This is a genomic window from Peribacillus sp. GL_122, from assembly GCF_057835005.1.
This window is the reverse complement of the sequence record NZ_CM174415.1, coordinates 1272161-1502846: the sequence shown is the minus strand read 5'-3', so window position 1 is coordinate 1502846 and position 230686 is coordinate 1272161. Positions and strand designations below refer to the sequence as shown.

The following is a 230686-nucleotide window of genomic DNA, read 5'->3' as shown; positions in this document are numbered from 1 at the left end:
CACTTTTTGCTGATTGAATTCAGCCACTATGAATTTATCCTGCTCAGGAGTTTCAGATGGCGGAAATCCTAAAGCATCCGCCACATTCACAACTGGCAGGACTTCTCCACGAAGTTCAATGATCCCCTCCACATTTGGATGGGAATGAGGGACAAGCGTGATGGGGACAGGATTAATGATTTCCTTCACCTTGATTACGTTAATGCCGAATTTATTCTTTCCGAGACCGAATTCCACTATCTCAAGCTCATTCGTGCCACTTTCCAGTAATATTCCTTTATTTGCTTCCATTGTGTCATCTCGCCCTTCTCTTACTTTTTCATTTCATAATTCTACGAAAAATTATGGTTTTATCAATGAACTCATACCTAATAATTCGGTTAAATATTTCTTTTGTTTAGAGCACAGATAAAAAAAGGATCAAGAAGTGATTATCTATTGAAGCCAAACTAAAAAGGGACCCATCAGAGTCCCCCTTTTTCCAAGTTCATTTTTCACCATTGCCATTCCGCCCATCATATCGATCGTAAAGGGCCTGTCTCTTCGACATTCCCCCCTCCATGATATAACCGACATGGGTATAAAGCAGACCTGATAGGCTGGTCGCAAAATAACGCCCTTCATCCCTTCCAAACTCTATTCGCATTTAGAGGAAAGCAACAAAGAATATAAAATAAAGCTTATATGCATGTGGAAAAGTGAATTGATGATGGTCCCCCCGATTAAAACGAATAAACCATTCGTTTTCCCTCAATTTCCATTATAAAAAAATACTCACCTCAAATGAAACTTAGAATAGCAGGCCAGTTGGGTCATTTCATCTCTTTCGCGACCTATTCTTTGGATTGAGCCAACCTTTTTTAACAAAGAATAAAAACATCATCAAGGCAATTCCGCCCATCATTCCAAGAATGAGGAAATAGCCATAATGCCAATTTAATTCCGGCATATATTCAAAATTCATCCCATATACGCCCACTATGAAGGTCAGCGGCATGAAAATGGTAGTGATGACAGTCAATGTCATCATCGTTGAATTCATATTATTAGAGTTCACAGACAAATAACTATCACGTATATCGGACGAAAAATCTCGATAGGATTCAAGCATTTCAGCCAATTTAAGAAGATGATCGTACACATCATTAAAATAAAGGTGCTGATCTTTCAAATAATTCAGTCGCTCCGATGAAATCATTCTGTACAATAAATCACGCATCGGCAATATGGTCCGACGGAGCCTGGACATATCTGTACGTAAATCGAAAAGCTGATCCATCAATTCGTTAATCGTGTCATTTTCAGTATTTTCCTCAATGCTACCCAATTCGCTTTCAATTTTATAAACAGGTGGGAAGAATTCATCGACGATCCTGTCAATTATCCTATGCATCAAGAAAAAGGGACTTTGCTTCAACATTTTATTACCAGCAATTTCTTCCCGTACCTTTTCCAGTTCAAGCATATCTTCCTTATGAAAACTGACTATCCATTTTTCACCAACGAACATATCCAATTCCACTGCTTTTAATGCCTTCTCCCTTAGAGCATGAATCACAAGAAATTGGTAACCCTCATAAAAATCCATTTTTGGACGTTGATTAAAATCATCCAGGCAATCTTCAATTGCCAGCGGGTGAAAGTGAAAATGATTGGATAAAAGTTCGATTTCCTTGTTTGTGGGGTTGGAAAAATCAACCCAGAACCACTCGATATCCGGATTATTCATTTCCGTTAGCGGTAAATCAAAACTGATTTCTTGATTAGAAGTAATTGCGCAAGTCCTTATCAAATGTATCAACCCTCAAAATTTTCTTATCATACATTATACCTTTAATTCATTAATCTCAAAAAGTTTTCTCCCCCATCCAAACTAAATGATAAAATAGAATGAATGAGTCAAACATAACATAATTCATGTAGTTAGATAAGGGAGGATATTCATAGATGGAACATTTAATAAACCCTCTAGTAAAAGACGTACAAATATCAGGAATCCGTAAATTCTACAATATGGTCGCTGATATCGAAGGCACCATTTCCTTAACGATAGGACAGCCTGACTTTCCAACTCCAATGCATATTAAAGAAGCGGCAAAACAAGCCATCGATAATGACTATACCGTTTATACTCACAATGCCGGCTATCTGGAATTAAGGGAAGCCGCTTCAAAATATGTAAAGGATAAATACAAGCTTAGCTATGATCCGGGGAATGAAGTCCTAGTGACTTCTGGTGCCAGCGAAGGCATAGATATTACCTTTCGGACGATTCTCATCCCAGGGAACGAAGTAATATTACCGGGTCCGGTATATCCAGGATATGAACCCATCATTAAGATGTGCGGTGCAACACCTGTTTATGCCGATACAACAAAAAATGGATTTCGTTTGACTGCAGATATAATTGAAAAGTACATAACCGATCATACACGGTGCATCGTTCTGCCCTATCCATCGAATCCGACCGGGGTAACATTATCTGCCGAAGAATTATTGGACATTGCCGAACTTGTAAGGGGCAAGGACATATTCATATTGGCTGATGAGATATACAGTGAACTGGTATTCGATCAGGAGCATGTTTCGATTGCCACTTTCTTAAAAGAACAAACCATCGTCCTGAACGGATTGTCCAAGTCCCATTCCATGACCGGGTGGAGGATTGGCCTTCTGTTTGCGCCTGTAGCCATCTCTCAGCATATCCTGAAGGTTCATCAATACAATGTAACTTGTGCCTCCTCCATATCGCAGAGAGCTGCCTTGGCAGCATTGACGGCAGGCAGAGATGATGCCATTCCCATGAAGACTGAGTATTCCCGGAGACGGGAATACGTATACAGTCGCTTACAAGCGATGGAACTGGAAATAGTCAAACCAAATGGTGCCTTTTACTTCTTTATAAAGCTGCCTGAAGGCTATGCCTCTTCCCTTGATTTTTGCCTCAAGCTTGTTCAACAGGAAAAAGTGGCAGTGGTCCCTGGAGATGCCTTCTCTCCCCTTGGCGAAGGGTACTTCAGGATATCTTATGCCTATTCCATGGAAACCCTTGAAAAGGCTTTGGACCGTATTGAAGCTTTTTTAGCTAAAAAGTAACCGAAAAAAAAAGTGGCCTTCAATTGAATGAACAATTGAAGGCCACTTTCCTATTTTTCAAAGATGTCAGGCTACCGAAGGTTTTTCACAAAGCCAGTCAACTAATACAATCTCCGTAAAAAACGAATTTCCCGATATCCTTCTTCCTTATTTGTCGTGGTAAGGCTCACTTCAACGATGGACCCCAGTAAATCAGCCATCACTTCTTCAAATTCCTTTGCGGAGCGCGGCTTTGAAAAACCTAAACTCTTCAATTCGCGCATCAGGATCTGAAAACCGGCATTCGTTTCGATATGACTGAATTTCACCGGCAAGATTAGCGGACTTTCATTCATTAATTTCAGATCCCAACGAATGGGCTTTGTTTGATGAATGGTTTTTTCTCGTTTAAAGCCTTCAATCCTTACAATATATCGACCATCTTCTAATTCCTGGAACTTCATATTAATATCATCGAATTCGCCCATAGCTTTCACTCCTTTTTGTAAAGGCTGTCGCTATCAGCTTATTCATGGTAAAGAAATGCTAGCACTTAATTATAATGTTTATATAACGCCTGTGTACCGCTATTTTCCTCGCCAGCTTCTGCCAGCCCCTCATATAGGGATTTGCTTAGGCTTAATCCAGGAGCGTCCATTCCCATTCTTTCCGCTTCATCAAGTGCAATCTTCATATCCTTGATAAAATGCTTGATATAAAAACCAGGTTCAAAATCCCCTTCAACCATACGCGGCACAAGATTGGACAGTGACCAGCTTCCGGCAGAACCCGATGATATGCTTCTTAATACCCGTTCCGGATTCAACCCCGCCTTTTGGGCATAGGAAATCGCTTCAGTCACTCCGATCATATTAGATGCAATGGCGATTTGATTGCACATTTTCGTATGCTGTCCCGAACCAGCCGGGCCTTGATGGACAACATTGCTGCCAATGATATCAAAAATGGGCAGGACCGCTTCAAATGCCTCACTAGACCCGCCGACCATAATCGTAAGCTTTGCATCACGGGCACCGATATCTCCTCCGGAAACCGGTGCATCCAATGATTCCATGCCTCTTTTCTTGGCTTCCTCCGCTATTTTCACTGCCAAAGACGGAGTCGAGGTCGTCATATCGATTAAATGGGTTCCTTGTTTCCCGTTTTCGATTAGCCCATTTTTCCCAAGATAGATTTCTTCCACATCACTAGGGTATCCTACCATGGAAATGATCACATTAGCTTTCTGCGCAATTTCCTTTGGTGCAGATGCCCACTTCGCACCCTGTAAGAGCAGTTCACTTGCCTTATCCTTCGTCCTTGTATAAACAAATACCTCAAATCCCGCCTTAAGTAGATTTGCGGCCATGCTTTTTCCCATAACTCCTAAACCTATGAAGCCGATCACTTTGTTCGATTGTATCACTGCAGATTCCTCCAAATCATTTTGTTTCAAAAATCCTTAAATGGACTTTATCATTCCTCCGTCAACTAAATAGGACTGCCCCGTTAAATATGTATTGGCACCTGAAACAAGGAAAGTAACGAACTTTGCAAATTCCTCAGGTTCCCCATAACGGCCAACAGGGATTTTGTTAATGGATTGTTCAGTCATCTCCTCAGGAGTGACGCCTTGTTTCTCTGCATTCATTTTATCAAGGTGCTGAACGCGGTCCGTTGCGATTCTTCCTGGTCCAACTGTATTGATCAATATCCGGTCTGGTGCTAATTCTGAAGCTAACGTCTTTGACAATCCAACGATTGCAGTCCGGAATGTATTCGATAGAATCAATCCTGGAATCGGTTCCTTAATGGATGAAGAAGCAATATTAACAATTTTCCCGCCCTGTTTTTTTAAATGTGGCAAGCTCTCACGGATTGTCCTTATGAAGCTTAGTAAATTAAGTTCGAAAGATTGTTGCCATTCTTCATCATTGAAATCTGTAAATGAACCCCCTGGAGGACCTCCGGCGTTATTAATAAGAATATCGATACCTCCGAACTCTTCAGCAGTCTGCCTAACCAAGCTTTTAATATCTTCAGCTTTTGTTATATCCGTTACCATATAAGCAACTTTACCCGCCCCAAGCTGCGATATTTCCCTTTGCACGGCAGCAAGCTTTTCTCCATCACGGCTGGCTAGCATGACATTTGCTCCTTCTTTAACCAATTCAGCTGCCATGGCCTTACCCAAACCTTGACTTGAAGCTAAGATCAAGGCATTTTTCTTTTCCAAATGTAATTCCATATTTTATGACCTCCATTTTCTCAAATTTATAATTCCATTATATCGCCATATTCGAAAAGTGAAAAATCTGAATAATCATTATTGTGATTTTTTATATCAAGCGATCACAAAAAAATTGCCGGTTGGATAACCCAACCGGCGTCAAAGGGGGAAATGAGAATGTCAGCTGCCCTAATAGAGCTAAACAACTGTGCTTGCTTTTTATTTACCCCCATTTTGGTGCAATAAACATTTTTTCTTAATTGTTCAAGCAAAAATTACAGGAAAGCACCCCATCCGAAGATTCTGTGGATGGGGTGCCATTTTTCCTCATTTTTTTATTTCTTCAAAGCGTTAATTACCGCTTCTTTCACATTATCATTCGTATCCAACCCTAAAACTTCCTGAGATAGTTTTTTCATCTCTTCAAGCGAAAGTTGGCTAATTAAAGAACGTGCTTTTAAAATCGAAGTGGCACTCATTGAGAATTCATCAAGACCCAATCCGATCAAAATCGGTATGGCAATTTCATCTCCAGCCATTTCCCCGCACATCCCGGCCCATTTCCCTTCTTTATGAGCTGCATCTATGACCATTTTAACCAGGCGTAAAATCGCTGGGTTATATGGTTGATATAAATAAGATACTCTCTCATTCATTCGGTCAGCGGCCATCGTATACTGAATCAGGTCGTTAGTGCCTATGCTGAAGAAATCGACTTCCTTAGCAAATATATCAGCCATCACTGCAGTTGAAGGGATTTCAACCATAATTCCGACTTCAATTTTTTCGGCAACTTGAATGCCATTATCAAGCAATTCCTGCCTAACTTCAGCCAAGACGGCTTTAGCCTCGCGGAATTCAGCTAGTGTGGCGATCATCGGGAACATGATTTTCAAATCCCCATAAATGCTTGCGCGAAGCAGGGCACGGAGCTGAGTCCGGAAAATCTCCTGCTCATTTAAGCAAAGGCGAATCGCACGGTATCCAAGGAAGGGATTCATTTCCTTAGGAAGCTCTAAATAAGGCAACTCCTTGTCTCCGCCTATGTCAAGCGTTCTGACGACTACAGGCTTACCTGACATACCTTCCAGCACCGCTTTGTATGCCTCGAACTGCTCTTCTTCACTTGGAAAGTCATTTCTGCCCATATAAAGAAATTCCGTACGATATAACCCGATGCCTTCACCGCCATTTTGATGAACGCCATCCAGATCTTTCGGAGTACCGATATTTGCAGCCAATTCCACATGATGGCCATCATTTGTAACGGTTTGTTCATGAACCAGTTTAGCCCACTCAGCCTTTTGCATGGCATAGGCTTCCTGCTCCTCCTCGTAGCGTTTCACGAGTTCCGGAGTAGGATTTATGTGCACTTCACCCTTTAGCCCGTCAATAATGACCAAGTCACCATTTTCAATGGACGAGGTCACTGATTTTGCTCCAACGACTGCTGGAATTTCCAATGAACGTGCCATTATGGCTGAATGGGATGTACGTCCACCGATATCGGTCGTAAACCCTTTGACGTATGCCGGATTCAACTGTGCTGTATCGGATGGAGTCAAATCCTCCGCAATGATGATCACTTCTTCAGCAATCATGCTTGGATTTGGAATATGAACACCTAAAAGATGCGACAGTACCCGTTTCGTGACGTCACGGATATCCGCTGCCCGTTCCTTCATGTATTCATTATCCATTTGTTCAAACATCGTAATGAACATGCTTGCGGTTTCATTTAAGGAAAACTCAGCGTTGACGCTCTCTGATTGTATTTTATCCTGAATGGGAGTTATAAGTTCCGGATCAGCCAAAACAAGCAGGTGTGCGTCAAAGATAGCGGCTTTATCGGCCCCTAAATCTTTTTCGGCTTTATCCCTGATTATCTCCAATTCATTTGTTGACTTTTGAATAGCTTCCTTAAAACGGGATATTTCCGCCCCGACATCTTCTATGCTTCTTTTTTCAATCGATAAATCTGGCTCTGTCAGTCGATAGGCTTTAGCGATGGCTATTCCGTTTGAAGCTGCTATTCCACTAATCAAAGTGGACATTATTCTGCTAATCCTTCTCTGTTCAACGTTTCAGCAAGTGTATTTAGTGCATCATTTTCATCGCTTCCTTCAGCAGAAATCGTAATTTCCGCACCTTGGCCAATACCCAGTGACATTACACCCATAATGGACTTAAGGTTCACTTTTTTCTCTTTATAAGAAAGGTTTATTTCTGAATCAAATTTTCCTGCAGCTTGTACAAGCAATGTAGCCGGACGGGCGTGAATTCCTGTTTCTGCAGTTACTGTAAATGTTTTTTCTACCATATAAATCAATCTCCTTTAAGATAAATTAACAAAAATAGGTTATGTAAGGGAGTTTCTCCATCCACTCAGGAAAGAAATGAAAAAAGAAATGCCCTTTTCCTTATCAGAATAGCATTATCATTCCCAACAAACAAACCAAAACTATTGGTACCTACAAAATATTACAAAAATATAGATGGAACTGCAACTATTACTTTTCAGATTCTTCAAAGATTAAATGGACAACTGTGCATTTTTGGTAAAAAAAGCCCTGAAACTCAGCATAATGAAAAGGACCACCGTTAATGAAACACTTCCGAGAATCCCGATTAATATTGCAATCTGGTATTCAATGGCGATGAGCGGGCTTATCCCAGACAGGATTTGCCCTGTCATCATTCCTGGAAGGAAGATAATCCCCATCCCGAGCATATTGTTCAAAGTCGGGAGCACTGCGGAGTCGAATGCAGCATCCACATATTTCTTCACAGCCCTCGCTGGAGTCGCCCCAAGCATCAACATCGCTTCCACCTTTTCACGATTACTGCTAATCCCATCATGGAGGTTTTTAAGCGTCAATGTCACTCCAGTCATGGCATTCCCCACGATCATCCCTGCAATTGGAATGAAATACCTCGGCTCATACCATGGCGTGAAATGGATCACGACCACATTAAAATAAAACAAGGCCGCCATGGGTCCTGACAACATACTTAGGATAACCATCCTTTTGATTTTCTTATTAATTGTATAAGGCACTTGCTTAAAAATATTATGGATGGAAAACAGGGCCATCGCACATAAAAATCCTAAAGAAAGTAAAGGGTGGGGATTTTCAAAGATATATGTCAAAACATATCCGGCAAGAATGAGTTGGACCGTCATCCGTACCGTAGCGAGCATGATTTGCTTTTCCCGTGAAATCCCTCGCCATTTCACGATTATGAGCAGAATCACTACAAATAGGTAAGCCGCACAAAGACGCCAGAACTCAATATCTATTATCCCATTCGCCTCCATTAATAGTCACCCTCCTTCGCCTTTTTCAGAACGATCCTCTTTTCAGCACATATTTCCGCAAGCTGTTTTGAATGGGTTATCATGATGACCGTTCCTTTTTCCCGCTTCACTTCTTCTAAAAAACGGCTCATGACCGTCAGCTCGGCTTCTTCATCAAGAGCTGAAGTCGGCTCATCCAGCAAATACACCTCGGGTTTCAATAAAAGTAACCTCGCCAGTGCCAGCCTCTGTTTCTCTCCGCCAGAAAGATTCTCCGCCCCCTCGTCTAAAGACTTCTGCAACTGGACGGTTTCAAGTGCTTTAACCAATTCGGCTTTATCCTTTTTTTCCCGTTCGGTCAATTCCAGGCCAATCTGCAGGTTTTCTTCAATCGTACCCGGTAAAGTGAACGGTGCCTGAGAAAGCATTGTGACCTTACGCCGGAGCTCTATCGGGTTGAATTCATCCAGCAACCGATCCTGATAATAGATCGAACCGCTATCCGGGTCATCCATCCTGTTCAATAATCGGAGCAGTGAGGTTTTCCCTGCACCGCTTTCCCCGGTCAAACAAGTAACCATACAAGCGGATATTCTCAAATCATCAATTTTCAAAATCCCTTTATACCTAATATTTTCAAGCCTAAATATCATTTTTACACGCCTGCCTCCCTTACTTCCACCATATCATTATAAGAAACTATCATGATATGAGGTAGAGATGCATTTAAAATTTCAATGATTTTCATTTTCTTTCCCTTTTTTATAGGTTAGTATTATTCCTGCCGAATATATCCATGACGGACGTGGAAAACACCTAAATAAATGGAGGGACTTATCATGAACGGAAATTCCTTTTTACATTCTTATCTGAATGTTTTTCTCCTGACTGCACTTTGCCTGATTACGTTGTCTGGCTGCCAGGCTGCATCAGATAACCTAATTAAGCAATCCAAACAGGAAGATTCAATTTCCAACGAAGACTTCCGATCCAGTGCGGGTTCTTCAAATGAAGAAAAAGGCAAGACATTCACAGCCGAGATCATTAAAGTTGTTGACGGAGATACAATAAAAATCAAAATGGCTAATGGAAATAAAGAAACGGTCAGGCTCCTTTTGGTAGATACTCCAGAAACCGTGCACCCATCCAAGCCCGTTCAGCCTTTTGGACCTGAAGCAAGCAAATTCACCAAGGAACTAATGCCAGCGGGTTCTGAAGTGGAAGTAGAAACCGGCATAGGTGAAAGAGATAAATATGGCCGGCTGCTGGCCTATTTTTATGTTGACGGTAAAATGGTGAATAAACTCCTGCTTGAAAAAGGACTGGCCAGGGTAGCCTATGTTTATGCACCGAACACGAAATATCTAGATGAATTGGAAAATATTCAGAAACAAGCCCAAAAAGACGAAATCGGTATTTGGTCAATTGAAAACTATGCAACTTCAAAGGGGTTTGATGATTCGAAGTCCGTAGAAGCTTCAGTGGAAAAGCCAACTGCATCTTGCAGTAACCCGCAAATTAAAGGGAATATAAACTCTAAAGGCAACAAAATATATCACATTCCTTCGGGCCAATATTACGAAATAACCAAACCGGAAGAAATGTTTTGTACCGAACAAGACGCACAGGATGCTGGATTCCGAAAATCGCAAAGTTAACAAATACAATGGTTAATAGTATGCACGCTTCAGAAATCACAATTAAGAACGTATAAGGGGGCTTAAAAGAGGATCAGTTTGCCTGCAGTTTTTTTATTTAAAAAAGTTCCAGCTTGATTTCAGAAATCCGCTCCCTTTCCGCCGACCGTCCGCCGGGCCTCATCAAAGCAAGCAGTTAGAGGGTCTCGGCTAGACAGTTATTCGGGAGGAGTGTCGCAAATTGTTTTACTTTCATGGTTCGGGATGTGACCATTCTGGACTCCCGTTGTCGACAAACTGAACACCTCCCCATAATATATGGCTTTACATTAAATGAAAAACACATCCAATCTAAGGATGTGTTTTTCATTTGGCCATCCCCTCATTAAAGTTCTATTGAATCAACATTTCCCTATTAATAAGATCCTCGTTAATCCCTTTAAAACCCACTGTTTATTCCTTCCATTTACCCTTTATGCCATTTGGCTTTAGCCGAACGATTTATTTATGGTAGAAGCACCCGGGAATACAGGAAAGTGCACTTTCTAAAGGTGGCTTGCTTAATGGAAGATTTCTCAGCACTAACGTCTGAATTCACGCCGATGATCCATCATATAATCCGCTCACTTTCCATCTATAAAAATAAGGATGAATATTTTCAAGTAGGATTGATTGCTTTATGGGAGTCATATAGGAAATTCGATGAGGAATACGGTAAGTTCTCCAACTATGCCTTTACGGTAATCAAAGGCAAAATTCTGAACGAATTAAAGCACCACCATAAATATGAAGCCCACACCGAACCATTTGACTCCTTCATTCTAGAGATTAAAGATCCATTTTCAATACACGATGAGGCTTTTGCCATCGATAATATCTTAACCTACACGGATGGATTGACACTGAATCAGCAACGCTGGCTTTTACAGACGTACTTGGAGAATAAAACGGTGACTGAAATTGCTGAAGTATATCAAGTTACTACCGCAGCCGTAAAATCATGGAGAAGGTCCGCTTTAAATAAATTAAGGAAACAATTGATTTTTCCATAATGAATAATTTAGGGTGGCTCAATCATGAGCCACCCCCAAAAATATACATTAACTTCTCGCTTCTTCTAAATACGTATAAATTATCACACCGTTATGTTGAGCATTCCCCCGAAAGTGTTTAAAGTCTTCCCTTTTAACAAGAACCTCACGAAAAGGTAAAAATTCTTCTTTTGTTATCCTGAATTCATCCATTTCCCGATTTGCCAGTTTATCGAGTACATCTTTTGCTTCTTCTGCATTCATAAGATTGTCCTCCTTAATTATCAAATGTTCTATCATTTCTACAGGAGAAATTCCGTTTTTATTTTAACATAAGCTTGCCACTTAATATAATTCAGAACTTTTTGAGGCAACTGCTACATAATTCTTTACGAATGCTTTAAAATAGTGCAAACTGTATAGTAAAATATCATAATGTAAAATGATTGGCATTTTTTGTACATAGAATTACATACTGGTACGCATAACTGCGTTCACAAGATATACCAAATTATGCCACATCATTACATCTGCTCCATTAAAAGAAATCGTACCTTCCTTTAAAAGTTTAGCTTACTGTACCGACATAAGAGATAACTTTTTCTCTTACTAGCACTTCCCACGTCAAAATCTAAACTGCAAGATGTTCGAATAATCCAATTACTCCATAGTTACTTTTTGATCATTGGAAACAAAATGGGAAAGGATGATTACCATGAAGAAAGCGGAAGTTGGAAATATCATTGAATTTAGAGAAGGCTTAAAAGGAATCGTCGAGAAAGTGAACGAGAACTCAGTAATCGTGGACGTCACGTATATGGAAAATTATCGTGATTTGGAACTTGAACAGAAAACCGTCGTCAACCATAAAAATTATAAAATCATAGGATAATTCAATGTACTCAAACGGGATGGTTACTAGATGACCATCCCGTTTTTCACTTTATCGAAATCCTCCGAATTGATTCTCCCGCTTTTTGTAACCATTTCCATTTCATACCGTCTAATTCATTAAAGGGCAAAACACATGTATTTGATGCAGGTATATCCAAATTCAGATTGGAATTTCTATCAGAAAGATGAGGGGAACACATGACTAGTTGGACACGTTATATTGGCTGTGTCACATTCGCCGCTTTTCTTCTGTCTGGCTGCGGTACGACCATAGACGAAAATGCAGATGAGCCACAGGAAGATTCAGTAAAAGAAGGGAACGAAGGCAATACTTCTCAAGGAGATAATCACAATAACCGAAGTGATAACAAAGTAAGACTGATGGAGCAAAACCTGCAGTATACAATTAACGGGGAAGCAAAAGAAAAAACAGCCTTCCTAAAAAAAAGTGATAACCAGCCGTTCAGCCTCTATGTTTTGCAACAATTCAGATTAAGTGCCGAAGAACCAGGAAAGGATATTGTGTTCCTGACTGAAGATGACTCCATTTATATGAGAATCGAATTGTTGAAGGCGGATGTCAATTGGGATGAGGTGGAAAAAAATGTTCAAGCCCAGCTGAAAAGCATTTCAGAAACAATTAGCGATCCTTCACTTGATGTCGAGGGCGGAACGGGCTTTGAAGTGGAAAGCGGCGATGATGTGATCACTTCCATATTGCTCAAGGATGAAAAATCACCCGTCCGCTTAACTATATTCACGAAAAAAGATAGAGATTACCGGGATGCTTTTCTAGAGATGGCTAAGACGCTGATGAAAAGGTGAACATCCACTATACCCTGATACGGAGGGCTAAGGACTGGCCCCCCGTTCTTCATTACTCCTTCCCCGCCTTGCTTTTCCAGACCAATATTAAAAAAAGGAGGCTTATGTATCCAAAAACCGGATAAATATATCCTAGTAACCTTCCATATCCGAATTCACTGATGATCAAAGCTATTAAAAAAATCACCGCTATGATCATCATGCTTGGCAATTTAATATAATTGCTGATTTGCCTCTGTAATCCATATATGTTTCCGATGACCGAAGTGAATATCTCCCCGTAAATCACCAAAATGAACATCCAATATAACTGACTGGCTGCCGTTCTCATAATAACCGCTGAAGGAATTTCATATCTATTCACGTCAGGAAGTGTCATAAGCGAAAAATGCCCCGTCAATAAAATGATCGTCAGGAATATCCCCCCAAGAATTGCACCATGTTTAATGACCTTTTCATCTCGAACTTCATACGCAACCGGAACCAGCACAGCCTGTGCCAAAGCAAGGTTAAAGGCTGTATAGGCAAATGGTGACAAAATCATTTTCACGGTGATCACTTCATCAGGAACTTTTGTAAGGGTCTTAAAGAAATCCCCATTATCCAAAGTCGAGAAAAAAAGGATCAAGCTAAAGCAGATCATGATCGGTACAACAAAAGAGTTCACAGTGAAAACACCGCGCATGCCCATCATCAGGACCAAGGATGCCAGTATGATCGTAGACCAACTTCCTATACTTTTAGGCACGCCAAGTTGTTCTTCAAAAACGGCTCCTGAACCCGATATCATGACAGCCGTCACCCCTAACAGCATGATAAGGAAAAAGAAGTTGATGATTCCCGCTATTTTCCTCCCAAAAAGAAATTGGTTGAACTCCTCATAAGAAGATGCTCTTATCCTTGCGGAAATGAGCATGATTTTCGTCCCAGTGAAAATGAAAATATAACCTGCTATTAAAATCCCGATAAAGCCATAAAAGCCATAACGGGTAAAAAACTCGACAATCTCTTTTCCAGTTGCAAATCCTGCACCGACGACTGTGCCTACATAAACTGCTGCAATCTGAAAACTCCCTGACCACCTTGACAGCATACTCTCCCCTCCTCAGTACATTTATATGTAAGGAAGAGATATTTAAGACAAGCCGAGCGATATTCCTTTCGTCGGCTGTTTTTTTCCTGGGCTAACATTCTCTCATTGTGAAGTCTGAAACTCCCTATGCATTTCTCTGTGGAGCTTAAATCAGCACTTTTCATGCCCAACATTCCGAACGTATGAAAGATTTAAAAAAACGCTTGGAATTATCTCCAAGCGTTCGTATCATACAGCCTAATTTTTCATAATGCCTTATCATCTACAGTGGAGAGCCATTCGTCTATCACCTTTACAACGGACTGTACAGTACCGTCATCAAATGGAGATTTCAGATTCGCAGATTCAACAAGATCAAGGAACGACTTGCTGCCTCCAAGTTGGCACAGATTCAAATAATCACCCCAAGCCGTTTCATCTTTTTCAGCCGACCTTTTCCAGAATTGGAAAGCACAAATCTGGGCCAATGTATAGTCGATATAATAGAAAGGTGATTGATAAATGTGACTTTGCCGCTGCCAATACCCGCCATTCTCCAAGAATTCATTTCCTTCATAATCGCGATGTGGCAAATATTCCATCTCAATCTTACGCCAAGCCTGCTTTCTTTCAACGGGGGAGGCATCAGGATTTTCATAGACAAAATGCTGAAATTCATCAACAGCTACCCCATACGGGAGGAATATGAGGGCACCGCTTAAATGGGAAAACTTATACTTTTCCGTATCTTTCTTGAAAAACAGCTCCATCCATGGCCAAGTTAAAAATTCCATGCTCATCGAATGGATTTCACATGCTTCATATGTAGGCCAATAATACTCAGGAATGTCAAGTTCACGGCTGCGATACACTTGGAATGCATGGCCTGCCTCATGCGTCAAAACATCTATATCCCCGGAAGTACCGTTGAAATTAGAAAAGATGAATGGAGCTTTATAGTCTTCTATAAAAGTACAATAGCCACCGCTTTCTTTTCCTTTCTTCGCCACAAGGTCCATCAGGTCATTATCAATCATATAGTTGAAAAACTGATTAGTTTCAGGCGAAAGCTCCTGGTACATCCTTTTCCCATTTTCGATAATCCACTCAGCATCGCCTTTTGGAATGGCATTACCCGTTCTGAAATGAAAATTCTCATCATAATAGTTCAGTTTCTCCAATCCAAGACGTTCGCGCTGACGTCCCTTCAGCCGGGTGACAAGCGGTACCACTTCCTCTTTCACCTGCTTGCGGAATGCAGCAACCATTTCAGCATCATAATCAGTCCGTGTCATTCGATAATACCCAAGTTCCACGAAATTCGCATAACCTAGCGCTGTCGAAATCCCATGCCTCACCTTGACAAGGTCATCGAATATACGATCCAATTCCTCCTGCTTTTCTTCAAAGAAACCGTAATATGCCGCACTTGCATTTTTCCTTAACTCACGGTCCGAGGACTCCATATAAGGCTGGAGCTGCGCAAGTGTTAATTCTTTTCCATCAAAGTGAATTTTTGCAGAGGCAATCAATTGTGAATATTCACTTGATAATTTATTTTCTTTTTGCAGCTGTGGTATGATTTCGGGCGAAAAAGTTTTGAGTTGGGCCTCTGCCAGGTCAAATAGTTGAGTTCCCCATTTCTTCTCAAGCTCCTTACGATATTTCGAGCGAACGAGTTCATTGTAAAATTTTGAGGTTAACTCTTCCATTTCAGGGGAGAAGTCATCTAAATAATCATTCTCAGCTTTATAAAAATCATCATTGGTATCAATGGAATGCCGTATATAGACCAAATTAAACATCGTACCTACATAATTTCGGATTTCATTTATTTCTTCCATGGCTTTTATTTGCGCATCAGCATTAGCAGCGTCAGTAAACTTTTCCAAAGCTTTCATGAATCGGGTTTTAATTTCATCCATTTCAGGACGTTTATATTCATACTCATTAAATTTCATATGTACGCTCCTTTTCACGATATAAAAACATTTTTTCAACCTGGGTAACGTTATTCATCAAATTCGTTTTCAAGACACATTCACCATTATCGCGGTTATCGTAATATAATTTAATTCGCCACAGCGTTATTAAAAACCTTTATGTCCTCAAAACAAATTCAGATTTTATCAGACATAAAAAACCAGCACCTGTAGTCAAACCCGGGTGCTGGTTCTTTAGCTAATTTTGAGCGGAATACCCAATCTTTTTAAGCAATTCGATAACGGTGGCCTTTTCATTGTGCGTAAGTACACTCATGATATCATCGATTCTTTTTTCATGCTCAGGAAATACTCCTTCAATAAAGGCCTTTCCTTTATCCGTTATTTTTGCAAAGGTTACACGGCGATCCTCTTTACATGCTATTCGCTGTAGATATTCCTTCTGTTCAAGTTTATCCACGACATAGGTAATGCTGCCGCTAGCTAGCAGGATTTTTCCGCCTATTTGCTGAAGGGGCTGATCCCCTTTATGATAAAGCAATTCCAATACGGCAAACTCAGTTGGATTCAAACCCTCTTCAGCTATATGTTTATTTACCACATCATTAATGGATCGATGGGCTCTAGACATCACAATGAACAGTTTCAAAGACTGTTGGATGTTATTATTCTCCATAACTTCACAACCTTAAAAATTTTTAATTAAAATATCTTGAATTAAAAGTTATTATATGACATAAAGACTTTTTTGTCAATCTACCCTGTTAGTATGCACTATTGTTTAATCATTCATTTTGATATACTTGAAAAAAAAGCTAAAGTAGTGACAATCATGAAAACAAGGCATAAATTCACCGCATATCTACTTATTGTTATTTTACCATTAATTATTCTCTCAATCATTTATTGGGTACATTTAGAACGTTCCATTCAAAAAGAAAGACAGGAACAAGCTGAATGGGCGGGAACGGTTTATCAAGAATACATAGATCAAGTTATCAGAGAAACGAAGGAAAACCTTGAGCTGCTTAGCCTTAGCAGTTCCGTGCTTTATATGGATAACAAAAAAACCGAACTTCTTATGAAATGGATCAAAGATACAGATTCCAGGTATGCCGGAATCTATTGGCTAAATCGTGACGGTGTCTCCATTTCAGGGACGAATAAGAATTTCAATCATTACTATTTAATTGAACAGAATGATATAGAACTTGCAGTAAAAACCCAAAAAGCCGTTGTTGTAGGAACAAAGGAGCTATATAGCCCTGATTACAATTATTTTTCCATTTTTGCTCCCATACTGGATCATGATAAAAAAGTGCAAGGGTTTTTATTGGCACATATCAGGCTGGATCATATGGAAAATATATTAAAGATTCTCAGCCCTGGTCATACCTTTAAATTGGAAACAAAGGACAAAACCCGAATTTTAGATATAAATGCCGACGAATTTACTGGACATTCTAAATGGGTGGATGTTCCTTTGACCGAAGTCAATTGGAAACTGTCCGTCAAAGTGCCCGATAAGATTAACACAAATAATATCAATGTATTTTTAATGCTTGTCTTTTTCACCTTCTTTTTTACTCACATGATTTATACCATCGTGGAGGAGCTGATCGTTCGCAGGAATACCAAAAAACAAAAGTTACTAAACGAAAGGCAAAAAATAGATTTTGTCGGTACATTGGCTGCCAGTACTGCACATGAAATAAAAAACCCACTTACCGGCATAAAGGGGCTAGTGCAGTTATTGGTTGAAAAACACCCTGAAGAACAAGATCAGTTCTATTACTCTGTCATCATGAAGGAAATTGAACGGATCAATAGTATCGTCAGCGAATTTTTGATTTTAGGGAAGCCGATGGCCCAGACTTTATCCTTATATGATATCCGCAGTATCATTGCTGAATTGAGACCAATAATAGAATCAGAAGCACGTCACTTCAATATTGAAGTGGAATGGAATATCATAAAGGAGCCGATCCTGGTTCATTGTACAAAGGATCAACTCAAACAAGTCATCCTCAACATTGCCAAAAACGGTTTCGAGGCCATGGAAGTTGGGAAAAAGTTAAGGATTCGAATTCACCATGAAAATGAATGGGCTAAAATCATGATCACCGACATCGGGCAAGGACTGAATGAAAAAGAAATAGGTAAAGTGTTCGATCCCTTCTATACATCGAAAAAGGAAGGAACGGGATTAGGGCTATTTGTGTGTAAACGAATAATTGAATCTTTTAACGGTACCATAGAGTTTTCAAGTAAACCTCTGAAAGGTACAACCGTAACAATCAGCTTACCGCTGATAAAAGACCACCCTTAGCAAAACTTTGAAGAGTTTCATTTTTTTATCAATGCCAGTAACGATTCCGATTTATTTAAAGGTGTCATGCATACGGTGCATGCTTCTTGAATCTATTTATGGAATAGGTAAAAATCTTAATCAGGAAGAAGGAAATATACAGATGGGAAGTATCGCTGCCATTAAAACAAAACCGCAAAAACAAGATATGACTCTGAAAATCATGATCATCATTGGCATATGCCATTTAATGAATGATTCTCTTCAGGCCGTCGTACCGGCCATGTTCCCAATCCTCGAAAAATCAATGTCGCTAACATATACACAGCTGGGAATGATTGCATTCTGCCTGAATATCGTCTCATCCCTCCTGCAGCCGGCAGTTGGATTCTATACGGATAAAAGGCCAATTCCATATGCATTGCCCATTGGGTTGACCAGTACTTTAATCGGGGTCATCATTCTCTCAATTGCCCCAAACTATACCATTATCCTTGGTGCAGTCATCTTGATGGGCTTAGGGTCGGCCATATTCCATCCGGAAGGCTCTAGGGTTGCCTATATGGCAGGCGGACCAAAGAGAGGCCTGGCACAATCGATTTATCAGGTCGGCGGGAATAGCGGGCAGGCACTTGCCCCACTCATCACAGCCATCGTGCTTGTTCCTTTTGGTCAAAAAGGCGCACTCTGGTTTGCCCTGGTTGCCTTGATGGCCGTAATCCTATTGCTGTATATTGCCAAGTGGTATTCCCAAAAATTAGTTCACTTCCAGCCTAAAAAGCTTGCTGCAAAAATAATCAATAAAGAGCGGTCACATAAAGTGGCCAAAGCCCTGGTATTGATATTATTCATAATCTTTGCCCGTTCCTGGTATGTATCGTGCATGACGAACTTTTACAGTTTTTATTTGATCGAGCAGTATTCATTCACGATAAAATCCGCACAATTTTTCCTATTTGCCTTTTTGGCCGCCGGTGCTGTAGGTACATTTTTTGGAGGTCCGCTTGCTGATAGATTCGGGCGTAAAAATGTCATTTTCTTTTCTTTCGCTGCCAGCATGCCAATAACCGCACTTTTACCATTCGTACCTCCTACAGCCGCTTTTATTTTATTATTGATGGCGGGATTCATTATAATGAGCAGTTTTTCCGTCACTGTAATATACGCACAGGAATTGGTCCCGGGAAAAGTCGGAACGATGGCAGGCTTGACAGTGGGGTTAGCCTTTGGAATGGGTGCCATTGGATCCGTTTCATTGGGAGCCATTGCAGATATAATTGGAATCGAATCCATGATTAAGTTAGTGGGATTCCTTCCATTACTGGGGATCATCAGCATACTGCTGCCGACTGATCTGACATTGAAAAAATGGTATACAGAAGAATGACTGCAAAATAGTTTTTTCCTGGAACATTTTCTTTATGTCTAAATACAATAAATTATTGTTCCGCCCAAAAATTCACTAATGAGTAAGTACCATACAAAGGAGAAATTTATGAGTGGAGTTTTATTAGGCAGCATCCTATCTGCTATGTCTACAGGGTTTGGTGCGTTACCAATCTTGTTCATTCAAGGTTCAATCACACATCGATTCAGAGACACGCTTCTGGCATTTACGGCTGGAATTATGATGGCTGCTTCGTTATTGAGCCTGATCCCGGAGTCTCTGGCCACCGGAGGATATATGCAGCTAGTCATTGGGGTTTTTCTCGGGGTAATGACATTAACGATCATGGAAAAAAACATTCCTCATATCGATCTCAGCCATACGAAAAGTGGCATTCAGTTCGATGAAAAGGCTTTGCTCATCATCACTGCCATTACACTCCATAATATTCCTGAGGGTCTTTCTGTTGGGGTGAGTTACGCCTCTGATACTGCTGATACAGGTAATTTGATCGCTTTTGCCATCGGCCTGCAAAATGCTCCGGAAGGCTTACTAGTCGCCTTGTTTTTAATTAATCAAAAAATCGGTAAACTCACAGCGTTCCTGATAGCTACCTTAACCGGTACCATCGAAATAATTACCGGCTTACTAGGTTTTTATTTAACCTCTTACATTGGGTTCCTGGTTCCATACGGCCTAGCTTTCGCCGCCGGGGCCATGCTTTTCATCGTTTATAAGGAATTGATTCCTGAAAGCCATGGGGATGGTAATGAACGCACATCTACCTATTCCTTCATTGTCGGCCTTTTGTTCATGGTCATATTATTGGAAGTTTTGTAACTCCCGAACTTCCTCCATGGCTGGCTCCATCAAGTGAGTCAGCTCTTACTTTTCATTAATCAGTGTAACCCATTCAGAAAAATTAAGACTTCTAAACCAATCCCGATGCATGAAGGACACCTTCTGGTGGCCTCCCCTCGATATATACCCCAAATCCATAGGAAATTCAAAAGATATATTGTCTTGTTTATATAAGTCTTTCATTAATTGTTTTCAGATATGTTTACAAAGGTTCATTTCACCAGAAATCACACAAAGTTGCTTGTCTCCTTGCCTGCTACTTTAAAAAATCATGCATGCATTCAAATCCCCTCTAAAAGGAAATGTCGTCATTAAAGGGTTGCTGCACAATAACAACCATCTCTTCTCGCTTATTTCTCACTTCCACTGATGAATGATGTTGAAGGATTAAATACTCATTTATAAGTTTGTCAAGCTGCTCACTTTGGCGAAGGGTATACTCATGATTTAGTCCATACATTTTGGCCAGCTCCATCATTTCCCAACGCTTCATTCGAATCTCAGAACAAATTTCCGTTGCACACCTAGAATTCATAACAACATTCACTACTCCTGCCTTTTTAAAGTTACATTATAATAAAGAAGTATTACAAAATATGCCTTATATGTAAATAGATTCGCAAAAAAAGACAAAACTTCTTAAATTGCGATAATGCTTACCTACCAGCAGACAGGATATGACGGAAATTTCTAAGCATGAACCTCTATATTGATTATGACGATTTCATATGAAGCCCGCTCCGAAAATCGATTCGAAAGTTCTGCAATTTGGTTGTCATTCTTATTTTCCGCTTAATTACTTCGGAAGCTTCTCTATAATGGAAGCACAATATTTTTTATGGTTACAACCCTTAATTGTGATTCCAAGATAATAAATAATGAAAAAAGGAATCCAATAAAGGATTCCCCATTAACTAATGAAAATTTCATATGCTTTCCGTTAACTAAAAAAGGTTTGGAACATCCCCTTCTGCATTACTCAAATGGCAAATAAATATGAAAGCTCGTCCCTTTTCCCACTTCGCTTTCCACTTCTATATAGCCATTGTGCTCTTCAATGATTTTATAGCTGACCATGAGCCCGAGCCCCGTTCCCCTATCTTTCGTCGTATAAAAAGGTTCACCCAATTTTTTTAGCATTTCCGTTGAAATCCCCATGCCTTTGTCAGTAATTGAAATGCAAACGTATTTCTCTGAAAATCGGCTTGTTTTAATGGAAACAGATCCCCCATCTGGCATGACTTCCAATGCATTTTTGATGATGTTAATGAACACTTGCTTTAACTGGTTCGCTTCACATAAAACGTTAAATTCATCTTCTTCAAAGTCTGTCTCGAATTGAATATTTTCCAATAGTGCCTGAGCGGCCAGTAATTCCAGTGTCTCTCTCAATATGGTATGAACATCCTGTTTGAAAATTTTTAGCGCCTGCGGTTTTGCCAGTACCAAAAATTCCGTGATAATGGTTTCGATTCGCTTAATTTCGGAAGTAATTACATGAAAGTATGTGGAAAACTCCCCTTTAACTCCATCCTCAAGCAGCTGGATAAAACCTTTTAAGGCTGTCATTGGATTCCTGATTTCGTGAGCAATTCCGGCCGCCAGTTCACCTACTACATTCAAAGTATCCGATTTTCGGATTTGTTCCTGCATTTCGAGATTTTTACTCACATCACGGAAAATGCTTAAATTCAGGTTCGAATATAAATTTTTCCTCGTCAAAAATTCAATATGCTTAACCCTTCCATCTTCGTATGTTATCGGAATGATGGAAGAGTAGACCTCATGCTTATAAACATTTTCAATGTGAGCGTTCAAGACAGGAGCATTTTCAGGAATTTTTTCGATGAATCCCTTTACAGATAAAGATAGCAGTTTGCGCTTCGAAATCTCCAATATTTTCTGACCAGCTTCATTAATATCGGTGAACCCTTCATGATTCCATAAAATCAAGCCGTCTAATGTTCCCTCAAAAATCTTCCTGAACTTCTTTTCACTATCCCTTAATTCCTTCTCAATCAGCCAGCGCTCACTGACATTTCGAAAGATCGTTACGTTATATCCGTCACCTTCATGTTTTTTGGCAGTCAATTCAAGCAATTTAATTTGGTTATTAGGCATTTTATAAATCAGCTCACCCCGCACCTGGGTGTCTCTTTCAAACGTCTCCATCATCTGGCCAAAATGGTTATTATTGCTGTACACGTATTTCCAGATATGACTGCCGATCAAATCCTCTCTGCTGGATTCGAATATTTTACATGCTGAATGATTGACCCGAAAAATGATCCCGTCATCATTCCAGAATATGATTGCGTCCATGGACTGATCGAATAATTCGGCAAAAATCCGTTCGCTCGTCTCTAACTTTTTTTCTATTATATTTGATTCTGTAATTTTTCGAAGCACCGACATATATAATTCATTTCCTACCGTTGAACTTAACGAGAAAGTGAAATGATGCAGTTCATCCCCAACCTTTATCTCTACCTCTCCTTTGAAGTTCGAGTCATCAAAGGCTCTTTGTATGCTCTCATCCCAATATTCCCTATAATATGGGGATATGAGGTCCCTCATATTCTTACCGACAATATCTTTTTTCGGGATGCCCAAGACATGGATAAAGGCATGGTTCACTTCCATTATTATTCCTGAACTGTCGAATAGAACGATGCTTTCTATGGCTGTATCGAAAATGTCCAAAAACATCTGCCTTGACACCCTTGTTTCCCTTGACGAAGAAACATCCAATGTCACATCCCCCAAACGGTAGAACTGCTGTCCTTCGGAAAAAGAGCCTATACGTATAAACTCTATTTGCTTAAGGGCTCCGGTATGTAGCTGGATAATTTGCCTTTCACTTTCATTCGAGTTTTTTAGGGAACTTGAAACTTCCTGGTTATTTAAAGGGATGACATCGAGAAAATCAGTTATCTTCATGGACTCCAGCTGCTCTTTCGCGGTTTCCAGCAGGGCACAAGCAGCATCATTGGCATAAGTGAGACGCAGTTCCTCATCAACCCTAATATAAGGCTCTGACATCGAATTGAAAATGTTCAAAAACCCTTCGATCTGTTTATTCAATTTTAAAATTTCCTGTTTATATTCCGTTTCATTCTCATACCCGATTTTCATATTAACCCCCCTCATCAAAACCCATACTTACCAACTTTATTCGACATCCATCTTGATTTTCCCTCGGTATTTTTCGAAAATCGGCGCAATCAAACCATTCCAAAATTATCCTATATATCAAATTATAGTATATTGAATACTATAAAACTTAGCGTTAAGCTTAATTTAAGGTTATTATAATAAATTTAATAAATATTGATTTAGTACAAGGTATTTAGGGTATAAGAAATAACAATGCTTTCTAGCTACCTTAAAAATTTATTAAATGGAGGCAACGATGAAACAACGTGATTTTTTCTTCGATAACGCCAAGTTCATTCTTATGGCTTTTGTCGTCTTTGGACATTTGCTGAATACGTATATACATGACAGTGAAACGATATATGCTTTATATAAAACCATTTATTCCTTTCACATGCCTGCCTTTATCCTTGTTTCAGGGTTCTTTGCGAAAGGTTTTTATCAAAAAGGGTATTTAGGTAAAATTACTAAAAAACTGATTTTGCCCTATATCATTTTCCAATTGATATATACCGTTTACTACTATTTCTTATATGAACGTTCTGCCATCACTTTAGACCTGCTTGACCCCCAATGGTCGCTATGGTTCCTGATCAGTTTATTCTGTTGGAACATCATGCTCCTTGGTTTCTCAAAGCTAAAGCCATCAGTAGGCATAGGTTTATCTTTTTTAATCGCATTATTGATTGGATATATTGACAATATCTCCAATTATCTTAGTCTCTCCAGGACATTCGTTTTTTTCCCGATGTTTTTGATTGGGTACCATTTAAGCAAGGAACATTTAAAAAAACTATTCACTCCCAAAGTTCGTTTGGCTTCACTTAGTGTCATGTTATTGATTTTTATCGGTTTTTATTTAAATGCCGATATCAATTATAAATGGCTGCTCGGTTCGAAACCATATGCCGAACTTGAAGATGCGACAATCGTGTCCATGTTTAAACGCCTGGGATTTTATGGATTGAGCATAATTTCAGTGTTCAGCTTCCTTTCGTTCATTCCACGCGGACAATACTTCTTTACGAACTGGGGTAAACAAACCCTTTATGTCTATCTGCTGCATGGTTTCTTCATTCGGTTTTTCCGTGAAAGCACCATCCAGGAATACTTCAGCAATACAGAGAGCTTTATCATGCTCGCTGGCCTCTCATTCTTGATTACCGTATTATTATCAAGTGAAATGATCGCTACCATGGCGCAGCCGATCATCGAATTGAAAGCGACCAAGACAAAACGTTTCATGACTAAAACGAAAGAGTATATTAAACAAGCTTTTTAAATAAAACGGATGAAGCATTTTCTGCTTTATCCGTTTTCGACTTTCAAGCTGAAAAGATTCCCCTTCAATACCATAACTCATTTTTCAAATGGAGTACGCTATGGTAAAATTACTCGTTAGTGCTTGTTGGCTTAAAAAGACATGTACACGAAAGGAGCCAGGCGTTTCTTTTACGCCCTTTAACATGAATATAATAATCAGTACTCTTAACGCAAAATATATCCATACATCGCTATCCATCCGATATTTAAAAGCTTATGCCCAGCCAGATTATGATGTACAGCTGGCAGAATATACGATAAAAGATCCAATTATGAACATAGTTGGTGACCTTCATTCCAAAAAACCTGATGTCATAGGGTTCAGCTGCTATATTTGGAACATCGAGGAAACAATGAAAGTCGTAGCCATGCTGAAGAAGATCAATCCAGAATTGGTTATCATTCTTGGCGGACCTGAAGTCACCTATGATGTTGGGGAATGGCTTGATCAAATTCCCGGGGCTGATTTCATCGTAATTGGCGAAGGTGAAGTCACCTTCAAGGCCCTTTTATCTGAAATTGAAGGTTCGAATGACTATAAGAAGGTCGGCGGCATTGCGTATCGACAGGATGGAAAAAAAATCATCCAGCCTCAGAACGGCAAGGTTGATTTGAAATCCCTCCCTTCTCCCTATCGTTTGGAGGAAGACCGCGGCGATCTTTCTAAACGTGTCACCTATATCGAAACTAGCCGAGGGTGCCCGTTCAGTTGCCAATTTTGCCTTTCATCGATTGAAGTGGGTGTCAGGTATTTTGATCGTGAAAAGATTAAAGAAGATATCAGGTACCTTATGTCTAATGGTGCCAAGACCATTAAGTTCGTTGACCGAACCTTCAATATCAGCCGAAGCTATGCCATGGAAATGTTTCAATTCTTAATCGATGAACATCTTCCCGGTGTGGTTTTCCAGTTTGAAATCACGGCGGACATCATGCGTCCGGAAGTTATCCAGTTCTTGAACGATAATGCCCCTGCAGGATTGTTCCGCTTTGAAATAGGGGTACAATCGACGAATGATCATACGAATGATCTAGTTATGAGAAGGCAGAATTTCGAAAAATTGACCAGAACCGTCACGATGGTAAAAGAAGGTCAGAAAATTGATCAGCATTTAGACCTAATTGCCGGGTTACCTGAAGAAGATTATCATTCTTTCAGAAAGACTTTCAATGATGTTTTCGAGCTCAGACCCGAAGAGATGCAGCTTGGTTTTTTAAAGATGCTTCGTGGTACTGGCTTACGGATACGTGCTGATGAACACCAATATATATACAGCGAACATGCTCCATATGAAATCCTAGGAAATAATGTTTTATCCTTTGATGACATTGTCCGCATTAAACAAGTTGAAGATGTCCTTGAAAAATACTGGAACGATCATAGAATGGATCACACCACGGAATATCTTGTCAAAACAGTATTTCAATCACCATTCGACTTCTTTCAAGATTTCGGAACCTATTGGGATGAACAAGGCTGGTCACGAATCGGACATCAGCTTGAAGACTTGTTCAGACGCTTACAGCAGTTTTTGGCTTCCCGGGAATCTGCTGAACTGAAAAACATTATCGGACTCATGAAATTGGATTATTTTATGAACCAAAAATACAAACCACGTAAGCCTTGGTGGGAAGCTTCATTAGATAAAAGTGGGCGGAAAGAGATATATGAAGAGATTCTGGATAAGCCTGAAAAGCTTGGTTCCTCTTTCACAGCCTTGGCACTTAATGAAAAAGAAATACACAAGCACACATTGCTCGAGGCACTTCCCTTTGATTTGGAAACGTATTTAGCTGAGGGAACAATCGTCGAGAAACCATCGTTCATGCTTGCCTATTTTGATCCGAGTGGTAAGGGATCAACGATATTCCCTCTCTCAAAATCTGACAGCATCATTTTTTAAGAATAAGGACGGACCCAAGAATCGGGTCCGTCCTTATTTACTTATCACTATCACGTTTTTTATTTTCTTTTGCCAAAATTTCATAAATTTTGGTTGCGTTCATATCGCCGCTGAATTCGATTCCAAATTCAGTTCGTACATGTTGTCCCATCTTTTCCTGGCTGTTCTGTTTTTCTTTATCCATTAACTTCTTCCTTTTCTGCCTTGCTTTGAATTACGGTTGGCACCTTTCATTGCGTTTTCCTCCAATGCGAACTCATTGGAAAAATCATTTTCAGCTTGGTTTCTTTTTGGCGTTTTACTTGCTTTGACAGCACCATCCACATTGGCTTTCCGTTTCATTTTCATCCACCCTTTTCATATAGTTTACATTTTAGAATGGGGTAAAAATGCCTGAAATTATTCAGGGATAATATAGGGACAGACGAGAAAAATAACCGTAAAACGGAAAGGGAGACACTACATGAAAAAGAAATTGGATTCACCAATTGTCGACGATACACAACCACACCAAATTAACGCACCAAGCTTTAAGGGAACCGGCATAAAACCACAGGCTCCATTCGTCAATGATTATGGAGTCGTCATTGGCGACAGTAAATATGCATCTGAAAACTCACCACTCGAAAATTGGAGCGAAAATACAGACCCGGAAATCATGGCTGGAGACGAATGGATACACCCCACCAATGATATAGGCTGGAATTCAACTGAAAACCGTGAACTGTTAGAGGCTAAAAAAGCGCCGCAGCCGCCTTTCATGCATCCCGATAAGGATGTGAGCACTGATACGGATTGAATCGTTCTTGAGGGTCCAAGGAACTAGTGAAATCTCATTAAAATACAAGGGGTGCATCATATACACCCCTTCTTCTCATTTTACCTGCAAAATCAACTTCCCTTTCGTTTGACGGGCGTTCATTTCCTCATGAACGGCTGCTGCCTTTTCAATTGGGTAGATGCCGCCGATAGTTAGCTTAAGTTCCCCGGACATGACGTAAGAAAAAAGATCTTGAATGCTAGGCAACAGCAAATCTGGGTGTTTCATGATCTGTGGCAGGAAAAAACCTACGACGGATTGATTGCGCCTCATTAATTGCTGCGGGTTCATCGTATAAGGCTTACGACTGGCATTACCAAAAACCACGAGACGTCCAAATGGAGCCAAACATTTCAATGTTTTATTGAAAACATCCCCTCCTGCCATTTCCAGCGCCACGTCTACTCCCTTTCCGGACGTGACCTCACGGACTTTCATTTCCCATCCTTCTTTCGTGTAATCGATAAGTTCATCTGCCCCCATCGATTTAGCCAGTTCCAACTTTTCCTCTGTGCTGGCGGTAGCAATCACTTTTCCAGCCCCGAAGATTTTGGCTAATTGTACGGCAATCGTTCCCACTCCACCTGCAGCAGCATGGACCAATACCGTTTCCCCCTGTTGCATGCGTCCCATTGTCTTTAGAATATGATAGGCGCTCAGACCTTGAAGTGGCAGGGCAACAGCTTCATGAAACTGAATGGCATCAGGAAGCGGAATGGCCGAGAATTCATCTGAAAGGGCATATTCTGAATATCCACCCGATTCAATTAAACTCACTACCCTTGTACCGGGTTTGATTTTGGTCACCTTTCCACCAACTTCCACCACAACGCCAGCCACTTCCGCACCTGGAATGAATGGAAGCGGCGTAGGTACCACATATTGCCCTTCCCTTCTCGCTGTATCTGCATAATTGACGCCGACACAATCGATTTCAATCAGAACTTCATGCCCAGTTGGCACGGGCCTTTCCATTTCAGTCAATTTCAGTACTTCCGGTCCGCCGTATTCTTCAAAATGAATGGCTCTCATCTTTATCCCTCCCTTATTAATTCCCTGTAAATTCCGGTTTTCTTTTTTCTTTGAATGCTGCAACTCCCTCCAGATGATCTTCTGTGGAGGCCATCAGGGTTTGCGTGATACGTTCCTGTTCGAGCATTTCATCAAGTGTAGCCGTAAATGAATGGCTAACGAGCTTTTTCATCATCCCATAAGCTTTTGTCGGTCCATTTGCCAGCTTTTCCGCAAGTTTCAATGATTCCTCTTCAAGTTGATTGAGTGGATATATATAATTAATGACACCTAACTGGTATAAGCGTTCCGCAGAAATTGGCTCGGCAGTAAAGAAGAGCTGCTTTGCAAGGTGGGGCCCTACTAATTTAGGTAAAAAATACGAACCACCTCCATCAGAGATCAGGCCTACCTGTGAAAAACTCATGGCAAATTGACTATCATCGGAAGCCACGATCAAATCACAGGCGAGTGCCAAATTAAATCCGGCTCCTGCCGCAAATCCATGGACGGCAGCGATTACGGGAACCTCAGAAGCATCCAGAGCCAATATGCATTCATTCATTCTGCCAACATGATCATACAATTGACTTGCAGAGGCCTTCCCCATTGACTTAACGTCACCTCCCGCAGTGAATGATCTTCCCGCCCCTTTGATAATGACTGCCCTTATATGTGGTGTTTGTTTTACATCCTTAATCGCTTTCGTTAAGCTTGCAATCATATCCGGGCTAAATGCATTCAAGCTTTCAGGACGATTCAAAGTCAGGATCATTACATTATCGGTTACCTCTGTCAATAAGTGTTCTTTTAACATTTACCCATCCCCTTTTTCTATTTGATCAACCAGCCGCCATCCACCAATAAATCCGTCCCAGTCATATAGGAAGCCTCCGGCGAAGCAGCAAAGGTAATGACATTACTTATTTCCTCCGCTTTCCCCACTCTTTCCAGTGCCGTGTTCCGTTGAATCGACTTTACGAATTTCTCATTTTGCAATCCATCCTCCGTTAAAGGCGTTTCAATGAATCCCGGTGATACGGAATTGACCCGAATGCCGGCTGCAGCGAGTTCCAGTGCCAATGATTTCGTTAAACTGATGACCCCTGCTTTAGCAGAGCTGTAATGCGGGATGAATGCCCCTGCCTGATGTCCTGACAGTGAAGCCACATTCACGATTGCCCGATTGATGGCTTTATTTCCACTGCCAACTCCTTCTTCCATCACTTTTCCCAAGTACTTGGAAACTAGAAAGACACTTTTCAAATTGACATGTTGAATCATATCCCAATCAGCTTCAGATGTATCCAAAAGCTTCGAGGACTTTGATCCACCTGCATTATTGATTAAAATGTGAAGGTCACGATATTGTTCCTTCACATACATGGCCAGATTCTTTACATCTTCCTCGACGGTAACATCTGCAGGGAAAATGTCGGCTACGGGAATCGTGTGCCTTGCATTGATTTCTGCAGCTGCTTCCTCCAGCTTTTCTTTCGTCCGCCCTACCAACAACACTTTTGCCCCTTCGTCCGCCAGGCGCATCGCTGTAGCTTTCCCAATACCGGAACCTGCACCTGTCACCACCGCTATTGACTGTGAAAATCTCATGCCCTTCACTCCTTATCCAGGTTTTGAACTACGTTTCCTGCCTTTTCAATTCAGCTTCGATCTTTCCATCCACCAACTCTGGGACAAGATCCATCGAACCTTTTTGCGCCGCCAATTCCAAATCTGCGATCAAGCTGTGTTTGTCAAACAACTGTCCGACATATGATGATTTCAGGATATCAAAGGCATTTTCGCTATTCGTTCGATAAAGCGCTTTTGCAGCCTTTGCTGCATCGTTGAGTATGAACGTACCTTGTGATCCAGCAATCAGGCAATCTATCAAATGACCTGCACCGTAAAAGTCTTCCAGACTGAATTCACCTGAGTTTCCCGAACAAACGATGATGATCGTTTCTGTTTTATGATGTTTTTTTATTTTTTCAGCAACTGACGGATTATTTAACAAAGATGCGATATAAACCTTTTTGGCAGCGGCTGAATTCCTTAGCGCAACCGTTCCATTAGTCGTGGACAATATTAAAGTTTTGCCAGGTACCAACTTACTCAATAGCGTCGGACTTGGATACATTAAATCATCAACCGGCTTTGCTTTTAGTTCCCCTGCCACTATGGAATCCCCATGGTCCAATTCCTTGCTTTTCACCAAGGCATCCACTGGATCCATGACAGGTATCACCTGGCGTGCTCCATCATGAAGTGCTGAAATAATCGTTGTGGTCGCTAATAACACATCCAGGATGACCGCAACTTTATCCCCCTCTTGAAGCTTTTCCCTATCTATCTCTTCTTTTTTTAGTAGCAAATGAATGTTTTGTATATATTCCATTTAATTAAACTTCCTTCGCAGCTACATTTGCAGCATGAGTGAGTAAGCTTTTAACCGTTTTTCCGAGATTGGAAAAACGGGGATCATTTGTCTGGCCTTTTTTATATCGATAATAGATTTGCTGAAGGATGACAGCTAACTTAAAGTAACCAAAGGTTAAATAAAAATCGACGTTGGAAACATCCCTGCCGCTTCTTGCTGCGTACGTCTCGATAAATTCCCTTCGTGTCAGGAAACCGGTTAAAGTCGTGATTGACGCTTGACCCACACCGAATTTGATAAGTTCCGGGTCACCGCTTTCCGTCCAGTAGCTTAAAGCCACTCCTAGATCGGCTAGCGGATCACCCACGGTGGACATTTCCCAATCAAATAAACCAACCATCTCTGTAAGGTCCTTGTTAAACATGGCATTATTGATCTTATAGTCATAATGGATAATTGAAGTCTGGCTATATTTCGGGATATTCTGTTGAAAATAATCGATAAGCGGACGAATTTCCTTGATTTCATCTGTCTTTGCTCTCTCATAGCGGGAAATCCATCCGCGTACTTGTCTTTCAATGAACCCTTCAGGTTTGGAAATTTCCACCAACCTCGTTTTCTCATGGGGAATCGAGTGAAGATCAGCAAGCCGATTGACCATCACATATGAAAGCTGTCTGCACTTTTCAACAGTAGGCTCGATTCCCTTGGGAAATTCGGTATCTATTACAATTCCATGTTTCCTTTCCATTAGGAAAAAAGGGGCCCCCGCAATCGATTCATCATCCGAGAACAGAATAGGCTCGGGAGCTGCTTGAAAATATGGGTTGATTGAAGAAAGGATATGATGTTCACGCTTCATATCATGTGCCTTTGGAGCAACAGGACCAAGAGGTGGCCTTCTGAGGACAGCCTCCCACTCACCAATTTTCAGCTGATAGGTCAAATTGGAATAGCCCGTGGAAAATTGTTGCAATTCTAACGGTTCATTTGGAAGATCCAATACATTTTTTCTTAGGAAACCTTCTAATGCAACAATATTCAGTTCCTCGCCGGGCCGAACAGGAATCGTATCGTCAACCATGTTCTTCCCTCCTTTAGACTTTTTTCATTCTAATTATGAACAAGATGTGAAATGAGCTTTTCTTTAATAAATTCAGGAATAGGTTCACTTTTTTGATTCAAAAAATTAAAACAGACTAAAACTGCACTTCCCCTAGCAATCACTTCCCCAGTTTGTGAACAGAGGATATCATGGACCATTTCACAACTTTTCGTACCTACCTTTGTCAAAGATGTACGGATGGTCAAGAGTTGATTGAAAAATCCCTGAGCAATAAAGTCGCATTTAGTGGAGGCTAACAAAAAATTCCAAGATTCGGCATTCGCCGCTAGGCCTAATGCTTCAAAAAATTTCATGCGTGCTTCTTCGAGGTATATGAAATAGCTTGTGTTATTGATGTGGCCCAAAGCATCCGTTTCGGAAAAACGGACGTTGACTTCCAATTCATGCATAAGACCCCTCCTTGATTAACGATGTACGAAAGCAGGTTTACGTTTATCCAAGAAAGCGGAAACCCCTTCTTTAACATCTTCAGTTTGGAAGATTTCTTGAAATAGATTCGTTTCAATCTCTAGACCTTGTTCAAGCGTTGCCTCACTTCCTTCATTAATCGCTTTCTTGATTCTCGAAAGTGCCTGAAGTGAGTGCCTTGTCAATCGTGAGGCCAAGATTTTCGCTTCCGATAAGCCGCAGCCTTGCTCAACGACTTTATTGACAAGCCCGATCTTTTCCGCTTCTATGGCACCAAGCGGATCACCGGTAAAGATAATCTCTTTTGCTTTTGCGTTTCCTACAAGTCTGGACAAACGCTGTGTACCGCCAGCTCCAGGAAATAAGCCCAATTTCACTTCCGGCAGACCAATTTGAACCTGTGTTTCTGCCACTCTCAAATCACAGGCCAGAGCCAGTTCGCATCCACCGCCCAAAGTCAGGCCATTTAATACAGCTATCGTAGGTTTAGGTAACTGGTCGATTTTGGTTAGGACGGCATGACTTTCCTTTACCATTTCTTTCATATTCGGGTTCCCCATCATGTTAGGGAATTCTTTTATATCCGCACCAGCGGCAAATGCGATATTGCCTGCACCGGTTATGAGTACCGCAACAGTTTCAGTATCTTTTGAAAGTTCATCGAATGTTTCTCCCAATTCTCTGAATACTTGTTTACTGATTACGTTTAATGGAGGATTATCGATGGTGATGACCGCAAGCTTATTTTCCTTAACCACTCTAATTAATTTTGTCATCAATTCTTCACTCCTTGGTTTGGATAATCATACCAGCCTTTTCCTGTTTTCCTGCCTAATTGTCCTTTATTCACCTTTTCTTCTATACAAGCATTTGGCTTGTCTTCTGGATTTCCAGTTTCATTGTATCGCTGCTGCATGACAAAATATCCAACATCAATACCTGATAGATCCATCAGTTCAAAAGGGCCGATGGGATGGCCTAAAGCTTTCCTGCAAATTAAATCGATATCCTTATAGTCCACAATTCCTTCCTCATACAAATATAAGGCCTCACGCTGCAACGCTCCCAAAATTCGGTTTGCTACGAATCCCGATATCTCTTTCCTTAACAAAACTCCTGTCCTATTCATTCTCTCTGTGACTTCCATCGCAAGCTTCGCTGTTTCCTCCGATGTTTGATCACTCATGACAACTTCAACACAATCCATTATTAGAGGCGGGAAAAAGAAATGCATATTAATGAACTTATCCGGACGATTCGTCACACTAGCAATCAGGCTATTGACAATCGTTGAACTATTCGTTGCAAAAATGGTTTCTGCTGGCGCCAATTCTTCAAGTGTAGCGAAGACTTCCCGTTTCACATCAAGTTTTTCAACAACCGCTTCAATGATCAAATCAGCTCCACTGGCCGCTTTCTCAAGATCGGTGGTATATTGAAGACGGCTAAAAGCAGCCAACTTACGATCTTCGGACAATTTTCCTTTTTGAACCCATTTAGTCAAAATGACGTCCAATTTTTCTTGGGCTGTATTCAACGCGTTTTCCTGAACATCCTGAAGAATCGTTTCGTAACCTCCAAGTGCAGCAAGCATCGCAATTTGATGCCCCATCTGCCCAGCCCCAATTACGGTTATTGATTGAATTTGCTTGTTGGTCATGCCTTCTATCTCCCTTCTACTAACTGGTTAGTATGTAACCTGGTCACGCTTCAATTCCCTGCAGAATCATCCCCATAAAAATGGCTGCAACTTCCTGCTCGGTTTTTTCACCTTCTGGGTCGAACCAATGATAGCTCCAATTGGCCACACCCAAAATAGCAAAAGAGATGATGGATGCATCGAGATTGGAACGTAGTTCTCCGTTCTCGATGCCGCTAATCAGCACTTGCTCGATTTTATTACGGAACTCATCCCGCTTAGGAAGGATTTGTGCAAGTTTTTCATCACTTAGATTTTTCATTTCACGGAAAAACACCGTTGCGCTGGATTTTTTGGTTTTGATGCTTTTTAACAGCATCAATACCATATCGAAAAGCTTATCCCTACAACTTTTCCCAGGATCCAACATTATTATTTCCTGCTCACTAAGCAACTCGCCTATATAAGCTAGATGAATATCCATAAGTAACTGCTCTTTGCTCGTAAAGTAATAATAAAACGTTCCCTTCGTAACCCCGACCGACTCGACGATATCGGAAATCGACGTTTCACTAAAGCCCTTCTTTTCAAATAAGCGTATGCTATGTTCTGTCATTTTTTCTTTCATGTTTGCATCCTCGCAATCTGTTAAAATTTCAGCTGAATTGATATCATACGCGTTCGTACTATCAAAGCCCTCTTATTTCCTGGAAAGTTCTTCTCTTAAAGCACGCCTTAAAATCTTTCCGACATTTGTTTTCGGTAACTCATCACGAAATTCAACGAAATGCGGAACTTTATAAGCCGATAGGTTTGCTCGGCAGTAATCGATGATTTCCCGTTCATTTGCCGTTTTATTATTTTTAAGTACAAGCACAGCTTTTACCGACTCCCCTCGGTAAGCATCTGGAACTCCGATGACAACCGCTTCCTGGACAGCAGGATGTTCATAAAGAACTTCCTCTACATCTCGCGGATATATATTATAACCACTTGCGATGATCAAATCTTTTTTCCTGTCGACAATATAGAGATAACCGTCTTCATCAACTTTGGCGATATCACCCGTATAAAGCCAACCATCCCTAAGGGTCACCGCCGTTTCCTCCGGCATATTCCAGTAACCTTTCATCACTTGAGGTCCTTTGACGACCAATTCCCCCAATTCGCCAGGGTCCATTTCTTTTGTCCCGTCCCCCAGGTCCATCACTTTATATTCAGTCGAAGGGAAACCAATCCCGACGCTCCCAGGCTTCCTTTTTGCAAATGCCGGGTTACAATGCGTTGTTGGCGAAGCTTCCGTAAGACCGTAGCCTTCCAATATCTTCGCACCTGATTTTCGTTCGAACTCACGCAGCAGTTCCACGGGCATCGGTGCACTTCCGCTGTTACAGACCTGGATTGAGCCCATTCCATATTCTTCTGCCTTTGGATGATTCGTCAACGCTACATACATGGTCGGTACACCAGGAAAAGTGGTCGGCTGTTCACGCTTAATCGTTTCCAGCACCTCTTCTATTTCAAATCGTGGCAGCATGATGGAATCACCCGCAATATACACGGATAAATTCATTGCGGACGTCATTCCAAAAACATGAAAAAGCGGGATGACCGACAGCGTTCTTTCAGAGCCCATTTTTAATTCATGCTTGAAGAATTCATACGATTGAACGACATTGGCCAGAATATTGCTGTGAGTCAGCATCGCCCCTTTTGAACGGCCGGTTGTTCCTCCTGTATACTGAAGAACGGCTATATCATTTTCCGGATCGATTGATACGTGATTGATTTTGCCGTCCCCTGCCTTCATGAATTGGTCAAAAGAAGCATCAGGCTGGAAATCTGCATCCGAAGACTGAAGGCTTACGGCGATGATATTTTTCAGATTTGCATGTTGCTGCACACTTTTCACTTTCGGGTATAATCCATCCAATACAACGATCGTTTCAGCACCGGAGTCCTGTAAAATATGCTGAAGTTCCCTTTCAACCAGCATTGGGTTGATTTGGGTGATAATGGCTCCTGTTGCCAACGATCCATAATAAGCTATAACGTATTGCGGACAGTTAGGTAGCATGATGGCGACACGATCGCCTTTTTGAACACCTTTTTTTTGCAGGGCTGAAGCAAAGGCTTGCGACGCATGAAAAAGTTCCTGATAGGATATCTTTCGGTCATAAAAAGTAATAGCTGTATTGTTTGGATAGGACTGACATGCATTTTGAAGGATCCTTTGCATCGGAAACTCAGGGACTTTTATTTCCTTTGAAATTGAATCAGGATAAACGGAAAGCCATTTTTTTTCATTCATCATTTCATACCCTCCAGCCATATTTACTCATCTTTCATTACTTTGCATGTGAACCCCCATCGACAATCAAGATATTTCCAGTCACAAAATCGGATGCCTTTGAGGCCAGGAAAACCGCTGCCCCTTTCAAATCATCATCACTCCCTAATCTTTTTAGCGGCGTGGAATCCAAGATAGGATTCTTTCCTTGCTCAAGAACCCCTTTCGTCATTTTTGTCGGAAAGAATCCGGGTGCGATTGCATTAACATTGATATTATGCTGACCCCATTTAACAGCTAAATCCTTCGTTAAAGTAATGACCGCCCCTTTACTCGTATTATATCCGACCGTATCGAGCACCCTCGGGTCGGTCCCCCCTAATCCGGCAACGGAAGCGATGTTTATGATTTTCCCATGTCCCTGTTCAATCATGACCCTGCCTGTTGTCTGGCTCATGATAAAGGTTCCGGTTACATTGACATTCATCACCTTCTGCCATGCTTCAAGGGGCATGTCGACGGCTGGTGCCCCCCAGGATGCCCCGCTATTGTTTACTAAAATGTCGATGGCACCAAATTCACGGTAAGTTTCGTTAACAACTTCCTGTACATCTGAAGGATTGGTGATATCACACTTCAGGGAAAGCGCCCTGACTCCAAGCTTTTCGATTTGTGAAGCAACTTCGTCGCATGCCTCCTTCTTCCTTGAACAAAGAACGACATTTGCCCCAGCTTCGGCAAAGCCGGTCGCTATTTGTGCTCCCAATCCTCTCCCTCCACCTGTTATGATCGCCGTCTTTCCAGTTAGATCGAATAAGTCGGTAACTTTCATATTTTCACCTCATGCTTTTGCTGGTATTTTCGAAGTTCTATCTTAGCAACTTGTGAGCGGTGAACTTCATCGGGACCATCAGCAAGCCTTAAAGTCCGTGCATTTGCCCAATGTGCAGCAAAAGGGAAATCATCGGAAATCCCTGCAGCTCCAAAGCCTTGGATGGCCCTGTCCAGCACATTCAATGCCATATTTGGTGCCACCACTTTTATCATGGCAATCTCCGCCTTCGCTTCCTTGTTCCCGACAGTATCCATCATATAAGCAGCTTTTAAGGTCAGAAGTCTTGCTTGTTCGATTTCAATGCGTGAATCAGCAACCCACTCCATGATCACACCTTGTCTCGCCAATGTTTTACCAAAAGCGACACGATTTTGAATGCGCTTACATAATTCTTCAAGAGCTCTTTCAGCAGCGCCGATCAGCCTCATGCAATGATGTATCCTTCCGGGTCCGAGTCTTCCTTGGGCAATCGCAAATCCTTTGCCTTCACCCCATAGAATATTCGTTGCCGGGACCCTCACATTTTCAAAAGTGATTTCGGCATGGCCATGCGGGGCATGATCATAACCAAACACAGGGAGCATTCTCTCGATTTTGACACCCGGTGTATCCAGCGGTACAAGAATCATTGACTGTTGTTCATGCTTGGACGCCTCAGGATCCGTCTTACCCATGACGATGGCAATCTTGCATCGGGGATCGCCTGCGCCTGAAGACCACCATTTTCGGCCGTTTATGACATACTCATTACCCGTCTTTTCTATCCTGCATTCGATATTGGTCGCATCGGAAGACGCCACTTCCGGTTCTGTCATCGAGAAACATGAGCGGATTTCCCCAGCAAGCAAGGGCTTCAGCCAGCGTTCCTTATGTTCATCTGAACCGTATCTCACCAACACTTCCATATTACCAGTGTCCGGCGCATTACAGTTGAAGATTTCAGGCCCTATCGACGACCTACCCATGATTTCACAAAGCGGGGCATATTCTAGATTTGTTAAACCCGCGCCATAACCGCTATCAGGTAAAAATAAATTCCATAATCCTTCTTCTTTTGCTTTTGCCGTCAATTCAGATAAAATCGGGGGTATTTCACTCCAGCGGCTCTTCTGTGCTTCAAGCTGCTTCTTGTATATTGATTCATTTGGGTAAACGTGCTTTTCCATGAATTCCGTTAACTTCTTTTCCAGATCTTTCACCTTTTGAGTATGTTCAAAGTTCAAATTGAATTCCTCCTTTTAAACTTACTAACCGGTTAGTATGTTATTACTCTTAAAGTATATACATAATATTCAGATTTTTTCAACGATTAAATCATTATTTTCTTGTCATTCGTGGCCCTGCATCCGGACCTTTTCGTTCTCACTATATTCCCTTTGTTGGACGGTTGGAAAGATACAAACGATTTTCGTACCTTTTTTCAGTTCACTCGTGATGAAAACTTTTCCTCCGTGCTTTTCGATGATTCTAAAACAAACGGAAAGACCCAATCCCGTTCCTGTTGTTTTTGTAGTGAAAAATGGCTCTCCTATTTTTTGAAGGGAGTTTTCCGGGATACCCTCCCCTTCATCCAAAATGCTCAAAAAAACTTCCCCATTTTTTTCATTTATGCTCACAAAAATATTTCCGCCATTCGGCATCGATTCTATGGAATTTTTTATCATGTTTATTAATACTTGCTTGATTTGGTTTTCATCAAAGTACATAAAAATAGGTTCTGAATCATAATTTTTATGAATTTGAATATTGTTCAGTACGGCATTTGTCTCCAACAGCGTTACGACATGGTTGCAGCTCTCCTTTAAATCCTTCTCAAGAAAAACCGCCTCAGCAGGTTTCGATAGCAGCAAGAGTTCATTCAGAACTTGCTCGATTCGATTTATTTCCGAAAAAATAATATCATAGTATTCCTGCTTTTCAGAACCGCCATCTTTAATCAACTTCACGAATCCCATTATCGCTGTCATCGGGTTCCTGACCTCATGTGCAATCCCTGCCGCAAGTTGGGCAGCCGTTGATAATTTGCTTGATGTGATTGCCAGGTGTTCGTTTTGGCTCACAAGCTTTTCCTCCGCATGTTTACGTTCATTGATTTCCGATAATATGCCCGCCGTCCCGATAAATTTCCCAGCGTCATCGTAAATTAGTTTAACGAATGCTTCAACCCAACTTGTTCCCTTTTTCGCATTTAGTTTAATGTCCGCACGAAAATATTTATCCCCTCGATGAAAGGAGTCCGCAAAGGTCTTTAATACGTCTTGATAAGAAGCGTTATCCATATGCTTAGAAAAGTGAAGCCCCAGGGATTCATTCACGGTTGCACCACTCATCGATTTCCATGCCGGGTTTAAATACAACCATTTCCCTTTCTCATCCGTTTGGAAAACGACCTCATTGAAGCTATTGATTAATTCTTTAGAATAATTGGAGATAATGCGATAACGCCCTTCGCTATCCTGCAACAAAGCAATCGTTTTCCGGTTATGATCGAAGATGGCACCCAAACACCAGGCAATGGTTAAAATTACGATTAAATATATTCCTGCAAAGGCGGAAAACCTTCGTTCTTCATGCCCCAGCCACCCTATATAGGGTAATATCAATATGAAGAAAAGGGCAGGGACAAAGATCCTTCCAGTATATTTCTTCACTTCTTCCACCTCCTCACCAAAATGATTTATACTTCATCCGAATGAATTCAAAGTAAGGGGGCAAATTAAGCATATTTTTGTATGTTTAAATAGTTGAATACTCACTTATAGGTAAATTTCAACATTTTGTCCATGATTCCTGCAAACAAAATAAAAAACCTTTCCTAGATGGAAAGGTTACTGTTCTACTTAAATCATTTACCCAATGATGACACGTTCCTTTGGATAATGATAATTTTCCGTAACTTCTTTATGGCCTATGATATACAGGAGGGACGTTATCCCGACACGGCCAATGAACATAATGATCATAATGACAATCTTACCGGTATTACTGAGTTCAGGCGTAATTCCCATCGAAAGTCCAACTGAACCAAAAGCCGAGCATACTTCAAAAATGATTTGCATCAAAGTAAAATTCTCAGTAATCGATAAAATGAAGACCGCGATTATGCAAAGGAGCGATCCCATGATCATAACTGCTGTCGCCTTTCGAATATCATCGGGATGAATCTCCCGCTTGAACACTTTAATGGAACGCCTTCCCCTCATGAAATTCCATAAAAATAGAATCATGATGGCCAGAGTCGTTGTCCGTATCCCTCCCCCGACTGAACTTGGGGATGCTCCAATGAACATCAAAATGCTCAGCAATAAAAGGGTCGGTTCCGAAAAATCGCTCACATTCATCGTTGCAAGGCCACCACTTCTCGTATTCGATGACATAAATAGAGAGTAAAAAAAAGATTCGTGCCAGTTTTTATCTTTAAAAAACCCGTTCATTTCCAGCAAGTGAATCAGGATCGTTCCCCCAATGATAAGGGAAAAGAAAGTGACTGATGTCAGCTTCGTGAACAAAGAAAAATGAAACTTATAAGTACGGGCTTTATTGGATAAAAACTCTTTCAACTCAATCAAGACAGGAAACCCGATTGCTCCAAGGGTAAGCAGGATAATCGTGATGAACTGTACAAAATAATCGTCTTTAAATGGAATCATTGAAATACCGGTAATATCAAAACCAGCATTCGTGGTGGCACTTATGGCTAAAAATAAGCCATTTAAAAAGGCTTCTTTCCAGTTAGGAAAATAATTCAGAAAGTAAATGCCTAAAACTAGAGCTCCAATCATTTCAATTACGACAAATATCTGAATGATTTGAATCAATAATTTAACAAGACCCGAAAGATTCGATTGGTTTTGATCTGTCATGATCAATTGTCTTTCCTTCAAACCGATTTTCTTACCCAAAATCAACCAAAAAAACGTTCCAAGTGTCATAATGCCAATACCGCCAAATTGGAGAACAAACATTAGAATGAAATAGCCTACCTCATTATACACTTCGGGTAAACTAACAACTGTTAGGCCTGTTACACTAACTGCACTTACGGCTGTGAATAATGCATCCATGAATTTAAATTCCACGCCTGGCTTAAGAGCAACCGGCAGACTCAACAATATGGTCGAGATACTTACGGCCAAAAAGTAATAACCGACGATAAGCTGAGCGGGTGTTAACTTTGATAATATTTTTTTGATAGCAAACATAAAGAGTTTCCTTTCTTACTCCTTTATAGTTATGCGAATCACATAACCATTAAAAATCTAGTTTACCCTTTTTTCATTCTTTTTTCATTCTTTTTTCCATTCTCTTTTAAAACTGACTTACTTACAACAAATAGGCAGGTTTACCAATAACTTTGATGCTGCTCATATAAGTAAAACTCCACATTCTACTTATACTATCATTACAGCGGCAAAAGCCGTTGAAAAAGTAAAGGGGAGATTCAAATGGCTAACAGCAGTAACAACCTTCTTGTTCCTGGAATCGAACAAGCATTAGAACAAATCAAATATGAAATTGCATCTGAATTCGGTGTACAATTAGGTTCCGATACTTCAGCACGTGCCAATGGTTCAGTTGGCGGAGAAATCACGAAACGTCTTGTACAACAAGCACAATCTCAACTTAAAGGTCAATAATTCTTATTACAATTTAATATCCATGGCTAAGAGTCCAGCTGCATGCTGGACTCTTTTTAATCATTATGTCCATTTCCGTTTCCATTATTGCCTTTACCCCATTTCGACTTATCCCAATCTTTCTTATCTTGTTTATATTGCTTATCATGGTTATCTTGCTTACCATGTTTATCCTGCCTATCCTGGTTATCTTGCTTACCTTGTTTATCCTGCCTATCCTGGTTATTGTGCTTCCCTTGTTTATCCTGCCTATCCTGGTTATTGTGCTTCCCTTGTTTATCCTGCCTATCCTGGTTATTGTGCTTCCCTTGTTTATCCTGCCTGTCGTGCTTTTTATGATCATTATTATTCTTTTCATTGACTGATGGAACTTTTTTCACATCGATCTTTTTATCACTCTTTTCATTTTTCTGCTCGTTCTTTGATTGGTTGCTGTGATCGCTATCCGATTTTCCTTTTGACTTGTTGCTTTTTTCCTTGTTTCCATTTATGGCATTCCGTTTTCCAATTGTATCTACCCGTTCGGTTTGTCCCTTAATTTTGGTAAATTGCGTTGCCGGGCCTTTCCTTTCAGTCGGTTTGGCTTCATTAGCCGGCTTTTGCTTTATTTCAATTGCATCATTCTCTTTTTTCTTTTCCCCATCCGATTTGTTTTCCGTACTCAGCGTTACACCCTTCTCTTTCGGAATAACAACCTTTCCCTCGATTTTTTTAACTGGCGCTGGAGCAGGCTCCCTCTTATTGACTTTTACCTTTCCTTTATCTTCATTCAACTTCTTTTCGAGATACCTACCCGTGGATATGCCTTGTTCCCTTGCTTGCTTCCGATCGCTTTTTGTTGCCTGGATCACTTTCATTCTTGTATCAGAAACATTATCCTGCTCAGATATTTCTTTTATCTCTTCTTTTAAATTCTTATCCAGTTCTTTATTTTTTTCCAATAACGTTGTGGAAACGACTATTTTTTTATTTCCTTTCAAATAACCAAGTTGCTTCGTCGTTTCAACGATTCGGTTTGTAACAGTCTTTATATTCTTTCCTTTCCAGTCCTTCAGATGATCAATCACAAGCTTGCCGTCTTCATTTAAACCGGTAAGTTTGAGAACTTCTAAATCATCGTCAAGCTCCAATTCAATGCTTGGATTCACATCTATCGTCATATATGCTGACACGTGACCAGAGAAATAAGAAGGAAGAATCGAAAAGAGTATCAAGAAGGTGGAGGCAATGCTTAGCACGGCCGTTTTTTTGAAAGATGAATGAAAATTGGAAAAAGCTAAAGTGAAATTTTGTTTAGCAGGTGAAAAAGTGATTTCCTCACCCACTTCATATACCCGCTCCTGCCTTTTGGTTTTCAGAAATTCACCCTCGGGGGTCAATAGGGTTACATATCGCTTATTAACTGAAAGAATAACTCCTTTTTTCATCCATCGATAGCCCCTTTTATATAATCATTCAAATACAAAAAATCTCCGTTTATTATGATTGCCACAGCAATGATGTATTTTCTGTTCCGTTCAATCGTTTTTCTGCTTACTTCCACTTTTCCCTCAAGCTGTTTTACGGGCAGCCGCTTTTTTGCAAACAGGGTTTCTTTCAGTTCGTCATCTTCCATTAACAATTTAGCGATCATGATAGCTCCCTTCCTGGCATCTGCATGTTTGGGAGAGTTTTCAACTAAATCCTCAAATGACAGACCAAAATCCTGTAGATGGCTTATATAAAGCTGAATTTCTTCTTTTCTTCTTTCCGATTCCTTCTGCTTCTCGTATTCATTGATGGAATTTTCATTATCGATATATATATGGCTTTGATCATTATCATCATTCAGTGATAAATCCAATAGTACTTCTTTTTGTTTGGATTGGCTTCTTAAATAATCTATAACCCTTCGTTTAACGAGGGTTTCGGCAAATGCCAATAAAGAACGGCCTTTTTCCGGGGAATATTTATCGATAGCCTCGTTAAAAGCAATCATACCAATACTGAATTCATCATCCGATTCGTATATGTAACGTTTGCAAACCGACGAGACGGTTTTCGCAATAAAAGGTTTGAATGATTCTATAGTATCATTACGAAGGCTAATATCGCCTTGTTGAATTTTCAATACGGTTTCTTCTAAAGAACGCTTTTTTTTGAATGCTGTAAACAACAATCCAAGCATTTGCTCACCTCGCTCCTGTTGAACATAAAATACGCATCAACATACTTATCTTAAGCGGAGGGAGTCTAAAAGACAGTACCAAAAGAACTATTTTTGCGATTTAAATGAAATCACATAATATATCAACATGATAAAATACTTAGTTTTTTCTCGTTTATTACAGTGCAATTACAGTAAAATAACTTTTTCCGGGTTTTCGTCCAATACAATGGGACAATTGTCATTTTTATAACCGGAATTTAATATTCACATCTTTTAACATATCATACGTAAACATACCTGCGCTTTTGAGGGTCATCTCCATAAATACATTAAGAAGCAAAAAAAATAGGCGTGACCAGCACGCCTACAGACTGTAGATAAACTCGATGAAAATCAAGTTTGTTTCAGTTTTTATGAAGGTTTATAAAACCTCAAACGTTGATTTCCACTCCAGGCACTCGCTTTCCGCGGGCGGTCCGGGAGCCTCCTCGGCGCCTTGCGCCCGCGGGGTCTCCCCTCGACGCGCTTTTCCCGCAGGAGTCTCGCACCTTTCGTTCCAATCAACTTTGTTTTGAAATTTTAGGTAAAACCCCTTTTGACTACAAACTCTAGGCGTGACCAGCAGGCCTGTTTTTTTAAGCTTCCTGTATTTTTTTCTCTTCTTTTTCTTTTTTTTCTTTTTTGCTTGAAATGATCCATGCACCTGCTGCAATTCCAATCAAAACAGCCCAGAAAATCGATTTCCAAAGAGTTGATTCAGGGAAATGATGATCGATGACAGCCAATGAAGGGTGTGCAAGTGTGTGTACCGCCAATTTCACTCCAACCCAACCCACAATCAAAAATGCTGCCATTTCAAGTGAAGGACGCTGATGAAGCAACTTCACGAATGCAGTTGCTGCAAATCGCATAATGACCAATCCAATCAAACCTCCGAGGAACATGACAGCGAATTGCCCTCCGTCAATACCGCCTACTTTCATCCAGCCTGTTGCAGGAAGTGTAACAGCCAGTGCGACGGCAGCCAACATGGAATCGATTGCGAAAGCTATATCAGCCGCTTCAACCTTTACCACGGTCATCCAGAAGCCAGATTGCTTTTTGGGTTTCTTGATTTCCTTATCACCTTTACCAGCGTATTTTTTGTAAATGTTCTGAAAAGCAATGAAAAGTAAATAAATCGCACCGATTGCTTGAACTTGCCACACGTCGACAAGAAAGGAAATAAGGAATAAACTTGCAAAGCGGAAAACAAAAGCTCCCATCAGACCATAAAACAAGGCTTTTCGCTGTTGTTCTTTTGGCAAATGCTTAACCATGACAGCCATGACGACTGCATTATCCGCAGCAAGTATCCCTTCCAATCCAACCAAGATAAGAAGGACCCAGCCATATTCCAATAATATTGATGCTTCCATCCATTCAACCTCCAATAGTTAGTATTTCCTTCCTATTGGCATTGGCAAAATAAAAAGACCTCTGCCGTATAGGCAAAGGTCTTGCTGAACATGAAATCATGTCAACAAAGCCGATGAATGTTTAACATCCACGTAATGACGACTTTGTTTTAGGGCGAACCCTAACGCTACTCCCCTTTGAAAAGGAAAATCAGTTATTAAGTATATTAATAGTATACGCGCGAGTTATGAAAATAACAATCTTTTTTATAAATGGATCTCACTTTCGGTTCCCTTTGGATAATTTCATCAATCGCAAATATTCTTTGCCGAAACGAATCCAGTTCGGTTTGGCAGAAAAGTAGTTCTGAAACAGCGATAAAAAACTCGGGTATTTCCCTTCATATGGATACCATTGTATTTCTGTATTGTTTTTACCATTATCGATCATGATCGCTTTTTCATGGCAAAAAATCTTCAATCCATGCTCGCCATGATAGCGGCCAACCCCACTTTGTTTGGCACCGCCAAATGGTAAATGATGATTAGCAACCGTTATCAGCACATCATTGATCGTCACCGCCCCAGTTACTAACCGTGACGCAATCCTGCTTGCTTTTTCCCTATCCATTGTCCAAACGCTGGAATTGAGTCCATATTCACTTTCATTTGCCAGGGCGATCACTTCTTCCTCCGTATCGAAAGGTATAACAGGCAACACGGGTCCGAACGTTTCTTCTTTCATGATTTTCATGGAATGATCGACATTGGACAGAATTGCCGGCGGAATGAAATGGGTCTGTCCCTTTTTCCACTCTTTTGGAGGTGTTCCGGTTTCAAGTACGGCCCCCTTATTCAGTGCATCCTCTAGGTGTCCAGCCACAATATCAACTTGTGCCGGGAAAGTCATTGAACCGATATCATCGTTCGATTGCACTCCCTGCCTCATGGACTTCGTTTTTTCTTTAAGAAGCATTAGAAATTCCTTATAAACAGGTCGTTCCACATATACCCGTTCTACACTCATGCACACCTGCCCACTATTTGTGAAAGCCCCCCATAGAGCCCCGTTCACAGCCCGCTCCAAGTTAGCATCACGCAGAACGATCATCGGATCCTTACCGCCAAGCTCCAGAGTCGTTGGGATCAGGTGTCTTGCTGCGACCTCACCAATCATTTTTCCAGTCCTTACAGATCCAGTAAAAAATATATAATCTGGTTTTTGCTCAGTTAATGCCGCACCCAATTCTTTCCCTCCATGGGCAAACTGTATAGTCCCTTCTGGGAAACCAGCTTCAAGAAACAGATTTTCGATGCACACACCAACTAAAGGAGTTACCTCTGATGGCTTGGCGATGACTGTATTTCCCGCTGCTAGAGCATTAAGAATAGGTACCATGGAAAGCTGCAGCGGATAATTCCATGGTGAAATGACGAGAATCGTTCCACGGGGCATATAATGGATATAAGATTTTTTACCAATTAACATGAGTGGAGTGGTGACCTTCCGTCCGGAAAGAGTCTTCACTGCATGTTTCTCGATATGCTTGATTGCATCAATCGTGGGCATGATGTCAGCAACCAGCGCTTCAATTTTCACTTTTCCCGTATCTTTTGAAACGACTTCAGCTATTTCATCCATTTTTTCAACCATCAATAATCGAAGCCGTTTTAAATAGTGCAGTCGTTCCTTGATGGGAAGATTCGACCATGATTGGAACGCATGTCTTGATTTCTTATATATATGAGGAATCGACTTCAATGGCGTTGGGACGATTTCCGCAATCTTCTCACCTGTTGCCGGAGAAAACACTTCCAACTTGTCATGTATTTCTTCCATAACTACTCCCCTTGCTTTACCTTATTTTTATTGGTACTCCATATCATTTTTATCCTTTAAATAAAGATCGACCTAGGAGGAACATGCAGCAAAACTTCTCGGCTGCAGTGCTGTCAAAACGCCCTTTCTAAGTGACATTTTATAGTAGCGACTCTATTCCACTCCTTAATATGCCAGGACGGATTGATAAGAGTGCCTGACTACTTTTCTTAAACACTTCATGAGAGAAACGTTCATAAACTACTAAAAGTACGAGTTTTTTCCTGAACCCTCTTATATAATGCCAGAGACGCAGCAGCCTGTATAATATAATCGATTGGAACCAAGTTCACAACCGTTACCCTCTCCCCATAAAATCCCTGTCCGATTCCCTGCAACATAATTGGAGCTAAGTATACCTCTTAAGATGAGTTATTCTTTTAGCAAATTCGTTTACAGTATCCGCGACATCACGTCACGTTTTACAATTCATTTGGTGAAACCCATGAACTACGGCCCAGTCATCAATAACCTTGAATAGTAATCTCTATAGCACCGCATAAATGGAATATATAGTAAAAAGTTTTCGGTATTAAAAGGAGTATTCACGTTTACTATCGAAGGTAATGTATAGGAATCCAAATTTGGCTATAAGCAAAAAGGAAATCCGGGAGACTAGTTTATCGGTTTTAGTGTTTAATATTGGGTAATGGAGGATAAATTCATATTATCGAATAAAAATTATTATCTATATAACCGATTTTCCGTTACTATATAAGAAGGCGATTTTTTCGCGCATACATATTTGAGGTGAGCGCACAAGTGAAAAGAATAATTAAAGCATACGACTTCCCTATTTTCATCGCTGTCGTATTACTCTGTTTGTTTGGTTTAGTCATGATTTACAGTTCGAGTATGGTTACTGCTGTTGCTCGATACGGTCAGCCCATGGATTTCTTTTTTGAGAAACAAAAAACGGCCTTTCTCATTTCATTCCTGGCAATGATCGTCACGATGATCCTTCCTTATAAGATGTACAAAAACAAAATGTTCTTGATGTCTATGATGTTTGGAATGGCCGGTATCCTTTTGATGCTATTTATCTTCGGCCATACAGCTGGAAATGCCACAAGCTGGTTCAAGTTAGGGACAGCATCGATCCAACCTGCAGAATTTTCCAAATTGGCGATGATCATTTATCTGGCCGCCATTTACGGAAAAAGGCAAGATCGAATCAATAGTATTGATAAAGCCGTCATCCCCCCGATTTTCTTTCTGGTATTCATCTGTTTTTTAATCGGGATTCAACCTGACTATGGAACGGCAGCAGTCATTTTCCTGATTTCAAGTACCATGATCATTTCATCCGGGATGTCTTTTAAGAGCATATTCAAACTTTCTTTGATTACTGCGATATTCGTTGCGATATTCGCAATAGGAGTACTCGTGACAGGTAATTTCTCATCCGTCCTCTCAGAAAATAAGGTGTCTCGTTTTACAGGGTTTGCAGACCCTTTCGGAAAGGCAGGAGAAAGCGGGTATCAACTCGTCAATTCATTATTCGCGATAGGATCCGGTGGCCTTACAGGAGTGGGACTCGGTGACAGTGTACAAAAATACGGCTACCTGCCTGAATCACATACTGATTTCATCATGGCCGTCATTGCAGAAGAGCTCGGGATATTCGGAGTCGGGTTCGTTCTTTTGACACTAGGTTTTATCGTCCTAAGGGGGTTTGTGCTTTCAGCAAAATGCAAGGATCCTTTTGGAAGTCTTTTATTGATCGGCATCTCATCCATGATCGGCATTCAAGTTGGCATCAACGTTGGCGGAGTGACTGGTCTTATCCCAATTACAGGGATCACTCTTCCATTCATCAGTTATGGAGGATCTTCCTTACTGCTGCTCATGCTTTCAATGGGCATATACCAAAATGTCGTAATGCGAATGAATTTACTTGAACAGAAAGAACAGGTCGTGTCCATCCCAAAAGATGAGATTGCGTCTTCAAAATAATCGATCAAATACACCCCTGACATTTATTTTCATGTCAGGGGGTTTCCTTCTCTGTAAGGTTATTGAACTTCACATAAAAAAACAGGCAGTCGAAACCGACCGCCTGTTTTTTTCATTTATAATGGATACCAATTTTCGTAAAGCCAGAAATCAGACTGAGCAAAGGACAAAGTAGGCAGAAGAATGCAAATGGGGCATATTCAAGGGTTGAAACACCCAATACCTGTGTCAGGAATACACCGCAAACACCCCAAGGAACCAGAGGATTCACAACTGTTCCCGCATCTTCAAGTACCCTCGCAAGCGTTTTGGGCTGCAAGCCTAAATCTTCATATTTCTGTTGAAATGCCTTCCCTGGCAGTATTACTGACAAATACTGTTCACCCACTAGGAAATTCACGCTGATTCCTGCAAATACAGTAGCCGAAATCACTTTCGCTACACTCGTCAATGAATCCTGGACCGCATTTAAAATGGAAGGGATGACTCCCAATTCAAACAAGAGTCCGCCCATCGCCAATGCCAACAACACCATCGAAACGGAGAACATCATACTTTCAATGCCGCCCCGCGATAAGATTGAGTCAAGTTGATCCATTCCACTCTTGAGTACGAATCCGCCGTATAAAATATCTGCTAGTTTTGCAACCGTCAAATTAGGCGTTTGAATGAAAGCGATGATGGCTGCCGAAATGATTCCTGCCGACAATGTCGGAATGGCTGACACCTTTTTCAAAGCCATGATTAGAACGATGACAAACGGAATCAAACTCCATATGCTTATATTCGTTTCCAATTCCAGGGCTTTGGTCATGGCTTCGATTTCCTCAACACGAGCAACTTTGACATTCGGTGAAAGGAAGTAAAAGATGATTAGCGATATTAAAAAACCTGGAATCGTAGTCCAAAGCATATTATTAATATGTTCAAACAATGGTGCTCCAACCGTTCCCGATGCAAGGTTGGTAGAGTCGGATAATGGAGACATTTTATCCCCAAGAAATGCACCGGAAATGATTGCACCGGCTGTAATCGCCAACGATAAATCCATCGCAGCCGCCATACCTATTAAAGCAACGCCGATTGTGGCTGATGTTGTAAGTGAACTCCCGATACAGAGCCCAATTAGCGAACACACCAGAAATGTGATCGCATAGAAATATTCCCCAGAAATCCAGTCAAACCCATAGTACATGATGGTAGGGATCGTCCCGCTTGCCATCCAGATGGAAATCAGCATTCCAATGAAAAAGAATATATAAATGGCTCCCATACCAGTACCTGCACCTTTGACGATAGCCGCCTCCATAATCGAAAATGGCAGCTTCTTGATCTTCCCATAAACAAATAAGAAAAGGATTGCCGCAATTATTGGAATATGGGGGGCAAGTCCATAATGTATGATACCAGTTGCAATGATTAAGAATAGAATGGCCAAAACCCCAATTGCTTCAAGTAAGGAGAGTTTTAGCTTTGCATCTTCAAGACGCATGATGTATTTCCCCGCTTTCAATGTTGTATATTCTCTGAGGTAAGGCTTGGACCTTTTCACTCCTCACAATTACTGAAACGCTTTTAAGCACTAAAGTACTAGCTAAATATATAGGAGTTTCAGGAGATTGTCAAAGGAATATTTTAGTATAATACGATTCTTCATTCCTTTTTATCACAAAACAAAAACCCATACTTCGCTTCGTATAGGTTCAGCCTAATATACCCTAAGATATAAGTCCTCTTTCTTGCTTAGCCCCCAAATAAGGCCCTATCTTAATCCAAAACGATGTCCCTACAATTCTTTTCAGATATGTCTAGTCCCACCTAAATGAACTGCAAACCGTTCCTGATCATCAGATAATTTGGTTTTTAACTTACCAATTAATAAAAATTATTATTGTGTACAAACTACGTTTTGTAAGTAAAAAAATGATTCCTGTACACCGAAGATTTAGATTTTAGATTTCATCAACTGCTGCATTCGTATGTGTAATTATAATAATCCTTTTATTATAACCCTTTTTTGATTAATAGCGATTTTTGCAATTGATACTATTTGCGACGCATTTCCCTGGACTTACACCTTTAATCAAACGCCATCCCCTTAAATAAAAATAGCCAACATCTCCTCTTTTCAAAAAAAGGTTAATGTTATACAATAAGTTTGTTAAGTATTTCACAAACTTCCGTTGAAAAGTATCCATCCAAGAAGGATGGATACTTAGAAGGCTACATTAACAAGGATATATAGATAGGTAATGTAATTAAAGATAGAATGGTACTAATTACAAATGAAGATGCTGTTTCAGTTGATAACGAATCAAATCTAGTTGAAATCATTGCCGCTACAGCAGATCCCGGAAATGATACTAGCAAAATAGCTTTAATTGTATCTGCATGATCAAGGCCAATTAGATGGGCAACCAGAATCATATATAATGGAATAGCCACAACTTTTAAAATGGAAATACCAAAAGCAATTGGTCGTAAGCTAATCTTACGGATACCCACGGTTACACCAACAGCAAATAATGCAACCCCAGATGTCACTGACCCAATTTGATCGAGCGCATTTTTTATGATATCCGGTGCCTGGAACCCTAATAGTGTTAATACAACAGCAAGTAAGGGAATACATGCAAGCGGTTCGCTAAGACCATGCAAAACGATACCCAAAATGTTTGTTTTTTCATCTTTAGATTTACCCAATCTGGATTGTCCGACCGTACCAACTATTGTTGCTAATGGATCCAGAAGGGCATTCACCACAATACCGGTAATCGCAATAGGTATAGCTATCTCTTGCGCCCCAAACAAACTGCCTAATACAGATATCCCCATAAAAGCAAAAGCTGGCTGAGTTGCGTTTAATGAAAACATAGATGCTGCAGTTAAATCGTATTTAAACACCAAACGAGCTACTATTAAAAGGATAATGTAAAAGCCAATAACACCTATGGTCATAGTTAAGAAAAATGACCATTGATTAATTAAGGTTTGTTTTGAGGTTGTTGTGATCCCAATGAATAAGTGTGCAGGTAATGCAAATTTTGTAACTAACGTATTAAGCCCTTTGGATGATTCTGAATTAAAAACTTTAAAATAGCCACCCAAATAACCAATAATAATTGTAAAAAAGATTGGTATCAATGTTAAAAATATATTCCCAATATTCACTCGAGATGCACTTCTCTTTCCAAAAAATTGTCCTATTTAAAAGATTCTACTATGACTGACTTATACGGAGATTCCCCTAAAACGGATCCCTTTCTTTTGAGACAACAAAATAATCTGGATTTATTTCCCATGAATAGTTTTGTACTCCGGCTTCCACATGGATTCTGTAATTGCTTTTTCAATATCTGTTATATCCGCTTTCGCAACTCCTTCTTCAATGGCTGTCTTGGCCACTTCGATGGCTACAGATTTAGAAACCTCTTGCAATTGTTTGATTGAAGGGAGTAAAGAAGCACCATGCTTATTGCTATCCGATAATCTTGAAACAGCAGATGATGCTGCTGCAAGCATGCCCTTAGAGATTATTGTTGCTTCTGCGACAATTGCACCAAGTCCAAGTCCTGGAAAAATATATGCATTATTAGATTGTCCGATTGTATAAGTCACACCATTATAGTCAACATCATCAAACGGGCTTCCTGTCGCTATTAAGGCTTTACCTTGAGTCCACTTTATAAGGTCTTCAGGAACAGCTTCCGCTAAGGCAGTCGGATTTGACATCGGCATAATAATAGGATGTTCCACGTGCTTTGCCATTTCTTTTACAACTTCTTCTGAGAAAGCTCCTGTTTGACCAGAGGTGCCGATTAAGATGGTTGGTTTAACCTTTTTTATTACCTCTAATAATGGGATAATTCCGACTTCATTCCGAGCCCATTCCTCGATTTCTTCAGCTTTCCGGCAATACGACTTTTGGAATTTCAAAACATCCGGAATGTCATCTATCAACAATCCACGATAATCGACGGCCCAAAAGTTACCATATGCCTCTTCTCTGGAAATGCCATCAAGGATCATGGCTTCAACCATCTGATCAGCATTACCGATTCCTGCTGCACCTGGACCAAAAACAACAACTCTTTGTTCCTTTAAAGGAACACCAGTTACTTGTAATGCAGACTTTACGGCGGCTAGTGTTACTGCACCTGTACCTTGTATATCATCATTAAAAGTGAGGATCTTTTCGCCATAATTATCGATTATATTTCGTGCATTTATATTTCCAAAGTCTTCCCAGTGAAGTAATACCCTTGGGAAGAAGGCTTGAGAATTTTTAACAAATAAATCAATGAATTCGGTGTATTCATCACCGCGAACACGCCCAAACCTGTTACCAATATACAGTGGATCACTAATCAGGCTTTCATTGTCAGTCCCAACATCCAGGACAATAGGCAGCACCCTGCTTGGATCAATTCCCGCAGCTGCAGTGTAGACTGCCAATTTGCCAATGGCTATGTTAATTCCGCCAACTCCCTGATCTCCGATTCCAAGAATACTTTCAGAATCTGTAACAACTATTAAATCGATATCATCAGATGAAAGGTCCAGGTTTTTAAATGCATCTTCCATTCCCTCCATATTATCAATAGATAGGTATAGACCTCCTGGACGGTGATATTCTTGGGAGTACTGTTGAATGGCCTCTCCTACAGTAGGTGTGTAAATGATCGGAAGTATTTCACTTAGATGGTCTTTAAGTAGGCGGTAAAACAGTACCACATTCCTATTAAATAAATCATATAACATTCCATTCTTCCGAATATTGGTAGGTTGAGTGGAGAATTGTTCATAAGCTCTTTTTACTTGTTCCTCAAGAGTAAGCACCTGGGATGGCAGCAAGCCTACCAATCCTAGTTCATTTCTTTCTTCCTTAGTGAAAGCAACCCCTTTATTAATAAAAGGGTTTGACAGAATACCTTTTCCTCTTAAAGTTGTTTCCAAGCCCTTTTTTGTCTTTTCATATGCTGTCATAGACGTACCCTCTTCCTAAAAATGTATATTTAAAAATGATCATTACCAGGCAATAGAGTATATTCTTCCCCGGGGAAGTGTAATTACTAAAAGAAAACTGTAAAAAGGAAAATAAATATACAGCACATAAAAACTTAAATATTTCCTCATTACTGCTTATTTGTTCAATCTTGTGAAAAATTTATAAATAACTCAATCGCCAGTCTATATCTTAGTAGTCATTTACGGGGGACACTAGCTTATTTAACTAATTTTAGTATTATGTAATTAAAAAAAGTAAGCAGCCATTTGGCTACTTACAGATAACGTTGAATAATATGGCTCTTGTCATCATTAAATTTGTGTTGGGAGACTGGTCGGCCTACCGTTCCATAGATTACCTTAACATCAAGGACTCCGATATCCTTCATGAATTTTAAATATTTCCTTACTGATACCCTGGATATACCCGCCACATTTACGACTTCCTCTGTTGAAAAGGGAGCATTTTTAAATACCAGTATCACATTCCATATACTCTTTAAGGTATCTTGAGCCAATCCTTTCGGTAATTCCTCTGGTAAATGAATTTCTTCTTGATGCAATATTCGATAATCTAATTCTTCTTGATTTAGCATATTTTTATCTTGAATAAAATCTGATTTGTTCCGATATGCTGATAAGGCCGCGTTAAAACGTTCAAATTCAAACGGCTTAATTAAATAATCAACAGCGCCTAGTCTTAATGCTTTCTGAATCCTCTCAATGTCCGACGCAGCAGAAATGACAATAACATCTATCTCTTTTTCACTTTCTCGAATTTGTGAGAGTAAATCGAGTCCATTTTTCCCAGGCATGAAAATGTCTAATAGAACTAACCCTATTCTTTGATTTTCCAATACATTCAGAGCTTGATCCACTGAGGAACAGACAGCAGCTAATTCGTAGCCATCGACTTGATTCAAATAGCGCTTATTGAACTCTGCAACCATCGGGTCATCTTCTACGATCATTACCTTAATCATCCTACATCATCCTTGCTTTTGTATGGTATATAAACCACAAACGTTGTTTCTTGACCTTCTTTTGAACTAATATCGAGATCTCCACCTAGCTTATCCAGGCTTGCCTTAACCAAATATAAACCAATCCCCCTGTCCTCTCCTTTTGTTGTAAATCCTTTTAGAAGGATATGATTAAGATTGGCATCAGATATTCCCTGTCCAGTATCATGAACTTCAATAGTTAAAATATCATCTGCATAATCAAACTTTAATTCAATTCGTTTAACGGGCCTTTTTTCCACTGCTTCTATAGCATTGTCAATCAAATTTCCTATTATCGTAATTAGCTCATGAGTAATAGATGCATTTTCTGGTTCTGGCAATTGAAAGTCAGAGGATAATGCCAGCTTAGCACCTGCTTCCCTGGCATAACTTAGTTTTCCAATTAAAAAACCGGCTAGTACTGGATCTTTAACGGTTTTGGTAATAAAGCCAATCTCGTTTTCTCTGTGGTCAACAAGATCACTAATATATGCTGCAAGCTGATCATAGTAATGCATATGCACCATACCAAGTATTACATGAAGTTTGTTCATGAATTCGTGCGACTGGGCCCTTAACGATTCAGCATATAAACGGACTCCAGTCAGCTGTTCCGCCAGCAGATGTATTTCAGTTTTATCACGAAATGTAGCCACGGCACCTACGATTTCATCCTTCACAAATACTGGTACCTTATTCACTAGTAAGACACTATCTTTTAAATCCTGCTCTTTATCTAATTCGACCTTGCCGGTCTCCAGGATTCTATCCAGGTTTGAGTCAGGCATGTAACTAGTTACCTTTTTACCCGTTGGATTTTCATTAATGCCCGCTTTTTTAAATATCTTTAAAGCTGCTTTGTTTACGAGAGTAATGGTTGAACTCTGATCTACCGCTATAATTCCCTCCCGAACTGATTGTAAAATGGCGTTTCGCTCTTTTAAAACCTTCGCAATAGCAAAAGGTTCCAGCCCAAATAATATTTTCTTAATATACCTTGCCAAAAGTATTGCGCCGGCAATTCCGGTTAATATTCCAAAAACGGTTCCTACATAAATATTAAAACGGCTTTTTAAAACAGCATCATTAACTTTTTGAAGAGAAATACCGACCACCACGGCTCCAATTTGATTATCCTCTGAATCATAAACAGGGGTGAAAGAACGCAAAGACCTGCCTAAAGTTCCTTTGGAAATAGATATGTGCTCTCTACCTCGTAATACATCTTTCTCATCCCCTCCAACAAATTTTTTTCCTATTTTACTTGGATCGGGGTGAGTTTTCCGGATTCCATTATTATCGATTATTACTACAAATTCTACATCTGTCGATTTTTTTATCCTATTGGTAAATTGCTGAACTTCCTGATTTTTCCCACTTCCACTTAACGCCTCAATTACAAGCGGCGTTTGTGCTGCCATGCGTGCTACGTTTACTGCTTTTTCAGTCTGGCTCTTCTCTATTGTATCCGCAACAGTTTGGCTAATAAGAATATCTGTAATAAATAATGATAGGGCTACTACCCCACACACCAGTATCATAATAGTAAACTGTAGACTCCATTTCCCTTTTTTCACTGCTACACACCTCTTTGGTCTAAAAACTCTATTAACTTTAAGGAAGATACTTTTTTTGTTAAGTATGTTCATTTTGCTTACATCACACAATTATTCGGTACTTTATCAAGTTCCAAAAAGGTAGCCAATTGATTTAATTCAATTGTGATAAGATATTACCTAACCATTTGTCAATCGTATCCTTAAAAATACTGATTCATCTGCAATATTTTCCAATGATAAAACCGACTATACCTTCGTAGGCTTGGGTATAAATGCATACCTCGGTAGTTGAATATAAGTTATTTTTGATATTCTCCTCCTGCACCAGGGTTAAAGCCACAAATTTTCAATTATTATTATGCAGTTCATTAAGAAGTTTCGCGGAATATCCCAGCAATTCTTACCATGCTAAAAGTTGCTACGATTTTCTTATTTAACCTTTCCAATTAGTTACTATTTAATTTTCAAAAATACAGCTGTCTAACATCTTCTATCTCCCTGTTTCCGTTTATCTAAAGTCGACATGTTTAAAACAGGGGTAATGATTAAAATACCCGCATTTTCAACAGATTTCAAATCAACAATGTATTAAGACAGTACTCAAGGTTTAGACTTACTCATCAATTGTGTAAAATGGCCTAAACATAGAAAAGATCATTTAATTACTAGAGATATGTTAATGATCATGAAAAAAGATTAGTAATTGTAGTCATCAGTGAAGATGTATACCGGGCATTTGAAACCTATAAATCGAAAATACATGCAAATCCTACTTATGTATTTATAACATCAGTCTTTACTGTTTATATTACTTTTATCTGGAATCTGTTTTTGGGGATTACACAAAAAAAGCTTGCAGATTTAGACCCTAAAAGGACCTTATTCTCCAAGCTGAACAATCTCCACCATCCGAAGTTTTCCAGTTAAACTATTGATTTAAATGATATACATCTCAAATGTCAGGGGTTTCTGATCCAATGTACCAAGCTAATACTCCGCCTAAGTGATTTTGTTTTAACAGTTAAGTCGAAGCCTGATTGATTATGAAGTTCCTCCATAAATTTGCTCTATAGATAATTTCACATAATATAAGGTAAATATAGCCGCGGAAACATGTTTAAGGTACTATCAAAAAAACCTTTCGATATTTAAACAATGCTCCAGATAATGAAAAAAGCCCGTGTATATTACACGGGCTTTTCCATTATTTCAAATCCATTGGATTATATAATTCCACGTCAGGATTTTTATCTTGGAACCAACGAAGTGCAAACTCATTTTCAAATAAGAATGCATATTTATCAAACCGGTCTTTAACAAGGATGCTTCTTGAGCTATGAAGGTTTTCATCCAGCTTCTCATCTTCAGCCCAACGTGTAATCTTACTGCCCATGCGCTCCATCACGACTTCAACATTGTACTCGTTCCTCATTCGATGCTCGAATACTTCGAATTGAAGTTGCCCAACCGCACCAAGCAGATATTCTTCCATCCGAACCGTTTTGAAGAGCTGAATTGCCCCTTCTTGTACAAGTTGGTTAATTCCTTTATGGAAATGCTTCTGTTTCATGACGTTTTTAGCTGTTACCCTCATGAATAGTTCCGGTGTAAACTGAGGCAGCCTTTCAAACTGGAACATGTCTTTGCTAGTTGTGATCGTATCTCCAATCTGGTAGTTACCGGTATCATATAAACCGATGATATCTCCGCTTACCGCTTCATTTACGGTGTTCCGATCATCAGCCATGAATTGGGTAGAAGAAGACAGGTTAATCGGTTTCCCTGTCCTGCTCAAGTTTACGCTCATTCCACGCTCGAATTTACCGGAGCAGATACGAAGGAAAGCAATTCGGTCACGGTGTTTTGGGTTCATATTCGCTTGGATCTTGAAAATAAAGCCAGAAAAATCATTACTAACAGGGTCCATTTCACCAGACGTTGTCATCCGTGCTTGTGGAGCTGGTGCAAATTTCAAATAAGCATCCAAAAACGTCTGAACACCGAATGTCGTTAAAGCACTTCCGAAAAATACGGGACTTAGTTTTCCATTCGCAATGTTTTCTTCAGAGAATTGGTTACCCGCTTCCGTTAACAGCATGATTTCTTCCAAAGTTTGCTCATATAACTGGGAATCCTTAAGTTTATGATCCACTTCGAGTTCACCTTCGTCATTCAACGGAAGGAAACGCTCTTCCCCTTCAGTTTTGAACTGTTCAATCCGATTATTGAACCTGTCGTAAATGCCCACGAAGTCTTTTCCCATCCCAATCGGCCAGTTCATTGGATATGTTTCTATACCTAATACCTCTTCGAGTTCGGCAAGCAATTCAAGCGGCGTTTTACCTTGTCGGTCCATTTTATTGATAAAAGTGAAAATCGGGATGCCCCTCATCCGGCATACTTTGAATAATTTAACTGTCTGATCCTCGATACCCTTTGCCGAATCGATAATCATCACGGCGCTATCAACAGCCATCAGTGTACGATAGGTGTCTTCACTAAAATCTTGGTGGCCTGGTGTATCGAGAATATTGACACGGAAATCATCATAATCGAATTGCATGACTGAAGATGTAACGGAAATTCCCCGTTGCTTTTCAATCTCCATCCAGTCACTTGTTGCATACTTCCCTGTTTTTCTAGCTTTAACTGTTCCGGCATCACGGATCGCGCCGCCAAACAGCAATAATTTTTCTGTCAAAGTCGTTTTCCCGGCATCCGGGTGAGAGATGATTGCGAAGGTCCGTCGAGATTGAACCTCGTCTTTTAATGTAGTCATAAAATGTTCCTTTCATTATTGGAGTCATCAAAAAAAATTTATAGGAGATTTACTATATTTTTTACATTGGAATAGCAACCTTTCTTTGTATGAAAAAATCCTGATCCTACACAATATATGTAAGAAAAAATATATCATAAGGCATGAGCCTTGGCTACTCTGCATTCATGTCAATCAACCTTTCTATTTTAACACGATATGAAGGAAAGATGTAGAGGTGAATGAAACACCATAAGAGGATTTGTCCAGATGGCAAAACAAAAGACGCTTAATCAGCGCCCCTTATCTTTATCCATATGGTTATCGTTCATTTATTCATGGTTTAGCTCATTTACCTTGCAGTTTTAATCGCTTTTTGATTCCGCTTGTTCTTCCAACGTTTTTTTACTTCCTTGAATATGATGGGAGCAGCAAAAATGAGGGCCCTTTTTAATAACTTTTTCATTTTTCATCCGTCCTTTCTTTCTTATCCTATACCCGATTATTTTAATTTCAACCATAAAGGCTTTTCCTTTTGGACATGGCATCCCCGTCAAATTTCAAACCAGGAAAATTCTGCACGACAATACCGTTATACTTCCCTTTATAAAACCCTAATATTATTTTCCCTAAATGGGAATGTATAAATTGCTTCCATTTGTTTTATCCTTTATAAAGGTGGGTATATACTAAAAAACTGGAAATTGCTCCAGAGGTTAGTGGGTTAATAATGTAGGCTTTCACATATTATCAAGCATCTTCGTATGATACTATAACTTGAATGTGGATGCTTGATAATGTGTGAATTGATTTTTCCATCCAGGTAAAATCATCACCATTAATATTTTTTAACTTTTTAGGAGGATTCATCGAATGACAGTAACAGGTAAAGTGAAATGGTTCAATAGTGACAAAGGATTTGGATTCATCGAAGTACCAAACGAAGATGATGTATTCGTACATTTTTCCGCCATTCAAGGAGAAGGTTTCAAGAGCCTTGATGAAGGTCAAGAGGTTGAATTTGAGATCGAAGAAGGAAACCGCGGACCTCAAGCCAAAAACGTCGTAAAACTCTAAAGCATAGATACACAAACATAATTGATAGGCAATGTAAAAGGATGCCGCCATATTGGGTGGCATCCTTTCCTATATATGTGTACAAGCGAATTATTCACGTTATCTTTCATTAAAATGATCCACAATGAAGCCAGGAACATGTTCGCCAGAAAAACTCTTTATGTCCACATCTCTGCTTTCTTTATAATAAAAGGCAGCTGAATACTCTCCGCCCCAATCGATTTGGGCATTATCAATGGCCGTCTCGATTTCCAAAGCCGTCTTAATTTTCAAGCGATTTGGCTGTTGTTCAATCTGCTGTGCAAGTTCACTTTCAGAACTCGAATGATAAATTTCCGAATCGGTCTTCGCAACCAGGATATAAGAGATATCATCAGCCATTAACCGAGCTTTTTCCGATTGTCCGGTACTTTCCATCCATTTTGAAAACTGAGTATATGAAGAGTCCCAATTCATATAAATGGTTTTGTTATTATTCAAAAGAATTTCGATGGTGGCATAATCACCAAAAGAAGATGTCATTTGGGCGAACGATTGATTATTCAGATCCTCAGACAATGCCTGTACGGCAGTTTCCAGCTGTTGGCCGTCCGTAATCGTTATTGATTTGTCCACTTGTCCGCTCGCCGTTATCTTGATTTTAGATATGTCTTCAGTAGAAACATTCAATAACTCATTAACCATTTTTTTATATTCATTCGACTCATATATTTTCGCCAATAGCGGCATGTAAGAGTCGTAATTTTGCAAATGGTACTCTCTTGCTAACCGTTCGCCATTCTTGAGTTCATACATCAGAAATACGGATTGTCCATCATTCAATTCACCAATGGAAACCTTTTTACCCTTATCGATAATTTCCTGATGCAATAACCTGATCGCTTCTATATTTTCCTTCTCATTAAGATAATTGGAAGCTTTATTCGACGTGTCATCATCTTCAAAAAATAAAGGAGAATCGCCAATATAAATTTGGCTAATCATCTTTTCATCAGGAACCTTGGCCTTATACTGAATGGGATCTATTTTTATTAAGAGTGTCAGCACAATGATAACCACTATAAATGTTACATAACCTTTCAGTTTGACCCGTATTCGCCAAGTCTTTTGCAGGACGATTTCCCCTAAATAATATCCAAGCAAAGAACCGACGGCATATCCGAAGAAAATCCACCCAGGTTTTCCTGTCGTTTCGCTAAAATAAAGACCTGTGAACAGCATCATGCATAATGTCAGGACGAATTTAAATAATGGCTTAATCTTCGGGTAAACAAATGCCTGCGACACATGCTCCAGCTTTCTCCTCTCATAGAGAAAAAGAGAGCTGATCAGAAATAGAAAGGTTACTATACTATAAATTAATGTATTAATAGAGAAAAAAGTGATTTTTTCCATCTCCGTTGCTGCTAATAAGGGGGAGATGCCATTCATATTGGCACTAAGATAATAATCTGTTGAAAATCCTTCTATCAAAAACTTCACATTGGCTGCAAACAAAACAAACAGCCCCACCGGCAAAGCAAGAAAAATATAGGTCAGCAATCCTTGAAATGCTGATAATCCCGTCACCATTCCAACAAGAACGGCAACAGAAAAGATCAAAGCTTCCAAAATAAATGTAGTCCCCATCCAAGACCATATATCCGTCATGGTATATAGCCTTTCTACATCAATTGCCGAGTGAAATAATATCAATATTGAGCCTGTAAGTAAAATCGGCAAACCCATGAAGCCAATTCCCGTCCCAATCATATGAACGTAGATGCTGCGTCTAGTAATCGGTAAACTATGAATAAAGTCTGAAGCTTGTTTCATTTGTAAGAACCGAAAAAGGAAGATGGCAAGTAATACTGGAATAACGATGACCAAGACAAACTGTATCATCTGCTGACAGGAAAAAAGGTTTTCGAATTCCACATATTCATTGTTCTCATTCAAGATAATCGCTAACATTTCCAGAGGCAGGGCAAATATGAGGCCTACGAGATACAGGAAGCCAATCCAGCCAGTGCTTCTGAAAATATAGATAATCAGTTCTCTATTAAACCAGGTTATTCTGGATGACATAACCGATATCCCCCATTTCATAAATGAATATCTCCTCTAGAGTAAGTGGGAGAATATCTAATATTTCTGGCTGATACTGATTAAAGTGCGATTTAATCATGGATTCTTTACCTTTAACGATGCAAACGATCACGCTGCCGCGTCTTTCCTTATTAAGAATTTGAATTCCGTGGTATAAACCGTGGGGAATTTTATGTTTAAAGGCAATTTGCACTTTGTGTACATCCGCTTTTAAGTCATTCAAATCCTTTTCGATAACAAGTTCACCCTTGTGCAAAATCCCTACATGATCGGCTAAATCTTCAATTTCCCTGAGATTATGGGACGATAGTAAAATCGTCATACCCCTTTCCGATACATCCTGAATCAACAACTGTCTCACATTTTTACGCATGACCGGATCTAATCCATCAAAAGGTTCATCCAGGATGAGAACTTCCGGCATCGTCGAGAGTGCGAGCCAAAAAGCAACCTGTCTCTGCATCCCCTTCGATAGTTTATGTATTTTAGTTTGGATGGGGATCTGGAATACTTCCTGTAATTGATAGAAACGTTCTTGATTCCACTCACTATAAATATGACTATAAAAACCTGCCATTTGCATGATCGTATAGTTAGCCAGGAAATAAGGTATATCAGGAAGGAAGAAACAACGATTTTTCACTACACGGTTTTCAAACACATATGATCGATCAATAAGAACTTCACCTGCGTCCTGTATCAGATTGCCTGAAAGCATTTTTAATAAAGTCGTTTTCCCTGCCCCATTTGAACCTAATAACCCGAATATGGAGCCTTTTTGTATGAACAAGGTGACGTTTTTGATCGCTTCTTTTCCTTCATATAATTTACTCACCTGTTTTATTTCAATCATGATTCTCCCCCCTTTGCCAATGGACTGATTTCCTTTATTATTCTATAAATTTCATGTTTATCGATTCCGATATACAGAGCTTCAGCGAGTACCTTTGAGAGTTCGTTTCTGATCTTTTCTTCTTTTAATGAGTTTTTTAAAGATTTAGGAGGTGCCACGAAATTCCCTTTGCCTGGCAATGTATATATAAACCCGTCAGATTCAAGCTGCTTGTACGCTTTCTGGATCGTATTCGGATTGATGGTCAATTCCTGAGCCAATATTCGTATGGATGGGAGCTGATTATGTTCCTGTAAAACTTCATTGATCATTAGTTCCTTAAACTTATCCATTAATTGCTCATATATCGGCTTTCCACTTTGGACATCCAACTCAAACATCATCAACCCCTCCTAGCAAATGGGTGTATTACATCTCCTAATACAGTACATTATAAAACAATATCTTCCAATTTAAAACCAATTTCAAACAATACTACCCATACATTTGCTTTCATTTTGTTTAACAAGACTTACAGTAGGGAACTAAAGATAATAAGAATAAACAAAGGAGTTGTTTTCATTGAAACCATTATATACAGCTACAGTTACCGTACACGGTGGTCGTGAGGGACATGTTAAATCAGAGGACGGGATTCTGGATTTCGATGTGAGGTCACCGAAGGAATTAGGTGGTTCCGGTGAGCGTGCTACAAATCCTGAACAGTTATTTGCAGCCGGTTATGCAGCTTGTTTTGACAGTGCCTTGAATCTTGTTCTGCAAAAAGAAAAGAAAAAATTCGATACTTCCGTGACGGCAAATGTCACGATTGGTAAAGATGAGGAAGACGGTGGTTTTAAATTAGCTGTAAGGTTGGATGTTTCGATTCCCGACCTAAGCAGGGAAGAAGCCGAAGACTTTGCCAAAAAAGCTCACATGACCTGCCCTTATTCAAAAGCAACTCGCGGGAACGTCGATGTCACCTTGATTTTAGTATAAAAATATGCAAGGGAATGGATACGGCATTAAGGCCGGCTCCCTTCCCTTTTTACTATTTCACTTCTTCCAATCCCTTCAGCTTCAAAAGAAAGCCCAGACCTATTACCGCCATGATGATCAGTGACCCTAATGCCATCCGGCTCGCCAATGTACCGAGGTCATGGAATACCAACGTTATCGTTCCATATAAAAGCGGACCGATTATGGAAGAAACTTTTCCGGAGAATGCAAATAGTCCAAAAAATTGCCCCCTCTTCTCTACCGGGGTCAATTCAATGATATATGTCCGTGATGTCACCCACATCGAACCTAGTGAAATACCAAACATACTCCCTGCAACCCAGAACCAAAGAGCGGTTTGTGCGAAGACTGCTATAAATAAAGCGACCAAGAGCAGAACTCCCACATATGTCACAGCTAGCCGCGGTCCCTTCGACTGAGTGATATATCCAAACAGAAACGATCCGGCAATACTCGATACTGTCGATACCAAGTAAAGCAAAATGAATCCGCTTGAGGAAAATCCAACAACAGTCTTGGCATATACGGCCATCATGCCGATAGTGGTAGCAATTGCATCATTTAAAAAGAAATAAGCAATCATGAATGTAAAAACCGATCGATAGGATTGCATCTCTTTAAATGTTGATTTAATTTCCTTATAACCGGATAAAAAAGGTTGTTTCGCTTTTTGCTGTTTTGGAGTCTCTTTTAAGAAAAAGAATAAAGGAAGGGAAAAAACCAAAAATAAAATCGCCGTTGGAATAAAGGCTTCATGTGAACTCCCTTTACTAATGAATGGATAGATCGACAGTCCCACTAACGTTCCAAGATAACCTACCGCCACTCCAAATCCTGATATAAGCGGCAATTGCTGTTTCGTGCCTAAATCACTCATCATCGTATCATAGAAAACAAGACTCGAATGATAGAAAAACTTTGCTATCACAAATAAAAGAATGACGATCGCTAAGGAAATTGGAATGCCCAGAAGCTTTCCATCGAACGGAGCCCCTCCAAATACCCCCATTAAAAATGTACATACAACAGAAATGAGTGTAAAAATTATAATGTATTTTTTCATTTTTCCCGTTCGATCGATCATGACTCCGAACAGCGGGGAAAACAAAACAAGAAACAAACTGGCAATCGCATTAGCGTAGGAGATGAAGGTACTTGCAATCTGATCAAGAACGGCATTTTCCCCAATCTGTTCCTGGAGGAAGAATGGAAAGAAAATCGTATTTATATTAGAAGAAAAAATCGTATTGGCAAAATCGTAAAACGCCCAAGAGAGAATGGGCAGGGAAAAATATAAACCAAAATTCCCCTTCCATTTTTTAGACTTCGGTTTCACCTGCAATTCCATCCGCTTTCCCTCCTTTATAGATGCTTAAATTATATGTATTCCATACCTTTACAATAAATCCTTTAAGTCTGGATTATAACATTGTGTAAAACATGATTTTTTCCTGCCTAACATGTAAAATTATGAAATAAGGCTGTCCTGCTAACTTCTTCTTTATATTCTTTAAGTTTGGGTAAAGGATATATAAAATAATGTGCCTAATAGGAGTGTGAAAGATGATTGCATTTATTCTTATTATCTTGTTAACCATACTTGTCCTGTTCGCTATCTACGCTAAAAGATCAAAGAGTGATTTCCCTGAAAACTTCATAATGCAGCATTCCCCCCTTAAAATTGGACATCGCGGTGCATCTGGATATTGCCCCGAGAATACCATGGCTTCTTATATTAAAGCAATTGAATTGGGAGCTGATTTCCTGGAAGTGGATATCCATCTTAGTAAAGATGATGTACTTGTGGTTCATCATGATCCCACACTGGATCGAACCACAAACGGCAAAGGAAACCTTCGTGATTACACGGCAGCCGAATTAAAGGAACTTGATGCAGGAAGCTGGTATCATTCTCGCTATAAAAACGAAAGGATTCCTTTACTGAGTGAGGTATTGGAGAATTTCGGGTCAGAAGTTGGAATCTTAATCGAAATAAAACATCCATCTGCTTATCCTGGCATTGAACAGAAACTTGCAGAAGAATTAGAGAAATTCCAAGAATATCCAACAAGTAAAAATAGGATAATGGTACATTCGTTCGATATGGAATCCATGAAAAGGTTTCATCAATTAATGCCGGACATACAAGTGGGCGTATTGATAAAACGGCGAATTAATGACCAAAAATTAAAAGAGATTGCCGAGTTTGCATCATTTTTGAATCCAAAGCAAACGATTTTAAGTACGAAGCTGCAAATGCGAATCCAAAAGCATGGGATGAAAGTATATACATGGACCGTTAACAATAAAAAACAAATGCGCATGTTCAAAAAGATGCAGTTAGATGGTATCATTTCTGATTTTCCTGATTATTTCCTGGATTGAAACTTTGAATGTGTTTGCCTATTATTTTTTCTTTAAAAACGTTCCAGTTGATTTCAGAAATCCGCCCCTTTCAACATCAAGCGGGATCTTGGCTAGCCAGTTATTCGGTAGGGGTGTCGCAAATTCCTTCAAGCCAGTCAGGGTTTCATTTCAAGTATTCTTTTATAATCATGGTTCGGGGTGAGACCATTCGAACTCCCCCTTTGTCGACAAACTGAACAATCCGCAAATGCGGATTGTTTTTTTAATAACATTGAAATGATTGTATCTCATGCCCATCCGTACCATTATAGGCCCATCGCTGTTGGCCTCGTCTCCATCGATAACCTGCCACGGAATTTAACCGACAAGTGGGGGAAAGCCAAAATGAGCGGACATTCTTAAGCCATACATAAGTATGTTGGTAAAAGCACCCTTTCATTGAACCAGTGTCAATTGCCTTATACATCCATCGTGAAAGTTGTGGAATAATTAAAGGCGGAGCTATATGAGGCGGGCCTCCTCCGTAGGACGGACCAGGCGGAATCCTTACATCCATTATTTGATCTTTTAATGGATTATCCATGCTTCGGGGATGTGCATTTTGATATAAATTATTTTCAGTACCGTTATGGCGGTTCTGTTTATCGAATGAATTGAACTTCCTTTTATCCGTATGTAGACGTATGACCATGTGTGCAATCTTCGCTCTCGAATCTAGGTTCTATATGACCTTTAACCAGAAATTAATGCACCAGAAAATATTCCCTGTTTATTTTTTGAAAAAATCCCTATATTTTTTGGCTTTCTTGTACTAGAATTTGATATAGTGTTCTTAATGATTTAAACTTATTCAAGTCCCTAAATCGTTTTTGGGGACCAACCGAACTAAATTTTCTTATCTTAGAAAAAACGAGGGATTCCTATGTGGGAATTATTATTAGAATTCGATTATCAGACCGTTCGCCATGCGGTATGGGCAGGTTACTTATTTACCTTTGTCTTTCCACTGGCTGCGTTTTACTTCTTAAATAAAAAGCAATCACTCTTGAACGACAAATATCAAGCTTCCGTTCATTCAGATAAAAGTAAATCTCCTGTTCAGAAAGGCAGCACTTTTGACTGGCGCGGTGCACAGCGCTTTTTCACATTTATCCGGCACAAGGATTCACCCGATGATTCCGATGAGCCAAGCCTCCTTCTCGTTGTTTAAACATTAACAATTCGAGGAGGAAATTATAATGAAGAAGAAAAACATGTTTCTAATTGCCGTCCTATTTTTGGCAACGACCCTTTTGACAGGATGCTCAGCAGCAACGAGCGGTCCATTTCATACTGCATTGGTTAATCCTATGACAAAAATGCTAGAATTTAATGCTGATTTATTTAATGGCAACTATGGTATAAGCATCATCATGATGACATTTTTGATTCGCCTTATATTGCTTCCACTGACTGCCAAGCAATATAAAACACAGCTTAGCATGAAAACGAAGATGAGTGGGCTGAAACCGGAAATGACAGCAATCCAGCAGAAAATCAAAGAGACGAAAGATCCAGCTAAACAAAAGGCCCTTCAACAGGAAATGATGCAGCTTTACCAAAAACATGGAGTCAATCCTTTAAACATGGGCTGTCTGCCGCTCTTAATTCAAATGCCGATTCTAATGGGCTTTTATTATGCGATTCAAGGTTCCCATGAAATTGCGACACATAGTTTCCTTTGGTTCAGTCTTGGCCAGCCGAATATTGCCATGGCGATTATTGCTGGTGTCATTTATTACTTCCAATCGGTCATTTCCATGAGACAAATGCCGGAAGAACAGCAGAAACAAATGAAGATGATGAGCCTGCTCTCACCAGCAATGATTTTATTCATTTCTTTCTCTGCTCCTGCTGCATTGCCGCTGTATTGGTCGATCGGAGGCATATTCATGATTGTTCAGTCAATCGTGCTTCAGCGAATATATAAAAAAGACCATGCCGCTGTCTCGGCTGTAAAAGAAACGGGTATTAAAAAAAGCTAATCCACTTGGATTAGCTTTTTTCATATCAGTCACTTTCCAGCTTCACTGAAACTCCTCAAGCTTGCCTTGATGGACAGTGAAGGGATTTTTAGGGCGAAATGCACTTTATTTTATTTCTTCGGCAATGGATTTGTTGTTGAAACCTTTTCGAAAAACCTCTCTACATATTCGAAATCCGTGTAAAAGAACAATAATAGATCACCCGGTTGTGATGTTTCCCAGGCTTTTACGAATGCATCCAATTCATTAGGTTCGATGAATGTCCGATCTTTATGTAACCCAGCTTCTACGGCAGCTCCCTGAAGCAGCCCCGCTACTTCGAACGGCTCCCTTCCACGCAAATCATCATCTTCTTTAATGATGAACAGATCAGAATTCATGGCCGCCACCTTGGAGAGCCTGATAAGCTCTTCATCAATACGGTCCCCCGGTCCTGCCAAAACAGTGATAAGACGATTTTTGTTATAGGCACTGACCGTTTCGAATATAGCCTTCAATCCTGCTTCATTATGGGCATAGTCGATGATGATCGTGCGCTCTTTCAATTTTTTTAAATTGAAACGTCCTTTGGACAAATTCGTATCAGGCATAAATGTGGCAGCCTTCCTTCTTAGTTCTTCCATTGAAATGCCTTGTGTTTCGGCTGCGGCTAACGCCTGAAGTAAATTGGCGATATTATGACGTGCCATGCCTGAAATCGTAATTGGAATAATGGTGCAATCCATAAATTGATGGATGACTCCATCAGATGAATGACAAATCACGCCTTGTTCATTGACGTACCAAACTTTACCTCCCCCATTTATCGCAGCCTTCACGTGAGGCTGGGTGGCATCAGTAGAGGTGTAAATAACCTCCCCATCTGTATAGGCGTTCATGACAGCTACATTCGGATCATCTGCATTCAGCACACAATAACCTGTTTTCATTACGACTTCGGCTACCAGCCTCTTTAATTTTATGAGATCATCCAATGTATCGATTCCATCATGGCCGAGGTGATCCTCACTTACATTGGTGATGATCCCCACATCACATTTACGAAAAGCCAGACCTTCACGCAGAATTCCGCCCCGGGCCGTTTCCAATACGGCTACATCAACTTCAGGATGGGCCAATATCATTCTTGCACTGACAGGGCCACTGCAGTCACCTTGATCCAATACCTCATCGCCGATATATACTCCATCAGAATTTGTCATACCCACCTTTGTTTTTTCATTAGTAAGAAAATAATGAACCAATCGCGTTGTTGTCGTCTTTCCATTTGTACCGGTCACTGCGATGATCGGTATAGCCGCCTCTTCCCTAGTCGGAAATAAGTAATCGACAATGGCTTTGCCTACATCCCTTTTTTTTCCTTCACTCGGATAATGATGCATTCGAATTCCCGGTGCAGCATTCACTTCAATAATCGCAGTCCTTGAATGTTCGATTGGTTTTGATATATCCTCACAGATAAAATCTATTCCGGCTATATCCAAACCGATCGCTTTCGCGGCAGCAACAGCCATATTTTTAATGGTAGGGTGAACCTGGTCCGTTACATCGATTGCCTTTCCACCAGTCGAAAGATTTGCATTGCCGACAACTTGAACCAATTCCCCTTGATTCGGAATGGTATCGAGCGTCCGGTTCGATTTTTCCAAGTAACACGTCACGGTATGTGTAAGTGGAATTTTTGACATCGGCTTTTCATGACCTTCTCCCCGCAACTCATTACAATTTTCCTTTTCTATCAAACTGCGAATCGTTTCCTTACCGTTGCCAATAACATAGGGAGGAAGCCTCAAACTAGCGGCGATAAGTTCTCCGTTGACTATCAGTAACCGATAATCATGTCCTTCAATATGCCGTTCGACAATGTACTTCTCCACATGCAACTCCAAACAATTAATTACATTGAATAGTTCATCCTTATTTTTGATATGGGTGATGACACCCTGCCCCTGTCTCCCATTATACGGTTTTATGACCAGTGGAAAACCCAGCCTGTCCGCCGAGGCAAAGATATCTTCAATGGAGTGGGCAACTTCCCCTTCAGGTACAGGGAGACCACACCCTCTTAAAATTGATTTAGTCAATGATTTGTCACATGAATTCTCAACGGCAATATTCGAAGTTTGGCTAGATATTGTCGCCTGGACATACTTCTGCCTTGTACCGGTTCCTAACCGCAGTAAGCTTTCATCACCCATTCGCTCGACAGGGATATCTTTTGCCTGCGCTGCCTTAAAAATGGCTTCGGTACTTGGCCCCAGTTTATTTTTATAATATAACTGCTCTATTTGTTTTACATAAGATTGTACATTTATAAGTTTCTCACCATTCAGGATGGCTTCCACGATATCTTTTGCTGCTAAAAAAGCTTGAAGACCTGAGTGAGGCTCCTGATAGTCAAAGGTAACATAATAAACACCCTTCTTTTCCATCATTATCGTTTTTCCACGAACGGCTTCGATTCCGGCCAAGTTTTGAAGCTCAATCGTTATATGCTCCAATATATGTCCCATCCATGTTCCTTTTCTCAGCCTTTCGGCGAAACCGCCTCGATATCCTTTTGAACATGTATGGCTTCCCAAGTTCGGGAGCGCCTTTAACAATTTTTCATTGAATCCAGGTATTGAATCAGATGGTTTCTGTTCAAGTTCCCCTATATCCAATTCAATGCAAATCGTAGGTGTGTAAGCAAAATAATTAGGTCCTTTTAAATAACGGACTCGATTGATCATCATTGTTGGATCCCCTTTTTCATCAACAATTTCCTGGTAAGCAGGTCAAAACGGTATCCCCTGGTTAGTGCATGAAGGTTAAATCCCGAAAGAGTCAACTCTTCACTGCCATTATCAGAAGATGTGATATTGATATAATCACTGGTGCTGCCATCAAGAACCAATACTTGATGTTGGCCAACTACTTCAAAATGACCGTCTTTAACTAAAATTGCTGTATTTTCATCAATGCCAATACCCATAATTTCTTTATTCCCTGCTATCGCACTTAACAGACGATCAAAGCGGCCACGCTGGGAAAAATGTTGATCGATTATCAGGCCGTCAAGGAAGCCAAAGCCTACCCCAATTTCAACCTTTAATTTATTGGCATTCAGCATCGTGTCAGCAGCGACGATCATGTACTTACCTAAAATCGAAGCGCCAGCACTTGTCCCTGCTATCACCATTCCTTTATGCCAGGCTTTAGAAAGGGCATCGTGGAACTTGGTTTTCCCAATCAGTTCAGACAATCGGCTTTGATTTCCCCCTGAAATGAAGATAGCTGAAAAAGATTTCAGCTGTTCACAAATTGCAGGATCATCTGCATCCTGCCTTGAATCCAGCTTGATCACTTCCACCCTGTTCACGCCTAAATCCCTGAAGATCTTGATATACTCTGCACTCACTTCCTCAGGAATTTCACTTGCTGTAGGCAATATTCCTATTCCGCCGTCGTTATGGGTTGCAAGCTCGACAAATTTATTTAATACTTCACCTTCAAGGCACTTATCCTCTGCCCCGCCAATGATAAGTAATTCACCACAATTCATTCATCATACTCACCTTTACAAATGGATTAACATCATGAAACAGAACACATAATGACTAGTATGGCAAATTCTTTCAGTCTTCATTCATAAAAATGGCAAACTGCATAATTTTGTTTAACTTAATGGAAAAAGAGGAAAAGTAATAGAGTAAAAAAATAAAAGGAGTGTGCAAAAATGAGCCAAAACCAATTAAAAGAAAAAGTATTGAACATCATTCGTGATCATAAAATAGGAGTTTTATCTACAGTTGAAAACAACAAACCACATTCACGCTATATGACATTTCTTAACGATGAATTAACTTTATACACACCAACGAGTGGAAAGACGGAAAAAATTGATGAAATTGAAAAGAATCCTAATGTTCATATTCTGATCGGCTATGATAATGAAGGATTAGGCGATTCCTACCTGGAAATCTCAGGTACCTCGAAAATTAACGATTCACAGGATTTGAAGGATAAATTATGGAATGAATCATTTGAAGATTGGTTCGAAGGTCCGAAAGATCCCAATTATTTAATCCTTCAAATTAAACCGGAAAGCATTCGGTTGATGAACAACAATGGTGAACCTCCACAAGAATTATCATTATAAATCATTAATATTTGTCACTCACGAGTAAAGTGACCAAACTCACGAGTATTGCGCCAAAACTCAAGAGTATAATAAGAATATCGCTAAAAAACCAATAAAAGCCCGCACTCATGTGAGTGCGGGCTTTTTTCAAGATTAAACCAACTCTGATTGGATATAATGCAAAATCAGATTGGCTGTATGTTTTAATGAAGAGACATGCGTCCGCTCGAAGGCATGTGAAGCATCAATCCCCGGTCCGATTAGACCATGTACGACATCATAGCCTGCCCGGATCGCTGCGGAAGCGTCCGAACCATAATATGGATAAATATCGACGCGGTAGTCGACAGCATTTGCTTTGGCAAGGGCGACTAGATGCTGACGTAATTTATAATGATAAGGACCCGAGGAGTCTTTTGCGCAAATGGAAACGCTGAATTCATCCGTAGATTGTCCATCACCGATCGCTCCCATATCGACAGCTAGATATTCCACTGTTTTCTCAGGGATATTGGAATTACCGCCATAGCCGATTTCTTCATTGTTTGAAATCAGGAAATGGGTCGTATTTGCCAATTTTATCTTTCCTGCGGAAATGAGGTCAATGATATGAAGCAGGATGCCGACGCTTGCTTTATCATCCAAATGCCTTGATTTCAAAAAGCCTGTATCCGTAACTTCCACTCTCGGTTCAAAGGAGACAAAATCTCCAACAGAAATGCCAATGGCTTCAGTTTCCGCTTTAGTTTTCACGACAGCATCTACCCGGACCTCAATTGTCTCATCATCACGCTTGGCATCCCCGGCATTTTTATATACGTGGACAGAGGTCTGATTGATTAAGATGGTCCCGGTGATAATTGCTCCGTCAGCTGTGTGGATTTTACAATACTCCCCTTCCACTGAGTTCCAGCGAAAACCGCCGATCATCGTCAATTTAAGGCGGCCATTTGCCTTGATTTCCTTTACCATGGCTCCCAAAGTATCGACATGGGCAGTCAGCAAACGATGTTTGCCATCATCTTCGCCTTTTAATGAAGCAAGCAATGCCCCTTTATTCGTGATCTTATAAGGAACCTTCCTCTGCTCCATGAAATCGGCCGCGTATTTAATGGCTTGATCTGTATAGCCGGAGGGGCTAGGTATGGACACCAATTCTTTTATGTATGATACGATCTCTTCTTCTTTGATCAAACTCATGCATATCTCTCCTTTCCTCTTTGTTCATTATATCTTTTCATGGGAACTTTTAACATATTAAAAGACCGCCAAAAGACGGTCCTATTAATCGATTTAACCCATATGGGCCAGGACAGGCAAGATGGCCATAACTAATGTTGAAATGCCATATAACGCTAAATTCTCCATATTAACTTTTCTTTTCCACTTATCTCGCCATACTTTGTATCTGCCTATATCTTCGTTCCTCATAAAAAAACCTCCTTCATGATGAAAGTTCAACTTATTTCAACTGTCTTTGTTTGTTGGACATTTCCTTCATATATTCCAAGAAGGCAATTCTCTTTTCGTCTGGATAGGCTACAATGTCAGCAATGATTTCCACTTCAAGAGGTTTCAATAACCGGCCGACCGATTCAGTAAACAATATTTCTAACTCTCTCTTTGTTTCATTAGGATTTCTCACTTCCATCAATATCACCCTTCCAATTACTTACTATTATCTATATAACCTTTATCCACTTCATTGAAACGCAAAAAAATCGACCGCCCATAAAGGCAGCCGATAGTCATCAATTAAATTATTTCGTTACCCCCACATTATGCCACTGATATTGGCGGCCTGCGAGATAATCATAACCTGTAACACGTTCATTCACTCCTGCCAATTGATAACGGAATAATGTCGGAATGACCGGAACCTCATCATAGATCAATTCTTGCCACTCATTATACGTATCGATTCGATATTGATCATCAAAGGCTTCCTCTGAAATCCCTTTAGCAAGAAGCTCATCATTTTTTTCATTCACCCAGCGGGTATAGTTAAATTCCGCAGATCTAGCCCATAGACCAGATGGATCCGGATCGGAAGCGACTCCCCATGCAGCTGAATAAACATCAACTTGATCATTATCCTTTTTCAATAGGTCATAGAATGAATTGAACTCATGCAGCCTACCATCCTGCAATTCAACATCCAAACCTACTTGTTCCCATTGTTGGATATAATACCTTGCAAGAGGCTCGGAAACATCGGAACCGCTCATTGAAGCAAAGTTGATCTTGAACTCTTTTCCATCTGCATCTTCACGCATGCCATCTTTATTCGTATCTACAAATCCTGCTTCATCCAAAAGTTTTTTAGCTTTTTCAGGATTATATTCATATGGTTTTACATCTTTATTATTATATTTAAAGTTCGGCGTAATGACAGAATTGGCAGGGAAGCGAAGGCCCTTGTACATCTTTTCTCCAACTTCTTCATTATTGATGGCATATGCCATCGCCTGACGAAGGCGTTTGTCTCCGAATTTAGGATTCTCATCCATAATATTTTCTTCTTTTTCTTTATCATAGTAGCCGAAATTGAAACCAATATAGGAATAAGCCAATTCAACTTTCCCCAATAATTCGACATTATCCAATTCCTTGGCCTGATCATATTGCTCAGCCAAGACCTCCGCTACATCGAGGTCACCATTTTCAAGTGACTTGACGACAATAGACGGATTCACGACTTTCAATGTGATACTGTCCAATTTAGGTGCACCGCGGTAATAATCTTTATTCGCTTCAAATTCGACTGCTTCCCCCTGAACGATTTTCTTCACTTTGAATGGTCCAAAACCAATCGGATTTTTACGGATTTTATCCGAAGATTCCAACTCTGCAATCGGAACATCTTTTAAGTATTCTTTATGAAGCGGGTATGTCCATAATCCAGTCGTGACGGAAGGATTCGGTTTTTTGAATGTGAAAATGATTTTCTTGCCGTCGACTTTAATGCCTGAAATCTTATCCGCTTTCCCTTCATGATACTCTTCCATACCCTCGATTAAAGCCATTTGTTCATCATAGCGTACACCTTTGTAATCTTTGCTTCCCATGACAAGATATGCATATTCTAAATCGGCACCTAGCACAGGTTTTCCATCTTGCCAATTTACATTATCCTTAATCGTCAGCGTAACCGTTTTATGATCGTCTGAAATCTCATAGGAAGCGGCACCTTCATTCGTATATACATAGTTTTCATCTGTATCCAATAAATCTTCATCAAAGAATGTGATAACTTGATTATCGGGTTCGCCTTGATAGAAAACTTTGTTTAATATCCCTTCAAACGGAGTATCGGATACCAAACCATATGTCAAATGGCCGCCTTTAATCGGCTCTCCTTGATTTGTCGTCTTTGTCGGGAATTTAGAGGTATCGACCTGTTCGACATCTTTCCCTTTTTTCTCTTTCGTTGACGATTTCTCCGTATCATTCGAACATGCAGCAAGCAGTAGAGACGAAATGGCCAATGCACTTAATACCTTACTGTAGCTTTTGATTTTCATATCCTACACTCCCCTTTTTTTATCCTCTTCTTTGTCTTGCATCGGCGGCGCGTTTTAACGCTTGACCAACGAAATTTATACTCAGCATCAACACTAGAATCATGAGTGATGCGGGTACCCATATCCACCACTTGTTTTCCAGAACATCTGGATTTCGAGCATAACTGATGAGCGTCCCTAAACTAGGTGTGCTCTCCGGAAGACCGAACCCTAAGAAAGTCAAACTGGATTCTAAGCCAATATTGCCTGCAAGGTTCAAAATGAAGTTGACGATGATCAATGAACTGACATTGGGCAGAAGCTGAAACAGAATGATTTTCCAATGTGGTGTCCCGAGTGTCTGTGAGGCGTGGATATAATCCAGCTCACGCTCAGACAAAGCCTTTGAACGAATCAGTCGTGCCTTTCCTGTCCATAAAAACATCGTCATGATTAAAATGAAAACATATACATTGAAGATCGGCACAATCACGACTACAACGATGATGAACATCATTTGCGGCAGGGCAATCACGAAATCGATAATACGCATGATCACATTATCGGTTGCCCCGCCAAAGTAGCCCGCCAGAAGCCCTAATGATAAACCGATGATAGCCGTGAATAATGTAATGAATAAACTGATCGTGAATGAATTTCTGGTACCAATTATCAGTTGTCCGAATACATCCCGGCCACCATAATCGGTTCCAAGCCAATAGTCTGAAGATGGTTCCAAATAAATGGAAAGAAAATCGACCTTGGCTATTTCCTTGGCGTCCATGAAAAACGACGCACCGTAAACAAAAAGCAATATGGCTGCTAATATAATCAATGAGCCCATGGCAAGTTTATCCTTTTTGATTTCCTGCCAGATGATCTTGATTCCTGAAGGGCTCACATCGTTAACTTGTATGTTCTTTCCGGTTTCCACTTTCATTTCCATACGACTCACCCCGCTCCTATTCTATCCGTATGCGCGGATCGACCGCACTAAGTATGATGTCCGAAAGAAGAGTGCCAAGCAGAGTGGCAAATCCCGTCATCATGACGATGGCCGTGACAACACTGAAATCTCGCAGACTGACTGAACTAAGGAAAAGCTGCCCAAGTCCCGGATAACTGAAAATGGTCTCGATTATGACCGCGCCGCCGACCAATCCAGTAATTTCATAACCTAAGAATGCTGCTATCGGTAAAAAGGAATTTCTCAGGATATGCCGTGAATATACTTTTGATTCAGGCACTCCCTTCGAACGCGCTGTCCTTACGAAATCCTTGATTTTATTATCGATGATTTCATTTCGCAAATATTGGATCGTACTTGTTGTTGCAATTAAAGCTGTACTTAAAGCTGGTAAAATCAAATGATTGATCTTGCTTACAACATAGGCGAATGTTCCTTCATCCACTTTTGAATCGACACTGCCCCCAGACGGGAACCAATCTAGGGCAAATCCGAAAACGAATAACATGATTAAAGCAAAAATGAAAATCGGCGTGCCAAACCCTAAATAGCTATAACCCGTAACGGTTTTATCCACCCAGGTATCGTTATACCTTCCGCTAAGTATGCCTAATGGAATAGCAAGCATATATGTAAAGATCAGCGTGACCAATGCCAGGAACACCGTGTTCCAAAGCCTGTCTTCGATCACATCCATAACGGGCGTCTTATGTGTATAGGAAATACCGAAATCCCCCTGTACTGCATTGGATGCCCACCTTAGATATTGTTGGTACCAAGGGTCATTCAAACCCAGCTCTTCCCTGATCCTATCAAGTTCGGCTGGATTGGCCCTAGGGTTGATTTCCTGTCCTGACAGTGCATCTCCCGGCATTGCTTTTGCCATCATGAAAACGATGATGCTCAATAAAAAGAGCTGCGGGATCATTACTAATAATCGTCTTAGAATAAATTTCCACATATTCCTTCCACCTCCTTATTGTAATGCGACTCTATGTGTCGATGAGATTGGCTTCAAATCGTAAGCACGTCCATTCTCATCGAAATATTTTGAGTAGGTAGACTCATATTCTGAGGTGAGTTTTTTTCTAAGCTGCACTTTATCTTCGCGAACTTCCGGCTCTAAATCCGGAATGGCGGCAATCAGGCGCTTCGTGTATATATGTTGGGGATTTTCATAGATTTCCTCGCTTTTGCCTTCCTCTACCAATCTACCGCGATACATAACACCCATCCGGTCACACATATGCCGGATTACGCCTAAATCATGCCCGACAAATAAATAAGTCAAATTGAACTCCTGTTGGAGATCCTGAAGAAAATTCAATACCTGTGCCTGAACGGAAACATCCAATGCTGACACCGGTTCATCCGCAATGATCAGTTTAGGTTTCAATGTCAATGATCGGGCAATTCCAATCCGCTGGCGCTGCCCCCCTGAAAATTCATGAGGATACTTGTGAATCGATTCAGGACTCAGTCCGACTTTGTCCAAGAAGTCCTGTACGATTTTCTTTTCCTCTGAAGGGGATAACCGTTCGAAGTTCCTCAGCGGTTCGGCAATGATGTCCAGTACCCTCTTCTTCGGATTCAATGATGAATACGGATCTTGAAAAATCATTTGGATATCTTTTCTGAATGGTTTAATTTCTCTTCTACTTAGAGATGCTAAATCCCTGCCTTCAAACAGGATTTGTCCGGATGTCACCTCATTCAGTTTGACCACTGCCTTGCCTGTCGTGGACTTGCCGCTTCCGGATTCACCGACCAAACCATATGTTTCCCCTTGCTGCAATTCAAAGGAAACACCGTCCACGGCCTTTACGTGATCGACTACCCTTCGAAAAAAACCGCCCCTTATCGGAAAATGCACTTTGAGATTATCTAATTTGAGTAATGTCATTGGCCGATGCATCTCCTTCAGCTTGAAAATAAAATTCTTTATAGCAGGTACAACGCACAAAATGATCGTTACCCACATCGTGAAGCCGGGGTGTCTCTTCATGCGCATGTTTAGGTATCCAAGGAATCCTATCTTGGAAGCGACATCCTATCCGATCCATTTTCGCTATCGATGGAACGATTCCTTCGATAACGTGCAAACGATTTTTCTCGTTTGCAGCAGAAGGAATCGAATTTAATAACGACCTCGTATATGGATGCAGCGGATTGTTGAATATCTCTTTAACACTTCCCGTTTCCACTACCTGACCTGCATACATGACAACGATCCTGTCTGCGACCTCTGCTACGACGCTCAGATCATGTGTAATTAAGATGATCCCCATTTTTGTCCTGCTCTGGATATCTTTCAGCAGATCAAGTATTTGCGCTTGAATCGTAACATCCAGTGCCGTCGTGGGTTCATCGGCGATGACCAGTGCAGGATTGCAAGCAATGGCAATCGAGATCATTGCCCTTTGGCGCATTCCGCCCGAGAGCTCATGCGGATATTGCTTGTACGTCCGTTCAGGGTATGGAATTCCCACTTGTGTCAAAAGTTCGATCGTCCTGTTCTTTTTTTCAGCACTGGAGAGTTCAGTATGGTAATCAAGATTCTCCTCGATCTGCTTTCCTATGGTCATGAGCGGGTTCAAAGCCGTTAAAGGTTCCTGGAATATCATACCCAATTCCTTACCCCGGACTTTATTCATTTGTACATCATTCAACTTTAGTAGATTTTGACCTTTATAATTGATGTTTCCTTCGGATTTCGTTCTCTGCTTATTATGTAATTGAATGATAGATAATGCCAATGCACTCTTTCCACAACCTGATTCTCCAACAACTGCTACAATTTCATTTTCATTCACCGTAAACGAAACATCATCTACCGCTGCATGATATTTGTTGCCGATTCGAAATGAGGTAGTTAGGTTCTCTATTTGCAAAATAGCTTTCTTCATCCTTGCTCCCCCTAAACTATTTTATCGGGAAAATAATTAATCTTCTGATAATTATTTAAAATTTTAATCAATTTTTTACAATTATACAATAGTTTTTATAGAAAATAATCACATTTTTTTCATTTTTTATAACTTTAGGAATAATTTTCTGCAATAAAAAATCGTTTCCTTTATAACGGTTATACAGTAAAGTTTTGAAGTCCGATTAAATGTAAAGAACCAGTAATTTTAAATTTATTATTCCAAGATAACTATTTTACAGTTCATATCTATTTATTGACCTTGTCGTTTTACGTACAGCAGAATGGTTCTGATTTAATTTTTTTGATATTTCAGAAAAGTTAGTACATTTGTAAGAATATCATAAAACAGGTAATTATTTCATATATATTTCAATACTTTAAAAAAAACACTTTATTTTCATTAAATGCCATGAAACCTTTTTAAAACAGATTCGTAGAAATCGGTAGAAAATAAATGATGAGGTGATTGAATGTATTCACAAACTGTACAAACATATATGCCGTCCGTCATGCGGACGTTCGCTTTGTCACTTGCCGTTTCCGTCTTAGGGATGGCTCTCGGCACTATTGTTCCGCCATCCTTGTTTCTTCCCTTAGCGATACTTGAGATCGCGATGTTGATTGGAGCATTCATATTGCGGAGGAAAAAAGCCATCGGTTATACATTTTTGTATAGTTTCACATTGATTTCAGGAATTACGACATATCCGATCATTGCACACTACCTAGCCGCTGCAGGGGCAAATGTGGTGATTCTGGCAGGTGTTACTACGACAGTCGTATTTGGTGGACTGGCGGTTTATGCCACGACCACCAAAAGGGACCTTTCTTTCTTGGGAGGAATGTTATTTGCGGCCTTGCTAGCTTTAGTTGTCATTAGCATTTTCAACATTTTCTCTCCATTAAGCTCTACAGCCATGCTGGTCTTTTCCTTTATTGGGATTTTAGTTTTCAGTGGCTATATTTTATATGATTTCAATCGAATGAAGCATTACGGGGTAACAGCCGAAGAAGTACCGCTCATGGCCTTGAATCTATATCTTGATTTCATTAACCTATTCATTAACATCTTGCGCTTCTTTGGTATTTTAGCAAGCGATGACTAAAAGTCAGATATGATCAAACCTAACAAGGTACATAAAAAAGACGCTTGGACTTATCCAAGCGTCTTTTCACGTTTCTTTCCCATAAGGATAATATCATCGCTGAAAGATGAGAGTACTGATTTTCCCAAAAACTATGGCGATTAATAAAAGACCAAATCACAATGAATTTGGTCTCAATCATCAATAAGAAGGCTAAATGGATGCGTATCTTATTTATATAATCCTGGCTTCGATTGATCGGTCCATGGCAGTTTCACACCGAAAGTACTTGCAATGAACTGTGTATCTTCCCTTCTTTTCTTTCTTATTTGGGCACGTTGTTTTGCTGATTCATTTAAATTCATTTCCATCTCTGTTTCAGGAACCAAACGCGGGACCGGAATTGGTTTACCTTCTTCATTAATGGCAACAAACGTCAAGAATGAAATGACGCATAAATTCCGATCTCCTGTAACTAAATCCTCTGCAATCACCTTTACGATGATTTCCATTGATGTTCTGCCCGTATAAGTCACGAAGCTTTCAAGGCAAACTGCATTTCCTTCGTGAATAGGGTGCAGGAAATCGACAGAATCAGTTGATGCCGTAACGACGTTGCTTCGCGCATGACGCATGGCTGATATAGCCGCTACATCATCAATGTATGCCATTAATTTGCCTCCGAACATCGTACCAATATTATTTGTATCCGGCGGGAGGACAAGGCTTGTTTTTATGACCAAAGAGTCCCGGCAATGTTTTGTTTCTTCCATGGTGACTGCACTCCTTTATGTCTGATTTCTCACTATTCCACTTTATCGAATTCTTACCTGTAAAGCAATTCACATGCTTATTTTCCTGCTTTTATTCAAAATTTATGCGGTATATACTGAAGCCACCCACTATCACTGCCCTTTTGGCCGCTTGCCTTGTTGCAGCTCACCCAGGCTCAAGCCAAATGTCATTTGTAAATGCGGATAATCCTTGAACCCTGCCCAATCCCCTCCCCAGTCAAAACCTAACCCTTTAGCGATGGTTACAACTTCCATCCAATCTGACTTTCCATTATTGTTGCCGTCATAACTCATATCCCAAATGGCCTCGCCTTGTTTGTTAAGTAGGGCAAAATCGATCGCCAAACCGAAATTATGCAGCGACTCGCCACCTCTTGCATTCGTTACGATGTTGCCCGAGCCTGATCTGCCCTTTTCATAAAGTTCATTTTGCTCGGCTAAAGACCGGAACCCCGCCGTAATGATAACTGGGATGCCTTTGTCATTAGCCACTTGAATGAGCTCGTCTTTTTTTTCGGCGACGATCGGATTCAGCTCGTCAGTCAGTTCGATTTCATCTAGATCAGGCGGAAGCACATACTTGATCAAGAGCCACAGCAACAATCCGAAAAAGCCCAATACCAAACATGTCCTTACCCAAGTGGCTTTCACTGAATAATCCTTCCTTTACGAATATCATCTGAAAGTGAAAAACTCAACCAAAGACGGATGAGTTTTTCTTCTATTATTTATAACTTTGCTTTCAATTCTTCAATTTGCAATAAATGCCGTTTTTCATGTAGTCCCACGAACGGGATCCATTGCTTCAAGCTTAAATCTTTAAACAAAGGGTGTGGAAAAGACTTTAGTTCGAGATCAATTTCCTTTGCATGGTCAACGACCTGTACAAAAGCTTTTCGGGATTCGGACAACTTTTCTTTAACCTCACTCAAAGATTGGTATGATTCTGACGGAATGACAAATGGGGGGGCCTGGACCTTCACTTCACGATTTAAAGTAAGCTCGATCGGTTTATCCACAGCAGGATTGCTATCGTCGCCTTTCAATTTATCGGAAATGCCCTTTGTTATGGCTCTCTCCATTAAATATAAATGATCCAAAACCTGGATGATGCTCCATCGTCCTGTTTCAGGATGGGCGTTCAGCTGTTCATCCGATAGGCCGTTGACCGCATTTAAAAGCTCTTCCCTGATTTTTTCATTTTCATTCATTTTTAGCATCTCCTCTTATCAGCCTCGCTAACCTCCTTTAATTATTCCATGTGCTATAGGAAAGTGTAAAATGATAATACTTTTTGACTGAAGTGAACCGATTAAAAGTTGTCTATTTTTTGAAAAGCTCTATGATAGTCATAAAGGCAAAACTCATCTAATTCAAATGACTTTCAACATTCATCAAGGATAGTCTAAATAGGAGTGATCGCTATGAGTGGAGGACATATTCCATTCAGCCACAAAGGCCGCAGTACCTTACATGCAATACCCTCAAAAGGAAGCATATGGTTGATGCTCAAGCAAATGTTCAATCGGGTTCCATCGAAGTGGAAGTTTTGCACTTTGGTTTTATGTATCATGCTTTTCATTTCATTGCTTGAGTTCTCCATCCCCCAGTTGACGCAGTTTACGATTGATACAATCATTCCCGAAAAAAGATATGACTCGTTAATCTGGATTGGCGCAGGAATTCTTTGTGCTGCCATTTTATTGGCTTTACTGAACTACTTTAACAGCTATATCGTTTCCAAGGTCGGTCAAAAGGCTATTATGGATATACGTAATAGCATGTATGACCATATTCAAACACTGGATATGAAATTCTTTGATAAAAACCGTACTGGTGACTTAATGTCGCGGTTGACCAATGATGTCAATTTACTGCAGCAGCTCATCTCTTCGAGCATGCTTCAAGTCTTGACTGACACGGTGACTTTCATTGCCGTGGCGGTATATATGCTTTTCATTAACTGGAAGCTGACCATTGTCCTTCTTTTTACATTCCCTTTCATGTTCTATATCACAAGGGCATTCGGGAAACGCATCAGGATGTCATTTAGGTCTGTGCAAAGTTCCGCAGGAGATGTCAGCAACCAGTTACAGGATTCCATTTCAGGAATGCGGCTCATTCAATCTTTTACAAATGAAGAATTCGAATCAAGGAGATTTGCGGAGCGTAATCAGGAAAATATGGCTGCAAACCTTAAGTCCGTTCGGCTACGTTCCATGTTCGGTCCGATTATTGATTTATTGAACAATATCGGTCTTGTAGCAGTCATTGTGTTCGGTGCTTGGCAAGTGATGGAAGGTGAATTCACAATAGGATTAATCGTGGCCTTTCTCGCCTATTTGAGGTTACTGCAGAGTCCAGTTCGCAATTTTAGCCGGGTCATCAGCATTGTCCAGCAATCAGCCGCCGCCTTTGAGCGGATAACTGAAATATTGGAAACCCAACCTGAAATAAGTGACAAGGGAAATGCCATTGAACTCCCTGCGATAAAAAAGCAAATTGAATTTCAATGTGTTGATTTTGCTTATGATGAGAGTGTACCTGTACTCAGCAATTTAAACCTGACCATGAAAGCTGGTCAAGTAACTGCTCTGGTCGGCTCCTCTGGCGCTGGAAAATCGACCATCACGAGCCTTTTGATCCGATTTTATGATCCGCAAGATGGCACGATTAAAATGGATGGTCATGATATCAAAGAAGTGTCACTGAAATCATTACGGGGACAAATGGGAATTGTTTCCCAGGATATCATTTTATTCAATGGTTCCATCCGTGATAACATCGTGTATGGCAAACTTGATGCTACAGATGCTGAAATCAACGAATCCGCCAAAGCGGCAAATGCGCATGACTTTATCAGTGCCTTTCCTGATGGTTATGATTCTCAGATTGGAGAGCGCGGAGTCAAGCTTTCAGGCGGACAAAAACAGCGCATTGCCATAGCTAGGGCACTTTTGAAAAATCTGCAAATCATCATTCTCGATGAAGCAACGGCGGCCTTGGATACAGAATCCGAACATTTGATCCAGCAGGCATTGTCACGTTTAATGAAAAACCGGACTTCAATAGTAATTGCACATCGTTTATCGACCATTCATGATGCCGATCAAATTATCGTTCTGGAAAAAGGGCAGGTTCATGAAAAAGGAACACATCAACAGTTATTGCAAAACAACGGCAGATACAAGCAGCTCCATGACTTGCAGTTCCCTCAACTAAAAGCGATATCAAATTCCTAGCTACTTTGCGGGCAAAAATGCACAGAAAGCCTTCCTGTGCATTTTTGCTTTCATTTGAAATCATAACTTTCCAAAACCCGATTCGCAATGAGCTGATACCCTTTTTCATTCGGATGTAACTTATCACTGAAATACTCTGTTTTCTTTTTATCTTCAAAAAGATCATTTGTAGGAATGAATAACATCCTTTTATCTTTATCCGCTATTCCCTTTATTGACAGGTTATAATCGCGAATGTGCTTTTCAAGTTTTTGATTGTCTTTAATTGGGTTATATAATCCTACTACCAGAATATCCGCTTTATCGTTTGCCTCTATCAATGTTGATGTAATCTTTTTCAGATGGCTGATATACTCCCGTTTACCCTCATTGATTTTTCGGTCACTTATTTTCTTCAAGTCCCCGCCGTTGCTATTGATCAAGTCATTCGTTCCAATATAAACGATGAAAGTATCGGCTTCATCAAGTTTCGTTTTAATGCGGTAATCATCAAGCTGTTTCATCACCCCATCCGTTTCCTGGCCTTTTATACCGTAATTCCAAAAACTCACTTTTTGTTCGGATTGCGGATTATTCAATTCATCCTCAAGGCCTTCTATATATCCTTCTCCGTCCTTATCCCCTTTTCCATAGGTTAATGAATCTCCAAAAGCCATCACCCTTTGCACATCTTCCGACTCCGAGGCCTGAAATTCATATGCAGCAAAACATATAACTAGTACTATAATCAATAAACCTGCCAATTTTTTCATTTGGTTCTCCTCTTGTCTCTTTACTAGAAGTATTTAATCTTTTACATACCCAAAAAATCTGCAGTCTTAACATAAAAAAAATTGTCAGATAAAGATTTAAGAGTGTATGATAATATAAAACTTTCAATGGATTGAGTGTCATTCACCGTCCCTTAAACAAAAAACGGGATTACCCTTCATTCTGGAGATTGAATAAATGATAGTTAGGAGTTTAAATCATGGAAGAGCACATAGAGTTTAGAGAGGCAGAACTATCTGATCTACCCAGAATTGTTGAAATATATAATTCGACAATTGCTTCAAGAATGGTCACGGCAGATACGGAACCTGTATCCGTCCAATCGAGGGTTAAATGGTTTGAGGAACATCATTCAGAAAGTAGACCGCTATTTATCATTACTATAGAAGGGAAAACTGCTGGATGGATGAGCTTCCAATCCTTCTATGGCCGACCGGCATATAATTCCACTGCCGAAATCAGCATTTATATTGATGATTATTTCCGGGGAAAAGGAATCGGACAAATTTCGATTCAAAAGGCCATTGAATTGAGTCCAAAATTAGGTGTTAAGACTCTATTGGGTTTCATATTCGCCCACAATACACCAAGCCTTAAGCTTTTTTCCAAATTCGGGTTTGAAGAATGGGCACATTTACCTCAAGTTGCCGAGCTGGATGGCATTGAGCGGGATTTGGTCATTCTTGGTAAACGTGTCGATATTTAATATTATTCTTTAGAGCTATTGCCTTGAGCAGTAGCTTTTTCATATTAATCGAGGTCGAATTGGCTAATTTAAAAATACCTATATGCTTTCTGGAGGGGAAAATGTTCAGAATCTCTTTTACTTGTTAACGCATTTAATAGCATATCCAATTCTTGACTGGCTTGAACAGTTAGCAGACTTGTTAAGCCGTAAATTGCTGCCAAGTTGATCATTTCTTTTCTCTTCTCTTCTACTTTTTCTATCGTTACCTTACGGCAAGGCATTATATAGCCACCTCCCATTTATTCAATATTTTTACACTTTCATCATAATGAAACTACTAGTAAAAATCAACTATTTTTCAGAAATTAAATGTGTTATTTTAAAGGATAAATGTGACAAAATGACTATTTCATTCTAAAATTATGTATATTTTGTGTCATTTTCTATCAAACGCAAAAAAAGCATCCACTAGTGTAGACTGCGAATGCTTACATCATATCCCTTATCCAAAAACCCAAAATATAGTCCATCGTTTACTATGTCATCCATTCAGAAGGTGACTCAGTATTTGGTCTATTTATAACAATCTTATATTCATCTTCAAGTACTTTTAATGGGGCATCATAAAGGTGCCTTTCATCAGAGGTTTTGTATACTCCATTGGCCAATAACTCTTCAATAAGCTTTGCCTTCCTCTGTTCAATCCTCTTAAATAATTCTGCCATGTAAATGGCTCCTTTCCTAGTCTTCCTAGAGCCTGCTTCTAGTTAGCTAAACTTTATCAACTTGTTTGATTTTCACCAAATTATATATACCTTTTCCATTATGTCACTAAACGTTATTTCCCAAAAATAAAAGCCCCTTCTAATTCAAGAAGAGGCTGACAGTGTCCGTACGGCTCTTCTTATCTTCCAAGCATATGCTTGTTGGATTTAGCACAGTTCCCAAAACGGGTCCGCTGCCGAGGTTTCGTTGGGCCAAGTCCCTCCACCTCTCTGGATAAGAAATCGATATATAAATGATGTAGACATGATTTTATCCTAATAACCATCAAAAGTCAATTACCTGGTTCTCCCTTTTTTCCTGGACATAAAATGGTCCCTCTTTCAAATGCGGGTTGCATTTTCTTGTCTTTCTGATATGATGTCAGTAATTACATACAATTCACACCACTAGGGGAGTCTTTTTTAAGACTGAGATGGAATTAGTTCCGGACCCTTTGAACCTGAACCGGCTCATACCGGCGGAGGGAAGTGGATGATATCGTCCATTTACAGACTATATCCATCTACCCCGTTCCGTATTCAGGAACGGGTTTTTTCATTAACAAGGAGATCCATTCTAAAGGAGGATGAACAATGGAGAATGTTAAATTAGAACCATTCAGTGATAGACTACATGCACGGTCAAAAGAAATTTGGAAAAGGAACCATTCACATCCCTTTGTCCAGGCAATTGGAAATGGTACGCTTCCTGAAAACAAATTTGCCTATTACCTGAAGCAGGACTATATCTATCTTATGGATTATTCCAAGCTCTTTGCTTTAGGTGTCATCAAAGCTCATAACATCGAAACCATGGCAAAGTTTGCGAGTATTTTAAATGAAACCCTTCAAGTGGAAATGGATATTCATCGGCATTATGCTTCCGAATTCGGGATCAGTTCCAAGGAATTGGAAGATACAGAGCCTACTCCAACCACTCTAGCCTATACAGGATACATGCTAAATGCAGCTCAGCATGGGACTTTGGCAGACTTGATCGCCTGTCTCCTGCCCTGCGCTTGGGATTATTATGAAATCGGTTTGCTATTAAAAGAACAAAATGGAGCAGCATTGGAAAACAATCGCTACGCAGATTGGATAAGGTCCTATTCATCTCCTGAATTCGGTGAAGCACACAAATGGCTGATCGCTTTGTTGGAAGAATTGACGGAAGGCATGCCAGAAACGGAACTTCTTAGATTAGAAAAGCACTTTTTGGTTACTTCCCGATATGAATATTTATTCTGGGATATGGTTCAAAATGAGCAGGATTGGCCGCTGTAGGTCGTTGACATGATGATGAATCCTATCAAGAAACTGACGTTGACTGCCATGATCACGGCTATAACGACGCTGACCAGTTCATTTATTTTCATACCTGCAGGATTTGCAAAGGTCTTTCCTATTCAGCATCTGGCAAATGTCATGACTGCCGTTCTATTGGGGCCAGCTTATGCTGTGACACAAGCTTTTTTAGTTTCCATCATTAGAAACATGTCTGGTACCGGTTCAATTTTTGCCTTTCCCGGGAGCATGATCGGTGCACTTTTGGCTGCCATCCTTTATCGAAAAACACAAAGCTTAAAATTCGCCTGTTTAGGGGAAGTGATCGGGACCGGTATTCTCGGTTCCCTAGCCTGTTATCCACTTGCCCTCCTCCTATTGGGAGAAAAAGCTGCTCTTTTTGGTTTTTTACCGGCTTTTATGCTCAGTTCATTCGCTGGTGCGATTTTAGCTTTCATATTACTTAAAATACTTCTAAAAAATAATTATATGAAGGGGTTTTTTTATGAAAACAGCATTAACCATCGCAGGCTCTGATTCAGGGGGCGGCGCTGGAATACAAGCGGATTTAAAAACATTTTCTGCACATGGTGTCTTTGGAATGTCTGCCATCACAGCCGTAACCGCACAAAATACAATGGAAGTCCGTTCAGTACAGCCAATTGAAACAGCAATCATATCAGATCAAATTGCAGCTATCTTTGAAGATATTCATGTCGATGCAGTAAAAATAGGCATGCTTGGATCAAAAGAAATCGTGGAAACTGTCGCTGCGTCCCTTAAAACCTTCTTGCCTGCCATCGTTATCCTTGACCCTGTCATGATTTCCAAAAGCGGCCATCATTTGCTCGACGAAAAGGCTGTCTCTGCCTTAAAAATGGATTTGCTTCCGCTTGCAACACTTTTAACCCCAAATGTACCGGAAGCGGAAGTACTTACTGGCTTGTCGATTCGAACGGAACAAGATTTCTACAAGGCATGCATTTCAATACAAGAAATGGGTCCCAAAGCCGTTTTACTTAAAGGAGGCCATGCAGCAGGAAATCCAAATGACCTTTTTTATGATGGGACTGACTTCCAATGGATCAAGGGAGAGCGCATTCATACGAAAAACACTCATGGCACGGGCTGTACTCTATCATCTGCCATTACATCAAACCTGGCAAATGGGCTGCCATTGCAACAGTCGATCGAACAGGCCAAGACCTATATTTCTGAAGCGATACGCAATAGCTTTTCAATCGGCAAAGGTCATGGACCTGTCCACCATTTTCATTCATTTTCAAAAAAAGAACGGAGTGAATTAATATGAAGGTTTCTGCAGCCGATTTATTCGTGAAGGTAAAAGAAAGAAAACCACTCATTCACCAAATCACCAACTTTGTTACGGTCAACGACTGTGCAAATGCCACCCTTGCCATCGGTGGTTCACCAGTAATGACTTCGAGCCCAAGAGAAGTGGCGGATATGGTCAAATTAGCAGATGCATTGGTCTTGAATTTCGGTACGATCGATGATAAAGCCTTTGAAGCAATGGTGATTGCCGGTAAGACGGCAAATGCCCAGGATATCCCGGTCATTTTGGACCCGGTGGGAGTTGGTGCCACCCCCTATCGTACAGAGCAGGTCAAAGAGCTCCTTAGTAAGGTTACTTTCCAAATCATTCGCGGGAATGCGAGTGAGATTCTTTCATTGATGGGTGGGGATAACGTTACACGCGGGGTGGATTCGGGGGAACTAGCGATTAGCAATGCAGAGCTGGCTGCACAAGCAGCAAATAAATTGAATAGTATCGTCGTGGTCAGCGGAGCTAAGGATGCGGTCAGCGACGGAAAACATACGTCCATCATCGACAATGGGAACCTCCTTTTAACTAATGTTACAGGTACCGGCTGCATGTCCACCGCTCTTATCGGTACTTTTTCCGGAGTCACCGACGATTTCTATTCTGCGGCAATTGCCGGTATCTCTACCATGAGCATTTCAGGGGAACTAGCTGCTGCAAACCTTCAAAAAGATGAAGGAACAGGAACGTTTCGCGTGCGATTAATCGATGCAATATCAAGAATGGATAAGGAAATCTGGATGCATGAGGTGAAAATAAATGAAGAAGTCCCAAATTGATTTAAGCCTGTATTTAGTTACGGAAGAATCCCTAGCATTAGAAGAATTGGCCAGAATCATTGCAGAATCGGTTTCAGGAGGAGTCTCGATCGTACAACTTAGAGAGAAAAACAATTCCTCCCTTTCCTTTTATAAAAAAGCTTCTGCATTAAAACAATTATTGAACGAGCTGTCCATTCCCCTTATCATCAACGACCGGGTGGATATAGCCCTTGCGGTTGCAGCGGACGGAATTCATATTGGGCAAGATGACCTTCCACTGCCTGTCGTCAAACAAATGGTTCCTGAAGATATGATTGTAGGTGTATCTGTCTCCACTCTTGAAGAAGCTCTCGAAGCCGAACGAAATGGAGCAGACTATATCGGAGTCGGTTCCGTTTTCCCTACAAAGACCAAACAAGATGCAACCCTAATGGCCATTGGGGATCTGGAGGAAATTTGCCGCAGCGTATCCATTCCCGCCGTAGCCATCGGGGGTATCACTGCAGATAACATTTCCACTCTTTCTGATAGCGGGCTATCCGGTACCGCAGTCGTATCGGCCATCATGAATGCAGATAGTCCGAAGAGAGCCTCCGAATCCCTTTTAAAAATCATAAAAGACTTTGATTAATGAAAAGAGGGGACTGATTACAGTCCCCTTCCTTTTGTTTATGTCAAAACGGTATTCTTTGTTTCCTTCCCAAAAGCTACGGCAATGGCACCCACTAGAATAGCGATTGTAAAAATGGTGAAAATCGATGAAATCGGTGTGTCTGCGGCAACTAAATACCCTACAAGCAACGGTCCCAGGACACCGCCAATCCTTCCGATCCCTGCAGCTAACCCAGCACCTGTACCACGAACTGCTGTTGGATACTGCTCAGGTGTATATGCATAAAGCGCACCCCATGCCCCCAGGTTGAAGAAAGATAGGAACATCCCGGAAACTATCAGCAGTGCCAGCCCCTCTGACGATCCAAAGAAAAAGGCACTAACGGCGGTTCCAATTAAGTATGTGATCAAAACGAATTTACGTCCCAGCTTCTCTATCAGCCATGCAGCTGAAAAATAGCCCGGAAGCTGTGCAAGCGTCATGATCAAAACATATTCAAAGCTTTGAATCATGCTGAAGCCTTTTAAGACCATCACACTTGGCAGCCATAAAAACATCCCATAATAAGAAAAGACCACGCAAAACCATAGAATCCATAATACAAGGGTCTGACGGGAGTATTCCTTTTTCCAGACACTTTTCATATTGCTTAATATAGACGGTCTCTGCTTTTTTTCTAGTTCCGTATACTTCGGTGAATCCGGCAGTTTCAAGCGCAGATACAGCGCATATAAAGCTGGAACTGCGCTCAATAACAATGCAACACGCCAACCATAAGCCGGAATGATGAAGTAGGATATGAGTGCTGCCAAAATCCAGCCAACCGCCCAAAAACTTTCAAGAAGGACGACAACCCTTCCCCTTTTACTTGCTTCAACACTTTCAGAGACCAATGTCGAGGCAACCGGAAGTTCTCCTCCAAGTCCCATTCCAATCAAAAATCGCAATATCAAGAACAAGCTGAGTGTACTGACTGCTGCAGACAGGCCACTTGCGATTGAAAACAATAATAATGTAATGATAAAGACATTCTTCCGTCCGACCCTGTCGGCCATCGCACCAAAGAATACGGCTCCAACAGCCATTCCGATAGAATTTATGCTCCCAATCCAGCCAACCTGCTCACTGGTTAAGTTCCATTCCTGTTTCAAAGCAACAATAATGAAAGAAAGCATACCGACATCAAGTGCATCGAACATCCATCCAAGACCCGCAACACCTAGTAACTTACGTTGCGATATCATTTTCGCATCATTTCCCATATATTCCTCCTGAAGAACTTTAGACCTTCTTGTTATTTTATCCTTATTCATTTTAACTATTAACTTTCATTTTTGCTATAGTATTTACACATGTCATGACAAAATAATACTTCTTTACTTAATTATGATGATGAAATCTTGAATATTCTGTCGAATGATATAGATTGAATATTCCCTTTTTTTCATTTATCATAAAAATTGGCATAAATCATAGCGTTAACAATAAGTCATCATGTTCTGCCCAAGATAATCATTTTATTCAGGAGGGTAATTATGACAAATCTAACGTTAGAAGTAAGTGGAAAGCTGCAAAAATTTTTAACAGGACCAAAAAAGCTCTATATTAATGGTCAGTTTGTAGAAAGTGCTTCAAAAAAAACCTTCTCCACACCTAATCCTGCTACAGGACAAAAACTTGCAGATGTTTATGAAGCTGATAAAGAGGATATCGACTTAGCCGTCAAGGCTGCACGCAAAGCATTCGATGAGGGGCCTTGGTCAAGAATGAGCGCAGCTTCACGCAGTAGGCTAATGTATAAACTTGCTGATTTAATGGAAGAAAATAAAACTGAACTTGCTCAATTGGAAACGTTGGATAATGGTAAACCAATCAGTGAAACTACCAATGCCGACATTCCTTTAGCTATAGAACATATGAGATATTTTGCTGGCTGGTCCACCAAGATTGTTGGACAGACCATTCCAGTAAGCGGAAATTATTTTAACTACACAAAACACGAGGCTGTTGGTGTTGTCGGCCAAATCATCCCATGGAACTTTCCGCTTCTTATGGCGATGTGGAAACTGGGAGCGGCACTTGCTACAGGTTGTACGGTTGTATTAAAGCCTGCTGAACAAACTCCGCTTTCCGCGCTTTACCTGGCTGAATTATTGGCTGAAGCCGGTTTCCCTGATGGGGTCGTCAATATCGTTCCCGGTTTTGGTGAAACCGCTGGACAAGCACTTGTCGACCATCCGCAGGTAAATAAAATTGCATTTACCGGTTCGACCGAAGTTGGAAAATTGATCATGCGCTCCGCTTCATATTCATTGAAACGGGTCACATTGGAACTTGGAGGGAAATCGCCAAACATCATCCTGCCTGATGCGGATTTCTCAAAAGCCATCCCTGGAGCTTTGAATGGGGTCATGTTTAACCAAGGGCAGGTATGCTGTGCCGGTTCCAGGGTTTATATCCAAAAGAAACATTATGATAATGTAGTTGCCGATATGGCAAGCCATGCAAAAAACATAAAACAAGGGGTAGGTTTAGATCCAAGTACACAAATTGGACCACTTGTTTCCGAGGAGCAGCAAAATCGGGTAATGGGCTATATTGAAAAAGGGAAAAACGAGGGTGCGGAAGTTCTTGTCGGCGGAAATAAACCGGGTGAACAAGGCTACTTTGTTTCTCCTACTATATTTGCTGGTGTCGAAGAGGATATGACGATAGCCAAAGAAGAGATTTTCGGGCCGGTCATAGCGGCAATGCCATTCGAGGATTTAGATGATGTCATTAACCGTGCAAATGCCAGTGAATATGGATTGGCTGCCGGCTTATGGACTAGCGATATAGCCAATGCCCATTATGTTGCAGGAAAACTCCGTGCCGGTACTGTATGGGTGAACTGTTATAACGCGTTCGACGCAGCTTCCCCGTTCGGCGGTTACAAACAATCCGGAATCGGACGTGAAATGGGATCTTATGCACTGGACAACTATTCTGAAGTGAAAAGTGTCTGGATTAATTTGGGTAAATGATTTTTTGACTATTAAGAAAGAGGGTCTCAAAGAGGCCCTCTTTCTTTCAGTCCATTGTTCACTGTCCCAAATAATTAAATTATTCAACTATTCAAACCTTTTCAATAGTCTTTCCTTCTATAATTTTGGTAGAATGCAAGATAGACAAACCGGCTGCTGCTTGAGCTGGCTCGGGAGGTTACGTGTTCATACGGTAATGATGCCGGGGTTTGTGCTAAAGTGAATGAACCTTAACTGATTCATCTCCTTGCCGGTTATGACGAAATCCTGTCTAATAACTATAAGTTTTCACAAACGATGTAAAAAGTTTCTTTTTTATATGACAATTAAGTACAATTATAAATGTAGAAAATGGAAAAGGAGTTTTGAAATGATGAGTGATTTTCAAACGAATTTAGAAAAATATGCAGAACTTGCCGTAAAAGTCGGCGTAAACATCCAACAAGATCAAACCCTGGTCGTAAACACAACATTAGAGGGTGCTGACCTAGTGCGTCTCATTGTAAAAAAGGCTTATGAGAACGGTGCGCGTAATGTCATCGTTAATTGGAATGACGATATCGTTTCACGTACCAAATATGAACTGGCACCGGATGAGGTGTTCCACGAGTATCCAAAGTGGCGAGCGGAAGAAACGATTGAACTTGCAGAAAACGGAGCTGCCTATCTATCCGTAATCTCCTCCAGCCCTGACTTATTAAAAGGTGTAAAGCCAGAAAGGATTGCCAACTTCCAAAAAGCATCCGGGACTGCACTGAAGAAGTGGCGTCAGTATATGCAATCCGATAAAGTAAGCTGGTCCATCGTTGCCGTCCCTTCAATAGCTTGGGCTGATAAAGTATTCCCTGAAGAGGCAGAAGGAAAACGCGTTGATCTGCTATGGGAAGCCATTTTCAAAGCAGTTCGTGTTGATGTGAAGGATCCTGTGGAGGCCTGGAAAAAACACGATGATACCCTGCATGAAAAGGTTGATTATTTAAATGACAAGCATTACCAAAAATTGCATTACACGGCTCCTGGAACCGACCTGACAATCGAGTTACCCGACAAACACCTTTGGGTCGGAGCAGGAAGCGTCAACGTACAGGGTCATGAATTCATGGCTAACATGCCTACCGAAGAAGTGTTTACGGTTCCATTGAAAACAGGTGTTAACGGTACGGTTTCCAGTACGAAACCCCTTAGTTACGGCGGCAATATCATTAATAATTTTTCCGTGACCTTTAAGGAAGGACGGATCATTGAAGTAAAAGCGGAAGAAGGGGAAGAAATCCTAAAACAATTGGTTGAAACGGATGAAGGTTCACACTATCTTGGTGAAGTGGCACTTGTTCCATTCAACTCACCGATTTCCCAATCGAATGTTTTATTCTTCAACACACTTTTCGATGAAAATGCATCAAACCATCTTGCTATCGGCAGCTCTTATGCTTTCTGTATTGAAGGCGGAAAAAACATGAGTCCAGAACAGCTTGCAGAAAATGGACTGAATGAAAGCCTTACACATGTCGATTTCATGATTGGATCTGAGAAAATGAACATCGAAGGCATCAAACAGGACGGCACTTCGGAACCTGTCTTCCGTAATGGGGATTGGGCGTTTTAATTAAAGCATTGATATAGAGGCGTTTCTAAGGTCTAAAACCTTGAGTGGTCACAGAATTGGTCACATTTCTTTAACTTTAAACAAATTATCAAGTTCATTAGCCACGTGTTTCTGCATACTAGGAAGCACGTGGCTATTTATATAACGTAATTTTGAATAGTTGTATAACCAACCCGCTTTGAAAATATTCTATACTACCAAGTCTAGGGTTAATACAACATTTATTAAAGCTACTATAAGTTTTGATATGTACTACCGCTACATTCAATTTCATTTGAATCGACAAGTCTTGAATAAATTGATCAAAAGGTAATTTAATCGGATCAACACCAGCTAGAAATTCACTAAGATAATGTTCCGCTTCCTACTTAACATTCCTGTATTAGTAAAATTGATAAAACCACCAATCTTAATGACTGGTGGTTTTTGTGTATTTATAAAAAAGACAAAGTATTTTAAATCAAAAATACTTTGTCCACTAATTAATATACTAGCGTAAACGGATGAACACGGCAACTCCGGTTAGACCAGAGTCAAGGTTCAATACTTGTACAAATCTATTTCCAAGTAAACAAAGTACAGCATCTCTGTATAAATCACCGCGATCTAAAGTGTTAGCGCAAGGAGCAGCGCTTCCAATCACTGTAGCTTGTACAATTCTACGCTGAGCTAAAGGTATTAACGAAGCTCTTTCCCAAAGAATCGTAACTACATCCACAGAAATAGAACCAGAACCAGAACCAGACATATAATTCACCTCTTTTCGTTGTTAATATATTTAATGCAATTTCAGACAGCTTGGTTCATTCTTTTGTCATGCTATACAAAAAAGAGGCAGATATATTATCTAATTATTCAAGAAAAATTCTAGCCACTTATTCAAAAGGAAACGAACGCCAAAAGGGAAATCCAGGAACACTTTGAAATCCACCAAGTCGTCGAAGCCACTGCCCAGATTGTCGAGCAATACATCTGAAGCCGAGCTGCGAATGAAACTTGGCAGTACATCTGTCAAAGGACTCTTAGTCGATTTCGGCGATAGATTCCATTTGAGGAAATTAACGGCAAGTATACAATTCATTTCGATAAAGGTTTTCGCCGATTGAATTTCATAGCCCTGATGATTTAATGGAGATTGTGGAGCGGATTAGTAAGAAGGTTTAGGTAATTTGGGGTTGTGAATGAGAATGTGACGTTATCAAGACGTTTTTGACTAACTTAGTGACCGCTTTTGAAACCCAAAAACATGCGTTATTAAAGGAGTTGTGACCAGTTTAGTGACCAAAAATGTGACCGCTCATGTAACGAAATAAATAATACTAAAAAATCGGTCTGAAAGTTCGTGATTTAGGGTTTCCATTCTTTTAATACAAAAAGAAGTTCCAAAAATAAATGGAACTTCTTTTTTATATGAATTTTAAGGTAGTTTGAATAAGCCAATATATTGATAGTAATCAGTTCGTATAAACCTATTAAATAGCTTCCGTTTTTTCGTAGCCAATTTGCCATATAATCTTTCAAAATCTGGATGGGACGTAATCATATAAACGGTCCAATTATCAAGCTTAGTGAAAGCTTGACCCATTTCTTTATACATTTTCTCTACCGCCTTTCTGCTCCCCAATCCGCTCACCATATGGAGGATTCTCACCAGATTATTTCTTTTCCAATTGCTTCTTATTATACTATGGCTTTGGATAAACAAAAAGGAATACAAATAAGCCTCTCTCTAAGATTGGAAGAGGCTTATTCTAAGGGAACTTTATTAACAGTTTAGGCTTATTATAACTGCACTTTCTCTGGTAACACAGTGGTCACATGTGGTCACATGTGGTCACAAAAAAGTAGTTTTTCTTACTTTTTCTATTTTTATCCTTTTAATCAAAAATATCAAAACCCTTATATATCAACGTTTCCAGCCTACATCGACGGCATCAAACAGGACGGCACTTCAGAACCTGTCTTCTGTATTGGGGATTGGGCGTTTTAATTAACTAATATTCTTGAAAACCTTCTAATTCATAGCCACGTGATTCCTGTATTACATAGGAACATGTGGCTGTTTTTTTGCATCGTTAATCAATCACCATCAGGCTTTTAGCTTTTGTCCAGCCAAAATAATTGGGCTAGTTCCGTATACATAGCCTGATTTTTTAAACACAATATTTCATTGGAATATCTTGAACACATCTTTCATTCGCAAATATGTTATACTATTAACAAAGAGGGTGGCTAAATTGAGAAGCAATAAGTATAATACTGGTGAAACAGTAACTATTCAGGATACTAATGAATCAGTAACCATTAATAAATGGGCATATGTAAAAAATATGAAGAGATATTCTTATACTGTTAAAGAACATCCAACTACTTTTTTCTTTGAAGAAGAATTAAAAAAAGCTTGATGACAAGTCACTAAAACCCTACTCATTTCAGAGTGGGATTTTTTTCGCTTTCATTTTTAGTACAATAAAAAACAGACTCCCATCGAGGAAGTCTGTTCATATCGGTTACGATTTAATTTAAAAATTAAGCTTTTTGAACGTTAGCAGCTTGAGCTCCACGAGCACCTTGCTCAACGTCGAAAGTTACTTTTTGACCTTCGTCTAAAGATTTGAAGCCTTCGCTTTGGATAGCTGAGAAATGTACGAATACGTCGTCTCCGTTTTCACGTTCGATAAATCCAAAACCTTTTTCTGCATTAAACCATTTAACTGTACCTTGTTCCATTGTTGTTGCCTCCTAGTGCATAACACACATTGTATTACTATTTTTAATCATTTGGAAAATAATCAATATCCTCTTCCACAATCAAAAACAATTCTTTATTAGATTAACATGAATTGCTGAAGATAGCAAATTATCCAGTGATATTTAAGGTTTCATATTCTTTTCTCCTGCCTATTTTCTTTATTTATCCAATTTAATGATTCAGATATTAATTAATGGGTATATCAGAGTAATAAGAAACATTACCAAGAATGATCAACAAGGAGGTCAATCAATGAAATATTACAAAGTATCCAATAGCGGTTTTGACAGTAAGGTTATTGTAGCCTATAGCGGGTATGAGGCACTCGGATATTATTTAATGGAAATCGATGATCAACTTGGTTTTGTTGATGATATAGATGTGGAAGAAGTGGATGCGGATGAACAAGTCGAGATTTCCTATACGGGTTTCCCCGTTTATAAGACACTTAAGGATCTATATCAAGAGAAAGATTTTTGGGAAGTTCCTAATGTTGTCGTGGAAGTTGAATAAAGAAAGCACCCTCCCCATCTTTAGGAGAAATCAATATAAGCCACTGGATGTTACTTCCCAATCCACTCTGTCAAATAGTATTTAGTAATTGCAAGATATTCACGGGTATATGATTTCAACAGTGACACTTTTGGTGTTTTTGCCGGCATTCCCTTCATGTTCAAGCCTTCTTTTCTTGCTATTTCAACTGCCCGGTAAATATGAAAGTCATTGCTTACGATTAATCCTGAAGCTGCTGTATCAGGAATGAGTTCTTTTGAGAAAACAATATTTTCGTGTGTTGTTGTAGATTTGTCTTCCATCATGATGCGCGCTTCTTCAATTCCCTGGACGATTAGCCCCTGTTGCATTGCTTTCGCTTCCGAAATATCTTCCCCCGGTCCTTTGCCGCCAGATACAATGGCCACTGTATGTTTATTAGCCGTTAAATATTCTGCAGCTTTATCAATCCGGTATTGTAAGGATAATGATGGAATCGAACCTTTGACCCTTGCTCCAAGAATAATGAGGTAATCGGCATTTTCCGGAATTTGCTGGTGAATGCTTTCTTGAATTTTCATGTGTAAAAAACCAAAATACCCCAGTAATATAACAGCACTCATTAAACCTAATTTCATCGCGCTTTTCAAGGTTTTTCCCCGCTTCATTTTCCTTTCATTTAACATTCTTTCCCACTGACCCCTCTATAGCCAAGATCGAAGAGCGTGAAATCATGAAAGATTTCCCGCTCTTCCAAAAATATTCAAACTGACAGTTTATTCTGCGACCATATCATCATATATTAATTTTCCAATTTTACTGATTACTTGACGGCTTTCTTCCTCTGATTTCATATCTTCAGTAAGAACTGCAGCATAAACAGTTTGTGTTTCTGAACGAATGATTGCACAATCATGGGATACTCCACGAATTCCGCCCGTTTTGCTTGCGACCTTGACCCCTTTGCCCATTAGCGATGGAAGTTTATCCCTTAATTGCTGATTGTCAAATACACGCAATATTCTTTCCTGGCTTTCTTTCGTTAAAAAGTTTCCTGTATGTATCGCTTTCAAGCAGGTAATCGTATCTTCCGCCGATATGGTATTGTCGCGCCCTTCTTTTAATGCCTTAAAATCCTGCATTTTTCGTTCAAGGACAGTATTTTCCAAACCAAGTTCCTTGATGCATTGATTAATTTCCTCAAATCCCAGCAGGTTCATCATCATGTTCGTGGATGTATTGTCAGAAACAGTTATCATCAATGTCAATAAATCCTCTACAGTTAAAAATACCTTATTCGATAAGACATGCAGGACTCCAGATCCCCCTGTCACTTCATTAGGCGGGATGGTCACTGGTTGATTCAAATAGATTTTCTTTTGTTCACTTTGACGATAACCTTCGATGATCATCGGTATTTTGATAAGACTCGCTGATTGAAAGGATTCATTCTCGTGATATCCAATCGTATCCCCAAGACCATTTTCAATTTTATATGCGATTTTCCCATTAAATGTTTCAATTAATGCCAAGATATCATGTTCTATAGTTTGTAAGGTCATCTATTCCCTGTTCCTCCCTTGGATATCATTTAAACCCCTATAAAAAACTCCCTTTTCCCCTAACTTATTCTACCATGTTAAAAGCAGTACAATCTTCTTCTAAATTCCAATTGAATAATTTTTTGCATAAAAAAAGAGCCTTCATATCGAAAGCCCCGTTAAGAACTATTATTCATCTAGATTTAACTGCCCTGCCCTTCACTAATGGGAATCGTTTCTTCTCGGTTGTATCCACCTGTGTGATTTCACCATCATGTATGGTTATTATCACGGATCCATATTGCAGATCTTCCAAGCTTGAAATGATATGCCTGATTTTCAATTCTTCTTTCTTTTCCATAATATCTCCCCTTCACTACTGGTAATAAAGCTTCGTTTCATGCCCAATGTTTAAAGCGTTCGCACGAAAAGCACACGTCCGCTTCCCGCTTTCCATGTTTTCTTGAGGAACTTGGTTTACCTATCATATCCTCACATTACTTTCCGTATAAGAATAACCAGTTAATAGGAACTCCACATTCCCCTCCCCTCACTATAAAAATAAAAGGCACCCGTCATCTAACAGAAGTAGATGTAAGGGTGCCTTTAGTTGACTAATCGGCAATATTCGGGAGTTGCATATGTTATAGAAAAATACGATTTAAAGCAAAAATCGCATTATTCTTACCAATTAACTTGGTATTTACTAATATAATCCAATTCCCTCGTTTTGTCAATATGAATTAGAATTTTCTGAGTCTGCGTTTTATATTTTACTTATTTACCACTTTACCAAACTAAACTATTTGAGATATACTATTTTAGTATAAGTTGTCGGAATAAACACACACTGTATTTAAGAAAGGTTCGATATAAATGGTAAATAAAAAATGGGGTTTATTGATTTTGACCACATTCGTTATTGGGAATATGGTCGGCGGCGGAATTTTCATGCTCCCTGCTCAATTAGCACAGGTATCCAGTCCATTAGGGGCCACATTGGCATGGATCGTTACTGGACTGGGAGTCTTTCTAATAGCTTTGGTGTTTGGTAACCTGGCAATCCGGAAACCGGATTTGAAAGCTGGACCGCAAAGTTATGCTCAATCATTATTTAAATCTCCTGCTAAAGGAAGGGTTTCAGGATATAGCATGGCTTGGGGCTATTGGGCTGCGAATTGGGCTGCGACAGCTTCTGTCATCATTTCATTTGCTGGTTACCTATCAACGTTTTTCCCGGTGATGCATAGTGCGAAAGTGATTTATACAGTCGGTTCGTTTCACCTTGAACTAGGTAAAGCATTAACGTTTGCGGTATGTTCCATTGCCCTTTGGGGGATTCAGGCAATCTTGGTGAGAAGTTTTAACAGTGCCGGGAAGATGAATCTTTTTGCTACGGTTACCAAAGTGCTTGGATTCTTATTTTTCATCATTATCACGATATTCATCTTCGATACTTCCAATCTAGGGAACGGAGCTGAATTTTATGATAAGGCGGGATCTGCAATCTCTTTAGGCGATCAAGTGAATGCTGCTGCAATTTCAACATTATGGGCCTTCATCGGTATTGAAGCTGCCGTCATGCTTTCAAACCGAGCCAAGTCACAAAATGATGTAAAGAAAGCGACGATTCTTGGTTTACTTATCGCTGTTGCCATTTATATCGCCATTACTTTATTGACGATGGGTGCCATATCACAAGACGATTTGAAAATATCACAAAAACCGCTTGTTGACGCCCTGCAAGCTGTAGTTGGTTCAAGCGGTACGTATTTAATGGCTGCTCTTGCCGTCATTTCCTTATTGGGATCTACAATCGGATGGATTGTCGTTGCATCAGAGGTTCCTTACCAGGCAGCGAAATCGGACCTGTTTCCGGCCTATTTTGCGAAAGCGAACAAAAATGGCACACCCGTCCGTTCTATGACAATAACAAATATCATGACACAGATATTCTTATTCTCCACTATTTCGGGTACGGTTTTGGAAGCTTATAAATTCTCGATGATCGTCGCTACACTCGCTTACTTGATCCCGTATCTTGCTTCGGTTCTGTATCAATTGAAACTAGTCATGACTGGGGAAACCTATGACATCATGAAAGGCTCAAGAGTACGTGATGGCATCATCACCATCCTGGCGTTAATTTACTCGATCTGGGTCATCAAGACGGGTACAGCTGATATGAATACATTCATACTTGGCATAGCCTTATATGTATTCGGAATCGTCCTATACCCACTATGGATGAGAAAAAAATCATAACCTTAAACACCTTGGCATCCATAAGTGCCAAGGTGTTTTTTTATATATCTCTCATAATCAATCTAGTTTTCAGCTGAACCGTTTCCCCTGAGCATAACTCCCTCAATCCAGTCATTTTTGCAGGCAAATCCAAATTAGGAGCATTCGTTACCCATGTATATGGTTCAGGACAGACGAACCCCTCCTGATTGAACAATACCCAAAACTTAAAATGTTGATCACCATGATAGATGACCTGTATGCCAGCCTCTTGGTCAGTGAGTATGCACTCGTTTTCCAGCGCTCTTACCTCATCATAGCCAAATAGGTCATCAAATAGCCGGCCGTCCAAGCTAATACCGTTTTGGATTTCCAATGTATTGGCAGTTTCATGAATTGCACCAGTGGGCAATGACCTTTCATTCAATTCCCAATGTTTATTGACGGGAAGAGATATACTGCAATCCTCCAATTTACTCCTTGGTCCAAATGGAAAATTGAATACAGTATGATAACCTGCTCCCCACGGAAAGGGTTCAATGCCCTTGTTGGTGATTTCCAATTGTATTTCCAATGTTTCTGCCCTTAAAGAAAAAGACATATTCACAGTGATATCTTGTGGAAAGCTACCTTTTAGATCAAAATCGCTGCTTGAAAATTCAGTATTAATGACGATTGCTTTCCCGTTCACTTCCTTTTTGCAGACTTGCCACGGCTTGTCATGCAAAAAACCATGAATATGATTAGATTTTTTCATTTCATTGATTGGAAACTTATACACAGTCCCCTTATATGTAAATTGACCATCTTCAATTCGATTAGGAGGAAACAGGATTGGCATTCCGTATAAAATGGGAGCTTTTTTATACTCTTCCACACTATCCGGAGTGCGCAGCAACTCAATATCCTTATGCTTGTACTTCAACGAAAGCAGATTGCTTCCTAAAGATGGCGCAAGTATCGCTTCCACTTTTTCATTGCCGAACTTTATGGCCTTTTCATTTAAAAAAGTGATATCTTCAATGTAACCTTTCACTTTTTCTCCTCCTTTGACTTGAACATATATCCATCCTACTTCCACGGCCCATTTTTTGCAACAAATGGAAAATATATATTTCTGAGTTTAAAATAAGTGTTGGTAATCTATGATTTTGCTTAGTTCGTTTTACTATTTTTCTATCTCTTTTATCCTTTTCCTCCGCACAGATCGACTTGTGCCTTATTAAATAAAAAAAAGGGATGCCGTTTACGGCATCCTCTTTTACTTATCTATTACTTTCACTTACTAAAGCCACTATGCCTTCTTCATCATCCAATACAAGTTCAATACCCGAGTATGGATCTTTATTCATATATTCATCCAGCCATAAGCGAAGCGCTTCTATCAAGTTGATGGTAATTAACACTTGTTTCCGGCCATCGACGAACGCTTCCGCCGAAAAGCCATAATCATCATCAAACATTAACTCCACTTCTACCTCATTGGGTTGTACCTGCTTTTTACGAGCAATGTAAACACAAACCGCATTGATGATATCTTGTTCGGAAATCTTTAGCCTCTCCATGGGTTTGTATCCTCTTTCTTCTTCTTATCTTTGAAATATGTGAATATTTTACGGATTACAACGATTAATACAACGACCGCTAACACGTTGATTAATAGACCAAGTATAGAACCAAGGGCTCCCATATTGGCGAATAGGCTACCAAAAAGTAAACCTGCCAGTCCACCTAGCATAATTCCTTTCATTAAGCCGCCTTTTGAGAATGTATTTCCACTCTTGGCTTTATTAGCAGTAGTAGCATCTGACTTCTTCGTTTCTTTATTTTGGAAGTTAGAATTATTATTGTTGTTGCTGTTAAAGCTTCTTTTTCCGGACTTGTATCCCCTTGCATCGACTGACTCCGTATGATCCTGGAATACATAAGTGCCGACTGGCGAGAATGCTAGTGTAATCGTAAGTAATGCAGCCATAAATTTTTTCATCATGTTTTTTTGCCTCCGTTTAATAGTATGGAATGTTGTTTCATTATATCTTTACCCAGATTACTGAAAGTCCACATCACCTATCCTTGTTTAATCTTATAGTATTTACGTTTAATTTCAAAATAAGTTTCATTTTTTTTCGATTTTTTTCAAAAAAAAATAAGCAGGGGCATTTACTCCCCTGCTTACTTAAAGAACGATTAGTTTACACGAACGACACGTCCGTTGAAAACACCTGCCCAATATCCGCTTTCCATATTGGCGATTGCAACACCTGTTGAACTTTGGGAACCGATAAATTTGCCGCCTCCGACATAAATACCGACATGCCCATCAGTTTTATAGGTATTGAAAAATACTAAATCTCCAGGTTGTATTTGACTCTTGGATACTTGACGTCCTGCATTTTTCAATGCATCCGTACTGGCTGGAAGGTTCACACCAGCTTGTTTATAAGCCCATGCAACGAATCCTGAACAATCGAAAAGACCGTTAGCGATATCGGATGCCGTTCTTCCGCCACCAAATTTATATGTGGAGTTACCGATATATTTATAACCTGCTGTAATTGCAGAGCCTGTATTTGCACTGCTAGGCTTGCTTGATGTTTCAGTTTTACTGGCTGCAGGCTTACTAGCTGCTGCAGGTTTATCAGCAGAACTGTTTTTAGATGAATTAGATGATGATTCACCTTTAGACGAACCAGATGCTGACGATTCAGCTTTAGAAGCACTTGATGATTCTTTACTAGATGAACTTGATGTTCCTTCACTAGAAGAATTAGAAGAATTCACTTCTTCAGCAGCACGGTCAAGATCTGCTTTTTCTGCTGCTTTACGTTCTTCCTCTTTTTTGATATTTTCACGAATGGACGCAATTTGTGCTTCTAAACCTGCATCCTTATTCTCTAAAGATTGTTTTAGGGCCGCTGTTTCCGACTCTTTCTCTTCAATCTTAGCCTTCATATTGACAGTTTCAGCTTTTTGATCTTTAATTTGGGATTGCATGCCTTTAAGCTCTACTTCCATATCCTTTAGGCTTTGCAATTTTTTCTCAACAGTCGCTTGTTTTTTTTCTAAGTCAGCTTTATCCGCTTCCTGTTCTTTAAGAATCTGTTGGTCAGCTTCCACGATAGTGGCTACCGCTCCAACACGATTAACGAATTCACCAAAGCTTTTAGAACCTAAAACAACTTCTAGGTACTCAACGTCCCCGCCGCTCTCTTGGAATGAAAGCGCGCGCTCTTTCAAGACTTCCTCGCGTTTTGCGATTCTTTCTTCCAACGCTTTAATTTCTTTCTTTAAAGAATCTATGTCTTTTTCGGTGTCTTTAATTTCTTGTTTAGTATCTTTGATTTTTTGGTCATTTTCTTTCATTGCCGATTCTATCTGGGCAATTTGGGCATTCATCTTCGTTTGTTCTTTTTTCAATTCCTGTATAACTTGTTCTGCCTCTGAAATATCTGATTGTATTCCTGTGCGTTGTGATTGAATATCCGAGATAGATTCAGCTTTTACAGACGGTATGGCAAAAGCGCTTCCTAATCCAAGCATAATTGTCGTGTTCAATACGATAAGTTTTTTCTTCAAACTCATTTCCCCTGCTTTCCTCCCCTTGCATTTCCATCGACCCACTTCTTTTTCTCTATGAAAAATGATTAGTCAAAATAAATTGCTGGGAACTCTTCTCTATTTTTTTTACTCTTTATGTAATCTTCAAGGTTGTGATTATATTAAATACATTTCTTAAACTCTACTATGTTTTCATCTAATTCGTAGTATATCATCAGATTTTGTCAAATGCGTAATAACAATATTACAATTATATTTCAATTTTAACATTAACCATAAAAATTCGACTTTTTCCCGTGATAAATCATCCAATATCTTACATAACACTCTTCTTATTTTGATGCAAGACTTTTTATCTAGTGTTTAGCACAATGTGACCATAGACTATTGACGGGTAAAAACTCACCATTTCCGAATGCAAGGAAGCCCTTTTGCAACAGATTGCAGTTTATTTACCTTTCGTACAGGAAGGTCCTGCTGTCAGCATCATTAAAAAAATTAAAAAAAACCGCTCTTAGCGGTTTTTCCGTCAATATTCGACTCATTTTTAAATCCCAGCCATAAAGTCGACAAAAACTCTCAATTCTTTTGGGCGGACATATACCCTTTCCCCTTTGCTTATTCCCAGATTCAAATATTGTTCTTTCGTCAGTTCGATTTCCAGCGGTTCGTTTGTATCCTGACGAATGACTTCTATCCGGACGATGGGGCCAATTGTATGGATATGGTCAATGATGGATGCAATCGAGTCCTTTTCCGATGGTTCTCTTTCTATGATAAAGTTATGATTCCTTACATAACCAGTGCCCATTCCATCTTCAATGTCCGGGGCATTCATTTCCACATTCCCAGTTACCAATTTCCCTTTATGGACGTTGCCCTTAAATAGATTGACACTGCCGAGAAAATCATAAACAAAGGGATTTTCAGGATGATCATATACTTCTTCCGGGGTTCCAATCTGTTCAATTTTCCCTTCATTCATGATTACGACCCGATCAGCAACATCCATCGCCTCTTCTTGATCATGCGTCACGAACACACTCGTAACATTGAATTCATCGTGAAGCCTTCTTAGCCAACGCCTAAGTTCCTTGCGAACCTTGGCATCCAATGCCCCGAATGGTTCATCAAGCAAAAGGATATTCGGTTCAACCGCAAGGGCCCTTGCCAATGCGACACGCTGCCGCTGGCCGCCTGATAATTGGGATGGATAACGATCTTTATATCCTTCCAACTTGACAAGCTGAAGCAATTCGGTAACTTTTTGTTCAATACCTTTTTTACTGGGCCTTATTTTTCTAGGGCGGACCTTTAATCCGTAGGCGATGTTATCAAAAATCGTCATATTTCGAAAAAGGGCGTAATGCTGAAAGACGAAACCCACATTTCGATCTTTTACATGTTTATGCGTATAATTCTCTTCATTGAAGAGAATCTTGCCGTTCTCTGCTTGTTCGAGACCGGCGATGATACGCAGTAATGACGTTTTTCCCGATCCGGAAGGGCCAAGGAGGGCTACGAGTTCACCGCTCTTTATTTCCAAATTGATGTTTTGGAGTGCTTGATAGGACCCGTAATATTTTGTAACATTTTCAATGATGATACTCATTTCATTCCTCCTAACTCGCTTTGGTTGATTTAAAGTCCGTTTTCCATTCTATGAAACTTTTAATGATCAAGGTCATGATTGCAAAGATGGACATCAGGGATGCAACGGCAAAAGCAGCCGAAAATTGATATTCATTGTATAAGATTTCAATATGAAGCGGCATCGTATTGGTCATGCCCCTTATATGGCCCGATACGACCGATACAGCCCCAAACTCACCGATTGTCCTTGCATTACAAAGGATGACTCCATATAGAAGTCCCCACTTTATATTTGGAAGCGTCACATACCAAAATGTCTTAAACCCTCCAGCACCCAGCGTGAGTGAAGCCTCTTCTTCAGACGTCCCCTGACTTTGCATGAGCGGGATCAATTCGCGTGCAATGAATGGGAAGGTGATGAAAATGGAGGCGATGACAATCCCAGGTATTGAAAAAATCACTTTAATGTCAAAGGATTGCAACAGTGGACCAAGTGTTCCATGTAAGCCAAACAGAAGGACAAAAATCAACCCAGCAATGACGGGTGAAACGGAAAAAGGCAAATCTATCAGTGTTATTAAGAAGTTTTTTCCCTTGAAATCATATTTTGTTATGGTCCACGCAGCCACAACCCCGAATATGGCATTAAGTGGCAAGGTAATGAGGACGACGATCAATGTTAACTTAATCGCAGCCAAGGAATCAGGATGGACAATGGCGGCAAAATAAGCTTCTGCACCTTTTTCAAAAGCCTTTACAAAGATTGCGATTAATGGGACAACTAAAAACAAAGTCAAAAATAGCAAAACAATGGAGATAAGGACCCATTGTATGGATTTAGGCTCTTTTGTTGCGTTTCTCGTAATACTGACTGGGTGCTTCGTTTTAGCAACCACTGAATTACCATGTTCCATCATATCCCCTCCTACTTCCCTGAATATCTTTTGCCGGTCCACCATTGTAAGATATTGATGGTGAACAAAATTATAAATGTAATAATGAGCATGACGGCCGCAACAGCTGTTGCCCCTTCATAATCATATTGTTCAAGCTTTGTCATGATGATCAGCGGGGAAATCTCCGTTTTAAACGGCATATTTCCGGCAATGAAGACAACGGACCCATACTCTCCAAGTGCCCTCGCAAACGAAAGTGCAAAACCCGTCAATATCGCTGGAATCAATTCCGGGAAGATAATTTTAATGAATGTCTGCATTCGATTCGCCCCTAAAGAAGCAGACGCTTCTTCCATCCCTTTTTCAATATTTTCAAGCACCGGTTGAACCATCCGCACCACGAATGGAAGACCGATAAATATTAGGGCGATGATGATCCCGGCAGGAGTGAAAGCGATTTTAAAGCCGAAAAATTGTCCGATCCATCCGTTCGGTGAGTATAAGGTGGTCAAAGTAATTCCTGCCACGGCAGTCGGGAGGGCAAAAGGCAAATCCACCAGTCCATCGATGATCCGTTTGCCGGGAAACTCATAACGAGTAAGCACCCAGGCAATTAACACGCCAAAAACTGCGTTCACAAAGGCCGCAGTTAACGCTGTCATGAAACTCAATTTATACGAAGCAACAACCCTCGGCTCAGTTATGGTCGCCCAAAAGTCCTGAAGCCCCATTGAAAATGTGTTTAGAAAAACCATGGATAACGGGATCAAGACGATGATGGAGAGATACAGCAACGTAAAACCCATCGTCAACCCAAAACCTGGTATGGTCCTCTTTTTCGTCTGTTTACCTTCTGTCACTATATTCATAGCTTCGCCTCAGCTCTTTTTCCGATTTATGAAGGAGAAGGTGATAAAGCCATCTTCTCCTTCATGCTTATTACTGTTGATAAATCTCGTCAAATGTACCGCCATCATTAAAATGTGTTTCCTGGGCCTTTTTCCAACCGCCAAACGTATCTTCAACAGTCACCATATCGATTTTTGCAAATTGGTCTTCGTATTCAGCGAGAACCTTCTCATCCCTTGGACGATAGAAGTTTTTCGCGGCAATTTCCTGACCGACATCCGTATATAGGTATTCCAGGTAAGCTTCAGCCACTTCCTTTGTTCCTTTTTTCTCGACCACTTCATCGACAACAGCTACCGGTGGCTCTGCTAATATACTGATGGAAGGATTGACGATTTCATATTTGTCATCACCGAATTCTTCCAGTGTTAAATAGGCTTCATTCTCCCAAGCGATAAGTACGTCACCAATTCCCCTTTCTACAAAAGTGGTGGTTGCACCGCGGGCCCCTGAATCCAGGACTTCAACATTCTGATAAAGTTTTTTCATGAAATCCTTCACTTTTGTTTCGTCATTATCGAAATTCTTCTCTGCATAAGCCCAGGCAGCCAGGTAATTCCACCTTGCCCCTCCGCTTGTCTTCGGATTTGGTGTTATGACGGATACATCCTTTTTAATAAGATCATCCCAATCTTTAATGCCTTTAGGGTTATCTTTTTTCACCAAAAACACAATCGTTGATGTGTATGGTGTCGAGTTTTCCGGTAAACGTTTTTGCCAATCCTTCGCTAATAGGTTACTTGCTTCATAAATGGCATCAATATCATAAGCCAATGCCAATGTAACGACATCCGCCTCCAATCCATCAATAACGGCCCTGCCCTGTTTACCAGATCCGCCATGTGATTGTTGAATCGTTACATCCTGACCGGATTCTTCTTTCCAGTGCTTCACGAATGCTTCATTGAATTCCTGGTACAATTCCCGTGTCGGATCATATGACACATTCAAAAGCTCGACTGACTTTGATGCCCCTTCCCCTTCCGTTTTTTCCGAGTTGCATCCTGCAAGTACACCGAAGACTAAAATCAAACATGTCAATACCATCAATTTTTTCATGGAATCCCCCCTGTTTTTTGCTACAAAAAAAGCACACTACCTCCCTTTTTATTTTTATTCAAGGAGATAGTATGCCTTCAGTTCTCTGATCAGCAAATATTCTGAATTTATTTATCATTAACATAAAGCAAAGTATACCAAGTTGTCAACTGTGTTTTATAAATAAACATGTCCTTTTATTTAAATAATTACGTGTAGAAAGTTAAAGTATTTCCCAAACGAAAAGGGCTCGATCCAACGGGGAGATCGAGCCCTTTAATACCTGGCCAACTCTCATGAATTTGATGCTTTTTGATACAGCTTATTGTCCACGATATACTTATAACACTGATCAGGCAGTAAATATCTTGGTTCCCCGCCCATCGCGAATTCATCCCTTATATATGTAGAACTGATTTCCATGGAGAGGCCTTTATCTATAAGGTGAAATGTATTGCCGTCATCATAATTCCTTAGCAATGGACTTTTGGATATGATTTTCAGCATATCTATCCCATCCCGCGCCATGACGATGAATTTATGATTGGCAATCAATTTTTCCCTGAATTTCCATCGTAAGTGTAACGGTAACTCCTGATTATCAATATCTTCAAGTAAATCTGCACCCATTATGAAAAAAACTTCGTCCTTTGGAAATCGTGATTTAAAATGTTCCATCGTATACCAAGTATATTGTTTACTCGTTCCGGCGCGTTCATTAATTTCATAATCACTAACTTCGAATAGCGGGTTGCCCCCTATTGCCAGCTTGAGCATTTCCCAACGGTGTTCATTGCTCGTTTTCATCTGTTTATCGATACGGCCATTTGCGCAAGGTAAAAAAATCACTTTGTCTAGCTTTGCACGATGCGCAATGGTCGATGCTGTCCATAAATGCACATTCGTGACCGGATCGAAGGAAGATCCATAAACTCCAATTTTGCCCATCCTTATCTCCCCCATCTGCTTTTATTTTTCCAAGCGGCCCTGACCGGACTCCCTTCCCCGGCTTCTTATGCAACCGGCAATGCAGCCAAATCGTACAGTCCAGGCTCCAGTACGTCAATGACCAGCCCTTCCATTGACCTGTTGCCAGCAACAACCGCCGGGCCCCCTGTATGCCTTCAAAATCTTTAATGCCAATGCTTTCAGCTGCATCCACCTTTACTACAGTAGCAGTGCCAATATATAAATATGATTTCTTTCCATTTCCATCAAAATGAAAGGGGTCATCAATTTGAGTTCCTAATGTGTACTCATCCGGATTTCCCCTACATTGACAGCTGCCCCTTCAGCCATTGGTGAATTCAGCCGATATGAATATTGCGTATCTCCTGGCCTATGCTGTATTTTCATTCAGGCTCTGAAAATATCTAACCACGGATCCATGTATATCTCCCGCCCATTCCAAGCTTAAAGTTTGGTCCTTAAAGTCCAAAGCTCAGGAAAAAATGGCTGTTCGACCACTTTCTTCAGATAACTTACACCGGACGATCCGCCAGTTCCCTTTTTATTACCGATGATCCGTTCGACGGTGCTCATATGATTGAATCTCCAGAATTGTTGTTGACTTCCAATATCAACGAGCTTTTCGGCCAACTCATACAAATCCCAGTATTTATGCACATCACGGTAAACTGTCAGCCACGCGTTTTCAACACTTGCATTTTCCTGATAAATTACAGACCAATCCCTGTTACGGACCGATTGATCAATGGGAAGCCCTCTTGCAGCCAAAGCCCCTATAGCCGCATCATAAATACTAGGTTTATTCAAGGCTGCCATCATCGACTCATAAAGCTCGGGCTTGTGACGGAAAACGGCCAATATATGCGAATTCTTTTGACCCATTGCAAATTCTATCAACCTGTTCTGAAATGATTGAAACCCTGAAGAGTTTCCTAGTTTCTCCCGGAATTCCATATAATCGGATGGCGTCAAAGTCGAAAGCACATTCCAGGATTGAACAAGTTGCTGCTGGATCCTGGCCACTCTGGATAGCATCTTAAAGGAAGGCTCCAATCGTCCTGCCTCAATAAGGGCTGTTGCTGCAGTCAATTCATGGAGGATCAATTTCATCCATAATTCACTTGTTTGGTGAATGATGATGAACAACATTTCATCGTGATGACCGGAAAGCCGATGCTGACTTGATAATATTTGATTTAAATGCAGGTAGTCCTCATAGGACATATCTTTTTCAAAATCAGTTACCATACTTTCTTCCAAACGATGTTCATCTCTTGGACCCTTATCCATACTATCCCTCTTTCCCTTTACATTCTTTTGATTTTCGACATCAATACATAAACGATGCAAAGAAAGATCAGCCAAGGAACACCGAACTGGAGCACAATTTTAAACGGGCCAGTGAACCAGGTGGATACCGTCAAAGCAAACAAAAGAATTGCACCAAGAATCGTTAGATATGGAAATCCGTACATTTTAACCGGTAATTTGCGTCCCCCTGATTTCTCCCACCGCTTCCTGAAAAATAAGTGGGAAATGAACACCATGAACCAGGTAAAAATGGCTCCGAACATCGATATCCCCATCATGAATGCATATGAAGTATCTGGAAGCAGGACCTTTACTCCTGCAGCAAGAAATATGCCCAAAGTAGATATGAGAAGGGCCATTACCGGGACTCCTTTATTGCTCACTTTTTGAAATAGGGCTGGAGCCTGCTTCTGCTCGGATAATGAAAATATCATTCTGGTGGAGGCATATAATTGACTGTTCATTGCAGATATTGCAGCGGTTAAAATAATGAAATTCATGATCCCCGATGCCCCGGGAATATTCAGGATTTCCATTACCCTAACAAATGGGCTTTTATCAATACCGGCCGATTGCCAGGGAACAATCATTAACATGATCCCGATTGTCAGTACATAAAAAGTGGCAAGCCGGAAGACAGTTGCCTTCAAAGCTTTAGGGACGGCAATATCCGGATCCTTCGCTTCTCCCGCCGTCACCGCAATCAACTCAGTTCCTAAAAAGCTGAAGAGAGAAATGAATATGGCGACCCAGAGCCCCCAAAAACCGAAAGGCATAAAACCGCCATCATTAGCAAAGTTCTCAACACCGATCCCGCTTGAAGGTTCGGCGCCAATCACCACGTAGGCGCCCAGTAGTATGAATATGACAATGGCGCTGATTTTGATCATGGAAAATACATACTCAAAATTCCCGAATGTATTGACACTCGTCGCATTTACATAGATTAGCAGTGCAGCAAACAGGAAGATCCAAACGCTCCCAGGTACATCCGGGAACCAATATTTCATGTAAACAGCGATGGCACTCACTTCGACACCAATGGCAAGGACATTCGCTATCCAATATGAATATCTCACAACAAATCCCGCAAATGGACTTATATATTTTTCAGCAATGGTTCCAAAGGATCCCGATGTTGGATGGGCTACAGTCATTTCCGCCAAACAGCCCATCAGTAGCAGGACAATGAATGCACCAATTGCATAGCTGATAAGTACACTTGGACCTGCCGTAGAAATCGCAAGGCCGCTCCCCAAAAATAATCCGGTGCCAATTGCACACCCCATTGCAATCATTGTGATTTGACTCGATGATAATTCACGATGCAGCTTATTTTTCTCCATATGTTGCTCCCATTCTAGGCAATGATTCCCCTTTTATTTTCATAGTTTTCATATAATCTGCCGGGCGGCCCCTTCCGTCCAGCCGTCTATTCCATACCTTTTCCAATCTTCCTAAGACTTCATTAAACTTTTCTCAGCCCGCTTCGATAAAAGTCCCAATGAGTTGCCATCCATATAAATCATCCCTGGGTTCAAATAGAACTCCTCTCTGTAAGAAACCAATGGATCTTCCTGATCCAAAGTTTTCGCATAATCTTTCGTTGACATGAAATTATTGATATCCATGTTCTCCCCGCTTACTTCCCATCCACTATTTTTCACTTGTAAATCCCTACCCCTTCCCATGCCAACCTTATCATTCTGTCAGGGTCTTTTTCAATATAATCCTTTTTATCAAAAATCATGGTGTAGTGGTTGGTTTCATCATATTTCGGCCAAATTTCACCTTCCGGGGGATTGGGGTTTCCATGTTTCGCAAAGTTGACCCAGTGGCCCTGCATTCTATGGGAAACCTTTAGGGCAGCTGACCTTGAACCAAATGAAGTAATCCGTTTCCCAAATGCCGAGTCGAAAGTCTGGAAGGCAAAAGGGATTTCCATACCATGCGTCGCCCCTAATTTACTTATGCGCATTGCCGCCGTTTTATAATCAAAACGGTACATCCAAGTTTTTTCAAAGCGGCTGTATGCCTCTGCATACCAAACCGAGGGAATATGGAAAGTCGCATCACGGCCAATGCCAAGCACAGCTTTCTTTTCTGGGTAGTTTATATAAGCATTCGTAATTCGCTCTTTCGCCTCTGGATCTGTATTTTCGAACATTTTATGAATCATTGCCGCATTAGTTGGGATTAAAGGGGGATCCATCTGTTCGAATAATGTCGCTTCGTCCCTATTTGTTCCTATAAGCAAGGATATTCCCTTTGCTTTTCCGGATCGAATTGAATCTAGTGGATAATCGGGCAGGAAGTCACCATCTACGACAGGTCCAAATGATAGTGAGCCCGGCATGGCTTGTGAGTTTTCCCGTAAGAGTTTGTAGGAGGCCGCGACAATCTCTTGAACTGGAAGTGTTTTTAACCGATGGATTTCATTCTTTTCAATGTCCAATATCTCAAGGAACCTTTCACTGAATTGGCGCGCAAATCCTTTTCCGTAAACAGATGTCGGAGCGGGACTTTCTGCAATGGCCTGTTTAAAAAGACCTCTCGCTGATGGAACAGTAAGTAAAGTCGTAACCGCATTGCCTCCAGCTGATTCACCAAATATCGTAACATTATCAGGGTCGCCGCCAAACGCTTCTATATTCTCTTTAACCCATTTAAGAGACGCAACTTGATCACGTAAACCTAAATTGGTTTCAAATATTTCCCCATCACCTGCAAACTCGGTAAAATCCAGATATCCCAGTGCCCCCAGCCTATAGTTGATGCTTACTACGACTACATCTCCATTTTTAGCCAGTAAATGTCCATTGTACATATCAATGGATCCAGCTCCCGTTATATATGCTCCACCAGGAATCCAGACCATGACCGGGCGTTTTTTATCATCAGCTCTAGGTGACCAAATATTCAGGAACAAACAATCCTCATCCATTTTTTCATTTCCGGCCATTCCTGTTCTTACCGCCCGATCCATCGGCTGCGGGGGAATGGGACCAAAATCCACTGCATCCATGACACCGCTCCACTTATCAACTGGCTCCGGTGAGCGGAAACGCAGACCATCAATCGGAGCTTTCGCATACCTGACTCCACGCCATACGCATATATCGTTTTCCATAGTACCTTGAAGATGTCCTTTTACCGTCGTAACTATTGATCCAATCATTCCCTTTCACCTCTTCATATAGTAGTAGATATTTAAGTTCTTCTTTTTCCATTCCCTTATATCCTTCATCTTTATCGAAAAAAGATCTATAGAGTCAGTTCAGCCAAAATAAAGTACTGCTATCATATAAAGCTCAGGTTATGAGTTTGAATATAGATTTTCAAATGACCAGTTCAACAAAAAAAAGACCCAACCAGGTCTTTTTTTGTTGAACTCGGCAATTAGCTTAGGTGAGCATGGCAATGATGCTCAATAAAGAGCTGCCCCGAACTGAAAGCTGTTGTGCAGCATATGTTAATTGCTGTTCATCGAGCTGTTCCAGTAACGGCTTTAATTCAAGCAATTCATTCTCCAGTCCTTTAAGGTCTGTAGATATCTTGTCCACCATCAAGAGCACTTGCTCAGAATCAACAGTGGTTTCAGACAAGACTTGTAACCGTTCCTTGATTTCAGTCAACGGCATATTCTGTTCCTTATACCGATTAATCATTTGAAGACGATTTAAAGCATCTTCTGTGTAATATCGATATCTTGACCCAGTTTTTTCATAGTTCAGCATTCCTAATTGTGTGTAATAGTCAATGGTTCTTCGCGAAACATTCGCAAGTTCAGCAAGCTGGCCAATCCGATATACATCCACCCAGATAGTCACCTTCTTTTTAAATCTACTGTTAACGATACTATAACATAACTATCCTAAATGGTGACTTCGAGGATGAATCTATTAGACTACTTTATCCGAATTGCCCTTCAACTGCTTCTTGGCAAAATACAGGGCATCTTCCTTCGATTTAAAAAAGTGCTGTTTTTCTATTTTATGATACAAACCTGTGCTGAGTAACAATTCCTTTGGTTGCTGCTGGATTCCGGAAATGATTAATTTCCCCTTATATTTACCGATGCGATTAACAATCGCCAATAGTGCAGCCTCTGCTGAAGTGTCCATATATGTTACCCGGCGCATGCTTAATACCAACACTTTCGTCTTATTATCCAAGTTCTCCAAGATCGATGACTCCAGGACGTCTATCGAACCAAAGAAGAGGGGACCTTCCAAGTTATACACATTGATCTTTGAATCCGAATTATCGATTGGAACAATCTCAGTAACCTCATGACTTCTTTCCCTAACCTTTAACGTGTGGCTCATTTTTGCAATGAATGTGATGAATGCAATCAATAAGCCGATTCCCACTCCCATGATTAAATCAGTGAAGACAGTGATGAGGAAGGTGACCAGCAAAACCGCAGAATCCGCCGTCTTCGTTTTCAATACATGAGCGAATTCCTTTCTCTCACTCATATTCCAGGCAACAAACATCAATATGGGCGCCATGCTAGCCAAAGGTATATGTGCTGCATATGGAGAAAGCACCAGCAAAACCAGTAAAACGACAATACCGTGAATGACTCCGGACATCGGGGAGACTGCCCCGCTTTTTATATTGGTGGCAGTCCTGGCAATAGCACCTGTTGCAGGTATCCCGCCGAAGAATGGGGTCGCGATGTTCGCGATTCCTTGCCCAACCAATTCCTTATTGCTATCATGCTTGGTTCCCCCCATGTTATCGGCCACGGTAGCGGATAACAATGACTCGACACCGCCTAACAAGGCAATTGTAAATGCAACGGGAAGGAGTGTAATAATGACTTCCACTGAAAGCTCCGGCACTTGGAATTCCGGAAAACCTTTCGGAATCGCTCCATACGTGGAACCAATTGTAGCCACCTTATCGGGAAATAAAAAGTAGGCTGCCATTGTTGATATTAGCAGACCCAGAAGCGGTCCTGGCACTCGGGGCAGAAGCCTAGGTGCCAGCAGTATGACGACAAAACATATAATCGCAACAAACACACTATATATATTGATCGTTTCTGCTTTAATCACCAGTTCCTTCATGTTATCCATGAACGCTTCATGTTTTTCCACTTTCATGCCAAAGAAGTTGGCAATTTGCCCTGAAAAGATTATTATCGCAATTCCTGTTGTAAATCCAATGATGACTGGACGAGGAATGAACTTCATCAAATTGCCCAACTTAAGAAGACCCATCAAGACCAATATCATCCCCGCTAAAAACCCGGCAATAAGCAGACTTTCATACCCATATTGCATAACGATTCCAAATAATAAAGGAACAAACGCCCCGGTTGGTCCTCCAATTTGATACTTGGAGCCACCCAAAATCGATATGAGGATTCCAGCGATGATGGTCGTATATAACCCATATATCGGTTCGACGCCTGAAGCAATTGCAAAAGCCAATCCTAAAGGAATGGCTACAACACCTACAACCAATCCTGCCGTTACGTCCTTTTGAAAACCCTTCATATTATATCCTTGAAATCTAGAATCTTTTATCATCCTTTTCAAACTCACATCCTTGTCGTTTTTTAAAATTGGAATCTACCATCATCAGGAAAAATGACGTTCTTTCATTTTTGAGGGAGTTGCTTGATCGAAATTAATCTAACTATTGTAGTTTTTTCAACGGGACAAACCATGCGGGGGACTTTTCAAAACTAAGAAATAATCGTCATATGTAATCTCCTTTGTTAAGTTATTTGACATGGTTTCGACCACGCTTCAACATTATACAGTAAAACGTAGAACTGTACATTGTTAGTAACATTAACATTTGTTTACACCTTTTTGCATTTTTTTACATCCGCATTACAATCCGGGACCATACTTCCAGGCTGGTTAATTTGAAGCCGGAGATTCAGACTACAAATCAGGAAGTTTGAACTTTGGACTAATTCCCCATAACGGAAACCTTGATTACATTAGAAAAAGCATGTTTTGAGAAAGGTTTCTCAAAGCATGCTCTATAAACCTAATTTCGTATTTCGGCTCAGGCTATATATATACATAAAACCTCTTGATTAAAATCAAGAGGTTTTCTTTTAGTTTACAGCTCTTCTCCTCTCGTCTCGATAATATTCTTATACCAATGAAACGACAGCTTCTTTTTCCGGTTTAACTGATCATGATGATCCACGTAAATAAATCCGTATTGCTTCTTATACCCGTTTAACCAACTTAATAGATCAATGACAGACCATGCGTAATACCCTTTTAAATGGATACCTTCTTTGATTGCACGTTTGATCACTTTTAAGTGTTCCTCAATATATTTAATACGGGGAACATCCACTATTTCACCATCGATAATCGGATCCTCATCACCAAGCCCGTTCTCTGTAACATACATTTTAATATCACCATAACGTTCTTTTAACATATGCAGCCCATCTAAAAATCCTTGAGGTGAGATTTCCCAGCCCCATTTTGTATATGTTTTATCTTCCATCTTTACGGTCCGATAAAAGCCATCAAAAGACGGGTTCCCTGGAGCTAGAGTAGATGTTTCTCTTGAATGCTCCATGTTTGAAGCGGCTTCCCGATTTTTTTCCACGCGAATGGGCTGGTAATAATTGAGTCCAATAAAATCATTTTTCTCCGCATTTCTTTTTAGCGTATCCAGTTCTTCTTCGGTCCAACTTGGCGTCCAGCCTTTTTCCTTTAATTGCTCAACCACATAACCTGGATATTCACCTTTTAAAATAGGGTCATAATACCAAAAAGTTTCATATTCATTGGCATGCCGAGCAGCCAATACATTGTCATGTTTGTCATTTATACTGTAAGCAGGCAGGAAAACATGGGTAATCCCAATTTCACCGTAATGATTCAGTGTCTTGTATACCTCTACCGCTTTTGCATGTGCATAAAAAACATAATGTGTCGCTTGAAAGTATTTATTTTCATCGTTTTGGATTCCAGGCGGGTGCGCTCCTTTTAAATAGCCCAGACCGCAAAACATAACCGTTTCATTAAACGTGATCCAATGTTTGATGCGGTCTCCGAATGCGCGAAAGCAAATTTCCGCATACTTGACGAATGCTTCAGCTGTTCGCTTATTCGTCCATCCCCCATCTTGTTCAAGCGTCAAAGGCAAATCCCAATGGTACAGAGTAACAAATGGAACAATCCCATATTTTAAGCATTCATCAATAACATTATTATAAAATTCCACGCCTTTTTCATTTACTTCCCCGTCACCTGTCGGCAAAATACGTGCCCATGAAATGGAAAACCGGTATGATTCAAGTCCCATCTCTGCCATTAATTTAATATCTTCTTTGTAACGATGATAATGGTCTATCGCTACATCCCCGTTTGTACCTTCATATGTTTTCCCTGGAATCTTTGAAAAGACATCCCAATTCGTTATACCTTTTCCATCTTCATCCCATGCTCCTTCTATTTGAAAAGAAGCAGAAGCTGCTCCGAATAAAAAATCATGTGGAAATTTCATTATAAACCCTCCATTTTCATACCCACTTGTAAAATTGATAATAATATATTTTATTTATTGGTACAAATATTAATATGATTATATTACTTTCATTCATATTTGACTACATAAAATTTACATTAAAGATAGTATTTACTATGAAGAATGAATAAATCCAGAATCAATAATTCACGAAATTAAATGACGTTAATTCTGCAGAATCAATCTCGCTTTTTTAACAAAAGGTGAATAACTTATTAGTTGTTAGTTTCATATGAACACATACAAAACCCGTCCTCCATTGGAGGACGGGTAACATTAACAATCACTCCACAACCGGGAGCCAACCTTTTATCCCAATCAACTTTTCCCAAAGCGGATCTGGAATGACCAGTTCATCCTGATCCCTTTTTGAGAGGGTGGTCCGTATTTCCGCTTCTTTTCCAGACCTGATTTTTTCAATCCAATGCGGTTCCATAAGAAGCTCACGGCCAAGGGCGATAAAAGGGACACCCGTTTCCATAGCTTCTGCAACTTCATCAGGTGTATGCAGTGATCCTACGCCGACCACAGGAATACGATTACCTACTTTATCGTAAATTTTAACGATGCGCGACTTTGTCCTATCACTCTCACGGAAAGAGCCATTCCAGAAGTGACCTACCGATATATGTAGATAATCCAGGTTTTGATTCGCTAGTCTGTCAACGAATTGGATCGTATCATCTAAAGTGATTCCAGGATTGCTGCCTTCTTCAGGAGAAAGGCGGTAGCCTATGATAAACGGCTTTTTCGCATGCTGGGCAACCGTTTTCTCGACTTCATTCACAATGGTAAGCGGGAAAATCAATCGTTTTCCCAGTGTCCCACCCCAGTTATCCGTACGACGGTTCGAATGTGGCGAGAAGAATTGTTGAAGCAAGTACGTATTGGCACCATGTATTTCCACACCATCAAATCCTGCTTCGATGGCCCTTCTTGTTGCTTCGCTAAATGCCTTAATAACCTCTTGTATATCGTCTTCACTCATTTCCCGCGGTACAGGTGCTTCATCGTTTGAAGCAATGGCACTTGCAGAAACAGGCTGGTTATCAGGCAATAATTCCAACGGACTTTGCCGGCCTCCATGATATATTTGCAGAATCGCTTTTGACCCGTTGGACTGGATCGTTTCAGCTAGTTTTCTCAAGGATGGGATAAAGGAATCGTCATCTGCACTAAGCTGGCCTGGGAATCCCTTTCCTCCAGCAGATACATAGGCACATGCCGTGACCACCGCACCTACACCAGCCGAACGCTCTGCGTAATAGGCCAGTTCATCATCGGTTACAACGCCTTGATCATCCGAAGAATAAGTGGTCATAGGAGCCATCATGATACGATTTTTCACTTCTACCCCTGATGGAAATTTATATGGTTGAAAGATCTTTTCGTATTTTTGATTCATGCCAATCCTCCCCCTTTACTCTTAGTGGTGATGATGTCCGTGCGGTTCTTTAGAAGGGTTCGTGATTTCAAAGCCTTCTTCAGGTACATAGAAGTATTTAATCCAGACACCATCTAGAAATTCTTCACGTGAATCAAGTAAAATATCGATATCTTTATCTGTTTTGACGATTTCATCATGTTCTGCCGGTATATCTAGTTTCATGTCATAATGGGCATGATCGCCATGCATATGGGTGACATATACACGAATCATCTTCCCTTTTGCTTCTTCAGTGCTCAGCATTTTTTGTAAGACCTTTGCTGCATTACGATTAATTTTGCATTTCATGTCCATTCCCCCAACAATAAAATTATCCCTGTACTGAATTCTACCCAATTACGGGTTATCAGTAACATCCATTTTTACCCTTACTTATTGGCCATGTCCACTCAAATGCTTAGCGGTCTGAAGGAAAGACGATGCCGATTTGCTTTCTTGCTTCATCCATGATTTCCATAGTCAATAGTGAATTCGAATATGAATTTATATCGGACTCCATTTTCCCCTGCTGTATCAATTCAACAAATTCTTTCGCTTCATAATACATGGTAGGCATATCCTGATTAACCGAAATATTTTCAGTGGTTCCATCCCGATACTGAATATCCACCGCTTGCGGTCCTGAAATTTTCTGAATGATGATGCTTCCAAGTTCACCTTGAATTTCCGAAGGCAAATTGGATTCAGTAATTTTGGAGAATATGACGACTGCCTCCATTTCATCATAGGAAAGCAGAATCGTACCTTGCCCATCGACCCCTGATTCAAGCATCGTTCCTGATGCCTGTACCTTATTTGGTTTACCGAACAGAACAACAAGCGGATAGAGTACATAAATACCAAGATCCATTAAAGAGCCACTGGAGAATTCAGGATTGAATGCATTCAGCACAGTGCCTTGTTTATACGAATCATATCGAGATGAATATTGGCAAAAGCTTCCCGAGAAACGCCGTACCTTCCCGATTTTATCCAAATTCCCCTGTATACTTTCGAAATTCGGCATGATGGTAGATTTCATCGCTTCCATCAATAGCACATCATTTTGTTTTGCAGCCTCAATCATTTCCCTTACTTCTGCCGCATTTGAAGCCATTGGTTTTTCACATAATACATGTTTTTTATTTTGTAAAAACAACACGGCTTGCCTGCAATGATGAGAATTAGGGCTTGCTATGTATACAGCGTCAATTTCATTGCTGGCGGCCATTGCTTCTAAATTCGTAAAAGTCGTATGTACTTCGTATTTATTGGCAAATTCCTTGGCTTTCTCTTCTGTACGTGAGTACACGGCTGTTAACGATAAATCCTCTACATGCTTTGCAGCCTCCAAAAATCGTTCCGTGATCCAATTTGTACCTATTACCCCTAATCTTATCAACATCCTATCCCCTTTCAAGCTAACTTTATTATGTCCTCAATATACAGACATTTCACTGAAAAACAAAGTTTAATGAACACTCGCAATTGTTTAAATTGGATTTTTTAGGCAATGTTCGTTTATAATTTTTCTATAATACCACTGCCATGATGTTTCTACATACTCCCTAACGGGAAAGCAAACTTAAAAGGAGCGTGTGAAGTTTATGACAGAATTAATGAAAAACAAAGTTGCCATTATTACCGGTGGAGGATCGGGAATTGGCCGGGGTGCCGCCCTGAAACTAGCTGAAAACGGCGCGAACATCATCTTTTTTGACCGTACAGTCGAAAATGCCGAAAAAGTGAAGGAAGAAGTGGAAAAACTTGGTCGAGATGCATTAATCATTAAAACGGATGTTTCCAAGGCTGAGCAAGTTGAACATGCCTACAAGACGGCCCATGAACATTTTGGGAAAATTGATTTTGTATTTGCAAACGCAGGCATTAACGGAGTGATTGCCCCTATAGAAGATATAAAGCCAGAAGATTGGGATCAGACGCATACCATCAACCTCAAAGGCACCTTTCTCACCATCAAATACGCCATTCCCTACATGAAGGAAACGGGTGGCAGCATCGTAATCAACAGCTCCATCAATGGAAACCGATATTTCAAGAATTTTGGTTTTTCTGCTTATAGTTCATCCAAAGCTGGTCAAGTCGCTTTTGGGAAAATGGCTGCACTCGAATTGGCAAGATATAAAATCAGGGTAAATACCATTTGTCCCGGCTCCATCGATACGAACATTCACGATAACACATTCCCGGAAGATGAAAACTTAAAAAAAATCAGGATTCCCATTGAATATCCCCAAGGCTCTCAACCCCTGGCGAAGAAGGCGGGGAATACCGAACAAGCTGGTGATCTCGTATTGTTTCTAGCATCAGACATGTCTTCCCATATTACGGGCACGGAAGTTTATATCGATGGAGCAGAATCGCTATTATGATTCATACTTACGCCCCTAAAGGAAAAAGCTGAAATCCACATCAGGGATTTCAGCTTTTCCTAATTAAACTCGCCTTAACCCACGACGGGCAAGGATTAAATAAGCGCACATGGCGATGACATGACAACTTACCATCACAATTCCCATCGGCAAGGGTGACTCACCTGAACCTAGTCCCACCAAGGGAGCCATTAGTGATCCTAATATGAAAGGAAGCAGGCCAATTAAAGCCGAAGCACTGCCTGCTGTTTTTTTCTGATTTTGCATCGCTAAAGAAAAACTCGTTGTACCGACAATACCGACGCTGGAGACGGAGAGGAATAAAGCGACCAAGATTCCTGCCAACCCAATTTCGAGAAGGACTGAGGCAAGAAGTAATATTCCCCCAAACAAAGCTAGACATAATCCCATTTGAAGCAGTTTTTCTTCTTTAACCTTCCCTGCCAGCTTCCCGGCAACTTGTGAAGCGATGATGATCCCAATTCCGTTTATCGCAAAAATCAGACTGAAGGTCTGTGGGGAAACGCCATAAATGTTCTGGAGAACAAAAGGTGATCCGGAAATATAAGCGAACATGGCGGCACTTATGAATCCTTGTGAAAAAGCATAGCCCATAAACACACGATCTCTCAATAAGTTCCAAAATGTCCTGATAGTATCATTTACCCCACCTGGACTTCTGAGATTGGACGTTAAAGTTTCCTTTATCCCAAAAAATGCAGCCGCAACCATAATGATACTTAATACTGAAATGACAACGAAGACTCCCCGCCAAGACGTGAACTGCAAAAGTTGACCGCCAAAAACCGGAGCCAATATCGGTGCCGCCCCATTAACAAGCATTAACATGGAGAAGAACTTAGTCAAATCCGATCCTGAAAAAAGGTCACGAACTATCGCCCTTGAAATGACAATGCCTCCCGCTCCCGCAATACCTTGGATAAATCGTAATAATAAAAGCAATTCAATGGTTGGAGCAAAAGCGCATAACAGAGAGGAAATGCAATAAATGGATAAAGATATGATTAACGGTGTCCTTCTTCCTTTTGCATCACTTAGCGGCCCTAAATAAATTTGTCCTAAAGCCAATCCTAACAAGCAGGCAGTCAAGCTCAGCTGCGCTAATGACGTACTGCTTTTCAAATCCTCTGCCAGTGTAGGGAGACCCGGTAAATACATATCAAGTGACAGTGGTCCAATCGCTGCAAAAGACCCCAGCATAAGAGCCATCAACAGCCTTTTGGATTTAGTCATTTCGATGCCTGATGATATCGTTTCCTTCATTTCAATCATTATTACCCCTATCCCTTTCAACTAATTGTTTTTCCTGAATAAAACTCGACTTTCTTTATTTTACAAAAGATCCGAACAATTTACGATAAGTATGCTTCCCTTGAATTGGATTCTTCCCTCCAGCACTCTATTAAGTAATGTTCAAAACTCAGAAATCTTCTAAAAAGGAAAAATCTTAAATGAGGAAATATATTTGAGGATACTACGAACCAAAGGGAAAAACTATTAAAGTTCTAAACGATTCCCCATAAAAAATGACCCCATTTTGGGGTCATTTTGATTTATTCAACAATACTAAATTACGCGGAGTATCACCAGATAATCCATCCATCAAGTTTTGTGCCGCAAGAGCTGCCATCTTCAATCTTGTGGCAATGCTGGCACTCCCGATATGCGGCAGTGTAACGACATTGGGCAATGTTAGCAGCGGGTGATCCACAGAGACGGGCTCTTCTTCGAATACATCCAATCCAGCCGCCCAAATCTCTCGGTTTTCCAGCGCCTGGTACAACGCCTTTTCATCGATAATCCCGCCTCTTGCGGTATTTATGAGGACAGCCGTCCCTTTCATTAATTCCAGCTGCTCCTTGCCAATCATATAAGTGGTTTCCGGTGTGAGCGGCAGCATGACACAAACGAAATCCGATATTTGGAGCAATTTTTCAAGGGGCTGATATACGATTCCTAATTCTTTTTCCTGTTCATATTTACGGCTTCGATTAAAATAAATCAAGTTCATATCAAATCCCTTAGCTCTTTTTGCAAGGGCTTCCCCAATCCTACCTAATCCGATTATACCAAGCGTTGCGCCGTGTACATCTTGTCCGGTCAGCTGCATCGGCGACCATGTTTCCCACCTTCCGCTCCTTAAATAATCTTCTGCCTCCATCATCCTTCTTGCCGTTGCAAGCAGTAAGCCGAAGGTTAAATCAGCTGTCGTTTCCGTTAAAACCCCCGGTGTGTTCGTGACCATGATGCCCCGTTTTGTTGCACTTCTAACATCAATATTATTATGGCCCACTGCCATATTCGCGATGATTTTCAGGTTAGGCGCTCGTTCAATCAGTGACTCATCGATTTGTTCCGTCAATAAGCAAAGCAGACCCTCGACTTCTTTCATTTCTTCTTCAAGGACTTCTCTAGGGACCGGTATATCCTCTTGATCCCACATCCTGACATCATAATTCCGACTAAGACCTTCGATGATTTGTTCCGGTAATTTCCTTGTAATATAAATTTTTGGCTTCAAACCATAACCTCCTATACCGTTTCATTCCATGTAACACATTCTTGCACCATTTTTCACCTTCAGTTTTCATTACCCAACAATTAATTTTAAGAATATTGGCTAAATTACTAGCTTGTTTATTCAATTTTAAAATAAACTAGATAAATAGACCATCCATTTCCAATCATTCTTACTATTAATTTTCTCGTTTACAAGGAGGCTTCCGCTTGACAGTTTTAATTCATTCAACTAATCATAGAATAATAACCCTTTAAATCTATTCGATCATTAGTAATACAACAATTTTCCAGATGAAGTTTATCTCGATTTAGGAGGATATGGGACGTTCATGAAAACGAAAACAACATTTAAAATTTATCCAATCATAGCTCCAAGCGCTTTATCTTTAAAAAGTATAAACTTTTATTTAGTTAAACAGGATGAATCTTTAACATTGGTCGATGCAGGCATGAATGATGACGTCTGCTGGAATGCACTTCAGCAAACATTAAACGAAAATGGATTTACCGTTGGAGATATCACGGAAATTTTATTAACCCATCACCATGGAGACCATGTTGGTTTGGTCAACCGGATTACCGAACTCCATCCGATTCCCGTTTATGCCCATTCTAAATCCATTCCCCGTTTAAAAAGGGACCCTGACTTCTTAAATATGAGAATTGAATTCTATAAGCAGCTTTACATTGAGATGGGCTGTGGTGAACTTGGAGATAAACAAGTGGCTTACCTATTCAACGCGGTCGATAATAATAAAGATCAAAAACTGAATGGTGACATCATCGCAATCACGGAAAAACAATGGCTGAATTTTGAAGTGATCGAATTTCCCGGGCATGCCCCGGATCAAATTGCTTTCCTTGACCAAGAAGGGAAACGGCTTCTTGCCGGTGATTTATTGATTGAACATATATCAAGCAATGCCTTGATCGAACCTGATGAAAACGGTAATAGAATGCTGACTCTTGTAGATCATATCGATTCATTAAAACGCTGTTTAGCATTACAGGTTAATCTCCTCTTTCCTGGTCATGGTAACATCATTGAACAACCTGGTCATTTGATTGAAAAAAGACTTAATAGCATAGAGAGAAAATCACAAAAAATCCTGACCTTGATAGAATCCGGAATTTCTACCGGCAATGAACTGGCAAAGGAGTTTTACAAACAAAAATATATTGCAGAATTCCCGCTCGTCATGTCAGAAATCATTGGCCATTTGGATTATTTAGAATATCAGGGGAAGGTCACGAAACAACTCGTTGAAAATGTAGTTCATTATCAAGCTAAATGACATCAAAAAAAGGCTGGAATCATTAAAGATTTCAGCCTTTTCTTGATGATGAACTCACACACACACTACAACCTCTCGGGAAAAAATGCCTTTCCTGGCCACACAGCGATCAGCAATTTCAAATCCTGCTTCTTTAATCATATGATCCATCGTGTCGATCGTTACGACGACGACCTTGTCAGCAAAGCTTCTGGCATGTTTAAGGATCGAAAGCTGATCTTCCGGCGTCGCATGTGTATATAAATTGTAAGGCATATCGATAATCGCTACATCATATTTACTAATGACCTCCGAAATCGGACCTGTAGTTACATCACCTTCGAGGCCGAAATAGGCAATGTTCTCCCTGGAACCGTCGGTAACAAGCGGGTTAATATCCCGGCCATCAATATTGATCCCCATCGATAGGGCTTCTACCAATACCGTTCCAATTCCGCAGCATGGATCAATTGCCTTCACTCCATCCGGATGTGGAACGGCTATGTTGGCAATGGCCCTTGCCACTCTTGTGCTAAGCGCTGTTGAATATTCCCGGGGCTTCTTCATATGTTTTAACCAAACCGCTTCAGGCTTGACATACTTCCCAAAATACCAACGTCCGCCAAGTGTCACGATTCCAAAGACCTGATCAGGATTACGCACATCGGCATTTCCCTGAATATGCCATCCTATCTCCCGTTCAATTTCACGCTGTCCATCATAATCTATTTTTGCATCTTTATTCAAATCATTAATTTTTACGAATAATACTTTGAACGTCGAATCAGGCAAATGAATACCTTTCACTTGCTCAACGATTTCGGATATGCTTTCCCCCTCAAACATGACGTCGACCCGCCCTTTTATAAAAGGGCTTCTGCTCGGTTCAATTGCTATATCACTTTTCAAAATATTTCCTGAAGTCTCAAAGCCAAAGAACGAGCGCATCTCCATTTTAGATAATGAGCGTTCGTCAGGGCTGCATGTAAACGTATATATATATGCCGGTTTGCGGCTATGATTAATCAATCCATTCCCATCCTTCATTACTTTAGATTATATCTTTCTATCAAACATAGCTGTAATGGTATAGAAAAGCAAATGGAATCGTATGTAAAAAGCATGAATGCTTTTCTTTCAACACTCACGCTGTTAAATTTTTCATTGTTCCATCACTATTAGGAAAGGAATTATTAATCCAATTTATGCAGCCGGCTATTTATATACTTTGCACGGGCCTCAATGAATTTCAGGATGAATTCGGGCTCATTATCAAATTTCACAATATCCCCCTTGATATATGGATCTTTTGAAACATAAGGTCTTATTTGATCATGCATTTCCTGAATGATAGGTTTCATATAGCCCACGTTAAAATGATTGTTCAAAATCTCCTTTAGAAGTTCTTGGTACCGGACACGAAATCCCCTCACATCAAGGATTCTAGCAGTCAATGTATTGAATCCCTCGATTCCCACATAATCCTCTTCCATCACTTTCCCGTTAACATCCCTGCCCCATGTCGCATCATAATCCCATGGAATCATTTCAAAGAGGCCAGTATCTCCATTTCGATACAAGGCATAGTTATGAACGAATCCATCATAGTTTTGCGTAAATATGACACCGGCCAGCCAGCGCAGGTACTTTTCCACATCGACATATTTTACGATTTCCTTTTCAAAATCTACTCTTGAAATTGTATTGATTTGGAGGATCAACTCTTGTAAATATAATTCATCCTTTGCTGTCCCGCATTTTTTTTGATAGCCCATCTCCAATGATTTTTTGATTCCTTTATCCAAATCGCTCATCAATGAGAAATTGGCATCACCATCCACTGCATAGAAAATGGCTCCCTTGGGCAGTCCCCTTTTCTTCAAATAATATTCATCCACCGATTCCAACTCTAGGTATATCCCTTCGTCCTTTCCGTTCAGATTCAGGAAAACGAACTGGGAGTTCGGTGATAAGGTGCCTATATCCGCAAAAAAGTCTAAAGATAATTTATTTCTTAGTAAAGATTTATCTTTATATTCGGCATTTAAATGAACTTCCTTGGCATTCTTATAAGTATTAGGTTTATAAAAGACTACATTATAGGATTTTTTGCGAAAACCGCGGATATGTGAGCCACGGTAAACAATATCAATATCAAGTTTTTTTCTGTTAAGTGTTAACTTTGCCGGTAAAGGATCATTGCACCATATATCTCTGCGAAGTTCCATTAAATTAACTGGTGGAATAAAAAGCTGGTACATAGGCAGCTTCTTGTCAGCATTCATATAACCCTTTCCTTTCACTTTCACTTTCATATTAAATTATGAAAAAAAGCGAGGGATGTCACCAAAAACAAATTTTTATTAAAAATTGTGCTATTATCTCTGGCATATTACGTACAAGCGCATAGTTTAACGTATAGAAAGGGGGATATATAAATATGTCTGACATCATTCGAAATATTCAAAATGCGGTGGATAGAGCCAATTCCTTCGGGTTAGGCGATTTCATGTATAATGACCCATGTTCAAAAGGCCGTTCTTCACGTAAAAAAAACAATAATAGGCGAACTTCCCGCAGAAGCACTAAACGTTGCACTAGCAGGAGGAGGTCCACTCGCAGCACGCAAAGACGCACTAGCAGGAGGAGGTCCACTTTCAGTACGCAAAGACGCACTAGCAGGAGGAGGTCCACTTGCCGTACGCAAAGGCGCACTAGCAGGAGGAGGTCCACTTGCCGTACGCAAAGGCGTACTAGCAGGAGGAGGTCCACTTGCAACAGACAAAGGCGCTCCAACAGAAACCGGTGTTCGTCCAACCACTGCAGTTGGCTTTGCGGCAATAACTTTCGCAATAAACGGAGAAGGTGCTTCTAGTTTCATGGTACCGTTTTAATGTACAACTAATATTTTTTTACTAGATATTAAGCTTTACTTTAAAGTCCAATTTCTATACAAAAACACAAACTCGTCCTATAGGTAGGGGCGAGTTTTGTGTTTTTAAAATTATCACGATCGTTAAATCCATTCAAATGTCCCTTTCCTTAAACAATAAAAAACACTGCCATTTATAATGACAGTGGACTTAGTAGACAAAAACAAAGTGATTGGAACGGAAGGTCCTAGACACCTGCGGGATAAACGCCGAAGAGCACTCGGACCGCCCGCGGAAAGCGAGTGCCCTACGTGCAAAAAACGTTCAAATTTTACAAACCCACAGGAAAAGTTCTGGCTTGATTTCAGAAATCCGCTCCCTTTCCGCCGACTGTCTGCCAAGCCACATCAAAGCAAGCGCCTATGGGGTCTCGGCTAGCCAGTTATTCGGCAGGAGTGTCGCAAATTTCTTCAATTTAGTAAGAGTTTTATAAAACAGGAAAAAACCATAAAGTGTAACCTAGTCTTAATCAAGTCTTGTTTTTAAATTATGGTAATCATCCATCAGTAAAATCATGAAAGGGATTCGGGATGAGACCATTCCCCCCCTTTTTGTAGACAAAAGGGTTTCTATCTAAATTTTTAAAACAAAGTTGATTGGAGCGGGTGTGCGAGACTCCTGCGGGAAAAGCGCGTCCAGGGGAGACCCCACAGGCGTAAAAAGCGCCGAGGAGGCTCCCGGATCGCCCGCGAAAAGCGAGTACCTGGAGTGGAATTCAACGTTCAAAATTTAACACCCCCTCAAAAAAAACGTTCCATATAAAACAATAAAAAGTCATGTAGTATAACCAAGTTTTGTTTTTAAAATATGGTTTGCTAACGATTGAGAACTACTAGCCAATTGGTCGCAAAATATCAAACAATGCTTTAGCCATAAATATTCCACCGCTATTCCAACCACTATTAAAATACTTATTAATAGCAAAAGATTTATTTTAAAATATTCATCCATGAATGATTTAGCACCTCTCTACAGTTGCCTAAGAATGAACATTTGGTCCAACTCCAGCATAAGTTCTTGTTGAAGCGAAACCGGCAGCGGGTTAAAATCAGTTCACTAATATTTTCATAAAATCCGCAGCTCCATCATTTATTTGCCATGTACCTGAACCTATAATAAAGGATCCTACCCTTTTACATACGGTAGGACCCTTCAAGTTTCGCTTATTTAACGGAGACCAATTCGAACTGTGCATACACATCCTTCAGCCCTGCTTGAATGGCTTGACCGGCCTTCCCACGATAATGCATTTGCACACGATCAATCAATTCTTCGATACCATCTTTCAGGCAATAACCGCGCAGCAGTTGACGAATGAATTCCCTGCCATGTTCTGTAGCAAGTGTACAGGAAGCTTCGACTATTACACCATATTTAAAGTCAAGCTCTACCGTGATCGTGATGGAATCATATATATTTCTCGCTGCCATCCCTTGTGGAAGTTTTGCATGCCCTGCAATAAGGTATGTGTTCATCATCTGATCTCCTCTATCTATAGTTAATGGACGGAAACTTGCTTGAAGGGCCATGCAGGCAATTGCTTACGAAGCTCTTTATCTTGTCTGTAGCCAAGTGCGTATTCGCCCTGCATTACAGTATGAATCTCACGGGTTCCTTCGTAAATGACCGGGGCTTTTGAATTCCGCAGAAAACGTTCCACTGGATATTCATCCGAGTAGCCGTAGGCACCATGAATTTGAACAGCATCATTGGCCGCTTCGTTAGCAGCATTACATGATATCCACTTTGCAAGTGATGTTTCCTTCGTATTCCTTGTTCCTTGATTTTTCAAGGTTCCCGCTTTAAAGACCAGCAATCTGGAAATCTCTAAATTTGCGGTCATCTTGGCAATCATCTGTTGAACTAGCTGATGCCTGCCAATCTCTTTTCCGAATGTACTTCGTTCATGGCAATACTTCAAGCTTGCTTCCAGGCTTGCTTCTATTAACCCTACAGCACCTGCGGCCACTGTAAACCGGCCGCTGTCCAATGCCGACATGGAAATTTTAAAGCCCTCACCTTCTTCACCAAGCCTATTCTCGACCGGAACTTTTACATCCGTTAAAAAGATTTCGCCTGTATTCCCGGCACGAATTCCTAATTTCCCTTTAATGGCTTTCGACTCCACTCCCTCGAAAGTCCGTTCCACAATAAAAGCAGTGATTCCCCTTGAACCGGCATCATGATCCGTCTTGGCGAAAATGAGGAAATGATCTGCATAATCACAGAGCGAAATCCATGTTTTTGACCCGTTCAAGATATAATGGTCCCCAACACGTTTTGCTGTTGATTTCATTGCCGCAACATCAGACCCTGCATTCGGTTCAGTCAGCCCAAAAGCGCCAATCTTGATCCCTTTTGCCTGGGGTACTAAATATTTCTGTTTTTGTTCTTCCGTCCCCCATTGCAGCAAGGTCATGCTATTTAACCCTGTATGTACAGAAACTGCAGTTCGGTAAGCCGTATCGCCTCGCTCCAGCTCTTCACAAACGATGGCAAGGGTATTATAATCCATTCCGACTCCACCATACTCTTCGGGTATACAAACGCCCATCAACTGTAATTCCGCTAACCTTTTTAAAATATGCGGCTGGAATTGACCTTGCCTATCCCACTCTTGAATGTATGGGATAATTTCCTTATCCACAAATTTCCTTACCACTTTTTTCACACTTTGCTGCTCTTCTGTTAATTCGAAATTCATCATTAAAATTCCTCCTAAATAATTTTATTTTCCTTGAATTTGCTTATTTGGTCTGGACTATATCCAATTTCAGACAAAATGGAACCGGTATGCTCACCATACAGTGGCGGATGCTTTCTCATCGTAACCGGCGTTTTTGAAAGGTTCAGTGGCGATCCCGTCACTCTAAGATCTTCGATTGTGGGATGTTCCATGTTCACCAACATGCCTCTTGCGATGATTTGCGGGTCCTCGAACATCTCTGCGATATCATTAATCGGACCATTGGGTATCCCAGCATCATCAAATAGCCTTTTCCATTCTTTCTTTGTCTTTCCTTTCAACAAATCCTCTATTATCGGTATTAATCCTTCCTTGTTCAGCAAACGTTTTTCATTATGCTTAAACTGTTCCTGCTCGGCTAAATCAGGTCTGCCTATAACGGCTGAAAACCTCCTGAACTGATCATCATTTCCTACAGCCACAACAAGCTCCCCATCACTTGTCCGGAACGTTTGGTATGGAACGATATTGGGATGTTGGTTTCCCATTCGTTCAGGGGTCTGGCCACTGAATAAATAGTTGCTGGCGACATTCACCAATGAAGAAACCTGGCAATCCATTAACGAAATATCAATTTCCTGTCCTTCCCCCGCTTTATCCCTATGATGCAAAGCGGATAAAATGCCAATGCATGTATACAAGCCAGTTAATATGTCAGCTATGGCCACCCCGACCTTCACGGGGCTTCCATCTTTTTCTCCTGTGATGCTCATCAAACCACTCATCGCTTGAATGATATAATCATAGCCAGGCAAATCTTTATAAGGTCCGGTTAAACCAAATCCCGTAATCGAGGCCATGATCAGCTTGGGGTTGCATTCCTTTAAATCCTCATAGCCTAACCCCAGTTTTTTCAACGTGCCCGTCTTGAAATTTTGAATCACTATATCCCCTGAAGACACCAACTTGCGGAAGATCTCTTTCCCTTGTTCCGACTTTAAATTCAAGGTCATGCTTTGCTTATTTCGATTGGCACATAAATAGTAAGCGCTTTCTCCTTGGGCGAATGGCGGACCCCACCCTCTCGTTTCATCCCCTGACTCATGATGCTCGATTTTAATAACCTCGGCACCCAAATCACCGAGAATCATTGAACAAAACGGCCCCGCCAAAACACGGGATACATCGATAATCCTGACACCTTCCAAAGCTCCATTCATATCATCACCCCTTTCAAACTGTCGGGATACACAAAAAAGAGCCAGTAAAACCAACAATGTCATTACATTGAATGTTTCACTGACCCTTATCCACGAACTGTCTTCCTGCAAAGGAAGATCAAGTGAACCAAGTCAATTTTTATGGATTCCAGTTTTATGACAAGCCGGCCATGCAGCAAGGTAACTTGCTGTCATCGGTTTGGTAAATTAAGTATAGTCTCATTTTTTGAATTTTGCAATAATTTTGTTCAGGTGTTTTCATTACATCCACTATTATACTCTTTAGCATACTTCCCGTTTAATATAAAAATACACCCCTCAATCCAGAGTAATCGGAAATTGCCTTTATTCGTGAGGCATGTGATGATTGAATATGCATAACTGTCAATATATGAATTTTTCATACTATCAATTATCGCTCGACAGAAAAGGAAAGATTAAAAGGAGATGGCGATATGGACAATAAAAAAGCGGAAATAATCGAAGCGATCAAGAAATACCACACAATTATCATTCATCGTCATGTTAATCCGGACCCGGATGCATTGGGATCACAAATCGGTTTAAAGAAGCTATTGAAGCATTCCTATCCTTCTAAAGAAGTCTATGCGGTAGGCGAAGAAGTGGATAAGCTTCTATTCATTGGTGATATGGATGTCATTTCCGATAACAAATACAAAGGTGCCTTAGTGATTGTTTGTGATACTGCCAACATTTCACGGATCAGTGATTCCCGATATGATCACGGGGACATGCTCATCAAAATTGACCACCACCCCGATTATGAGCAATTTGGTGATCTTTCTTGGGTCGACCCCTTTTATAGCTCTGCCAGTGAAATGCTTGTTGATTTATTCTTGGAATTTCCAGAAGGCTTTATCATGAATAAAGAAGCAGCTAAATCATTTTATACAGGAATACTTAGTGATACAGGTAATTTCATGAATGGGAATACAACTCCAAGGACATTAAAAATGGTTTCGCACTTAAGAACTTATAATATTCATCCAGAAAGAATCCATAACAGCCTTAATATAAAGACGAAAAACGCTTCAAGACTTCAAACAGACATTCTCATGAGCTTCAATGTAACCGAAAAAGGGATAGCTTACTTCATTATTACGGAGGATCTGTTAAATATGTATGGTGTGGATCGAATTGAAGCTTCGAATTTAGTTAATACGCTATCAAGTGTCAGGGGCAATAAAATCTGGGTTTTCTTCATCGAATATCCTTCTGAAATCCGTGTCAGGATACGTTCACGGAATATCCCCATCGCTTCAGTCGCACGTCAATTCAATGGTGGAGGACATTCACTGGCTTCAGGCGCTACCATCCATTCCTGGGATGAGGTTGATCATGTTATCCAAGCATTGGATCAAGTCTGCCCATAACAGGGAGTTCATTACCTGCCGTGGTTATGTGTATGATTATAATCCCAGGCGCAATACGATGAAATAATTCTGCCTTGACCTGATTACAAAAAAAGCGCCAAAGCCAGGATGGCTGAGGCGCTTGCTTGTTTCAATTTATTTGGACACTTCTTCAAGAATTGATAAATCGATCATGCCTTTTATATCATTGCTAGGAATATAACCAGCTTCTTTGCTTATGTCTGCCATTTCCTGAATGACTTGCTCATTAACTTCAGTTGTCACTTCAAGGCGTGAAAATGCTGAAGCCACTTCTTCTTTACTTAATTCTTTTCCAGTCAGTTCCTTCAAATGCTTAATAACCAATTCTTGGCTTTCTTCAGGGTTGTCTTGTATAAACTTCACCGCTTTTTCATGCGCTTTCAAATAGGAAGCAGCGAGCCCCTTTTTATCCAAGAACTTCTGGCTTGCAGCCACTACCGTGTTAGGTGAGTCTTTCCCCCATGCAAATTGATCCCAGTCAAGCAATAACTTTCCTTTTGCCTGGTTTTCTAATACATAACCCCATGGTTCCTGAGTTGCTGCTGCATCGACAGATTTTTGGACAAAAAGGGCGGTTGTGTCAGCAGGTGCCGCCGCATACAGCTCAACTGTCCCCCCATTCGTAGTCGGTTTTAAGTCAACATCTTGAAGGGCCTTCCTAAGCATGACATCCTGTGTGCTTCCAATGACGGGAATCGCTACCTTTTTACCGCCCAAATCTTTTAAATCCTTAACTTTGCTGCCCTCGCTAGCCACAAGTACGGCACCTCCATTAACAGCCCCGGAGATCAAGTGGTATTCAGGGTTTTTTACGTAAAAGTTAAGCAATGGACCAGGCCCGACCGTTCCGACATCAATGGCGTTTGTAGCCATTGCTTCCATGAATAATCCGCCATTGGCCACTGTTTTGGTTTCAATCTTAACATCTTTACCGAACTCTTCTTCGAAAAAGCCTTTTTCGAGTGCAATGATCGTTGCACTGTGGGTTAAGTTAGGAAAATATCCAATTTTCACGGATTTCCCCCCTGAACCTTCTCCTTCTTCATCATTGCTGCTGGATTGAGTGCATCCGCTTACTATTCCGATTAACAACACAGACAGAATAAGGGCAAAAAATGATTTTTTCAGCATATTTTTCTCTCCTTTTGAACTATTATTTTATTAAACTACCGTTACTTCACTCCCCATTTCAGTTGAACATTACGTTCAAGGCGGGAAAAGACAACATTATCCACGATTGTTCCGATGATTGCGATGATGATCATCACGGAGATGACCAAATCCATTTGTCCCAGTGATCTGCCCATTTCCAGCAATTGTCCAAGACCGCCTCCCCCGCCAAGTAATTCACCTGCCATCAGTGCACGCCAGGAAAAGGCCCATGCAATTCGGAGACCGGATATTATTTGCGGGACGGAGGCTGGTAAAATCACGGTGCGAAGAAAATGAAACCCGGTCGATCCATATGTTTTGGCAACCCGCTGATACAACTGGGGTACATTCCGAAAACCACTTGTTGCATTAACCGTCATCGTCCAAGTTGCGCCGATGGTGACAATAAAGAGAATCGAAAAATCATTCAATCCAAACCAAATGATCGCTAAAGGGAACCACACGATACTCGGGATGGACTGTAGTGCCGTCACGACGAATCCTAAAGTGTCTTCAACCAATTTAAAGCGCCAAATGAAATATCCTAATATTAGACCTACTATAATGGCAATCGTAAAGCCGATCAGGATACGACCAAGGCTTTTTGCGATGGCTTCAGTTATTTGTCCGCTCATCAGTCCATTAAACAGAGTTTCCAAAACCTGGGTCAGACTTGGGAACATGAATTCCGGAAGACTGGAAAGTCTAGATGTGACTTCCCATATCCCCGCTATCATCGCGATGAATATGATTCGTCTTAAAGCTGTAATCATTCCCCATTTCCTCCTTCAGCACTTTTTCAATTTCCTCCTGTAAAATCGATAGAACCCTTTGTTCTGTATGCAAAGTTACACTATCCGGCATAACTCCATCTTTCATGGAAGGGACGGAAATCGTCTCTTTAATTTTCCCGGGACGGGTTGCAAAGACGATAATTTTTTCGGAAAGCTGAACAGCCTCACGAATATTATGGGTAACGAAAAAGATTGTCACTTTAGTTTTTCTCCAGATTTCGAGCAGTTCTTTATGCAAGACCATCCTCGTTTGCTCATCCAGCGCAGAGAATGGCTCATCCATCAACAGGATATCCGGTTCCATCACCAACGCTCTTGCGATGGCCACCCTCTGTTTCATGCCCCCTGATAGTTGATGTGGATAGGAGTCAACATATCGGCTGAGGTGAACCATTTTTAAAATGTCCAATGCCTTGGCTTTAGCCTCTTCATTGGGAATTTTCTTTAACTTCAATCCGTATGTAACATTTTCAAGTACCGTCAACCAAGGAAATAACCCCGCCTCTTGAAATACTACGACCCGTTCCGGACCTGGCTTCATCACTTTTTTTCCAGCTACACGTATTTCACCTACATCTGCCTTATCAAGTCCGGCAATCAGATAAAGGAGTGTGGATTTACCACATCCTGAAGGGCCGACGATCGAAACGAAGCTTCCTTTCTCGACCTCTATGTTTATCTTATCGAGCACCTTTATGCTTTCTTTCTTTTCATTTTTAAAACTTTTTTCAATGCCATCTATTGTTAAATACATAAAGTCACCCCACTTTTATATCGCATCGATTTACTAAACATTATTTCTTAATAATGATTAATCCAATGGTTTTTGTCAACTATAAAAATGCAAAAATTCTAATTTATCGGTATCTTTCTATTCAACTGTCAATGTATTGATAAATATTCCAAACTTACACAAAAATACATACGGGCAAATTCCATTCAGCAAATAAAAAACCTGAGCCCTTTTAAGGGTTCAGGCTAATTTTAATATCCACTTTTATAACCTTAAAAAATCCTGCTTCCATACAATTTATCCTTCATTTTTTGTGTCCTTGCATGCAGAGGCTTTTTCAAAATGATACCTAATATGAGCGTGATTACTAAAAAGAGAATCAAGATAAAAATGTCCTTGCCAGCTACGCTCCATGTTATTCCCCCTACAGATTCACGAAGTAAACCCACAGCATAAGTGAATGGCAAGAAAGGGTTAATATGTTGAAAAAAGGGCGGTGTGACTTGAATAGGGAAAGTGCCGCCGGAACTTGATATTTGAAGGACCATCAAGACGACGCTTATCCCTTTTCCAACATTTCCAAGAACGGAAACGAAGGTGTAGACAATGAGTGTAAATACTGTACTTATCAGAACAGAAAACAGGATGTACTCAAATTTATCCGCTACATAAACACCGATAAGGATGATATTCCCAATGGAAACACTAAGAGCCTGCATTACCCCAATGATGAAAAATATAAGATACCTCCCGATATAAATTTGATACGGGCTGTAGACTTTTTGAGAAACACCCACGCTAAGCATGGAAATCAATATTGTACCGCCCACCCAAAGGGAAAGTGCCGTAAAGAAAGGGGACATGGCAGATCCATAGTTCGGAATCGGAAAGAGACTGTGCTTATTGAGCAGCACTGGTTCTGAAAAAAATTCACTTTCTTGTTCAATATCATTCCTTAGGAAATCGATCACTTCTTCCATATCATAAGACTTATCGATTTCCCTCATTTTAGAAGCTAGAGCCTTTATTTTCGTTTCGATTTCCGGAAACTTATTCATTAACTTATCGATATCCCCTGTACGTGTTTCCAATGTTCGATTGGTCTCATTCAACAGCGTCCTCACCTCAGGAAGAACCTTGGTTCCCTCCGCCATCGTGACCTGGACATTATTCAATATTGATTCCGTTTCGTTCCAGATTTCATTGAATTTTGGCCCTGTTTCCTTTGAATAACTTTCCTGGAAGCTTGCCAAAACTTGATCATTGGTCCCGCCAAGTTCGATAAGATTACCGTAAGCTCGGTCATTTAGCGCTTGAAGTTGGTTCGAAGTATTATCCCTTAATTCATCAACTATCTGTATTTCTGGCTGAAGCAAGTTTTTCCCATTAAATTGATTGACTCTCACCAATAAATTATACATACTGTCCAAAAGGTACAACTCTTTATTTATCCTCGTTACCCCTTGTTCCACTAGCAGATTCGACTCATTGTCAGGCAAATCCTGACCCGTTAACCGGTTCGCCAGTACTAAAACGGATTCATTATCGCTCCTGATATTCACAATATCATTTTTCAAAAGGGGATTGATTTCTTCGAATGCCTGCCTTGTTGAATCTACATAACTAGAAACGTCCGACACCAATTTGTCCTTCTGCGACGTTATTCCTTCTATTGAATCCAATCCATCATTGACCTTCTTAATGATATCTTCAGCCTTTTTAACATGTGTTTGAACGGTTTTAATATTTTGTTCAAGCTCAGGCAGTTGACCCTCTAATAAATACACCATATTCTTCATTTTTTGAATTGTCGGCAACTCGTTTTGAAGGGTGATTCCCAGTTCATTAAATATTGCAAGGATACTCCCACTGGCCGATTTGATAAAAGTTTTGCTCACATTGTCCACAATGCTGTTTGCACCCGCTGCCGTAATTTTAGGAGCAATGGAATTGATTTTTTCATTAACATAGTAATCAATCTCCGCCTTTTTAGGGTCATCGGTCATGATTGTCGCAATATGTTCGGAAAAGTTCTCGGGAATGATGATGGATGCATAATAATCCCCCTTTTCCACCTTAGCTTTCGCCTCTCTTTCCGAAGTGAATCTCCAGCCTAAATCCTTATTCTCCTTTAACCCCTCTATGACTTCCTTGCCTATGTTCACGGCTTCGCCATTTAACTCCGCAACTTTATCATTATTGGCAACACCGACAAGAATTCCTTCCGTATTTGCATACGGGTCCCAAGATGCGACAATATTAAACCATGCATAAATGGAAGGGATGAACATGAGAAAAACTACTACGATACAAACAAAGAAATTTTTATAAATGCTTTTTAAATCGTCAATGAAAATTTCCCGAATATTTCTCAAAACATACCCCCGTGCAAATGTATTTTGATACTATTATTCGAAGAAATTTCTTAATCGATACTAAGTAAACATATCCATGGATTTATTGAACCAAACAAAAAGAAGCAAGTATCGAACTACTTGCTTCTTTTTGTTTGATTAATTGTTCATGATCTATCGCACCCATTTAATCCATCTATCAATTTATGCTTGATGGATCCAAATTCAAAGACGGTTTTTTAGTTACAGAATAAACGGCAAGGTGCAAGAACATACTATCACAAACTAACTGCACGGAGTTTTGTAAGGGAGAAATAGTCATGTCAGACGCTGTTGAAATCATCTTTCGAACATTTACCTCTTTTATTTTGTTATGGGTATTTGTCCAGCTCCTCGGTAAACAGACAATTGCCCAGAGGACCTATCACCTTTATATCGCTTCAATTACGATGGGGACAATTGCAGGAAATCTGGCATTCAATATTAAAATTAAATTCCTGTATTTTATCATAGCAATTATTATTATGGGTACCGTCGTTTTTATGCTGAATCTTCTAGCGGTTCGAAATCCGCGCTTCGGGAAATGGATCGCTGGAGAACCTGCTACCTTAATTCAAAAAGGGAAGATTCTCGAAGAGTCAATGGAACGAATGGGGTATTCACTGGATTCTCTTAAACAGGCTTTGCGTGGAAAAGATGTCTTCAACATAGAAGAAGTCGAATATGCCATTTTAGAGATTAATGGCTCCCTCTCTGTATTAAAAAAAGAACAATACCAAAATGCCACCAAGCAGGATTTACCTTTACTGCCCTCTGCAGGAACTGTACCGATTGAACTGGTCTATGACGGGAAGATCTTATATGAAAACTTATCCAAACACACCTACGATGACGAATGGTTAATGGCTGAACTCAAAAAAAGAAACCTTGCTGTTTTTGACATCTCGTATGCTGTCGTAGGGACAAAAGGAAATTTGTATATTGATTTAATTAAGAATCAATCAAGGGAATAATCCATTGCATTTCAGCGAGAATCATAACTAAGATTAAAAAATATCATATCAATTTTTGTTAAATATATCGCATTCTGGGGTAATTGGATAGCAGGAATAATAAAAGTGGTTTTTCCAGAAGAAAAAACCACTTTTTCAGCCTATTATGAATTAACTCTTTTCAATCACGTTTATCAATTCCCTCAAATAATCCGGTAGATCAGGCGGACGCCTGCTTGATACAAGGTTACCATCTACGACGACGGGCTTATCTATCCAAGTCGCCCCCGCATTTTCCATATCATCTTTAATGCCCGGTGTACTCGTTACATTCTTCCCTTGTAAAATTTTAGCGGAGATCAACACCCAACCAGCATGACAAATTTGCCCGATGGGTTTTTTATTTTCTTCCATGCTTTGGATAAGTGATATCACTTCAGGAAACCGGCGAATTTTGTCAGGTGCCCATCCCCCCGGTACAAGAATGGCATCATATTCTTCAGCTTTAATACTGCCATACTCATAATCAGATATAGCTGGTACACCATATTTTCCAATATATGTTTCATTCGCCTTTTCTCCAGCAAGGTGAACAATCGCTCCTTCTTCTTTTAAACGTAAAATCGGATACCAGAGCTCTAAATCTTCAAATTCATGGTGCACAAGACTGATTATTTTCTTTCCTGCTAATCTCATGAAAATCTCTCCTTTTTCGTTCTATTCCCCTTTACCATTCTTCCCTATTACTTCCCTTTATCTACTGCCTATACACTTTACTCTTTAACCGATGCATCAATATTTGGTCTAAAAATCAACCTTTACCAAGTACAACCCAGCTGCCTCCGCCATACGGCCCGTTTGGATTCTTTCTTTTGACTCTAAAATGCTTGGTATATTTTCAGCATCTATTTCACCCAACCCAACTTCTATCAACGTCCCGACAATCTTTCTAACCATATTATAAAGAAATCCATCGCCTCGCACTGTAATTTGGATGAATCCGGCCTTTTCTTCTATATCAATGGAATATATTTCACGCACCATGGATTTTTTCTTAGACTTTGCATTTGAAAAAGCCGTGAAATCATGTTCACCTATAAAATGTTGACATGCTTTTTTCATTCTTGTGATATCCAGCTTTTTCTCTACATGCATACTGTATTTTCGCATGAAAGGATTTGTATATTGCTCGTTCCAGATCTTATACAAATAGGTTTTATCCTTAGCATTATAACGGGCATGAAAACGATCAGGAACTAGCCTAACCTCGACAATGCTGATATCTCTTGGTAAATACCTATTCAAATAATTCATGATTTCAGCTTCAGTCAGATTTTCACCAATCTTAAAATTGGCGATTTGAGCAAGGGCATGTACACCGGCATCCGTTCTGCTGCATCCGATGATCTCGATTTTTTCCCCCACCATTTCCGTTAATACATTTTCTATTTTTCCTTGAATCGTATCATCACTATTACCGAGTCGTTGCCAGCCTTTATAGCGACCGCCATCATATTGAATGGTCAATTTATAATTGTTCATTTCTTCCTCCTTATTTTATTACTGTATAGTCATCTAAACAGAAAATTCTTGATAAAATACAAGCCCCCATACAACTCCTGCTGTATGAGGGAACAGATGGTCTTTTCTTAGAAACACATTTAAATTGTTAAGTTGTTAAGGTTTTGTATCATAATGTAATGAGTTTTGTCCCTTTATCCCCTTACTTCCACAATTCTACAGTGAATGCAGTAAATGGAGTTCCATTTGGGAGCACCCACCGCTTAATGATTTATGTAAAGATCATAAATCTTATCTATGCCACTCAATAGTAAATCCTAACAATCAAAGTGAAATGCACTTCTGCATAGTGTACCAAAGTGAGTAACGTCATGCAACGAACGATTCACCGTCACGCGCAGTTTCTGTACAACTTTGTGCAATGCATAAACACACAGGAATAATAAATGGAAATTAAAAATAAAAAAGACCCAAACCCTTGTTATATCAAGGATTTGAGCCTTTGTTAGTTGATGACCTGTGAGGGATTCGAACCCACGACCCCTTCCCTGTCAATTTTGTTTCATATAATCAAACTGGTTTAACTGAATTAAATAGTGTAAAGAAGATTGATCTCTCAAGGTTTTGTAAGGTCTTTAAATCAGTCCAGTAAAATAAATTAAGCTAAATGAAATAATTATGTTAGCAGGTGGTCTGTAATAATTATCATTGTGACTAATCGTTTAATTTTCAAACCACTGACCAGTTAGGAAACCGGATATCATTACAGTTTAGTATTTTTTTATCGGAATGGAGCTCACTATTTGGATTACAAATAATAACATCTGTTCTGTCTTTTCCTGTGCTACTAAACTTAAATCAACTTGGTTAGTTTTTAACTCTTCTAAACTTTTGAGGATGCCTGCCTGAACAACAAACAATATGTGTGGACTTTAATTGACAACACAATGGGATGTTGATGGGTTTATCAATATTCATTGTGTAAAAAAGCTGCCTTAAAGACAGCTTCGATCTTCAGCTAACGCACCCGTTAGCCATCCATGAATCGCAAAAATCGGCGATTCACCACAAAGAATGAAAATGGTTAGGAAGTGTCAATACTGATACTGACCTTAATCCAGTCAACCCTAATCCATAGACTAATTAATTAACGCTCTCCTCTTTTTTTAAAAGATTGAGCAGAGTCTTCTTAAGTATTGTCATTTTTCCATTTTTAAAGAAACTTATTTTCATGGTAGTTCTATAAGAAAAGCGATTCTTATTAAAGAATCGCACCCTTTAACTGAATAAGAAGGGACTATATTTTATTGAGATTATCGTCAACAAATCTCTTCTTTTTATCTGTACAAGAACGCTAAGTTTCCAGGTTAGTAATTTTGCCGAAAAGTAATGCATCATAATACTTATCCTCTATAAAATAGTGGTCTTTTAATCGTCCTTCTAACTCATACTGGTTCTTTTCAAGTATCCGTGCAGAGCCAATATTGGCATGCACTACCATAGCATGGAGCTTATGAAGATTAAGTGATTTAAATGCAAAATCACTTATCAATGCAACAACCTCTGTTCCATACCCCTTATCCCAATGATGTTTATGCAACACATAACCAATTTCAGCTTGGTTTGCTTCTTGGTCAAAATTGAAAATTATGGCTGTTCCTATAATTGCTTGAGTTAATTTTTCAACAATGGAGGAATATAAATGAGTTCCTGCCGACTCACGTTTTAACATTATTTCAATGAACTGACGAGTTTCCTCCAAAGTACTCATCAAATTCCAGCCAATAAATCGTGAAACCTCTTGATCTGACGCATAATGATGTATCTCTTGAACATCCTCTATCCTTAGTGCTTTGAAGTAGATTTTTTCACCCTCTAATGAATGAAATAATTCAGCCTGCTTCTCCATTTTAACCTCCTCTAACTACGCTTTGTTAATGAACCTCCGATGGTAGCGAAAATGTCCCCAAATAAGGGTTAAATATCATCGCACTCATCTTAGTATATCCTTTCAAATAATTTTCCATATATATGTTTCAACTGTTTCCTCGGCAATCTGTCCTTTTAATGGAATAACATGACTGACGTTTTTATACAACTTTAATGTCACTTAACAGTATTCCTTATGGAACTATCCTGCCCCTTTAGTTCATTAAGAAAAGCGATACTTATTAAAGAATCGCTCCCGTATTAAAAAACATCTGAGACTTACGAAATGGATGAAAGAGAAAATGGAATTAAGGTTGAATATGTAAAAATAATCGCTATTTCGTATTTAAAGGAGCATCGGTTTCAATATCCTTTTTTGCTATAATATTTCGCGCTGAAAAATACACATGGAAACAGTGCGAAAGTATATGTTTTTCTCGCCAAACTCCCATTGAGGGAAGCCGTTATAGTTTCTCACCTCAGGGCTTTTCACTTATCTCTTTTCGTTCATGTAAAATTTCTTGAATGATTTCAATATGAACAAAAGCCCATGATTTTTCATGAAAATGAAGAAACACACTTATGGCAAGAATGGAAATATAAGTTAAAACAAAGACAACCCAAAGCAAACTCCCATCTTTGAAAAGGAAATCTTGTAATTGTTTTGAAAACAGAAAAAAAAGCCAAGGTCCAGAGGATATTATAATTGGAATGATTCCCGATCCATTTTTCTCTTTTATCATACAATAATAAATTTTTTTTAACGTATCGCTATCAATCGAACTATAAAAGTTTTGAATTTCTTCCACTTCTTTAAGTTTCTTCATACATTTGAAAGATCGGTCTTTGTATGAGACTTTTTTTAATTGAAGATAAATTTTATGAGCATCTCCACGTAATGAAAACATATGTCTAATCTTTTTACTCCTTCCAAAAAAACTCCTTACTAGAGGTTTTGTAATAATCCGTCTTTTTATTTTACAAATTATTGGTACTTCCCATGTAGCTAACCTTCCCGTTTGCCACCCATGAAGCGCAAAAATCAGCGCTTCACCACTGAGAATGAAAATGGCGAAAAACCTTTAATACTAATGCTAAGGCTGTGAGAGGAAGGTCGATAAACTATGTCATTAGAGCCCATTCGTTAGTCCTTTAGGTCCACAAGAAAACAAAGGTTGCCGCAGCAACCCTTGTTATTGAAGTAAAGCACCTGTTAGTTCTATAAGACTTATTGTTGAGATGACAAGTGAAGGAGGGAGTAGGATGGAGAAGATCATTAGAAAAGATAGAAAAACGCCCCAAAAAAGGCGTTCAATTTAATCATTTTTATTTATTTTACCGTCGTTCCCCTTGTCAATACCAGTAGCGTTATTAACTATTTGTGGAAACAAGTTTAACCCCTGATCTAAAGCATTCATTGAATCGGCTTTTTGGCCAAGTTTTTTTGATTTTTCTTGTTTTTTCATTTTTGTCGCCTCCTAAAATTAGGATTCGTAGTAAATCAAAAAATATTCCAAAGTGATTTTTAAATGATTATGTTGCACAGTTCGAATAAACTATTCTACTTTCTGCTAATGGACTTGATGTTGTCTGGTATTGGCCATTGGTTTGCTCCTTTATAAAGTTTGATTTCTGCGTAAAATAGATATTTTACGCAAAGGTTAATATAAATGGCCACACTCTCTTCCTTATCATAAATCTAGAGCTTATGTAAAATATGGTTTCAATAAGGAAGTAACTCTAAAACAAAAGGAAACTAAATTATATTTATAGAGATCACTTTTAATATTATATATTCTAACAAGGTGCATGGTCTTGAATACGACCTTCTTTTTCGAGTGATAAATCAATAAAGAGAACTGATGTCGATATATCAGTTCTCTAGTGAAATTTTTTTCTATATTCTTTATTTGTTATACGAGAAGAAATTTATAGTGGAATCAAAAAAAATCAGTCCCTACTGAACCTTCCCATTATTCTTTCTTATCATTATTCTCTTGGTTATTCTTTTCTGAAATTCGTCTTTGATTGGCTTTCGTCTCAGCATTCACATGGTTTGCATCATTTGGTTTATTTTTTTTAGAACCTCTTGCATCATTACTCATACTTATTCACCTCCCGCGGCAGCTTATATACGTATGTTAGCTTACTCTTGCCTCCAAATTTTATACGCCTCATCTGGATGTAGCACATCGCTAACTAGCATAAAGACATCCCGTACAGACCGCGGACAACATTATTTCAATCACACAAAAAGAGCAAACCCGTTTATAGTCCTCTCATGTAATGATTTAAAAATATCCCCATCAAACTTATATCCCTACGATGTCTTTCAAAAATCATTGTCGATATGCGGAATCACTATTTATCGTTTCAACAACCGTCATTAGTTTTTTCATGCCTGTTTGCAGCTGTATTTCGTTTGCATACGAAAAGCTCAGTCTAATCCACGATCTAAGGGCTTGATCTGGATCACATATAGATCCCGGCACGAAGGAAATGGACTGTTCCAAACAGGCATCAAGGAGCTTTTCAACTGAAATTTGTTCTGGAAGTTCCACCCACAAGTTTAATCCTCCTGATGGATCTGTCCATTTCCATGACGTTGCAGCCAGTTCATTTCTCATTACTTCTTTCCTTAAAAATAGAGCTGTTCGCAATTTCTCCAAGTGAATCTGCATTCGTTCCGAGAAAAAATAGTGCAGGAACATTTTTTGATTAATAAGGGCCGTCCCGTTGTCAGCAAGTGACTTTGAAGTAATCAAGTGGCTCATTAGCGGATGACGGCAAGCTACAGCTGCAACACGCAATCCAGGCGAAACGTATTTACTAAAGCTGCGGATATAGATAACATAGCCATCGGTATCATACGAATAAATCGGGAATGGAGGAGCCTTATCAAAATAAATATCCCTGAAAGGATCATCTTCAACGATGACACATTGATACTTTTCTGCAAGTTCCACCAGCTGTTTTCTTTGCAGAGCAGAAATGGTGCACCCTGTTGGATTATTGAAGGTTGGATTTGTATAGAAAAACCGCGGTTTATCTTTTTTTAAGATATGTTCTAGCTGATTCAGATCGTAACCGCACTGGCCAATCTCAATCCCAATAATACGCGCACCATATTGCCTGAAAATATCAATAGCTGAGCTGTATGTAGGCCTCTCAACTAATACTGTATCATTCGCCCTGAGCAGAACCTTTGCCACGAGATCAATGGCCTGTTGAGCACCTGAAGTAATTAACAGCTCATCAATCGGTGCAAAAAAATGGTGCGTCTTGTAAAAGTAGTCTGAAAGCGCTGTCCTCAATTCCTCATCCCCTTGAACAGTCGAATAGGTGCCAAGCACTTTGGGATAGAGGGTAAAAACCTTTTTGACATATTCAGATAAATAAGAATTCGGCAGGAGATTCGGATCAATAAGAGCTTGAGAGAATTGATAGTCAACAGCCACCTGATGGATCGATGACAACAGGTTGCTATAAGGATAGTCAGCGATTTCTGGCAGCTGAGATTCATTCAAAGAAAAAGATGGATCTTCAGGCTTAACAAAGTACCCTGATTTTTCCTTTGCGTATATCTTTTTATGTTCTTTTAGTAATTGATAAGCTCTTAGAACAGTCAACCGATTTACTTTCAGTTCCTCCGCCATTCTTCTTACAGAAGGCAGTTTCTCATGTTTCTTCCATTCTTTACGATCAATTTTGGCAAGAACCAAATCGTAAATCTGCTTATAAAGCTCTGAGGATTTTATCTTCACATGAATTCCCCCCAATATCAGTTTAGCACCAAGGTTTGCGATCTGTTCTACCTACAATGAATCTGTTCTATTTCCCGTCCTATATGATGAGTAGCAAGGAGGGATTTACATGATTATCTTTAACTATATTTGTATGTGCTTGATTTTTGGGACAACATTCCTGGCAATAAAAATAGGAGTAGACGAAGGGCTTCCTCCCTTTTTTTCAGCAGGGATCCGATTTTTCATGGCAGGAATCCTTCTATATTTAATGATGTCGCTGCGAAAAAAAGCAAATCTGGCTGTTCTTTTTTCTAAAGAATCATTCATCACAGGAAGTACGTTAACATTCGGAACGTTTGCTACGCTATATTGGGCGGAACAGTACGTTGCTTCCGGGGTTGGTGCTGTCCTGTCTGCAACGGGACCAATTATGATTTTGCTGATTCAAACAATGGTCTTGCACGTTAAGTTATCTATAAGAACGTTTGTAGGATGTGCAATCAGCTTGATTGGAGTGGCTCTGCTCCTTATGCCGAATCTGACTGTTTCCTACGATTCAATATGGCTGATCGCCTGCTTCCTTATTCTGCTTGGTCAAGTGGGTTATGCAGCAGGAACGATCTATTCCAAAAAGGTGTCAGAGCGTTTTTCAGGCACCTCACCTATTATGCTGAATGCTACTCAAATGATTTACGGCGGTGCATTGCTTCTGCTGCTGTCTTTGGCATCTGAGCAGATAAACATAGGAGATCTTGCAAATAAGAATGCAATAGGATCGATCGTGTACTTGACCGTTTTTGGCTCTATGATTGCCCATACCGTATACTATTGGCTTGTTTCAAAAACGGACCCGATATTTCCGTCCACATGGCTCTACATCTCCCCCATCATTGCCTTAGGACTTGGGAAGGTTTTGTATCAGGAAAAGATAACATGGCTCATGTTTTTCGGGGGAATCACGATCATTGCAGGATTAATTGTGATTAATTCTAAGGCCTTAATCACCCATTTTGCAAATAAGTGCCGTACTGATTCCGTTAAGAGTGAAAGTTACCGCGCTAATAAGACTTAATGTTCAAGTCTCACATTTTAAAAGCGTTAGAATCCTATTCATTCTAACGCTCTTTTTAAATGTATTTATTTGTTAGCCTTCCTCTCCAATTCAAGCAGCAAGGCTTTCCTTTGAATTCCCCCGTCATATCTCCAAGATCTCCATTAGCAGAAATAACTCTATGAAGAGAATAAGAGTGGATACCTAATTCGCTCCATTTGCTCGGGCAACTGCCCGAAGCCTAGGGGATGCATAAAAAAGGGGGGTAATACAATCTCTTAAACCAACGAGGTCGTTTATTAAATAGTGCCCCCCTCTTGTACACCTTTTTAAAATTTTTGTTATATCTCCTACAGAGCTTAAAAGTATCCTCTCAAAAAAATTTTCCTTCTTCAACTAAATTCCAGTTACATAAATTATAAAATAGCTTTACTCCGTATTCCACACGCAAAAACGGACTTGATATAATTCGGTCTATTTTTGTATTACTGAAGAATTCAACTAAATATTTCACTTGTTTTGACCCTTTTTCTGTTAATTGAGATTCCGAAGGTTGCCCTTGTGCTTCGCAATGTCTGACAATGTAAATCTGCTTATGCATAAGATCCTCCACCTAATTAGTAAATACTAGTTTCTATATCTGTCTGTAATTTTTCTTCTTGAACTAACCTTCCACGATAGTTCCATAAGAAAAAGAGCTGCCAAAGCAACTCTCTTATTGAAGTAAAGCACCTGTTAATTGAAGAAAGGTCATCAGTATTATCAAAAACTTAAACACCAAATATCACTGTTCCTAAAATCATATTTACAAAAGGAAATATTAATAAAACCGAATTTACAAAGATAGCACTAAGCGTCCCAATCTATGCGCATAACATTGACGGTTTCTGTTAATACCATCATATATAGCAAGAAATTGTTCTCGATTAAATTGCTTTAAGTTTGGTTGGATAAAAACATCGTAATTATGGTCTGCAGTATCGAAATTACTGCTATGAACAAATTGTTGGATGAGCAGGTCATAATACTTATCTACGCAATCGTTCTCTGTAGCCCACTTCAACAATATTCTCTTTCCTCTTCATCTAGTATAAGTTGTTCATTAAAACCTTTCTTCAGAAGTATGTTCAGTCCAGTGTATTTCTTTAGTCAAGTAATCGATATGCTTTTCCATGTTTTCTCTTAAAAATTGAGCACGAACTTTGAACTTGATTTTCTATTTGTTTATTCATCAAGCTTTCTAAGACAACTCCTCTTTCTCTGGGTCTTATCTTATTGGATATCAGTTTAATTTCTCACTCAAAGTCAGCTCCAGAGAGGTTCTCCAAGGAGGCTTATTTTTCTTGTTTTAGTTTAAAGTCGGGTCTCCATTTTCTAAGAGTACATTAATTTATTAGCATTTTATCTAATTCACGAACTTTATCATATGACTTCAATAGTTGTTCAGGTATTAATGTTCTCCCATAATCCCAAGCATTAGTTTCTATTTCAGATTTCAGCTTTTCTTTTTCTTCTTCGTGACCATACATTAAAATCCTTAAATCATGTTTGTTTTTCTTAAAATCTAAATAATAACCAATCATACGATAAAGAATAATTTTAACAAAGTCTTCCTCTGTCTCTTTAATTCTAATTTTCCCTTTATAACCGTTAACTTGAAGGTAATTGAATTTTATAGTATTGGTCGATACGTTATAACTCATAGGTGCACTTAGATTATTGTCAAATTCATAAATAATATCCAAATTGTGCTCATTTAATGTGTTATTAATTATCTTTTCGATATCGCTTATATAAAGCATTTAACTATCACTTCCCTTTTAAAGACTTACTTCATTATAGTAGTAGATTAAGTTATTCTTCCTTTATCAATATAATAAACTGTTGAGATATTAAAATCACACAGTTAAAAACAAAGGAAATATTTACTATATAATACTAAAGTGGAGGGTAAGTCCTACGAGAAGTGTGATTAATCCCCTAATAGGAAAGGAATTTGCTTTTAATTACTCTTCCATACTTTCCTCCTTCTATTTATTTCACTTTAAAACTTTCTATCATTGGTTGTAATTCTTCTTGATATTGTTCTACCATCATTTCTAGTGAAGGCATTGTATTATACTTTTCAAGCCAAGAAACGTAATGAAGTGCTACATTATGCGCAATATCAAAGTAGGGGACAGGTTCGTTGTAACCACTCTCTCTGTGAGCTGAAAATTTATCTCTGAAGTCTTTCATCGTTTGCCAATATTTTGCATAGTCTTCATGCGTCATGTTCAGAGCTTCCAATAAGTATTCCCGTGCATGGTATTTGGTAGTAAAGGTAATCCAACACATTATAGTAAAGTGGATTTTACCGGAGAATATGATTATGTACCTTTTAAAGAAAAGCCAAAAAGATGGTCTTCTTTTAACCTCCATCGTTAGCTGAATAAGCGATAGGCTTTGCCTTGCCTTGTCCTGTAATACGTTTAAATGCTGCTCTATCCGCCAACAATTGAGTAAATAATATATTATGAACTATATCTTTGAAAACAAAAAAAGGCCCAAACCCTTGTGATATCAAGAATTTGAGCCTTTGGTAGTTGATGACCTGTGAGGGATTCGAACCCACGACCCCTTCCCTGTCAAGGAAGTGCTCTCCCACTGAGCTAACAAGTCGTATGTAAATCAAGCCTTTTAGAGCTTGCTTTTAAAGCTTAATTAGTTGCTGACTTCTTTACTGGACAAGATTTATTATATAGTGGTATTCAAAATAAAACAAGTAGTTTTGCTAAAAAAGTTTTTATCGTAAAGTGGCCTGGGAAGTTAATCCTTGAAAGTTGCAAGCTTGTATGAATCAGTTCAACATTTAAACTATTACATCTTAATGAGTTCCCTATATCCGTTATCTCCAGATCTTCGTAAAGCAGCCCAATTGAGAAAGTATCTTTTCTTTGTAGTCCTTAGTCATACCATTGGGAGCTGCTGAGTACGGTCATTGTTTTAAGAACTTGTTCAAGATTCCCGAAAACCGTTTTTTTGAGCAAAGTCAAAGAAAAATATCGCATATACAGTCATTGTGCTTCTTATGACAACTATAACAATCATCCGGTTTCTTTTGATCACATTTCTTATTAAGATATGTGGTGTCTACAAAGGAATTACAATGTGAAATAGTATAATGATTCTTAATTATAATCGCCTTTTTCTTTTTTTATTTTCTGGTTATTTTATTCATTAAAAGAAAAGGTGTTTGTACAATATGGTACAAAAGTAAAAATAAATCTAACTAAAACAGCAAAAATCTACTGGTTTATATTCCGATATCAGGTAAGCTAGTTCATTAAGAAACGCTAAAGAAGAACACAATAAGTGGTCTCTTTTATTTGTTAAAAAACAACAATGAAAGTTAACAATTCCAATAAAAAAAAAGAATTGCTGACCCTAATTAGCTCCATCTCGCCTTTGGTCCCCCTTATTAGCCCCTACCTAGCATGTAATGACTCTTGAGACCCTTTTCAGTTTCACTAACCTGACGTACACAATGTTACCTTTGAGTGCTGTATTCGACGATCAATGTATTTATAAAATGGATATCCAAATGTCGCCAAAATTCCATTCGTTTACTGATGAGCAAAAATTTATTCTAAGAGACTAATAATAAGGAAGGATATTTGTGGATGTTAATCGTGGAAACAGATTCTCTCTTTTCCATCTGACAATGAGATGAGGTATAATGCACTTCAGTTTTGATTGATGAAGAGGCAGCTATTGTACTTCTGCGAGGACCGTTAGAAGAAAGGTCAGAAGGTGAAGAGCTTATAGAAGAAGTTACAAAACATTTACTACCCTTCACAATCCCGAACAAAGCGGGATGAATAGACGTTGACGGAGTACCCTTATAGAAAACCCTTGAGTATCCTTGGGGAAAGATATCTTTACTTGAGTCATTCCTTCTTCCTCAGTCCATTAAAAGGCTCTTTGCAACCAATGAGAGTTGTCTCCCTTAATCCTTCTATTTCTTTTTGAAAGCAAATCAAATCAACAAAAAATCACCTCCCCCTTCTTGGAATAGAAAGAAAAGTGATTCAGAAGTTTATTATTGGTAAAGTCGTTAAGGCTTGAACTAATAGTGTCGATACATGACAACTTCTCATCTCGTAAGCTTCATTAACTTGAAATCGATAGTCTTATGTAGAGTGAAACCCGACCAGCCTTCCCCGTCAAGGAAGTGATCTCCCCCTGAGCTAACTTGTCGTATGTAATGACTAATTAGTAAGGTACTTAAAGTATATAATTTGTCATTTTGTTAAAAATTCAACGCATTATATTAAAAAAGTTTTGCCCACCACAAAAAACGAACTAGCGTTCTCTTTTCACTTGCATATAAAACATTTGTTCGCATATAATGATAGCAAGCAAGTCAGCAAAGGAGTGACAGGGAATGAAATATATACTTCGTAAACATATGGAAGAAAATGCTCCATTGGAGATAATTTATCTCTCCGAACAAGGTAAGATTACGCAGCGGAAAATTCAGGTGCTTGAGATTTATCCAGGCCATATTCACGCATTCTGTTTTCTAAGGCAGACAAAACGGACATTTAAAGTGGCCAATATCCTTTCTGCCCGCCTCATTAAGGCCAGGTTTGACAGGTCTGGATGAAGATTGTTAATCAAGGTTCAACCTATTAACTCTTCTTCTTCCTGGATATCCTTTTCCTGTTCAGTTAACGATTCTTCTTCATCCCTCAGACGATGAGCTAACCTTGAGGCGGCACTCGCGGCAATGCTTGCAACGATATCATCCAGGAAGGTATGAACGATTCCTTCTTGCTTCTTATCAAGTTCGTGTATGACGCCTATTTTATTTTTATCTAAATGGCCAAAGGTCGTTACAGCAATGCTTCCGTAACCGAGTACTGCACCAAAGGCAATCGTTTCATCCACTCCGAATAGCCCTTCATCAGACTCAACAATCGATTGCAGGGGTTCTGATAGCTTTTTTTGCTCTGCCAGTTTATCCAGCTCCACACCGACTAAAATGGCATGTTGAATTTCCCTTTTCAACAGGACACGCTCAACGCTGTGGATGCATTCCTCCAGCTTAAGATCAGCTTTGTACGGGAACTGCAATTCATAAACGATTTTTGCAATTGCCTCCACACTGACACCACGATCTAATAATGTTCGTTTAGCCGCTTTTGTTACTTCCCTGCTGTGTACGTGTATATCTGCCATTTTATTCGCCACCTTTTTTGTATTATTTTTCTATATCCTTGTATTATAACACCTTATAATTTAAATTTTTAGAAAATATAACGAAAATTTTATATTCTAAATTCTTGTCACGGGAAAAAGTCGCAAGGCTATGCTAAAATAATCAAGTAAGTTGTTTTTCATTATTATTTATCATTGAGGTGCGGGAAAATGAGTTTACGCAAAGGCACAATTAAAGAGTACATGTTTAAAAGCGAAGCTTTAGCAGAAGAATTGGAACTGCTTGTTTACTTGCCTGCTAATTTTTCGCCATTGTATAAATATTCGCTTGTGATTGCTCAGGATGGCCGTGATTATTTTCAAATGGGCCGAATTGGTCGGGTAGCAGATGAACTGTTAGGGAACGATGAGATCGAGAATATCATCATTGTCGGCATTCCCTATAAAGACCGCTTTGACCGCAGGCGCAAATATCATCCGGACGGGGAACAGCACATTTCATACATACGTTTTCTTGCACATGAACTTGTCCCGTTTTTAGATGATGAATTCCCAACCTATCAAATGGGACATGGTCGAACTTTGATCGGTGACTCTCTTGGGGGTACAGTTTCTTTATTGGCCGCTTTGCAGTACCCGCATACATTCGGGAAATGCATCATGCAGTCGCCACTTGCCAATGAAGCAGTAATGGAAGCTGTACGTAATTTTGAGGATCCGCATCTCCTCGAACTTTATCATGTGATCGGGACTGGTGAAACAGATGTTCCGACGACGGATGGCAACAAGGCAAACTTCATAGAACCAAATAGGGAATTGCATAAATTAATAAATCAAAAAGGATTTCCTTGCTTCTATGAAGAATTTGAAGGTAATCATACCTGGAAATATTGGCAGGCAGATTTAAAACGAGCACTATTGGAAATGTTCTAATTTACTCGAAATCATCTCTTTGAGATGGTTTCAAGTAAAAACATGTCCAACTATAATACAACAAAAAAAATATCAGGAGGTTTTATTTATGAAATATGGTGTTGCAATTTTCCCTTCAAAAAAACTTCAAGATTTAGCTAACTCCTATCGCAAACGGTATGATACGAAATACGCTTTCATACCACCGCATCTGACGCTTAAACCAACGTTCGAAGCGACGGATATGGAAATTTCAACAATCGCGGAACAATTAAAAGGCATTGCTCAAAAGTGCAGGCCTTTTACGATGAGCGTAACGAAAACGAAGTCTTTCCAACCCGTAAGCAATACTATTTATTTCAAAGTGGAATTATCCGAAGGGCTTCAAGAGCTTCATGATGCACTTAACAATGAGGACTTCATGAAAAGTGAAAGTGAACATGCATTTGTCCCGCATATTACCATCGCTCAAGATTTATCCGATAATGAGCATTCTGATGTTTTAGGCCAATTAAGCATGCTTGACATCAGCCATGAAGAAGAAGTTAAACGAGTTCACTTGCTGTATCAACTTGAAGACGGGGCATGGACCGTATATGAAACATTTAGATTAGGAGCTGAATGATTTCGTGTTTGTAAAAATCGCAGAGAACAGCCAAGAGCTTGAAAATGCATATATGATTCGAAAAAAAGTGTTCGTCCAAGAACAAAACGTCCCTCTTGAAGAAGAGATCGATGAATATGAAAAAGAGTCCACACATTTCGTTTTATATGATGAGCAGCATCAGCCAATCGGTGCCGGCCGCTTCAGGGTCATTGACAACATTGGTAAAGTCCAGCGCATTTGTGTACTATCATCGGGCCGTAAGAATGGTGCCGGCGCCATGATCATGAATGCTATTGAGGAATACGCAATCCAGCAGGAAGTGCCTCAATTGAAGCTTGATTCCCAGGTGCATGCTATCCCTTTTTATTCAAAATTAGGGTATGAGATCGTTTCCGACGAATTCATGGATGCTGGCATTCCTCATAAAACGATGAAGAAAACCATTTTATGATATAAAAAAGCTGTCCTTTCAGTCTTCTGATTGGACAGCTTTTTTGTTCGTTCATGGACTTAAATATCGTTTTATAAAAAAAAACATTTGCGTTCAATGGCAATCTCCTCAAAAATACATAGTCTATATATAGAAAGCAAGAAGGAGGGAAAATTTTATGGGTAACAATGAATTTAACCTGGAGGAGTCTCAAAAAAGACTGATGGAACTGCTGGTTTCGAGGACTATGAGAAAACATGGTTTCAAAAAGGATAAAGTCGATCTAACTGAAAGAGAGAGAAACAACCTTAAAGAAACCATTCGTTATTTACAAGAGCAATCACAAAAAATCATAAACCAAGAAAAGAACATCACGGAACATGATGTTAATCCAGTTACAAATTCCATTCACAACAAATTCACGGATTCCAAAGATAAATGACGCACCATATCACCTAATCACCCTACTTGCTGGCGAGAAATAAGTAAAACGAGACATAGCAGCACTTACATTTCATTCCTAAAGCTCCAGCTTCTTTATTATTCATCCCCCACACACTAATACTTTCTCTAAGTATTAAAAAAATAGACGAATTAACTGATTTATTCGTCCAACCAGATTAATCATCAAAGCATATTTTAATAGGGAATAAAACCTAAGGAGGAAAAAACAACATGAACCAAAATGTATATCGTAGCAATTGTAACACACATGATGATTCTGAAAGATCATGGTCGGCTCTAGATTCCGCTTCCAGACATCCCCTGTCAGGATTCTGTGACGATGACACAAAGATTGACCAAGAGGCAAGACAGGATAATAATCAAGTACAGCTTTCTGAAGAACTTATTTACATTAAAGATTCTTGTAATGTAAATGTCACTTCAACGGATGTTAAAGCGGCCCTTTCTCTACAAGCTGCACTACAAGCTGCTATTGCGGTCATCGTAAGCATTTCCATTGCAGATGCTGATAATGCTGAAAAGATCACTCAAGAATTAATCCAATCTTCTAATGTTAAACAAATCACGCGCCAAAAAACAATTGTTGAAAACAGCCGTGATATCGACATTACAACAACTGATGCACAAATCGCTCTAAACATCCAACTATTACTGCAACTATTGTTAGCTCTAATCGTGGAAATTGACATTCTTTAAAAGAATCAACACAAAAAGGACACTTCACGTGTCCTCTTTTGTCTTTCATGGAGAAACTAGACAATTTTATTGATAAACCTTCCTTTTCCTGTCATTCCAGCCGTTAAATCTTCACTGACCCTCATGCCCATTTGATATTTATATATGCCTGCTCCATATGTACTTACCCGATCATTATCTTGTATTTGAAGTAATCCTCCAATGCTTTCCCTTTCCAACACCTGATCAAAACGGATAGGTTGAATGAGTGTCGTTCCTTTAACAATTCTTACTTTCTCTGCAGCTTCGACCTTCCTGTTGGCATATTGAATATAATCAAATTGTGTGACAGGTGCTATGTATCCCATAGTAACCCCTCCTTATATTTAAATAGTTATGTTGTCAATTAATTACCTATCCGGAACCATAATTTAAACATGATTTCCGCATTCTTTTTTCCTAATCTTCTGGTATGATGAGTATTGCCGATATTTTTAATAGATTAGAGGTATCCATTTATATGAATCAAGCAAAATCTGGCAATGAAATCGTACATTTACATACCGTTTCAGCTGGTGAGCTGCAGACACTTTTTGAAAAAGGAAAACGTGATCAGCTTTCTTGTATCATTTGTCATAAACCAGTGAAATTATTTATTGGAATCCATGAGACACCTTATTTTTATCATAGTGACCCGTCACAGGGACCCTGTGAAATGCCCATTTCAGAACCGATGAACGAGGACAGGCCATTAGAATATATGGAACAGAATGGATTTAGGATTCCAACATCACGAACCATTACGGAAACAAAAACCATTACAGAACCTTTCCTTAAAAGCCGGCCCATAACCGGCAATCCGAAATATTCAGATAAACCATATGGTCTGGCACAATCAGAGGAACCATACTTTCAAGAATTATCCTCATCAGGGGTTGTACTCGATGCAGAGCAACTCAAGGCGGTAATGACGATCGATGGTCCAATTCTCGTCCTTTCAGGAGCAGGCAGCGGGAAAACCCGCGTATTGACGGTACGCACTGCCTATATGCTTACAGTGAAAAAAATTGATCCAAAAAGTATCATGCTTGTAACATTTACGGCGAAATCCGCAAAGGAAATGCAGCAGCGTCTGCTCGGCTATCCCTCTATGACGCCTTCCCTTGTTTCTCAAATCGTTAGCGGGACCTTTCATAGCATCTTTTATAAAATCCTGATTTTCCATGAACCAGCCAAATGGCAGCGCGATTTCCTATTGAAGTGGGAGTGGGAAAAAGAAAAGGTATTGAAACAGGCTGGCAGGGAATTGGAACTTGATGATAAGGAATTTGCATATGATCAAGCCCTTCAGCAAATCGGGCTTTGGAAAAACTCTTTGGCCTTTCCAGAAGATATTCACCCTAAGGACGATTGGGAGAAATCGTGTTTATTTTTATATAAGAAATATGAAGAATATAAACAGCAAACAGGGAAGTATGATTTTGATGATATGCTTGTAGGCTGTTATGTATTTTTAAAAAATCACCCGGATTTTTTAAAGAAATATCAGCAAAGGTTTAACTATTTTTTGGTAGATGAGTTTCAGGATATCAATAAAGTTCAATATGAATTGATAAAACTCCTCTCTGCTGAATCAAAAAATGTATGTGCAGTTGGAGATGATGATCAATCCATCTATTCATTCCGGGGAAGCGATCCGAAGTATATTTTGAATTTCAATCATGATTTCCCTCAATCCCAAGTAGTGAAGCTGACGGAGAATTACCGCTCTTCCCATGAAATTGTCGCTACAGCGAACCGATTGATTAAGCGCAACCAGAACCGGATGGAGAAAAAGATGAGGGCACAGCATGATTCAGGAAATCCCCCTATTTTATTTTATCCTTATGATGAGGAATTGGAAGCAACGATGATCGTATCCGATATCCAAGAGAAAATATCCAAGGGAGCCAACCCTGGGGACTTTGCAGTATTGTACAGGACACACACGATGTCCAGGGCCATTTTTGAACGGCTAGCCGCTTCCAACCTGCCATTCGTCATTGAAAAGGATGCGGATTCGTTTTATCAGCGCAGGGTCATCCGCGGCATGCTTGCCTTTATGCGCTTGAGTTTGTTTCCTCATGACAGCAAGGCAGCATCTGATGTCCTTTCCTCCTTATTCTTAAAGCAAAGTATATTACAGGAGTTAAAAGCAATGACAATATTGCAGGATTGTGATTTTATCGATGCATTTGCTTTTGTTAAGACAGGACATGCTTTTCAAGAACGAAAATTAAAAACGATTCCAGGACAGATCCGCTCATTAAAAATTATGTCGCCACTCGTAGCTTTAGAAATCATCGAGAAAGATTTAGGATACCAGGAATATGTAAAAAAACGCGGAAATGATGCGAACCTGGAAAAAGGGTCCGATGACATCCGTGACTTAAAGGTGGCAGCAAATCGTTTTCCCACCGTCGCCGCTTTCCTTGAACATGTCGATCATATGACTGCGATGGTCCAAGAGATTAAACAGCTATCGAAACATTTTAAGGATGCCATACAGCTTACCACCATACACCGTTCCAAAGGGCTTGAATATAACACAGTATATGTTCTTGCTGCTGTCGATGGCAGCATTCCTCATGATTTCGCACTTGAATCTTACCGGAAAGGGGAACTATCCCCTCTTGAAGAGGAAAGACGATTGCTCTATGTAGCGGCAACCAGGGCTAAAAAGGACCTTTACCTTTCCATCCTGCAAACTAGACGCGGACGGACCGCCCATCCATCACGTTTTCTGAAGCTTTGACCAAAGCTGATGCTATCCCATCTTAGGAAATGGAAGGATAAAACAAGATGAGGTTAGGAATGGTCTCATCCCGAACCATGTTTAAGACTAGTTTATACTTTATGGGCTTTTACTGTTTTATGAAACCCTTACTAAAATGAAGAAATTTACGACACTCCTGCCGGAAAACTGACTTGCCAGGACACCGCTAGATGCTTATGGCGAGGAGGCTTGGCAGGCAGTCGGCAAATTTCTGGAATCAACTACAACTTTTTTTTAAAAAAACTGCAGGCAAACTCGCTTTTCTTCGAGTTTGTCTGCAGTCTGAAGGCCTGCATGATAGCAGGCCTTTTTTCACTTTTTATTTATCATATTCGAAATAGTACCGAAATCCAGCTTATTCCCTTCAGCTACGATGGAATGGACGATTTTATCTTCCGTTTCTTTATTGACCGGTTTGTTCGCTATTTTTGAAACACGCTTAATGACATTTCTAACAGTTGTTTCATCTTTGAAATTGGCTCCTTGCAGCGAGTTTGCCAATTCTAATACATCTTTCATATTTACGCCGGTTTTACCTTCTATGTTTTTAAAAAAGTTATTATCCATACTTAAGCCCCTCCCTTTTCTGTACCTATCCTATGGCATTATCAGAAAAATGGTGCTTGGCCCAAACAAAAAAAAAAAGGAATAGGCTTCTTCTGCCTATTCCATTTTCCTTAGCAGAAAGAAGCCCCTACAATGATCAATAGGATAAACAATACAACGATTATCGCAAAAGTGGAACCGCCGCCATATCCGCCGCCGTATCCATAACCGCCGCCGTATCCATAACCGCTGCCGCCACAACAACCGTAGCCACCAAAACCAAACATACATATCACCTCGCTCTCGCTAAAGCTTACTGATAACATATGTAGGTCTGGACAAATATGTATAGGCCATGTCCTAGTCCTGGCTGCCTATTTCCGCTTATTTCATCCTTTTGGTCTGAAAACCAAAGCTCCGATGAATCCAAAGACGATTGCTGCAGAGATACCGGAACTCGTAATTTCAAACATACCAGTCAGTACGCCAACGAGCCCATGTTTTTCCGATTCCATCATCGCCCCGTTCACCAGTGAGTTCCCAAACGAAATGATCGGTACGGTTGCTCCAGCACCGGCAAAGTCAATAAGCGGCTCATATAAATCAAATCCGCCAAGAACAGCTCCTATTACAACGAACAAGCTTAACGTATGTGCTGGTGTGAGCTTAGCAACATCGAAAAGAAGCTGGCCGACGACACAGATCAAGCCACCGATGACAAAGGCCCAAAAAAACATTGCTAACATCGAAATCTCTCCTTTTTCATGAATTCATTCCATATTCAATGGCCACCGCATGGGCAATGCACGGAATCGTATCTTTTTGCTGGACGGAAAGTGGTGACAATAATGCTCCTGTTGCGACAAGCAGAATTTTTTTATATTTACCAGAAATCATCTCATTTAATATATGACCGTATAAAACCACTGCCGAACATCCCGCACCGCTCCCGCCAGCCAAAACAGGCTGATCCTTTTTAAAAATCATCAATCCGCAATCTTTGAATTTTTCCTGATTGATGTCACAGCCCTTTTGCTTTAATAAGTCAATGGCTGACTCCCTCCCTATCTGACCTAAATCACCAGTAATGATGAAATCATAATCATCCGGGGTCAAACCAGTATCTTTGAAATGGGCAAGTATCGTATCGACGGCCGCTGGGGCCATCGCTCCCCCCATATTGAAAGGATCTTTCAATCCCATGTCAATGACCTTTCCGATAGTGGCCGAGACAATATGGGGAAATTCCCCTTGCTTGCTTCCACCAGGAGCAACCAGCGCCACCCCCGCTCCTGTTATCGTCCATTGGGCTGTAGGTGGTTTTTGCCCTCCATATTCAGTTGGATAGCGAAATTGTTTTTCAACAGCTGCATTGTGGCTTGAGGCGCCTGTCAACACATAGTTAGCCCCGCCATAATTAGTGATGAATGCAGCTAGAGCAAGCCCTTCCATTGAAGTGGAACAGGCTCCAAACAATCCGAAATATGGAATTCCATTAGTTCTGGCTGCAAAGCTTGTAGGTGTAACCTGATTGATTAAATCACCCGCCAAAAAAAATTGTACCTGTTCCTTGTTGATCTTACCTTTTTCCAATGCAAGCTCAACCGCTTTTTCCATCAAATGTCGATGTGCCTTCTCATATGATTCCTGCTCCATCCACAAATTGTCGTATAGGATATCGAAATCACCCGCGATTTCTCCATTTGCTTCAAATGGACCGCCTGTTACCCCTGTTTCCAAGATGACCGGTTTATTGGTAAACATCCATGTTTGTTCTCCCTTTAACACCGCTTAGCCCCCACTCATTTGATAAATTGTTTTTATCAACGCCACGACAAAGGCTGAAAATACTCCAAATAAAATGACAGATCCGGCCAATTTAAACATATTGGATCCAACACCAAGTACAAAACCTTCCGTCCGATGTTCGATTGCTGCCGAAATGACTGCGTTACCGAATCCTGTAACAGGGACGGCACTTCCTGCCCCAGCAAACTGGCCAATGCGGTCGTAAAATCCGAAACCGGTCATCAAAAGGGCCAGGAACACCATGGTGGCAGTTGTAGGACCTCCGGCTGTCTGTTCCGTAAAGTTGAAAAAGTAAATATAGAAGTAGGAAATGGCTTGTCCCACTATGCAGAAAATGCCACCTACTAAAAAGGCTTTCAAACAATTCTTCACTATTGGTCTTTTAATTTCATGCTTCCCTTGGAGCTCTTGATACGCATTCTGCTGTGGGGTCGTTTTCTCCTTGCCACTCATAGCTGAACCTCTCTTCTAAATTAATTCTTTTTGAAGTTCTTCAATTTCCTTGAACTTCTTCCTTGCCTTTTTTTCGGGTACATCTTTTTCTTTGAGTAATTCGTTCAATCTTACAGATTCCAAAAATATTTTATAATCGCTTGATACGATAAAATCATTTTTGGGAAACTTCTCTTCCAGATTTTCAGTCACAGTCTTTTCAATTTTCTTCATATGAAAACGTTGCAGGTGCTTAACTTTATAAGCGACGATAATCTTTTTTTCGTTTTTCACGACGATCACGTCATAGATGGTGTCTTCATTAGCAACTGTTTCCTTGACCTTTGAGATCAGTCCCTTTTCATCCTTCTCATCCATTCCATTAATGATATCCATCGGTTCAGGATTCGTACGTTTAATCATTGCTAAATTCTCCGTTTTTCCATCATTCTGATTGCTGCAAGCAGTAAGCACACACAAAAAAACTATAAAAACCAGCAAGCTGCCCTTAAAATATCTTCCTTGTCTGAGCATAGAATCACATCCTAATTTATCGTTCTATTGTTATTTTCTTGTATAACTGTTTTTTTATGAATGGTAGGATTAGGAAATAAAAAACCTTTCCAAAATGGAAAGGTTTTTTCACTCAATAGCCTTTATTTTTATTGTTATTATTACAGCCGCAGTCTTTCTTGATTTTGACCGGTTGATCTTTTTTAATCGGTTTTGCATAAGCCCATGGATTCTGTTTCTGATTCAATTTATAACTCCTCCTTTAAGATCTATACCATACTATATGAACGAAGAGACAAGTTGTTTCCAATCAAATGTCCATAATTTTGCTGATTATGACCTCAATGATTGCGCCTACTGCTGCTACGGCAAGGATTAATATCAATACGTCGCCAATAAACCAATGTTGGATATAAAGAAAAACCAGAAAAAGGCTTACCCAGACACCAACGCACCAAAAACAGCTCAGCAATTGACCAATCCAGCCAAGCAGGCCCTTCTCTTTGGGCATTAAAAATATTTCCACATCCCCTTTTTCATTTTTTTCCTCTATTTCTGTAAAAAAGGGGTGGCGCAGCGGCTCCAGGATCTTATCGAAAACGATCAAGCGTGTCAGCCTGAAGGAAGCCAAGCCTAATATTATAAATAAGGTAAATTCATTTTGTGGGGGAAACATTTAATATTGCTCCTTCACTTAGGTTCTTCAATTATTTTGGCATCGATGATATCCGGCAGGCCCACGAAACGAATATGCTTCCCTCTTTTAATCTTCACTGATTCCCCCTTCATTCCCAATACATAAAACTGAATTGTTTTTCCGTTAACAATAGCCTCACATAATGGCTTTGGAAAACCTTGATGATTGGATAGGCGGGAAATGATGTCGCGGGAAGATTCTTTCTTCTCCACCTTTTTCCTTTTTCTCTTAACTGGTTTTTCGTTTTCTTGTTCTATTTGTTCAGGATGTTCCATTTGTTCAACCGGAGTTTGCTCAGGGACATATTGTCCGGTGATTTTCCTTAATCCCGTAATCTCTTTTTCAATTTCCTTCATGGCATCATAAACACCGAATTCTCGTTTGACTTTTTCGATTTTTTCTTCTTTTTGCTCGGCTTCCTGTAGTTCGGGTTCAGGCTCAACGCTGTCTTTAGGTGTAGCTTTTTTCGTTCGAAAATCACTTTGCATATTCCCACGCTGATCTGATATTTTTGCTTGATCGACATATAAAAGTGGTTTGGATTCCTTATCGCCATTTTTCTCTGACATGAAAACCCTCCTTAATATTTCAGGATATCCACAGACTGCAGCTGCTCCATATGGTATTGGACAACTTTTTTCCCAAATTTATGCCTTATGAATAAACTGGATTCTTTTTTTTGTTCCAATTTCCCAAACAGTGTACGGTCATTGATGATGAACTTACAAACAGGTTTAGGTGCAAAGGCTGGAAGCCGGGACAATAGCTCCACCAATTCCTCGGCAGTATATGGAGTGCTGATATTTTTTTCATTCAATTTAATATGTCTCTTCAGCGGATTGTATATGGTTTGTTTTCCAACAGCACAAGGCAGACCAACTTTCTTCACGTCCATGATTCCCCTCCTTCTTTTTCACGAATAGGGTTGAAAGCAGGTTTTTGCCGATTCTCGCAAACAATGTATATCAGCTCTATGTATCATTTATATGAGATTCACCCTTCTTTATGCTGGAGATGTGCCGCTCCTCAAAAAAGGACACTAACCAAACTTAAGTATGGTGGGGATTAGCGGAGAAAACTAAAACATTTGAAGATGAAAAAATCGGAAAGATTTCAATTGAGGATGTAGCAGTTCATACCTGCATAGTGGACAATCAACAAAAAAAGGGGACCGATATCGGCCCCCCTCAATTACTGTCATCCGATTATATGATAACCAGAATCCACATGGATATTTTCCCCGGTAATTCCGCGGGACATGTCACTTAATAAAAATACTGCCGTATCCCCTACTTCTTCCGGAGTCGTTGTACGACGGAGCGGTGCTTCTTCCTCAATCTTCTTTAAAATTGTATTGAAGTCACGGACACCTTTAGCGGATAAGGTACGGATTGGACCAGCTGAAATTGCATTCACTCGGATGTTATCTTTGCCAAGATCACTTGACAGGTAACGGACATTGGCTTCTAGTGAGGCCTTGGCCACTCCCATTACATTATAATTTGGCATGACCCGTTCACCGCCAAGATACGTCATTGTGACAATGCTGCCACCATCCGGCATGATTTCCTTCGCCGCTTTAGCTACAGCCGTCAAAGAGAATGAACTGATATTATGGGCAAGCAAGAACCCTTCACGGCTCGTGTTGACGAACTCGCCGTCCAGCTCTTCCTTGTTAGCAAATGCGATACTGTGTGCCACGCCATGAATGATACCTGTTTCTTCCTTAATCATCGCAAAACATTTTTCAATGCTTTCATCCTTCGTTACATCACATTGTAAAATGGCGGAAGGCTCCCCTTCCAATGTAGAAGATAGTTCCCTAACGCTTTTTTCCGTACGGTCTTTTCCGTAAGTGAATATCAGCTTTGCACCTGCTTTATGTAAGGAACGGGCAACTCCCCATGCAATACTTCTTTTATTCGCTACACCCATTATGACAAACGTTTTTCCCTCTAATGAAAAAGTCATCGTATGTGACCTCCTATTTTTAATACAAGTTATTAGTACCTGCTACTAATGATAGTATATCAAAATTCCTTTGATAAAAACACCGTTTTCTAAAGTCCTGTGGGAATAGCCCTCCAAGAGGGCCTTCTTTGACTTATAGTAAATAGCCCATTAATAATGTTGCTAATCCGAAATAAATAAGAATACTGATAAGGTCGTTGATTGTTGTAATGAAAGGACCTGAAGCTACCGCTGGGTCGATTTTCATTTTATGCATAAGAAGCGGGACGATTGAACCGGCAAGTGTGGCCACGATTAGAGTTATGAAGATGGAAATACCGACTAATAATCCTAGCATTAAATCACCTTGCCAAAAATAGACAATGAAAGTGATGGCAATTCCACATGTCAGGCCAATAATAAGGCCAGTTCCAGCCTCTCGAAGGACCAGTTTCCACTTGCTTTCTTGTTCTAATTCACCTGTTGCGATCCCTCTGACCGCTACTGCCAATGCTTGTGTTCCTGTATTTCCAGCCATGCCGCCAATCAATGGAATAAATACAGCAAGAATCGCTTTTTGACTTAGTGTTTCTTCGAATCGGCCGATCAAACTCGCAGTCAGCAAGCCTAAAAATAAGAGGATGACCAACCATGGCAGCCGTTTTTTTGCAGCGGAAAATGGACTCTTATCAACATGATCAAGATCAGAGATACCTGCCAATTTAGAATAGTCATCGGATGCCTCTTCATCCATGACGTCAATGATATCATCAACCGTTATAATCCCTAATAAATGGTTTTGGAAATCGACGACTGGCACGGCAAGGAAGTTATAGTCCCTTATTTTTCGTGCCACCTCTTCCTGGTCTTCAGATACAGGTACGGAAACTACCCTGTCATCCATTAAATCACCGATTAAAGCATCTTCATCAGCAATGATCAATGTCCTGAGCGATAAAACACCAAGCAACTTCTTATCCTGATCGGTTACGAACACATAATAAATTGTTTCCGCTTCCGGAGCTTCCCTTTTTAAGATCTGCATGGCTGATCGAGCGGTTTCATTTGCTTCAATGGCAATGAATTCTGTCGTCATGATACTTCCTGCCGTAGATTCCTCATAGTTCAGAAGCTCCTGGATTTCACTTGCCGCTTCATCATCCATGATGGTCAAATAGCTGACTGCCTGCTCATCATTGATTTCATTCAGGACGTCAGCCGCATCATCCGCATACATATGGGAAAGCATATCGGCTGCGTAAGTAGGATTCATTTCAGCCAACAGGCTTTCGTAATCCTCTTCATCTATTTCTATATTTTCAAAAAGGTCCGCCATTTCTTCCGGTGACAAATATGTGTAGACGACGGATCTGAATTCATCTGACAAGCTTGTATAAAATTGAGCCTGATCATATGGATGCATTTCAAGGAACTCCGTACGAAACTGATCTAGACTTTCCGTTTTTAGCGCTTCAAGCAAAAGCTCGTTATTCATTTGACTATTCTCCCGCTCCCGGTCCTTCATCTCCTCCATAACCATACACCTCCTAAAACATATTTTTTCATTTCCTCGTTTATATTTTATTTTTTTAAATAATACTATACTAATACCATAAACATATACAAAACAAACAAAGGGTGTGTCAAATGAACATCGATATCATAGGGGACATTCATGGATGTTTCGCTGAATTCAGGCAGCTGACCGAAAAAATGGGCTATACATGGGAGACTGGGTTTCCTGTACATCCCTCTGGAAGAATTCTCGGCTTTGTAGGGGATTTAACCGATCGCGGCCCAAACTCCCTTCAAGTAATAGAGGTTGTCCATGAATTAGTCATTAACCAAAATATAGCAAGGTATGCCCCAGGTAACCACTGCAATAAATTGTATCGTTATTTTTCAGGCAATAAAGTTCAAATTTCACACGGTTTAGAGACTACTGTAGCTGAATATGAATCACTGAACATTCGGGAGCAGAAGAAGATCCGAAAAAAGTTCATGGATCTGTATGAACGTTCCCCACTTTATCAACTCATCGATGAAGGGCGATTGATCATTGCCCATGCAGGAATTCGCAGAGACTATATTGGCCAATATAGCAATAAGGTAAAAACCTTTGTCCTCTATGGTGATATCAATGGCTCCAAACATCCCGATGGGTCACCGGTCAGGAAAGACTGGGCACAATCATACAAAGGGGAAACATGGATCGTATATGGACATACACCAGTCCCTGAAGCTAGACGAGTCAATCATACATATAATATTGATACAGGCTGCGTCTTCGGTGGAAAACTGACGGCTGTCCGTTATCCCGAAATGGATCTTCAAGAGGTGCCTTCTTCCATGCCATATATAGCGGAAAAATTCAGGACATCTTTTGATTAACCAAAAAAACTCGCCATCTTGGTGAGTTTTTTTTGCGTCTATGAAGTTTTTTCATAATCTTGGTTTCGTTTAATGCAGCCCGGACGGATATAAAGTCAGGAATCCCATCCTTTACTTCCCTCGAGCAAACGGGTCATATCTTCTGGTAACTCTTCTTGAAACAACATCATCTTCTTGGTGAAAGGATGTAAAAATTTCAATTCAAAACAATGAAGGGCTTGGCGAGGGATACCTCTCCTGTTCCCTCCATATAAATCATCACCAGCCAGCGGGTGACCAATATGCGCCATATGGACCCTGATTTGATGTGTACGCCCTGTTCGGAGTTCCAAATTAAGGAATGTATGGGACTCTGTATGTGCCAATACCTTAAATAGGGTACAGGCATACCGGCCATCCTCCCTGACTTCCCGTTCAATGATGCTGGTCGATTTTCGTCCGATTGGCGCCACTATCTCTCCTACAGGTCCTTCAACGATTCCTTCAGCTACGGCTTGGTATCTCCGTTTAACTTGTCCTGATTTTTGCTGTTCACTTAAAAGGTGATGGATATGCCGGTGCTTGGCAATTAAAACCAAACCTGATGTGTCCCGGTCAAGACGTGTAACTATATGGATCGTCGCCTGTATTCCCGTCTTCCTATAATAACCCGCCAGGCCATTCGCCAGACTGCCGTTGGGATGCTCGCGGGAAGGAATGGTATTCATGGAAGGGGGCTTGGCCACCACCAATACAAACTCATCTTCATACCTGACATTCAGGGGGATGGGTTCCGGCAAAAGACCTTCGCTTGCCTGCTCCGGCGGAAATATGACGGTGACGATGTCGCCCGTTTCAATCCGTTCCCTTACGGTCACTTCTTCGCCGTTCAACTGGATATATCCACCTTTAAACTTAATATCCGTTAATGCTCGTTTTGAAATATCGCATTTGCTGAGAAACTCTCGCAATAAAGAGCCAGAATCCTCTTCAAAAACCGACCAGGTCAAAGAAAAGTTTTGATTTGACATGAGGTGAATCTATCTCCTTAATTAGCAATAAATGAATCATGCACTCTTTTCCAGAAAGGAAAAGGGCGGAATCTGGCAAATCGGATCTTTTCATCTGCCACTCGGCACTGTATCGACTTTACATTTTCCTGAAGCAAGGACAAATGGTCGACCGTAATTTGAAAATTGACCGCATTGACCGGCCTGAACATACACGTATGATGTGCCGGCAGCAGAAGTGGAGATCCTACCGTCCTAAACACCCGGTTATTAATGGATGCCAATTCGGTAATCTGGATAGCATCGATTGATGGATGGACGATGGCACCGCCAAGCGCCTTATTATACGCCGTGCTTCCAGATGGCGTCGCAATGCATAAACCATCTCCACGGAACGTCTCGAAATGCTGGCCGCGTATTTCAACGTCCATGACAAGCGTCCCTTCCACACTTTTGACCGTCGATTCATTCAAAGCCAAAAATCTTGCTTCCCGTCCTCCATGCTGATAACGGACAATCGTTTCGAGCAGTGGATATTCCACTATTTGAAATGGGGTTTTAGCTAAAGCTATCACCAATTTTTCAATTTCATCAGGGGTCCAATCTGCATAAAAACCAAGATGTCCTGTATGTACACCGACAAAGGCAGTTTTATCCAATCGATTCTTATAACGGTGAAAAGCATATAATAAAGTGCCATCACCACCGACAGAAATGACAATATCCGGCTGATCTTCGTCATATTCCAAATGAAAGTCCTGAAGATACGTTCGCATCCTTTGCATTAAAGTATTCGATTTCGCATCTCCTTTTGACGTAATCGCAAATTTCATGTAATACCACCTCACAAATTTTCTTCTCGTTTACCCATTTATGCGTTCAAGAATCTTTCTTCCTGGAAAAAAGACGCTGTGCTTCCTGGATTTCCGTACGGATTTGCGACATCTCTGCATCAAGCAGGAAGGCCGCTTCCGCTGCACGTTTGAGTCGCAATTGAATATCTTCCGGGAAAATGCCTTTATATTTATAATTCAAAGAATGTTCAATCGTTGCCCAAAAATTCATCGCAAGAGTCCTGATTTGTATTTCGGCAAGGATATTTTTTTCGCCATGGATCGTCTGGACGGGATAGCGGATTACAACATGATAAGAACGATAGCCGCTTGCTTTTTTATGGGAAATATAATTCCTCTCCTCGACTATCTCGAAGTCATTGCGACCTCGTAAAAGTTCAACTACCTGTTCGATATCATCCACGAACTGGCACATCATGCGAAGCCCTGCAATATCCTGAATTTCAGTTCCCAATTTATCAATGGGAATATCCTTCAGGCTCGCCTTATCCAAAATGCTGACAATCGGCTTTACCCTGCCTGTTACAAATTCGATCGGCGAGTGAATATTCTCTCTCTCAAACTGTTTCCTTAATCCCTTTAGCTTAACCTTTAATTCTTCGACAGCCTGAGTATAAGGCGCCAAGAAGTCGTCCCAACTCTCCATTGCCACACCACCTATATCTATCTAAAAAGCGCCTGTTCAACTCTGGTATGGGCAGAACGCTCTCCTAAATCCAGCAGTCACATGACTTTATGCCAATTCACCGCTGGATCCTATTTCTTTTTCTAGCAAAAAGTATGTATTAAATTTCTATATATACGATAATCCATTTTTCGTGCTCAACGTTTATATTTTATCATATCCTGCAATTGATTCCTAAATATTCAAGTATAATAGCAAAAATTATTGAATTCAATTTGACAGCTGGAATGGTTCTTATATGATTAACCTAAGAATCAGTCAGAAAGGATGGAACACATGAACCAGCATATTGAAATTGAATTTAAAAACCTTTTAAGCGAAAAAGAATTTCGTCAACTGATCGAATACTTTCATCTCGGGGCATCGAACTTTAAAACCCAGAAAAATCATTACTTCGATACACTCGGATTCACTTTGAAAAATCAAGATTCTGCGCTTAGAATCCGGGAGAAAAACGGGCGTTACGAGCTGACTTTAAAACAGCCCGCTACAGAAGGATTATTGGAAACGAATCAAGATATTCCTGAAGAAACCGCATATGCATTTCTGAATCATAACACATTCCCTGATGGCGAGATCCAACATCTTATCCTAGAATGCGGAATTGATCCAAAAGATTTTACCTGCTTTGGGACACTAAAGACAGACCGTCTTGAATTTCCTTACAAAGAGGGTTTACTTGTATTAGATCATAGTTCGTATTTGAATCAGGAAGACTTTGAGCTTGAATATGAAGTGACGGATGCAAAAGCCGGGAAAAAAAACTTCCTGACCCTCCTTGAAACCCTTCAAATTCCGGTAAGGGAAACCGAAAATAAGGTTAAGAGGTTTTATCGCGCCAAATTCCAGGAATAATCCTGTTTGAACCCATTCGGAGGTGGAGAGTTTGAAAATCCAAGATTTCAAAACGTTTATGGAATTGCAAGCAATCCAGCAATTCACAAATGGCAGCCTCACAAATACAAATTCATCTCGATTCGTTTTCCAGGACATGCTCTCGGAACTGGTTTCGGGTGATGCTCTTGAAAGCACTTCGCAGAAATTGGGTTCCTTATTATCCAATGTGGAAGCGGAAACGAAATCCTTTCTTCAACCCGGCGGCCTAACATCCATGAACATCAACACGATATCCGCTGCCCATCCTAACAATCAGAGCAGCAGCGAAACCGCAACAAACTATGATCATATAATCAGCCAGGCGGCCAGTTTATATAATCTCCCGGAAAAACTGATTAAGTCTGTCATTAAACAAGAATCGAACTTCAACCCTGAAGCAACCAGTTATGCGGGTGCTACTGGTCTTATGCAGTTAATGCCAGCAACTGCAAAAAGCCTTGGGGTGGATGATGCAACCGATCCAGAACAAAACATCATGGGCGGGAGTAAATATTTAAGTCAAATGATGGAACGATATGACGGGGACATCCAGGTTGCTCTTGCTGCTTATAATGCAGGGCCAGGAAACGTCGATAAATATAACGGCATCCCGCCCTTTAAAGAAACTCAGAACTATGTTCAAAAAGTTTATGGCACATTTTCAAGCTAAAGCAAGCTGACCTTGTTTATTTGTGACGGGTCAGTTTTTTTCATGTCTATATATGGCTTCTTCCACAAACCCAGAACAAATGGGAGAGCCCCCAAAGGTGTAATTTCCGATCATTCCCCTGTGTCATACTACAGATGTAAAATTTTCTTTAAGCTATATATTTGTTATATCAGTACGTCATTGATAAAATATGAATAAATATCAACCATCTTTCTTTAAAAGGAGTAATCAACATGATGCAAGGGAACCCTACACCATATGAATTAATTGGAGAAGGGCAATTACACAAATTAATTGATGTGTTTTACTCCAACGTTAGTCAGCACCCGGATCTGCAGCCAATATTCCCTGACGATTTAACTGAAACGGTCCGTAAGCAAAAACAATTTATGACTCAATATTTAGGCGGTCCCTCTTTATATACCGAAGAGCATGGCCATCCTATGTTGCGGGCTCGACATATACCTTTTGAAATTACACCAGAACGTGCGAAAGCATGGCTTTCATGCATGTATCAAGCTATGGACGAAGTTGGCCTTGAGGGTGAGATTAGGGAGTTTTTCTATCACCGCCTCTATTTGACGGCACAGCATATGATCAATACATCCGGAACTGACGGGAAAGGAGAAGACAGTTGAGCGCACAAAAACCAGTTTTCAATATTTCCGATTGGATCAAGACGCAGCATTGCTATGATATAGGAAAAAAGCCAATTGAAATTTATGTTTTTGTTGATCCGCTTTGTCCCGAATGCTGGGGCTTAGAACCAATTATTAGGAAATTACAGATAGAATATGGCCAATTGTTCAGTTTACGCCATGTTTTAAGCGGTAAAATCGATACTCTTAATATGGGGAAAAATAAAAATTATGAAAACATTGCTCAAGTTTGGGAAAAGACAGCCAGCCGCTCGGGAATGTCCTGCGACGGGAGCCTTTGGTCTGAAAACCCAATCTCTTCTCCATATACAGCTTCCATCGCAATAAAAGCAGCGGAATTGCAGGGGCGTAAATTGGCCATTCGCTTTTTAAGGCAGCTTCAAGAATATGTATTCATAGGAAAAAAGGATATATCCAATATCGAAGTCTTGACCGAATGTGCCAAAATGGTTGGACTGGATGTGGAGGAATTCCTTTATGACATCAATTCTTCCAGTGCAGCCAAAGGCTTTCAATGTGACATGAAAATCACAAGCGAAATGGAAGTGACTGAAATACCTTCCCTTGTCTTTTTCAATCAAAATATTGAAGAAGAGGGAATAAAAGTTTCAGGTGTCTATTCTTACGAGGTATATGTTCAAATTTTAGAAGATATGCTCAATGGTCTTCCAGCCCCTGCAAAACCCCCCTCTCTCGAAGAATTTTTAAGCTGTTTCAAACTAGTGGCCACAAAGGAAATTGAAACTGTTTATAATATGAATAAGAATAACGTCGAGTTGGAAATGAAAAAGCTTGTTTTAAAACAGTTGGCAGAGAAGATTCCTGCTAAATACGGAACGTTTTGGAGATATACAAAGAAGCAGTCATGAATTTGACTGCTTTTTTGTTATATTTAAAAAGGAAAAACCATGCAAATCAAAAGATTGCATGGTTTTTTTTATAAGAAAATAAGGGGATGGGAGAAATTTTTCACGATCAAACAAAGGGGTATAAGTTTGTTTGTGATTCACTTCACAATAAACAATATAACAGATAACCCAGTTATGTTTCAACTGTATGTGTAACATTTCACAAATTGTTCACAATATATATTTTTCATTTTTTAATTATCGTTTCTGGTATATATAGCTAAATAAGAGCCCATTTTAATTAAAAGACATAAGTGTTTTTGATATCTGATAAGCGTGGGAATGAATCTAATTGTGAAGTAAATCACAAGAAATATTAGATCATTTGTTTTTATTTCCTAATCTTTCGTACAACTTTTGTTACAACCGGCGTCATTTTGTTCTTTTTACTTTTGATGCAAATGAAAAACCCCGGCAAATCACGAAATTTGCTGGGGTTTTCATCTATTTATACGAATAAGGGGATAGGAGAAATTTCACGACGAACAAACAAAGGGGTATATGTTTGGGATGTGATAACTTCTATATCTGTACTATAGCAGATTATACACCTTAATTGCAAGAACTTTGTGCGCAACTTCACATTATTGTCATATTCTTAGAATACTTCTTATTTTAAAACATACTATCTAATAAAGCGCAGATGAGCTTTTACTGCGGCCAGGTTGGAGGTGACCAAATTGAAAGGCTTTATTCTACTCATACTCTTGATAGGGTCGCTATTTGTCCAGCTGCTCGGTATCATGAACCTCATTCCTCTGTATTTTACCTCCCCTATTTTATTTTTTGTTTTCTTCATAATTCTTCATAGCTTAAATCAGAGAAATCGTTTTAAAGGATTATGACGGACATTCATATAAGTTGAAAAGGACCCGAAGTGCTCGGGTCCTTTCCACATCCTATTTATTCAAAAGCTCTTCCAACTCATTTAATTTTTCTTCGAATACATTCATGGCTTCTTGTACAGGTTCGGCTTTAGTCATATCGACGCCAGCCTTTTTGAGCACTTCAATCGGATAATCGGAACTTCCTGACTTCAAGAACTCCAGATACCTTTTGACAGCAGGCTCTCCTTCTTCAAGGATTTGCTTGCTCAATGCTGTTGCTGCACTGATTCCAGTTGCATATTGATAAACATAGTAATTATAGTAGAAGTGTGGAATGCGCGCCCATTCCAAACCGATTTCTTCATCAATGGTCACGTTCTCTCCAAAGTATTTCTTGTTCAGCTCATAATATTCCTTAGTAAGCATATCCGCTGTCAACGCTTCCCCATTTTGAGCTTTTAAATGAATCGTATGTTCAAACTCTGCAAACATCGTTTGCCGGAACAATGTGCCGCGGAAACCTTCCAGGTAATGATTCAATAAATAGATGCGTTTCTTTTCATCTTCGATTGAATTCAGTAAATAATCGTTCAACAAGTTTTCATTACAAGTCGATGCAACTTCCGCTACAAATATGGAATAATTCCCGTATGGATATGGCTGATATTTACGTGTATAGTAGCTATGAACCGAATGCCCAAATTCATGAACGAGCGTGAATAAGTTATTGACGTTATTTTGCCAGTTCATTAAAATATAAGGATTCGTCCCATATGTACCAGAAGAATAGGCACCGCTTCGTTTCCCTTTGTTTTCATGCACATCGACCCAACGGTTTTCAAATCCCTCTTTCAAAACGTTCAAATAGTCCTCCCCAAGCGGAGCAAGACCTTTAAGGACATAATCTTTGGCATCGTCATATGTCACTTCCATCTTCACTTCTTTAACAAGAGGAGTGAATAGATCGTACATATGAAGTTCATCTAATTGCAGTACTTTTTTACGTAAATCAAGATAACGGTGCAGTAATGGCAAGTTGTCATTGACCGTTTTAACGAGATTATCGTATACGGTCTCCGGAATGTTATTATTACTTAACGCCGCTTGGCGTGCTGATTCATATTTTCGAACCGTGGCATTGAAGTTGTGGTTTTTCACCTCACCTGACAGGGTTGAAGCAAATGTATTACGGAACTCTCCATACTTGCTGTATACCCCTTTAAATGCCTCCTCACGTACACGGCGATCTTCACTCTCAAGAAAACTGATATACCTTCCGTGAGTAATTTCCACTTCATTTCCCTCTTCATCCTTGATGGTCGGGAATTTCAAATCGGCATTGTTAAGCATTCCGAAAGTATTGCCCGATGCATCAAGTACTTCTGATGCTTGCGCCAATAATTCTTCCTGCTCTGCAGATAAAATATGGGGTCTCTGAAGATTAATTTCCTCTAAAGAATGTTTGTATAATTTCAGATCTTCTTTTTCTTCCAAAAACCCTTCCACTTTGTTTTCATCAATACTCAATAGTTCAGGAACCATAAATGAAAACACAGCCGCTGCCTGGGCGTATAAAGCTTTTGCCCGATCCTCCATCCCTTGATAAAAAGGATTGGTTGTATCTTGATCATTACGCATATGTGAATAAGAATAAACTTTCCCTAGCTTCTCGAATACCTCATCTTGGAGTTGAAGGGCCGCAAATAATTTTTCTGCGCTTTCTCCCAACGTCCCTTTATGTCCCTCCGCTTTCTTGAGGTCTTCTTTTACCGCTTTGAAGGCAGCTTCCCAATCTTCCTCGGTTGCGAAGATATCTTCCAGTCTCCAAGTATCTTCAGGAGCTATTTCACTTCTTGAAGGTAATGTATTCGCTTTTGTTTCCTGTGCCATAAAAAAATTCCTCCCCATTCTATAGAAACTTGCCATTGGGCTAACTCGTTAAACCGGATCGAACGCTGCAATACTTCATTCGGCGTTCATTCTTTCTTAAAGTTTTCTTAATTCCCAGTTCTTATTACTATTTCTCCATTAACAAAAATAATCCTGCCCTTTCATCTGAATTCAAGATAAATAGAGATGTTATCACTGATTATACTGGATATTCTCCTTTTCCATCATCAATTTATGCTTATCATAGAAATTTTTTTCCAAAATTTGAGCTTGATCACTGGTGAAGGGAAGGGTAATTTCCCTTTCAACTTTAAAAACCCCTTCTTTCAGCTTTGATAGATAACCAAATTGCTCCAAAAGCATGATATATTGACCTACAGGATACTCGATGGGTTTCTCATGAAGCAATGGCAACGGTCTGAACTTTATTTCCCCTTTTTTTGAACGCTTTCTAAAAATATGGATAATATCAGCCATAAAAATCTTTTCCCCTGTTCTTTTCTCTTGAAACACATCCATGTATAACCATGCCTGCCATTCGATTGAGGCTGTTTCGATCAACAGCATCCCTCTGACGGGAACACCCACTTCAATTGGAAGTGTCGCAGGTGAAATATGATGTAAATATAGCCCTTCGAAAAAAGGATCGCATCTCCGTGCTGTTTTCATTCGATGAAGGGACCAGCCATTTCGTTTATATCTCCATGCAGGCAGAAAAGGGAATCGAAAGCAGTTTTGGGGCAATGCCCGACTAGGGGGAAGGAGCTTTAAAGAAGCTGTTGTCAATTCGGCAAAGACGGTTCTGGGGGTAAAAGGAGTGAGGTTTTTCAATACTGATAAATGATCAGTTTCCGGACAATACATCCAAAGAAAAGGATGATGGAAGCTGCCGGTGACGAAGAGCCAGTGGAAGCGGGATAAACTGAATTCATACAAACTTTTCCTTTTTAAGCGTTTTGCTGCGAGAATCCAAATTGGCTTGATGCCTATGCTTTGATAGGCTTTTGTCCTTTCCATGAATTCAACCTCTGGGATAACTGAGCATTGAAATTCTATTGCATAGCGATTACCTCCTATCACAGCTAAAATATCAGCCCTTTTCTTAATTTCAGGAAGGTAGGCTTCTAAATCCACTTGATAACCATGTGATAAGAACCACTGAAACAATTTTCTTTTTCCCATTAAATGATAGGCGGATTCCGGTTCTGAAGAAGCGCGGCATGACGAACTATTTTTATGGGCGAAATGCGGGATCCTGACTTTTCCCGCTTTGATGGTCATTTCCATCTTGCAGCATGGACAGTAATAATCTGCTGACTTTCTCCATTCATCAATCACGTTTGCCGGTATCTTTTCAGGGAGGGTAATCCATGTCCCATCCTTCTTTATCGCAGTTAGCATACATCTCCTCCTCACCCACTACATTCGCCTGTTTCGCTTAGGATTCCTTTTAATCCGCAAAAAAAAATGCCTGATCGGCATAAGAGAAAGTATCTAAAGAAGGGGTGAAAGCAATCGGCAAGTGGACTCCAAAACTTTCAAACCGAAATTCCGTTTGGAAAACGCATCAATCTCCACTTCTTGGGATACCTTTATATCTTCCAAAAAATCATTCACCAGCTGCTGAGTACTTTCCGTCCGGTAGAGAAAAGCATTGACTTCGAAATTCAGGTTAAAGCTTCTCATATCCATATTGGTTGTCCCAATTGATGCCAATTGTTCATCCACGATGATGATTTTACTGTGCATGAAGCCTTCATTATATTGGAATATACGAGCTCCGGAAGCAAGTAATTCGGGAAAATAAGTTCTCGAAGCATGAAATACGATACGTTTATCGGGGTTCTTCGGGACGAGCAGCCGGACATCCAAACCACTTAAAGCAGCCACCTTCAATGCTTGTAAGATATCGTCATCAGGAACGAAATACGGGGAGGCTATCCAGACGGACTTTTCTGCTGAAGTGATCATCTTAAAAAAAATGCTTTTAATGATCGTCCACTCACTATCAGGTCCGCCGCCAATCAATTGAATTCCGCCATGTCCGTGATGGTTCGGCAGTCCGGCCATGAGATATTCATCACTTAAAAAACTAGTATTGGTGCTATAATACCAATCCTGCAGAAATATGAGCTGTAAAGTCCTGACCGCTTCCCCCTTTATGATAAGGTGCGTATCCCGCCAAGAACCGAATTTCCGATCTTGTCCCAAATATTCATCCCCAATATTGAGACCGCCGATGAAACCGACAGAGCCATCTATCACAATTATTTTACGATGGTTACGAAAGTTGAATTTATTATTTAATAAAGGGAGATGCAACGGACCAAAGGCCACCATTTCGGCTCCCGCATTCTTCAGCTCATCGATATAAGAGCGTGCTAATTTCCAAGAACCAACCGCATCATAGAGAAATCGGACCTCTACCCCTTCTTTTACTTTTTGTATCAAGATGTCTTTTAACAGTCCGCCAATGCGGTCATCCCTAACAATATAATATTCTAAATGAATATGATGTCTGGCTTTTTTTAATTCTTCGATGATATTGGAAAATGTCTCCTCACCATTCCTTAAAACCCGGGTTTCAGTCTGAAATGAAATAGGGCTATTCCCCAGCCTATTTGCAAGAGTGATTAACTGCTGAGGGTTCTCGCCCATTTCCTTAATTCGTTCATTATAATCCGCTTCGCCGCTTATTTTCACGAAACTCTGTTTGTCCAAAAAGTACTTCTTGCGAAATATCCTCTCTTTCCGAAAATTACGGCCAAACAAAAAGTAAAAAATGAAACCGATGAATGGGAAAGCGCCAAAAACAACAAGCCATGTTATGGTCTGGATGGGATCTCGGTTTTCCAGGAAAATGTTGAATCCAATTATCACCAAGAAAATGGTCAATATAAGACTAGAATAAAAAATCAGCCCGCCATCGACGCCATTTATTAGAAAATGCCATGAACTGACCAACAAGAGAATAAGCAGACCGACGCCAACTATATTCTTCACCTAGACTACCTCCAATTAACAAACAAACACAGGCATATTTGAAAAACCTCCATGCTAAGGCAAAAAACACTTAATCTTGGACGAAAAGGCCGATTTCTACTGAAATCGGCCTCAACAGTCTATGCGAAATATTTATCGACCGTTGTGAATACATCATTTTCGATAACTATCTTCCCGTACTCTTCAAGCATGTGCACCGTTATAGGTGACTCCTGACTATATTCCAATAAAAGACTTAAAACATTATCGATTTCTTCCTCATCAATCTCCGCCTCGGAAAATTCGATATAAAGATAATATTTATTCTGATAAACATAAAGTTTTGTTGTCCAGTCATCCAAGCCATGACGCTTGCTTAATGAAATGACATCTTCAAAATCCTCGAAAGTCGTGATGAATTCAATTATACCATCCTCGAATGTCATACCGCTTTCTTCATCTTTACCATGAAAATGTTGATCAAGAAGCGTATCCATCTTGTCTGATACATTCAAATCCCTTAACTTATCATCTGAAAGAGGCAGCTCGAGTTTCTGACCATCTTTGGCAAGCTGGGCTTTTGTGACCAAAACTTCCAAGCCTTTTTCAAGGGCTTGAACTTGAATCCATAAGGGTCCTTCAATCATGAATTCTTCTTCTTGATGCACTTCATCCATCATTTCCCAAAAAAGTTCCTCACTTCGCTCGCGGCTGTACCAAATTTCTTCGCGATCAAAGCCTCTTTCCTCAATATCTATATAGGAAATATAAAATTTAACTGTATCGTCATTAATGCGTTCGATTTCCATGATTCCCCTCTCCCTTCCTTTCTCATTTTGAAGGGATAATAACCCCCAAGCGAAAATTGCTCTTAAAAGCTCTTTACCCGTAAGTGAATACTGTAAATCATGATAGTCATTAAAACAGACTATTTTACATCATTTTATGACAAAACCTTGAAGAAGGGAAATAAAAAACATTACTTATCTAAAAAACAATTGTTTGCCTAATATTCCATTCATTCTATAAAATAATTCATCCTCATGCAACTATCCTAATGCTTTATTCAATTTTAATCTTACTGCCATTAATGCCTTATTATATACACAGAATGATGAGCTTCATTCTTTATTTTTTCTTTAAATGATGACAGGTTCAAGGGACCTTCTGCAAATCCAAAACGTCTGCTGTCGCCTAAGGATTCTTTTATGTTCCCCTTCATTAAGTTAAAAAAATCAGCGGAAAATCGTTATGTATAAAGAAAAAGCCCTGCACATTTCCTGGCAGAGCTTGAAAGACCTTATTAGTTGACCATACGTTGTGCTTCCCGTAACTGGAAGGTACGGACTTTACGTGGTAAAAAGCGTCTTATCTCATCTTCATTATAACCAACTTGAAGCCGTTTCTCGTCAAGGATAATTGGACGTCTCAACAGACCTGGATTCTCCTTGATCAATTTATATAATTCTTGAAGAGGCAGGCTCTCTAAATTTACATTTAACTTTTGGAAAGTTTTTGACCGTGTTGAAATGATTTCATCGGTTCCATCTTCTGTCATTCGAAGAATTTCTTTAATCTCATCAATCGTTAACGGTTCTGAAAAAATGTTTCTTTCTTTATATCCAATCTCATGTTCCTCTAACCATGCTTTTGCTTTTCTGCATGAAGTACAACTAGGTGATGTATATAATGTTACCATGTTTACTCACACTCCCTAAATATAGAATCGGTGATCTATGAGGGGAAATCTACTATTAGTATTCATAAGTACCACTCTAATTTGAAATAATTTTAAATAAGTATTTCATTTTCTTTATTATACACTAATTTATTTAAAATGAATACCCTTTTTGATATTTGGAAAAATCCTTTTAAACTTCTAGTTTAGCCTGTACTATAGCTTTTTCCGTTTTTTATGTAATACATTAAAACCGCTTTTTCTAATTGAAAATACCTACCTACCATTCTCATTTAACTCTCATTACGGCCCTCATGATTTTTTAAATAACTCGTTACTTTTATTTACCCCCAATCTTTTTCAATAAACAAGATCATGTTAATATATTTTCTTTAATCAAATGCAAATTCCTCCTTTTACATTAAAAACCATTCTTTTAGCACATATATTTCCAAAAGTAAAAAGATAATTCGAAAGAATCAGCGATAAGGGAGCATTCTACCATCCAAGAAGTTATAGAAATTCATTTTACCGTAAAATATGAACAATAAGAAAAGACAGATTGCCTACAGTCTAAAAAACGATCCAGTTGTTTTCAGAAATCCGCTCCCTTTCCGCCGACTGTGGGGTCTTGGCGGAGCCAGTTTTTCGGCAGGAGTGTCGCAAATTTCTTCACTCTAGTGTGGGTTTCATCCCATATTAATCATGAGGGGAACCAAACCTTCTTTTAAAATCATGGTTCGGGGTTCGAAGCTTCCTTTTATTGACAAATTTTAAGAAAAGACAGTTTGCCTCAATTTTCAAAAAATGTTCCGGTTGTTTTCTGCTGGAACACTTTTTCGACCGTTCACGCAATTTTTTTCCTTTACTGTACTTTTTTCGACAAATTAAAAAGGGCCGGTGAAACAACCGGCCCTTTTTCTCAAATTTGCACCTCTTTAAAAATATCCGTTTCCTGACCTGCATTCAAGCTTAGTACATCCTCTACATCTTGATAAGATTTCCCATAAAGATCATCATCTTTGTAAGTATGGATTTCAGAATAAATCTCTTTCATGAAATCAAATACGTCTTCTTCATCAACAGATGGGTTTGCAGGCCAATATAAGATTTCCATAGGCGTATCCTCCTTGGTGGCAAGCGATTTTCGGCTGTAGGAAATCGAAGAGGCGTGCCGGAATCCTTCCCTTTTATAAAATTTCAGCCTTTTAAATGTGTCATCATCATTTTCTTGTACTGGTTCTACTTCCAGCAAGATCGTTTTCTGCTTTTTTTGCAATTTTTGAATCAATTTCCTCCCTAGTCCCTGCCCCCTTGTTTTCTTAGATACAAAAAGGTAATCAACGAATATAAACTCTTCCCCTTCCACATACAATAAAACATGGTCGGGACCTTCATCTTTTTTATAAATTTCCTGTTTATCTTCTAAAAGAACTTCTATATGTTCTTTGGACTTCATTTCTTCAATAGGGAAATACTGATTTAGCTTTTCATACCAATTCATAATTTAATCTCCTCATTTGCTAGTTTATACTTTCCAGATTATTTCTTATCCACTACAATGGAACTTGAATAGCTTGAAAATATTAGGAGGGTTTTGATGGTCAATTACTTTTTGGACTTTTTTTTAGTCGCTGCTTGCGTTATTGGCATTACAGCTGTGAATGGCGTTGTGACGAATGGCATCGGCGAAAAATGGTTTGGCGGGAAACGTCACTCTCATATTTTCGATCAATCGAAACGAATTCAGTCAGGGTGGAGTCAAGTTGGCGGGAATAAAAAGCGGTAATTCAGAGAGAATATGGATGACCGGAAGAATCTTCCTAGGTCATCCTTTTTTTCATGGGGTATAGTCTACTCCCTTTGTATATCGATTTGCTGCATTCCATAACAAGTATTCATCAATACCATTGTCATTCAATGCTTTTATTTGGGCTTCCACTTCTTCCTTACCATACCTTTGGTAATTCCCCTCTCCTAAATATGAGGCAGTAAAATCTTGTAACCAAGGTCTTGAAGTAGGTGGTGTTTTTAATTCCTTCAGCTTCCCGTTTTCTAATTTCGCATATTCCTTAACGAGATTATAAGGCTCCAAATCAGGCTTATCGATACCAAAATAAGATGTCCAGTGACTCGGATAGATCATCGAGGAAATTACATCAACATTCTCAGAAATTTTTGTAAAGTTTTGCCCAATTCCGGGAGCTTCAGGCAATGTAGCCGCATATCCAAAAATATCCACTGACACTTCCACACCATATGGCTCCAGTTGTTTCCTCGCATAACTCACGAAATCTGTCACTGCCTGAACCCTTTTGGCTGTATTACTCACTTTCGCTTCATCATATTCACCTACATCATATTTCAAATCATCTTCTTTATTTTCGAATCCTTCGGGGAAACGGACATAGTCAAATTGAATTTCTTTAAAACCCATCTTTGCCGCTTCAATGGCAATACCGACATTATAATCCCACACCTCTTTTAAGAATGGGTTAACGAAGGCTTCCCCTCGACCATTCTTCCATACCTTTTCTCCATCTAAAAAAGACAATTCAGGCTTCTCTTTGGCCAAATGGGAGTCTTTAAAGACGACTACCCTTGCAATTGGATAAATCTGTTTATCCTCAAATTTTTTCAGCATTGACCTTGGGTTTTTTATGTAGTCTTTACCGATCCCTGCATATGGAGAATCGGGATCTTCGGGTTTATACGTAACGTTCCCCCTGTCATCCTTAATGTCAATGACCATCGCATTCAAATCGGTTTCATCTACATATTTAATAAGCTCATTCAATTTATTGCCACCCGCTGCAGGCCCTGTCACATATATTCCGCGCACAGCATCCGGATAGTCAAATTTCAACCCCGAATCAAAAACAAAACGCGGTACGTTCACAGGCAATTCTTTATTTTCTAATGCCACCTGCCTGGTTTCGTTCATGCTTTGCGCATGAACTGGCTGTTGAATCAGGAATATGCACATACCTGTCATCAACCATTTACACATTGGTTTCATTTTCTCCACCTCATTCGCCATCAGTCATCAATATTCAACAAATATAATAAACCCCTTTCTTTAATACCACAAACAATTAACTTTACTCCTATATATTATAAATAATTAAAAAAACTGCCTTACAATGTTTCAACCTTAAGAATACGTTCATAATCCTGTATTCCCTTGTGAGTATCCTTCCCTAAAATGGTCTGCTCATTGTGATATATGTTAAACGGTTTGATTTTCCTTGAACCCTTCATTTCTCCCATATCAAAAAAAAGAAACGGAAAATCCTTTCTATTGGCTTGATTGCCGTTTCGATTATACATTTAATATGAATAAATGCTAAAATACAGTATAGTGGACATTTCGTATTCTCAGAATGGCATCGATACAGGACAAAACGGCCCTCCACAAGATTTTAATGAGCGTTTTTCCCCATCACAGGGGCACGCACATTTCTTTCAAAGAAAGTGGATTCATTTTCTATTTATCCTTACAATAATGAAGAGCGAATATCCATTTATCAATAAACGTATTTAGAGGAGTGACTAGCAGTTGAAAAGGATTTTCTCCGGCATTCAGCCATCCGGTTCCGTTACTTTAGGAAATTACATCGGAGCCATGAAACAATTCGTTAACTTACAAAATGAATATGAATGTTTCTTTTGTATTGTTGACCAGCATGCAATTACAGTTCCACAAGATCGCATTAAGTTAAGGAAAAACATTAAAACATTGGCCGCTTTATATTTGGCCATTGGTTTGGATCCTGAAAAGAATACCATCTTCATTCAATCAGAAGTACCTGCGCATGCTCAGGCAGGCTGGATTTTACAAAGTATATCCTATATAGGGGAACTTGAGAGAATGACGCAATTTAAGGACAAATCCGCTGGCAAAGAAGGGGTATCCGCAGCACTGCTTACATACCCGCCGCTGATGGCTGCCGATATTCTCCTTTATAGTACAGATGTGGTTCCTGTCGGGGAAGATCAAAGACAGCATCTTGAATTGACACGCGATTTGGCTGAACGGTTCAATAAAAAGCATAATGACATTTTTAAAATTCCGGAAATCAGCCTCCCTACAGAAGGGGCCCGTATCATGTCCCTTCAGGAACCAACCAAGAAAATGAGCAAATCTGATCCTAATAAAAAGGCAACGATTGCCTTATTGGATGATCCGAAGCAAATCGAAAAAAACATCAAAAGCGCAGTTACCGATTCGGAAGGAATTGTCCGTTATGATAAGGAAAACAAAGCGGGTGTTTCCAACCTGATGTCCATATACTCCATCTTCAGTGGAAAATCCTATTCAGAAATTGAAGAGATGTATGAAGGTAAAGGTTATGGTGACTTTAAAAGTGATTTGGCTGAGGTGGTTCTTGGAGAAATCCTACCAATCCAGGAACGCTTTAATGAATTGATCGATTCGCCTGAATTGGATGAGATTCTGGACCGCGGTGCAGAAAAGGCGAATATTGAAGCCAATAAAATGATCAGAAAAATGTATAATGGCATGGGACTTGGCAGAAAGAGATAAAAAAAGACGATCCTCATCGGATCGTCTTTTTTGTTCATAATATCGATGGGCTATCGCCGGCCTCCACTTGCCAAAGCTTTTCAAAAAAAGGCTGCCCCTTCACAAGGTTTTCACAAAGTTGAAGATGCTTCTCTGACCAGCCTTCCTTCATTTCTTCATATAACTCAAGCCAAGCTATCTGAAAATCCATTTCTTGAATGCTTTCATATTTCTCAGGGGCCCATTCTGTATACCAATAGCGGATTTCAGCTGTGTTTTTCGCAGTGAATAATTGGTCCATGGCCATGAATAGCAATTGCTTAAGCTGTCTTTCTTTTCTTGTCAAACCGTTCATGAATAAGGGAGACGGCGACAAAATATGATATTCTTTCTCAGATGTAGGTTTTTCAGTAAAGGTGTAATCCATCTCATCATGGTTTTCTATCATGTCATAAACAATTTGTTCCTGCCGGGGAATTATTCTGCTTTTCCTAATCGGAATATGATAACCTATCGTATCAACAGCTAAAATTCCATTTCCATCAGTCACGATAAAACAATAGTCAAGCTGAATTCTTTCATGATTTTTCCTTGCATATGCTTTTTGATAAACATCATTGAGCAATGGCTTAGGTAATTCTGACAAGTCGTTCTCTATGTAGTGGAACAATGTTGATGACACTTTCAACAAAGGAACTTGATCTAGTAGTTCGATCCCGTCATCCTTCCTCCATTCATGAAAATGACAAATATTATAGCCGTTTTCTTCTCCTTCAAACCAGTTAACCCATACATCATGAAGATATAGCATCATTCATCCCTCACTTAAACAAATTTCTGTTTGTCAATCAGTATAGGCAGGAACCATACAATTTATTCCTATTCTAGAAAACAGATTAAGAAAAAAAGAACGTATATATTAACTCTTTTTTGATAAGAATTCTTCAGATTGGATAATGAATGATCTTTTCACAGAGAGCTTTTCAAAATTTTTCACCAGGTAATAGCCACTACAGTATCCAAGCATATACGGATATCCTTTCGTCCCAAGGAGAAGTGCATCATGAAGAGGATCTGTACGTTTTATCATGTGCTTTTCCTCTAAATGCTTGTTCCAAAATTCCCGTAGTTTATCTTCCTGATATAACTTAGTCCATTTCGCTAAAAATTTTGTTCCTAAATATTTTCCCACCGTTCTTTCCGCCAGTCCTTCCATGATCATCGTATCCAGGAGAGTGTATTCTTTTTCGTCCTTTTTCAAATGATGCAGACGGCAAACATGATGATATTCATGAATCAACAGGGCCTCCATTTCCTTTTCGGCCATCCCCGTGCCGTAAAAAAGGAATAGTTTATCTTTAAATGCCAACCCTGACTTCGTTTCAACTTTTTTATTCCATATCCCTGAAGACATGAGCGGAAAAATATATATGGGAACATCAGGCCCTCCCCAAAGCTTCTTATAGGCTGTAAACATGCTTTGAGTTTTTTCCCATGCATTATTTTCTTTTAAGTCTTTCCATGTGAGTTTTGTTTTTTGATTCGGCGAATACATGCCATGCTTTAATAAATGATGATAAATCATGTTCGAATCAAGGGTATTGTTGAATGTACTTTTAAGTCTTTCCATCATCTGTACCGGGCGGTTGAAATCCTTCATCATCCATTCATCGGTTGAAATGACTCCCATTTCCCATACACCTCCGCTTCCTATTGACTATCGTATGATTTTAAGAAGGCGGTTGACACATTTTATATCCCTCGCATTTGCATTTTCCCTTCAAAATAAAAAGAGCAGATCCCAAAGGATCTGCTCTTCCTTCATAACTTATTGATACTTCTTGAAAAGAATGGTTGCGTTATGTCCACCGAATCCAAGTGAATTGCTGATGGCTGCATTGATTTCGCCCTTCCTTGCTTGATTCGGAACATAGTCCAAATCACACTCAGGGTCTGGTGTTTCAATATTGATGGTTGGAGGCAATATGCTGTCCCTTATTGCCTGAATCGTGAATATTGCTTCCACACCGCCTGCTGCCCCTAACATATGGCCTGTCATCGATTTAGTGGAACTTATTGCAAGTTTATTAGCATGGTCGCCAAAGACTTCTTTGACTGCCATCGTTTCGTATTTGTCATTGTATGGCGTACTCGTTCCGTGGGCATTCACATATTGAATGTCTTCCGGATTCAAACCTGCATCCTCAATTGCAATTTTCATTGCTCTTGCCCCGCCTTCTCCACCTGGTGCCGGAGCGGTAATATGGAAGGCATCTCCAGTTGAGCCATAACCAGCTATTTCAGCATAAATCTTGGCTCCTCTATTCAATGCATGTTCAAGATCTTCCAGAACGATAATTCCAGCTCCTTCCCCAATTACGAAACCATCACGATTAAGATCAAAAGGACGGCTAGCCGTTTGTGGATCAGGGTTGGTCGATAAAGCCGTATTTGCACAAAAGCCTGCAACCGACATTTTTGTGATTGGCGCTTCGGCCCCGCCTGTGATCATGACATCGGCATCGCCCCGTTGAATGGCTTTAAACGCATCACCAATTGAATTTGTTCCTGTTGCACAGGCTGTTACCGTACATGAATTGATTCCTTTAGCACCCAGTAAGATAGAAACCTGGCCGGCTGCCATGTCCGGAATCATCATTGGAACGAAAAATGGGCTCACCCGTTTATATCCTCTGTTTAAAAAGTTTTCATGCTGTGTTTCAAGTGTCTCCAGCCCGCCGATACCCGAACCGATCCAGACCCCGACACGTGCAGCATTTTCATCGGTTATTTCCAGCTTGCTATCATTATATGCCATAACGGAAGCTGCAATTGCATAATGGGTAAAACGGTCCATTTTGCGTGCTTCTTTACGATTTATATATGTCTCTATATCAAATTCCTTGATTTCAGCAGCCACTTTAACGGGGAATTCCTCAGCATTCAAACGAGTTAAAGGTCCTATTCCCGATTTCCCCTCGATTATATTCTTCCATCCAGTTTCTGCATCATTACCAACTGGAGAGATTGCTCCAATACCTGTTACAACTACACGGCGTTTAGTCATTAAAAATGGCTCCTTCCTATTTTTAAAGCACTTACGTTTTGCTTCTTCTTTTATTTACCCCACCTAAGAGCGATCGCTCCCCATGTAAGGCCACCACCAAAACCGACCATGACGATTAAGTCATTGTCCTTGATTCTTCCCGCTTCCATTTCTTCCACAAGGGCCATTGGAATGGACGCTGAAGAAGTATTCCCATATTTATGAATCGTTTTTGTCATTTTTTCAAGCGGGAGATCCAATCGTTCCCTTGAGGCTTCCATAATGCGTATGTTTGCTTGATGCGGGACAAGCAGATCCACATCTTCTTTTGTCAAACCAGCTTTGTCCAATACACTCAGGCTGGATTCCCCCATCTGACGGACAGCAAATTTAAATACTTCACGTCCATTCATATGAATGAAATCTCCTTCCTGTAATAAGTGCTTCCCACCGGTTCCATCTGCTCCTAATTCAAAGGAAAGGACTCCTTTGCCTTCAGATACAGGTCCAAGTACAACTGCACCCGCTCCGTCACCAAAAAGTACAGCAGTATTGCGGTCTTCCCAATTGGTTACTTTCGAAAGTTTTTCAACACCGACAATCAACACATGCTTATATGCACCTGACTTAATAAATTGCTGTGCCGTGATCATTGCATACATAAAACCGGCACATGCAGCACTTACATCCATTGCAGCTGCCTTCATCGCTCCCAATTTCTCTTGAATCATGCAAGCGACAGAAGGAAACGACTGATCAGGTGTAACAGTAGCTACAAGAATTAGATCTATCTCTTCAGCAGAAATTTCCGCATTTTTCAATGCAGCTTTTGCGGCTTGATAAGCCATATCTGATGTATCAATATCATCATTTGCAATTCTTCTTTGCTCAATACCCGTCCTAGTCCGGATCCACTCGTCGGAAGTGTCCATAATTTTTTCTAAATCCGCATTTGTAACGATTTTGTCGGGTAAGTAGCGGCCAAGCCCTAGTATTCCAGCATTCATCTTGCCATCCCCTTATATTTTTATGAGTTATTATAATCATCTATTATTACCTGGTACTAATTTTATATAAAAAAAGACTTCCTTGCAAGAGTTAACAGTTTGAAAGGCTAAAGAAATCTCTTTCAGAAGTCGGTCAAGCGCCTATGCCAAGGGAGATTTAGGACATACATTATAAATAAAAGGAGGAATTCATTGTGGACATCTTCAATCGCAACCGCGAAAGAAACCCGGATGATCATTTTTCGAATTTGATGTTTGGCAGGAAGGCTGAACCGGAGCAAGAGGAATCGAAAGTTGATAACATGCAATTGATGGAGAACGTTGAAACATTGATGGGCTTATACAGTCAATACAAACCGACCATTGATAAAATTAATCTGAACCCATTGATTGCCAAGTTCTTGAAAAAAGAATAAAAATATTAAGGCTGCCGTTTAACCGGACAGCCTTCCTTTAATTAACGCTGAGCATCTTGTTTACCAAGCTCATAAGCTTCTTGCATTACGCTTTTAAAGAGCTCCATGAATGGCTCTGCCATCTCCATTGAGAATGTAATCCCGCTTGCTTCAAGCTTCGCTTTAGCCTCTGGGAAGTATTTCATGGCGATCCCCATAAATTCAAGAGTTTTATCTGAACTCATTCGCGTTTCCCCCCTATCTTTTGAATATTCATCCAATTGATCTTTGTGATGCCAAATAAAGCTCAATATTATCATAATTCCACAAGACCCATTCGTAAAGGGCGCACATAGAAAATCATGAATATCTTTTGATGTGAATTCCTATCCTTGAACATTATAGTACAAGACATATAGATTAGAGGCAAATATACAGTTTTGCACTTCCCTAATATCGAAACCTATCGATTTCATATTTTCCCGATCATGCACTTCGCCTTCATATTTGGTTATCGCTCTCCCAAGTCAGTCTCGCTTTCTCCACTTTTTAAGTAAGTTTAATCGTTTATTATGTTTTCTTTGTAGAGCAATGCCTTCTTCCGGTTCCATTTTGCATTGCACTTCAAATATTGTTCCTTTATTGATTTTAGTTGTTGAGTGGGAAGTGAATGAATCCATACTTTCACTAAATATTAACTTGGCACATTTATTCCAATGGTCATCAATACTGCTGCACAATTGGATGTCCCTATCGGAAGAGGAGGTAAGCACTGCTTCCAAAGCGTTAACAAAATCAGTGATATAGAGAGCATCTCCGGTATATTCGGCAGCAATTGCCGCATTGATATCAGACTGTCCAAGCTGATTGATTCCAGCTTCAAAGCTCATGCCTTCCGATTGCCAAGGTCCATAAATCGTCGGTAAAAATATGATTTTCGTAGAATCTATTTCACGAATCGAGCTTAATATGGACTGAAATACACAGACATCTTTTTCAATGGGCATGAAAAGTACGAAATTCGGCGTTTCATCCTTGCCATTTTTGAATTTCTCAATGAATGAAACGATTTCGCCTATCAGAAAATCGATTTTGTCCAATTTTCCGCTTTGAATATCGTAAAGAGATATGAACACCGTGTCCTGCTGTGAAATATCCAATAATTGAAGCTTATTTATCGGAAAGTATATATAATTTGAATTCCTGCCTATTTCAAGTTCCTTTTCTTCCATAATATATTGACTTGCTTCGGAATCAGCCCAATCAATTCCGATTACTTCTTTACCTTGGTTCAAAAAATATTGAGTCACATAGAATCCCACAAATCGATAAGTGCCAATGACAATGTTTGTTTGCATAAATACAGCCTCCTCGTATGCCATCAAGCCCACTTCACCCGGCACGTCTAGTTTTTTTAGATGCTGTATCGTATGCAAACTATTGTAAAAATATATCACTTCTCATAAAATCTCTTCATTCTCATTGAAAAACTTTTGTATTTGATAGGGGATTTTATAACGTTTTTCGGGCAATATATACGTCAGTTGCAAATCTGCTTTCCTAGCCAGCTGGATTTGCCGATAAAGGGAGGCTTGCTCTTTCCGTAAGCTTCCAAAAACCTGAATCACTTTCATGGGGATATTCTCTGCAATAACTGAATCCTCAGTGTCCAGGATATGCTGTTCACATTCTGCTGGATCAAGCTCATATGCAGCAGCAACCTCTGACAGCCACTTTTTAAAGAAGAACTTGTTTTCCTTTTCTTTCTCCAGTTGTGCTTTCAAAGAAAAAACCGGATCAATCAATACGACAGACCGAATTTTATTTCCAAGTTCATTCATTAGCTTTAGGGCAAGTAGTGCGCCTGTCCCCTCTGCCAATATATGAACCCTTTGATTGACTATTTCTTTTTTAATGAAAAGAATATATAGGTTAAGGGAAAGGTCCAGTGCTTTAGGACTGCCCCAGTTGGCTCCGTGAAAATTGGATGAAAATAGCGTGTATCCGTATTCCTTTAAATATTCCAATATCTGCAGCCTGCCAGGATGCTGCAGCCAAAAGCTGCTGTCTTTTTCGACAAAATGACTACGGTCTCCAATTACCATTACGGAAAAACCACTGGGCCGCTCTGGATAATAGATGATATTCCATTGCTCATCAATTTGAAAAGTTCGTTGTTCCATCGTTCAAACTCCTTTAAGGAATATTACTACTACTATATTAATTTATGAAGAAAAATAGAAAGGGTCAGTGGAAACGCCTAACTTCTTATCTTAAATTAACCAAGCATGGACGATTTTTGTTTTAATTCCCCCCTATGATTTCCCATTTAGGGTTTGGAACCAACTTGTCTGCCGGAAAAAGTTCTCTTATGATTTAATGTATTGAATTATTTAAAGGTTATTATTAAAAACACGTTTTAACTGTATATTAATTATGGTAAGATAAAAATGAATGTAGTGGAATGAGGTGAAATTCGATGCGTTATGCTTGGGCAATTTTTTGGACATTCTTATTAGTGCATATGACTGTATATGTTGTTTCTTCCATGATCGGACTTTCATACGATGCTGCGCAGGGAACGATTCTAGGATTAGCTGCTGCTATCCTGATTCTTATCATCCCTGCTATCTTGCCTGCCGGGCCAGCTAAAGACTCTCATCAACATTAAGAAGAAGCAAAAGAGGACATCCTTTTTAGGATGTCCTTTTTGTTATACCGTACTTTGCTTACGTGTAAACAACATTTCAACGTTTTTATATGAGGACCAATTCATCATGATCATGATCAATCGTTATTCCTTCTTTAAGCTCAACAGTCCCAGCTATGATTTTACGGGCGATTTTCGTTTCCAGATGCTTTTGGATGAATCGCTTCAGCGGTCTTGCTCCATATACCGGGTCATATCCCTGGTCCGCAATGAATTCCTTAGCCGCTTCTGTGACGTTCAGGACTATATTTTGTTCAGTTAACCTTACCTGTAATTGATGAACCATTTTATCCACGATTTCAACGATTTCTTGTTTCGTCAGAGGTTTGAATAAAACAATGTCATCAACGCGATTTAAAAATTCGGGACGGAAATGGCCTCTTAATTCTTTAAAGACCTGATCTTTTATTTCTTCTTCAATGCCACCATCCTCCCGGTTGGACTGCAATAAGAAATGGGAACCGATATTGGAAGTCATGATGATCACCGTATTTTTACAGTTGATTGTTCTGCCTTGGGAGTCTGTAATCCTTCCATCATCCAACATTTGCAGCAAAATATTGAAGACTTCCGGATGCGCCTTTTCAATTTCGTCTAATAATATGACTGAGTATGGGTTTCTCCTAACAGCCTCCGTAAGTTGGCCTCCTTCCTCAAATCCAACATATCCAGGAGGTGCACCAACAAGGCGGGACACGGAATGTTTCTCCATATATTCTGACATATCGATTCGAATCATATGTTCCTCACTATCGAATAACGTTTCTGCCAAAGCTTTTACCAATTCGGTTTTACCGACACCAGTCGGCCCAAGAAAAATGAATGAACCGATTGGTCTGTTTGGATCTTTAATTCCCGCCCTTGCTCTTAAAACGGCATCGGATACGAGTTCCACCGCTTCTCCTTGACCTATTACACGTTCATGCAGAATATCAGATAGGCGAAGCAGTTTCTCCCTTTCACTTTCCACCAGCTTGCTTATCGGAATTCCCGTCCACCTTGCAACAATCGAGGCAATTTCCTCCTCCGTCACTTCCTGGCGAAGCAATCGTGATTCCTGTTTTTCCTTTTCCAATTCGTCTTCCATTGTTTCCAATTCTTTTTGAAGCTGCGGAATCCTTCCATGCCGAAGTTCAGCTGCCCGGTTAAGGTCATAGTCATTCTCTGCCTGTTCCAGTTCATGACGCAGTTTCTCAAGCTCTTCACGTTTATCCTGCACCTTCTGAAGCGCTGATTTCTCCATTTGCCACTTGGATTTCATGCTATTCGCTTGATCCTGAAGTTCTGATAGTTCTTTTTGAAGCACTTCCAGCCTTGCCTTGCTTTGAGGGTCCTCCTCATTTTTCAGGGCCGCTTCTTCAATTTCAAGTTGCATGACTTTTCTCGTGATTTCATCCAGCTCGGATGGCATTGAGTCGATTTCCATCCGGATCATCGCACATGCTTCATCCACAAGATCTATAGCTTTATCCGGTAAAAACCGCTCCGTTATATATCGGTTCGAAAGGACAGAGGCCGCAACGATCGCCCGATCATGTATCCTGACGCCATGGTGAATTTCAAACCGTTCCTTTAATCCCCGCAAAATTGAAATTGTATCTTCCACATCCGGTTCAGGAACCAGAACCTGTTGGAAACGGCGTTCCAGAGCCGGATCCTTTTCAATATATTGCCGATATTCATCAAGGGTCGTTGCACCGATACAATGCAGCTCACCACGCGCAAGCATCGGCTTTAACATATTTCCGGCATCAAGTGCGCCATCCGTTCTTCCTGCACCGACAATTGTGTGTAATTCATCAATGAATAAAAGAATTTTACCGTCACTCTTCTTGATCTCATTCAACACCGCTTTTAGGCGTTCCTCAAATTCACCGCGGAATTTGGCCCCTGCAACAAGTGCACTCATATCTAGTGAAAAAACGGTCTTATCCTTTAAACCTTCCGGCACATCCTTCCTGACGATCCTTTGTGCCAACCCCTCGACAATCGCTGTTTTACCTACTCCAGGTTCTCCTATTAATACAGGATTATTTTTCGTTTTACGTGAAAGGATCCGGATGACGTTACGGATTTCCGTATCTCGGCCGATTACTGGATCGACCTTCCCCGATTTAACCTCAGCAACGAGATCTCTGCCGTATTTTTTCAGTACTTCATAAGTGCTTTCAGGATTTTGACTAGTCACTCGCTGATTCCCCCTTATATCGTTTATAACCCGTTTTGCTATATCATAATCAATTCCATATGATGAAAAAAGCCTGTTTACATTCGTTTTATTGACTTGCAACGACGCAAGCAGTATATGTTCGACGGATAAATATTCATCCTCCCACATTTGCATTTCCTTTTCGGCAGCCGTCAAAATTTGCTGTAGGGAGGTTGACATGTAAACCTGGGAAACACTCCCTCTCACTTCCGGTAATCGATCCAGTTCCTTATTTAGCTCTATATCAAATAGATTCATCGGTTTACCAGATTCCGATAAAATCCTGATTAATAAACTTTCATCCTGTTCCATTAAGGCCTTTAATAAATGCAGCTCCGTCAACTCGGGATTCCCTCTATCTTTGGCTAGTTCCTGGCCGCCAATGAACGCCTGTTGGGTTCTCTCCGTCATATTATTAATATCCATCTTGAAACCTCCCATTCATCTATATCATGAACGAATTATCACTCGGTTTGACCAACTTTGACCTTTATATTTTCATTATACTTCTAATTTTCCCCATGTAAAGGAAAGTTATAAAAAATGCAGGAGGTATGGAGGATAAACGGAAAAAACCTTTCTTCAAAAAGAAGAAAGGCAGACCCATTTGTAAAATGGCATAAAATCACTGATTGGCTGAAACAAAACGACTTATGCTTTTACGGCCGTTTTATTATAACCATGAAATTCATCGACGAATTGGAAATCTTTATCCGTGCGACCTGCTAGGATCGTATCTCTGAGCAGAATGCCTGCATCGGTCGTATTGTGGATGATTTCCCCCCACATTCTTGCACTCGTTTGAACATTAGCTGTACGCGGAATGCGTTCCTCTTGATATTCCAAAAATGCCTGTTCAATGTCATTTCCATGCTTATGAAGCATATCCGACAAATAAGCTGCATCTTCTAAAGCCTGGCAAGCCCCTTGTGCCAAGTATTGGAGCATCGGATGTGCCGCATCGCCCGTAAGCGTAATTCTTCCTTTACTCCAATTATCAATTGGTAACCGGTCATACATCGGCCAGCGGCGTTGCCTTTGAATGAATGAAATCGCATTTTGAACAAGCTCACAAGTTCCGGCAAATACACTGTCCATTTCTTCCGGGGTTCCCCATTGATCGGTTTTTTCGTTTTCTTCCGTGTATTGAGAACTTTTGAACACCACTACTTGGTTGTAAAGTTCCCCCCTTCTAACCGGGTATTGAACAAGATGAAGGTTTGGCCCAATCCACATATACACATCATCTAAATCTCCATGGCTCGTAACCTCTTCCATCGGAATCGCTCCCCTGTATGCAACATATTGAGAGCAGATCGGTTGATCTTCCACAAAAAGTTTCCGTGCCTTGGACCATAATCCATCGGCTCCAATGACAGCAGTTCCTGAATGTTTAGACCCGTTGGCTGAAGTAACCGTAACTTCACCTTCATTTTCTACTGTTTCAATAATGGTTTGGTTCGTAACCAGTTCAATATACGGGTTATTTTCACAAGCTTCAGCCAGTACTTTATGCAAATCGGAACGATGCAAGACAACATATGGCGCTCCATATCTTTCTTTATAAACATCACCTAAATCCAAAGCGGAAAGCTCTTTGCCGGAAAAGGCATCCATCAGCACCAATCTTTTTGGAAATACTGCAATTTCATTGATTTTATCCATGACGCCTAAACGCTGCAATACGTTGGTGGCATTTGCTGCAAGCTGAATCCCTGCACCAATTTCTCCAAATTCGGGAGCTTGTTCAAGGACCTTTACATACTGTTTAGTTTCTGCGATTCCTAAAGCAGTTGCCAAACCGCCAATTCCCCCACCGATAACTATGAATGGTTTTTTTTCTGTGCTCATCATCAATTCCCCCTATATTAGTTGCTTTTAGCCAATGTTGCGGACAATGCCACAGTAAGCGTTTTCATTCGGCTGGCATTCCATATATTCATCAGGATCAAGCTGAAAGTCCCAAACAGATTACTTTTAAACCAAAACAGGCTTGAATTCACTTTCAATCTTTTGGTAACCATTGTTTGTGTCTAATGCCTGTTGCTGTTCCAAATCGAATCTCTCCATTATTGGTAGGTCGTTTACCGAGAATAAGTAAGAATCCGCTTCTGCAACGTGCTCATGCCATGCCCAATTCGGAACGACGAAATAATCTCCCTTGGACCAGTCAAAACGCACTCCATTAATAACGGTATAGCCTGATCCTTGGTGCACTTGATAAATTGTGGAATGGGTATGGCGATGCGCTTTCGTATGGAAACCTTTAGGAAGTTTCTGCATCCATGCCCCCATCGTCGGATTGGCCGTTTGGCCATTTGACGGATTGATATATTCCACTGCGAAACCTTCATATGGGTCCGGTTCGAAATTCATTAATCCTTCTATCGCTGCTTTTGTGCCTTTCCACTTGTAATTGGCAAGCGGTGCCACTTGTGAATAACGGTCGGATACTGGACGAACCATCCCGCCTTGATAACGGAGCTCTGAAAAATTATCCGGACGTTTAGGCGTTTCAATCCGATCTGGATATGGTTCAAAGAAAGTGCCACCTATGGAATAGATGGTTGGGATATCAAGGGCATCCATCCAAATCATTGGTTTTTCGCCTACATGTCCATGACCATGCCATAGGTTTTTAGGCGTGATCAAGAAATCTCCTTCTTCCATGAATATCCTTTCTCCCTGCACGATGGAGTAGGCACCTTCACCATTCGTAATGAAACGAAGTGCACTTTGGGAGTGACGGTGGGAAGGGGCCACTTCACCTGGCAACAATAGCTGAACTGCTGCATAAAGCGTTTGTGTCGTTGAAGCCCATCCCCAAGGCTGGCGATAAGTAAGGCCAGGGTTTTGAAAATAAATGGCCCTGCGCTCCCCTCCTCGGTCAGGTGTGAAGATTTCAGCTGCTTCCATCAATTTTTTTGTCAAAAGCTCTTCTTTCCATAAATAAGCATGTGCATGAGGTTTAGGTTCATGGTCCATCAAAGCGGGAATGGCTTCCCACAGTGGCCCAAGGTTATACTGCTGAATATCCTTTGTAAAATCTTTTACGATTGTACTGTCCATGTATTCCGATTTTTCAGCCATATTAATCCCTACTTTCTTTTTTATCTTTCCTCACTGGATTTTAGAAAGATTTCGCTTAATTTGATCATAGTGTCCTGAAACATGCTCATCGATGAAGTGATCGACTATATAAGAAACTGGTTTGTTTCCGAATTTAGCGAAATTCCGGTGTGGCGATTCTTTGGATAGTGTTTCTTCATCTAAATTCCCCAGACTGCTCTCCACTTTATATTTAAGCTCCTCCACTTGCTTCATGACATCATCTACAGCAATTTTGTCAGTATCGGTAACTGCTGCCAATCGGGCTGGATCTTGCAATCCACGCCCCCATTTGGCTCCAGGCATCGCTATTACAGTTTCCACTTCACCTAACCAATAAGGAATGGCCTCAGCTAAATGGGAAAGTATCTGCATGATAGACCATTCATCATCTGCCGGCTTAAATCGGATCGTTTCTTCCGGTAGGTTTGCCGCTGTCTCAAGAATGTGGTCGATTGATTGTTGAACCGATTGGATTGATGTCCCGATCTCCTGATAAGCCATTTTATTTTCCCTCCCCGACACGTCGAACACGATTTTCAAGATAACCTATTTTGTCGATTTCGATTTTGACAACGTCACCATCTTTTAAGAACACTTGTGGATCACGGGCTACTCCTACCCCACCAGGTGTTCCTGTGAGTACGATGTCACCTGGTTCAAGAGTCATTAAATTCGATAAGAATTCAACTAAATACTTCACATCGAATACGAAGTTGGATGTATTCGTTTTTTGGCGTTCTTCACCATTTACCGTTAATCGGACATTTAAGCCAGATGGATCGGATAGTTCATCGGAAGTGACTAACCAAGGCCCCATCGGAGCACTTCCTTCAACCGTTTTCCCTTGAAGCCACTCAAGTGTACGCCGTTGGATATCACGGTACGTTACATCATTCGCAATTGTATAACCAGCCACATACTCAAGAGCATCTTCTTTTGATACATTACGTGCCCTTTGTCCGACTACAAAAGCAAATTCCGCTTCATAATCTAGTTGTTCAGAGATTGGGAAAAACGGTATATCATCCTGGGGACCGATTACTGTATTGGCGAACTTTGCGAATACCACAGGGAATGGCGGCAGTTCACGACCCATTTCAGCAATGTGCTCACGGTAGTTATGTCCGACACAAATAATTTTGCCTGGCTTTTGGACAGGAGCCTCAAGCTTTATATTTTCAATTTCATGCACCAATTTATGTCTGAAGGAATCACGATTGTTAATAGCATAGTCCGCAGCCTTTTTCGCGATGGAAAGGCTTTCATTCCCTCCCTGTAAAAACGCCTCCATTGTTGCAGGGACATACGCTTCAGCGATTTGTTCACTGCGAAGTTTCCCTTCGCTTTCAAGAAGCGCTTGATAGGCATAGTTCAAGTCAACTACTACATTCGGGTAAATCGCACCAATACGTTTAAATCCTTGAATGCTGAAAGTTACTAATCTCATATTTCATTCTCCTTTATTAATCCGGATTTTTTAAAAACCTCTTTTTGATGCCACCATCCTAATTCTGCTGGATTCACTTCACAAACCAGAATTTGAACGGCTATACATCTCACTAATTTCACTTATAGATAACATTGTTCACTATTTATATAAATAATAACTTAATTTTCGGAATACTGTCAAGAAACTATTGCAAATTTTTGTGCAAATGTTATCATCTACACCATTATGAGTACTTCGGAATCAATTTTAAAATCCGCTAAATTTATTTATTTAAAAGGAAAAGTATATTGATAGCTTCAAGCAGCAGGCGGTTTTTCGTGCTAAATTTCATTTATATTTTACAGGTTCTGATATACTAGACCTAAATTAAAACAGATTAGGGAGATTGACTTATGGAAATCGTAAAATCCGGTTCGACGATTCAATCATTACAAATAGGGATGGGCATCATAGATTTACTTGCTTCCCAAAGGACTCCTTTAAGATTCTCTGATATTCAAGAATTAACGGAAATAACGAAAAGTAACCTCTATAAGTATTTGAATACTTTGACTCAGCTTGAGTTGCTATATCGTGATAAGACAACCGGTATGTATCACCTTGGGAGCAAACTGATTCAATACGGCATGGCAGCGATAGGAAATGAGGATGTCACGAGCAGAATAACTCCTTATTTACAGGAAATCAGTCACCATACTTCTTGCACAGTCCTTTTTTCCGTTTGGACATACGATGGACCAATCACGGCGAAAATTTGGAATTCTAACCAAAACTTAAACATCGGGGCACAGTTAGGTACGCGTCTTCCGCCATCATCCTCATCCGGAAAGGTATTCACTGTTTTTCAGGATCCTTCCTTGACAGCCGAATGGATTGAAAAAGATCATAATGTTACAGGCTCGTTCCTTAAAGAAACAGATGAATATCATGAAATTCGGAGATACAAAATAGCTTTTGCCAAAGAGCCTCTTGTACCTTCTGTTTCCTCCATGTCCATTCCGGTTTTTAATTATAATTCAGAATTGTTGGGAGCGATCACTGCCGTTGGGTTCACCGAAAGCATTCCAGATCATTATGATGATCCCTTAAGCGACTATTTAAGAAAGAGCTGTTTGGAAATCTCGAAAATATTCGGTTATTCCGCTGAATAGAAAAAAGCAGGAAAAAGGATGCGATCATTCCTTTTTCCTGCTTTTAGATGTTTCATGGCTTCCGCTTATATGTCCAGATCCGGTTATGATTGGATGTTTCAGGAAAAGAATCCCCTGCATCAAGCTTTACCATTTTCGGATTCACTACCGTGCTGCCCGTTTCACCGATTTCTACGTAGGTCCCATTATTAGGTGCCTTCTGACCCGGCTTAAATTGACGATTTTGCCCCATAGATCTCACCCCTTTACATGCTTTCCCTGTTATTATTACCAGGTTCCTTTCTTTCATGTCAGAAAAATTAGGAAAGTGGCTTGAATCAAAAAGGCATCTGCTCAGAGAGCAAACGCCTTTTTTTTAAGACATTAAGTCCACCAGGACCGCCTTTTGGGCATGAAGACGATTTCCGGCTTGGTGGAAAACGACGGAATTAGGTCCATCGATGACTTCAGCCGTTACCTCTTCTTCCCTGTGTGCAGGCAGGCAATGCATGAATAAGTAATCTTTTTTAGCAAGTTTTACAAGTTCACTATTGATTTGATAATCTTTAAAAGCTTCTAAGCGGATACCATTCTCGAATTCCTGCCCCATGGAGGTCCAAACATCGGAATAGACGATATCCGCATCTTCTATAGCTTCCGAAGCGGAGGTCGTGACCACAATTTCACTGCCAGTTTCTTCTGCCACTTTTTGAGCATAGGCGACGACCTTTTCATCAGGTTTGTAGGCCTCAGGACACCCAATGGAAAAATCCATTCCCATTTTTGCACAGCCTACCATCAATGAATTGGCAACATTATTGCCATCACCGATATAACTCATCTTCAAGCCTTTTAACTTCCCTTTTATCTCGATGATTGTCAAGAAGTCTGCAAGCACCTGACAAGGATGCGCAAGATCTGTTAACCCATTGATGACTGGGATAGAGGCATTTTCTGACAATTCCAGGATTTTTTCATGCTCGAAGGTACGAATCATGATGCCATCAATATATTCAGAAAGGACTTTTGCAGTATCGGAAATAGTTTCACCACGCCCAATTTGCAAGTCATTGCCACTTAAGAACAAAGCGTGTCCGCCAAGCTGCATCATGCCTACTTCAAAAGATACACGGGTACGGGTAGACGATTTTTCAAAGATCATCCCTAGCGTTTTCCCTTTTAAAGGCGTATATTCTTCACCAGCATGCAATTTGGCTTTAATGGCCTGCGCTAGCTTTAACAAATCTGCAATTGCCGTTGGTGCAGACTCCTTCATGGTTAAAAAATCTTTTCCATTTAAAATCTTCGCTTGTGTCGGTGCCGTCATTGAACTCATACGTGTGACACTCCTTTCGAATATGGTACAAGCCATTCCTGAAGCGAGGTAACCCCTGGATCAGCATTTTCTAACGATTGTAGATAGGCCTTGAAAGTCTCTTCTTCCGTAAATGCAAGCAGTCGGTATTTCGCTGCAAGTAGCCTTAGCTTCTTATCTTCTTCCGTTGTTCCATATGCCAAAACGACTGCCGCGTTTCCTTCATTTAACCATTTATCAAAATCTGAATTCCCCAATGTCAAACCCGCTTCTTTGATTTGCATTAACAAATCTTCACTTAATTGGACTGATTCTGATTGATAAACTCCTGTAGTATGTTTAGCTTTTTGAGCATGGAATACTTTGGTCAACGCTTCATTTACCGTTTCTCCAATGGCGATTCCTTCACCTGTTGATTTCATTTCCGGACCTACCTTCGAATCAAGTCCGCTTAGCGCAAATGTAGAGAATACTGGATATTTGACGACAGCATATGGAATTTCCTCCATTAAGCCTGTTTTATCGAACACATTCGACAATGAATATTTCCCGAGCAATATTTTTGTCGCTATTTGCACCAAGGATACATCAGTCACTTTACTGATGATTGGAATTGTCCGGCTGGCGCGAGGATTCACTTCCAATACATATACACTATTTCCCTCAATCACGAATTGGATGTTCATGAGTCCTTTATACCCAAGTTCCCTAACTAGTTTTTTAGCATAAAGGGTCATTTTATCTTTGATATCATCCGTTAAGGATTGAGCTGGCAATAATGCCATGCTATCCCCTGAATGGACGCCTGCTTTCTCTATATGTTCTGCAATGATGGGAATGTATACTTCATTTCCATCCGCAATCAAATCGATTTCGGCTTCCTTCCCTGGAATATAGGAATCGATCAACACGGGATATACAAGTGCCGATCCATTTGCGATTCTATTCAATAAGCTTTCCTTGGAGCGGATGATTTCCATTCCCTGGCCGCCAATTACATAGGATGGACGTAAGAGCAGTGGAAAACCAATTGCCTCTGCACTGGCAATTAATTGTTCTTCACCATTAGCCATTGAACCCGGTACATGGGGGATATCCAGTTTTTGAAGAAGCTGATAAAAACGATCACGGTCTTCCAATTGATCAAGTGTATCGAATGAAGTCCCCAACAAATTGACACCGTATTCTTCCAGACCTTTTGCCAAGTTTATCGCAGTCTGCCCACCGAATTGGACGATAACATCTTCAATATCTTCCGCCTCTATTACATTCAGAACATATTCAAGAGTTAAAGGTTCGAAATATAGGCGGTCTGCCGTCGCAAAATCCGTGCTTACCGTTTCCGGGTTATTATTGATCATGATCGTTTCGACATTTTCATCCTGGAGTGCATAAACACCGTGAACCGAACAATAATCAAATTCAATTCCCTGTCCGATGCGGATCGGACCGCTGCCAATCATCAACACTTTCTTTTTAGCCGTTTTTTTCTGTTCGTTCTCACCAAAATATGTTGAATAATGATAGTTCGTATGTGATTCGAACTCGGCTGCACATGTATCAACCGTTTTGTAGACAGCAGTTACGCCCAGTGATTTCCGGTGTGCTCTCACTTCCATTTCATTTACTTTCCATACGGAAGCAAGATAGCGATCTGAAAAGCCCTTTTCCTTGTAAGATTGAAGTTCTTCCCTTGTTATCTGATCGATTTCCTTAGCTTCAATTTCCATTTCGTTTTGGATCAATGAAGCAAAGGATTTAAGGAAGAAATAATCTATGGCTGTCGCTTCATGGATTTCTTCAATCGTCACACCTTTTCTAAGCATTTCAAAAATGACAAAGATTCGTTCATCAGATTTTTCGGCAAGCTTTCCCCAAAGTTCAGGAACCGTTTTATTTTTCAGCGATGATAGCTGCAGCCCAATCGTTTTCAATTCCAAAGAATCGACGGCCTTTTGGACTCCACCCTCAAAGCTGCGGTGTAAAGCCATCACTTCACCAGTCGCCTTCATCTGTGTTCCCAATTTGCGGTTGGCGGTCGTGAATTTGTCGAATGGCCACCTCGGGAACTTCACAGCTACATAGTCAAGAGCAGGTTCGAAGCTTGAATATGTGCTTTTCGTTACAGGGTTGATGAGCTCCGATAAATCGTAGCCGACAGCGAGCTTTGCAGCTATGCGGGCTATGGGATAACCTGTTGCTTTGGAAGCTAGTGCCGATGAACGGCTGACGCGCGGGTTTACTTCTATTAAATAATATTGCTTGCTATTAGGATCAAGTGCAAATTGAATGTTACAGCCGCCAATGATACCTAAAGCAGAAATGATTTTAATGGAAGCGGAACGCAGCATCTGAAACTCATCGTCCGATAAAGTCTGTGATGGTGCCACGACGATCGAATCACCTGTATGAATCCCTACCGGATCGATATTTTCCATATTACAGATGGTGATGCACGTATTGTTGCCATCTCGCATAACTTCATATTCTACTTCCTTATAACCAGCTATGCTTCTTTCAATCAAGCATTGTGTTATCGGGCTTTCTTGCAGTCCGCCCCGTACAAGTTCCTTAAAGGTATCCAGTGAATCAGCAATCCCACCGCCAGTTCCGCCAAGTGTATAAGCGGGACGAACGATGATGGGGAAACCGATTTTGTCGGCAAATGCCATCGCTTCTTCAAGAGTATGAACAATTGTACTGTCGGGAACGGGTTCACCTATTTCAAACATCAGCTCACGGAACAGTTCACGATCCTCCCCTTTTTTGATGGAGTCGATCGGAGTTCCCAATAATTTGACTTTATATTTTTCAAGTACTCCAGCATCATCCAATTGATAAGCAAGATTCAATCCTGTTTGACCGCCTAATGTAGCGAGCAGGCCATCCGGCTTTTCTTTGGAAATGATCTTTTCCAGTACATCAACTGTTAAAGGTTCGAAATAGACAGCATCCGCATTCATATCATCAGTCATGATCGTTGCAGGATTGTTGTTGACCAGTATGACTTTATATCCTTCTTCCTTTAAAGCAAGGCAGGCCTGTGTACCTGCATAATCGAATTCGGCGGCCTGCCCGATGACAATCGGCCCCGAACCAATCACTAAAATGGTCTGTATCGTGTCGTCCTTAGGCATAAGCTTTTTCTCTCCCGCTATAATCATTTATCATTTGTAAAAAGTCGTTGAATAGTAATGAACTCTCGATAGGTCCTGGATTTGCCTCTGGGTGGTACTGGGTAGTGAAGATTGGCAAGTCTTCATGCATGAGCCCCTCAACCGTGTTATCATTCACGTTTCTGAATCTCACTTGCAGCGATGTTCCTTGTAAGCTCGGTTCATCAACCTCATAACTATGGTTCTGCGAACTCATATACACCTTTTTCGTTTTCAAATCGACCACGGGCTGATTCGCACCGCGATGCCCAAACAGCATTTTTTTGGTATTTCCACCTAAGGCAAGGGCCGTTAATTGATGACCGAGGCAAATGCCCATCGTTGGAAAATTCGTAATGATCTTTTTTATGTTTCCTAAAAGGTATTCAAGCTGTTTTGGATCCCCAGGCCCATTTGAAAGCAAAATACCATCTGGCTTCAAGTCCTTGATTTGTTCGAATTCAGTATCGAATGGTACGACAGAGACTCGGCAGCCTTGCTCGACCAATGAATCCAATATGGATTTTTTATAGCCGAAATCCATCATTACCACGTGCTTGTCGCCTTCCCCAAAACTCTCGACAACCTTTGTGGATACCTCAGCAACGTGGGCTGATAAACCAACCAGGCCGGGTACGGCAGTGTATTCTTCTTCCGCTGTGATGACTGCCTGCATGGAACCTTCCTGTCTTATATTCTTAACGACCGCTCTTGTGTCAACATGGCTTAAAAGAGGAATGTTCCACTTGTCTAAATATTCACCAAGTGAATATTTAGCTTGATAATGGGAATGGCTCATATTTCCTTCATATACAATCACACCGGCAACATGCGGCTTCTTACTTTCAAAATCATGTTCATTGATTCCATAATTTCCGATCAGTGGGTATGTGAAGATGACAATCTGGTCCTTATACGAAGGATCTGTCAACACTTCTTGATATCCGGTCATTCCTGTGAAAAAGACAATCTCTCCAGTGATTGTTTTTTCAGTCGTTTTAGTCAGCAGTTCCCCTTCAAAGACGGAACCATTCTCTAAATATAGATAGCTTTTCATGATCTTCACCTCTTTAGATGATGTATATTTATATATACGATAGCATAATTATTCATTTTGTTCCATAAAAATTCAATAAATTTAGATAGTTTGTTTTATTGCCAATACTTTTTTAATTTTGTTTATCGCCATATCGATCTCCGATTCGGTAACTGTCAGGGATGGGAGTAAACGAAGCACTTTAGGACCTGCACTCAATACAAGTAAGCCCTCTTCTTGCAGTTCCATTAAAAACACCTGAACATCTTGTTTACATTCAATTCCGACCATCATTCCCAGACCGCGAATCTCTTTCACTTCTTCCATGTCCTTCAATGCTTTTGCCAATTCGCTTTCAAGGTATTCAGCCTTTTTAACGGTTTCTTTTAAAAAACCTGATTGGAAAATTTCCTTTAACACGGCTTCGGCCGCCGAAACACTAACGGGATTACCTCCAAAAGTGGATCCATGACTTCCAGGGTTAAAGAACTCAGACAGCGCTTCCTTCCCAATCATTGCACCGATTGGCAGGCCATTTCCCAGCCCCTTTGCTGAAGTGATGATGTCCGGTTGGATATTGAAATGCTGGAATGCAAATGGTTTCCCTGTACGCCCTATCCCAGTTTGAATTTCATCTATGATAAGGAGAGCTCCGTGTTTTTGGCATTGTTTTTGAATCGTGTCCAGATATGATTGCTGTACAACATGGATGCCGCCTTCTCCTTGAACTATTTCAATCATTACAGCTGCCGTATTTTCATCGATGGCTGCTGTCATGGCGTCATTATCATTAAATGGAACATAGTCGAACGAAGCTAGCATCGGTCCGAAACCGGTCTTGATTTTTTCCTGCCCCGTTGCAGCCATCGTTGCAAACGTACGGCCGTGGAAAGACTGCTGACATGTGACAATTTTGCTTTTCCCGGTAGCTTTACGTGCTAGTTTGATAGCTGCCTCATTTGCCTCGGCACCGCTGTTGGCAAAGAACACCTGACTTAAACCAGAGGCATCAGCCAGCATTTTTGCTGTCCGTTCCTGTAGGGAACTTTGAAACATGTTCGATACATGCCAATATTTATTTAGCTGTTCCGTGACGGCCATTTTTACCAATTCATGACAATGCCCAAGATTCAAAACTCCGATTCCGGATGTGAAATCAAGATACTCTTTACCTGCTGCACTCGTAATCTTCAACCCTGACGCTTTTCTTGGCTCAATGTTCCACCTTGCATATGTTGGAAATAAATTACTCATTGAAATACCCCTTCTTCCTGAAGAAATTTCGTACCGATGAATTGTCCGTCTTGATAAAAATGATCTTTCCCACTAACGATCATCACTTCTTCAATCCCTTTATTCAGTACCGACAACGCTGTAGTGACTTTCGGGATCATTCCCCCATGGATGCTTCCATCCCTTATTAAATTCTTCGTTTCCGTTTCATTCAATCTCTCAATGATCTGCCCATTTTTCAAAACCCCTTTAACATCTGTCACAAATAAACACATATCGGCCGATAGTGCCTTCGCTACAGACCCTGCAGCCATATCGGCATTCACATTTAATTTAGTGCCTTCTTCGGTAGTTGAAATGGGTGTCAATACCGGACAATAACCTTTTTCGAATAAAAGTCCGAATAATTCCGTATTGACTTGTTGTATTTCACCAACAGCTCCAAGTTTCTTTTCATCGATATAATCACCTGTGAGAATTCCACCGTCCGAGCCATTTAAACCGATTGCCTTGATGCCGTGGGATTCCAATTTATGAACGAGGCTGCGGTTCGATTTGCCTGCCAGCATAAGTTCCACAATTTCCAGCACTTCTGTGGTCGTTTTTCTTAAACCATCTTCAAATACTGGATCAATTTCAAATTTTTCAAGCATTGAATTTATATCAGGGCCGCCTCCATGCACAAAGACAATATGGTACCCGCGGTTTTGTAACTCTTTAACACTATTGAAAAACGACTCCGATAACTCATTTATGATGCTGCCGCCGCACTTTATGACTAATATGTCCATACTTTTCACCTCTTACGAACGATAGCTCCCGTTTATTTTCACATAATCATAGGTTAAATCGCAGCCCCATGCCGTGCCTGATTCATTACCATCTTTCAAATAAACATTAATGATGATACTTTCATTTTCCAAGTATGCTTTGGCTTCTTCCTCAGAAAACATTACCGGCTCACCATCATTAAGTACGACGATATCACCAAAAACGATCGTTGTTTGATCCGGATTGAATTCCACTCCGCTTCTTCCCATCGCAGCAATTATTCGTCCCCAGTTTGCATCCGCTCCAAAAGCTGCCGTTTTCACTAGATTTGACCCAACGATCGTCTTCGCCATCATCTGTGAATCTTGCTTCGTAGGCATGCCATGAACATTCACTTCTATCAGTTTTGTGGCACCTTCTCCGTCTTTCGCAATTTGTTTGGCGAGATTTTCGGAAGTTTGTTTTAATAATTCCAGGAAAATGGACCATTCAGGATGGTCAGGTGTCAATGGTTCATTGTTCGCTTCTCCATTCGCGAGCACTAACACCATGTCGTTCGTTGAACAGTCACCATCAACCGTGATTTGATTGAATGTATCATTTGTAATGGAGGAAAGTGCCTGCTGTAAATCATCCGGTTCAATTACAGCATCCGTCGTAATGAAACCAAGCATTGTGGCCATGTTTGGATGAATCATTCCCGAACCCTTCGCAGCACCGCCCATTTTCACGGTTTTTCCGTCAATAATCGTTTCATAACCACAGCTCTTCGTTACAATATCCGTTGTTAAAATGGCTGTACCAAAAGCTTCAGCAGCTTCAGGTGTATTTTCTGGCTGCAATGACTCTATGCCTTTTTTTACTTTTTCCATTTCCATGAATTCACCTATGACTCCCGTTGAAGCCACTGCAAATGAATGGTCCTTCAAACCGAACTTTTGAGCCGCTAGCTTCCTCATTTCATTTGCATCTTTTAAACCCTGTTCACCTGTACAAGCATTCGCACAAGCACTATTCACTACAATGCCGTGAAGTTTTCCATTAACGGCTATGCTATCTTTCGTTACATTGATTGGAGCGGCTTGAACTACATTTTGTGTATAAACCGCCGCGGCTGATGCTGGGACATCGGTAAAAATGATGCCAACGTCCTTTTTAGAATAGCGTAATCCTGCATGAACACCTGACGCTTTGAACCCTTGGGGCATTAAAATGTTTCCTTCTTGAATTTGTTTGATTTCTTCAACTGGCTGTAATGTTTTCATTATTTTCCTCCAAAGTTTACGGATATAGCGGACTGTTCCATAGTCCTGCCGTTTCTTCTAGTCCCATTAATATATTTGCATTTTGAATGGCCTGCCCTGCAGCACCCTTCACTAAATTATCAATAACTGAAACCACCGTTACCTTACCTGTTCTTTCATCATAATCAACGCCTATGTCGCAAAAGTTTGATCCATATACTTGTTTCGTGGATGGAAAACGATCAAGGGGCTGTATTCGGACAAATGGGTGGTTCTCGTAAACGGTTTCGTATAAATCCCTTAATTCAACATTTGAGGTTTCCCGATTTACCTTTATATACATCGTCGCCATAATCCCTCTTGTCATTGGAACAAGATGAGTATTGAATGTAATAGGCTGTAGACCTGATGACCATCTCCCAAGCTGTTGTTCGATTTCCGGTATGTGTTGATGTTGATTTACCTTATATATCTTAAAGTTCTCATTCATTTCACTATAATGGGTGGCTGCCGAAAGTGATTTACCCGCCCCGGAAACCCCGGATTTTGCATCGATGATCACATCGGCAGCTGTTCCGGCCAATCCTTCAGTGAATAAAGGGGCAAGACCTAATAGTGATGCGGTTGGGTAACACCCTGGATTTGCAATAATCGTTGCTTTTTTTATTGCTTCGGCATTCCATTCAGACAATCCGTATACGGCTTCTTCAATAATATGCTGAGGCGCTGCTGGTTTTTTATACCAGTGTTCATATTCACCTGGAGTTTGAAGCCTGAGGTCTCCTGATAGGTCGATTACTTTAATGTCAAGGTCAGAAAATTCCGAAATCAATCCCGAGGAAACACCAGAAGGAGTTGCAAGAAATACAATTTCGGATTTTTTTGCAATCGCCTCCGGGTCAATTTCTTCTAATTTGTCTTTCATATGCATTAAATGTGCATTTTCTTCAGATAAACTTCGGCCAAATTGGGAAGAAGTATGCAATGATTTTATTTTAAATTGCGGATGATTATTCAAAAATCTTATTAGTTCCATTCCTCCATAACCTGTTGCACCTACTATTGATACGTTCATAAAACCATCTCCTATAATTTCAGGTCCCTGTCATTCTTTGATTCTATTATTATAAGACTGAATAAAAATAAAATCAAATGTATTTTTATAAAATTCTAAACTAAAATTTTAAATGAAAAATTATCCATCAAAACTCCTAGAATTATCCAAAGTTGTTGACTACTAGTGCTTTTTCCGTTTAAATCAAAGGTAGTGATTGAGTTTTAACGGCATTTGGAAAGGTGGTCATTTGCATGAATGAATTATCGTTATCTAATCTGATGCATTCAATTTTAGATAATAAACAGCAAGTTAAACATATGGAAAAAGGGCGCTATCTTTTTCAGGAGAGCACCCCAGCAAGTGATTTGTATTACATTTTAAAAGGTAAAGTAGAAGTGAGTAAGGTTGTTCCTGACGGTCGGGAATTAACTATACGCATTAGTTCGGAGAATGATTTGGTTGGGGAAACTGTCTTATTTTCTCCAAATCCTAAATATATGATGAATGCAAAGATGATGGAAGATGGAATTGTTGCGGTAATTTCCAAAGAAGCATTAGAAGAGAAAATCGCCTCAGATAGCCATCTTGCAGTCGAGATGATGACATGGTTATCGGCTCAAAACCGTAAAAATCAGGCTAAATTCCGCGATATGCTCCTGCACGGCAAGAAAGGTGCCTTTTACTCCACCCTTATCCGTTTATCAAATAGTTATGGCACTGAAGCAGAAGACGGTACAGTTATCAATCTTCCCTTTACAAACCAAGAACTCGCCAATTTTTGCGGCACATCCCGCGAGGTAGTCAATCGAATGCTCGCTCAATTAAGGAAAAACAATGTCATCTCCATTAAAAAGGGACGCATTACGATTCTTGACTTTGACTTTTTGAAACAGGAAATCGACTGTGAAAACTGTCCAATAGAAATCTGTACCATCGATTAAATCCCACATAAAAAGCAGTAAATACATAATGCCTTACTGACCTTAAAATGATCGGCGTTTATTTCCAGGCTGAATTTTCCCTAGGACCATTTAATTATTTTCATTTTCATGGATTCCTATAAAAAAATATAAATATGCATAAAAAAAGCATAAAAATCGCTTTCGTCCATTGACTGGCATCAGAAGTTCCTAATAACTATATAAAAAATGAAGGGGTGGCGTAATTGCCATCCCTTCATTTTTTATTCATTCGGAAGGAGTATTTGTATATTACCCGCCAATGAATGACATTTCGATTTTTTCCTGTTTCTTGGCCGTTCCCGCTGCCCGCTCATCCGAATAGCGATCGTACCTGCGATTCCAAAGCGAAATGATGAACCCGGTCAATTCTTCATCTGTCATGCCGGAACGGAGCAATGACTTCAAGTCATGTCCCTTTCCATTAAACAGGCATGTATATAAACTTCCATTAGCAGAAAGACGTGCACGTGTACAACTTGAACAAAAAGACTCGGATACCGAGGTTATGAAGCCCACTTCTGCAGTAGTGCCCTTATAACGGAAGCGTTTTGCCACCTCTCCAAAATAATCTTCTTCTACCGGTTCTAGATCGAATTCGGTTTGGAGCATTGCAAGCAGTTCTCTTTTCGTAATGACATTCTTCAACTGCCAGCCATTTGTATGTCCGACATCCATGAATTCTATATAGCGTAATTGAATGCCCTCATCTTTACAAAATCGGGCCATCGGCAGGATTTGAGATTCATTGGTTTCTTTTTTCACTACCATATTCACTTTAACGCCAAGCCCAGCTTCTTTGGCAGCTGCGATGCCTTCAATAACAGGCTTTATACCGATATTCCTGCCGTTCATCTTCTTGAAAAGTTCATCATCGAGGCTGTCTAAGCTGATATTCACCCTCTGCAAACCAGCTTCCCTCAAATTCACGGCATGTTTTTTCAAGAAGACACCATTCGTAGTCAGTCCAATATCTTCAATACCTTCAATTTTAACGAGATTTGAAATCAGAGTGTTGAGATCTCTCCGGAGTAATGGTTCCCCGCCTGTCAACCTTAGTTTTTTTACCCCTAAGCTTGCGAATATTTTAGAAAGCCTTACAATTTCCTCATAAGATAATAGCTCACTTTTAGGCAGGAACTGAAAATTCTCATGAAAAATTTCAGCAGGCATGCAGTACTGGCAGCGAAAGTTACAGCGATCTATGACTGAAATCCGTAAATCCCTTAGTGGCCTGTCCAATGAATCTTTAATTTGACTGTTCAATTAACCACTCCTAGCCGAAAGTATTAGAAAAAAACCAGACCATAAAAAGTGACTCAATTGAATGGAATCACTATTTTTGACTGGCTTTTCATTTCTATTACAGAGTTATTATTTGATACCTAATGCAATTTTAGCATATCTGGACATTTTGTCTTTCGTCCATGGCGGACTCCAGACAATCTTCACATCCGTTTCCTTGACCTCGGGGATATCTTCCAGAACCAATTTAACTTGATCGACGATCGTCCCAGCCATCGGACAGCCCATTGCTGTCAATGTCATCGTCACCGTAGTCAGACCTTCCTCATCCATATCCACATCATATACCAAGCCTAAATTAACGATATCTATACCAAGCTCAGGGTCAATGACCTGCTCCAAAGCTCCAATGATAATGTCTTTTGTATCTTGATCCACTTCGATCACTCCTTTTATGGAAAATCTCTTCGTTTTAGATTATCGGTTTCATCATTATGTCCGTATAAGCATCATAACAGATTTTGAGTGAGTACTTAAGCATTTTGCACAGCTGACAGTAAATGTTTCGCGAACCAGTCTGCAGTCATAAGTACGCCTTCCCTACTCACTTTATGTCCAGCCTTAGGATCAAGGATGAAATCAATTTTTTCATCTGCCTCATTATACCCTGCTTTGACAGCTTCATAAAAACGATATGCATGTTGATAAGGAACAACCGGATCTTTGGCACCATGCCAAAAAAGAAGCGGACGGTTGGAAAGCTTATCCTGATTCAGACTCAAATCAAATGGCTTGAGCTGTTCAATCACCTTGGCAACTTCCTCATCAGTAGCTGGGAAATTAACTTTCCTTTTCTTAATCTCCGCCATTTGGAGCTCTGCATACGCGACATATGATGGGTTTCCCATTAAACTGACTCCGGCGGATATCCATTCATATGCAGCCAGGGCCCCATTAGTCACTATTCCCCCCATAGAGGTACCAGCTACGCCTATTCTGTCAGGATCAATTAATTTTCGGGATAATAAATCATCCTTCAGCAAAGATAAATCCCGGATTGTCTGTAAAACCATTTCCCAAAAACGGGGCATCATTTGAGAATCACTTAAGCCAGCTTCCCTTTCCCCATGATGGATCACATCGGGAAGAAGCACACGAAAACCCTTTTCTGCCATTAAATAAGCATAGTGAAGATTGTGTTCTTTTGCACTTTGAAAACCATGTATAAAAATAATAACCGGCAATTCCTGATTGAAAGTGGTTTCTTCACCTAGGTGCAGTACAGGAATATGTCCAATTAGTTCTTTTTCAATTATTATCAAGTTAACCCCTCCGAATAATTTGTTCCGGTCTTTTCAATGCCATTATCAATATGGCATTGGCATTCATCATTCCACTCCTTAATCCCGAGCTTCGCTTTAATCATCATGATCCTGGATATAGTAATATCATACAGGAATGCATAAAGAATGAAAAAGATTTACATTTACTTTAAAATAGGCTTAACAATATTTGCATATAATGAAATCAAAAAGAACAGAAGGTGTGTACATGGCTGAGAAACATTTAATCGTATTAGATCTTGATGGTACTTTACTTACAGATAACAAAACAATTTCTTCAAGGACTAAAAAAACACTCCTAAAACTAAAAGAAGATGGACACGAAGTTATGATCGCTACCGGGCGTCCCTTTCGCTCAAGTGAACTTTATTACCGGGAATTGGGGTTGACTACACCAATCGTTAATTTCAATGGCGCTTTCGTCCATCACCCATTACATACAAGCTGGGGGGTATACCACTCTCCACTTGATATAAGTGTTGCGAAAGATATTGTTGAAGCGTGTGATCAGTTTAAATATCACAACATCATCGCAGAAGTCCGGGATGAAGTTTATGTTCATTATCATGATGAAAAGTTGATGAACATGTTTAATGTAGGAAATCCGATCATGAAGACAGGTGACTTGCGCAATTATCTTCAGGATTCCCCAACTTCGATGCTAATTCATACAGATAGTGAATTCGTAGGACAGATTCGCCAGCATTTATCCGATGTCCATGCAGAATTAGTCGATCATCGCCGCTGGGCAGAGCCTTTTCATATCATCGAAATAATAAAAAGCGGGTTAAGTAAAGCCGTAGGTTTAAAACGTGTATCCAACTATCTGGAAATCCCTCAAAACAGGATAATCGCTTTCGGTGATGAAGATAATGATTTGGAAATGCTCGATTACGCGGGAACCGGGGTGGCCATGGGAAATGCGATTTCACCAGTAAAAACGGTAGCAAATACGACTACATTGACGAATGAAGAAGATGGTATAGCGGTCTTCCTCGAAGAAAAATTCAATATAAAAGCCTAATACGTCATTTTTTACCTTCATAATATCTCTTTTTCAAGCCAAACTAATATGGACAACAGCTTCCATTCCGTTGTCGACAACGCTCAGAATCGGAGGAGATAAGAATGGGTAAAAGCAGTAAATCTAAACGATTTGTACAGCAAGGCAAAGAAAGTGTTGCCAGGCATGCCGAAAAAATCCCTTATCACACTACGTTTGAAGAGGCTGAAAAAGACAGGTTAAGAATTATGTCAGAACAAAGCTATGGTGGTTTCTAATGGGAAACAATTTATTCCAGAAGGCAAGGGAATTTGTTGAAGAAGCTCTCCACTCTGAGCATGAAGGTGACCAGCATAAGACAGAGGAAATCGCTAAAAATGCTCTCCACTCTGAGCATGAAGGTGACCAGCGCAAGACAGAGGAAATCGCTAAAAACGCTCTTTCATCAGCCTTTGCCAATACGACAGAGGCCGAAAAAGAACAACTGCGAGAACTCCAGGAAGAGCTGGAAAACCACTCTAAATAACGTGAAAGCCTCCAGGATTCCTGGAGGCTTTCGCTTTGTTTTCATCAATTGTTATTTCGTGCCTTACCGCCTTTTTCACCAATTTCTTTATAAAAGTCTTTACCATGGGAATCAGCAGTGGCTTCTCCGCCCTTTTGTCCAATTTCTTGATAGAATTCCTTCTCATGATTATCCGATGTAGCTTCTCCGCCCTTTTGCCCAATTTCCCGGTAAAAATCCTTGTCGTGATTTTTAGAAGTGGCTTCCCCGCCTTTACGACCTGCTTCCTGTCTGCTCATTTTTTCGTCGTTAGCCATTTTTATCACTCCTTCATAAGATTTTAAATTGGCGCTACAATATAAGAATTAACCGTTTGATACAGGCAATAAACATAATACGCCTAAATATTATCTTTTGTAATAGAAGTGTAATGGCCTTAATTTTTTGTTAATATCATTCCCTGCGGAAAGTTCCAACAATGCCTGAAGTTTCTATGATATTTGTGAAAGCATGTGGATCCACTTCCTTGATGATCTTTTCAAGGTCATACAGTTCATACCTTGTAATGACAATCAATAACATTTCCTTAGTTTCGTTCGTGAATGCCCCTTTTGCAGGAACCCTCGTGATTCCGCGAACTAACTTAGCATGGATTGCCTGTTTAAGTTCTTCGCTTTTCTTTGTAATGATCATGGCCGTAAGCTTTTCATGACGCGTATGAATCGCGTCAACGACACGCGTCGATGTGTAAAGGGTAACAAGTGTGTACAAAGCTTTTTCCGGTCCATAAACAGCACCTGCCGTTACAATGATCACGCCATTCAGCAGAAATAAATAAGTACCCACGGGTTTGTCCTTCTTCCGTGACAGTAGCATGGCGATAATATCCATTCCGCCAGTCGACGCACCGTATTTCAAGGTGATCCCCACACCTACTGCAGCTATGACTCCGCCAAATACCGCATTTAATAATATGTCAGGTGACCAGCGTGTAATCGGAATGATTTCCATAAAGAAGGACATTAAGACAACGCTGAGGAAACTATAAAAAGTGAAAGACTTTCCAACCTTTCGCCAAGCAATGATCGTCACTGGAATGTTCAATAAAAGCAATAGAATACCTGTCGATACATTAAAAGGAGCAAAAGAACCAATCATCCTCGATAGAAGCTGGGCCACTCCTGTAAAGCCGCTTGCATATACGTTTGCCGGTATTAGAAAAAAGTTCATTGCGACGGCATTCAGTAATGCTCCGACCACAACAATGATAATTTTCTTCATTTCACCACTGTACATCCTAAAAACCTCCATTTCACCCTTATTCTATTATCTTTTTAACCTTAATTATTTATTCTATTTACGTAGAGATTGAATTTTCACCGTTACGTGCTACACTAAAATGTAGAGTGACCACTCATTTTCTAAAAATTGTAAAAAGAAAGCAGGTGTATTATGGCTATCACAATTCTGGCAGATAGTGCATGTGATTTGCCGTTGTCTTTCTATAAGGAAAACAATGTTTCATTAATTCCTTTACAAGTCCATCTTGACGGGAAAAATTATGAAGATTTACTTACCATTAATTCTCACGAAGTCTATCAAGCGATGATTGAGGGAAAAGCCCCGAAAACATCGCAAGCTTCACCAGAATGCTTTATAGAACTTTTCACACAGTTTGCCAAAGAGAAAAAACAAGGGATATATATAGCCTTTTCCTCTGAGTTATCAGGAACATATCAAACGGCAGTGATGATTCTTAATCAGGTGAAGGAAGAGTATCCTGACCTTGACATTGAAATCGTCAATACGAAATGCGCTTCGATGGGCGTCGGATTAATTGTAAAGAAAGCAGCCGATCTAGCAGCAAACGGTGCCACTAAAGAAGAAATCCTAGCTGACATAGAATTCCAAACCCGGCATATGGAGCATCTATTCACTGTAGATAACCTTGAGTATTTGGCCCGTGGCGGCCGCATCTCCAAGACATCTGCCCTTGTTGGCGGTTTATTAAACATTAAACCGTTATTGCATGTAGAAGATGGGAAGCTTGTTCCGCTTGAAAAGTTACGCGGCAAAAAGAAATTGATTAAACGTGTAATCGAATTAATGCACGAAAGAGGAAAAAATTTAAAAAACCAAACGATTGCCATCAGTCATGGTGATGATGATGCGACGGCCCTGGAATGGAAGGAAGCCATTAAAAATGAATTCGGGACAACCGATTTCATGGTCCATACAATCGGCTCCGTCATCGGTGCACATGCCGGTCCTGGTACAATTGCCCTCTTCTTCTTAAACGATACCCCTGAGAAATCATAAACATACATACTCCCTTCCATAATTGTGAACAATATATATTGATCAGATAATGGAAGGGAGTTTTCTCTATGTCAAAAACAACCGATGACAACAAAAGGCCAAAAGATAACCAGGCGAGAAATGCTGAAAAAAATGTCGCCTATCAGGAAAATCTTGCTGCGGGTAAGCACTCCTATTCGAAGAAAACAGACCATAAATGAAGCGAGGGGCTTGTCCCCTCGCTTTTTTAATATGGTTTAGATAGTTGTCTTCCTATCACACTTTCTCTATAATAAAGGAAATAAAACCTGCTGGAGGTAAGTGATGGCAAAGGAAAATTCATTTGATATTGTTTCGAAAGTAGACTTTTCAGAGGTAACGAATGCAGTTACCATGGCTATGAAGGAAATACAAACACGCTATGATTTTAAAGGGAGTATAAGCAGCATCACCATTGAAAAAGAAGACCTGGTTTTAGTGTCCGACGATGAATATAAGCTCGAACAGCTGAAGGATGTTCTCATCAGTAAACTCATTAAACGTGACGTACCAGTCAAGAACCTGGACTATGGCAAATTAGAAGGAGCTTCTGGCGGAACCGTTCGCCAACGGGCTAAGTTGATTCAAGGCATCGATAAGGAACAAGCAAAAAAAATCAATACCATCATTAAAAATAGCGGTCTTAAAGTGAAAAGCCAAATCCAAGATGATCAAATCCGTGTTACCGGTAAGAACCGTGACGATTTGCAAGGAATCATTTCCGCAATCCGGGGCGCTGATCTATCCATTGATGTACAATTCTTAAATTACCGCTAAGTATGAAGGCCTCACCTTTGGGTGGGTCTTTTTTATTTGCAGCATTGCCTCAATAGCCGTCTTCCCTCCCTTTTTTCTTCAAATGAATCTCCTTCATGTAACAAGGAAAGACTAGTCATGTTCCCTTAGTTATATAAATAATTACCTATGATTTACTTGGTCATTTTTTCCATGTTTTCTTTTTTCTAAAAAAAGGAATAGAAAAAGCATAGATAATTAAACAGGAGGCGTTTTAATCTTGACTAACCAAAACCAAAATCAGAACAAACAAGGATTTCCACCTCAACATCAACAGCATCAACCTGGATTGGAAACAAAAATGGAACCGAACCCTGATTCAGTTAAAGCTGCCTACAAAGGAAGCGGCAAACTAAAAGGTAAAACGGCAATCATAACAGGAGGAGACAGCGGAATCGGTAAATCGGTTGCCATTTATTACGCCAAGGAAGGAGCAAATGTGACAGTTGCATACTTGGATGAACACGAGGATGCCAAAGCGACTAGAGAATTGATCGAAAAAGAAGGACAGAAATGTTTACTCATTTCCGGAGATATCGGTGATGAATCCTTCTGCCAGGATGTCGTCAAAAAAACGGTTGATGAATTTGGCGGTTTGGACATACTAGTCAACAACGCCGGTGAACAGCATGTGCAGACAAGTATCCTTGACATTTCAGCTGAACAATTGGAAAAAACGTTCCGCACGAATATTTTCTCGATGTTCCACTTAACTAAAGCTGCATTGAAGCACCTTAAAAAAGGAAGCAGCATCATTAATACAACCTCTATCACAGCCTATCAAGGCAACCCAAAACTAATCGATTACTCTTCAACAAAAGGTGCAATATTGGCATTTACAAGGGCCCTGTCGAACTCCATTTCAAAAGATGGCATCAGAGTGAACGGTGTTGCGCCAGGACCGATCTGGACACCGCTGATTCCTGCCTCATTCGGAGAAGAGGATGTTGCCAAATTCGGACAGGATACTCCAATGGGCCGTGCAGGGCAGCCAGAGGAATTAGCACCAGCATATGTATATTTGGCAAGTGATGATTCATCCTATGTCAGCGGACAAGTCATCCACGTAAACGGCGGGACCGTGGTAAACGGATAAGCTTTACCCTTTCAAAAGCAGTGGATTTCACAAATCCACTGCTTTTACTCTTTCAAGCAGGATATTTCCGGTTAAAGCGGAATATATGAATGGGAAGGAGTGGAGTCATTTTTGAAAAATATTGTAGATCCATGGTTCACCGTTCAGGAATTGGACTCAGAAACGTTTGCAATCAGTGAATATGGTCATTGGGAGAAAGTCCATTCCTTTTTATTACTTGGGGAGACCCAAGCTGCGTTAATCGACACAGGATTAGGCATCTGTTCAATTAAGCGGATTACAGACCAGCTTACCGATCTTCCGATTATCGTCCTGACGACACACGTTCATGCCGATCATATTGGCGGTCATGGGGATTATGAAACAATTTATGTTCATGGTGATGATGCCAATTGGCTGATCAACGGCATTGAAGGTTTGTCCTTGGAACAAATAAGAAAGAACATTGCCCGGGACATCACTGTCCCCATACCCGAATCATTCGATCCTTTTACATATAAGCCATACCGGGGGTCCCCTGATAGACTCTTATCGGATGGGGACACGATTGATCTTGGGAACCGCAGTTTAGGCATTTATCACACACCTGGGCATTCACCTGGCCACATCTCAATTTTGGATAATGAAACAGGTTATTTATTTACTGGCGACCTGCTTTATTCAGATACTCCAGTTTATGCATTTTATCCCTCGACAAGCCCTGAAGACCTTGTGAATTCATTAGAAAAAATCGCAAAAATCAAGGCAGTATCCAAAATTTATGGCGGACACAACCAACTCGGCCTCGAACCAGGGATCTTTGAGGAAGTCCTTGAAGCCATTCAATACCTTAAAGAGAATAATTTAGTCAGACACGGAACGGGTGTACATACATTCAAAAGTTTCAGTGTACATTTCTAGGAAAAAAAGGCATTGCTTTTATGCAATGCCCTTTTCGTTCAATAAGTCATGGCCATTACACCTTGCTTGATCGATCTGCAGGAATGCCTTTCCACGAAATGATGTGGAATGATGGTCCCAGCAGGAGCATCTCCAGTCTGCAGCATTTGAATGATGCCCTTAGCGGCCTGATAGCCCAAATCAAAAATATTGATATCTACGGAAGTCAGGGCTGGTAATGACAGTTCAGAGAAAAGAACGTTATTGAAGCTGACGATTGAAATTTCTTCAGGAGTGCGCACGCCCATCTCACGAAGTGAATGCACGATGCCAAGTGCCATAAGATCATCACTGACCACCAAAGCGGTTGGTGGTTCATAGATGGATAGTAACCTTTTTGCAGCTGCTTGTCCCCCTTCATGTAAAAAATCTTCATGCAGGGTATATTCCCTCCTTCGATCGATTCCAGCCCTCTTCAATGCCCGTTCATATCCTGACAGGCGATCAAGGGTCATCACAAGGGTTACGTCACCTCCGATGAATCCAATCCTTTCATGTCCTAGCTGTACGAGGTAATCCGTTGCCTGTTCGGCAGCCAAGACATTATCATTATCAACATATGTTATCTCCTCGATAAAATCATAGGGTTTCCCAATGATCACAAATGGAAAAGTCCTTGCTCTCAAATAGGTCAGAATGTGATCGTTCATCCTTGAATACATCAGGATTATTCCATCAACCATCCCCCCCTGCACCATATTCACTACTCCTTCGTAGATTTCATCTTCTGTTTTTCCCGTGCTTAGCAACAGGGAATAATGATTTTCCTGAGCTCCCTCACTTAGACCCTGAAGGATCGTCGGAAAAAACGGATTTTGATAATAATCATTTGAAGAACTTGGCATTACCAAGCCAATGATCCTGGTCGATTGATTGGCAAGACTACGTGCAATGAAGTTTGGATGGTATCCTAATTTACTCATCGCCTTACGTACCCGTAACTTTGTTTTTTCACTTATCCGAGGATTGTTTGCAATCACTCGAGAAACTGTTGAAGGAGCAACATTCGCTAACTGTGCCACATCTTTTATTGTTATGGCCATGCATTTCCCCTCTCCCCTCTTAGCCTTTATTGACTTCATTTAATACAAGGTGAATACCAATAAACACTTCTCTAATATTCGTTTTATATTTATACATTTTGTATGTATTCATAATACACTCAGTTCGATAGTTATATCCATACTTTTTTTAATGTTTGTTCAATTTTTCAGAAAATACTTACTTTTCCGTTTTTTTCATCTTTGTTTTAAAATTCAAAAAGAAGCTGATGTATGATCAGCTTCTAAAAAACGGCATGTCTATTGGAGATTAAGAAGTCAGACGACTAACTACATAGGATTTAAGCTGATTTCCAATCAAGTCCATAGAAGTGATATACAAATTAATAACGATAAACCCTCGTTTCATATGGACGTAAATCAATAAGGGACACCTCAGGACAATCCTCATAATTAGCTAGCAAAAGTTCCATTTTCCCCCAGTGAGAGAGGTCGATTTGGTGGTGATTCACACTAAAATTACATACTACCATGACTGAATTATCATTCATGTTTCTTGTATAAATATAAAGTTCAGGATGATCTTCCCATAATAATTCATATTCCCCATAAACAAGGACCTGATGTTTTTTTCGAAGATCAATCATCTTTTTATAAAAATGATAAATGGATGACGGGTCATTTTTCTGCTGTTCTACATTAATGGCGCGATAATTGGGATTAACCCTCATCCAAGGTGTTCCGTGCGTGAAACCGCCATTTTCAAAATCATTCCATTGCATCGGTGTTCGTGAATTATCACGGCCGCTATGCCAGATAATGTTCATGATTTCATCATGCGGACGACCTTTGGAGGTCTCTATCCGGTAAAAGTTTTTCATTCCTACATCATCATAATCATCAATCGAATCAAATTGGACATTCGTCATGCCAATTTCCTGACCTTGATAAATAAAAGGTGTGCCTTGCATGAAAAAGTAAAGAGCCCCAATCATTTTTGCGCTTTCCAACCAGTATTGATGATCATTTCCCCAGGTGGATACACTTCTTGGCTGGTCATGATTTTCAAAAAACAAAGCATTCCATCCTTTGTTTTTCAGCCCCTTTTGCCATTTGGTCATTGTGCGCTTTAACCCCTGAACATCAACATCGTGATTCTGTCCCCTATTCCAAAGTCCAAGATGTTCAAATTGAAATATCATATTGAACTTCCCATTCGATTCCCCGACCCATTCTTCCGCCTGCTCAATCCTGACGCCATTGGCCTCACCGACCGTCATGATATCATACTTAGAGAAAGTCTCTTCTTTCAACTCCTTAAGGTAATCCAGAATCCCGTCCTGATTGGTGTGCATTTCAAACGCAGGTACGTACTGATGCCAATATGGATTGGGCATATCCGGAAGGCCATCACGCTTATGAATATGCGTGATCGCATCAATTCGGAAGCCATCGATTCCCTTATCGAGCCACCAATTGACCATTTCATATAATGCCTTTCGTACATCAGTATTTTTCCAGTTTAAGTCTGGCTGCTTTTCGGCAAATAAATGTAAATAGTATTGATTGGTCCTTTCATCGAATTTCCAGGCACTTCCGGAAAAGATGCTTTCCCAATTATTAGGCTCACGACCGTCCTGCCCATCCCTCCATATATACCAATCCCGTTTCGGATTATCGCGGGACGAACGTGACTCTACGAACCAGGGGTGCTCATCACTTGTATGATTCAAAACAAGATCGAGTATCACCTTCATCCCACGTCCGTGAACATCTTTCAATAACAGATCAATATCTTCGTTTGAACCGAATTCATCGGAAACTGCTTGATAATCACTAATATCATAGCCATTATCCGCATTGGGCGATTTATAAAACGGACAAATCCAAATAACATCTATCCCTAATTCCTGCAAATAGTCAAGCTTTGAAATCAAACCTTTTATATCACCGACTCCATCACCATTACTATCCATGAAACTGCGCGGGTATATTTGATAGCAGACCGCTTCTTTCCACCAGGTCTTATTCATGCTGTAACCTCCCGATCCTGTTTTCCACAAAGCCTTAGGGACAATGTTTGGCGGCTACCGACAATCGAGAGGTATATGATTATTTTGGTTGGTTCCGTTTTGAACGCTTAATAACCAAAGCAATGAATATACCAAAAATAAGAAGAACCAATCCTATGACTAACAGGTAAGGAATATTAATAATCGATTTAGGTGACAGTGTGTAGACTTCTGTCGTCTCCCTGTCGATTACGATAGAGTAACTGTTGTCCTTACTGCGGACCAGATCCCCATTCAGCATACCTCTCAACTCTTTATTACTTTCAAGTTCCTTATCAGTAAGGTTTATCGTTTGAGTTTCAGTCGTATTGTTCATGGCGACGACAATCGTTTCATCACCATATACACGCTTGAATACCGAAGCTCCACCTTTTTCATATAAAAGCTCCATATCCCCCTTTACCAACGCTGGGTACAAGTCTCTGAGATCAGAAAGCTTTGTTATATATTCCACCAATTCCTGTTCTGTCTTAAAATTCATCAACTTGTGATTATCCGGGGCATTATCCCCATTTAAGGCAATTTCCGATCCATAAAATACGATTGGCACCCCTGGCATCGTATATAGATACGACAGCGCCATTCTCCATCTGGAACCTGGATTTTCGTTATGGTCGGCTGCATCCTTTGTAAAACGGGGCATTCCCTGTGTATCCATGAATAATGCCTGCTGGGCATTGCCCCCTAATTCATCTTCGCTTTTCTCAAACGCATTAAAAACAGGTTTCAATTCTTTATCGGGTGCAGCAAATGCTTCCCGTAGCTCAGCATTTTGTGGATAAGCCATAAAAGCATCGATACCCGTCTTCTTGTAGCTTGATATCAAATCGGCATCACCTTGTACATCGCCGATTGTATAGAAATTTGATTTTTCAGATTTGACTGCATCCACAAATTCCTTCCAAAAATCTTTTGCTACGTATTGGACTTTATTTATACGGTAACCATCAATATCGGTTTCCGTTATCCACCATTTGGCAGCATCAAGTAAATATTTCCTTGTTTCCTCATTATCTTGATTCAAATCGGGAAGATCATCAACCCAGCCTGTTTCCAAATCCTTTTGGCTACTGTCCTGGGAAATCTTTTTTTCTTCATGGAACCAATCTTGTTTTTTTGGATCGGTCAGCCACGTGGAGTCAGGACCCACATTATTTGCTTGAAAATCAATGATCACCTTCATATCGCGTTTATGTGCCTCATTCACGAGTTTTTTAAACTCTTTCAATGTCCCATAATGTTTATCCGTTTTATAGAAATCTGCCACCCAATCGCCATGATAGCCATTTTCATCATTAGCGAAAATCGGTGAAAGGATGATAGCGGTATAACCCATATCTTTTAAATAATTCAGTTTCTTCGTGACACCTTCGAAATCCCCACCATTAAACGTGGAAGGGTCATTCACGTTCGCATCTCCATTATTTTGAGTATTCCCATCGAAAAATCTGTCGATCAATAATGAATATACGATTTCATCCTTCCAAGTTCGTTGTTCTTTTTCAGCTGCTCCTACTGGAATGGCGTAAAAAAGAAGCAACGGAATTAAAGCGAGTGATAACACTCTTTTTCTCATATCCGCTCTCCTCCTAGCTATCTCTTTACGCCTTTAAGATTAGCCTTTTGACCCCTTAACGTCAAATCCAATTTATAAAAAACTTTACACTAAAGGGACAAATTGGAGATACTGGTCATGTTTACCGAATCGGAAAAGGCAGAACACGATTAACGTTCTTTTTTTATCGTCTTAACCGCTTTATCCAAGGCCCTTTTTGGTTTTGCTTTTTGAGTGCTTATTTCATCCATGGCTGCATTCATCGGTCCCCATACCCTATTCATTTCCGGTATACTCGGCACTGGTTCAGCGTATTGTAATTGTATACTTATGGCTTGTGCCCTTTCATTTTCATTGATTGCGACATTGTGTTTGATTGATTTATTAGGAGGGATTTCCCCGGTTAAATCATAACGCTGCATTGCATTATCATCATTTGTCAAATATTCAACTAACTTCGTAGACCAATAAGGATGTTTTGTGAATGCTGTTACATGCCACCCTTTGATTTCCATCAACGTTTTCATTGGCTGGCCATTGGGCAATTCGGGCATGGGGGCAATTCCTGTATCCTTTCGCCCGGTAAATGAGTCACCATCACTCATGATAGAAGCCAAATTCCCTTGTATGAACAACTTCTCGATCGCTGCCTTGTCGCCTTTAGGAATCAACCCCGCCCTATACCATTTTTGGATGTACGCAGCCCCTTTTATGGCACCCTTATTATTCAAACCAATGTCGGAAGGGTCCAGTTTTCCATTCTTATCTTTAAAAATATAACCTCCCATTCCAGCGATCACTCCATAAGAATCATGGAAATCATTCCATTTGGCATAGTAACCATGCACGTTACCCTTTCTTAATTCCTTCGCCATTTTATAAAGGTCATTCATCGTCTCAGGAGCCTTAGCCATCAATTTTTTGTTATAAATGAAAACGGATGTGTTTACGGATTTTGGCAATCCAAATACCTTATCTTGATACATCTCCCCACTAATTGAAGGTTCAATGAAGGCATTCAATACCTCATCTTCCACCTTCACTTCCTGAATTAAGCCTTCCTTCACGATTTGCCCGACTTTTTCATGAGAAAAAGTTACGACATCCGGGGCCTTTCCGTTTCCGATTGGCCCATCACTTCGAAGCCGCTCATACATCTCGGTAGCTATTTCAAGCTCTTCATGCTCAACTTTGATTCCATATTCTTTTTCAAAAGCTTCAATCACCGGCTTTAGGGCCTCCGCTTTACCTTTTTCCTCCCAAATGATCAATTTTTCCGGCTTCGCTTCATTACTGGCTTTGTCTTCTTTTTTCTTATTTTCTTTCACTACTTCATTCTCCAAATCTGAACTGGTACCACAAGCACTTACACTAACGATTAAAAACATGGACATGAACAAATGAAAAATCAGCTTCTTCACTTTCATTCTCCTTTTTAAAATGTTTATTCTATCATGTCCAAAAGCACCAAATAATACTGTTTTTCAGTTCAGTCATTCAAACAAAGCCACTTAATGAAAACGGTGCCAAAGCTATTGTTATCATTATATGAACGGCTTTGGTTTTTACAACATTTTCCTTGGTGTATTTATTTCCTTGTAGTGATGAACACTTTTTGTTATTTTTTAGTTAATAAGTGCTTTTTTCAATTGAAATCGGGTATATAACCATATTGAAAAACACTTAACCTGGCTTAGTGCAACTTCATTGTGCCCCCCCCTCATAAACAGCCGGAAAGTTTCCTTTTTCACATCCCCAAATACCTATAGAATTGGAGTGGTTTTATAATGGAATTTTCATCCATACACCATAGACCTAATGACAATTACGGCTATACCATCAACACTGAAACCCTACATATCCGCCTACGTACGAAAAAACAAGATATCTCCTCAGCTGGATTGATTTTTGGGGATCCATACATTTCAGATAGTGATGGTCAGTGGCTGTACGAAGAACTTCCCATGAGTTTATCAGGCAGCGATAACCGTTATGATTATTGGCATATCTATGTGAAGCCTCCCTACCGAAGAATTCGATATGGGTTCAAGGTATCCTCAGAAGATGAAAGTGCCATTTACACGGAAAAGGGCTTCTTTAAAGAACCACCCCGAGATCCCGGAAGCTATTTTGCGATTCCCTATCTACATCAAAATGAAGTTTTCGGGGCACCGGAATGGGTCAAAGATACAATTTGGTATCAAATTTTTCCTGAACGATTCGCGAACGGAAACCCCGAAAATGATCCAGAAGGTGTGATACCTTGGGGAAGTGAAGAACCGGCCGTGGAC

At 40.1% G+C, this 230686-nt stretch carries 223 protein-coding genes, 1 tRNA gene, 4 pseudogenes and 2 riboswitches (2 of these 230 cut by a window edge); of the genes and pseudogenes, 67 read left to right on the top strand and 161 right to left on the bottom strand.

Features of this window, described 5'->3' with window-relative positions:
* Window positions 1–291 carry the beginning of a chemotaxis protein gene (locus AC3ISB_RS07300; protein ID WP_480339168.1) on the bottom strand. The gene continues 615 nt to the left of window position 1, outside the view, so the window shows 291 of its 906 coding nt (coding positions 1–291); the start codon lies at window positions 289–291; its stop codon lies off the left edge, out of view.
* Window positions 292–817: 526 nt separating this feature from the next.
* Entirely contained in the window at window positions 818–1801 is a 984-nt protein-coding gene (gene corA / locus AC3ISB_RS07295) for a magnesium/cobalt transporter CorA (RefSeq protein WP_181762170.1), read from the bottom strand.
* A 146-nt stretch (window positions 1802–1947) separates the two neighbouring features.
* Between corA and AC3ISB_RS07290 the strand changes: the two genes are divergently transcribed.
* A complete protein-coding gene (locus AC3ISB_RS07290) occupies window positions 1948–3096 on the top strand; it encodes an aminotransferase A (RefSeq protein WP_489275937.1) in 1149 nt (382 codons plus the stop codon).
* A 101-nt stretch (window positions 3097–3197) separates the two neighbouring features.
* Here AC3ISB_RS07290 and AC3ISB_RS07285 read toward each other — a convergent pair whose 3' ends face one another.
* The 7 genes from AC3ISB_RS07285 to AC3ISB_RS07255 all read right to left on the bottom strand — a co-directional run bounded on the left by AC3ISB_RS07285 (window position 3198) and on the right by AC3ISB_RS07255 (window position 9256).
* Window positions 3198–3563, bottom strand: a complete 366-nt coding sequence (locus tag AC3ISB_RS07285) for a hypothetical protein (protein ID WP_034314117.1) — start codon at window positions 3561–3563, stop codon at window positions 3198–3200.
* 65 nt (window positions 3564–3628) lie between these two features.
* A complete protein-coding gene (locus tag AC3ISB_RS07280) occupies window positions 3629–4501 on the bottom strand; it encodes an NAD(P)-dependent oxidoreductase (protein WP_480339171.1) in 873 nt (290 codons plus the stop codon).
* A gap of 36 nt (window positions 4502–4537) precedes the next feature.
* Window positions 4538–5323, bottom strand: coding sequence for an SDR family oxidoreductase (locus AC3ISB_RS07275; RefSeq protein WP_098371158.1), 786 nt, complete (start codon window positions 5321–5323; stop codon window positions 4538–4540).
* 317 nt (window positions 5324–5640) lie between these two features.
* Entirely contained in the window at window positions 5641–7359 is a 1719-nt protein-coding gene (gene ptsP, locus AC3ISB_RS07270) for a phosphoenolpyruvate--protein phosphotransferase (protein ID WP_098371159.1), read from the bottom strand.
* A complete protein-coding gene (locus AC3ISB_RS07265) occupies window positions 7359–7625 on the bottom strand; it encodes a phosphocarrier protein HPr (RefSeq protein WP_076366836.1) in 267 nt (88 codons plus the stop codon). The genes ptsP and AC3ISB_RS07265 overlap by 1 nt, the downstream gene beginning before the upstream one ends.
* 213 nt (window positions 7626–7838) lie before the next feature.
* Complete coding sequence (locus AC3ISB_RS07260; protein WP_489275934.1) at window positions 7839–8624, bottom strand: ABC transporter permease; 786 nt, start codon at window positions 8622–8624, stop codon at window positions 7839–7841.
* Window positions 8624–9256 (bottom strand): ABC transporter ATP-binding protein, encoded by a 633-nt coding sequence (locus AC3ISB_RS07255; RefSeq protein WP_286178564.1) that lies wholly within the window; start codon window positions 9254–9256, stop codon window positions 8624–8626. Before AC3ISB_RS07255 ends, AC3ISB_RS07260 begins: the two co-directional genes overlap by 1 nt.
* Window positions 9257–9442: 186 nt before the next feature.
* On the opposite strand from AC3ISB_RS07255, the gene AC3ISB_RS07250 reads away from it, so the two are divergent.
* Entirely contained in the window at window positions 9443–10261 is an 819-nt protein-coding gene (locus AC3ISB_RS07250; protein ID WP_489275932.1) for a thermonuclease family protein, read from the top strand.
* 542 nt (window positions 10262–10803) lie between these two features.
* Complete coding sequence (locus AC3ISB_RS07245; RefSeq protein ID WP_144527023.1) at window positions 10804–11292, top strand: sigma-70 family RNA polymerase sigma factor; 489 nt, start codon at window positions 10804–10806, stop codon at window positions 11290–11292.
* A gap of 48 nt (window positions 11293–11340) precedes the next feature.
* Here the strand turns inward: AC3ISB_RS07245 and AC3ISB_RS07240 are convergent, their stop codons facing one another.
* Window positions 11341–11535, bottom strand: coding sequence for a hypothetical protein (locus AC3ISB_RS07240; RefSeq protein WP_098371164.1), 195 nt, complete (start codon window positions 11533–11535; stop codon window positions 11341–11343).
* A 451-nt stretch (window positions 11536–11986) separates the two neighbouring features.
* On the opposite strand from AC3ISB_RS07240, the gene AC3ISB_RS07235 reads away from it, so the two are divergent.
* Complete coding sequence (locus AC3ISB_RS07235) at window positions 11987–12163, top strand: YkvS family protein (protein WP_064505160.1); 177 nt, start codon at window positions 11987–11989, stop codon at window positions 12161–12163.
* Window positions 12164–12363: 200 nt separating this feature from the next.
* Window positions 12364–12990 carry a hypothetical protein gene (locus tag AC3ISB_RS07230; RefSeq protein ID WP_489275930.1) on the top strand — a complete coding sequence of 209 codons (627 nt, stop codon included), beginning with the start codon at window positions 12364–12366 and terminating at the stop codon, window positions 12988–12990.
* Between the two features lie 52 nt (window positions 12991–13042).
* On the opposite strand, the gene AC3ISB_RS07225 is transcribed toward AC3ISB_RS07230, so the two are convergent.
* The 3 genes from AC3ISB_RS07225 to AC3ISB_RS07215 form a co-directional block, all read right to left on the bottom strand.
* Entirely contained in the window at window positions 13043–14083 is a 1041-nt protein-coding gene (locus tag AC3ISB_RS07225) for a YkvI family membrane protein (protein WP_377409155.1), read from the bottom strand.
* Between the two features lie 245 nt (window positions 14084–14328).
* On the bottom strand, window positions 14329–16023 hold the full coding sequence (locus tag AC3ISB_RS07220; RefSeq protein WP_489275929.1) for a M3 family oligoendopeptidase: 1695 nt from the start codon (window positions 16021–16023) through the stop codon (window positions 14329–14331).
* A 220-nt stretch (window positions 16024–16243) separates the two neighbouring features.
* The gene (locus AC3ISB_RS07215; RefSeq protein ID WP_489275927.1) at window positions 16244–16681 is read right to left on the bottom strand and encodes a MarR family winged helix-turn-helix transcriptional regulator; all 438 of its coding nucleotides are present in this window, start codon (window positions 16679–16681) and stop codon (window positions 16244–16246) included.
* A gap of 156 nt (window positions 16682–16837) precedes the next feature.
* Here AC3ISB_RS07215 and AC3ISB_RS07210 point away from each other — a divergent pair, with 156 nt between their 5' ends.
* The 3 genes from AC3ISB_RS07210 (at window position 16838) to AC3ISB_RS07200 (ending at window position 20540) form a co-directional block, all read left to right on the top strand.
* Entirely contained in the window at window positions 16838–18334 is a 1497-nt protein-coding gene (locus AC3ISB_RS07210) for an ATP-binding protein (protein WP_489275925.1), read from the top strand.
* A 142-nt stretch (window positions 18335–18476) separates the two neighbouring features.
* On the top strand, window positions 18477–19700 hold the full coding sequence (locus AC3ISB_RS07205; RefSeq protein WP_480339179.1) for an MFS transporter: 1224 nt from the start codon (window positions 18477–18479) through the stop codon (window positions 19698–19700).
* Between the two features lie 108 nt (window positions 19701–19808).
* Complete coding sequence (locus tag AC3ISB_RS07200; protein ID WP_098371169.1) at window positions 19809–20540, top strand: ZIP family metal transporter; 732 nt, start codon at window positions 19809–19811, stop codon at window positions 20538–20540.
* Between the two features lie 313 nt (window positions 20541–20853).
* Here the strand turns inward: AC3ISB_RS07200 and AC3ISB_RS07195 are convergent, their stop codons facing one another.
* A complete protein-coding gene (locus AC3ISB_RS07195) occupies window positions 20854–21096 on the bottom strand; it encodes an aspartyl-phosphate phosphatase Spo0E family protein (protein WP_098371171.1) in 243 nt (80 codons plus the stop codon).
* 440 nt (window positions 21097–21536) lie between these two features.
* On the bottom strand, window positions 21537–23696 hold the full coding sequence (locus AC3ISB_RS07190; protein WP_489275922.1) for a PAS domain S-box protein: 2160 nt from the start codon (window positions 23694–23696) through the stop codon (window positions 21537–21539).
* Window positions 23697–23973: 277 nt separating this feature from the next.
* Between AC3ISB_RS07190 and AC3ISB_RS07185 the strand changes: the two genes are divergently transcribed.
* Window positions 23974–24999 carry an acyltransferase family protein gene (locus AC3ISB_RS07185; protein WP_489275920.1) on the top strand — a complete coding sequence of 342 codons (1026 nt, stop codon included), beginning with the start codon at window positions 23974–23976 and terminating at the stop codon, window positions 24997–24999.
* Window positions 25000–25183: 184 nt separating this feature from the next.
* Window positions 25184–26944 (top strand): B12-binding domain-containing radical SAM protein, encoded by a 1761-nt coding sequence (locus AC3ISB_RS07180; RefSeq protein WP_489276882.1) that lies wholly within the window; start codon window positions 25184–25186, stop codon window positions 26942–26944.
* A gap of 37 nt (window positions 26945–26981) precedes the next feature.
* Here the strand turns inward: AC3ISB_RS07180 and AC3ISB_RS07175 are convergent, their stop codons facing one another.
* Both AC3ISB_RS07175 and AC3ISB_RS07170 read right to left on the bottom strand, forming a co-directional pair.
* Window positions 26982–27128: a hypothetical protein gene (locus tag AC3ISB_RS07175; protein ID WP_179891043.1), complete on the bottom strand. Its 147-nt coding sequence runs from the start codon at window positions 27126–27128 to the stop codon at window positions 26982–26984.
* The gene (locus AC3ISB_RS07170; protein ID WP_377409146.1) at window positions 27128–27286 is read right to left on the bottom strand and encodes a hypothetical protein; all 159 of its coding nucleotides are present in this window, start codon (window positions 27284–27286) and stop codon (window positions 27128–27130) included. Before AC3ISB_RS07170 ends, AC3ISB_RS07175 begins: the two co-directional genes overlap by 1 nt.
* Window positions 27287–27407: 121 nt before the next feature.
* Between AC3ISB_RS07170 and AC3ISB_RS07165 the strand changes: the two genes are divergently transcribed.
* Window positions 27408–27743, top strand: a complete 336-nt coding sequence (locus AC3ISB_RS07165; protein WP_098371176.1) for a DUF3905 domain-containing protein — start codon at window positions 27408–27410, stop codon at window positions 27741–27743.
* Between the two features lie 75 nt (window positions 27744–27818).
* On the opposite strand, the gene AC3ISB_RS07160 is transcribed toward AC3ISB_RS07165, so the two are convergent.
* The 14 genes from AC3ISB_RS07160 to AC3ISB_RS07095 form a co-directional block, all read right to left on the bottom strand.
* Entirely contained in the window at window positions 27819–28796 is a 978-nt protein-coding gene (locus AC3ISB_RS07160) for a quinone oxidoreductase family protein (protein ID WP_489275917.1), read from the bottom strand.
* Between the two features lie 16 nt (window positions 28797–28812).
* On the bottom strand, window positions 28813–29592 hold the full coding sequence (locus AC3ISB_RS07155) for an enoyl-CoA hydratase/isomerase family protein (RefSeq protein WP_098371178.1): 780 nt from the start codon (window positions 29590–29592) through the stop codon (window positions 28813–28815).
* A gap of 17 nt (window positions 29593–29609) precedes the next feature.
* Window positions 29610–30386: an SDR family NAD(P)-dependent oxidoreductase gene (locus tag AC3ISB_RS07150; RefSeq protein WP_480339183.1), complete on the bottom strand. Its 777-nt coding sequence runs from the start codon at window positions 30384–30386 to the stop codon at window positions 29610–29612.
* Between the two features lie 28 nt (window positions 30387–30414).
* Complete coding sequence (locus AC3ISB_RS07145) at window positions 30415–31173, bottom strand: 2-phosphosulfolactate phosphatase (protein ID WP_480339184.1); 759 nt, start codon at window positions 31171–31173, stop codon at window positions 30415–30417.
* 4 nt (window positions 31174–31177) lie between these two features.
* A complete protein-coding gene (locus tag AC3ISB_RS07140; RefSeq protein ID WP_144550121.1) occupies window positions 31178–32239 on the bottom strand; it encodes a phosphotransferase family protein in 1062 nt (353 codons plus the stop codon).
* A gap of 29 nt (window positions 32240–32268) precedes the next feature.
* Window positions 32269–32670: an acyl-CoA thioesterase gene (locus AC3ISB_RS07135; protein ID WP_480339185.1), complete on the bottom strand. Its 402-nt coding sequence runs from the start codon at window positions 32668–32670 to the stop codon at window positions 32269–32271.
* Between the two features lie 15 nt (window positions 32671–32685).
* Entirely contained in the window at window positions 32686–33465 is a 780-nt protein-coding gene (locus tag AC3ISB_RS07130; protein WP_098371182.1) for an enoyl-CoA hydratase, read from the bottom strand.
* Window positions 33465–34349: a 3-hydroxyacyl-CoA dehydrogenase family protein gene (locus tag AC3ISB_RS07125; protein ID WP_489275913.1), complete on the bottom strand. Its 885-nt coding sequence runs from the start codon at window positions 34347–34349 to the stop codon at window positions 33465–33467. The genes AC3ISB_RS07130 and AC3ISB_RS07125 overlap by 1 nt, the downstream gene beginning before the upstream one ends.
* Before the next feature lie 43 nt (window positions 34350–34392).
* Window positions 34393–34956, bottom strand: a complete 564-nt coding sequence (locus AC3ISB_RS07120; protein WP_098371184.1) for a TetR/AcrR family transcriptional regulator — start codon at window positions 34954–34956, stop codon at window positions 34393–34395.
* A gap of 72 nt (window positions 34957–35028) precedes the next feature.
* On the bottom strand, window positions 35029–36639 hold the full coding sequence (locus AC3ISB_RS07115) for a long-chain-fatty-acid--CoA ligase (RefSeq protein ID WP_480339237.1): 1611 nt from the start codon (window positions 36637–36639) through the stop codon (window positions 35029–35031).
* Window positions 36640–36676: 37 nt separating this feature from the next.
* Window positions 36677–37450, bottom strand: coding sequence for an SDR family oxidoreductase (locus AC3ISB_RS07110; protein WP_377409134.1), 774 nt, complete (start codon window positions 37448–37450; stop codon window positions 36677–36679).
* Complete coding sequence (locus tag AC3ISB_RS07105; RefSeq protein WP_141992463.1) at window positions 37447–38676, bottom strand: acyl-CoA dehydrogenase family protein; 1230 nt, start codon at window positions 38674–38676, stop codon at window positions 37447–37449. The genes AC3ISB_RS07110 and AC3ISB_RS07105 overlap by 4 nt, the downstream gene beginning before the upstream one ends.
* Window positions 38677–38781: 105 nt before the next feature.
* Complete coding sequence (locus tag AC3ISB_RS07100) at window positions 38782–40104, bottom strand: ATP-binding protein (protein WP_480339188.1); 1323 nt, start codon at window positions 40102–40104, stop codon at window positions 38782–38784.
* A 198-nt stretch (window positions 40105–40302) separates the two neighbouring features.
* Window positions 40303–41655 carry a TrkH family potassium uptake protein gene (locus AC3ISB_RS07095; RefSeq protein ID WP_098371188.1) on the bottom strand — a complete coding sequence of 451 codons (1353 nt, stop codon included), beginning with the start codon at window positions 41653–41655 and terminating at the stop codon, window positions 40303–40305.
* A 243-nt stretch (window positions 41656–41898) separates the two neighbouring features.
* Here AC3ISB_RS07095 and AC3ISB_RS07090 point away from each other — a divergent pair, with 243 nt between their 5' ends.
* Entirely contained in the window at window positions 41899–42090 is a 192-nt protein-coding gene (locus tag AC3ISB_RS07090; protein ID WP_034314196.1) for an alpha/beta-type small acid-soluble spore protein, read from the top strand.
* A gap of 56 nt (window positions 42091–42146) precedes the next feature.
* On the opposite strand, the gene AC3ISB_RS07085 is transcribed toward AC3ISB_RS07090, so the two are convergent.
* The 4 genes from AC3ISB_RS07085 to AC3ISB_RS07070 all read right to left on the bottom strand — a co-directional run bounded on the left by AC3ISB_RS07085 (window position 42147) and on the right by AC3ISB_RS07070 (window position 47476).
* Window positions 42147–43517, bottom strand: a complete 1371-nt coding sequence (locus AC3ISB_RS07085) for an anti-sigma factor domain-containing protein (RefSeq protein WP_489275912.1) — start codon at window positions 43515–43517, stop codon at window positions 42147–42149.
* Entirely contained in the window at window positions 43514–44257 is a 744-nt protein-coding gene (gene sigI / locus AC3ISB_RS07080) for an RNA polymerase sigma factor SigI (protein ID WP_076366895.1), read from the bottom strand. Before sigI ends, AC3ISB_RS07085 begins: the two co-directional genes overlap by 4 nt.
* 617 nt (window positions 44258–44874) lie before the next feature.
* A complete protein-coding gene (locus AC3ISB_RS07075) occupies window positions 44875–45657 on the bottom strand; it encodes a TerC family protein (RefSeq protein ID WP_141992467.1) in 783 nt (260 codons plus the stop codon).
* Window positions 45658–45916: 259 nt separating this feature from the next.
* Window positions 45917–47476 carry an aldehyde dehydrogenase family protein gene (locus tag AC3ISB_RS07070; RefSeq protein ID WP_098371191.1) on the bottom strand — a complete coding sequence of 520 codons (1560 nt, stop codon included), beginning with the start codon at window positions 47474–47476 and terminating at the stop codon, window positions 45917–45919.
* An 801-nt stretch (window positions 47477–48277) separates the two neighbouring features.
* On the opposite strand from AC3ISB_RS07070, the gene AC3ISB_RS07065 reads away from it, so the two are divergent.
* Complete coding sequence (locus AC3ISB_RS07065) at window positions 48278–49471, top strand: FtsW/RodA/SpoVE family cell cycle protein (protein ID WP_430097979.1); 1194 nt, start codon at window positions 48278–48280, stop codon at window positions 49469–49471.
* A gap of 112 nt (window positions 49472–49583) precedes the next feature.
* On the opposite strand, the gene nhaC is transcribed toward AC3ISB_RS07065, so the two are convergent.
* The 6 genes from nhaC to AC3ISB_RS07035 all read right to left on the bottom strand — a co-directional run bounded on the left by nhaC (window position 49584) and on the right by AC3ISB_RS07035 (window position 59820).
* Window positions 49584–50963, bottom strand: coding sequence for a Na+/H+ antiporter NhaC (gene nhaC, locus AC3ISB_RS07060; RefSeq protein ID WP_480339192.1), 1380 nt, complete (start codon window positions 50961–50963; stop codon window positions 49584–49586).
* A gap of 731 nt (window positions 50964–51694) precedes the next feature.
* Window positions 51695–52642 (bottom strand): AEC family transporter, encoded by a 948-nt coding sequence (locus tag AC3ISB_RS07055; RefSeq protein WP_098371195.1) that lies wholly within the window; start codon window positions 52640–52642, stop codon window positions 51695–51697.
* Between the two features lie 120 nt (window positions 52643–52762).
* Window positions 52763–54457: an NAD-dependent malic enzyme gene (locus AC3ISB_RS07050; protein ID WP_480339195.1), complete on the bottom strand. Its 1695-nt coding sequence runs from the start codon at window positions 54455–54457 to the stop codon at window positions 52763–52765.
* 296 nt (window positions 54458–54753) lie between these two features.
* Window positions 54754–55461: a response regulator gene (locus tag AC3ISB_RS07045; RefSeq protein ID WP_489275910.1), complete on the bottom strand. Its 708-nt coding sequence runs from the start codon at window positions 55459–55461 to the stop codon at window positions 54754–54756.
* Window positions 55458–57059, bottom strand: a complete 1602-nt coding sequence (dcuS, locus tag AC3ISB_RS07040) for a DcuS/MalK family sensor histidine kinase (protein WP_141992472.1) — start codon at window positions 57057–57059, stop codon at window positions 55458–55460. Before dcuS ends, AC3ISB_RS07045 begins: the two co-directional genes overlap by 4 nt.
* Window positions 57060–58245: 1186 nt before the next feature.
* Window positions 58246–59820 carry a peptide chain release factor 3 gene (locus tag AC3ISB_RS07035; protein ID WP_076366909.1) on the bottom strand — a complete coding sequence of 525 codons (1575 nt, stop codon included), beginning with the start codon at window positions 59818–59820 and terminating at the stop codon, window positions 58246–58248.
* A gap of 852 nt (window positions 59821–60672) precedes the next feature.
* On the opposite strand from AC3ISB_RS07035, the gene AC3ISB_RS07030 reads away from it, so the two are divergent.
* The gene (locus tag AC3ISB_RS07030; protein WP_061462203.1) at window positions 60673–60876 is read left to right on the top strand and encodes a cold-shock protein; all 204 of its coding nucleotides are present in this window, start codon (window positions 60673–60675) and stop codon (window positions 60874–60876) included.
* Window positions 60877–60975: 99 nt separating this feature from the next.
* Here AC3ISB_RS07030 and AC3ISB_RS07025 read toward each other — a convergent pair whose 3' ends face one another.
* From AC3ISB_RS07025 to AC3ISB_RS07015, 3 genes are read right to left on the bottom strand one after another with little or no spacing between them, the layout of a single operon-like run.
* Window positions 60976–62943 (bottom strand): DUF6449 domain-containing protein, encoded by a 1968-nt coding sequence (locus AC3ISB_RS07025; RefSeq protein WP_489275907.1) that lies wholly within the window; start codon window positions 62941–62943, stop codon window positions 60976–60978.
* Window positions 62918–63817 carry an ABC transporter ATP-binding protein gene (locus AC3ISB_RS07020; RefSeq protein WP_480339198.1) on the bottom strand — a complete coding sequence of 300 codons (900 nt, stop codon included), beginning with the start codon at window positions 63815–63817 and terminating at the stop codon, window positions 62918–62920. Before AC3ISB_RS07020 ends, AC3ISB_RS07025 begins: the two co-directional genes overlap by 26 nt.
* On the bottom strand, window positions 63814–64197 hold the full coding sequence (locus tag AC3ISB_RS07015) for a GntR family transcriptional regulator (protein ID WP_480339199.1): 384 nt from the start codon (window positions 64195–64197) through the stop codon (window positions 63814–63816). Before AC3ISB_RS07015 ends, AC3ISB_RS07020 begins: the two co-directional genes overlap by 4 nt.
* Before the next feature lie 181 nt (window positions 64198–64378).
* Here AC3ISB_RS07015 and AC3ISB_RS07010 point away from each other — a divergent pair, with 181 nt between their 5' ends.
* The gene (locus AC3ISB_RS07010) at window positions 64379–64795 is read left to right on the top strand and encodes an organic hydroperoxide resistance protein (RefSeq protein ID WP_480339200.1); all 417 of its coding nucleotides are present in this window, start codon (window positions 64379–64381) and stop codon (window positions 64793–64795) included.
* A gap of 52 nt (window positions 64796–64847) precedes the next feature.
* Here AC3ISB_RS07010 and AC3ISB_RS07005 read toward each other — a convergent pair whose 3' ends face one another.
* Entirely contained in the window at window positions 64848–66164 is a 1317-nt protein-coding gene (locus AC3ISB_RS07005) for an MFS transporter (RefSeq protein WP_144550102.1), read from the bottom strand.
* A 215-nt stretch (window positions 66165–66379) separates the two neighbouring features.
* Here AC3ISB_RS07005 and AC3ISB_RS07000 point away from each other — a divergent pair, with 215 nt between their 5' ends.
* The 3 genes from AC3ISB_RS07000 to yidC all read left to right on the top strand — a co-directional run bounded on the left by AC3ISB_RS07000 (window position 66380) and on the right by yidC (window position 69207).
* Entirely contained in the window at window positions 66380–67201 is an 822-nt protein-coding gene (locus tag AC3ISB_RS07000) for a glycerophosphodiester phosphodiesterase (protein ID WP_489275904.1), read from the top strand.
* A 904-nt stretch (window positions 67202–68105) separates the two neighbouring features.
* Window positions 68106–68393, top strand: a complete 288-nt coding sequence (locus AC3ISB_RS06995) for a hypothetical protein (RefSeq protein ID WP_098371207.1) — start codon at window positions 68106–68108, stop codon at window positions 68391–68393.
* 28 nt (window positions 68394–68421) lie between these two features.
* Window positions 68422–69207 (top strand): membrane protein insertase YidC, encoded by a 786-nt coding sequence (yidC, locus tag AC3ISB_RS06990; protein ID WP_144527003.1) that lies wholly within the window; start codon window positions 68422–68424, stop codon window positions 69205–69207.
* A 110-nt stretch (window positions 69208–69317) separates the two neighbouring features.
* Here the strand turns inward: yidC and cphA are convergent, their stop codons facing one another.
* Both cphA and AC3ISB_RS06980 read right to left on the bottom strand, forming a co-directional pair.
* Entirely contained in the window at window positions 69318–71942 is a 2625-nt protein-coding gene (gene cphA / locus AC3ISB_RS06985) for a cyanophycin synthetase (RefSeq protein WP_489275902.1), read from the bottom strand.
* Complete coding sequence (locus AC3ISB_RS06980; protein WP_144527001.1) at window positions 71939–72751, bottom strand: cyanophycinase; 813 nt, start codon at window positions 72749–72751, stop codon at window positions 71939–71941. Before AC3ISB_RS06980 ends, cphA begins: the two co-directional genes overlap by 4 nt.
* A gap of 174 nt (window positions 72752–72925) precedes the next feature.
* On the opposite strand from AC3ISB_RS06980, the gene AC3ISB_RS06975 reads away from it, so the two are divergent.
* Window positions 72926–73348: a pyridoxamine 5'-phosphate oxidase family protein gene (locus AC3ISB_RS06975; protein ID WP_098371211.1), complete on the top strand. Its 423-nt coding sequence runs from the start codon at window positions 72926–72928 to the stop codon at window positions 73346–73348.
* A 135-nt stretch (window positions 73349–73483) separates the two neighbouring features.
* Here AC3ISB_RS06975 and AC3ISB_RS06970 read toward each other — a convergent pair whose 3' ends face one another.
* The 8 genes from AC3ISB_RS06970 to AC3ISB_RS06935 all read right to left on the bottom strand — a co-directional run bounded on the left by AC3ISB_RS06970 (window position 73484) and on the right by AC3ISB_RS06935 (window position 80706).
* Window positions 73484–74530, bottom strand: a complete 1047-nt coding sequence (locus tag AC3ISB_RS06970; protein ID WP_141992480.1) for a M42 family metallopeptidase — start codon at window positions 74528–74530, stop codon at window positions 73484–73486.
* Between the two features lie 93 nt (window positions 74531–74623).
* Complete coding sequence (locus AC3ISB_RS06965; protein WP_480339204.1) at window positions 74624–74761, bottom strand: hypothetical protein; 138 nt, start codon at window positions 74759–74761, stop codon at window positions 74624–74626.
* A 31-nt stretch (window positions 74762–74792) separates the two neighbouring features.
* Entirely contained in the window at window positions 74793–74981 is a 189-nt protein-coding gene (locus AC3ISB_RS06960; RefSeq protein WP_480339205.1) for a hypothetical protein, read from the bottom strand.
* Window positions 74982–75090: 109 nt separating this feature from the next.
* Window positions 75091–76854, bottom strand: a complete 1764-nt coding sequence (opp4A, locus tag AC3ISB_RS06955) for an oligopeptide ABC transporter substrate-binding protein (RefSeq protein ID WP_489275899.1) — start codon at window positions 76852–76854, stop codon at window positions 75091–75093.
* A gap of 19 nt (window positions 76855–76873) precedes the next feature.
* Window positions 76874–77773 (bottom strand): ABC transporter permease, encoded by a 900-nt coding sequence (locus tag AC3ISB_RS06950; RefSeq protein WP_370028930.1) that lies wholly within the window; start codon window positions 77771–77773, stop codon window positions 76874–76876.
* 22 nt (window positions 77774–77795) lie between these two features.
* Complete coding sequence (opp4B, locus tag AC3ISB_RS06945; protein WP_098371215.1) at window positions 77796–78761, bottom strand: oligopeptide ABC transporter permease; 966 nt, start codon at window positions 78759–78761, stop codon at window positions 77796–77798.
* A 15-nt stretch (window positions 78762–78776) separates the two neighbouring features.
* Window positions 78777–79703, bottom strand: coding sequence for an ABC transporter ATP-binding protein (locus AC3ISB_RS06940; RefSeq protein ID WP_053534228.1), 927 nt, complete (start codon window positions 79701–79703; stop codon window positions 78777–78779).
* Window positions 79681–80706 (bottom strand): ABC transporter ATP-binding protein, encoded by a 1026-nt coding sequence (locus AC3ISB_RS06935; protein WP_098371216.1) that lies wholly within the window; start codon window positions 80704–80706, stop codon window positions 79681–79683. The genes AC3ISB_RS06940 and AC3ISB_RS06935 overlap by 23 nt, the downstream gene beginning before the upstream one ends.
* 493 nt (window positions 80707–81199) lie before the next feature.
* Here AC3ISB_RS06935 and AC3ISB_RS06930 point away from each other — a divergent pair, with 493 nt between their 5' ends.
* Window positions 81200–81835, top strand: a complete 636-nt coding sequence (locus AC3ISB_RS06930) for a Bax inhibitor-1/YccA family protein (RefSeq protein ID WP_144526997.1) — start codon at window positions 81200–81202, stop codon at window positions 81833–81835.
* Window positions 81836–82044: 209 nt separating this feature from the next.
* On the opposite strand, the gene AC3ISB_RS06925 is transcribed toward AC3ISB_RS06930, so the two are convergent.
* The 3 genes from AC3ISB_RS06925 to AC3ISB_RS06915 all read right to left on the bottom strand — a co-directional run bounded on the left by AC3ISB_RS06925 (window position 82045) and on the right by AC3ISB_RS06915 (window position 83819).
* A complete protein-coding gene (locus AC3ISB_RS06925; protein WP_076366945.1) occupies window positions 82045–82587 on the bottom strand; it encodes an acyl-CoA thioesterase in 543 nt (180 codons plus the stop codon).
* A gap of 132 nt (window positions 82588–82719) precedes the next feature.
* Window positions 82720–83259 carry a M15 family metallopeptidase gene (locus tag AC3ISB_RS06920; protein WP_098371218.1) on the bottom strand — a complete coding sequence of 180 codons (540 nt, stop codon included), beginning with the start codon at window positions 83257–83259 and terminating at the stop codon, window positions 82720–82722.
* A 77-nt stretch (window positions 83260–83336) separates the two neighbouring features.
* Entirely contained in the window at window positions 83337–83819 is a 483-nt protein-coding gene (locus AC3ISB_RS06915) for a DinB family protein (protein ID WP_098371219.1), read from the bottom strand.
* A 213-nt stretch (window positions 83820–84032) separates the two neighbouring features.
* Here AC3ISB_RS06915 and AC3ISB_RS06910 point away from each other — a divergent pair, with 213 nt between their 5' ends.
* Window positions 84033–85850 (top strand): ABC transporter ATP-binding protein, encoded by a 1818-nt coding sequence (locus tag AC3ISB_RS06910; protein ID WP_480339208.1) that lies wholly within the window; start codon window positions 84033–84035, stop codon window positions 85848–85850.
* A gap of 50 nt (window positions 85851–85900) precedes the next feature.
* Here the strand turns inward: AC3ISB_RS06910 and AC3ISB_RS06905 are convergent, their stop codons facing one another.
* On the bottom strand, window positions 85901–86602 hold the full coding sequence (locus tag AC3ISB_RS06905; RefSeq protein WP_098371221.1) for a GDSL-type esterase/lipase family protein: 702 nt from the start codon (window positions 86600–86602) through the stop codon (window positions 85901–85903).
* Window positions 86603–86820: 218 nt separating this feature from the next.
* On the opposite strand from AC3ISB_RS06905, the gene AC3ISB_RS06900 reads away from it, so the two are divergent.
* Complete coding sequence (locus tag AC3ISB_RS06900) at window positions 86821–87327, top strand: GNAT family N-acetyltransferase (RefSeq protein ID WP_141992487.1); 507 nt, start codon at window positions 86821–86823, stop codon at window positions 87325–87327.
* 68 nt (window positions 87328–87395) lie between these two features.
* Here the strand turns inward: AC3ISB_RS06900 and AC3ISB_RS06895 are convergent, their stop codons facing one another.
* A complete protein-coding gene (locus tag AC3ISB_RS06895; protein ID WP_098371223.1) occupies window positions 87396–87590 on the bottom strand; it encodes an aspartyl-phosphate phosphatase Spo0E family protein in 195 nt (64 codons plus the stop codon).
* Between the two features lie 255 nt (window positions 87591–87845).
* Window positions 87846–88034 carry a Fur-regulated basic protein FbpA gene (locus tag AC3ISB_RS06890; RefSeq protein ID WP_076366955.1) on the bottom strand — a complete coding sequence of 63 codons (189 nt, stop codon included), beginning with the start codon at window positions 88032–88034 and terminating at the stop codon, window positions 87846–87848.
* A gap of 176 nt (window positions 88035–88210) precedes the next feature.
* A riboswitch (SAM riboswitch) is annotated at window positions 88211–88315 on the bottom strand.
* Between the two features lie 158 nt (window positions 88316–88473).
* A riboswitch (TPP riboswitch) is annotated at window positions 88474–88578 on the top strand.
* Between the two features lie 89 nt (window positions 88579–88667).
* Between AC3ISB_RS06890 and tenA the strand changes: the two genes are divergently transcribed.
* Genes tenA through thiE form a run of 5 tightly spaced genes read left to right on the top strand, consistent with a single transcriptional unit; the run spans window position 88668 to window position 92094 of the window.
* A complete protein-coding gene (gene tenA / locus AC3ISB_RS06885; protein ID WP_098371224.1) occupies window positions 88668–89357 on the top strand; it encodes a thiaminase II in 690 nt (229 codons plus the stop codon).
* Window positions 89358–89372: 15 nt separating this feature from the next.
* Window positions 89373–89894 carry an energy coupling factor transporter S component ThiW gene (gene thiW, locus AC3ISB_RS06880; RefSeq protein WP_098371396.1) on the top strand — a complete coding sequence of 174 codons (522 nt, stop codon included), beginning with the start codon at window positions 89373–89375 and terminating at the stop codon, window positions 89892–89894.
* Window positions 89863–90669 (top strand): bifunctional hydroxymethylpyrimidine kinase/phosphomethylpyrimidine kinase, encoded by an 807-nt coding sequence (thiD, locus tag AC3ISB_RS06875; protein WP_480339209.1) that lies wholly within the window; start codon window positions 89863–89865, stop codon window positions 90667–90669. Before thiW ends, thiD begins: the two co-directional genes overlap by 32 nt.
* Window positions 90666–91481 (top strand): hydroxyethylthiazole kinase, encoded by an 816-nt coding sequence (gene thiM, locus AC3ISB_RS06870; RefSeq protein ID WP_480339210.1) that lies wholly within the window; start codon window positions 90666–90668, stop codon window positions 91479–91481. The genes thiD and thiM overlap by 4 nt, the downstream gene beginning before the upstream one ends.
* Window positions 91462–92094 carry a thiamine phosphate synthase gene (thiE, locus tag AC3ISB_RS06865; protein WP_480339211.1) on the top strand — a complete coding sequence of 211 codons (633 nt, stop codon included), beginning with the start codon at window positions 91462–91464 and terminating at the stop codon, window positions 92092–92094. Before thiM ends, thiE begins: the two co-directional genes overlap by 20 nt.
* Window positions 92095–92132: 38 nt before the next feature.
* On the opposite strand, the gene AC3ISB_RS06860 is transcribed toward thiE, so the two are convergent.
* Window positions 92133–93338 carry an MFS transporter gene (locus tag AC3ISB_RS06860; protein ID WP_098371228.1) on the bottom strand — a complete coding sequence of 402 codons (1206 nt, stop codon included), beginning with the start codon at window positions 93336–93338 and terminating at the stop codon, window positions 92133–92135.
* A gap of 273 nt (window positions 93339–93611) precedes the next feature.
* Here AC3ISB_RS06860 and AC3ISB_RS06855 point away from each other — a divergent pair, with 273 nt between their 5' ends.
* Both AC3ISB_RS06855 and AC3ISB_RS06850 read left to right on the top strand, forming a co-directional pair.
* Window positions 93612–95099 carry an aldehyde dehydrogenase family protein gene (locus tag AC3ISB_RS06855; RefSeq protein ID WP_076366967.1) on the top strand — a complete coding sequence of 496 codons (1488 nt, stop codon included), beginning with the start codon at window positions 93612–93614 and terminating at the stop codon, window positions 95097–95099.
* Between the two features lie 373 nt (window positions 95100–95472).
* Window positions 95473–96705 carry an aminopeptidase gene (locus AC3ISB_RS06850; protein ID WP_489276879.1) on the top strand — a complete coding sequence of 411 codons (1233 nt, stop codon included), beginning with the start codon at window positions 95473–95475 and terminating at the stop codon, window positions 96703–96705.
* 490 nt (window positions 96706–97195) lie between these two features.
* On the opposite strand, the gene AC3ISB_RS06845 is transcribed toward AC3ISB_RS06850, so the two are convergent.
* Both AC3ISB_RS06845 and AC3ISB_RS06840 read right to left on the bottom strand, forming a co-directional pair.
* Window positions 97196–97453 carry a hypothetical protein gene (locus tag AC3ISB_RS06845; RefSeq protein ID WP_098371230.1) on the bottom strand — a complete coding sequence of 86 codons (258 nt, stop codon included), beginning with the start codon at window positions 97451–97453 and terminating at the stop codon, window positions 97196–97198.
* Window positions 97454–98122: 669 nt separating this feature from the next.
* Window positions 98123–98351 (bottom strand): annotated as a pseudogene (locus AC3ISB_RS06840) (class I SAM-dependent RNA methyltransferase); the annotation flags it as partial.
* 591 nt (window positions 98352–98942) lie between these two features.
* On the opposite strand from AC3ISB_RS06840, the gene AC3ISB_RS06835 reads away from it, so the two are divergent.
* The gene (locus AC3ISB_RS06835; RefSeq protein ID WP_179086028.1) at window positions 98943–99110 is read left to right on the top strand and encodes a hypothetical protein; all 168 of its coding nucleotides are present in this window, start codon (window positions 98943–98945) and stop codon (window positions 99108–99110) included.
* A gap of 124 nt (window positions 99111–99234) precedes the next feature.
* Here AC3ISB_RS06835 and cspC read toward each other — a convergent pair whose 3' ends face one another.
* Window positions 99235–99435 carry a cold shock protein CspC gene (cspC, locus tag AC3ISB_RS06830; protein ID WP_010331195.1) on the bottom strand — a complete coding sequence of 67 codons (201 nt, stop codon included), beginning with the start codon at window positions 99433–99435 and terminating at the stop codon, window positions 99235–99237.
* 274 nt (window positions 99436–99709) lie between these two features.
* Here cspC and AC3ISB_RS06825 point away from each other — a divergent pair, with 274 nt between their 5' ends.
* A complete protein-coding gene (locus AC3ISB_RS06825; RefSeq protein WP_098371231.1) occupies window positions 99710–99970 on the top strand; it encodes a hypothetical protein in 261 nt (86 codons plus the stop codon).
* Window positions 99971–100020: 50 nt separating this feature from the next.
* On the opposite strand, the gene AC3ISB_RS06820 is transcribed toward AC3ISB_RS06825, so the two are convergent.
* The 3 genes from AC3ISB_RS06820 to AC3ISB_RS06810 all read right to left on the bottom strand — a co-directional run bounded on the left by AC3ISB_RS06820 (window position 100021) and on the right by AC3ISB_RS06810 (window position 101851).
* A complete protein-coding gene (locus AC3ISB_RS06820; protein ID WP_489275893.1) occupies window positions 100021–100635 on the bottom strand; it encodes a YdcF family protein in 615 nt (204 codons plus the stop codon).
* Between the two features lie 90 nt (window positions 100636–100725).
* Window positions 100726–101511, bottom strand: coding sequence for a serine hydrolase (locus tag AC3ISB_RS06815; protein ID WP_144526988.1), 786 nt, complete (start codon window positions 101509–101511; stop codon window positions 100726–100728).
* 172 nt (window positions 101512–101683) lie between these two features.
* Complete coding sequence (locus AC3ISB_RS06810; RefSeq protein WP_098371233.1) at window positions 101684–101851, bottom strand: YezD family protein; 168 nt, start codon at window positions 101849–101851, stop codon at window positions 101684–101686.
* Between the two features lie 515 nt (window positions 101852–102366).
* Here AC3ISB_RS06810 and AC3ISB_RS06805 point away from each other — a divergent pair.
* Window positions 102367–103755 (top strand): amino acid permease, encoded by a 1389-nt coding sequence (locus AC3ISB_RS06805; protein WP_098371234.1) that lies wholly within the window; start codon window positions 102367–102369, stop codon window positions 103753–103755.
* Between the two features lie 40 nt (window positions 103756–103795).
* Here the strand turns inward: AC3ISB_RS06805 and AC3ISB_RS06800 are convergent, their stop codons facing one another.
* From AC3ISB_RS06800 to AC3ISB_RS06710, 19 genes and pseudogenes are all read right to left on the bottom strand, one after another.
* The gene (locus tag AC3ISB_RS06800; RefSeq protein WP_489275890.1) at window positions 103796–104770 is read right to left on the bottom strand and encodes an aldose 1-epimerase; all 975 of its coding nucleotides are present in this window, start codon (window positions 104768–104770) and stop codon (window positions 103796–103798) included.
* Window positions 104771–104999: 229 nt separating this feature from the next.
* A complete protein-coding gene (locus AC3ISB_RS06795) occupies window positions 105000–105299 on the bottom strand; it encodes a YxcD family protein (protein WP_098371236.1) in 300 nt (99 codons plus the stop codon).
* Window positions 105287–105721 carry a hypothetical protein gene (locus AC3ISB_RS06790; protein WP_144550299.1) on the bottom strand — a complete coding sequence of 145 codons (435 nt, stop codon included), beginning with the start codon at window positions 105719–105721 and terminating at the stop codon, window positions 105287–105289. Before AC3ISB_RS06790 ends, AC3ISB_RS06795 begins: the two co-directional genes overlap by 13 nt.
* Window positions 105722–105921: 200 nt before the next feature.
* Window positions 105922–107316, bottom strand: a complete 1395-nt coding sequence (locus AC3ISB_RS06785; protein ID WP_489275888.1) for a C40 family peptidase — start codon at window positions 107314–107316, stop codon at window positions 105922–105924.
* A gap of 523 nt (window positions 107317–107839) precedes the next feature.
* Window positions 107840–108904 (bottom strand): sulfate/molybdate ABC transporter ATP-binding protein, encoded by a 1065-nt coding sequence (locus tag AC3ISB_RS06780; RefSeq protein ID WP_141992498.1) that lies wholly within the window; start codon window positions 108902–108904, stop codon window positions 107840–107842.
* Between the two features lie 10 nt (window positions 108905–108914).
* On the bottom strand, window positions 108915–109799 hold the full coding sequence (cysW, locus tag AC3ISB_RS06775) for a sulfate ABC transporter permease subunit CysW (RefSeq protein ID WP_144550064.1): 885 nt from the start codon (window positions 109797–109799) through the stop codon (window positions 108915–108917).
* 11 nt (window positions 109800–109810) lie between these two features.
* A complete protein-coding gene (cysT, locus tag AC3ISB_RS06770; RefSeq protein ID WP_098371239.1) occupies window positions 109811–110650 on the bottom strand; it encodes a sulfate ABC transporter permease subunit CysT in 840 nt (279 codons plus the stop codon).
* Between the two features lie 70 nt (window positions 110651–110720).
* Window positions 110721–111749 carry a sulfate ABC transporter substrate-binding protein gene (locus tag AC3ISB_RS06765; protein WP_489275885.1) on the bottom strand — a complete coding sequence of 343 codons (1029 nt, stop codon included), beginning with the start codon at window positions 111747–111749 and terminating at the stop codon, window positions 110721–110723.
* Window positions 111750–112022: 273 nt separating this feature from the next.
* The gene (nadD, locus tag AC3ISB_RS06760) at window positions 112023–112676 is read right to left on the bottom strand and encodes a nicotinate (nicotinamide) nucleotide adenylyltransferase (protein WP_098371241.1); all 654 of its coding nucleotides are present in this window, start codon (window positions 112674–112676) and stop codon (window positions 112023–112025) included.
* A 465-nt stretch (window positions 112677–113141) separates the two neighbouring features.
* Window positions 113142–113987, bottom strand: coding sequence for a tryptophan 2,3-dioxygenase (gene kynA, locus AC3ISB_RS06755; protein WP_098371242.1), 846 nt, complete (start codon window positions 113985–113987; stop codon window positions 113142–113144).
* Between the two features lie 17 nt (window positions 113988–114004).
* Window positions 114005–115354, bottom strand: coding sequence for an amino acid permease (locus AC3ISB_RS06750; RefSeq protein ID WP_141992500.1), 1350 nt, complete (start codon window positions 115352–115354; stop codon window positions 114005–114007).
* A 114-nt stretch (window positions 115355–115468) separates the two neighbouring features.
* Window positions 115469–115639, bottom strand: a pseudogene (locus tag AC3ISB_RS06745) (kynureninase); the annotation flags it as partial.
* A gap of 32 nt (window positions 115640–115671) precedes the next feature.
* Window positions 115672–117186: a carboxylesterase/lipase family protein gene (locus tag AC3ISB_RS06740; RefSeq protein ID WP_144526982.1), complete on the bottom strand. Its 1515-nt coding sequence runs from the start codon at window positions 117184–117186 to the stop codon at window positions 115672–115674.
* Between the two features lie 226 nt (window positions 117187–117412).
* Window positions 117413–117826 (bottom strand): MerR family transcriptional regulator, encoded by a 414-nt coding sequence (locus AC3ISB_RS06735; protein ID WP_179891048.1) that lies wholly within the window; start codon window positions 117824–117826, stop codon window positions 117413–117415.
* An 84-nt stretch (window positions 117827–117910) separates the two neighbouring features.
* Window positions 117911–119551 carry a SulP family inorganic anion transporter gene (locus AC3ISB_RS06730; protein WP_141992525.1) on the bottom strand — a complete coding sequence of 547 codons (1641 nt, stop codon included), beginning with the start codon at window positions 119549–119551 and terminating at the stop codon, window positions 117911–117913.
* A 547-nt stretch (window positions 119552–120098) separates the two neighbouring features.
* Entirely contained in the window at window positions 120099–121508 is a 1410-nt protein-coding gene (locus tag AC3ISB_RS06725) for a GH1 family beta-glucosidase (protein WP_489275882.1), read from the bottom strand.
* 304 nt (window positions 121509–121812) lie between these two features.
* Window positions 121813–122934, bottom strand: coding sequence for an NADH-dependent flavin oxidoreductase (locus tag AC3ISB_RS06720; RefSeq protein ID WP_489275880.1), 1122 nt, complete (start codon window positions 122932–122934; stop codon window positions 121813–121815).
* A gap of 21 nt (window positions 122935–122955) precedes the next feature.
* Window positions 122956–123264 carry an iron-sulfur cluster assembly accessory protein gene (locus AC3ISB_RS06715; protein WP_489275879.1) on the bottom strand — a complete coding sequence of 103 codons (309 nt, stop codon included), beginning with the start codon at window positions 123262–123264 and terminating at the stop codon, window positions 122956–122958.
* A 109-nt stretch (window positions 123265–123373) separates the two neighbouring features.
* Window positions 123374–124357 carry a Gfo/Idh/MocA family protein gene (locus AC3ISB_RS06710; RefSeq protein WP_489276877.1) on the bottom strand — a complete coding sequence of 328 codons (984 nt, stop codon included), beginning with the start codon at window positions 124355–124357 and terminating at the stop codon, window positions 123374–123376.
* A gap of 205 nt (window positions 124358–124562) precedes the next feature.
* Here AC3ISB_RS06710 and AC3ISB_RS06705 point away from each other — a divergent pair, with 205 nt between their 5' ends.
* Window positions 124563–125348, top strand: a complete 786-nt coding sequence (locus tag AC3ISB_RS06705; RefSeq protein WP_489275878.1) for an SDR family oxidoreductase — start codon at window positions 124563–124565, stop codon at window positions 125346–125348.
* A 63-nt stretch (window positions 125349–125411) separates the two neighbouring features.
* On the opposite strand, the gene AC3ISB_RS06700 is transcribed toward AC3ISB_RS06705, so the two are convergent.
* Together AC3ISB_RS06700 and AC3ISB_RS06695 are read right to left on the bottom strand one after the other, a co-directional pair.
* Window positions 125412–126632, bottom strand: coding sequence for a multidrug effflux MFS transporter (locus AC3ISB_RS06700; protein WP_489276875.1), 1221 nt, complete (start codon window positions 126630–126632; stop codon window positions 125412–125414).
* Between the two features lie 280 nt (window positions 126633–126912).
* The gene (locus AC3ISB_RS06695; protein ID WP_098371251.1) at window positions 126913–127890 is read right to left on the bottom strand and encodes a 2-hydroxyacid dehydrogenase; all 978 of its coding nucleotides are present in this window, start codon (window positions 127888–127890) and stop codon (window positions 126913–126915) included.
* 328 nt (window positions 127891–128218) lie between these two features.
* Between AC3ISB_RS06695 and AC3ISB_RS06690 the strand changes: the two genes are divergently transcribed.
* Complete coding sequence (locus AC3ISB_RS06690; protein WP_141992508.1) at window positions 128219–129184, top strand: MBL fold metallo-hydrolase; 966 nt, start codon at window positions 128219–128221, stop codon at window positions 129182–129184.
* A 54-nt stretch (window positions 129185–129238) separates the two neighbouring features.
* Here the strand turns inward: AC3ISB_RS06690 and AC3ISB_RS06685 are convergent, their stop codons facing one another.
* Together AC3ISB_RS06685 and AC3ISB_RS06680 are read right to left on the bottom strand one after the other, a co-directional pair.
* Complete coding sequence (locus AC3ISB_RS06685) at window positions 129239–130210, bottom strand: TRM11 family SAM-dependent methyltransferase (protein WP_489275876.1); 972 nt, start codon at window positions 130208–130210, stop codon at window positions 129239–129241.
* 146 nt (window positions 130211–130356) lie between these two features.
* On the bottom strand, window positions 130357–131448 hold the full coding sequence (locus AC3ISB_RS06680) for a CotH kinase family protein (protein ID WP_489275875.1): 1092 nt from the start codon (window positions 131446–131448) through the stop codon (window positions 130357–130359).
* A 155-nt stretch (window positions 131449–131603) separates the two neighbouring features.
* Here AC3ISB_RS06680 and AC3ISB_RS06675 point away from each other — a divergent pair.
* Together AC3ISB_RS06675 and AC3ISB_RS06670 are read left to right on the top strand one after the other, a co-directional pair.
* Window positions 131604–131657, top strand: a pseudogene (locus AC3ISB_RS06675) (hypothetical protein); the annotation flags it as partial.
* A 22-nt stretch (window positions 131658–131679) separates the two neighbouring features.
* Window positions 131680–132057, top strand: coding sequence for a hypothetical protein (locus tag AC3ISB_RS06670; RefSeq protein WP_489277048.1), 378 nt, complete (start codon window positions 131680–131682; stop codon window positions 132055–132057).
* A 1202-nt stretch (window positions 132058–133259) separates the two neighbouring features.
* Here AC3ISB_RS06670 and AC3ISB_RS06665 read toward each other — a convergent pair.
* Genes AC3ISB_RS06665 through AC3ISB_RS06655 form a run of 3 tightly spaced genes read right to left on the bottom strand, consistent with a single transcriptional unit; the run spans window position 133260 to window position 136002 of the window.
* On the bottom strand, window positions 133260–133571 hold the full coding sequence (locus tag AC3ISB_RS06665; protein WP_096338406.1) for a DUF3870 domain-containing protein: 312 nt from the start codon (window positions 133569–133571) through the stop codon (window positions 133260–133262).
* A 23-nt stretch (window positions 133572–133594) separates the two neighbouring features.
* Window positions 133595–134800 (bottom strand): acyl-CoA dehydrogenase family protein, encoded by a 1206-nt coding sequence (locus AC3ISB_RS06660; RefSeq protein WP_430098199.1) that lies wholly within the window; start codon window positions 134798–134800, stop codon window positions 133595–133597.
* Window positions 134801–134814: 14 nt separating this feature from the next.
* Entirely contained in the window at window positions 134815–136002 is a 1188-nt protein-coding gene (locus AC3ISB_RS06655) for a CaiB/BaiF CoA transferase family protein (protein WP_480339223.1), read from the bottom strand.
* 455 nt (window positions 136003–136457) lie between these two features.
* Between AC3ISB_RS06655 and AC3ISB_RS06650 the strand changes: the two genes are divergently transcribed.
* Window positions 136458–137396 (top strand): DHH family phosphoesterase, encoded by a 939-nt coding sequence (locus AC3ISB_RS06650; protein WP_480339224.1) that lies wholly within the window; start codon window positions 136458–136460, stop codon window positions 137394–137396.
* 135 nt (window positions 137397–137531) lie between these two features.
* Here AC3ISB_RS06650 and AC3ISB_RS06645 read toward each other — a convergent pair whose 3' ends face one another.
* The 4 genes from AC3ISB_RS06645 to AC3ISB_RS06630 all read right to left on the bottom strand — a co-directional run bounded on the left by AC3ISB_RS06645 (window position 137532) and on the right by AC3ISB_RS06630 (window position 142471).
* Window positions 137532–138548 carry an aliphatic sulfonate ABC transporter substrate-binding protein gene (locus tag AC3ISB_RS06645; RefSeq protein WP_141992514.1) on the bottom strand — a complete coding sequence of 339 codons (1017 nt, stop codon included), beginning with the start codon at window positions 138546–138548 and terminating at the stop codon, window positions 137532–137534.
* 41 nt (window positions 138549–138589) lie between these two features.
* Window positions 138590–139342 carry an ABC transporter permease gene (locus tag AC3ISB_RS06640; protein WP_098371259.1) on the bottom strand — a complete coding sequence of 251 codons (753 nt, stop codon included), beginning with the start codon at window positions 139340–139342 and terminating at the stop codon, window positions 138590–138592.
* Window positions 139275–140117: an ABC transporter ATP-binding protein gene (locus tag AC3ISB_RS06635; RefSeq protein WP_063232114.1), complete on the bottom strand. Its 843-nt coding sequence runs from the start codon at window positions 140115–140117 to the stop codon at window positions 139275–139277. The genes AC3ISB_RS06640 and AC3ISB_RS06635 overlap by 68 nt, the downstream gene beginning before the upstream one ends.
* A gap of 251 nt (window positions 140118–140368) precedes the next feature.
* Entirely contained in the window at window positions 140369–142471 is a 2103-nt protein-coding gene (locus AC3ISB_RS06630) for a YhgE/Pip domain-containing protein (RefSeq protein ID WP_489275874.1), read from the bottom strand.
* A gap of 299 nt (window positions 142472–142770) precedes the next feature.
* Between AC3ISB_RS06630 and AC3ISB_RS06625 the strand changes: the two genes are divergently transcribed.
* Window positions 142771–143463, top strand: a complete 693-nt coding sequence (locus tag AC3ISB_RS06625; protein WP_489275872.1) for a DUF421 domain-containing protein — start codon at window positions 142771–142773, stop codon at window positions 143461–143463.
* 150 nt (window positions 143464–143613) lie between these two features.
* On the opposite strand, the gene AC3ISB_RS06620 is transcribed toward AC3ISB_RS06625, so the two are convergent.
* From AC3ISB_RS06620 to AC3ISB_RS06590, 7 genes are all read right to left on the bottom strand, one after another.
* On the bottom strand, window positions 143614–144138 hold the full coding sequence (locus tag AC3ISB_RS06620) for a type 1 glutamine amidotransferase domain-containing protein (protein WP_098371262.1): 525 nt from the start codon (window positions 144136–144138) through the stop codon (window positions 143614–143616).
* A gap of 108 nt (window positions 144139–144246) precedes the next feature.
* Complete coding sequence (gene truA / locus AC3ISB_RS06615) at window positions 144247–144984, bottom strand: tRNA pseudouridine(38-40) synthase TruA (protein ID WP_480339228.1); 738 nt, start codon at window positions 144982–144984, stop codon at window positions 144247–144249.
* 1333 nt (window positions 144985–146317) lie between these two features.
* Window positions 146318–146872, bottom strand: a complete 555-nt coding sequence (locus AC3ISB_RS06610) for a GNAT family N-acetyltransferase (protein WP_480339229.1) — start codon at window positions 146870–146872, stop codon at window positions 146318–146320.
* Window positions 146873–147371: 499 nt separating this feature from the next.
* Window positions 147372–147800, bottom strand: coding sequence for a hypothetical protein (locus AC3ISB_RS06605; RefSeq protein WP_098373422.1), 429 nt, complete (start codon window positions 147798–147800; stop codon window positions 147372–147374).
* A gap of 408 nt (window positions 147801–148208) precedes the next feature.
* Window positions 148209–148358 carry a hypothetical protein gene (locus AC3ISB_RS06600; protein ID WP_181762230.1) on the bottom strand — a complete coding sequence of 50 codons (150 nt, stop codon included), beginning with the start codon at window positions 148356–148358 and terminating at the stop codon, window positions 148209–148211.
* A 507-nt stretch (window positions 148359–148865) separates the two neighbouring features.
* Window positions 148866–148997 carry a hypothetical protein gene (locus AC3ISB_RS06595; protein ID WP_094246567.1) on the bottom strand — a complete coding sequence of 44 codons (132 nt, stop codon included), beginning with the start codon at window positions 148995–148997 and terminating at the stop codon, window positions 148866–148868.
* 234 nt (window positions 148998–149231) lie between these two features.
* The gene (locus tag AC3ISB_RS06590) at window positions 149232–150662 is read right to left on the bottom strand and encodes an aminotransferase-like domain-containing protein (RefSeq protein ID WP_489276873.1); all 1431 of its coding nucleotides are present in this window, start codon (window positions 150660–150662) and stop codon (window positions 149232–149234) included.
* A gap of 103 nt (window positions 150663–150765) precedes the next feature.
* Here AC3ISB_RS06590 and AC3ISB_RS06585 point away from each other — a divergent pair, with 103 nt between their 5' ends.
* On the top strand, window positions 150766–151710 hold the full coding sequence (locus tag AC3ISB_RS06585; RefSeq protein ID WP_480339230.1) for a DMT family transporter: 945 nt from the start codon (window positions 150766–150768) through the stop codon (window positions 151708–151710).
* 352 nt (window positions 151711–152062) lie between these two features.
* Here AC3ISB_RS06585 and AC3ISB_RS06580 read toward each other — a convergent pair whose 3' ends face one another.
* The 4 genes from AC3ISB_RS06580 to AC3ISB_RS06565 form a co-directional block, all read right to left on the bottom strand.
* Complete coding sequence (locus AC3ISB_RS06580) at window positions 152063–152290, bottom strand: histidine phosphatase family protein (RefSeq protein WP_480339231.1); 228 nt, start codon at window positions 152288–152290, stop codon at window positions 152063–152065.
* 784 nt (window positions 152291–153074) lie between these two features.
* Entirely contained in the window at window positions 153075–153491 is a 417-nt protein-coding gene (locus tag AC3ISB_RS06575) for a hypothetical protein (protein WP_141993168.1), read from the bottom strand.
* A 232-nt stretch (window positions 153492–153723) separates the two neighbouring features.
* Window positions 153724–153963: a hypothetical protein gene (locus tag AC3ISB_RS06570; protein WP_141993167.1), complete on the bottom strand. Its 240-nt coding sequence runs from the start codon at window positions 153961–153963 to the stop codon at window positions 153724–153726.
* Between the two features lie 315 nt (window positions 153964–154278).
* Window positions 154279–154350, bottom strand: a tRNA-Val gene (locus AC3ISB_RS06565).
* 1765 nt (window positions 154351–156115) lie between these two features.
* Here AC3ISB_RS06565 and AC3ISB_RS06560 point away from each other — a divergent pair.
* Window positions 156116–156337, top strand: coding sequence for a hypothetical protein (locus AC3ISB_RS06560; protein WP_076367067.1), 222 nt, complete (start codon window positions 156116–156118; stop codon window positions 156335–156337).
* Between the two features lie 17 nt (window positions 156338–156354).
* Here the strand turns inward: AC3ISB_RS06560 and AC3ISB_RS06555 are convergent, their stop codons facing one another.
* Window positions 156355–156912, bottom strand: a complete 558-nt coding sequence (locus AC3ISB_RS06555; RefSeq protein ID WP_489275869.1) for a phosphatidylglycerophosphatase A family protein — start codon at window positions 156910–156912, stop codon at window positions 156355–156357.
* A 189-nt stretch (window positions 156913–157101) separates the two neighbouring features.
* Here AC3ISB_RS06555 and AC3ISB_RS06550 point away from each other — a divergent pair, with 189 nt between their 5' ends.
* The 5 genes from AC3ISB_RS06550 (at window position 157102) to AC3ISB_RS06530 (ending at window position 160001) form a co-directional block, all read left to right on the top strand.
* Window positions 157102–157824: an alpha/beta hydrolase gene (locus tag AC3ISB_RS06550; protein ID WP_144550847.1), complete on the top strand. Its 723-nt coding sequence runs from the start codon at window positions 157102–157104 to the stop codon at window positions 157822–157824.
* 88 nt (window positions 157825–157912) lie between these two features.
* Window positions 157913–158428 carry a YjcG family protein gene (locus tag AC3ISB_RS06545; protein WP_076367073.1) on the top strand — a complete coding sequence of 172 codons (516 nt, stop codon included), beginning with the start codon at window positions 157913–157915 and terminating at the stop codon, window positions 158426–158428.
* 4 nt (window positions 158429–158432) lie between these two features.
* On the top strand, window positions 158433–158861 hold the full coding sequence (locus AC3ISB_RS06540; RefSeq protein WP_141993164.1) for a GNAT family N-acetyltransferase: 429 nt from the start codon (window positions 158433–158435) through the stop codon (window positions 158859–158861).
* 157 nt (window positions 158862–159018) lie between these two features.
* Window positions 159019–159282 (top strand): hypothetical protein, encoded by a 264-nt coding sequence (locus AC3ISB_RS06535; RefSeq protein WP_141993163.1) that lies wholly within the window; start codon window positions 159019–159021, stop codon window positions 159280–159282.
* A 233-nt stretch (window positions 159283–159515) separates the two neighbouring features.
* The gene (locus AC3ISB_RS06530; RefSeq protein WP_141993162.1) at window positions 159516–160001 is read left to right on the top strand and encodes a spore coat protein; all 486 of its coding nucleotides are present in this window, start codon (window positions 159516–159518) and stop codon (window positions 159999–160001) included.
* Window positions 160002–160057: 56 nt separating this feature from the next.
* Here AC3ISB_RS06530 and AC3ISB_RS06525 read toward each other — a convergent pair whose 3' ends face one another.
* Entirely contained in the window at window positions 160058–160348 is a 291-nt protein-coding gene (locus AC3ISB_RS06525; protein WP_141993161.1) for a hypothetical protein, read from the bottom strand.
* Between the two features lie 152 nt (window positions 160349–160500).
* On the opposite strand from AC3ISB_RS06525, the gene AC3ISB_RS06520 reads away from it, so the two are divergent.
* Window positions 160501–162774, top strand: a complete 2274-nt coding sequence (locus AC3ISB_RS06520; RefSeq protein ID WP_144550844.1) for an ATP-dependent helicase — start codon at window positions 160501–160503, stop codon at window positions 162772–162774.
* 333 nt (window positions 162775–163107) lie between these two features.
* On the opposite strand, the gene spoVIF is transcribed toward AC3ISB_RS06520, so the two are convergent.
* The 11 genes from spoVIF to mgtE form a co-directional block, all read right to left on the bottom strand.
* Window positions 163108–163362: a sporulation-specific transcription regulator SpoVIF gene (gene spoVIF / locus AC3ISB_RS06515; RefSeq protein WP_034314458.1), complete on the bottom strand. Its 255-nt coding sequence runs from the start codon at window positions 163360–163362 to the stop codon at window positions 163108–163110.
* Window positions 163363–163472: 110 nt separating this feature from the next.
* Window positions 163473–163628 carry a YjcZ family sporulation protein gene (locus tag AC3ISB_RS06510; RefSeq protein ID WP_141993159.1) on the bottom strand — a complete coding sequence of 52 codons (156 nt, stop codon included), beginning with the start codon at window positions 163626–163628 and terminating at the stop codon, window positions 163473–163475.
* Between the two features lie 102 nt (window positions 163629–163730).
* On the bottom strand, window positions 163731–164087 hold the full coding sequence (gene spoVAE, locus AC3ISB_RS06505; RefSeq protein ID WP_098371273.1) for a stage V sporulation protein AE: 357 nt from the start codon (window positions 164085–164087) through the stop codon (window positions 163731–163733).
* A gap of 16 nt (window positions 164088–164103) precedes the next feature.
* Window positions 164104–165129 (bottom strand): stage V sporulation protein AD, encoded by a 1026-nt coding sequence (gene spoVAD, locus AC3ISB_RS06500; RefSeq protein WP_489275866.1) that lies wholly within the window; start codon window positions 165127–165129, stop codon window positions 164104–164106.
* Between the two features lie 3 nt (window positions 165130–165132).
* A complete protein-coding gene (gene spoVAC / locus AC3ISB_RS06495) occupies window positions 165133–165603 on the bottom strand; it encodes a stage V sporulation protein AC (protein ID WP_141993157.1) in 471 nt (156 codons plus the stop codon).
* 15 nt (window positions 165604–165618) lie between these two features.
* Complete coding sequence (locus AC3ISB_RS06490; protein WP_377396212.1) at window positions 165619–166005, bottom strand: sporulation protein; 387 nt, start codon at window positions 166003–166005, stop codon at window positions 165619–165621.
* Window positions 166006–166405: 400 nt separating this feature from the next.
* On the bottom strand, window positions 166406–166771 hold the full coding sequence (locus AC3ISB_RS06485; protein WP_489275863.1) for a DUF1360 domain-containing protein: 366 nt from the start codon (window positions 166769–166771) through the stop codon (window positions 166406–166408).
* Between the two features lie 14 nt (window positions 166772–166785).
* Window positions 166786–167361, bottom strand: a complete 576-nt coding sequence (locus AC3ISB_RS06480) for a hypothetical protein (RefSeq protein WP_489275861.1) — start codon at window positions 167359–167361, stop codon at window positions 166786–166788.
* 11 nt (window positions 167362–167372) lie between these two features.
* Window positions 167373–167687 (bottom strand): hypothetical protein, encoded by a 315-nt coding sequence (locus tag AC3ISB_RS06475; RefSeq protein ID WP_489275859.1) that lies wholly within the window; start codon window positions 167685–167687, stop codon window positions 167373–167375.
* A gap of 302 nt (window positions 167688–167989) precedes the next feature.
* Entirely contained in the window at window positions 167990–168763 is a 774-nt protein-coding gene (gene fabI / locus AC3ISB_RS06470; protein WP_098371280.1) for an enoyl-ACP reductase FabI, read from the bottom strand.
* A 133-nt stretch (window positions 168764–168896) separates the two neighbouring features.
* Window positions 168897–170267: a magnesium transporter gene (gene mgtE, locus AC3ISB_RS06465; protein ID WP_098371404.1), complete on the bottom strand. Its 1371-nt coding sequence runs from the start codon at window positions 170265–170267 to the stop codon at window positions 168897–168899.
* Window positions 170268–170389: 122 nt separating this feature from the next.
* On the opposite strand from mgtE, the gene prpE reads away from it, so the two are divergent.
* Complete coding sequence (prpE, locus tag AC3ISB_RS06460) at window positions 170390–171133, top strand: bis(5'-nucleosyl)-tetraphosphatase PrpE (RefSeq protein ID WP_141993155.1); 744 nt, start codon at window positions 170390–170392, stop codon at window positions 171131–171133.
* Window positions 171134–171228: 95 nt separating this feature from the next.
* On the opposite strand, the gene AC3ISB_RS06455 is transcribed toward prpE, so the two are convergent.
* The 3 genes from AC3ISB_RS06455 to yjbM are packed head-to-tail and all read right to left on the bottom strand — an operon-like array spanning window position 171229 to window position 173622.
* Window positions 171229–172143 carry an RluA family pseudouridine synthase gene (locus AC3ISB_RS06455; protein WP_098371282.1) on the bottom strand — a complete coding sequence of 305 codons (915 nt, stop codon included), beginning with the start codon at window positions 172141–172143 and terminating at the stop codon, window positions 171229–171231.
* Between the two features lie 17 nt (window positions 172144–172160).
* A complete protein-coding gene (locus AC3ISB_RS06450) occupies window positions 172161–172955 on the bottom strand; it encodes an NAD kinase (RefSeq protein WP_053534153.1) in 795 nt (264 codons plus the stop codon).
* A gap of 46 nt (window positions 172956–173001) precedes the next feature.
* A complete protein-coding gene (yjbM, locus tag AC3ISB_RS06445; protein ID WP_034314484.1) occupies window positions 173002–173622 on the bottom strand; it encodes a GTP diphosphokinase in 621 nt (206 codons plus the stop codon).
* A 315-nt stretch (window positions 173623–173937) separates the two neighbouring features.
* Here yjbM and AC3ISB_RS06440 point away from each other — a divergent pair, with 315 nt between their 5' ends.
* The 5 genes from AC3ISB_RS06440 to AC3ISB_RS06420 all read left to right on the top strand — a co-directional run bounded on the left by AC3ISB_RS06440 (window position 173938) and on the right by AC3ISB_RS06420 (window position 177619).
* Window positions 173938–174516 carry a CYTH domain-containing protein gene (locus tag AC3ISB_RS06440; protein ID WP_141993153.1) on the top strand — a complete coding sequence of 193 codons (579 nt, stop codon included), beginning with the start codon at window positions 173938–173940 and terminating at the stop codon, window positions 174514–174516.
* A 22-nt stretch (window positions 174517–174538) separates the two neighbouring features.
* Window positions 174539–175207, top strand: coding sequence for a lytic transglycosylase domain-containing protein (locus AC3ISB_RS06435; protein WP_489275856.1), 669 nt, complete (start codon window positions 174539–174541; stop codon window positions 175205–175207).
* 233 nt (window positions 175208–175440) lie between these two features.
* Complete coding sequence (locus AC3ISB_RS06430; protein ID WP_053534150.1) at window positions 175441–175845, top strand: globin domain-containing protein; 405 nt, start codon at window positions 175441–175443, stop codon at window positions 175843–175845.
* Complete coding sequence (locus AC3ISB_RS06425; RefSeq protein ID WP_480339993.1) at window positions 175842–176735, top strand: ClpXP adapter SpxH family protein; 894 nt, start codon at window positions 175842–175844, stop codon at window positions 176733–176735. Before AC3ISB_RS06430 ends, AC3ISB_RS06425 begins: the two co-directional genes overlap by 4 nt.
* A gap of 710 nt (window positions 176736–177445) precedes the next feature.
* Complete coding sequence (locus AC3ISB_RS06420) at window positions 177446–177619, top strand: hypothetical protein (protein ID WP_489275854.1); 174 nt, start codon at window positions 177446–177448, stop codon at window positions 177617–177619.
* 54 nt (window positions 177620–177673) lie between these two features.
* On the opposite strand, the gene pepF is transcribed toward AC3ISB_RS06420, so the two are convergent.
* The 6 genes from pepF to AC3ISB_RS06390 form a co-directional block, all read right to left on the bottom strand.
* On the bottom strand, window positions 177674–179491 hold the full coding sequence (gene pepF, locus AC3ISB_RS06415; protein ID WP_489275853.1) for an oligoendopeptidase F: 1818 nt from the start codon (window positions 179489–179491) through the stop codon (window positions 177674–177676).
* Window positions 179492–179683: 192 nt separating this feature from the next.
* Window positions 179684–180892, bottom strand: a complete 1209-nt coding sequence (locus tag AC3ISB_RS06410; RefSeq protein ID WP_489275852.1) for a competence protein CoiA — start codon at window positions 180890–180892, stop codon at window positions 179684–179686.
* Between the two features lie 93 nt (window positions 180893–180985).
* Complete coding sequence (gene cls / locus AC3ISB_RS06405) at window positions 180986–182494, bottom strand: cardiolipin synthase (RefSeq protein WP_480339990.1); 1509 nt, start codon at window positions 182492–182494, stop codon at window positions 180986–180988.
* Between the two features lie 119 nt (window positions 182495–182613).
* Window positions 182614–183282: an adaptor protein MecA gene (mecA, locus tag AC3ISB_RS06400; protein ID WP_098371288.1), complete on the bottom strand. Its 669-nt coding sequence runs from the start codon at window positions 183280–183282 to the stop codon at window positions 182614–182616.
* Between the two features lie 494 nt (window positions 183283–183776).
* The gene (gene spxA, locus AC3ISB_RS06395; protein WP_034314502.1) at window positions 183777–184172 is read right to left on the bottom strand and encodes a transcriptional regulator SpxA; all 396 of its coding nucleotides are present in this window, start codon (window positions 184170–184172) and stop codon (window positions 183777–183779) included.
* A 901-nt stretch (window positions 184173–185073) separates the two neighbouring features.
* Window positions 185074–185655 (bottom strand): GNAT family N-acetyltransferase, encoded by a 582-nt coding sequence (locus AC3ISB_RS06390; protein WP_098371290.1) that lies wholly within the window; start codon window positions 185653–185655, stop codon window positions 185074–185076.
* Between the two features lie 96 nt (window positions 185656–185751).
* On the opposite strand from AC3ISB_RS06390, the gene AC3ISB_RS06385 reads away from it, so the two are divergent.
* Window positions 185752–185940, top strand: a complete 189-nt coding sequence (locus AC3ISB_RS06385; protein WP_098371291.1) for a hypothetical protein — start codon at window positions 185752–185754, stop codon at window positions 185938–185940.
* Window positions 185941–185991: 51 nt separating this feature from the next.
* On the opposite strand, the gene AC3ISB_RS06380 is transcribed toward AC3ISB_RS06385, so the two are convergent.
* Window positions 185992–187137: a putative glycoside hydrolase gene (locus tag AC3ISB_RS06380; RefSeq protein WP_489276872.1), complete on the bottom strand. Its 1146-nt coding sequence runs from the start codon at window positions 187135–187137 to the stop codon at window positions 185992–185994.
* Between the two features lie 573 nt (window positions 187138–187710).
* Here AC3ISB_RS06380 and trpS point away from each other — a divergent pair.
* Complete coding sequence (gene trpS, locus AC3ISB_RS06375; RefSeq protein WP_098371292.1) at window positions 187711–188697, top strand: tryptophan--tRNA ligase; 987 nt, start codon at window positions 187711–187713, stop codon at window positions 188695–188697.
* Between the two features lie 34 nt (window positions 188698–188731).
* Here the strand turns inward: trpS and AC3ISB_RS06370 are convergent, their stop codons facing one another.
* The 4 genes from AC3ISB_RS06370 to AC3ISB_RS06355 all read right to left on the bottom strand — a co-directional run bounded on the left by AC3ISB_RS06370 (window position 188732) and on the right by AC3ISB_RS06355 (window position 192729).
* Window positions 188732–189487 carry a YjbA family protein gene (locus AC3ISB_RS06370; protein WP_034314514.1) on the bottom strand — a complete coding sequence of 252 codons (756 nt, stop codon included), beginning with the start codon at window positions 189485–189487 and terminating at the stop codon, window positions 188732–188734.
* A 108-nt stretch (window positions 189488–189595) separates the two neighbouring features.
* The gene (locus tag AC3ISB_RS06365) at window positions 189596–190366 is read right to left on the bottom strand and encodes a DUF2268 domain-containing putative Zn-dependent protease (RefSeq protein ID WP_480339989.1); all 771 of its coding nucleotides are present in this window, start codon (window positions 190364–190366) and stop codon (window positions 189596–189598) included.
* 138 nt (window positions 190367–190504) lie between these two features.
* Window positions 190505–191743, bottom strand: coding sequence for a beta-ketoacyl-ACP synthase II (gene fabF, locus AC3ISB_RS06360; protein ID WP_098371294.1), 1239 nt, complete (start codon window positions 191741–191743; stop codon window positions 190505–190507).
* A 50-nt stretch (window positions 191744–191793) separates the two neighbouring features.
* Window positions 191794–192729 (bottom strand): beta-ketoacyl-ACP synthase III, encoded by a 936-nt coding sequence (locus AC3ISB_RS06355; RefSeq protein WP_098371295.1) that lies wholly within the window; start codon window positions 192727–192729, stop codon window positions 191794–191796.
* Window positions 192730–192923: 194 nt separating this feature from the next.
* Here AC3ISB_RS06355 and AC3ISB_RS06350 point away from each other — a divergent pair, with 194 nt between their 5' ends.
* Window positions 192924–193145 (top strand): hypothetical protein, encoded by a 222-nt coding sequence (locus AC3ISB_RS06350; RefSeq protein ID WP_339201520.1) that lies wholly within the window; start codon window positions 192924–192926, stop codon window positions 193143–193145.
* 41 nt (window positions 193146–193186) lie between these two features.
* Here AC3ISB_RS06350 and AC3ISB_RS06345 read toward each other — a convergent pair whose 3' ends face one another.
* From AC3ISB_RS06345 to AC3ISB_RS06335, 3 genes are all read right to left on the bottom strand, one after another.
* The gene (locus AC3ISB_RS06345) at window positions 193187–193369 is read right to left on the bottom strand and encodes a ComZ family protein (protein ID WP_098371297.1); all 183 of its coding nucleotides are present in this window, start codon (window positions 193367–193369) and stop codon (window positions 193187–193189) included.
* A gap of 282 nt (window positions 193370–193651) precedes the next feature.
* Window positions 193652–194482 carry a Rossmann-fold NAD(P)-binding domain-containing protein gene (locus AC3ISB_RS06340; protein ID WP_480339988.1) on the bottom strand — a complete coding sequence of 277 codons (831 nt, stop codon included), beginning with the start codon at window positions 194480–194482 and terminating at the stop codon, window positions 193652–193654.
* 102 nt (window positions 194483–194584) lie between these two features.
* Window positions 194585–195307, bottom strand: a complete 723-nt coding sequence (locus tag AC3ISB_RS06335) for an alpha/beta fold hydrolase (protein ID WP_480339987.1) — start codon at window positions 195305–195307, stop codon at window positions 194585–194587.
* Between the two features lie 296 nt (window positions 195308–195603).
* Here AC3ISB_RS06335 and AC3ISB_RS06330 point away from each other — a divergent pair, with 296 nt between their 5' ends.
* Window positions 195604–195795 carry a YjzD family protein gene (locus AC3ISB_RS06330; RefSeq protein ID WP_098371300.1) on the top strand — a complete coding sequence of 64 codons (192 nt, stop codon included), beginning with the start codon at window positions 195604–195606 and terminating at the stop codon, window positions 195793–195795.
* 85 nt (window positions 195796–195880) lie between these two features.
* On the opposite strand, the gene clpB is transcribed toward AC3ISB_RS06330, so the two are convergent.
* The 5 genes from clpB to AC3ISB_RS06305 form a co-directional block, all read right to left on the bottom strand.
* Entirely contained in the window at window positions 195881–198469 is a 2589-nt protein-coding gene (gene clpB / locus AC3ISB_RS06325; protein WP_480339986.1) for an ATP-dependent chaperone ClpB, read from the bottom strand.
* A gap of 225 nt (window positions 198470–198694) precedes the next feature.
* Window positions 198695–199897 (bottom strand): FAD-dependent monooxygenase, encoded by a 1203-nt coding sequence (locus tag AC3ISB_RS06320; RefSeq protein WP_489275846.1) that lies wholly within the window; start codon window positions 199895–199897, stop codon window positions 198695–198697.
* Between the two features lie 123 nt (window positions 199898–200020).
* Window positions 200021–201133, bottom strand: a complete 1113-nt coding sequence (locus AC3ISB_RS06315; protein WP_480339984.1) for a cupin domain-containing protein — start codon at window positions 201131–201133, stop codon at window positions 200021–200023.
* A 30-nt stretch (window positions 201134–201163) separates the two neighbouring features.
* The gene (locus tag AC3ISB_RS06310; protein WP_141993140.1) at window positions 201164–201655 is read right to left on the bottom strand and encodes a DinB family protein; all 492 of its coding nucleotides are present in this window, start codon (window positions 201653–201655) and stop codon (window positions 201164–201166) included.
* A gap of 1 nt (window position 201656) precedes the next feature.
* Window positions 201657–202601, bottom strand: coding sequence for a fumarylacetoacetate hydrolase family protein (locus AC3ISB_RS06305; protein WP_480339983.1), 945 nt, complete (start codon window positions 202599–202601; stop codon window positions 201657–201659).
* A gap of 395 nt (window positions 202602–202996) precedes the next feature.
* Between AC3ISB_RS06305 and AC3ISB_RS06300 the strand changes: the two genes are divergently transcribed.
* Window positions 202997–203755, top strand: coding sequence for an IclR family transcriptional regulator (locus AC3ISB_RS06300; RefSeq protein ID WP_480339982.1), 759 nt, complete (start codon window positions 202997–202999; stop codon window positions 203753–203755).
* 52 nt (window positions 203756–203807) lie between these two features.
* On the opposite strand, the gene AC3ISB_RS06295 is transcribed toward AC3ISB_RS06300, so the two are convergent.
* The 8 genes from AC3ISB_RS06295 to argC all read right to left on the bottom strand — a co-directional run bounded on the left by AC3ISB_RS06295 (window position 203808) and on the right by argC (window position 213563).
* Window positions 203808–203987, bottom strand: coding sequence for a YjzC family protein (locus tag AC3ISB_RS06295; protein WP_034314546.1), 180 nt, complete (start codon window positions 203985–203987; stop codon window positions 203808–203810).
* A 123-nt stretch (window positions 203988–204110) separates the two neighbouring features.
* Entirely contained in the window at window positions 204111–205070 is a 960-nt protein-coding gene (argF, locus tag AC3ISB_RS06290) for an ornithine carbamoyltransferase (protein ID WP_098371307.1), read from the bottom strand.
* Window positions 205067–208186, bottom strand: a complete 3120-nt coding sequence (carB, locus tag AC3ISB_RS06285) for a carbamoyl-phosphate synthase (glutamine-hydrolyzing) large subunit (protein WP_489275843.1) — start codon at window positions 208184–208186, stop codon at window positions 205067–205069. Before carB ends, argF begins: the two co-directional genes overlap by 4 nt.
* Window positions 208179–209261 (bottom strand): carbamoyl phosphate synthase small subunit, encoded by a 1083-nt coding sequence (locus AC3ISB_RS06280; RefSeq protein ID WP_141993137.1) that lies wholly within the window; start codon window positions 209259–209261, stop codon window positions 208179–208181. The genes carB and AC3ISB_RS06280 overlap by 8 nt, the downstream gene beginning before the upstream one ends.
* An 81-nt stretch (window positions 209262–209342) precedes the next feature.
* Complete coding sequence (gene argD / locus AC3ISB_RS06275) at window positions 209343–210494, bottom strand: acetylornithine transaminase (RefSeq protein WP_489275841.1); 1152 nt, start codon at window positions 210492–210494, stop codon at window positions 209343–209345.
* Complete coding sequence (gene argB / locus AC3ISB_RS06270) at window positions 210491–211264, bottom strand: acetylglutamate kinase (protein ID WP_141993136.1); 774 nt, start codon at window positions 211262–211264, stop codon at window positions 210491–210493. Before argB ends, argD begins: the two co-directional genes overlap by 4 nt.
* Before the next feature lie 12 nt (window positions 211265–211276).
* Complete coding sequence (gene argJ, locus AC3ISB_RS06265) at window positions 211277–212509, bottom strand: bifunctional ornithine acetyltransferase/N-acetylglutamate synthase (protein WP_141993135.1); 1233 nt, start codon at window positions 212507–212509, stop codon at window positions 211277–211279.
* A 16-nt stretch (window positions 212510–212525) separates the two neighbouring features.
* Entirely contained in the window at window positions 212526–213563 is a 1038-nt protein-coding gene (gene argC / locus AC3ISB_RS06260) for an N-acetyl-gamma-glutamyl-phosphate reductase (protein ID WP_480339979.1), read from the bottom strand.
* A 233-nt stretch (window positions 213564–213796) separates the two neighbouring features.
* Here argC and AC3ISB_RS06255 point away from each other — a divergent pair, with 233 nt between their 5' ends.
* Window positions 213797–214486: a Crp/Fnr family transcriptional regulator gene (locus AC3ISB_RS06255; RefSeq protein ID WP_489275839.1), complete on the top strand. Its 690-nt coding sequence runs from the start codon at window positions 213797–213799 to the stop codon at window positions 214484–214486.
* 270 nt (window positions 214487–214756) lie between these two features.
* On the opposite strand, the gene moaA is transcribed toward AC3ISB_RS06255, so the two are convergent.
* The 3 genes from moaA to AC3ISB_RS06240 all read right to left on the bottom strand — a co-directional run bounded on the left by moaA (window position 214757) and on the right by AC3ISB_RS06240 (window position 217071).
* Window positions 214757–215770: a GTP 3',8-cyclase MoaA gene (gene moaA, locus AC3ISB_RS06250; protein WP_489275837.1), complete on the bottom strand. Its 1014-nt coding sequence runs from the start codon at window positions 215768–215770 to the stop codon at window positions 214757–214759.
* Between the two features lie 108 nt (window positions 215771–215878).
* Window positions 215879–216187, bottom strand: coding sequence for a metal-sulfur cluster assembly factor (locus tag AC3ISB_RS06245; protein WP_063232206.1), 309 nt, complete (start codon window positions 216185–216187; stop codon window positions 215879–215881).
* 95 nt (window positions 216188–216282) lie between these two features.
* The gene (locus tag AC3ISB_RS06240) at window positions 216283–217071 is read right to left on the bottom strand and encodes a prolyl oligopeptidase family serine peptidase (protein ID WP_489275835.1); all 789 of its coding nucleotides are present in this window, start codon (window positions 217069–217071) and stop codon (window positions 216283–216285) included.
* Between the two features lie 229 nt (window positions 217072–217300).
* Here AC3ISB_RS06240 and AC3ISB_RS06235 point away from each other — a divergent pair, with 229 nt between their 5' ends.
* The 3 genes from AC3ISB_RS06235 (at window position 217301) to AC3ISB_RS06225 (ending at window position 218621) form a co-directional block, all read left to right on the top strand.
* Window positions 217301–218116 carry a Cof-type HAD-IIB family hydrolase gene (locus AC3ISB_RS06235; protein WP_076367175.1) on the top strand — a complete coding sequence of 272 codons (816 nt, stop codon included), beginning with the start codon at window positions 217301–217303 and terminating at the stop codon, window positions 218114–218116.
* A gap of 104 nt (window positions 218117–218220) precedes the next feature.
* On the top strand, window positions 218221–218373 hold the full coding sequence (locus AC3ISB_RS06230; RefSeq protein ID WP_164468789.1) for a hypothetical protein: 153 nt from the start codon (window positions 218221–218223) through the stop codon (window positions 218371–218373).
* On the top strand, window positions 218373–218621 hold the full coding sequence (locus AC3ISB_RS06225; RefSeq protein WP_098371317.1) for a DUF3813 domain-containing protein: 249 nt from the start codon (window positions 218373–218375) through the stop codon (window positions 218619–218621). Before AC3ISB_RS06230 ends, AC3ISB_RS06225 begins: the two co-directional genes overlap by 1 nt.
* A gap of 47 nt (window positions 218622–218668) precedes the next feature.
* Here AC3ISB_RS06225 and AC3ISB_RS06220 read toward each other — a convergent pair.
* A pseudogene (locus AC3ISB_RS06220) lies at window positions 218669–218917 on the bottom strand (KGG domain-containing protein); the annotation flags it as partial.
* 136 nt (window positions 218918–219053) lie between these two features.
* Complete coding sequence (locus AC3ISB_RS06215) at window positions 219054–219896, bottom strand: YitT family protein (RefSeq protein ID WP_098371319.1); 843 nt, start codon at window positions 219894–219896, stop codon at window positions 219054–219056.
* Between the two features lie 156 nt (window positions 219897–220052).
* Here AC3ISB_RS06215 and AC3ISB_RS06210 point away from each other — a divergent pair, with 156 nt between their 5' ends.
* From AC3ISB_RS06210 to AC3ISB_RS06190, 5 genes are all read left to right on the top strand, one after another.
* The gene (locus AC3ISB_RS06210; protein WP_098371320.1) at window positions 220053–220919 is read left to right on the top strand and encodes a DegV family protein; all 867 of its coding nucleotides are present in this window, start codon (window positions 220053–220055) and stop codon (window positions 220917–220919) included.
* A gap of 68 nt (window positions 220920–220987) precedes the next feature.
* Window positions 220988–221119 carry a DUF3941 domain-containing protein gene (locus tag AC3ISB_RS06205; protein ID WP_076367185.1) on the top strand — a complete coding sequence of 44 codons (132 nt, stop codon included), beginning with the start codon at window positions 220988–220990 and terminating at the stop codon, window positions 221117–221119.
* A gap of 103 nt (window positions 221120–221222) precedes the next feature.
* Entirely contained in the window at window positions 221223–221714 is a 492-nt protein-coding gene (locus AC3ISB_RS06200; RefSeq protein WP_063232211.1) for a YajQ family cyclic di-GMP-binding protein, read from the top strand.
* Window positions 221715–221952: 238 nt separating this feature from the next.
* Window positions 221953–222828 carry an SDR family oxidoreductase gene (locus tag AC3ISB_RS06195; protein ID WP_098371321.1) on the top strand — a complete coding sequence of 292 codons (876 nt, stop codon included), beginning with the start codon at window positions 221953–221955 and terminating at the stop codon, window positions 222826–222828.
* A 111-nt stretch (window positions 222829–222939) separates the two neighbouring features.
* Window positions 222940–223728: an MBL fold metallo-hydrolase gene (locus tag AC3ISB_RS06190; protein WP_480339974.1), complete on the top strand. Its 789-nt coding sequence runs from the start codon at window positions 222940–222942 to the stop codon at window positions 223726–223728.
* 38 nt (window positions 223729–223766) lie between these two features.
* Here AC3ISB_RS06190 and AC3ISB_RS06185 read toward each other — a convergent pair whose 3' ends face one another.
* The 4 genes from AC3ISB_RS06185 to AC3ISB_RS06170 form a co-directional block, all read right to left on the bottom strand.
* A complete protein-coding gene (locus AC3ISB_RS06185; RefSeq protein ID WP_489275833.1) occupies window positions 223767–224810 on the bottom strand; it encodes a LacI family DNA-binding transcriptional regulator in 1044 nt (347 codons plus the stop codon).
* Window positions 224811–225151: 341 nt separating this feature from the next.
* Window positions 225152–226801 (bottom strand): glycoside hydrolase family 13 protein, encoded by a 1650-nt coding sequence (locus tag AC3ISB_RS06180; RefSeq protein ID WP_480339972.1) that lies wholly within the window; start codon window positions 226799–226801, stop codon window positions 225152–225154.
* Window positions 226802–226880: 79 nt separating this feature from the next.
* Window positions 226881–228416, bottom strand: a complete 1536-nt coding sequence (locus tag AC3ISB_RS06175) for an alpha-amylase family glycosyl hydrolase (protein WP_144526930.1) — start codon at window positions 228414–228416, stop codon at window positions 226881–226883.
* A 149-nt stretch (window positions 228417–228565) separates the two neighbouring features.
* On the bottom strand, window positions 228566–229816 hold the full coding sequence (locus tag AC3ISB_RS06170) for an extracellular solute-binding protein (protein ID WP_430097796.1): 1251 nt from the start codon (window positions 229814–229816) through the stop codon (window positions 228566–228568).
* A 366-nt stretch (window positions 229817–230182) separates the two neighbouring features.
* Here AC3ISB_RS06170 and AC3ISB_RS06165 point away from each other — a divergent pair, with 366 nt between their 5' ends.
* Window positions 230183–230686, top strand: partial view of a glycoside hydrolase family 13 protein gene (locus AC3ISB_RS06165; RefSeq protein WP_480339971.1) — the beginning only. The gene runs 1251 nt beyond the window's last position; only the first 504 of its 1755 coding nucleotides appear in the window; the start codon lies at window positions 230183–230185; its stop codon lies off the right edge, out of view.

What these genes read in the sequence shown, in the direction of transcription:
- AC3ISB_RS06440 (WP_141993153.1), top strand. Translation starts at nt 173,938, where the DNA reads ATGAACCAGCATATTGAAATTGAATTTAAAAACCTTTTAAGCGAAAAA.
- nhaC (WP_480339192.1), bottom strand. Translation starts at nt 50,963, where the DNA reads ATGCGTCTTGAAGATGCAAAGCTAAAACTCTCCTTACTTGAAGCAATT.
- cspC (WP_010331195.1), bottom strand. Translation starts at nt 99,435, where the DNA reads ATGGAACAAGGTACAGTTAAATGGTTTAATGCAGAAAAAGGTTTTGGA.
- AC3ISB_RS07160 (WP_489275917.1), bottom strand. Translation starts at nt 28,796, where the DNA reads ATGAGAGCCATTCATTTTGAAGAATACGGCGGACCGGAAGTACTGAAA.
- AC3ISB_RS06595 (WP_094246567.1), bottom strand. Translation starts at nt 148,997, where the DNA reads ATGAGTAATGATGCAAGAGGTTCTAAAAAAAATAAACCAAATGATGCA.
- AC3ISB_RS06680 (WP_489275875.1), bottom strand. Translation starts at nt 131,448, where the DNA reads ATGAATGCTGACAAGAAGCTGCCTATGTACCAGCTTTTTATTCCACCA.
- opp4B (WP_098371215.1), bottom strand. Translation starts at nt 78,761, where the DNA reads ATGTGGAAATTTATTCTAAGACGATTATTAGTAATGATCCCGCAGCTC.
- AC3ISB_RS06780 (WP_141992498.1), bottom strand. Translation starts at nt 108,904, where the DNA reads ATGAGTATCATCATTGAAAATGTTACAAAATATTACGGGTCCTATCAA.
- AC3ISB_RS06950 (WP_370028930.1), bottom strand. Translation starts at nt 77,773, where the DNA reads ATGAAAGTGGAAACCGGAAAGAACATACAAGTTAACGATGTGAGCCCT.
- prpE (WP_141993155.1), top strand. Translation starts at nt 170,390, where the DNA reads ATGAACATCGATATCATAGGGGACATTCATGGATGTTTCGCTGAATTC.
- cysW (WP_144550064.1), bottom strand. Translation starts at nt 109,799, where the DNA reads ATGGAACATGGTAATTCAGTGGTTGCTAAAACGAAGCACCCAGTCAGT.
- AC3ISB_RS06795 (WP_098371236.1), bottom strand. Translation starts at nt 105,299, where the DNA reads ATGGAGAGGCTAAAGATTTCCGAACAAGATATCATCAATGCGGTTTGT.
- AC3ISB_RS06640 (WP_098371259.1), bottom strand. Translation starts at nt 139,342, where the DNA reads ATGATTACAGCTTTAAGACGAATCATATTCATCGCGATGATAGCGGGG.
- AC3ISB_RS06560 (WP_076367067.1), top strand. Translation starts at nt 156,116, where the DNA reads ATGAAATATATACTTCGTAAACATATGGAAGAAAATGCTCCATTGGAG.
- AC3ISB_RS07085 (WP_489275912.1), bottom strand. Translation starts at nt 43,517, where the DNA reads ATGAAAAAAGGAGTTATTCTTTCAGTTAATAAGCGATATGTAACCCTA.
- AC3ISB_RS06965 (WP_480339204.1), bottom strand. Translation starts at nt 74,761, where the DNA reads ATGAGGAACGAAGATATAGGCAGATACAAAGTATGGCGAGATAAGTGG.
- AC3ISB_RS06815 (WP_144526988.1), bottom strand. Translation starts at nt 101,511, where the DNA reads ATGACCTTACAAACTATAGAACATGATATCTTGGCATTAATTGAAACA.
- AC3ISB_RS07175 (WP_179891043.1), bottom strand. Translation starts at nt 27,128, where the DNA reads ATGGATAAAGAAAAACAGAACAGCCAGGAAAAGATGGGACAACATGTA.
- AC3ISB_RS06235 (WP_076367175.1), top strand. Translation starts at nt 217,301, where the DNA reads ATGGCTGAGAAACATTTAATCGTATTAGATCTTGATGGTACTTTACTT.
- AC3ISB_RS07275 (WP_098371158.1), bottom strand. Translation starts at nt 5,323, where the DNA reads ATGGAATTACATTTGGAAAAGAAAAATGCCTTGATCTTAGCTTCAAGT.
- AC3ISB_RS06720 (WP_489275880.1), bottom strand. Translation starts at nt 122,934, where the DNA reads ATGAATCAAAAATACGAAAAGATCTTTCAACCATATAAATTTCCATCA.
- AC3ISB_RS06700 (WP_489276875.1), bottom strand. Translation starts at nt 126,632, where the DNA reads ATGAAGGAAACGATATCATCAGGCATCGAAATGACTAAATCCAAAAGG.
- AC3ISB_RS06705 (WP_489275878.1), top strand. Translation starts at nt 124,563, where the DNA reads ATGACAGAATTAATGAAAAACAAAGTTGCCATTATTACCGGTGGAGGA.
- AC3ISB_RS06645 (WP_141992514.1), bottom strand. Translation starts at nt 138,548, where the DNA reads ATGCTGAAAAAATCATTTTTTGCCCTTATTCTGTCTGTGTTGTTAATC.
- AC3ISB_RS06740 (WP_144526982.1), bottom strand. Translation starts at nt 117,186, where the DNA reads ATGATTGGATCAATAGTTACGACGGTAAAAGGACATCTTCAAGGTACT.
- AC3ISB_RS06305 (WP_480339983.1), bottom strand. Translation starts at nt 202,601, where the DNA reads ATGAGATTAGTAACTTTCAGCATTCAAGGATTTAAACGTATTGGTGCG.
- AC3ISB_RS06670 (WP_489277048.1), top strand. Translation starts at nt 131,680, where the DNA reads ATGACCCATGTTCAAAAGGCCGTTCTTCACGTAAAAAAAACAATAATA.
- AC3ISB_RS07210 (WP_489275925.1), top strand. Translation starts at nt 16,838, where the DNA reads ATGAAAACAAGGCATAAATTCACCGCATATCTACTTATTGTTATTTTA.
- ptsP (WP_098371159.1), bottom strand. Translation starts at nt 7,359, where the DNA reads ATGTCCACTTTGATTAGTGGAATAGCAGCTTCAAACGGAATAGCCATC.
- AC3ISB_RS06455 (WP_098371282.1), bottom strand. Translation starts at nt 172,143, where the DNA reads ATGTCAAATCAAAACTTTTCTTTGACCTGGTCGGTTTTTGAAGAGGAT.
- AC3ISB_RS06295 (WP_034314546.1), bottom strand. Translation starts at nt 203,987, where the DNA reads ATGGGGCAAAATCGTCAATTTAAGCCGGGTCAGAAGGCACCTAATAAT.
- AC3ISB_RS06390 (WP_098371290.1), bottom strand. Translation starts at nt 185,655, where the DNA reads ATGAATTGGTATGAAAAGCTAAATCAGTATTTCCCTATTGAAGAAATG.
- AC3ISB_RS06790 (WP_144550299.1), bottom strand. Translation starts at nt 105,721, where the DNA reads ATGAAAAAATTTATGGCTGCATTACTTACGATTACACTAGCATTCTCG.
- AC3ISB_RS07135 (WP_480339185.1), bottom strand. Translation starts at nt 32,670, where the DNA reads ATGCATGAATTGGAAGTCAACGTCCGTTTTTCCGAAACGGATGCTTTG.
- AC3ISB_RS06970 (WP_141992480.1), bottom strand. Translation starts at nt 74,530, where the DNA reads ATGAGTTTGATCAAAGAAGAAGAGATCGTATCATACATAAAAGAATTG.
- nadD (WP_098371241.1), bottom strand. Translation starts at nt 112,676, where the DNA reads ATGGGCAAAATTGGAGTTTATGGATCTTCCTTCGATCCGGTCACGAAT.
- AC3ISB_RS07230 (WP_489275930.1), top strand. Translation starts at nt 12,364, where the DNA reads ATGACTAGTTGGACACGTTATATTGGCTGTGTCACATTCGCCGCTTTT.
- tenA (WP_098371224.1), top strand. Translation starts at nt 88,668, where the DNA reads ATGGAGAATGTTAAATTAGAACCATTCAGTGATAGACTACATGCACGG.
- AC3ISB_RS06765 (WP_489275885.1), bottom strand. Translation starts at nt 111,749, where the DNA reads ATGAAAAAATTGATGGTATTGACATGTTTGATTTTAGTCTTCGGTGTA.
- AC3ISB_RS07245 (WP_144527023.1), top strand. Translation starts at nt 10,804, where the DNA reads ATGGAAGATTTCTCAGCACTAACGTCTGAATTCACGCCGATGATCCAT.
- AC3ISB_RS07050 (WP_480339195.1), bottom strand. Translation starts at nt 54,457, where the DNA reads ATGACAGCATATGAAAAGACAAAAAAGGGCTTGGAAACAACTTTAAGA.
- AC3ISB_RS07250 (WP_489275932.1), top strand. Translation starts at nt 9,443, where the DNA reads ATGAACGGAAATTCCTTTTTACATTCTTATCTGAATGTTTTTCTCCTG.
- AC3ISB_RS06810 (WP_098371233.1), bottom strand. Translation starts at nt 101,851, where the DNA reads ATGGAAAAGAAAGAAGAATTGAAAATCAGGCATATCATTTCAAGCTTG.
- AC3ISB_RS06255 (WP_489275839.1), top strand. Translation starts at nt 213,797, where the DNA reads ATGAATGAATTATCGTTATCTAATCTGATGCATTCAATTTTAGATAAT.
- AC3ISB_RS06370 (WP_034314514.1), bottom strand. Translation starts at nt 189,487, where the DNA reads ATGCTATATCTTCATGATGTATGGGTTAACTGGTTTGAAGGAGAAGAA.
- AC3ISB_RS06910 (WP_480339208.1), top strand. Translation starts at nt 84,033, where the DNA reads ATGAGTGGAGGACATATTCCATTCAGCCACAAAGGCCGCAGTACCTTA.
- AC3ISB_RS07260 (WP_489275934.1), bottom strand. Translation starts at nt 8,624, where the DNA reads ATGGAGGCGAATGGGATAATAGATATTGAGTTCTGGCGTCTTTGTGCG.
- AC3ISB_RS07075 (WP_141992467.1), bottom strand. Translation starts at nt 45,657, where the DNA reads ATGGAAGCATCAATATTATTGGAATATGGCTGGGTCCTTCTTATCTTG.
- cphA (WP_489275902.1), bottom strand. Translation starts at nt 71,942, where the DNA reads ATGATGATCAATCGAGTCCGTTATTTAAAAGGACCTAATTATTTTGCT.
- AC3ISB_RS06215 (WP_098371319.1), bottom strand. Translation starts at nt 219,896, where the DNA reads ATGTACAGTGGTGAAATGAAGAAAATTATCATTGTTGTGGTCGGAGCA.
- AC3ISB_RS06310 (WP_141993140.1), bottom strand. Translation starts at nt 201,655, where the DNA reads ATGGCTTATCAGGAGATCGGGACATCAATCCAATCGGTTCAACAATCA.
- truA (WP_480339228.1), bottom strand. Translation starts at nt 144,984, where the DNA reads ATGAACAATTATAAATTGACCATTCAATATGATGGCGGTCGCTATAAA.
- AC3ISB_RS06890 (WP_076366955.1), bottom strand. Translation starts at nt 88,034, where the DNA reads ATGGCAGAATTATTTAAGAGGATTGAACAGAGGAAGGCAAAGCTTATT.
- AC3ISB_RS06335 (WP_480339987.1), bottom strand. Translation starts at nt 195,307, where the DNA reads ATGGAACAACGAACTTTTCAAATTGATGAGCAATGGAATATCATCTAT.
- AC3ISB_RS06365 (WP_480339989.1), bottom strand. Translation starts at nt 190,366, where the DNA reads ATGGGAGTCATTTCAACCGATGAATGGATGATGAAGGATTTCAACCGC.
- AC3ISB_RS07150 (WP_480339183.1), bottom strand. Translation starts at nt 30,386, where the DNA reads ATGAGATTTTCACAGTCAATAGCGGTGGTGACAGGTGCAGGTTCCGGT.
- fabI (WP_098371280.1), bottom strand. Translation starts at nt 168,763, where the DNA reads ATGACTTTTTCATTAGAGGGAAAAACGTTTGTCATAATGGGTGTAGCG.
- AC3ISB_RS07070 (WP_098371191.1), bottom strand. Translation starts at nt 47,476, where the DNA reads ATGGAAGAAATACATGACAAGTTGGAAGTGTTTTCTCCGGCAACAGGT.
- AC3ISB_RS06995 (WP_098371207.1), top strand. Translation starts at nt 68,106, where the DNA reads ATGTGGGAATTATTATTAGAATTCGATTATCAGACCGTTCGCCATGCG.
- AC3ISB_RS07225 (WP_377409155.1), bottom strand. Translation starts at nt 14,083, where the DNA reads ATGCTGTCAAGGTGGTCAGGGAGTTTTCAGATTGCAGCAGTTTATGTA.
- AC3ISB_RS06665 (WP_096338406.1), bottom strand. Translation starts at nt 133,571, where the DNA reads ATGAACACATACCTTATTGCAGGGCATGCAAAACTTCCACAAGGGATG.
- AC3ISB_RS06785 (WP_489275888.1), bottom strand. Translation starts at nt 107,316, where the DNA reads ATGAGTTTGAAGAAAAAACTTATCGTATTGAACACGACAATTATGCTT.
- AC3ISB_RS06385 (WP_098371291.1), top strand. Translation starts at nt 185,752, where the DNA reads ATGGTCAATTACTTTTTGGACTTTTTTTTAGTCGCTGCTTGCGTTATT.
- AC3ISB_RS07115 (WP_480339237.1), bottom strand. Translation starts at nt 36,639, where the DNA reads ATGAATGAAAAAAAATGGCTTTCCGTTTATCCTGATTCAATTTCAAAG.
- AC3ISB_RS06655 (WP_480339223.1), bottom strand. Translation starts at nt 136,002, where the DNA reads ATGAATGGAGCTTTGGAAGGTGTCAGGATTATCGATGTATCCCGTGTT.
- AC3ISB_RS07170 (WP_377409146.1), bottom strand. Translation starts at nt 27,286, where the DNA reads ATGAAACGGAAAGCCAATGTGGATGGTGCTGTCAAAGCAAGTAAAACG.
- AC3ISB_RS07090 (WP_034314196.1), top strand. Translation starts at nt 41,899, where the DNA reads ATGGCTAACAGCAGTAACAACCTTCTTGTTCCTGGAATCGAACAAGCA.
- AC3ISB_RS07180 (WP_489276882.1), top strand. Translation starts at nt 25,184, where the DNA reads ATGAATATAATAATCAGTACTCTTAACGCAAAATATATCCATACATCG.
- AC3ISB_RS06650 (WP_480339224.1), top strand. Translation starts at nt 136,458, where the DNA reads ATGGACAATAAAAAAGCGGAAATAATCGAAGCGATCAAGAAATACCAC.
- AC3ISB_RS06730 (WP_141992525.1), bottom strand. Translation starts at nt 119,551, where the DNA reads ATGATAAAAGATTCTAGATTTCAAGGATATAATATGAAGGGTTTTCAA.
- AC3ISB_RS06605 (WP_098373422.1), bottom strand. Translation starts at nt 147,800, where the DNA reads ATGTTTTCATTACGTGGAGATGCTCATAAAATTTATCTTCAATTAAAA.
- AC3ISB_RS06690 (WP_141992508.1), top strand. Translation starts at nt 128,219, where the DNA reads ATGAAAACGAAAACAACATTTAAAATTTATCCAATCATAGCTCCAAGC.
- sigI (WP_076366895.1), bottom strand. Translation starts at nt 44,257, where the DNA reads ATGCTTGGATTGTTGTTTACAGCATTCAAAAAAAAGCGTTCTTTAGAA.
- AC3ISB_RS06895 (WP_098371223.1), bottom strand. Translation starts at nt 87,590, where the DNA reads ATGCCTTGCCGTAAGGTAACGATAGAAAAAGTAGAAGAGAAGAGAAAA.
- AC3ISB_RS06185 (WP_489275833.1), bottom strand. Translation starts at nt 224,810, where the DNA reads ATGGCCATAACAATAAAAGATGTGGCACAGTTAGCGAATGTTGCTCCT.
- AC3ISB_RS06715 (WP_489275879.1), bottom strand. Translation starts at nt 123,264, where the DNA reads ATGAAATGCAAAATTAATCGTAATGCAGCAAAGGTCTTACAAAAAATG.
- AC3ISB_RS06430 (WP_053534150.1), top strand. Translation starts at nt 175,441, where the DNA reads ATGATGCAAGGGAACCCTACACCATATGAATTAATTGGAGAAGGGCAA.
- AC3ISB_RS06725 (WP_489275882.1), bottom strand. Translation starts at nt 121,508, where the DNA reads ATGAAATTTCCACATGATTTTTTATTCGGAGCAGCTTCTGCTTCTTTT.
- AC3ISB_RS06330 (WP_098371300.1), top strand. Translation starts at nt 195,604, where the DNA reads ATGCGTTATGCTTGGGCAATTTTTTGGACATTCTTATTAGTGCATATG.
- AC3ISB_RS06860 (WP_098371228.1), bottom strand. Translation starts at nt 93,338, where the DNA reads ATGGGAAATGATGCGAAAATGATATCGCAACGTAAGTTACTAGGTGTT.
- AC3ISB_RS06320 (WP_489275846.1), bottom strand. Translation starts at nt 199,897, where the DNA reads ATGATGAGCACAGAAAAAAAACCATTCATAGTTATCGGTGGGGGAATT.
- argJ (WP_141993135.1), bottom strand. Translation starts at nt 212,509, where the DNA reads ATGAAAACATTACAGCCAGTTGAAGAAATCAAACAAATTCAAGAAGGA.
- AC3ISB_RS06635 (WP_063232114.1), bottom strand. Translation starts at nt 140,117, where the DNA reads ATGTATTTAACAATAGATGGCATTGAAAAAAGTTTTAAAAATGAAAAG.
- AC3ISB_RS07000 (WP_489275904.1), top strand. Translation starts at nt 66,380, where the DNA reads ATGATTGCATTTATTCTTATTATCTTGTTAACCATACTTGTCCTGTTC.
- clpB (WP_480339986.1), bottom strand. Translation starts at nt 198,469, where the DNA reads ATGGATATTAATAATATGACGGAGAGAACCCAACAGGCGTTCATTGGC.
- AC3ISB_RS06855 (WP_076366967.1), top strand. Translation starts at nt 93,612, where the DNA reads ATGACAAATCTAACGTTAGAAGTAAGTGGAAAGCTGCAAAAATTTTTA.
- thiD (WP_480339209.1), top strand. Translation starts at nt 89,863, where the DNA reads ATGAAAACAGCATTAACCATCGCAGGCTCTGATTCAGGGGGCGGCGCT.
- AC3ISB_RS07220 (WP_489275929.1), bottom strand. Translation starts at nt 16,023, where the DNA reads ATGAAATTTAATGAGTATGAATATAAACGTCCTGAAATGGATGAAATT.
- kynA (WP_098371242.1), bottom strand. Translation starts at nt 113,987, where the DNA reads ATGGATAAGGGTCCAAGAGATGAACATCGTTTGGAAGAAAGTATGGTA.
- AC3ISB_RS06935 (WP_098371216.1), bottom strand. Translation starts at nt 80,706, where the DNA reads ATGAAGAAAGCTATTTTGCAAATAGAGAACCTAACTACCTCATTTCGA.
- spoVAE (WP_098371273.1), bottom strand. Translation starts at nt 164,087, where the DNA reads ATGTTAGCAATGTTTTTTTGGGCCTTTGTCATCGGTGGCTTGATCTGT.
- argF (WP_098371307.1), bottom strand. Translation starts at nt 205,070, where the DNA reads ATGAGTTCAATGACGGCACCGACACAAGCGAAGATTTTAAATGGAAAA.
- AC3ISB_RS06175 (WP_144526930.1), bottom strand. Translation starts at nt 228,416, where the DNA reads ATGAGAAAAAGAGTGTTATCACTCGCTTTAATTCCGTTGCTTCTTTTT.
- AC3ISB_RS06960 (WP_480339205.1), bottom strand. Translation starts at nt 74,981, where the DNA reads ATGGAAGTGAGAAATCCTAATGAAACAAAGAGAGAGTTAGAAATATTG.
- carB (WP_489275843.1), bottom strand. Translation starts at nt 208,186, where the DNA reads ATGCCTAAGGACGACACGATACAGACCATTTTAGTGATTGGTTCGGGG.
- AC3ISB_RS06410 (WP_489275852.1), bottom strand. Translation starts at nt 180,892, where the DNA reads ATGCTAACTGCGATAAAGAAGGATGGGACATGGATTACCCTCCCTGAA.
- AC3ISB_RS06930 (WP_144526997.1), top strand. Translation starts at nt 81,200, where the DNA reads ATGTATTCACAAACTGTACAAACATATATGCCGTCCGTCATGCGGACG.
- AC3ISB_RS07290 (WP_489275937.1), top strand. Translation starts at nt 1,948, where the DNA reads ATGGAACATTTAATAAACCCTCTAGTAAAAGACGTACAAATATCAGGA.
- thiE (WP_480339211.1), top strand. Translation starts at nt 91,462, where the DNA reads ATGAAGAAGTCCCAAATTGATTTAAGCCTGTATTTAGTTACGGAAGAA.
- AC3ISB_RS07125 (WP_489275913.1), bottom strand. Translation starts at nt 34,349, where the DNA reads ATGACCAACAAGCAAATTCAATCAATAACCGTAATTGGGGCTGGGCAG.
- AC3ISB_RS06900 (WP_141992487.1), top strand. Translation starts at nt 86,821, where the DNA reads ATGGAAGAGCACATAGAGTTTAGAGAGGCAGAACTATCTGATCTACCC.
- AC3ISB_RS06475 (WP_489275859.1), bottom strand. Translation starts at nt 167,687, where the DNA reads ATGGACGTGAAGAAAGTTGGTCTGCCTTGTGCTGTTGGAAAACAAACC.
- AC3ISB_RS07035 (WP_076366909.1), bottom strand. Translation starts at nt 59,820, where the DNA reads ATGACTACATTAAAAGACGAGGTTCAATCTCGACGGACCTTCGCAATC.
- AC3ISB_RS06450 (WP_053534153.1), bottom strand. Translation starts at nt 172,955, where the DNA reads ATGAAATTTGCGATTACGTCAAAAGGAGATGCGAAATCGAATACTTTA.
- AC3ISB_RS07265 (WP_076366836.1), bottom strand. Translation starts at nt 7,625, where the DNA reads ATGGTAGAAAAAACATTTACAGTAACTGCAGAAACAGGAATTCACGCC.
- AC3ISB_RS06555 (WP_489275869.1), bottom strand. Translation starts at nt 156,912, where the DNA reads ATGGCAGATATACACGTACACAGCAGGGAAGTAACAAAAGCGGCTAAA.
- AC3ISB_RS07025 (WP_489275907.1), bottom strand. Translation starts at nt 62,943, where the DNA reads ATGTCATCCAGAATAACCTGGTTTAATAGAGAACTGATTATCTATATT.
- AC3ISB_RS07005 (WP_144550102.1), bottom strand. Translation starts at nt 66,164, where the DNA reads ATGGAATTGCAGGTGAAACCGAAGTCTAAAAAATGGAAGGGGAATTTT.
- spoVIF (WP_034314458.1), bottom strand. Translation starts at nt 163,362, where the DNA reads ATGGATAATAACTTTTTTAAAAACATAGAAGGTAAAACCGGCGTAAAT.
- yjbM (WP_034314484.1), bottom strand. Translation starts at nt 173,622, where the DNA reads ATGGAGAGTTGGGACGACTTCTTGGCGCCTTATACTCAGGCTGTCGAA.
- AC3ISB_RS06345 (WP_098371297.1), bottom strand. Translation starts at nt 193,369, where the DNA reads ATGAGTTCAGATAAAACTCTTGAATTTATGGGGATCGCCATGAAATAC.
- AC3ISB_RS06825 (WP_098371231.1), top strand. Translation starts at nt 99,710, where the DNA reads ATGAAATATTACAAAGTATCCAATAGCGGTTTTGACAGTAAGGTTATT.
- AC3ISB_RS06180 (WP_480339972.1), bottom strand. Translation starts at nt 226,801, where the DNA reads ATGAATAAGACCTGGTGGAAAGAAGCGGTCTGCTATCAAATATACCCG.
- AC3ISB_RS06850 (WP_489276879.1), top strand. Translation starts at nt 95,473, where the DNA reads ATGAGTGATTTTCAAACGAATTTAGAAAAATATGCAGAACTTGCCGTA.
- AC3ISB_RS06480 (WP_489275861.1), bottom strand. Translation starts at nt 167,361, where the DNA reads ATGTCAGAGAAAAATGGCGATAAGGAATCCAAACCACTTTTATATGTC.
- AC3ISB_RS06340 (WP_480339988.1), bottom strand. Translation starts at nt 194,482, where the DNA reads ATGCAAACAAACATTGTCATTGGCACTTATCGATTTGTGGGATTCTAT.
- AC3ISB_RS06230 (WP_164468789.1), top strand. Translation starts at nt 218,221, where the DNA reads ATGGGTAAAAGCAGTAAATCTAAACGATTTGTACAGCAAGGCAAAGAA.
- opp4A (WP_489275899.1), bottom strand. Translation starts at nt 76,854, where the DNA reads ATGAAAATCAAAAGCTACAGTAAGGTATTAAGTGCATTGGCCATTTCG.
- AC3ISB_RS06545 (WP_076367073.1), top strand. Translation starts at nt 157,913, where the DNA reads ATGAAATATGGTGTTGCAATTTTCCCTTCAAAAAAACTTCAAGATTTA.
- AC3ISB_RS07185 (WP_489275920.1), top strand. Translation starts at nt 23,974, where the DNA reads ATGAAACAACGTGATTTTTTCTTCGATAACGCCAAGTTCATTCTTATG.
- AC3ISB_RS07120 (WP_098371184.1), bottom strand. Translation starts at nt 34,956, where the DNA reads ATGAAAGAAAAAATGACAGAACATAGCATACGCTTATTTGAAAAGAAG.
- spoVAC (WP_141993157.1), bottom strand. Translation starts at nt 165,603, where the DNA reads ATGAGTGGCAAGGAGAAAACGACCCCACAGCAGAATGCGTATCAAGAG.
- mgtE (WP_098371404.1), bottom strand. Translation starts at nt 170,267, where the DNA reads ATGAAGGACCGGGAGCGGGAGAATAGTCAAATGAATAACGAGCTTTTG.
- AC3ISB_RS06380 (WP_489276872.1), bottom strand. Translation starts at nt 187,137, where the DNA reads ATGTGCATATTCCTGATTCAACAGCCAGTTCATGCGCAAAGCATGAAC.
- AC3ISB_RS07110 (WP_377409134.1), bottom strand. Translation starts at nt 37,450, where the DNA reads ATGAAAGTTACCGACTTATTCGATCTAACTGGAAAGACGGCGATCATA.
- AC3ISB_RS06205 (WP_076367185.1), top strand. Translation starts at nt 220,988, where the DNA reads ATGTCAAAAACAACCGATGACAACAAAAGGCCAAAAGATAACCAGGCG.
- argD (WP_489275841.1), bottom strand. Translation starts at nt 210,494, where the DNA reads ATGAGTAATTTATTTCCAACATATGCAAGGTGGAACATTGAGCCAAGA.
- AC3ISB_RS06225 (WP_098371317.1), top strand. Translation starts at nt 218,373, where the DNA reads ATGGGAAACAATTTATTCCAGAAGGCAAGGGAATTTGTTGAAGAAGCT.
- AC3ISB_RS06210 (WP_098371320.1), top strand. Translation starts at nt 220,053, where the DNA reads ATGGCTATCACAATTCTGGCAGATAGTGCATGTGATTTGCCGTTGTCT.
- AC3ISB_RS06625 (WP_489275872.1), top strand. Translation starts at nt 142,771, where the DNA reads ATGTCAGACGCTGTTGAAATCATCTTTCGAACATTTACCTCTTTTATT.
- AC3ISB_RS06550 (WP_144550847.1), top strand. Translation starts at nt 157,102, where the DNA reads ATGAGTTTACGCAAAGGCACAATTAAAGAGTACATGTTTAAAAGCGAA.
- AC3ISB_RS06845 (WP_098371230.1), bottom strand. Translation starts at nt 97,453, where the DNA reads ATGTCTGGTTCTGGTTCTGGTTCTATTTCTGTGGATGTAGTTACGATT.
- cysT (WP_098371239.1), bottom strand. Translation starts at nt 110,650, where the DNA reads ATGAATATAGTGACAGAAGGTAAACAGACGAAAAAGAGGACCATACCA.
- AC3ISB_RS06200 (WP_063232211.1), top strand. Translation starts at nt 221,223, where the DNA reads ATGGCAAAGGAAAATTCATTTGATATTGTTTCGAAAGTAGACTTTTCA.
- AC3ISB_RS07095 (WP_098371188.1), bottom strand. Translation starts at nt 41,655, where the DNA reads ATGTTTGCTATCAAAAAAATATTATCAAAGTTAACACCCGCTCAGCTT.
- AC3ISB_RS06685 (WP_489275876.1), bottom strand. Translation starts at nt 130,210, where the DNA reads ATGAAGGATGGGAATGGATTGATTAATCATAGCCGCAAACCGGCATAT.
- thiM (WP_480339210.1), top strand. Translation starts at nt 90,666, where the DNA reads ATGAAGGTTTCTGCAGCCGATTTATTCGTGAAGGTAAAAGAAAGAAAA.
- AC3ISB_RS06315 (WP_480339984.1), bottom strand. Translation starts at nt 201,133, where the DNA reads ATGGCTGAAAAATCGGAATACATGGACAGTACAATCGTAAAAGATTTT.
- AC3ISB_RS07145 (WP_480339184.1), bottom strand. Translation starts at nt 31,173, where the DNA reads ATGGAATATATACAAAACATTCATTTGCTACTAAAAAAAGAAGAGATA.
- spxA (WP_034314502.1), bottom strand. Translation starts at nt 184,172, where the DNA reads ATGGTAACATTATATACATCACCTAGTTGTACTTCATGCAGAAAAGCA.
- AC3ISB_RS07165 (WP_098371176.1), top strand. Translation starts at nt 27,408, where the DNA reads ATGAAAAAGAAATTGGATTCACCAATTGTCGACGATACACAACCACAC.
- AC3ISB_RS06510 (WP_141993159.1), bottom strand. Translation starts at nt 163,628, where the DNA reads ATGTTTGGTTTTGGTGGCTACGGTTGTTGTGGCGGCAGCGGTTATGGA.
- AC3ISB_RS07235 (WP_064505160.1), top strand. Translation starts at nt 11,987, where the DNA reads ATGAAGAAAGCGGAAGTTGGAAATATCATTGAATTTAGAGAAGGCTTA.
- AC3ISB_RS07015 (WP_480339199.1), bottom strand. Translation starts at nt 64,197, where the DNA reads ATGTTTGAGTTGGATGTCCAAAGTGGAAAGCCGATATATGAGCAATTA.
- AC3ISB_RS07140 (WP_144550121.1), bottom strand. Translation starts at nt 32,239, where the DNA reads ATGGTTGACGATACGATTCCTGTTCGGCCCGGCGAGGAACTGAATATT.
- AC3ISB_RS07190 (WP_489275922.1), bottom strand. Translation starts at nt 23,696, where the DNA reads ATGAAAATCGGGTATGAGAATGAAACGGAATATAAACAGGAAATTTTA.
- AC3ISB_RS07215 (WP_489275927.1), bottom strand. Translation starts at nt 16,681, where the DNA reads ATGGAGAATAATAACATCCAACAGTCTTTGAAACTGTTCATTGTGATG.
- AC3ISB_RS07255 (WP_286178564.1), bottom strand. Translation starts at nt 9,256, where the DNA reads ATGATATTTAGGCTTGAAAATATTAGGTATAAAGGGATTTTGAAAATT.
- AC3ISB_RS06610 (WP_480339229.1), bottom strand. Translation starts at nt 146,872, where the DNA reads ATGGAGAAGCAGGCTGAATTATTTCATTCATTAGAGGGTGAAAAAATC.
- AC3ISB_RS06570 (WP_141993167.1), bottom strand. Translation starts at nt 153,963, where the DNA reads ATGACGCATGAAGACTATGCAAAATATTGGCAAACGATGAAAGACTTC.
- AC3ISB_RS06600 (WP_181762230.1), bottom strand. Translation starts at nt 148,358, where the DNA reads ATGAAAAAACAAGAAAAATCAAAAAAACTTGGCCAAAAAGCCGATTCA.
- AC3ISB_RS06490 (WP_377396212.1), bottom strand. Translation starts at nt 166,005, where the DNA reads ATGATTAAACGTACGAATCCTGAACCGATGGATATCATTAATGGAATG.
- yidC (WP_144527003.1), top strand. Translation starts at nt 68,422, where the DNA reads ATGAAGAAGAAAAACATGTTTCTAATTGCCGTCCTATTTTTGGCAACG.
- AC3ISB_RS06300 (WP_480339982.1), top strand. Translation starts at nt 202,997, where the DNA reads ATGGAAATCGTAAAATCCGGTTCGACGATTCAATCATTACAAATAGGG.
- AC3ISB_RS06805 (WP_098371234.1), top strand. Translation starts at nt 102,367, where the DNA reads ATGGTAAATAAAAAATGGGGTTTATTGATTTTGACCACATTCGTTATT.
- AC3ISB_RS06485 (WP_489275863.1), bottom strand. Translation starts at nt 166,771, where the DNA reads ATGTTTCCCCCACAAAATGAATTTACCTTATTTATAATATTAGGCTTG.
- AC3ISB_RS07020 (WP_480339198.1), bottom strand. Translation starts at nt 63,817, where the DNA reads ATGATTGAAATAAAACAGGTGAGTAAATTATATGAAGGAAAAGAAGCG.
- AC3ISB_RS06915 (WP_098371219.1), bottom strand. Translation starts at nt 83,819, where the DNA reads ATGAATGAAAATGAAAAAATCAGGGAAGAGCTTTTAAATGCGGTCAAC.
- AC3ISB_RS06905 (WP_098371221.1), bottom strand. Translation starts at nt 86,602, where the DNA reads ATGAAAAAATTGGCAGGTTTATTGATTATAGTACTAGTTATATGTTTT.
- AC3ISB_RS07200 (WP_098371169.1), top strand. Translation starts at nt 19,809, where the DNA reads ATGAGTGGAGTTTTATTAGGCAGCATCCTATCTGCTATGTCTACAGGG.
- AC3ISB_RS06585 (WP_480339230.1), top strand. Translation starts at nt 150,766, where the DNA reads ATGATTATCTTTAACTATATTTGTATGTGCTTGATTTTTGGGACAACA.
- AC3ISB_RS06535 (WP_141993163.1), top strand. Translation starts at nt 159,019, where the DNA reads ATGGGTAACAATGAATTTAACCTGGAGGAGTCTCAAAAAAGACTGATG.
- AC3ISB_RS07205 (WP_480339179.1), top strand. Translation starts at nt 18,477, where the DNA reads ATGGGAAGTATCGCTGCCATTAAAACAAAACCGCAAAAACAAGATATG.
- AC3ISB_RS07030 (WP_061462203.1), top strand. Translation starts at nt 60,673, where the DNA reads ATGACAGTAACAGGTAAAGTGAAATGGTTCAATAGTGACAAAGGATTT.
- AC3ISB_RS06575 (WP_141993168.1), bottom strand. Translation starts at nt 153,491, where the DNA reads ATGCTTTATATAAGCGATATCGAAAAGATAATTAATAACACATTAAAT.
- fabF (WP_098371294.1), bottom strand. Translation starts at nt 191,743, where the DNA reads ATGACTAAACGCCGTGTAGTTGTAACAGGTATTGGAGCAATCTCTCCA.
- AC3ISB_RS07195 (WP_098371171.1), bottom strand. Translation starts at nt 21,096, where the DNA reads ATGAATTCTAGGTGTGCAACGGAAATTTGTTCTGAGATTCGAATGAAG.
- AC3ISB_RS06525 (WP_141993161.1), bottom strand. Translation starts at nt 160,348, where the DNA reads ATGGGATACATAGCACCTGTCACACAATTTGATTATATTCAATATGCC.
- AC3ISB_RS06940 (WP_053534228.1), bottom strand. Translation starts at nt 79,703, where the DNA reads ATGACATTACTCAAATTAGATAATCTCAAAGTGCATTTTCCGATAAGG.
- AC3ISB_RS06925 (WP_076366945.1), bottom strand. Translation starts at nt 82,587, where the DNA reads ATGGAAGAAACAAAACATTGCCGGGACTCTTTGGTCATAAAAACAAGC.
- mecA (WP_098371288.1), bottom strand. Translation starts at nt 183,282, where the DNA reads ATGGAAATCGAACGCATTAATGACGATACAGTTAAATTTTATATTTCC.
- AC3ISB_RS06355 (WP_098371295.1), bottom strand. Translation starts at nt 192,729, where the DNA reads ATGAATGCTGGAATACTAGGGCTTGGCCGCTACTTACCCGACAAAATC.
- AC3ISB_RS07285 (WP_034314117.1), bottom strand. Translation starts at nt 3,563, where the DNA reads ATGGGCGAATTCGATGATATTAATATGAAGTTCCAGGAATTAGAAGAT.
- AC3ISB_RS07130 (WP_098371182.1), bottom strand. Translation starts at nt 33,465, where the DNA reads ATGACAAAATTAATTAGAGTGGTTAAGGAAAATAAGCTTGCGGTCATC.
- AC3ISB_RS07240 (WP_098371164.1), bottom strand. Translation starts at nt 11,535, where the DNA reads ATGAATGCAGAAGAAGCAAAAGATGTACTCGATAAACTGGCAAATCGG.
- AC3ISB_RS06975 (WP_098371211.1), top strand. Translation starts at nt 72,926, where the DNA reads ATGAGCCAAAACCAATTAAAAGAAAAAGTATTGAACATCATTCGTGAT.
- AC3ISB_RS06620 (WP_098371262.1), bottom strand. Translation starts at nt 144,138, where the DNA reads ATGAGATTAGCAGGAAAGAAAATAATCAGTCTTGTGCACCATGAATTT.
- thiW (WP_098371396.1), top strand. Translation starts at nt 89,373, where the DNA reads ATGAATCCTATCAAGAAACTGACGTTGACTGCCATGATCACGGCTATA.
- AC3ISB_RS06280 (WP_141993137.1), bottom strand. Translation starts at nt 209,261, where the DNA reads ATGAAAAGCTATCTATATTTAGAGAATGGTTCCGTCTTTGAAGGGGAA.
- AC3ISB_RS06750 (WP_141992500.1), bottom strand. Translation starts at nt 115,354, where the DNA reads ATGGAGAAAAATAAGCTGCATCGTGAATTATCATCGAGTCAAATCACA.
- AC3ISB_RS06580 (WP_480339231.1), bottom strand. Translation starts at nt 152,290, where the DNA reads ATGCATAAGCAGATTTACATTGTCAGACATTGCGAAGCACAAGGGCAA.
- AC3ISB_RS07155 (WP_098371178.1), bottom strand. Translation starts at nt 29,592, where the DNA reads ATGTTAAAAGAACACTTATTGACAGAGGTAACCGATAATGTAATGATC.
- AC3ISB_RS06660 (WP_430098199.1), bottom strand. Translation starts at nt 134,800, where the DNA reads ATGAATTTCGAATTAACAGAAGAGCAGCAAAGTGTGAAAAAAGTGGTA.
- argC (WP_480339979.1), bottom strand. Translation starts at nt 213,563, where the DNA reads ATGAACGTATCAATAGTAGGTGCAACAGGTTATGGAGGAATGGAACTA.
- AC3ISB_RS06530 (WP_141993162.1), top strand. Translation starts at nt 159,516, where the DNA reads ATGAACCAAAATGTATATCGTAGCAATTGTAACACACATGATGATTCT.
- AC3ISB_RS06520 (WP_144550844.1), top strand. Translation starts at nt 160,501, where the DNA reads ATGAATCAAGCAAAATCTGGCAATGAAATCGTACATTTACATACCGTT.
- argB (WP_141993136.1), bottom strand. Translation starts at nt 211,264, where the DNA reads ATGGACATATTAGTCATAAAGTGCGGCGGCAGCATCATAAATGAGTTA.
- pepF (WP_489275853.1), bottom strand. Translation starts at nt 179,491, where the DNA reads ATGGCACAGGAAACAAAAGCGAATACATTACCTTCAAGAAGTGAAATA.
- AC3ISB_RS07045 (WP_489275910.1), bottom strand. Translation starts at nt 55,461, where the DNA reads ATGATTAAGGTAATGATCGTAGAAGATGACCCGATGGTTGCAGAGTTC.
- AC3ISB_RS06820 (WP_489275893.1), bottom strand. Translation starts at nt 100,635, where the DNA reads ATGTTAAATGAAAGGAAAATGAAGCGGGGAAAAACCTTGAAAAGCGCG.
- AC3ISB_RS06980 (WP_144527001.1), bottom strand. Translation starts at nt 72,751, where the DNA reads ATGAATTGTGGTGAATTACTTATCATTGGCGGGGCAGAGGATAAGTGC.